210 protein-coding genes, 2 tRNA genes and 1 riboswitch (2 of these 213 only partly in view) are annotated in these 230,686 nt (G+C 40.0%); of the genes, 119 read left to right on the top strand and 93 right to left on the bottom strand.

Annotated features, from left to right (window positions below):
* The 4 genes from POD11_RS10330 to POD11_RS10315 form a co-directional block, all read right to left on the bottom strand.
* Window positions 1-1,494 carry the 5' portion of an ABC1 kinase family protein gene (locus tag POD11_RS10330; protein WP_262457120.1) on the bottom strand. The gene continues 126 nt to the left of window position 1, outside the view, so only the first 1,494 of its 1,620 coding nucleotides appear in the window; it begins with the start codon at window positions 1,492-1,494; its stop codon lies beyond the left edge, outside the window.
* 12 nt (window positions 1,495-1,506) lie between these two features.
* Window positions 1,507-2,175, bottom strand: a complete 669-nt coding sequence (locus POD11_RS10325; RefSeq protein WP_262457119.1) for a ubiquinone biosynthesis accessory factor UbiJ — start codon at window positions 2,173-2,175, stop codon at window positions 1,507-1,509.
* An 11-nt stretch (window positions 2,176-2,186) separates the two neighbouring features.
* Window positions 2,187-3,134 (bottom strand): bifunctional demethylmenaquinone methyltransferase/2-methoxy-6-polyprenyl-1,4-benzoquinol methylase UbiE, encoded by a 948-nt coding sequence (gene ubiE / locus POD11_RS10320; RefSeq protein ID WP_002114829.1) that lies wholly within the window; start codon window positions 3,132-3,134, stop codon window positions 2,187-2,189.
* Window positions 3,135-3,281: 147 nt separating this feature from the next.
* Window positions 3,282-3,989, bottom strand: a complete 708-nt coding sequence (locus POD11_RS10315) for an FFLEELY motif protein (protein ID WP_262457118.1) — start codon at window positions 3,987-3,989, stop codon at window positions 3,282-3,284.
* Window positions 3,990-4,198: 209 nt separating this feature from the next.
* Between POD11_RS10315 and pap the strand changes: the two genes are divergently transcribed.
* Window positions 4,199-5,617: a polyphosphate:AMP phosphotransferase gene (pap, locus tag POD11_RS10310; RefSeq protein WP_262457117.1), complete on the top strand. Its 1,419-nt coding sequence runs from the start codon at window positions 4,199-4,201 to the stop codon at window positions 5,615-5,617.
* 21 nt (window positions 5,618-5,638) lie between these two features.
* Here pap and POD11_RS10305 read toward each other — a convergent pair whose 3' ends face one another.
* Window positions 5,639-6,145, bottom strand: a complete 507-nt coding sequence (locus POD11_RS10305) for a hypothetical protein (protein ID WP_016142355.1) — start codon at window positions 6,143-6,145, stop codon at window positions 5,639-5,641.
* Window positions 6,146-6,313: 168 nt separating this feature from the next.
* Here POD11_RS10305 and POD11_RS10300 point away from each other — a divergent pair, with 168 nt between their 5' ends.
* From POD11_RS10300 to recD, 3 genes are all read left to right on the top strand, one after another.
* Window positions 6,314-9,949 (top strand): exodeoxyribonuclease V subunit gamma, encoded by a 3,636-nt coding sequence (locus tag POD11_RS10300; protein WP_262457116.1) that lies wholly within the window; start codon window positions 6,314-6,316, stop codon window positions 9,947-9,949.
* 3 nt (window positions 9,950-9,952) lie between these two features.
* Window positions 9,953-13,651 carry a UvrD-helicase domain-containing protein gene (locus POD11_RS10295; protein WP_262457115.1) on the top strand — a complete coding sequence of 1,233 codons (3,699 nt, stop codon included), beginning with the start codon at window positions 9,953-9,955 and terminating at the stop codon, window positions 13,649-13,651.
* Window positions 13,652-13,759: 108 nt separating this feature from the next.
* Complete coding sequence (gene recD / locus POD11_RS10290; RefSeq protein WP_262457132.1) at window positions 13,760-15,511, top strand: exodeoxyribonuclease V subunit alpha; 1,752 nt, start codon at window positions 13,760-13,762, stop codon at window positions 15,509-15,511.
* 701 nt (window positions 15,512-16,212) lie between these two features.
* Here the strand turns inward: recD and POD11_RS10285 are convergent.
* Window positions 16,213-17,511, bottom strand: a complete 1,299-nt coding sequence (locus POD11_RS10285; protein ID WP_262457114.1) for a serine hydrolase domain-containing protein — start codon at window positions 17,509-17,511, stop codon at window positions 16,213-16,215.
* Window positions 17,512-17,721: 210 nt separating this feature from the next.
* On the opposite strand from POD11_RS10285, the gene rpsO reads away from it, so the two are divergent.
* The 3 genes from rpsO to POD11_RS10270 all read left to right on the top strand — a co-directional run bounded on the left by rpsO (window position 17,722) and on the right by POD11_RS10270 (window position 21,632).
* The gene (rpsO, locus tag POD11_RS10280; RefSeq protein ID WP_002114951.1) at window positions 17,722-17,991 is read left to right on the top strand and encodes a 30S ribosomal protein S15; all 270 of its coding nucleotides are present in this window, start codon (window positions 17,722-17,724) and stop codon (window positions 17,989-17,991) included.
* A gap of 256 nt (window positions 17,992-18,247) precedes the next feature.
* A complete protein-coding gene (pnp, locus tag POD11_RS10275; protein WP_171067952.1) occupies window positions 18,248-20,335 on the top strand; it encodes a polyribonucleotide nucleotidyltransferase in 2,088 nt (695 codons plus the stop codon).
* 85 nt (window positions 20,336-20,420) lie between these two features.
* Window positions 20,421-21,632, top strand: a complete 1,212-nt coding sequence (locus POD11_RS10270; protein ID WP_016142349.1) for a magnesium transporter CorA family protein — start codon at window positions 20,421-20,423, stop codon at window positions 21,630-21,632.
* A gap of 230 nt (window positions 21,633-21,862) precedes the next feature.
* On the opposite strand, the gene POD11_RS10265 is transcribed toward POD11_RS10270, so the two are convergent.
* The 6 genes from POD11_RS10265 to POD11_RS10240 all read right to left on the bottom strand — a co-directional run bounded on the left by POD11_RS10265 (window position 21,863) and on the right by POD11_RS10240 (window position 29,245).
* Window positions 21,863-22,192, bottom strand: a complete 330-nt coding sequence (locus POD11_RS10265) for a chaperone modulator CbpM (RefSeq protein WP_016142348.1) — start codon at window positions 22,190-22,192, stop codon at window positions 21,863-21,865.
* 11 nt (window positions 22,193-22,203) lie between these two features.
* Window positions 22,204-23,160 carry a DnaJ C-terminal domain-containing protein gene (locus POD11_RS10260; protein ID WP_262457113.1) on the bottom strand — a complete coding sequence of 319 codons (957 nt, stop codon included), beginning with the start codon at window positions 23,158-23,160 and terminating at the stop codon, window positions 22,204-22,206.
* 145 nt (window positions 23,161-23,305) lie between these two features.
* Window positions 23,306-23,917 (bottom strand): LysE family translocator, encoded by a 612-nt coding sequence (locus POD11_RS10255; protein WP_239967953.1) that lies wholly within the window; start codon window positions 23,915-23,917, stop codon window positions 23,306-23,308.
* A 138-nt stretch (window positions 23,918-24,055) separates the two neighbouring features.
* A complete protein-coding gene (gene hslO / locus POD11_RS10250) occupies window positions 24,056-24,931 on the bottom strand; it encodes an Hsp33 family molecular chaperone HslO (RefSeq protein WP_016142345.1) in 876 nt (291 codons plus the stop codon).
* A 164-nt stretch (window positions 24,932-25,095) separates the two neighbouring features.
* Window positions 25,096-26,940 carry a monovalent cation:proton antiporter-2 (CPA2) family protein gene (locus POD11_RS10245; RefSeq protein WP_016142344.1) on the bottom strand — a complete coding sequence of 615 codons (1,845 nt, stop codon included), beginning with the start codon at window positions 26,938-26,940 and terminating at the stop codon, window positions 25,096-25,098.
* Window positions 26,941-27,016: 76 nt separating this feature from the next.
* Window positions 27,017-29,245: a primosomal protein N' gene (locus POD11_RS10240; protein WP_262457112.1), complete on the bottom strand. Its 2,229-nt coding sequence runs from the start codon at window positions 29,243-29,245 to the stop codon at window positions 27,017-27,019.
* 148 nt (window positions 29,246-29,393) lie between these two features.
* On the opposite strand from POD11_RS10240, the gene gspF reads away from it, so the two are divergent.
* From gspF to POD11_RS10220, 4 genes are all read left to right on the top strand, one after another.
* Complete coding sequence (gene gspF, locus POD11_RS10235; RefSeq protein WP_005065941.1) at window positions 29,394-30,599, top strand: type II secretion system inner membrane protein GspF; 1,206 nt, start codon at window positions 29,394-29,396, stop codon at window positions 30,597-30,599.
* A 20-nt stretch (window positions 30,600-30,619) separates the two neighbouring features.
* Complete coding sequence (gene gspG / locus POD11_RS10230; RefSeq protein WP_410374407.1) at window positions 30,620-31,174, top strand: type II secretion system major pseudopilin GspG; 555 nt, start codon at window positions 30,620-30,622, stop codon at window positions 31,172-31,174.
* A gap of 266 nt (window positions 31,175-31,440) precedes the next feature.
* Window positions 31,441-31,785: a hypothetical protein gene (locus tag POD11_RS10225; RefSeq protein ID WP_262457110.1), complete on the top strand. Its 345-nt coding sequence runs from the start codon at window positions 31,441-31,443 to the stop codon at window positions 31,783-31,785.
* Between the two features lie 144 nt (window positions 31,786-31,929).
* Complete coding sequence (locus POD11_RS10220) at window positions 31,930-32,268, top strand: tRNA-binding protein (protein WP_002114937.1); 339 nt, start codon at window positions 31,930-31,932, stop codon at window positions 32,266-32,268.
* 1 nt (window position 32,269) lies between these two features.
* Here POD11_RS10220 and lnt read toward each other — a convergent pair whose 3' ends face one another.
* On the bottom strand, window positions 32,270-33,829 hold the full coding sequence (lnt, locus tag POD11_RS10215; protein ID WP_262457109.1) for an apolipoprotein N-acyltransferase: 1,560 nt from the start codon (window positions 33,827-33,829) through the stop codon (window positions 32,270-32,272).
* Window positions 33,826-34,665: an HlyC/CorC family transporter gene (locus POD11_RS10210; RefSeq protein ID WP_002114976.1), complete on the bottom strand. Its 840-nt coding sequence runs from the start codon at window positions 34,663-34,665 to the stop codon at window positions 33,826-33,828. Before POD11_RS10210 ends, lnt begins: the two co-directional genes overlap by 4 nt.
* Window positions 34,666-34,849: 184 nt before the next feature.
* Between POD11_RS10210 and tusA the strand changes: the two genes are divergently transcribed.
* Together tusA and POD11_RS10200 are read left to right on the top strand one after the other, a co-directional pair.
* Window positions 34,850-35,107 (top strand): sulfurtransferase TusA, encoded by a 258-nt coding sequence (tusA, locus tag POD11_RS10205; RefSeq protein WP_002053527.1) that lies wholly within the window; start codon window positions 34,850-34,852, stop codon window positions 35,105-35,107.
* 132 nt (window positions 35,108-35,239) lie between these two features.
* Window positions 35,240-35,620 (top strand): hypothetical protein, encoded by a 381-nt coding sequence (locus POD11_RS10200; RefSeq protein ID WP_239967943.1) that lies wholly within the window; start codon window positions 35,240-35,242, stop codon window positions 35,618-35,620.
* A gap of 104 nt (window positions 35,621-35,724) precedes the next feature.
* Here the strand turns inward: POD11_RS10200 and POD11_RS10195 are convergent, their stop codons facing one another.
* Window positions 35,725-37,437 (bottom strand): electron transfer flavoprotein-ubiquinone oxidoreductase, encoded by a 1,713-nt coding sequence (locus POD11_RS10195; RefSeq protein WP_262457108.1) that lies wholly within the window; start codon window positions 37,435-37,437, stop codon window positions 35,725-35,727.
* Window positions 37,438-37,624: 187 nt separating this feature from the next.
* On the opposite strand from POD11_RS10195, the gene POD11_RS10190 reads away from it, so the two are divergent.
* From POD11_RS10190 to POD11_RS10170, 5 genes are all read left to right on the top strand, one after another.
* Window positions 37,625-38,236 (top strand): DUF1285 domain-containing protein, encoded by a 612-nt coding sequence (locus POD11_RS10190; protein ID WP_262457107.1) that lies wholly within the window; start codon window positions 37,625-37,627, stop codon window positions 38,234-38,236.
* A 46-nt stretch (window positions 38,237-38,282) separates the two neighbouring features.
* Window positions 38,283-39,149 carry a glutamate racemase gene (gene murI, locus POD11_RS10185; RefSeq protein ID WP_025470392.1) on the top strand — a complete coding sequence of 289 codons (867 nt, stop codon included), beginning with the start codon at window positions 38,283-38,285 and terminating at the stop codon, window positions 39,147-39,149.
* 116 nt (window positions 39,150-39,265) lie between these two features.
* Window positions 39,266-40,270 (top strand): DUF4062 domain-containing protein, encoded by a 1,005-nt coding sequence (locus POD11_RS10180; protein ID WP_262457131.1) that lies wholly within the window; start codon window positions 39,266-39,268, stop codon window positions 40,268-40,270.
* Window positions 40,271-40,343: 73 nt separating this feature from the next.
* Complete coding sequence (gene hemH / locus POD11_RS10175; protein WP_262457106.1) at window positions 40,344-41,360, top strand: ferrochelatase; 1,017 nt, start codon at window positions 40,344-40,346, stop codon at window positions 41,358-41,360.
* 23 nt (window positions 41,361-41,383) lie between these two features.
* Entirely contained in the window at window positions 41,384-42,028 is a 645-nt protein-coding gene (locus POD11_RS10170; protein ID WP_262457105.1) for an MBL fold metallo-hydrolase, read from the top strand.
* On the opposite strand, the gene POD11_RS10165 is transcribed toward POD11_RS10170, so the two are convergent.
* Window positions 42,025-42,219: a DNA gyrase inhibitor YacG gene (locus POD11_RS10165; RefSeq protein WP_016144208.1), complete on the bottom strand. Its 195-nt coding sequence runs from the start codon at window positions 42,217-42,219 to the stop codon at window positions 42,025-42,027. The two genes, POD11_RS10170 and POD11_RS10165, sit on opposite strands and share 4 nt — an antisense overlap.
* Window positions 42,220-42,306: 87 nt before the next feature.
* On the opposite strand from POD11_RS10165, the gene POD11_RS10160 reads away from it, so the two are divergent.
* The 4 genes from POD11_RS10160 to crcB all read left to right on the top strand — a co-directional run bounded on the left by POD11_RS10160 (window position 42,307) and on the right by crcB (window position 45,246).
* The gene (locus POD11_RS10160) at window positions 42,307-42,945 is read left to right on the top strand and encodes a tRNA (guanine-N(7)-)-methyltransferase (protein ID WP_224992355.1); all 639 of its coding nucleotides are present in this window, start codon (window positions 42,307-42,309) and stop codon (window positions 42,943-42,945) included.
* On the top strand, window positions 42,935-44,140 hold the full coding sequence (locus tag POD11_RS10155; RefSeq protein WP_262457104.1) for a TIGR03862 family flavoprotein: 1,206 nt from the start codon (window positions 42,935-42,937) through the stop codon (window positions 44,138-44,140). The genes POD11_RS10160 and POD11_RS10155 overlap by 11 nt, the downstream gene beginning before the upstream one ends.
* Window positions 44,141-44,218: 78 nt before the next feature.
* Window positions 44,219-44,629 (top strand): GFA family protein, encoded by a 411-nt coding sequence (locus tag POD11_RS10150; RefSeq protein WP_062849598.1) that lies wholly within the window; start codon window positions 44,219-44,221, stop codon window positions 44,627-44,629.
* A 45-nt stretch (window positions 44,630-44,674) separates the two neighbouring features.
* Window positions 44,675-44,741: riboswitch (Fluoride riboswitch) on the top strand.
* A gap of 124 nt (window positions 44,742-44,865) precedes the next feature.
* Window positions 44,866-45,246 carry a fluoride efflux transporter CrcB gene (crcB, locus tag POD11_RS10145; RefSeq protein ID WP_057105397.1) on the top strand — a complete coding sequence of 127 codons (381 nt, stop codon included), beginning with the start codon at window positions 44,866-44,868 and terminating at the stop codon, window positions 45,244-45,246.
* A gap of 502 nt (window positions 45,247-45,748) precedes the next feature.
* On the opposite strand, the gene POD11_RS10140 is transcribed toward crcB, so the two are convergent.
* From POD11_RS10140 to POD11_RS10130, 3 genes are all read right to left on the bottom strand, one after another.
* The gene (locus POD11_RS10140; RefSeq protein WP_262457103.1) at window positions 45,749-46,081 is read right to left on the bottom strand and encodes a HopJ type III effector protein; all 333 of its coding nucleotides are present in this window, start codon (window positions 46,079-46,081) and stop codon (window positions 45,749-45,751) included.
* A 251-nt stretch (window positions 46,082-46,332) separates the two neighbouring features.
* Complete coding sequence (locus tag POD11_RS10135; RefSeq protein ID WP_002114896.1) at window positions 46,333-46,587, bottom strand: type B 50S ribosomal protein L31; 255 nt, start codon at window positions 46,585-46,587, stop codon at window positions 46,333-46,335.
* 101 nt (window positions 46,588-46,688) lie between these two features.
* On the bottom strand, window positions 46,689-47,987 hold the full coding sequence (locus tag POD11_RS10130) for an ABC1 kinase family protein (protein WP_262457102.1): 1,299 nt from the start codon (window positions 47,985-47,987) through the stop codon (window positions 46,689-46,691).
* A gap of 257 nt (window positions 47,988-48,244) precedes the next feature.
* Between POD11_RS10130 and POD11_RS10125 the strand changes: the two genes are divergently transcribed.
* Together POD11_RS10125 and POD11_RS10120 are read left to right on the top strand one after the other, a co-directional pair.
* Window positions 48,245-49,492 (top strand): SfnB family sulfur acquisition oxidoreductase, encoded by a 1,248-nt coding sequence (locus POD11_RS10125; protein ID WP_262457101.1) that lies wholly within the window; start codon window positions 48,245-48,247, stop codon window positions 49,490-49,492.
* Window positions 49,493-49,524: 32 nt separating this feature from the next.
* A complete protein-coding gene (locus POD11_RS10120; protein WP_262457100.1) occupies window positions 49,525-50,775 on the top strand; it encodes an acyl-CoA dehydrogenase family protein in 1,251 nt (416 codons plus the stop codon).
* A 35-nt stretch (window positions 50,776-50,810) separates the two neighbouring features.
* Here the strand turns inward: POD11_RS10120 and abeM are convergent, their stop codons facing one another.
* Both abeM and POD11_RS10110 read right to left on the bottom strand, forming a co-directional pair.
* Window positions 50,811-52,157 (bottom strand): multidrug efflux MATE transporter AbeM, encoded by a 1,347-nt coding sequence (gene abeM / locus POD11_RS10115; RefSeq protein ID WP_262457099.1) that lies wholly within the window; start codon window positions 52,155-52,157, stop codon window positions 50,811-50,813.
* 32 nt (window positions 52,158-52,189) lie between these two features.
* Window positions 52,190-52,651 carry a DMT family transporter gene (locus POD11_RS10110; RefSeq protein WP_016142322.1) on the bottom strand — a complete coding sequence of 154 codons (462 nt, stop codon included), beginning with the start codon at window positions 52,649-52,651 and terminating at the stop codon, window positions 52,190-52,192.
* 116 nt (window positions 52,652-52,767) lie between these two features.
* Here POD11_RS10110 and hemW point away from each other — a divergent pair, with 116 nt between their 5' ends.
* Window positions 52,768-53,922 (top strand): radical SAM family heme chaperone HemW, encoded by a 1,155-nt coding sequence (hemW, locus tag POD11_RS10105; RefSeq protein ID WP_262457098.1) that lies wholly within the window; start codon window positions 52,768-52,770, stop codon window positions 53,920-53,922.
* A gap of 48 nt (window positions 53,923-53,970) precedes the next feature.
* On the opposite strand, the gene POD11_RS10100 is transcribed toward hemW, so the two are convergent.
* Window positions 53,971-54,726: an SDR family oxidoreductase gene (locus POD11_RS10100; protein WP_262457097.1), complete on the bottom strand. Its 756-nt coding sequence runs from the start codon at window positions 54,724-54,726 to the stop codon at window positions 53,971-53,973.
* 110 nt (window positions 54,727-54,836) lie between these two features.
* Between POD11_RS10100 and POD11_RS10095 the strand changes: the two genes are divergently transcribed.
* Window positions 54,837-55,733 carry a LysR family transcriptional regulator gene (locus POD11_RS10095; RefSeq protein WP_262457096.1) on the top strand — a complete coding sequence of 299 codons (897 nt, stop codon included), beginning with the start codon at window positions 54,837-54,839 and terminating at the stop codon, window positions 55,731-55,733.
* A gap of 63 nt (window positions 55,734-55,796) precedes the next feature.
* Here the strand turns inward: POD11_RS10095 and POD11_RS10090 are convergent.
* The 4 genes from POD11_RS10090 to POD11_RS10075 form a co-directional block, all read right to left on the bottom strand.
* Window positions 55,797-55,872, bottom strand: a tRNA-Lys gene (locus POD11_RS10090).
* Window positions 55,873-55,894: 22 nt separating this feature from the next.
* Window positions 55,895-55,970 (bottom strand) — tRNA-Lys (locus POD11_RS10085).
* 120 nt (window positions 55,971-56,090) lie between these two features.
* A complete protein-coding gene (locus POD11_RS10080; protein ID WP_224992346.1) occupies window positions 56,091-57,932 on the bottom strand; it encodes a long-chain-acyl-CoA synthetase in 1,842 nt (613 codons plus the stop codon).
* A 191-nt stretch (window positions 57,933-58,123) separates the two neighbouring features.
* Entirely contained in the window at window positions 58,124-61,450 is a 3,327-nt protein-coding gene (locus tag POD11_RS10075; protein ID WP_262457095.1) for an Rne/Rng family ribonuclease, read from the bottom strand.
* 721 nt (window positions 61,451-62,171) lie between these two features.
* Here POD11_RS10075 and POD11_RS10070 point away from each other — a divergent pair.
* From POD11_RS10070 to POD11_RS10055, 4 genes are all read left to right on the top strand, one after another.
* Window positions 62,172-63,104: an RluA family pseudouridine synthase gene (locus POD11_RS10070; RefSeq protein WP_239974909.1), complete on the top strand. Its 933-nt coding sequence runs from the start codon at window positions 62,172-62,174 to the stop codon at window positions 63,102-63,104.
* The gene (locus tag POD11_RS10065) at window positions 63,101-63,775 is read left to right on the top strand and encodes an HAD-IA family hydrolase (protein WP_262457094.1); all 675 of its coding nucleotides are present in this window, start codon (window positions 63,101-63,103) and stop codon (window positions 63,773-63,775) included. Before POD11_RS10070 ends, POD11_RS10065 begins: the two co-directional genes overlap by 4 nt.
* Window positions 63,776-63,850: 75 nt before the next feature.
* Window positions 63,851-64,546, top strand: a complete 696-nt coding sequence (locus tag POD11_RS10060; RefSeq protein WP_262457093.1) for a helix-turn-helix transcriptional regulator — start codon at window positions 63,851-63,853, stop codon at window positions 64,544-64,546.
* A gap of 49 nt (window positions 64,547-64,595) precedes the next feature.
* Window positions 64,596-65,201, top strand: a complete 606-nt coding sequence (locus POD11_RS10055) for a glutathione S-transferase family protein (protein WP_016142313.1) — start codon at window positions 64,596-64,598, stop codon at window positions 65,199-65,201.
* Window positions 65,202-65,259: 58 nt separating this feature from the next.
* On the opposite strand, the gene POD11_RS10050 is transcribed toward POD11_RS10055, so the two are convergent.
* Together POD11_RS10050 and hcaR are read right to left on the bottom strand one after the other, a co-directional pair.
* Window positions 65,260-65,937 (bottom strand): DUF1345 domain-containing protein, encoded by a 678-nt coding sequence (locus POD11_RS10050; RefSeq protein ID WP_016142312.1) that lies wholly within the window; start codon window positions 65,935-65,937, stop codon window positions 65,260-65,262.
* A 259-nt stretch (window positions 65,938-66,196) separates the two neighbouring features.
* Window positions 66,197-67,102, bottom strand: coding sequence for a DNA-binding transcriptional regulator HcaR (gene hcaR / locus POD11_RS10045; RefSeq protein WP_262457092.1), 906 nt, complete (start codon window positions 67,100-67,102; stop codon window positions 66,197-66,199).
* 654 nt (window positions 67,103-67,756) lie between these two features.
* Here hcaR and POD11_RS10040 point away from each other — a divergent pair.
* Window positions 67,757-68,809: an MBL fold metallo-hydrolase gene (locus POD11_RS10040; RefSeq protein ID WP_224992341.1), complete on the top strand. Its 1,053-nt coding sequence runs from the start codon at window positions 67,757-67,759 to the stop codon at window positions 68,807-68,809.
* 65 nt (window positions 68,810-68,874) lie between these two features.
* On the opposite strand, the gene katG is transcribed toward POD11_RS10040, so the two are convergent.
* The 3 genes from katG to POD11_RS10025 form a co-directional block, all read right to left on the bottom strand.
* A complete protein-coding gene (katG, locus tag POD11_RS10035) occupies window positions 68,875-71,031 on the bottom strand; it encodes a catalase/peroxidase HPI (RefSeq protein WP_262457091.1) in 2,157 nt (718 codons plus the stop codon).
* A gap of 529 nt (window positions 71,032-71,560) precedes the next feature.
* Entirely contained in the window at window positions 71,561-73,855 is a 2,295-nt protein-coding gene (gene ptsP, locus POD11_RS10030) for a phosphoenolpyruvate--protein phosphotransferase (protein WP_016142308.1), read from the bottom strand.
* 84 nt (window positions 73,856-73,939) lie between these two features.
* Window positions 73,940-74,425 carry an RNA pyrophosphohydrolase gene (locus tag POD11_RS10025; RefSeq protein ID WP_000567255.1) on the bottom strand — a complete coding sequence of 162 codons (486 nt, stop codon included), beginning with the start codon at window positions 74,423-74,425 and terminating at the stop codon, window positions 73,940-73,942.
* Between the two features lie 182 nt (window positions 74,426-74,607).
* On the opposite strand from POD11_RS10025, the gene POD11_RS10020 reads away from it, so the two are divergent.
* Window positions 74,608-75,258: an HAD family hydrolase gene (locus tag POD11_RS10020; RefSeq protein WP_262457090.1), complete on the top strand. Its 651-nt coding sequence runs from the start codon at window positions 74,608-74,610 to the stop codon at window positions 75,256-75,258.
* A gap of 4 nt (window positions 75,259-75,262) precedes the next feature.
* On the opposite strand, the gene POD11_RS10015 is transcribed toward POD11_RS10020, so the two are convergent.
* Both POD11_RS10015 and POD11_RS10010 read right to left on the bottom strand, forming a co-directional pair.
* The gene (locus tag POD11_RS10015) at window positions 75,263-76,123 is read right to left on the bottom strand and encodes a LysR family transcriptional regulator (protein WP_262457089.1); all 861 of its coding nucleotides are present in this window, start codon (window positions 76,121-76,123) and stop codon (window positions 75,263-75,265) included.
* A gap of 115 nt (window positions 76,124-76,238) precedes the next feature.
* On the bottom strand, window positions 76,239-76,493 hold the full coding sequence (locus POD11_RS10010; RefSeq protein WP_199984189.1) for a DUF2061 domain-containing protein: 255 nt from the start codon (window positions 76,491-76,493) through the stop codon (window positions 76,239-76,241).
* Window positions 76,494-76,730: 237 nt separating this feature from the next.
* Between POD11_RS10010 and leuC the strand changes: the two genes are divergently transcribed.
* The 4 genes from leuC (at window position 76,731) to leuB (ending at window position 80,629) form a co-directional block, all read left to right on the top strand.
* Window positions 76,731-78,149 (top strand): 3-isopropylmalate dehydratase large subunit, encoded by a 1,419-nt coding sequence (gene leuC, locus POD11_RS10005; RefSeq protein ID WP_262457088.1) that lies wholly within the window; start codon window positions 76,731-76,733, stop codon window positions 78,147-78,149.
* 18 nt (window positions 78,150-78,167) lie between these two features.
* Window positions 78,168-78,815, top strand: coding sequence for a 3-isopropylmalate dehydratase small subunit (leuD, locus tag POD11_RS10000; RefSeq protein WP_016144239.1), 648 nt, complete (start codon window positions 78,168-78,170; stop codon window positions 78,813-78,815).
* A gap of 112 nt (window positions 78,816-78,927) precedes the next feature.
* Window positions 78,928-79,518: a hypothetical protein gene (locus tag POD11_RS09995; RefSeq protein ID WP_016144240.1), complete on the top strand. Its 591-nt coding sequence runs from the start codon at window positions 78,928-78,930 to the stop codon at window positions 79,516-79,518.
* 31 nt (window positions 79,519-79,549) lie between these two features.
* Window positions 79,550-80,629, top strand: coding sequence for a 3-isopropylmalate dehydrogenase (gene leuB, locus POD11_RS09990; protein ID WP_002114882.1), 1,080 nt, complete (start codon window positions 79,550-79,552; stop codon window positions 80,627-80,629).
* 52 nt (window positions 80,630-80,681) lie between these two features.
* On the opposite strand, the gene POD11_RS09985 is transcribed toward leuB, so the two are convergent.
* On the bottom strand, window positions 80,682-81,089 hold the full coding sequence (locus tag POD11_RS09985) for a hypothetical protein (protein ID WP_262457087.1): 408 nt from the start codon (window positions 81,087-81,089) through the stop codon (window positions 80,682-80,684).
* Window positions 81,090-81,263: 174 nt separating this feature from the next.
* Between POD11_RS09985 and POD11_RS09980 the strand changes: the two genes are divergently transcribed.
* Window positions 81,264-81,635 (top strand): lysozyme inhibitor LprI family protein, encoded by a 372-nt coding sequence (locus POD11_RS09980; protein ID WP_087090074.1) that lies wholly within the window; start codon window positions 81,264-81,266, stop codon window positions 81,633-81,635.
* Window positions 81,636-81,686: 51 nt separating this feature from the next.
* Here the strand turns inward: POD11_RS09980 and infA are convergent, their stop codons facing one another.
* Window positions 81,687-81,908: a translation initiation factor IF-1 gene (gene infA / locus POD11_RS09975; protein WP_001284370.1), complete on the bottom strand. Its 222-nt coding sequence runs from the start codon at window positions 81,906-81,908 to the stop codon at window positions 81,687-81,689.
* Window positions 81,909-82,171: 263 nt separating this feature from the next.
* Here infA and POD11_RS09970 point away from each other — a divergent pair, with 263 nt between their 5' ends.
* The gene (locus POD11_RS09970) at window positions 82,172-83,182 is read left to right on the top strand and encodes an AraC family transcriptional regulator (protein ID WP_016142299.1); all 1,011 of its coding nucleotides are present in this window, start codon (window positions 82,172-82,174) and stop codon (window positions 83,180-83,182) included.
* A gap of 27 nt (window positions 83,183-83,209) precedes the next feature.
* Here the strand turns inward: POD11_RS09970 and truA are convergent, their stop codons facing one another.
* The 5 genes from truA to asd form a co-directional block, all read right to left on the bottom strand.
* A complete protein-coding gene (gene truA, locus POD11_RS09965; RefSeq protein ID WP_262457086.1) occupies window positions 83,210-84,007 on the bottom strand; it encodes a tRNA pseudouridine(38-40) synthase TruA in 798 nt (265 codons plus the stop codon).
* A gap of 14 nt (window positions 84,008-84,021) precedes the next feature.
* On the bottom strand, window positions 84,022-84,993 hold the full coding sequence (locus POD11_RS09960) for an asparaginase (RefSeq protein ID WP_262457085.1): 972 nt from the start codon (window positions 84,991-84,993) through the stop codon (window positions 84,022-84,024).
* A gap of 58 nt (window positions 84,994-85,051) precedes the next feature.
* The gene (locus POD11_RS09955; RefSeq protein WP_262457084.1) at window positions 85,052-86,317 is read right to left on the bottom strand and encodes a hypothetical protein; all 1,266 of its coding nucleotides are present in this window, start codon (window positions 86,315-86,317) and stop codon (window positions 85,052-85,054) included.
* A 59-nt stretch (window positions 86,318-86,376) separates the two neighbouring features.
* Entirely contained in the window at window positions 86,377-87,738 is a 1,362-nt protein-coding gene (locus tag POD11_RS09950) for a type IV pilus assembly protein FimV (protein ID WP_262457083.1), read from the bottom strand.
* Between the two features lie 148 nt (window positions 87,739-87,886).
* Window positions 87,887-89,005, bottom strand: a complete 1,119-nt coding sequence (gene asd, locus POD11_RS09945) for an aspartate-semialdehyde dehydrogenase (RefSeq protein ID WP_032054342.1) — start codon at window positions 89,003-89,005, stop codon at window positions 87,887-87,889.
* A 187-nt stretch (window positions 89,006-89,192) separates the two neighbouring features.
* On the opposite strand from asd, the gene POD11_RS09940 reads away from it, so the two are divergent.
* Both POD11_RS09940 and gltP read left to right on the top strand, forming a co-directional pair.
* The gene (locus tag POD11_RS09940; protein ID WP_262457082.1) at window positions 89,193-90,302 is read left to right on the top strand and encodes an endonuclease/exonuclease/phosphatase family protein; all 1,110 of its coding nucleotides are present in this window, start codon (window positions 89,193-89,195) and stop codon (window positions 90,300-90,302) included.
* A gap of 698 nt (window positions 90,303-91,000) precedes the next feature.
* A complete protein-coding gene (gene gltP, locus POD11_RS09935) occupies window positions 91,001-92,287 on the top strand; it encodes a glutamate/aspartate:proton symporter GltP (RefSeq protein WP_239968273.1) in 1,287 nt (428 codons plus the stop codon).
* A 56-nt stretch (window positions 92,288-92,343) separates the two neighbouring features.
* Here gltP and POD11_RS09930 read toward each other — a convergent pair whose 3' ends face one another.
* From POD11_RS09930 to POD11_RS09915, 4 genes are all read right to left on the bottom strand, one after another.
* Window positions 92,344-93,444, bottom strand: coding sequence for a glycosyltransferase family 4 protein (locus tag POD11_RS09930; protein WP_262457081.1), 1,101 nt, complete (start codon window positions 93,442-93,444; stop codon window positions 92,344-92,346).
* A 265-nt stretch (window positions 93,445-93,709) separates the two neighbouring features.
* A complete protein-coding gene (gene lpxL / locus POD11_RS09925; protein ID WP_057075819.1) occupies window positions 93,710-94,645 on the bottom strand; it encodes an LpxL/LpxP family Kdo(2)-lipid IV(A) lauroyl/palmitoleoyl acyltransferase in 936 nt (311 codons plus the stop codon).
* 110 nt (window positions 94,646-94,755) lie between these two features.
* Window positions 94,756-95,388 carry a LysE family translocator gene (locus tag POD11_RS09920; protein WP_262457080.1) on the bottom strand — a complete coding sequence of 211 codons (633 nt, stop codon included), beginning with the start codon at window positions 95,386-95,388 and terminating at the stop codon, window positions 94,756-94,758.
* 226 nt (window positions 95,389-95,614) lie between these two features.
* Window positions 95,615-97,525 (bottom strand): ATP-binding cassette domain-containing protein, encoded by a 1,911-nt coding sequence (locus tag POD11_RS09915; protein WP_224992330.1) that lies wholly within the window; start codon window positions 97,523-97,525, stop codon window positions 95,615-95,617.
* A 32-nt stretch (window positions 97,526-97,557) separates the two neighbouring features.
* Here POD11_RS09915 and POD11_RS09910 point away from each other — a divergent pair, with 32 nt between their 5' ends.
* The gene (locus tag POD11_RS09910) at window positions 97,558-97,803 is read left to right on the top strand and encodes a SlyX family protein (protein WP_002115104.1); all 246 of its coding nucleotides are present in this window, start codon (window positions 97,558-97,560) and stop codon (window positions 97,801-97,803) included.
* A 54-nt stretch (window positions 97,804-97,857) separates the two neighbouring features.
* On the opposite strand, the gene POD11_RS09905 is transcribed toward POD11_RS09910, so the two are convergent.
* Entirely contained in the window at window positions 97,858-98,868 is a 1,011-nt protein-coding gene (locus tag POD11_RS09905; RefSeq protein WP_262457079.1) for a zinc-binding alcohol dehydrogenase family protein, read from the bottom strand.
* A 99-nt stretch (window positions 98,869-98,967) separates the two neighbouring features.
* Between POD11_RS09905 and POD11_RS09900 the strand changes: the two genes are divergently transcribed.
* The 10 genes from POD11_RS09900 to POD11_RS09855 all read left to right on the top strand — a co-directional run bounded on the left by POD11_RS09900 (window position 98,968) and on the right by POD11_RS09855 (window position 107,925).
* Window positions 98,968-99,345, top strand: coding sequence for a winged helix-turn-helix transcriptional regulator (locus POD11_RS09900; RefSeq protein WP_262457078.1), 378 nt, complete (start codon window positions 98,968-98,970; stop codon window positions 99,343-99,345).
* Window positions 99,346-99,493: 148 nt separating this feature from the next.
* Complete coding sequence (locus POD11_RS09895) at window positions 99,494-99,943, top strand: hypothetical protein (protein ID WP_004842579.1); 450 nt, start codon at window positions 99,494-99,496, stop codon at window positions 99,941-99,943.
* A gap of 35 nt (window positions 99,944-99,978) precedes the next feature.
* On the top strand, window positions 99,979-102,615 hold the full coding sequence (gene topA, locus POD11_RS09890) for a type I DNA topoisomerase (protein WP_002115027.1): 2,637 nt from the start codon (window positions 99,979-99,981) through the stop codon (window positions 102,613-102,615).
* A gap of 88 nt (window positions 102,616-102,703) precedes the next feature.
* On the top strand, window positions 102,704-103,462 hold the full coding sequence (locus POD11_RS09885; RefSeq protein ID WP_262457077.1) for a hypothetical protein: 759 nt from the start codon (window positions 102,704-102,706) through the stop codon (window positions 103,460-103,462).
* 135 nt (window positions 103,463-103,597) lie between these two features.
* Window positions 103,598-104,170 carry an HdeD family acid-resistance protein gene (locus tag POD11_RS09880; protein ID WP_017385703.1) on the top strand — a complete coding sequence of 191 codons (573 nt, stop codon included), beginning with the start codon at window positions 103,598-103,600 and terminating at the stop codon, window positions 104,168-104,170.
* A gap of 115 nt (window positions 104,171-104,285) precedes the next feature.
* Window positions 104,286-106,265, top strand: coding sequence for an ATP-dependent helicase (locus tag POD11_RS09875; protein WP_262457076.1), 1,980 nt, complete (start codon window positions 104,286-104,288; stop codon window positions 106,263-106,265).
* A 73-nt stretch (window positions 106,266-106,338) separates the two neighbouring features.
* On the top strand, window positions 106,339-106,578 hold the full coding sequence (locus POD11_RS09870; RefSeq protein ID WP_002115113.1) for an RNA recognition motif domain-containing protein: 240 nt from the start codon (window positions 106,339-106,341) through the stop codon (window positions 106,576-106,578).
* A 9-nt stretch (window positions 106,579-106,587) separates the two neighbouring features.
* On the top strand, window positions 106,588-106,950 hold the full coding sequence (locus POD11_RS09865; protein ID WP_224992325.1) for an ASCH domain-containing protein: 363 nt from the start codon (window positions 106,588-106,590) through the stop codon (window positions 106,948-106,950).
* A gap of 80 nt (window positions 106,951-107,030) precedes the next feature.
* Complete coding sequence (locus POD11_RS09860; protein WP_016142283.1) at window positions 107,031-107,534, top strand: DUF6586 family protein; 504 nt, start codon at window positions 107,031-107,033, stop codon at window positions 107,532-107,534.
* Between the two features lie 112 nt (window positions 107,535-107,646).
* Window positions 107,647-107,925, top strand: coding sequence for a hypothetical protein (locus tag POD11_RS09855; RefSeq protein WP_002114792.1), 279 nt, complete (start codon window positions 107,647-107,649; stop codon window positions 107,923-107,925).
* Between the two features lie 35 nt (window positions 107,926-107,960).
* Here POD11_RS09855 and POD11_RS09850 read toward each other — a convergent pair whose 3' ends face one another.
* The 4 genes from POD11_RS09850 to POD11_RS09835 form a co-directional block, all read right to left on the bottom strand.
* Complete coding sequence (locus POD11_RS09850) at window positions 107,961-109,670, bottom strand: cation:proton antiporter (protein WP_262457075.1); 1,710 nt, start codon at window positions 109,668-109,670, stop codon at window positions 107,961-107,963.
* A 149-nt stretch (window positions 109,671-109,819) separates the two neighbouring features.
* A complete protein-coding gene (gene rpmG / locus POD11_RS09845; RefSeq protein ID WP_001205031.1) occupies window positions 109,820-109,975 on the bottom strand; it encodes a 50S ribosomal protein L33 in 156 nt (51 codons plus the stop codon).
* A gap of 12 nt (window positions 109,976-109,987) precedes the next feature.
* On the bottom strand, window positions 109,988-110,224 hold the full coding sequence (gene rpmB, locus POD11_RS09840; RefSeq protein WP_000048256.1) for a 50S ribosomal protein L28: 237 nt from the start codon (window positions 110,222-110,224) through the stop codon (window positions 109,988-109,990).
* 167 nt (window positions 110,225-110,391) lie between these two features.
* Window positions 110,392-111,840 carry a coniferyl aldehyde dehydrogenase gene (locus POD11_RS09835; RefSeq protein WP_002115149.1) on the bottom strand — a complete coding sequence of 483 codons (1,449 nt, stop codon included), beginning with the start codon at window positions 111,838-111,840 and terminating at the stop codon, window positions 110,392-110,394.
* A 112-nt stretch (window positions 111,841-111,952) separates the two neighbouring features.
* Here POD11_RS09835 and POD11_RS09830 point away from each other — a divergent pair, with 112 nt between their 5' ends.
* The 5 genes from POD11_RS09830 (at window position 111,953) to POD11_RS09810 (ending at window position 115,786) form a co-directional block, all read left to right on the top strand.
* Window positions 111,953-112,645 (top strand): TetR/AcrR family transcriptional regulator, encoded by a 693-nt coding sequence (locus POD11_RS09830; RefSeq protein ID WP_262457074.1) that lies wholly within the window; start codon window positions 111,953-111,955, stop codon window positions 112,643-112,645.
* A gap of 74 nt (window positions 112,646-112,719) precedes the next feature.
* Window positions 112,720-113,583 carry a formyltetrahydrofolate deformylase gene (gene purU / locus POD11_RS09825; RefSeq protein ID WP_016142280.1) on the top strand — a complete coding sequence of 288 codons (864 nt, stop codon included), beginning with the start codon at window positions 112,720-112,722 and terminating at the stop codon, window positions 113,581-113,583.
* A 379-nt stretch (window positions 113,584-113,962) separates the two neighbouring features.
* Window positions 113,963-114,718, top strand: a complete 756-nt coding sequence (locus POD11_RS09820; protein ID WP_032054359.1) for an energy transducer TonB — start codon at window positions 113,963-113,965, stop codon at window positions 114,716-114,718.
* A gap of 43 nt (window positions 114,719-114,761) precedes the next feature.
* The gene (locus POD11_RS09815; protein WP_016142278.1) at window positions 114,762-115,382 is read left to right on the top strand and encodes a MotA/TolQ/ExbB proton channel family protein; all 621 of its coding nucleotides are present in this window, start codon (window positions 114,762-114,764) and stop codon (window positions 115,380-115,382) included.
* Entirely contained in the window at window positions 115,382-115,786 is a 405-nt protein-coding gene (locus POD11_RS09810) for an ExbD/TolR family protein (protein ID WP_262457073.1), read from the top strand. The genes POD11_RS09815 and POD11_RS09810 overlap by 1 nt, the downstream gene beginning before the upstream one ends.
* 57 nt (window positions 115,787-115,843) lie before the next feature.
* Here POD11_RS09810 and msrA read toward each other — a convergent pair whose 3' ends face one another.
* The 7 genes from msrA to lgt all read right to left on the bottom strand — a co-directional run bounded on the left by msrA (window position 115,844) and on the right by lgt (window position 120,687).
* Complete coding sequence (msrA, locus tag POD11_RS09805) at window positions 115,844-116,368, bottom strand: peptide-methionine (S)-S-oxide reductase MsrA (RefSeq protein ID WP_262457072.1); 525 nt, start codon at window positions 116,366-116,368, stop codon at window positions 115,844-115,846.
* Between the two features lie 100 nt (window positions 116,369-116,468).
* On the bottom strand, window positions 116,469-117,524 hold the full coding sequence (locus POD11_RS09800; RefSeq protein WP_262457071.1) for a DUF4105 domain-containing protein: 1,056 nt from the start codon (window positions 117,522-117,524) through the stop codon (window positions 116,469-116,471).
* A gap of 14 nt (window positions 117,525-117,538) precedes the next feature.
* Window positions 117,539-118,048 (bottom strand): dihydrofolate reductase, encoded by a 510-nt coding sequence (locus POD11_RS09795; protein ID WP_262457070.1) that lies wholly within the window; start codon window positions 118,046-118,048, stop codon window positions 117,539-117,541.
* A gap of 45 nt (window positions 118,049-118,093) precedes the next feature.
* Window positions 118,094-118,936, bottom strand: a complete 843-nt coding sequence (gene thyA / locus POD11_RS09790) for a thymidylate synthase (protein WP_262457069.1) — start codon at window positions 118,934-118,936, stop codon at window positions 118,094-118,096.
* A 121-nt stretch (window positions 118,937-119,057) separates the two neighbouring features.
* Complete coding sequence (locus POD11_RS09785) at window positions 119,058-119,420, bottom strand: hypothetical protein (protein WP_262457068.1); 363 nt, start codon at window positions 119,418-119,420, stop codon at window positions 119,058-119,060.
* A 9-nt stretch (window positions 119,421-119,429) separates the two neighbouring features.
* A complete protein-coding gene (locus POD11_RS09780) occupies window positions 119,430-119,789 on the bottom strand; it encodes a hypothetical protein (RefSeq protein ID WP_031947294.1) in 360 nt (119 codons plus the stop codon).
* A gap of 79 nt (window positions 119,790-119,868) precedes the next feature.
* On the bottom strand, window positions 119,869-120,687 hold the full coding sequence (lgt, locus tag POD11_RS09775) for a prolipoprotein diacylglyceryl transferase (RefSeq protein ID WP_016142272.1): 819 nt from the start codon (window positions 120,685-120,687) through the stop codon (window positions 119,869-119,871).
* 93 nt (window positions 120,688-120,780) lie between these two features.
* Here lgt and POD11_RS09770 point away from each other — a divergent pair, with 93 nt between their 5' ends.
* Complete coding sequence (locus POD11_RS09770) at window positions 120,781-121,560, top strand: NRDE family protein (RefSeq protein WP_239968295.1); 780 nt, start codon at window positions 120,781-120,783, stop codon at window positions 121,558-121,560.
* A gap of 47 nt (window positions 121,561-121,607) precedes the next feature.
* On the opposite strand, the gene POD11_RS09765 is transcribed toward POD11_RS09770, so the two are convergent.
* The 5 genes from POD11_RS09765 to POD11_RS09745 form a co-directional block, all read right to left on the bottom strand.
* Window positions 121,608-123,941: a PhoX family protein gene (locus POD11_RS09765; RefSeq protein ID WP_262457067.1), complete on the bottom strand. Its 2,334-nt coding sequence runs from the start codon at window positions 123,939-123,941 to the stop codon at window positions 121,608-121,610.
* 204 nt (window positions 123,942-124,145) lie between these two features.
* A complete protein-coding gene (locus tag POD11_RS09760; protein WP_262457066.1) occupies window positions 124,146-126,095 on the bottom strand; it encodes a PhoX family protein in 1,950 nt (649 codons plus the stop codon).
* 175 nt (window positions 126,096-126,270) lie between these two features.
* Window positions 126,271-127,041: a twin-arginine translocase subunit TatC gene (gene tatC, locus POD11_RS09755; RefSeq protein WP_016142268.1), complete on the bottom strand. Its 771-nt coding sequence runs from the start codon at window positions 127,039-127,041 to the stop codon at window positions 126,271-126,273.
* Window positions 127,038-127,475: a Sec-independent protein translocase protein TatB gene (tatB, locus tag POD11_RS09750; RefSeq protein ID WP_125699081.1), complete on the bottom strand. Its 438-nt coding sequence runs from the start codon at window positions 127,473-127,475 to the stop codon at window positions 127,038-127,040. Before tatB ends, tatC begins: the two co-directional genes overlap by 4 nt.
* A gap of 12 nt (window positions 127,476-127,487) precedes the next feature.
* Entirely contained in the window at window positions 127,488-127,706 is a 219-nt protein-coding gene (locus POD11_RS09745; protein WP_057105678.1) for a Sec-independent protein translocase subunit TatA, read from the bottom strand.
* A gap of 253 nt (window positions 127,707-127,959) precedes the next feature.
* Between POD11_RS09745 and POD11_RS09740 the strand changes: the two genes are divergently transcribed.
* On the top strand, window positions 127,960-128,835 hold the full coding sequence (locus POD11_RS09740; protein ID WP_262457065.1) for an AEC family transporter: 876 nt from the start codon (window positions 127,960-127,962) through the stop codon (window positions 128,833-128,835).
* Window positions 128,836-129,034: 199 nt separating this feature from the next.
* Here POD11_RS09740 and rdgB read toward each other — a convergent pair whose 3' ends face one another.
* The 7 genes from rdgB to POD11_RS09705 form a co-directional block, all read right to left on the bottom strand.
* The gene (rdgB, locus tag POD11_RS09735) at window positions 129,035-129,658 is read right to left on the bottom strand and encodes an RdgB/HAM1 family non-canonical purine NTP pyrophosphatase (RefSeq protein ID WP_262457064.1); all 624 of its coding nucleotides are present in this window, start codon (window positions 129,656-129,658) and stop codon (window positions 129,035-129,037) included.
* A 177-nt stretch (window positions 129,659-129,835) separates the two neighbouring features.
* The gene (locus POD11_RS09730) at window positions 129,836-130,423 is read right to left on the bottom strand and encodes a tetratricopeptide repeat protein (protein ID WP_017385717.1); all 588 of its coding nucleotides are present in this window, start codon (window positions 130,421-130,423) and stop codon (window positions 129,836-129,838) included.
* On the bottom strand, window positions 130,420-131,013 hold the full coding sequence (gene metW, locus POD11_RS09725) for a methionine biosynthesis protein MetW (protein ID WP_001217230.1): 594 nt from the start codon (window positions 131,011-131,013) through the stop codon (window positions 130,420-130,422). The genes POD11_RS09730 and metW overlap by 4 nt, the downstream gene beginning before the upstream one ends.
* The gene (gene metX / locus POD11_RS09720) at window positions 131,013-132,173 is read right to left on the bottom strand and encodes a homoserine O-succinyltransferase MetX (RefSeq protein ID WP_017482028.1); all 1,161 of its coding nucleotides are present in this window, start codon (window positions 132,171-132,173) and stop codon (window positions 131,013-131,015) included. Before metX ends, metW begins: the two co-directional genes overlap by 1 nt.
* A gap of 83 nt (window positions 132,174-132,256) precedes the next feature.
* Window positions 132,257-133,954 carry a 2-isopropylmalate synthase gene (gene leuA / locus POD11_RS09715; protein ID WP_016144279.1) on the bottom strand — a complete coding sequence of 566 codons (1,698 nt, stop codon included), beginning with the start codon at window positions 133,952-133,954 and terminating at the stop codon, window positions 132,257-132,259.
* 458 nt (window positions 133,955-134,412) lie between these two features.
* Window positions 134,413-135,096 carry a Fe2+-dependent dioxygenase gene (locus POD11_RS09710; protein ID WP_239974861.1) on the bottom strand — a complete coding sequence of 228 codons (684 nt, stop codon included), beginning with the start codon at window positions 135,094-135,096 and terminating at the stop codon, window positions 134,413-134,415.
* A 106-nt stretch (window positions 135,097-135,202) separates the two neighbouring features.
* Window positions 135,203-137,491, bottom strand: a complete 2,289-nt coding sequence (locus POD11_RS09705; protein WP_262457063.1) for a TonB-dependent receptor — start codon at window positions 137,489-137,491, stop codon at window positions 135,203-135,205.
* Window positions 137,492-137,905: 414 nt separating this feature from the next.
* Here POD11_RS09705 and tig point away from each other — a divergent pair, with 414 nt between their 5' ends.
* The 4 genes from tig (at window position 137,906) to POD11_RS09685 (ending at window position 142,327) form a co-directional block, all read left to right on the top strand.
* Window positions 137,906-139,240, top strand: coding sequence for a trigger factor (gene tig, locus POD11_RS09700; protein ID WP_016142259.1), 1,335 nt, complete (start codon window positions 137,906-137,908; stop codon window positions 139,238-139,240).
* A 193-nt stretch (window positions 139,241-139,433) separates the two neighbouring features.
* Window positions 139,434-140,039 (top strand): ATP-dependent Clp endopeptidase proteolytic subunit ClpP, encoded by a 606-nt coding sequence (gene clpP / locus POD11_RS09695; protein WP_002114870.1) that lies wholly within the window; start codon window positions 139,434-139,436, stop codon window positions 140,037-140,039.
* Between the two features lie 105 nt (window positions 140,040-140,144).
* Window positions 140,145-141,458, top strand: coding sequence for an ATP-dependent Clp protease ATP-binding subunit ClpX (gene clpX / locus POD11_RS09690; RefSeq protein WP_002114726.1), 1,314 nt, complete (start codon window positions 140,145-140,147; stop codon window positions 141,456-141,458).
* Between the two features lie 152 nt (window positions 141,459-141,610).
* Complete coding sequence (locus POD11_RS09685) at window positions 141,611-142,327, top strand: DUF2846 domain-containing protein (protein ID WP_262457062.1); 717 nt, start codon at window positions 141,611-141,613, stop codon at window positions 142,325-142,327.
* A 24-nt stretch (window positions 142,328-142,351) separates the two neighbouring features.
* On the opposite strand, the gene POD11_RS09680 is transcribed toward POD11_RS09685, so the two are convergent.
* The 5 genes from POD11_RS09680 to POD11_RS09660 all read right to left on the bottom strand — a co-directional run bounded on the left by POD11_RS09680 (window position 142,352) and on the right by POD11_RS09660 (window position 148,296).
* Window positions 142,352-142,906, bottom strand: coding sequence for a DUF2059 domain-containing protein (locus POD11_RS09680; RefSeq protein ID WP_016142257.1), 555 nt, complete (start codon window positions 142,904-142,906; stop codon window positions 142,352-142,354).
* Window positions 142,907-143,048: 142 nt separating this feature from the next.
* The gene (locus POD11_RS09675) at window positions 143,049-144,575 is read right to left on the bottom strand and encodes a fumarate hydratase (RefSeq protein WP_262457061.1); all 1,527 of its coding nucleotides are present in this window, start codon (window positions 144,573-144,575) and stop codon (window positions 143,049-143,051) included.
* 227 nt (window positions 144,576-144,802) lie between these two features.
* Entirely contained in the window at window positions 144,803-146,947 is a 2,145-nt protein-coding gene (gene pta, locus POD11_RS09670) for a phosphate acetyltransferase (protein WP_262457060.1), read from the bottom strand.
* A gap of 45 nt (window positions 146,948-146,992) precedes the next feature.
* On the bottom strand, window positions 146,993-148,195 hold the full coding sequence (locus POD11_RS09665; RefSeq protein WP_182003074.1) for an acetate/propionate family kinase: 1,203 nt from the start codon (window positions 148,193-148,195) through the stop codon (window positions 146,993-146,995).
* Entirely contained in the window at window positions 148,177-148,296 is a 120-nt protein-coding gene (locus POD11_RS09660; RefSeq protein WP_014208326.1) for a hypothetical protein, read from the bottom strand. The genes POD11_RS09665 and POD11_RS09660 overlap by 19 nt, the downstream gene beginning before the upstream one ends.
* 658 nt (window positions 148,297-148,954) lie before the next feature.
* On the opposite strand from POD11_RS09660, the gene edd reads away from it, so the two are divergent.
* The 5 genes from edd to POD11_RS09635 all read left to right on the top strand — a co-directional run bounded on the left by edd (window position 148,955) and on the right by POD11_RS09635 (window position 155,328).
* Window positions 148,955-150,808: a phosphogluconate dehydratase gene (edd, locus tag POD11_RS09655; RefSeq protein WP_262457059.1), complete on the top strand. Its 1,854-nt coding sequence runs from the start codon at window positions 148,955-148,957 to the stop codon at window positions 150,806-150,808.
* Between the two features lie 20 nt (window positions 150,809-150,828).
* Window positions 150,829-151,458, top strand: a complete 630-nt coding sequence (eda, locus tag POD11_RS09650) for a bifunctional 4-hydroxy-2-oxoglutarate aldolase/2-dehydro-3-deoxy-phosphogluconate aldolase (RefSeq protein WP_009390833.1) — start codon at window positions 150,829-150,831, stop codon at window positions 151,456-151,458.
* Window positions 151,459-151,643: 185 nt separating this feature from the next.
* On the top strand, window positions 151,644-153,002 hold the full coding sequence (locus tag POD11_RS09645; RefSeq protein WP_016142252.1) for a GntT/GntP/DsdX family permease: 1,359 nt from the start codon (window positions 151,644-151,646) through the stop codon (window positions 153,000-153,002).
* Window positions 153,003-153,019: 17 nt separating this feature from the next.
* The gene (locus POD11_RS09640) at window positions 153,020-153,532 is read left to right on the top strand and encodes a gluconokinase (protein WP_009390752.1); all 513 of its coding nucleotides are present in this window, start codon (window positions 153,020-153,022) and stop codon (window positions 153,530-153,532) included.
* A 167-nt stretch (window positions 153,533-153,699) separates the two neighbouring features.
* Window positions 153,700-155,328: an NADP-dependent glyceraldehyde-3-phosphate dehydrogenase gene (locus tag POD11_RS09635; protein WP_262457058.1), complete on the top strand. Its 1,629-nt coding sequence runs from the start codon at window positions 153,700-153,702 to the stop codon at window positions 155,326-155,328.
* A gap of 114 nt (window positions 155,329-155,442) precedes the next feature.
* On the opposite strand, the gene POD11_RS09630 is transcribed toward POD11_RS09635, so the two are convergent.
* On the bottom strand, window positions 155,443-156,708 hold the full coding sequence (locus POD11_RS09630; RefSeq protein ID WP_016142250.1) for a glutamate-5-semialdehyde dehydrogenase: 1,266 nt from the start codon (window positions 156,706-156,708) through the stop codon (window positions 155,443-155,445).
* A 299-nt stretch (window positions 156,709-157,007) separates the two neighbouring features.
* Here POD11_RS09630 and POD11_RS09625 point away from each other — a divergent pair, with 299 nt between their 5' ends.
* Window positions 157,008-158,321, top strand: a complete 1,314-nt coding sequence (locus POD11_RS09625) for an alpha/beta fold hydrolase (protein ID WP_262457057.1) — start codon at window positions 157,008-157,010, stop codon at window positions 158,319-158,321.
* A 51-nt stretch (window positions 158,322-158,372) separates the two neighbouring features.
* Here the strand turns inward: POD11_RS09625 and POD11_RS09620 are convergent, their stop codons facing one another.
* The gene (locus tag POD11_RS09620; RefSeq protein WP_262457056.1) at window positions 158,373-159,215 is read right to left on the bottom strand and encodes a class I SAM-dependent methyltransferase; all 843 of its coding nucleotides are present in this window, start codon (window positions 159,213-159,215) and stop codon (window positions 158,373-158,375) included.
* Between the two features lie 301 nt (window positions 159,216-159,516).
* Window positions 159,517-160,536, bottom strand: coding sequence for a beta-N-acetylhexosaminidase (gene nagZ / locus POD11_RS09615; protein ID WP_262457055.1), 1,020 nt, complete (start codon window positions 160,534-160,536; stop codon window positions 159,517-159,519).
* 192 nt (window positions 160,537-160,728) lie between these two features.
* On the opposite strand from nagZ, the gene POD11_RS09610 reads away from it, so the two are divergent.
* The 33 genes from POD11_RS09610 (at window position 160,729) to POD11_RS09450 (ending at window position 192,114) form a co-directional block, all read left to right on the top strand.
* Complete coding sequence (locus tag POD11_RS09610) at window positions 160,729-162,912, top strand: carboxy terminal-processing peptidase (RefSeq protein WP_262457054.1); 2,184 nt, start codon at window positions 160,729-160,731, stop codon at window positions 162,910-162,912.
* Window positions 162,913-163,050: 138 nt separating this feature from the next.
* A complete protein-coding gene (locus tag POD11_RS09605) occupies window positions 163,051-164,337 on the top strand; it encodes a glycosyltransferase family 4 protein (RefSeq protein ID WP_262457130.1) in 1,287 nt (428 codons plus the stop codon).
* Window positions 164,338-164,361: 24 nt separating this feature from the next.
* Window positions 164,362-164,913: a phosphatase PAP2 family protein gene (locus POD11_RS09600; protein ID WP_016142244.1), complete on the top strand. Its 552-nt coding sequence runs from the start codon at window positions 164,362-164,364 to the stop codon at window positions 164,911-164,913.
* Window positions 164,914-165,012: 99 nt separating this feature from the next.
* Window positions 165,013-165,213, top strand: a complete 201-nt coding sequence (gene iscX / locus POD11_RS09595) for a Fe-S cluster assembly protein IscX (protein WP_004698764.1) — start codon at window positions 165,013-165,015, stop codon at window positions 165,211-165,213.
* A 113-nt stretch (window positions 165,214-165,326) separates the two neighbouring features.
* Window positions 165,327-165,758 carry a nucleoside-diphosphate kinase gene (gene ndk, locus POD11_RS09590; protein WP_003654870.1) on the top strand — a complete coding sequence of 144 codons (432 nt, stop codon included), beginning with the start codon at window positions 165,327-165,329 and terminating at the stop codon, window positions 165,756-165,758.
* A gap of 123 nt (window positions 165,759-165,881) precedes the next feature.
* A complete protein-coding gene (gene rlmN / locus POD11_RS09585; protein WP_002115097.1) occupies window positions 165,882-167,117 on the top strand; it encodes a 23S rRNA (adenine(2503)-C(2))-methyltransferase RlmN in 1,236 nt (411 codons plus the stop codon).
* A gap of 14 nt (window positions 167,118-167,131) precedes the next feature.
* A complete protein-coding gene (gene pilW / locus POD11_RS09580) occupies window positions 167,132-167,932 on the top strand; it encodes a type IV pilus biogenesis/stability protein PilW (RefSeq protein WP_262457053.1) in 801 nt (266 codons plus the stop codon).
* Window positions 167,923-168,714, top strand: a complete 792-nt coding sequence (locus POD11_RS09575) for a helix-turn-helix domain-containing protein (protein WP_016142242.1) — start codon at window positions 167,923-167,925, stop codon at window positions 168,712-168,714. The genes pilW and POD11_RS09575 overlap by 10 nt, the downstream gene beginning before the upstream one ends.
* Window positions 168,715-168,735: 21 nt before the next feature.
* Entirely contained in the window at window positions 168,736-169,851 is a 1,116-nt protein-coding gene (gene ispG / locus POD11_RS09570; protein WP_016142241.1) for a flavodoxin-dependent (E)-4-hydroxy-3-methylbut-2-enyl-diphosphate synthase, read from the top strand.
* Window positions 169,848-171,140, top strand: a complete 1,293-nt coding sequence (gene hisS / locus POD11_RS09565) for a histidine--tRNA ligase (protein WP_016142240.1) — start codon at window positions 169,848-169,850, stop codon at window positions 171,138-171,140. Before ispG ends, hisS begins: the two co-directional genes overlap by 4 nt.
* A 28-nt stretch (window positions 171,141-171,168) precedes the next feature.
* Window positions 171,169-171,867, top strand: coding sequence for a YfgM family protein (locus POD11_RS09560; protein ID WP_016142239.1), 699 nt, complete (start codon window positions 171,169-171,171; stop codon window positions 171,865-171,867).
* Window positions 171,867-173,012 (top strand): outer membrane protein assembly factor BamB, encoded by a 1,146-nt coding sequence (gene bamB / locus POD11_RS09555; protein WP_262457052.1) that lies wholly within the window; start codon window positions 171,867-171,869, stop codon window positions 173,010-173,012. The genes POD11_RS09560 and bamB overlap by 1 nt, the downstream gene beginning before the upstream one ends.
* Window positions 173,013-173,200: 188 nt before the next feature.
* On the top strand, window positions 173,201-174,610 hold the full coding sequence (der, locus tag POD11_RS09550) for a ribosome biogenesis GTPase Der (protein WP_005066184.1): 1,410 nt from the start codon (window positions 173,201-173,203) through the stop codon (window positions 174,608-174,610).
* 196 nt (window positions 174,611-174,806) lie between these two features.
* The gene (locus tag POD11_RS09545; RefSeq protein ID WP_262457051.1) at window positions 174,807-175,421 is read left to right on the top strand and encodes a beta-ketoacyl synthase chain length factor; all 615 of its coding nucleotides are present in this window, start codon (window positions 174,807-174,809) and stop codon (window positions 175,419-175,421) included.
* A complete protein-coding gene (locus POD11_RS09540; RefSeq protein WP_081033665.1) occupies window positions 175,406-176,209 on the top strand; it encodes a lysophospholipid acyltransferase family protein in 804 nt (267 codons plus the stop codon). Before POD11_RS09545 ends, POD11_RS09540 begins: the two co-directional genes overlap by 16 nt.
* A 1-nt stretch (window position 176,210) precedes the next feature.
* Entirely contained in the window at window positions 176,211-176,471 is a 261-nt protein-coding gene (locus tag POD11_RS09535) for a phosphopantetheine-binding protein (protein ID WP_000067033.1), read from the top strand.
* A 5-nt stretch (window positions 176,472-176,476) separates the two neighbouring features.
* Complete coding sequence (locus tag POD11_RS09530; protein ID WP_080649511.1) at window positions 176,477-176,731, top strand: acyl carrier protein; 255 nt, start codon at window positions 176,477-176,479, stop codon at window positions 176,729-176,731.
* A complete protein-coding gene (locus tag POD11_RS09525; RefSeq protein ID WP_262457050.1) occupies window positions 176,728-177,282 on the top strand; it encodes a septation protein IspZ in 555 nt (184 codons plus the stop codon). The genes POD11_RS09530 and POD11_RS09525 overlap by 4 nt, the downstream gene beginning before the upstream one ends.
* Before the next feature lie 9 nt (window positions 177,283-177,291).
* Window positions 177,292-178,950 (top strand): AMP-binding protein, encoded by a 1,659-nt coding sequence (locus POD11_RS09520; protein WP_262457049.1) that lies wholly within the window; start codon window positions 177,292-177,294, stop codon window positions 178,948-178,950.
* A gap of 2 nt (window positions 178,951-178,952) precedes the next feature.
* Window positions 178,953-179,693: a glycosyltransferase family 2 protein gene (locus POD11_RS09515; protein WP_262457048.1), complete on the top strand. Its 741-nt coding sequence runs from the start codon at window positions 178,953-178,955 to the stop codon at window positions 179,691-179,693.
* 2 nt (window positions 179,694-179,695) lie between these two features.
* On the top strand, window positions 179,696-180,622 hold the full coding sequence (locus POD11_RS09510; RefSeq protein ID WP_262457047.1) for an LpxL/LpxP family acyltransferase: 927 nt from the start codon (window positions 179,696-179,698) through the stop codon (window positions 180,620-180,622).
* 1 nt (window position 180,623) lies between these two features.
* On the top strand, window positions 180,624-182,159 hold the full coding sequence (locus POD11_RS09505) for an HAL/PAL/TAL family ammonia-lyase (protein WP_262457046.1): 1,536 nt from the start codon (window positions 180,624-180,626) through the stop codon (window positions 182,157-182,159).
* Window positions 182,160-182,168: 9 nt separating this feature from the next.
* Window positions 182,169-182,597, top strand: coding sequence for an acyl-CoA thioesterase (locus POD11_RS09500; RefSeq protein ID WP_000542808.1), 429 nt, complete (start codon window positions 182,169-182,171; stop codon window positions 182,595-182,597).
* Entirely contained in the window at window positions 182,597-183,226 is a 630-nt protein-coding gene (locus tag POD11_RS09495; RefSeq protein WP_262457045.1) for a LolA family protein, read from the top strand. Before POD11_RS09500 ends, POD11_RS09495 begins: the two co-directional genes overlap by 1 nt.
* Window positions 183,201-185,516: an MMPL family transporter gene (locus tag POD11_RS09490; protein ID WP_262457044.1), complete on the top strand. Its 2,316-nt coding sequence runs from the start codon at window positions 183,201-183,203 to the stop codon at window positions 185,514-185,516. Before POD11_RS09495 ends, POD11_RS09490 begins: the two co-directional genes overlap by 26 nt.
* 29 nt (window positions 185,517-185,545) lie before the next feature.
* Complete coding sequence (locus POD11_RS09485) at window positions 185,546-186,841, top strand: NAD(P)/FAD-dependent oxidoreductase (RefSeq protein WP_262457043.1); 1,296 nt, start codon at window positions 185,546-185,548, stop codon at window positions 186,839-186,841.
* A 2-nt stretch (window positions 186,842-186,843) separates the two neighbouring features.
* Window positions 186,844-187,389 (top strand): DUF3261 domain-containing protein, encoded by a 546-nt coding sequence (locus POD11_RS09480; protein ID WP_262457042.1) that lies wholly within the window; start codon window positions 186,844-186,846, stop codon window positions 187,387-187,389.
* Entirely contained in the window at window positions 187,386-188,591 is a 1,206-nt protein-coding gene (locus POD11_RS09475) for a beta-ketoacyl-[acyl-carrier-protein] synthase family protein (RefSeq protein WP_262457041.1), read from the top strand. The genes POD11_RS09480 and POD11_RS09475 overlap by 4 nt, the downstream gene beginning before the upstream one ends.
* Entirely contained in the window at window positions 188,588-189,013 is a 426-nt protein-coding gene (locus POD11_RS09470; RefSeq protein WP_262457040.1) for an ApeP family dehydratase, read from the top strand. Before POD11_RS09475 ends, POD11_RS09470 begins: the two co-directional genes overlap by 4 nt.
* 23 nt (window positions 189,014-189,036) lie before the next feature.
* Complete coding sequence (locus POD11_RS09465; protein WP_014208360.1) at window positions 189,037-189,762, top strand: 3-ketoacyl-ACP reductase FabG2; 726 nt, start codon at window positions 189,037-189,039, stop codon at window positions 189,760-189,762.
* Window positions 189,762-190,988, top strand: coding sequence for a beta-ketoacyl-ACP synthase (locus tag POD11_RS09460; RefSeq protein WP_016142224.1), 1,227 nt, complete (start codon window positions 189,762-189,764; stop codon window positions 190,986-190,988). The genes POD11_RS09465 and POD11_RS09460 overlap by 1 nt, the downstream gene beginning before the upstream one ends.
* A gap of 11 nt (window positions 190,989-190,999) precedes the next feature.
* The gene (locus tag POD11_RS09455; RefSeq protein ID WP_262457039.1) at window positions 191,000-191,434 is read left to right on the top strand and encodes an excinuclease; all 435 of its coding nucleotides are present in this window, start codon (window positions 191,000-191,002) and stop codon (window positions 191,432-191,434) included.
* Window positions 191,435-191,457: 23 nt separating this feature from the next.
* A complete protein-coding gene (locus POD11_RS09450) occupies window positions 191,458-192,114 on the top strand; it encodes a 4'-phosphopantetheinyl transferase family protein (RefSeq protein ID WP_262457038.1) in 657 nt (218 codons plus the stop codon).
* A 68-nt stretch (window positions 192,115-192,182) separates the two neighbouring features.
* Here POD11_RS09450 and secB read toward each other — a convergent pair whose 3' ends face one another.
* From secB to rsgA, 4 genes are all read right to left on the bottom strand, one after another.
* Window positions 192,183-192,641 (bottom strand): protein-export chaperone SecB, encoded by a 459-nt coding sequence (secB, locus tag POD11_RS09445; RefSeq protein WP_002115005.1) that lies wholly within the window; start codon window positions 192,639-192,641, stop codon window positions 192,183-192,185.
* A 27-nt stretch (window positions 192,642-192,668) separates the two neighbouring features.
* A complete protein-coding gene (gene grxC / locus POD11_RS09440) occupies window positions 192,669-192,926 on the bottom strand; it encodes a glutaredoxin 3 (RefSeq protein WP_002114715.1) in 258 nt (85 codons plus the stop codon).
* 11 nt (window positions 192,927-192,937) lie between these two features.
* The gene (locus POD11_RS09435) at window positions 192,938-193,354 is read right to left on the bottom strand and encodes a rhodanese-like domain-containing protein (protein ID WP_016142222.1); all 417 of its coding nucleotides are present in this window, start codon (window positions 193,352-193,354) and stop codon (window positions 192,938-192,940) included.
* Between the two features lie 97 nt (window positions 193,355-193,451).
* On the bottom strand, window positions 193,452-194,513 hold the full coding sequence (gene rsgA / locus POD11_RS09430; protein ID WP_016142221.1) for a ribosome small subunit-dependent GTPase A: 1,062 nt from the start codon (window positions 194,511-194,513) through the stop codon (window positions 193,452-193,454).
* Window positions 194,514-194,638: 125 nt separating this feature from the next.
* On the opposite strand from rsgA, the gene orn reads away from it, so the two are divergent.
* The 3 genes from orn to POD11_RS09415 all read left to right on the top strand — a co-directional run bounded on the left by orn (window position 194,639) and on the right by POD11_RS09415 (window position 197,031).
* Window positions 194,639-195,205 carry an oligoribonuclease gene (gene orn, locus POD11_RS09425; RefSeq protein WP_000099436.1) on the top strand — a complete coding sequence of 189 codons (567 nt, stop codon included), beginning with the start codon at window positions 194,639-194,641 and terminating at the stop codon, window positions 195,203-195,205.
* Between the two features lie 154 nt (window positions 195,206-195,359).
* A complete protein-coding gene (locus POD11_RS09420) occupies window positions 195,360-196,091 on the top strand; it encodes a Bax inhibitor-1/YccA family protein (protein ID WP_004794670.1) in 732 nt (243 codons plus the stop codon).
* A 136-nt stretch (window positions 196,092-196,227) separates the two neighbouring features.
* On the top strand, window positions 196,228-197,031 hold the full coding sequence (locus POD11_RS09415) for an enoyl-ACP reductase FabI (RefSeq protein WP_031944198.1): 804 nt from the start codon (window positions 196,228-196,230) through the stop codon (window positions 197,029-197,031).
* Between the two features lie 68 nt (window positions 197,032-197,099).
* Here POD11_RS09415 and POD11_RS09410 read toward each other — a convergent pair whose 3' ends face one another.
* The 6 genes from POD11_RS09410 to leuS form a co-directional block, all read right to left on the bottom strand.
* Window positions 197,100-198,494 carry an efflux transporter outer membrane subunit gene (locus POD11_RS09410; RefSeq protein WP_262457129.1) on the bottom strand — a complete coding sequence of 465 codons (1,395 nt, stop codon included), beginning with the start codon at window positions 198,492-198,494 and terminating at the stop codon, window positions 197,100-197,102.
* A 22-nt stretch (window positions 198,495-198,516) separates the two neighbouring features.
* Window positions 198,517-200,511, bottom strand: coding sequence for a MacB family efflux pump subunit (locus POD11_RS09405; RefSeq protein ID WP_262457037.1), 1,995 nt, complete (start codon window positions 200,509-200,511; stop codon window positions 198,517-198,519).
* Window positions 200,512-200,513: 2 nt separating this feature from the next.
* Window positions 200,514-201,851 (bottom strand): MacA family efflux pump subunit, encoded by a 1,338-nt coding sequence (locus tag POD11_RS09400; protein ID WP_224992286.1) that lies wholly within the window; start codon window positions 201,849-201,851, stop codon window positions 200,514-200,516.
* Between the two features lie 106 nt (window positions 201,852-201,957).
* Window positions 201,958-202,947, bottom strand: coding sequence for a DNA polymerase III subunit delta (gene holA / locus POD11_RS09395; RefSeq protein ID WP_016142216.1), 990 nt, complete (start codon window positions 202,945-202,947; stop codon window positions 201,958-201,960).
* Window positions 202,948-202,965: 18 nt separating this feature from the next.
* The gene (locus POD11_RS09390; RefSeq protein ID WP_032054413.1) at window positions 202,966-203,475 is read right to left on the bottom strand and encodes an LPS-assembly lipoprotein LptE; all 510 of its coding nucleotides are present in this window, start codon (window positions 203,473-203,475) and stop codon (window positions 202,966-202,968) included.
* Between the two features lie 27 nt (window positions 203,476-203,502).
* Window positions 203,503-206,127, bottom strand: a complete 2,625-nt coding sequence (leuS, locus tag POD11_RS09385) for a leucine--tRNA ligase (RefSeq protein ID WP_224992284.1) — start codon at window positions 206,125-206,127, stop codon at window positions 203,503-203,505.
* A gap of 534 nt (window positions 206,128-206,661) precedes the next feature.
* On the opposite strand from leuS, the gene POD11_RS09380 reads away from it, so the two are divergent.
* From POD11_RS09380 to POD11_RS09365, 4 genes are all read left to right on the top strand, one after another.
* Window positions 206,662-208,386: an acetolactate synthase 3 large subunit gene (locus POD11_RS09380; protein WP_016142213.1), complete on the top strand. Its 1,725-nt coding sequence runs from the start codon at window positions 206,662-206,664 to the stop codon at window positions 208,384-208,386.
* Window positions 208,386-208,877 (top strand): acetolactate synthase small subunit, encoded by a 492-nt coding sequence (gene ilvN / locus POD11_RS09375; protein WP_001215920.1) that lies wholly within the window; start codon window positions 208,386-208,388, stop codon window positions 208,875-208,877. The genes POD11_RS09380 and ilvN overlap by 1 nt, the downstream gene beginning before the upstream one ends.
* Window positions 208,878-208,909: 32 nt before the next feature.
* Entirely contained in the window at window positions 208,910-209,926 is a 1,017-nt protein-coding gene (gene ilvC, locus POD11_RS09370; RefSeq protein WP_057075715.1) for a ketol-acid reductoisomerase, read from the top strand.
* A gap of 328 nt (window positions 209,927-210,254) precedes the next feature.
* Entirely contained in the window at window positions 210,255-212,309 is a 2,055-nt protein-coding gene (locus POD11_RS09365; protein WP_262457036.1) for a bifunctional diguanylate cyclase/phosphodiesterase, read from the top strand.
* A gap of 440 nt (window positions 212,310-212,749) precedes the next feature.
* Here POD11_RS09365 and POD11_RS09360 read toward each other — a convergent pair whose 3' ends face one another.
* Entirely contained in the window at window positions 212,750-213,322 is a 573-nt protein-coding gene (locus POD11_RS09360; protein WP_262457035.1) for a TetR/AcrR family transcriptional regulator, read from the bottom strand.
* 326 nt (window positions 213,323-213,648) lie between these two features.
* Here POD11_RS09360 and POD11_RS09355 point away from each other — a divergent pair, with 326 nt between their 5' ends.
* The 7 genes from POD11_RS09355 to POD11_RS09325 all read left to right on the top strand — a co-directional run bounded on the left by POD11_RS09355 (window position 213,649) and on the right by POD11_RS09325 (window position 223,065).
* On the top strand, window positions 213,649-214,512 hold the full coding sequence (locus POD11_RS09355) for a hypothetical protein (protein WP_239974819.1): 864 nt from the start codon (window positions 213,649-213,651) through the stop codon (window positions 214,510-214,512).
* A 197-nt stretch (window positions 214,513-214,709) separates the two neighbouring features.
* Window positions 214,710-216,302 (top strand): peptide chain release factor 3, encoded by a 1,593-nt coding sequence (locus tag POD11_RS09350; protein WP_016142208.1) that lies wholly within the window; start codon window positions 214,710-214,712, stop codon window positions 216,300-216,302.
* Between the two features lie 69 nt (window positions 216,303-216,371).
* On the top strand, window positions 216,372-217,214 hold the full coding sequence (locus tag POD11_RS09345) for a hypothetical protein (RefSeq protein ID WP_262457034.1): 843 nt from the start codon (window positions 216,372-216,374) through the stop codon (window positions 217,212-217,214).
* Between the two features lie 90 nt (window positions 217,215-217,304).
* Window positions 217,305-218,246, top strand: coding sequence for an RsiV family protein (locus tag POD11_RS09340; RefSeq protein ID WP_262457128.1), 942 nt, complete (start codon window positions 217,305-217,307; stop codon window positions 218,244-218,246).
* Complete coding sequence (locus POD11_RS09335) at window positions 218,246-219,058, top strand: TatD family hydrolase (protein ID WP_262457033.1); 813 nt, start codon at window positions 218,246-218,248, stop codon at window positions 219,056-219,058. Before POD11_RS09340 ends, POD11_RS09335 begins: the two co-directional genes overlap by 1 nt.
* 124 nt (window positions 219,059-219,182) lie before the next feature.
* Window positions 219,183-221,939, top strand: a complete 2,757-nt coding sequence (acnA, locus tag POD11_RS09330) for an aconitate hydratase AcnA (protein WP_262457032.1) — start codon at window positions 219,183-219,185, stop codon at window positions 221,937-221,939.
* A gap of 364 nt (window positions 221,940-222,303) precedes the next feature.
* Window positions 222,304-223,065, top strand: a complete 762-nt coding sequence (locus POD11_RS09325) for a tRNA threonylcarbamoyladenosine dehydratase (protein ID WP_262457031.1) — start codon at window positions 222,304-222,306, stop codon at window positions 223,063-223,065.
* Between the two features lie 72 nt (window positions 223,066-223,137).
* On the opposite strand, the gene POD11_RS09320 is transcribed toward POD11_RS09325, so the two are convergent.
* Window positions 223,138-223,260: a hypothetical protein gene (locus POD11_RS09320; RefSeq protein WP_239968421.1), complete on the bottom strand. Its 123-nt coding sequence runs from the start codon at window positions 223,258-223,260 to the stop codon at window positions 223,138-223,140.
* Between the two features lie 96 nt (window positions 223,261-223,356).
* Between POD11_RS09320 and POD11_RS09315 the strand changes: the two genes are divergently transcribed.
* Window positions 223,357-224,256 carry a LysR family transcriptional regulator gene (locus tag POD11_RS09315; RefSeq protein WP_262457127.1) on the top strand — a complete coding sequence of 300 codons (900 nt, stop codon included), beginning with the start codon at window positions 223,357-223,359 and terminating at the stop codon, window positions 224,254-224,256.
* Window positions 224,257-224,264: 8 nt separating this feature from the next.
* Here POD11_RS09315 and POD11_RS09310 read toward each other — a convergent pair whose 3' ends face one another.
* The 5 genes from POD11_RS09310 to POD11_RS09290 all read right to left on the bottom strand — a co-directional run bounded on the left by POD11_RS09310 (window position 224,265) and on the right by POD11_RS09290 (window position 228,870).
* The gene (locus tag POD11_RS09310) at window positions 224,265-224,777 is read right to left on the bottom strand and encodes a hypothetical protein (RefSeq protein WP_016142201.1); all 513 of its coding nucleotides are present in this window, start codon (window positions 224,775-224,777) and stop codon (window positions 224,265-224,267) included.
* 334 nt (window positions 224,778-225,111) lie between these two features.
* Window positions 225,112-226,116: a tRNA dihydrouridine(20/20a) synthase DusA gene (gene dusA, locus POD11_RS09305; protein ID WP_262457030.1), complete on the bottom strand. Its 1,005-nt coding sequence runs from the start codon at window positions 226,114-226,116 to the stop codon at window positions 225,112-225,114.
* Between the two features lie 148 nt (window positions 226,117-226,264).
* Window positions 226,265-227,449, bottom strand: coding sequence for an MFS transporter (locus POD11_RS09300; protein WP_262457029.1), 1,185 nt, complete (start codon window positions 227,447-227,449; stop codon window positions 226,265-226,267).
* Between the two features lie 15 nt (window positions 227,450-227,464).
* Window positions 227,465-227,875: a RidA family protein gene (locus tag POD11_RS09295; RefSeq protein ID WP_262457028.1), complete on the bottom strand. Its 411-nt coding sequence runs from the start codon at window positions 227,873-227,875 to the stop codon at window positions 227,465-227,467.
* 68 nt (window positions 227,876-227,943) lie between these two features.
* Window positions 227,944-228,870 (bottom strand): DMT family transporter, encoded by a 927-nt coding sequence (locus tag POD11_RS09290; protein WP_262457027.1) that lies wholly within the window; start codon window positions 228,868-228,870, stop codon window positions 227,944-227,946.
* 238 nt (window positions 228,871-229,108) lie between these two features.
* Between POD11_RS09290 and POD11_RS09285 the strand changes: the two genes are divergently transcribed.
* The 3 genes in view from POD11_RS09285 to POD11_RS09275 are tightly spaced (at most 12 nt apart) and all read left to right on the top strand, a layout consistent with a single transcriptional unit that may run on beyond the window.
* Window positions 229,109-230,236 carry a Re/Si-specific NAD(P)(+) transhydrogenase subunit alpha gene (locus POD11_RS09285; protein WP_002117245.1) on the top strand — a complete coding sequence of 376 codons (1,128 nt, stop codon included), beginning with the start codon at window positions 229,109-229,111 and terminating at the stop codon, window positions 230,234-230,236.
* Window positions 230,237-230,247: 11 nt separating this feature from the next.
* Window positions 230,248-230,562, top strand: a complete 315-nt coding sequence (locus POD11_RS09280; RefSeq protein ID WP_000230434.1) for a proton-translocating transhydrogenase family protein — start codon at window positions 230,248-230,250, stop codon at window positions 230,560-230,562.
* 12 nt (window positions 230,563-230,574) lie between these two features.
* Window positions 230,575-230,686: the start of an NAD(P)(+) transhydrogenase (Re/Si-specific) subunit beta gene (locus tag POD11_RS09275; RefSeq protein ID WP_262457026.1), read on the top strand. It continues 1,343 nt past the right edge of the window; only the first 112 of its 1,455 coding nucleotides appear in the window; the start codon lies at window positions 230,575-230,577; the stop codon falls past the right edge of the window.

The following is a 230,686-nucleotide window of genomic DNA, read 5'->3' as shown; positions in this document are numbered from 1 at the left end:
GCGTTGTTGGTGTTCCATTTGCAAACGAAGTTGCTGAATTTCACGTAACTGACGATCTTGCCAAGCAGACTGATTTTTTAAACCATTTAAACTGTCAATAATTAAGCTTGGGAAATCCTGAGCACCTAAAAGCAGGTCAGGTAGTTGCTGGCCGAGCTCTTTTACATTTTTGACTGGGTTCATGTTGGATTTGATCCATTCCGTCAAAATTGGTTTTGCCAATTTCCAGATGTCGAGCTGCGGATAAAGGTCAGTACCTAAGCCTTCTACATGCACTAAAGTTTTGAGTAGCAGCATGAGTTGTGGCGGAATTTCTAAATGGAAGCGTCGAGCAATATCCATGACTTGAATTAAGATACCCGCAAAATCAAGTTGATCCATTGGTTTAGATACCATTGGCCCAACAGTGCGGCGCATTTCACGTGCTAACGCATCTTGATCTGTACCCGGTGGAATCCAGCCAGCTTGATGCACAATTTGAATAAGCTGCATAAAGTTGCTGTTCATGACAGCCAGCAACATGCGAGCAACTGTCATTTGGTCGTGTTTAGATAGCTCACCCATAATCGCACAGTCCAGTGCAATAAAGCGTGGATTGCTTGGGTTAATGGTTTCTACAAAGACGTTACCGGGGTGCATGTCAGCATGGAAAAAGTTATCGCGGAAGACTTGCGTAAAGAAAATGGTTAATCCTTTTTCTGCAAGTTGGGCGCGATCCATGCCTAAACGGTCAAAGGTTGCCGTATCTGAAATAGGCACACCCGTAATACGCTCAGCCACCATGACATCTTTTGTGTCCATGTACACTTCAGGCACATACATCATGGTTGAGCCAGTAAAGTAATGGCGCATACGACGGGTGTTATCTGCCTCAATACTCAAGTCCAGCTCATTTAAAATGATCTGGCGGTAGTCTTGAATAATTTCGGTGAGATGCAATGCACGAGCAGCTTCAAGGCGGCTTTCTAGTGTGTTGCCTAACCATGCCAAAATTTCAAAATCTTGTAAGATTTGATTGCGAATGTCAGGGCGAGTCACTTTAACCACAACTTCGCGACCATCATGCAATGCAGCAGTATGAACTTGGGCAATTGATGCGGCAGCTAATGGCTGATCATCAAAGCGAGCAAACAATGTATTTACGTCAGCTTTTAACGAATCTTGAATACGCTGTTTGGCAACCTCTCCATCAAAAGGCTTTACTTGATCTTGAAGTAAAACTAGCTGAGCGAGCACCTCAGGTGGAATCAAGTCACGACGAGTAGAGAGTAATTGGCCGAGCTTGATTGCAAGTGGTCCCATATCTTCTAAAGCTTCTTTGAGCTTTAAAGGGTTTTTACGTTCACGGCTCGACCATGCAGCTGGATGCATTTTAATAATATTTAATGCATGCTGAGCTTTAACTGGTAATTCATCCGCAGGGAACAACGTATCGAGTCTATAGTGCGCTGCAATACGCCAAAGTTCGAGTAAACGTGAAACGTGCGGAATCATATACAGTCTTACCTAGTCTTGAGAGGGTTGTAGTTGTGCATTGAGTTGCTGCAATCTTGCTTCTAGACGGTCAATGTCTTGATTAAGCTTGCGAGTGGCTTGATTTAAGTCGCCCATTTCCCAGCGAGGGGCAAATAGGCCGCTATCTTCTTTTAATGCATCTTCTGCAAAAAATAGATGACTTTGAAGAGAGCGTTTTAAATGTTTTGGTGCAAGTTGAATCTTGCCAATCTCGTGTGCGAGTTGAGGGCCTACCCATCTAGATAAATGCGCAGCTAAATCGGGTTCAGCTTGCTGCATAATCTTTTGAATATCCTGTAATAGGTGATAATCACCTTGAAGCGGGATATTGCCAATCTGGTCTGGATCGCTGACTAATAATTTAATCAGTTCAACGACATCTTTAACATGCAAAGTTGCAGTTGCTTCAGAAATTTTGAATTGGGCATCAAAAGGGCGCTGTTCAAAAATAGAAGGTTTTTCGCTGTGTCCTGTTGCAGTAGGTTCAAGACGTACTTTTTCTTGGTCAAAGAATACATCGACAGAAAGCTGCGGGCTATCAATTACAACACGCAACATTTTGCCCTGTAACTGATTAAGCTGAATGCGTGTAACCGCATCCAGATCGATCAGATGATGAATGATACGTTCGACTGCACCGAGTGCCAGAATCGACCACATATCGTTATCCCTTACAGTTTGAAGCCACGGTGAACGGCAACGATACCAGCAGTAAGGTTATGATAGTCACAGTTCTGGAAGCCAGCATTTTCCATCATACCTTTTAAAGTACGTTGGTCTGGGTGCATACGGATTGATTCAGCTAAATATTTATAACTTTCTGAATCATTGGCAACCAATTTACCCATGATCGGTAAAGCGGTGAATGAGTAGAGGTCATAAAGTTTTGAAAATGGCTCAAATACAGGCTTAGAAAACTCAAGAATGAGTAAACGGCCACCAGGTTTTAACACACGGAACATAGACGCAAGTGCTGCATCTTTATCTGTCACGTTACGTAAGCCAAAGCTAATGGTGACAAGGTCAAAGCTGTTGTCTGCAAAAGGCTCTAAAGTTTCTGCATTGGCAAGAACGAAATCAACATTGGTACAGCCCGCATCAATTAAACGGTCACGGCCAACATTAAGCATAGATTCGTTAATGTCTGAAAGTACGACATGGCCTTGAGGACCAACTTCACGGCTAAATACTTTTGCTAAGTCGCCTGTACCACCCGCAATATCCAACACGTGTTGACCACGGCGAACACCAGACATGTTAATTGCAAAACGCTTCCACAAACGGTGAATACCAAATGACATCAAGTCATTCATCAAGTCATATTTGCTTGCAACCGAGTGGAAAACTTCTGCTACTTTTTGTGCTTTATCTTCAGTTCTAACAGTTGAGTAACCAAAGTGTGTCGTTTCACCAACGTTGCCAGTATTACCAGCACCACGTGGTAAATTATATTTCGGTACAGAACCGTTAACAGGCGTATCTGTTAAGGTTTGCTGTAAAGTTTGTTGTTGCCCTTGAGGTGTACCTTGCGGTAAAGGTGAGCTTAGGAATGGGCTAACTTTGTCTGAACTTTGTGCCTGCTCAGTTGGAGATGTTGGCTTTTGGTTTTCGTTAGACATATTGTCTCTCCTAGACTCAAACTCAAGTGAAACGGAATAAGTTCTGCATGATGACAGATTTTGTCTATTTTTACAGGCATCATCATGCAAATATAATGAATAAAATCTCAACTTCGCGAGGTTGAGTTTTTCTATGTGCCGACCTTATCACACTCTAAACGGATTCGGATGCCCTGAATGTACATTTTCAATAATCTGGCGTTCTTTTTCAGTAAAAGTCTTGATAAAGGTCTCGGCCGATTTTAACGGTTTCATCGCACTAAAACCATCTTGAATGAAATCATACATCAATTCGAAGTGATATTTTTGGGCAATACCTTTACACATTTTAAAAGCAGTAAACATCATAAATGAGCGCATGTACTTATCGAGCGCTGCTCCTAAATCATCAAGGAGGGCAAGCTGTTGATAACGCGCTTTTGCTTGATCGAGCTTGATTAAGGTTAAACGCATAATCTCATCAGTGAGTACGGTATCTGCCGGATAGTCCTCAAGAAGTTGCATTGCTACTTGCTCATCAAGTCGAGTGGCAAGTACAGCCAAACTTACCGATTTAGTGCCTGTTTTAATTGCATTTTCAGGTAAAACTTTTTCTGCTTTATGCGCATATTTCAATAGGCGTTCAATTTGAGCTGCCAAGGCATCAAACTCTGGACCGCCATATAAACGATTTAAAAAGTACTCTGACATGAGCTTGTGCGCTGGCAAATTAAAAAAGTCGTGATGCGTATCTTTCATCCGCTCTTTTAGCCATGTTTGTACATCTTGCAAACGTTGGGCAAGCACAGGATTATCGTGATAATTAAATGTTTTATATTGTTGTAAAAGATCATCAAAAGCAGCGAGTTTAGACATTTAAGGCTCTAATATTGGGCTATTTACAAAAAATCATAAAAGGCATTGTAACCTTGTACTATGGCGAGTAGATGTAAAAAAAATGATTCATGCGTCAATTCTTAGGCAGATTTTTGTCGCAATGACATAATTTGTATAGCAATTCATCAATTAACGGCATAAGTTAAAGATCATCGAAATTAAACAATAAAAGATTAGAGCTGTGGACTATGAGTGAACAACAACCAAAATTTGAGATTCGTGATGAAGAACAGCTTTCAGTCGACTTGATTGAAGCACAATATGCGTTAAAAGAAAGTCGGGGAAAACCCAACGCTAAAAGCACACTCATTTTAATGAGTGGTATTGAACTGGCAGGAAAAGGCGAGGCCGTTAAGCAACTTCGTGAATGGCTAGATCCACGATATTTACGAGTTAAAGCAGACGCGCCACGTGTACTGACGGACAATGAGGCATTTTGGCAATCTTACTCAGCGTTTATTCCGACTGAAGGACAAATTGTGGTGATGTTCGGCAACTGGTATAGCGATTTATTAGTCACCGCGACACATGTTTCCGAACCTTTAGATGAAGCGCGCTTTGATGAATACGTTGAAAATATGCGGGCATTTGAGCAAGATTTAAAAAATAACTACGTTGATGTGATTAAAGTCTGGTTTGATCTTTCATGGAAATCACTACAAAAACGTTTAGATAAAATAGACCCGTCAGAGCAACATTGGCATAAGCTTCATGGCCTAGACTGGCGTAATAAAAAACAATATGACACTTTGCAAAAGTTACGCCGTCGCTTTACCGACGATTGGTACATTATTGATGGTGAAGATGAAAAACAGCGTGATCAGTTTTTTGCTCAATATCTTTTACAACATATGCGTCAACTTCCAGAGCATGAAACCGAAGTTAAAGGAAAATGGCAGCAGGCTAAAATTCCAGAGAGTTTATTAAAACCTTCTAATGAGCCACTTGAAAAAGCTGATTATAAAAAAGAGCTCGATAAACTGAGTAAGAAAATTGCCGATGCAATGCGTTTTGATAAACGCAATGTCGTGATTGCTTTTGAAGGTATGGATGCTGCCGGTAAAGGTGGGGCCATTAAGCGAATTGTTAAAAACTTAGACCCACGTGAATACGATATTCATTGTATTGGTGCACCTGAACGCTTTGAAGCTCGGCATCCTTACTTATGGCGTTTTTGGAACCGCATTAATGAGGCCGAAAAAATTACGATTTTTGACCGGACATGGTATGGGCGCGTACTCGTTGAACGTGTTGAAGGATTTGCTTCGACTTTAGAATGGCAGCGTGCTTATGATGAAATTAACCGCTTTGAAAAGGATTTATTTGATAGTCAAACGGTTGTAGTAAAAATTTGGCTGGCGATTAGTAAAGACGAGCAAGAGCAGCGTTTTAAGGCCAGAGAAGAGACACCGCATAAACGTTTTAAAATTACCGCAGAAGATTGGCGTAATCGTGATAAGTGGGACGAGTATTTAAAAGCCGCCGCAGATATGTTTGAGCGGACCAGTACTGACTACGCACCTTGGTATATCGTCGCAACTGACGATAAATATACGGCGCGTCTGGAAGTATTAAGAGCAGTTTTAAAACAGCTGAGAGCAGACTAGGCTCTCAGCTAAATGCACATATTAATTTACAATTGTGCCACGGCTTTTTTGCTGAATACGTTTTGCAAGGTTATAACTGTCATTCAGGTGAGTTTCTGCTATTTTTTTCATCATGAAATAACCTAAACTTGCTGCTACAATTTGTCCGCCTAGCGGTATAAATTTAGTCACCTGTTTTGTTACGATTTTGCCCAAAAAGCCGTTAAATGTTTTTTTAACGGTAGTACGTGCGACTACAAAACCTGAAAATTCAAAACCGCGTTTACGTAACTCGTCCCAATGAATGGTTTTAGTTTTTGGGTCATAAACGCTCACGTGTTCAGGTGCTAAACCAAAACGGGAATTGATATCTGGAATCAGGTGCGACAAAATTCCCAAATCTACCGCCACGTCAAAAAAAGGAATCGGTACAATTGCCGCTCCGGCTGAGACGTAAGCTCTTTTTTTGATGAGATCATGGCACTCATCGCGAATTTGTTCCAGATTTAGGCTAGGATCAATATAGTCAGGAATCTTGTCAATTTTCATAATGTCTACCTGTATAAGTTCTTGATGGCGTCATTCAAACCAAGTGAAAGTGACACCTTAAGTTAAATTATGCTGTGTTTAAACCAACGTGACATAGTCAGATTCAGTTGTATAGTAATGAATGTTTATGATTTTGTGCATAAATTATGCAAGCAGGATATGAAATAAATGGGGATCCATGTTATTCAAAGTCAACGTATTGATGTGTTGTTGCAAGGTGTATTGGCGTCTACATCTCAAGCTTCAACGCATCCATTACAGGTTTTGAAAACCCAACATTTTATTGTTCCAAGTCCTGCGGTCGAGCAGTGGCTGATACAAAAACTTGCAGAACAGCAAGGGATGAGTGCCAATTACCAGTTTCACCAACGGGTACGAGGTTTCCAATGGTTTGCCTATCAGCAAGTTTTAACTGCGCATAAAGAGCAGGTCCGTAAAGCGAACATCCCGCGTTTGATTTTTAAATGGCGGGTGCATCAGGCTTTACACGAATTTATTCAACCTGACACGATGAGCATCGACACGTCGCATCCATTACATTCTATTGTTCAGCGTATTTATGACAGCGCAGATCGACTCGAACAAGGCATAGATAAACAATTAAAAAAACAAAAAATGTTGTACTGGGTCGCTGAGCAGGTTGCCGATCTATTCAGCAACTATATGATTTATCGTGGACAGTGCCAGCGAGGTTGTGAAAATAGTTGCACCTGTCCGGAAAACTGGTTGTCTGCTTGGGGGCAGGGCCGATCACTAGATATTGAAAAATATATTGTACAAAAAGATGAAGAAGTGACTGCTTTTGCATTGCATCAAACGCAAGAGCTAGAACGTTGGCAGCGTTGGTTATGGCAACAACATTTTCATGATGACTTTTTGCAGATGCAGCAAATCGATGAGTTGTTTTGGCAAGAATTAGATCATCCGGACCGTAGTAAGCGTGCTATTTCAAGATTACCTAATCAAGTGGTGATCTTTACGTTGTTAGATTTACCGCCTAGCCAATTACAGTTTTTGCGCCGTTTAGGACAATACGTTGATGTGCTGATTTTGCATTATAACCCTTCACAAGAATATTGGGCCGATAGTGTCGATCCACTGTGGAAGCAACGTTATGACTTAGGGGTGAAAGAGCGGTTTATTGCGAAAAATCCGAAGGCTACAGACGCTGAAATTAGTGAGTTTTTTAATAAATTCACACTCAACTTTAATGCTGAAGCGCGTGAGTCTAGACATCCGCTTTTAACCAGATTGGGTAAGCAAGCCCGCGACCACTTTTCGCTATTATCAAATTTGTCTACGGGCGAAGAAGGTAAATGGGTGGATGCTTTTGTAGATGATTTTCCAGAAAGTTTACTCGGTAAAGTTCAGTCAGATATTTTACATTTGGTAGAACCGCAAGCGAAACAATATGAGCTTGCCCCAGATGATGACTCGATTCAGATTCATGTTTGTCATTCGACTTTACGTCAGCTTGAAGTATTAAAAGAGCAATTAATCTGTTGGTTGGCTAAACCGCATGAGCAGCCGCGCCGTCCAAACGATATTTTAGTTTTAGTTCCTAATTTGGCTGATATTGAGCCTCTAATTCGAAGTGTATTTCCCGCTACTGCCACTGAGCAGGGTGTGCATTTGCCTGTGAAAATTGCAGGTGTTGCATCACTCGATGCACTTAATGCATGGCGTGCCGTGATTGGACGTATTCAACTGATGCAGGGGCGTTTTAGCTTTGATGATTTTGCTGACTGGTTAAGTTTGCATGCAACCCAGCAACGTTATGAACTTGAGTATGTTCAGGTTGAGCGAATTTTAAATTTACTTGCCGATGCGGGCTTTAAACGAGGGCTAGATGCAGAGCATCTCAAACGTAGTTTGTGTGAAGGGGATGATGATTACCGATATAGCTTTAAATTTGCATTAGAGCGATTGGCCCTTGGCATTGCTGTGCCTGTACATGCAACGTTCAATCAGGTCTTGAGTTATGCCAAAGTTCAGCCCAGTGATTTTGAGTTGATTGGTACACTTATTCAGATTTATCAAGATTTGAATGAGCGTCGTGATTGGTTAACTCTACATGAACAAGGGAAAGTCTATACGGTTGAATATTGGCTTCAAGTGCTAGGCAAAGATATTGTTGAATTTGAGCAGGTCGGTGTTGCAGCTTTAAAGGCAGTGCGGGAAATTGTTAAAAAACAAGAACGAATGTTGACACTCGCAAGTTATTACGCCGAGACAGAAACAGGAACTTTGCGCAAAATTACCTTGCCTCTGCCTTATATTATTGAAGAAATTCAACGGACTTTAGAAAGCCAAAGTGCACAAGCTGAACCGACAGGGCAGATTACCTTCGCCCAAATTGGACATATTCGACCGTTACCTTATCGCTTAAAGGTCATGTTAAATCTTGATGCAGGGCAATTTCCAAACTGTGATACCCACGTTCCATTTGATTTAATGGATGCACTACGTCAACAGTTAGGTGACCGCTCTCGGCTTGAAGATGATCAAGGTGCTTTTTTAGATGCTTTATTATTAGCCCAAGAAAATTTATGGCTATTTTATAACGGCTTTGATGTGAACGATGGCGAAGTGCGCGAACCTTCTAGTATTCTTCAAGAGTTCCGTGAGCATCTTGCCTTGATTGTGAAAGCTGAAAATGATGCGCCTGAAAATATAGTTGTTGAAGGGATTGAGATTCCTTCACAGTTAAAACAACTCTATCACTTCCATGATTTACAGCCTTTTGACCCGAGAGGGTTTACTGTAGAGAAACGTGTTATTCGTTATCAAGATCACTGGTTTAAGGTCGCTACACAAATTCAGCAAGTCTCAGGAAACCGTCAGCCTTGGGCGAACACGACCTATCCGCTACAAATACCTGACATACTGGTTTTAGAAAGCCAGCAGTGGATACAAGATGTGACATTCCCTGCACGGTTATATTTGAAAACTTTAGGGGTAGAAAACTTAGGAAGTGTCGGAGTGCTCGACCAAAATGAACCGTTATTATTAGATGGTCTAGGGCGCTATACAATTCGATATTTTTTACAGCAATCTGAACAGCAAGCACAACCTGAAGTATTAATTGATCAGTTACCTGTAGGCAAAGTCAAATATAGTGCATGGCAACAAGGTGTGTTTGAGCAAGAGTGTTTACTTGAACGCCTTCACCATTATGCACCAGCAGTGACACCAACGACTCAGCGTATTTGGCGAATTGCTAAGCAGCTTCACATGAATATTACCGTTCCGAAGTCTGAAACTCGGGATTGGGTGAGTATGGAGCCTTCAAGCGCTCGGGCAAAAAGACGCGCGAAAGTCTGGTTAGAATATCTACTCTGGTTAGCTTACTTAAATGAGGGAAGTGCAGGGGCTGAAAAACGCCGTATTGTGGTTTTTAGCGATCAAACCGTGATTTGTAGTGGGGTTAGTTCTGAGCAAGCTCGGCAATATTTACAGCCATGGTTTAAAATCTGGCGCCATGCACAGCAACAACCTTTGGTTCTGCCAGCAGCCTTATTATTAAAGCCGCTAGAAAAAGCTAAAGCATATCAGTGGGAAACCACAAATCAGACAGAAAAAGCAAAACTGGATGAGAAGAGTTATACAGAGCTGTTAAAATACTGGAATGAGACAGGGTCATTTACCACAATGGATATGACTCAAAATGAAGCTTGCAAGTTGCATCAAGACTGGAGCTTTATTTTGCAAGAACAAGATGCGCAAGCTTTGCTTCAACATGCTTGTGATGAGTTTGCATATGATTTGTATCATCCGATTTTTCAATTTCAACATTCGGAGTAAGGCATGAACTCAAGAGTACAGGTGTCTTATCAACCTATTATTGATATTGAATTTAGTGGCTTACACTTAATTGAAGCTTCGGCAGGTACAGGAAAAACCTATACCTTATCAAGTTTGATGGTCCGTATCTTTCTTGAAAAATACTTGCCTAGACAAGTCATTGCGACCACGTTTACCCGTGCTGCCGCTGCCGAGTTAAAAAGCCGTATTCGTGCACGTTTGGTTGGAACGTATCGTTATTTAGATGCCAAGCGTAGTTTTACAGAACAAGAATTACTTACGCAGGCAGAGCAAGAACCTGACTTATTACTCCAGCATATTCTAAAGCATTTTGCGACGCGTATTGCCTATGCGTGTGAACGTTTAAAACTGGTTATAGATCAATTAGACGAGTTATTTGTCGGGACACTCGATAGCTTTAGCCAAAAATTATTACGTGAGTTTGCTTTTGAGAGTGGCAAAATTGAACGTGCTCAAATTACCGATGATGCCAAAACTTATAGTCGGCAACTGATCCATGATGTACTGCGTGAATGGATACAGTCTCAACCTCAAACCGTGATTGATGCGTTGTATTTGGCAGGTGAGCTTAAGAGTGTTGATAGTTTTGTTAAACTGGTCGAAGACTCACTTAATTTTAGTTCGGCTCATTTTAAACTTCCCGAAAAACCAACCATTCAATTTGAACAACTTGCCCAGCTCAAACAATTAGCGACAGAAATTGATATCAGCCTTTTAGAAGCATATTACTTGCTTGATGGCGAGCACTATAAACATGTGAGCGGGACAGTATTTAGAAATGGGGCATTTAATAAACTATTTAGTGAATGTTTACCGCAGCTACTACAAGTTCTAACGCAAAGCGACAGCATTTTGGTTTTTGATGGGTCATTAGCCGCACAACGAGAACTTGTTTTTAAGTTTTTAGGTCAACTTGCCGATCAGAAAGTTTTCAAGAAATGTCCTGCTGAAATTTCAGATGGATTCTATCAGCATCCCTGTATTCAGCAAATTCAGAAGCTGTTTGGTGTGCTGAAAAACTACGCCAAGCAGTTCGACCAGCTTCATATTTATTTAAAAGCCTATTTATGTGTAGAGGTTAAAAAACGCTTACCACAGGTTTTACAAAATAAAGGTGAAACTACTTTTTCTCAGCAAATTCGTACACTTTCTGAAGCTTTAAAAGGTGAACAGGGGCAGCGTTTTGCTGTATTTGTTCAGGCGCGTTATCCCTTAATTTTGGTTGATGAATTTCAGGATACCAACCAAGATCAAGACGACATGCTGGCGAGCATTTGGCGCCATCCGGAGCGCTACCAAAAAGGTTGCATGATTATGGTGGGTGACCGTAAACAGGCGATTTACGGTTTCCGTGGTGGGGATATGCTCACCTTCTTAAATGCCTATAAAGATATTCAAGCCAAACATGGTCGTGAATATAAGTTAATTCATAACCATCGTTCTGTTGCTGATCTGGTTGAAGTGGTCGATGCCTTATTTCAAAGGCAAATCGACTTTGGTGAAGAAGTTCAATATGACCCAATTCGAGCAGGAACTCGGCCTCATCCTGTATTAATTGAACAAAACAATCATAATCCTCACCCTTTGCGCTGGTTAATGCTCAAAGATAAAGAAACAGAGGCTCAGCAAGTTGCATGGAAGATTCGAGATCTACTTAACCAGTCACATGCTGGACAACTATATTTTCAAAAAGATGCTCAGACTCAAACCTTAAACGAAGATGATATTGCGGTATTGTCTCGTAATCATGATGGGCTGGATAAAGTTCAATTTGAGCTAGAACGTTTAGGAATTCGTGTTAACAGGCCATCAAAACGAAGTGTTTTCGATTGCTCGATTGCTCAAGACGTGGGGGCTTTGCTGACCGCCATACTTCATCCTTACGATGAGGCAAAAGTAAAACGAGCGTTAATTAGCCGTCTATTTGCCATGGATTTAAAACAACTCTTACAACTTGAGCAGACAGCCGAAGGGTTAAGCCAGTTTATGACTGGTTTTGACGTCATTCGTGAGTTGTGGTCCGCTCAAGGCTTTTTAGTGGCATGGCAACAATGCCTCATCCAGTTTGATATATGGCAAAATTTGGTTGCAGCTCAAAGTAAAGATAATGAACGGGTTGTGGTGAACTTGCGTCATTTAACTGAAATTTTGAGTCAGCACAGTGAAAAATACTCAGGTGCTCAGAATCTTTATCACTGGTATCTCAAACAGTTACGTTCTCCTCTTGATCGTGATTGGGAGTTAGAACGTAAATTATCGAGCGAAGCTGGTGTTCAGCTCATGACAATTCACCAGTCAAAAGGGCTGGAATTTAAGATTGTATTTTTATTAGGTGCAGATAAGCCCTTTCGAGAAAATAATAAAACACTGAATTTTTCGACCCAAGATATTGTCAAACCAGACTCAAACCAGACTTTGACTCAACGTGTCGTTGCAATTGCTGACAAAACTTATTTGAATGAGATTGAACTTAAGCAACATGAAGAACGAGCGCTCGCTGAACAGAATCGTCTTTGGTATGTCGCTTTAACGCGAGCAAGCCATCGTGTCTATGCTGTTTTACAAGATCTCGATGGTAAATCGGTATCAGGTCTCGCATTTTGGAAAAATAGAGCTGAACCTTTTCAACACCGTTGCTGTACGGATGAAATGGTTTTGGAACAGATTCCACAAGCAATTCATTTAACCAAGCAAACCAGTGTTATTGAAATACAAGCACAACGGTTTCCTGAACAACGTTTTTATTCGAGAGGGAAAACCAGTTTCAGTTACTTGGCACAGCATTTAAAACATAAGGCTGGCACAGATTTATTGGCTAGCCAGAGCAATGATGTTGTATTGGCAGAAGATGAGTTGGACTTAATTCATACTGCTGAAGCAATCAATGCTCAGCCGATTGACTGGATCAAGAGTAACTTTCCTAGAGGAACACTTGCCGGTAATTTCTTGCATGAAATATTTGAACATATTGATTTTCAATGTTCAGATGACTGGGTCATAGAAATACGACGTCGTTTTAAAAATGACTATAGTAGCCTTTGGCAAGATTTACTCAGTAAATATAACGAGAGCTTCCCAGAAGAGGAAGATGCAGAAAATCTGCTTTACCAGTCAGTTGCAGAGTGGTTAAAAGATATTTTGCGAACACCGCTTTCTCAAGGCTTTCAATTAAACCAGCTCCAACAAGATCAGTATTTGTCAGAGTTTCCTTTTTATTTGGCACTCTCAGATCGGGTTTTAGCAATGACACGTATTCAGCAGCTCTTCGCTGAGTATGGATTGAATATGCCGGAGTTACTTGAGGCTCGATCAGCGCGTTACCTTAATGGTTCTATCGATTTGGTTTATTTTGATGGTCAGCGTTACCACATTGCCGATTATAAAAGTAATTACTTAGGGGATGATCTTGCAGATTATCGTAGCGACAGTATTGCCCAAAGCATGTCTTTAGCAAGTTACTGGCTACAAGCAGGTTTATATCTCGTTGCATTACATCGTTATTTGCAAGTCAAAATGCAGAATTACCAAATTGAACAACATTTGGGTGGGGCAACTTATCTTTATTTACGTGGTATGAATGGTGAAGCGGAGCAGGGGTACTATTATTGGGAACCTAGCGTCGAGTTTATTCTTCGTCTTGATGCCATTTTGGGATATTTTGCTGAGGATAAAATAGCATGAAAAATGCTGATAAAATGCGTAATTTGAAGATTAACAAATACTTGACATGTGGATAAGCCTGTCTATAACCATGTGGACAAGCGTGTGGAAAACTAGGTGGATAAGTGTGTGGACAACCTAAATAGCTCTGAACAAGCCGATTTAAGCTGGTTAACAACATGGAGTAGCTTCTTAAATCAGGCTCCATTTACTGAACAATCGCAAGTGCCGGAAGCCACTTCTTACTTGCAGCAGCTTATTGAAGCGAGCTTACAAGGCGATAGCTGTATCGATGCCAGTTCAGAGCAAATCGCAGCACTTGGTCGGCTTGCTATATCTGCTGATCAAGCAACTTCAAAAGTTGCGCCGTGCGTCTACGATGAGCAGGGGTTGGCATTATACCGATATTGGCACCTAGAGCAACGACTTGCAGAACAAATTTGTCGATTAAAGCAACAATTAATTCAACCCGTAGCTTGTGAAGACTATCTGGACCTACTCACCGATCCTCATCAACAGGCAGCTTTACAGATGGTTGCTCGGCAAAGCTTGAGTATTATTACGGGTGGGCCGGGTACAGGTAAGACTTATACGCTGGCACGTATTATTGCTGTGCTGAGTCAGGCAATTCCGCATATTCGTGTGGCAATGGCCGCTCCAACGGGTAAAGCAGCACAGCGAATGCAAGAAGCTTTACAGAACTCGTTTAACGACCCTAAATTGCTTGAGTCTGGATTAGTTAGTGAAGAGCTAAGGAATCAGGGAACACAAACGATTCACCGATTATTAGGGATGGGACATAGCCAAACACCACGTTTTAATCAAAAACAGCCTTTGCCCTATGACGTCATTGTCGTGGATGAAGCTTCTATGCTGGATTTAAATCTAGCAACGTTATTATTTGAAGCTGTGCCCGAGTCTTGTCGAATTATTTTATTAGGAGATGCAAATCAGCTCGCTTCTGTTGATGTTGGGGCGGTACTTGCAGATTTGCAGCAAATACAGGCATTGGCTGACAACCGAGTACAATTACAAACCAGTCGCCGTTTCGCTGAAGGGGCATTGATTGGGCAAGTTGCTAAATTTATTCAGGCGCAAACCCATCAACAAGATCATGTAGAAGTTTTGCAGAGATTTGAAGTTGATATTATTCAAGCCGCAGAATTAAAACCTATACTTCTACAAACAGATATGCCCGATGTGGTTCAGCTTGAATATTTACCAGAAGGCAATCAATTAGACCTAGATCTCTATTATCAAAAGCTCATGCTCGGTTTTCAAGGGTATGTAGAAAGTCTAAAGAACTATTTACAAGAAGAGCGCTCGATTGAACAGGTCCAAAATGTAGTAAAAGCATTTGATGACTACCGTATTTTAACGGCTGTTCGTCATGGCCCGTTTGGGTTGCAGCAGTTAAACCAATATGCCCAGCGTTGGATACAGCAACAGTTATCAATCGTGACTGTCGGAGGGTGGTATGTGGGCCGTCCAGTAATGATGACCTATAACGATTATCAACTCGGTATTTCAAATGGAGACATTGGTTTGTGCTTTGAGCACAGAACTCAGCCACAGCAGTTTGAAGTATATTTTCCAAGTTTGAATAAATGGGTCGCTGCAAATCGATTGCCTAAAAGCATTCAAAGTGCTTTTGCCCTAACAATTCATAAATCGCAAGGGTCTGAATTTACCCATACTGCTGTTGTTCTTGATCAGGCTGCAAAGAACTTATTAAGCCAAGAGCTTATTTACACTGCGATTACACGAGCTAAGAAAGTAGTCAGTCTTTTAGTTGACCAAGAGGCTTTAATACAGGCATTTACAGTTCGTACTACAAGAAAAAGTGGGTTAGTTCAAAAAGTTAATCGGTTAGTTCGTTAAGCCAAACTTAATATTTTTACACTTGTAAGAAAAAGCTTACATAGATTCGAGATATTTGCTGCTAGAGTACACCCCGTGTTTTTGAGATTATAAACGCACAACGAGCTTGGCAAGGAATGTCGGGCAAAATCGCACAATAATAACAACTTAAGTCGAGAGACTGCGAACTTACAATGAAGTAGGTGTATAAAGAGGAAACTTACAGCCGCTAAGCCTTGTAGTTTTGGGAGAGACTACAGGGCTTTTTTATATTCTAAATTTCACTGCCTTTCAAAAAGTATGACAAAACTTCGCTTTTAGTGTCATCTGCACGATGTTTTCTTGTAAAGATTTAAATCAATAATATCAATATATTTATCTGCAATATGTTTTTAAAACAGGCATTTTTCCTGTGAATTGTTAAGTTAAATGTTATACAGAACTGTACGTTAAATGTTAAAAGTGGTCATTTGCCAAATATTAGACAGACCTGTACGTTTTTACTTACATGATGATAAGAAAAATACTACTTTTCTTCATAATTGGATATGTCACAATACATCACATAAGGAAATAGAAACAAAAACAACGGAAGTGAGTTAAAACAACAAGAAGGATGTGACTAGCATCTCACCAACGACAATAAAAACAGTAATAACACGATAAACAAAAACTACAGCGCCAAAAACCCAAGCAGAAATGCTTGGGTTTTTTATTTGTTTCTACACTAAGTCAGTCTCATGAGAGTCGCTACCAAATAAAGAACGGCGTTGATCTCTCGGTATACGCGGACATTGTGCTGAGATTTGATAGAGAACTTTAGCTAAAGCAGGCAGGTGAGTACCCACTACAGATTTACCTGTTGTTAATAGGGAAACACTGATATCTCTTTCAGGGTCAGCCCAGCATAAAATATTAGAAAACCCTAAATGGCCAAATGCTTGCCCTGTCATTGGGCCAAAAAGGCCGACAGGGTTGCTGCCTAACATTGGACCTAAAGCATAGCGCATTGGAATTAATAACGTACGGTCAATATTAACGCCTGTGGTGGGAAGAGTCGCTCTGAAAATAGTTTTTTCACTGAAGATTTGCTGACGGCCATAGCTTCCACCACTTAAAAGCATTTCAAAGAAGCGGCCAGCTTGTTCTGCACTGGTGTAGATATTGCCGGCTGGGCAAATGGTATCCATAAAGCGACTATCGTTAGTCACATCAACTGCAAGTTGCAAACCGCCACCTAAAACATGATTCAGATAATGATCGGTACCAAGGCGAGGGTGCATACCTGTTGCACAGTTTAAGGCGACTTCTGAACGGTATTCTGGTTTCAATCCATAGTTGAAATAAGGCATTCCCATCGGCTTTTCGATAGTTTGATGTACAAATTCACGTAAGTCTTGCCCAGTCACCCGTTCAATGACTTCTCCTAAAATGTAACCTGCCGTAACCGCATGATAGGCAAGATGATTGCCAGCCGGAGAAACAGGTCGAGCAGCATATAAACGTTTTAAAATTTCATCTTTATCAAATAATAATTCTGGGGTGACATCGCCTTCAATATAGGGAATACCGCCGCGATGTGCCAATAAATGAAAGATCGTTGCACGGCGCTTACCATTGACACCATATTCTGGAATGTAATAACTCACGGGATCGAGCAAATTGATTTCACCTTTTTCATCTAATAGATGAATCAACATGGCTGTGATCATCTTCGATGCTGAAAATAGGCAAACAGGGGTATCTGGGGTTGCAATCAGCGCATTTTCTTGAAGACCTGCCGGAGAGTTCCCTTGGGCATATCCAATGCTTCTATTGAGCAAAATTTTACCTTGCCTGCGTAAACAGAAGGTAATGAGTGGATAGTTTCCGGTTTTATACAGTGCTTCTATACTTTTCCAGATTTTTTGAATCTGATGCTCACTCATTCCACCCTGTTCAGCAGCAACTTCATCTTTTTGTCGAATGACTTGCTCAATATTGTCCAGTACTGGACAAGTGTTGGTTGAAAAAATTTTCACACGTCCCTCGCGCTTCTTTCTTTTTATTCAAGGCTAGTGTGCAGGGTTAAGGACCTGATGTCAGTGTCTAAAATGACAAGTTACTGAAAACTATTTTGCAATCCACCTATAGATACCTTAAAATAGGCGACTTGCTGTAGTGATGCACGGCAGTCAGTTGCCTCAACTGATTCATATCGTTTACTTTTTTAAGCATCTCGGAGAAATCGAATGGCTTTAACTAATGCAGACCGCGCAGAGATCATTGCTAAATTTGCTCGCGCTGAAAATGACACTGGTTCACCAGAAGTACAAGTAGCTTTATTGACTGCTCAAATCAATGATTTACAAGGTCACTTCAAAGCTCACAAACACGACCACCACAGCCGTCGTGGTTTGATCCGTATGGTTAACCAACGTCGTAAATTGCTCGACTACTTAAATGGTAAAGACCACGGTCGTTACACTGCTTTGATCGGTGCTTTAGGTTTACGTCGTTAATTCGATTTTCACTTTGTTTTCGCTATTTCGCATGTCGCAATGCTTTATCGCTGAAAAGAGAGTTTCACTTAATGTTAGGTTAAGTGATTTTTAGAAGGGGCGCTTGTGCGCTCCTTCTTTGCGTTTAACTTTTTTAAATAATTGATCTAGTGTGATGGCTTCTAAGCTTTGTCATTTATCTACCAATCGGTGTAGTCTGAATGCCAAACCTTAGGGGTCTCACTAGAATAAAATTAGGAAAATACAATACATGTCAATGTTTAATATCGTTCGTAAAGAATTCCAATTCGGTCAACATCAAGTCGTTTTAGAAACGGGTCGCGTTGCACGTCAAGCAAACACAGTTTTAATCACTATGGGTGGCGTAACTGTTTTAGTTGCAGTTGTTGCTCAACCTAAAGCAAAAGCGGGTCAAGACTTTTTCCCGTTAACAGTTAACTATCAAGAAAAACAATATGCAGCTGGTCGTATCCCTGGTGGTTACGGTAAGCGTGAAGGCCGTGCTTCTGAAGCTGAAACGTTAATTTCACGTCTTATTGACCGTCCAATTCGTCCGTTGTTCCCAGAAGGTTACTTCAACGAAATTCAAGTAACAGCAACTGTTGTTTCTTCTGACAAAACTATGGATGCTGACATTGCAGCAATGCTTGGTACATCAGCAGCATTGTCTATTGCTGGTACTCCTTTCCGTGGCCCAATTGGTGGCGCACGTGTTGGTTTAATCAACGGTGAATATGTTCTTAACCCGAACTTCGAACAGTTAAAAGAAAGTGACCTTGACCTTGTGGTTGCAGGTACAGAATCTGCTGTATTGATGGTTGAATCTGAAGCGAAAGAACTTTCAGAAGACCAAATGCTTGGTGCTGTGCTTTTCGGTCATGACGAAATGCAAATTGCAATTCAAGCGATTAAAGAATTTGCTGCCGCTGCTGGTGCTGTTGAATCAACTTGGGTTGCTCCAACTAAAAACGAAGCGCTTCTTGAGCAATTAAAAGCAGCTTTCGAAGCTAAAATTTCTGAAGCATATACAATTGCGGTTAAACAAGACCGTTATGCAGCACTTGATGCACTTTATGCAGAAGCTGTAGCTCAGTTCGTTCCAGAAAATGACGAAACTGGTATTGCTGATGAAGTAAACGAATTATTTGAAGACCTTAAATACCGTACAGTACGTGACAACATCTTGTCAGGTAAGCCACGTATTGATGGTCGTGATACAAAAACTGTTCGTGGTATCGATGTTCAAGTTGGCGTATTAGACCGTGCACACGGTTCTGCATTATTTACACGTGGTGAAACTCAGGCGTTGGTAACAACAACTTTGGGTAATACACGTGATGCGTTAATGGTTGATACCCTTGCTGGTACTAAAACTGATAACTTCATGTTGCACTATAACTTCCCTGCATACTCTGTAGGTGAAACTGGCCGTGAATCTGGTCCTAAGCGTCGTGAAATTGGTCACGGTCGTTTAGCGCGTCGTGGTGTTCAAGCTGTTCTTCCTGCTGCTGACCGCTTCCCATACGTGATTCGTATTGTATCTGATATTACTGAATCTAATGGTTCATCTTCAATGGCTTCTGTATGTGGTGCTTCATTATCACTTATGGATGCAGGTGTTCCGCTTAAAGCACCAGTTGCTGGTATTGCAATGGGCTTAGTGAAAGAAGGCGAGCGTTTCGCAGTACTTTCTGACATCTTGGGTGATGAAGATCACTTAGGTGATATGGACTTTAAAGTAGCAGGTTCTGCAAACGGTATTACTGCACTTCAAATGGACATCAAGATTGAAGGTATTACCGAAGAAATCATGGAAGTTGCATTAAACCAAGCATTTGCTGGTCGTATGCACATCCTCAATGAAATGAACAAAGTCATTTCACGTGCTCGTGCTGAAATCAGTGCTCATGCACCGACGTTTGAAGTAATTAACATTAACCCAGACAAGATCCGTGACGTTATTGGTAAAGGCGGCGCGACTATCCGTCAAATTACCGAAGAAACTAAAGCTGCAATTGATATCGAAGACAACGGTACAGTACGCGTATTTGGTGAAACTAAAGCTGCTGCTAAAGCTGCAATTGCTAAGATTCAAGCGATTACTGCTGAAGTTGAACCAGGTAAGATCTATGACGGTAAAGTAATCCGTATTGTAGAATTCGGTGCGTTTGTAAACATCATGCCGGGTACTGATGGTCTTCTTCACATTTCGCAAATTTCAAATGAACGTATTGCGAACGTAACTGATGTTCTTAAAGAAGGTCAGGAAGTGAAAGTACAAGTTGCTGATGTTGATAATCGTGGTCGTATCAAATTGACTATGAAAGACATTGAACAAGCATAATTGTTCTAGTGACATGAAAAAGTCCGCTTGATGCGGACTTTTTTTATGGCATGATGCAAGTAATACAAAAACAGATCATTGTGGTATGCAGGTTTATTACTTTTATCGCCATCAAGCTGACGGCTATGTCTTTTTAAGCCGTGAACAGCATAGTGAACATGTTCTGGAGTTTTTCTGGATTGATAGTGTCAGAACGGATGTGGTGAACCATAACGAAGAATGGCAACAAAAGATTCAACAGCTTTCAGGCGTGGTGATTAATGAATTTCATATGCGGGATATTGCCAATATTGAACATCCCTGTGCATTTGATACCCTTGAAGAATATGACCTGCTCATTTTTAAAAAGCTGGTTACACCTGATGATGAAATTAAACATGCTGAATCCCAAGATAGCGTTTTTGGATTAGCGACGACACCCATCAGTTTTATTTTGACGCCTGATGTACTGATTAGCGTGCGTGAGCAGGGCAATAAGTCGATTGAAAACTATATTCAACGTCTCGAAAATATTTTATGTAAAACTTTAGAAGAGCAAAATAAAACCCGTAAACTGCCAAATTCACCAGTCGATTTATCGTTGCGACTTTTAAATAGTATGGTAGATGGCTATCTTGATATTCGCTCACCATTGACCAGAAGGGTTGAGCATTGGCAGCAACAATTACTGCAGGGAAATCGCCGTTTCAAACAATGGCACCAACTATTCCATGAAAATATGGCCTTTCAACAGGTTGAAAATTTATGCGAAGAGCAAATCGAAACCTTACAAGAATTCCGAGATGAAATTGTAGAAAATTACCATCATGTAGTTGGTAGTCATATTCGTAATTCTCAAGATATTTTATTGGTCCGATTAAATGATTTGATGAGTCATGTTGAGCGTATCCAAAAACATACTTTGCGGTTACGCAGCGCAATTCAATCAGCAATTGATTTGCATTTTTCAGCGATTGCAAACCAGACCAATGAAAACATGCGGATTTTGGCAATTATCACCGCAGTTTTTGCACCGCTTACCCTTTTAACAGGTATTTATGGAATGAACTTTGAGTTTATTCCTGGTCTTAAATCGCCAGTTGGTTTCTGGATAATGTTAGGGGTGATGCTACTGAGCACGATTTTGCTTTTGTACTATTTTTATCGACAACATCTAGTTGGGCGTGGTGAAAAAAGTGTGATTGATTTATTGGCTCAACAGCATCGTCAAAATCGGATGAATTTGTTTTGGTTTTTGGAATATGAACCGATTAAGCAGACTTTGAAGGAAGTGGAAAAGATTACTCGGTTAAAGTAATAGTAATTTTTAAAAATGAGTAAAGTTGATTTGTTAGCATTGCCTCAAATATAGAGTTTAATTAGATATTTTTTTGTATAGGCTTATCCTTACTTTTGACTGGGCAAAAGTAACAAAACCCTTTATTGGACTGACGGTACATCCATGTTACCGCAGTCCAAATGGCGGCATCCATGCCGCCCATCACGTTAGCTCATATCTGTGTGAAAGGTTATTTAGAAGAACAAATCTCAATGAAAATGCTTCAACTGTTTTCTAAGTTGTTGTACTTCATCAATCAAATCTAACATTACCGCAACTGCTGCTAAACTTGCGTCAAAGTCACGTTGCAGACGATAAGCTTTACGAGCACGTGCGACATCTTCGCCCATAAACTGATGTGCTTCAGGTTTATTTTCAACTGATAAAATATCATATTCAATGAGCTGAAGAATCCAGTCAGGACTTTGGCCACAAGCTTGAGCAAATTGTTGTAGGTCAAATGTAGATTGTTCATCAACGACCTCTGCACTAAAGGTATGGCCGTCATATACAATTTCTCGATAGTGAATGGTTGTCATGATCTTGCTCCCTAATGAGATGAACGAGGTTCGAATGAAGCAAAGGCTTCTGCCAATTGCTGATACGCTTCTTTTTCTTTTTCAGAATTTGCAGGGGGGAATACAATATTTAAAATTAAATACAGATGCCCTGGCGTTTTATTTGGTATCCCTTTGTCTTTTAAACGTAGCTGTTGTCCTTGTTTTGCATTTTTAGGTAAATTGACATTTAAAGGCCCTGCTGGTGTTTTTACTTCAATACCTTGGCCTAATGCTGCTTCCCATGGCGTTACATCTACAGTCAAATACACATCACTGCCTTCGACATGAACACGGTCTGTATCTTTATACTGGATTTCAATATAAAGATCGCCATTCGCAACACCGTTAATCCCACTTTGGCCTTGTCCAGTTAAGCGGATTTGCTGACCTTCTTTCATACCTTTTGGTATTTTTACCTGTAAGGTTTTACGCTGAACTTCAGGCTCGCCATAAGCATTCATGGTTGGGATTTGCAGGGTAATCTGTTGGGTTGATCCGTGATAGGCAATATCAAGATCAACCTCTATGCTGGCATGTTGATCTTCACCGCGATAACTACGCTGTTGTCTTTGGTACTGTTGCTGACCACCGCCAAAGCCTGCACCAAAGCGGCCAAATAAATCTTCAAAGCCGCTAAAGTCTGCTTGCTCACCACCTGTAAAGCCTTGACGATAAAATTGTGCTCCATCAAAGCCTCCTTGTGCAGCACCTTGACCAAAATTATTAAACCCTTGAGGGTGATCTAACATCTGGTCATATTCGGCTTTTTTATCTGCATTACTTAATGTGTCGTAGGCAACATTAATTGCTTGCATCTTTTCTTCTGCATCTTTTTCTTTGCTGATGTCTGGATGATATTTACGGGCTAATTTTCGATAAGCTTTTTTAATTTCATCAGTAGAGGCTTTGCGTGTAACCCCTAATTCTTCATAATAATTTTTTGCCATAATGTTTTATCACGATGGTGTTGTTTATTTCATTATGAAACGATTTTTAGAGGTTTCAATAAGCTAGATTGTATAAGAGTTGTTCTATTACGAAATGAAATTAATAGGAAGAGGTATAGACAAATTAGACCATACCTCTAATGAATTAGATAAAGCTCTGATACAAGCCGTAAAGGGCAATCAGTAAAAGTAATAAACCACATAGACCTAATATTTTGGGATATAAATGACTGTTAGAAAGGCGGCGGAAAAAGATATAAACCAAAGATAAAGTGAGGAAGTCTAAAGCAATCCATGTCAGAGTAAGGATGGTTAAACTTAAATTTAACTGAGGGGTAATAGAGACGAATTGCGGAAAGAAAGCTGAGAAAAAGATAATATCTTTAGGGTTTGAAATACCGACAAGAAAGCCTTTTTTAAAGCCGCCATTTTGTGCGGAAACGGTTTGTATTGCTTCAGGGTGAGGTGCCTGAATTACCTCTTTGAGAATACTAAAACCCAAATAACCAATATATAGACAGCCTAAAATACGAATGATATTAAGATAACTATCATTAACACTCAGCACTCCTTTTAATACGAGTACTGAAATAAAAATTAAAATAAGCGAGGCTAAGTTTGTACCAAAAATTGTTTCAAGTGCTTTTTTATAGCCTCCTTTGAGTCCAGCACTTGCAACTAAAATCATGACAGGACCCGGGGTCGCAATCATAATAACTACGCTAAATATAAACAGAAAATAATCAAAATAATTCATGGTATTTAGGCATCTTATTTATTGGGTTATAAAGTAGCCTTATATTATCCTATTTAAAATAACATGTTGAAAATTATCATCAAAAAAATACAGCTAAATAAAAAGGCGGTATAACCGCCTTTTTATAAAGTTAAAATATTAACTTAAATGTTCACCAAATAATGCTAAAGCTTCTTCAGCGGTAAATGTGTATTGCGTATTACAGAATTGACAGTCCATACGAATCGGATTCTGTTCTTCTAGGGTTTCATGAACAGCATCTACACCAATTTGAATCAGCGCATTTGCACAACGTTCTTTTGAACATGTACAACCAAATTTTAATGCTTCAATTTCTGGTAAACGCACTTCTTCTTCGTTATATAAACGATATAAGATTTCGTTGGCATCTAAATTGGTAAGCTCTTCAGCTTTTAATGTTTCAGTTAACATCGTCAAACGTGGCCATAAATCTTCATCGACCAAGTTTTGCTCTTCTTCATCATGGCGTGGTAAGAGTTGAATCAGTAAACCACCAGAACGCTTATCTGTACTTGCCAACACAATGCGCGTTGGAATTTGTGCAGACAAGTCGTAATACTGCATCAAGCAACCCGCTAAAGTCACTTGATCAAGCGGTACAATCCCTTGATAACGTTCGCCAAACTCCGGTTCAATATTAATAAATAAAACTGGATTAACGAGAGCGCCAAGAACTGTGCTGCTGTCTGTTGCTTCAGCAAAGCGAGGGTCGGTTTCATAGTCCGCTAGAGCACGAACCTCTCCTAAATGGTTACATTCAGCCATCGCCCATTTGAAGGTGCCGCTAGCCTGGATTTGCAAGCTGATACGGCCTTTGATTTTTAGTGTACTTGCAAGTAATGCAGTCGCACTCAACATTTCACCTAGCAGAATTTTAACCGCAGGCATATAGTCACGTTGAGCTAAGATAGTTTGTAGGGCTTCTTCTAGATGAACTACTTCTCCACGTACTGGAAAGTTCTCTATATAAAAGCGTTGGCGTAAATCAGACATAATATTCTCCAGGGCCCTAAGCAGAGTATAACTATTTCGTTTTAATCAAGCTCAGGAAATGCAGCGAAGCCGCAAGCCGGACAGGGGGCAGCTTTGTGCCCATTGTCCAATTATTTAGGCAATGTGAATAAGTCCTTAATATAGCCATTTTCTGAAATCTCAAGTTATTCTAGATGATCTCTTGTAATGTCGATGCGATTTGGTTGTAAATGACGCTTTAAATTAACATCATGTTTTGATGTAGCTTGTTGCTGCGCATCACTTTCAAACAAATGTTCAAGCTCGGCTAAGGCATTACGATGTGTTTCAAAAATCTTCTGTTCATCAGTATAAATACTTTGCTGCTGTATGAGCAATTTCTCATCATAATCCCGAAAGATTTCGATATTGTTATAGGCTTGTTCATCAGAGATACCGAGTTCTCGCAAGGCACGATAAGCCATTCCTAATGAAGATAAATACGTCTCACGCCAAATATATTCAACACCTAAATCTCTTAAAAGATGGACATGATGGCGGTCACGCGCGCGAGCTAATAGCTTTAAGTGGGGATAATTTAATCTAAGATGACGCGCGACATTCATGGAGTCTTCAACATCATCAATCGCTAAAATAAATACCTTTGCTTTTTCAATACCGGCAGAACGCAGTAAATCCGGTTGGGTCACATCGCCATAATAGAGCTTACCGCCGTATCGACGAACGAAGTCCACTTGCTGAAGATTGTTATCGATTGCAGTAAAACCTAAATGTTGCAGGCGAGCAATACGCGCGATAATTTGTCCAAATCGTCCAAAACCAGCAATGATAATCGGGTTATCCTGCTGAGGAATTTCATCATACTCAGGTGGACGTTCTTTATTAAATAGAGGAATGACCTGAGTTGCCATAATCCAATAAATCACTGGGGTAAGGACCATCGACAACGTTACGATAAGGGTCACTGGCTCTAATAGAGCCTGAGTTAAAATCTTCTCACTTTTTGCAAGACTCAAAATGACAAAAGCAAATTCACCACCTTGAGCTAAACAAGTACCTAAAAGCAAGCTATTGTTCCAACTGTATTTTTTATAGCGAGCAATCGCAGTTAATATCAGCGTTTTGATGAGTAATAAGCCGACTGCGCCACCAATAATAAGCAAAGGCATATCAATCAGTAGTGACAGCTGGGTGGTCATACCCACAGTCATAAAGAATAAGCCAAGTAGTAAACCTTTAAACGGTGCAATACTCGCTTCAACTTCGTGACGGAACTCTGAATCTGCTAATAATACGCCTGTGAGGAAAGCGCCTAACGTCGTACTAATTCCTAAAGTGTCCATCAGCAATACAACAGCAAGAATAATAAATAATCCTACTGCTGTAATCAGTTCAGTCGCTCCACTTTTAGCAACAAAGCGAAAGAAGGGACGCATTACATAGCGGCTAAACAGAAATAGGCCAGTAAAGGTTGCAATAATAGCTGCAAAATAAGCGACGCCGTGATGGGTTGATTCTGTTCCTGCCAAGAGTGGAATGATGGCAAGTAAGGGAATAGCTGCTATATCTTGAAAGAGTAAAATGGAAAAAGACTGCTGACCATAAGTCGTATTGAGTTGCTGTTTTTCAGTCAGAAGCTGTAATACAAAAGCGGTAGAAGACAGCGCAAGGGCAAAACCAATCACAAAGCTGACAGAAAGCTGCTGTTGAAACAGTAATAGTATGATCAACATAAGAATGCCCCCGCTAATGAGGACTTGTAGACTTCCCATCACAAAAATAGAGTCACGCATTTCCCACAAACGTTGTGGGCGTAACTCTAAGCCGATTAAGAACATCAATAAGATGACACCGAATTCGGCAAGTTCCATAATCGCTTCCGGGTCATGTGCAATATTTAAAACACTAGGACCCAGAAGTATTCCTGTAAATAAATAACCTAAAACTGTTGCTATCCCTAGGCGTTTGCCAAGAGGGACTAAAATCAGAGAAGCTCCAAGAAAAATTGTTGCTTGCAGTAGGAATGACATTCATTGCCTCGAATGTATTAGTCTCTTTTAAGTTTAAAGCCAAAAAGGCTTCTTCACACCATGATATTCAAATCATCTAATTAAATTCTTGCGGATCAACATCAATTGATAGTCTAAGTTGATGCTGACGCGGTGCATGAACCAATTGTGACCACCATTGTCTTAAGTAAAAATGTAGGCGAGCACGGTCAGCAGATAAAATTACCATGTGGGCGCGATAGCGTCCTGCTTTACGCTCCATAGGGGCTGGAATCGGCCCCCAAATATCAACAATGTCACCTGCAATTTGGCGTAAATGTTCTGCTGCTTCATTTAAGAAATGTAAGGTGTAGTCGCGATCTTTGGACTCTGCACGTATCAGTACGGCATAACGATAAGGCGGCAGCAATGCGACTTTACGTTCTGCAAGCGTCTGTTTGGCAACCGCCCGATAATCTTTTTCAATGAGAGTCGTTAGTAAAGGGTGATCGGGTCTTAGGGTTTGTAAATAAACATGGCCTTTATGTTCGCCACGGCCTGCACGTCCAGCGACTTGTACAATCAACTGCGCCGTACGTTCTGGCGCACGGATGTCTACACTGAGTAAACCTGCATCAATATCTAAAATGGCAACCAAGGTGACGTGTGGAAAATGATGACCTTTTGCCAACATTTGAGTGCCGAGCAAAATTGTTGGTTTATTTTGATGAATACGGTCATAGATTTTTTGCCAGCTACCGACACGACTGGTACTGTCACGGTCAACCCGAATCACATCATGATCTGGGAATAATTCTTGTAAGTGTTCTTCGACCTTGGCTGTTCCTGCACCTAAAGTTTTTAAGTTCTTTTGCTGACATTCAGGGCAATGGTCTGGTAAGCGATGAATTGTACCGCAGTGGTGACAATGTAAATAAGAATAAGGCTGAGTGTGCAAAGTAAAATGCGCATCGCAATGCGGACAATTTGCTTGCCAGCCACAGCTTTCACACACCAGTACAGGTGCATAGCCACGACGGTTTAAAAAGATTAAAACCTGTTCTTTTCTCGCTAGCGTATTTTTAATCTGTTCGATTAAAGGTTGGCTAATGCCATGCTGTTTTTTGACAATTTTAAGGTCAATCAAATGCATTTTAGGTAAGAGCGCATGGCCTGCACGTTGGTTAAGTTGCAGTGATGTTAATTTGCCAGTTTCGACCAAATAATAACTATCGATGCTCGGTGTTGCTGAACCTAAAATAACAGGGCAGTTTTGCAAGTGACCGCGGTACAGTGCGACATCACGTGCATGGTAGCGGAAGCCTTCTTGCTGTTTATAAGACAAGTCATGTTCTTCATCTAAAATGATTAAGCCTAAACGTGGTAGGGGCGTATAGATCGCAGAGCGTGTCCCTAAAATAATAGAGGCTTTACCAGTTTGTGCCTGTTGCCATGCTTGTAAACGTTTAGAGTCATTTAAGCCAGAGTGCAATAGAGCAATATCACAATTAAAACGAGACTTAAACCGAGAAATGGTTTGAGGGGTTAAACCAATTTCAGGGACCAAAACCAATACTTGTTTACCTTGCTTTAGCACTTCGTGCATGATGTGCAGATAAACTTCAGTTTTACCACTTCCAGTTAAACCATCTAACAAGAAGGCTTGGTACTGATGCTGCGCGTTTACAACGTGCTGGGTTGCCTTCTTCTGGTCTTCATTGAGTGTGAGTGGCATTTGTGCCAATTGAACAGGTGCGGGGCTAAAGTCGTGCGGTTCAAGTGTGCAATCTACTAGCCCTTTCTTTTGAAGCGCTTTAAGGGTAGCCGTTTCTACACCACTTAAATTGAGAATATTTTCTGTAGTTCCGGCAGGGTGTAACTTTAAAATCTGATAAGCATCTTGTTGCTTTACCGAGCGTTTAAGAAGTGCTTCAACATTATCGCAGGGTGTGATTTTCCAAAGATGAAACAAAACATCCATCGGTTTGCCCTGACGCAATAATGCAGGTAGGGCGGTTTGCATGACCTCACCAATTGGAAATTGGTAATACTGGGCTGACCATGTCAATAAACTTAAAACTTGTTCATCTAAAATAGGCTCATCATCTAAAAGTTCAGAAATGGCTTTAAGTTGAAAGGTGCCTGTAAATGGTTCATTTGGGTTCACTTTTTCAGTAATGATACCAATCAGGTTTTGGCGTCCAAATGAAATAGCGACGCGTGAGCCTACGCGGGCCCGTTCATATTGTGCTTGGGTGAGTGTATAGTCAAAAGTGTCGTACAGATGCACAGGTACGGCTACACGCACACGATAAACAACTGAATCAGGCTTTGGCGTTATGATCATAGAGGCTCATTTCGTCAATTTTAAAAAACGGCATAGCGTCGTGAAGAGGACTTGGGTATTCTACACAGGCTATAGAACGAATATGAATGATTGCGTAGCATAGATGCAACAGCAGCGACTATTATTTTTGGAAAATTAGAACATTACCATGCCTGCATATCAATTTACTGCCATTGATGCTTCAGGGAAGCAGCAAAAAGGAGTGCTTGAGGGAGACTCAGCGCGCCAGATTCGCCAACAATTACGCGATAAAGCATGGACTCCCATTAGTGTCGATCCTGTTGAACAAAAAGATAAACATCAGAGTCAGGGGTTATTCCAAAAAAAGTTTAGTGCTTATGATTTGGCGCTCATGACCAGACAACTTTCCGTTTTGGTTGCAGCTGCTATTCCACTTGAGGAAGCTCTACGCGCCGTGAGTAGGCAAAGCGAAAAAACACATGTACAAAATCTTTTATTATCTGTGCGTTCTCGAGTCTTAGAAGGCCATTCACTCGCACAAGGTATGCAACAATCTGGACGGTTCCCAGACCTTTATATTGCAACGGTTGCTGCGGGGGAGCGTTCGGGGCATTTAGATCTCATTTTAGATCAGCTCTCGGATTACACCGAAAACCGCTTTGCCATGCAAAAGAAAGTTCAAGGCGCCATGATTTATCCTATCATTTTAATGCTGATGTCTTTTGGTATTGTGATGGGCTTAATGACTTATGTTGTGCCAGAGATTGTAAAAACTTTTGATCAAAATAAAGATGCTCTCCCGTGGATTACAGTCGCTTTAATGAAAGCCAGCGATTTTATTCGACATGCGTGGGTGTTTATTATTCTTTTTGCGGTGGTGGGTGTTATCGCATTCGTTCGGTTTTTAAAAACCACTGCTGGACATTATGCTTTTGATCGATTAACGCTCAAATTGCCATTATTCGGTAAACTGTCACGTGGTATTAATGCTGCACGCTTTGCCAGTACCTTATCTATTTTGACCCGTTCAGGTGTCCCTTTGGTCGATGCCTTAAAAATTGGTGCGGCAGTAACCAATAACTGGGTTATCCGCGATTCAATTGCCCACGCGGCTGAGCGTGTGACCGAGGGCGGTAACTTAGGTACACAGCTTGAGCGCAGTGGTTATTTCCCACCAATGATGGTACAAATGATTCGAAGTGGTGAGGCATCAGGCGAACTGGACCGCATGTTAGAACGAGCATCGACCATGCAAGACCGTGAGGTGACGACATTTATTTCAACCTTACTGGCATTACTTGAACCGCTTATGCTGGTTTTAATGGCAAGCATTGTACTGGTTATTGTAATCGCGGTTATGCTGCCAATCGTAAATATGAACAATATGATTTAATAACTTTGATATTAGAGATAATGATGAAGATGGTCATGAAACAAAAAGAGCAGGTTAAGGATGCTCAAAAAACCTCAAGCGTAGCTTTCGAACTTGCACAATCGTGCCATTCCGAGCAGAGCTCTCCATCTTGCGTTCGGACAAAGCTTCGCTTTGTTAATCCTCACTCAGGCTTTACCCTCATTGAAGTGATGGTCGTGATTGTAATTTTAGGCGTGTTAGCTGCTTTAATCGTACCAAATGTCATGGGGCGTAGTGAAAAAGCCAAAATTGATACGACCCAAATTGCATTAAAGGGTGTGGCGGGTGCTTTAGATCAGTACAAGCTTGATAATGGCCATTTCCCAACTATGCAAGAAGGTGGGCTAGATGCTTTGGTTAATCAGCCTGCTACAGCGAAAAACTGGATGCCGGGTGGGTATGTAAAAGGTGGTTATCCTAAAGACAGCTGGAAAAATGATATTCAATATGTCATTCCTGGGGCAGATGGGCGAGCTTTTGATTTGTACTCATTTGGAGCAGATGGCAAAGAAGGTGGTGAGGGTAATGATGCAGATATTTATTACCAACCTTAATTAAAATGTAATGGAGATTATCAATTCAGTTAAATAGTTAAAATGATAATACGAATTGATAATCTCTCTCAATCAGAAAAATATAATAACTAATTGAAAATTATAAAATTAAATTAATATTAATATTTGAGATTTATAATAAGAATTATTCCCATATTTAATAGTTACAAGAAAGTTAAAATGTAGATAAAAATAAGCTATATATTTAAATAAAAGCTTTGCATAATAAATAAAAAGCACTTTATTCAATTAAAAGGAGAGATTAAATGAAAGCATTTCTCATATTAGATGAACTGACTCAGTTTCATTGGGTAATGCTCAAGTCTGTCCTATTGATTTTGGGTTTATTGCCGATTGCTGAAGTTTCATTAAAGTTATGGATGAGTACCGAGGGAAGTAGTCAAATCATGATTGGCTTCTTTGCATTAAGTATTGTGAGCGCATGGTTAATGGTGAGCTTCTTTACCGCATTAAAAGCGAGTGTTTGGCAAGCTAAACAAATATCTACTCAATATGAGCAATTACTTTTTAAAGTTTACCGTTATGTACCCATGGTCTTTTTATCGAGTTTAGTTGCTTATTTATCTTTGCAATTATCGATCGCTTTTTAATGATAATTTAAAACTAGATTTTTAAATAAAACGTAGACTAAACATCTACGTTTTATTTTTTATCTGGACTTAAAAACAGGGTGTTTCTTTATTGTACATATTATATGCTTCAAATCAGATATTTAAGAACATGAGAAAAACTAAATGGAACAAATCGAGTGGAATGATTTTTTAAAAGTAGAGCTTCGCGTTGGTAAAATTATTCAAGCTGAGGTTTTTGAAAAGGCGCGTAAACCTGCTTATATTTTGCATGTAGACTTCGGTGAAGAATTGGGTGTGCGTAAATCAAGTGCGCAGATTACTAAGCTTTATCAGCCACAAGATTTGGTGGGTAAATTAGTTGTTGCCGTAGTGAATTTCCCTAAAAAACAAATCGGACCTATCCAGTCGGAATGTTTAGTGACAGGGTTTCATAATGCAGATGGTGATGTAGCACTTTGTATCCCAGAGTTTGAAGTGCCTCTGGGTACAAAGTTATTGTGATTTAGCGGCGGGATTTAAAAGAAACGTCAACTTTACGTGGACGATATACCCAGCCTAGAACGAGCAGTAATACTGCAAATCCTAACACTGGATAATCACCTAAACGGTTATAAAGCGTTTGACCTTGCATAGCAGGTAAGTCACCTCTTAAGACAAACTCTTTATCGATTGGTGCTTGTTCAGTGATATGACCATTTTGATCAATAAACGCTGTTACACCAGTGTTGGTTGCACGAATAAACCAACGGCCATTTTCTTTCGCGCGCATTTGCACCATTTGCAAATGTTGCCATGGGCCCGCAGTACCCGTGAACCAAGCATCATTCGAGACAGTAACTAAGAAGTCACTGTCTTCTGCATTACGTCTTGTTAGGTTCGGATAAGCCACTTCATAACAAATTGCAGCAGCAAGTGCATGCCCTTTAATTAAGAGAGGTTTTTGGTCACTCTCACCACGTGTAAAACCGCTCATGCTAATATCATTTTGCATGGCTGGTAATACCCAAGAGAGTAAACCTGAAAGAGGAATATATTCACCAAATGGAACAAGACGCTGCTTTTTATAGAGTCCACTTGAATTACTGCCAGAAGCCATAATACTGTTGTAATACAGCGGGCTACCAACTTGATGTGATTTTTCGAAATCCCAATAAGGAATGCCAGTTACCCAAGCTGTATGGTTCTTTTTCGCTTGTGCATCCATTGCATCCAAAAATGGTTCAATATCAGTTTGGAAAAGCGGAATTGAAGACTCAGGCCATACAATCAGGTCACGACCCCATTCAGATTGAGTCAAACCAGCATAAATTTCTAATGTTCTAACTTGATATTCAGTTAACCATTTTAAATCTTGTGGAATATTACCTTGAATGAGTGAAACGCTAAGCGGTTTGGCATCTTTAGGTTTTACAAACTGTATGTATGATGCTCCCCATGCACCTAAAACTAACAGAGCAGAAGGGATAATCCAGAAAACACGCTTGCGTAGAACTTCAACTAAAGCACATGCTAATACAATGACCACGAAGGAAATTGCATAAATACCAAATAGCGGTGCATAACCATCGAGTAAACGCTCGGTAAAAGCGTAACCTACAAACAACCACGGGAAACCTGTAAATACCCAAGTTTTTGCCCATTCGAAAACAATCCAAAGCGGGGCAAAAGTCAGTGGTGTTTCAGGGAAAAATCGTCGGTAAACCCAGGTCTGAAATGCCGTAAATAAGCCCATCACAAGGGCCATAACAGCAATCATACACACGCTTAGAAAAGCGTTGGTATCGCCGTATACATGGATCGAAGTATAGAGCCAGAAAGCACCTACAAACCATAAACCAAAGCCGTAGCTCCAACCAATGGCAAATGCTTGTTTAGCTGAGCGTTTATGTAGTGTTGCATAGAGTAGGGCCGGAGATAAAATTGCCAACCACCACCAATAATAAGGTGCCAGTGAAAAACTGAATACGGCACCTGAAAATAAAGCAATGAGTAAAGGGAAAATTAAAGGAAGCTGTTTTTGTTGTTGCGAAGAATCTAACAGCTTTTCAAAGTATGCTCTCATTGACGTACAGCTCGAATCAGATGAATAGTGCGGGCATCTGCTTCAACGATTGTAAATAACCAATTTCCAAGCTCAACAGTTTGACCTTGTAAATCACTTACCAAACCAATCTCTTGAAGCAACAAACCGCCGACAGTTTCTACTTCATCGTCAGAAAAATCAGCATCTAAAACAGTATTGAAATGTTCGATTGGTGTAAGTGCCTGCACCATCCATGCATTTGCTACCGTATGGTCATTGTCAGGAACAATGTATTGAGCATCTTCATCAACCGTGTCGTGCTCATCTTCAATTTCACCAACAATCTCTTCAAGAATATCTTCAAGCGTAACAAGACCTGCTGTTGAGCCATATTCATCAATCACAATCGCAATGTGAGTTTGAGTATGTTTCAACATACGTAGGACCTGATCGGAACGTGCACTTTCAGGAACAAATAAAGGCTGGCGCATAAGAACTCGAATATCAACTTTGGTATTCGGTTCAGTTAGAAACGGCAACAAATCTTTTGCGAGCAAAATCCCGACAACATTGTCAGGCTGATCGGCAGAGAAGACTGGAAAGCGTGAGTGAGCAGACTCAACCAGTACATCAAGAATATCAAGTAATTGATCATCTTCTTGCAAACTGATCATTGCTGTTCGTGGCGTCATGACTTCACGAATTTTTGTAGCTGGAAGGTCAAGAACGCCTTCAAGCATAGCAACGGTATCTGGTTCTAAAAAGCGGCGTGAATTTTGGACTAATTTTAATAATTCATCACGGGTTTCTGGCGCTGTACCTAACCATTTTCGTAAGCCTCGCATTCCCCACGACGGACTTGGTTCCTCTTGCATGATCTTTCCTAAAGACTCAATGTATCAAATGAATACACAGATCATACCGAAGAAAAGATGCTTATGCATCTATAAAACAAGCTAAAAGACAAAACGTATATTGTTATGTAAAAGCCAGTTACAGTTAACAGCTCAGTAATTTGTTTATGCTAAAATGTGAAAATTCTATTTGTTCGAGTTTGTTATGTCAGAGCAACCCATTTCACCTACTGTACAACTCAATACGCGTGGTTTACGTTGTCCGGAACCTGTGATGATGTTGCATCAAGCCATCCGCAAATCTAAATCTGGGGATGTGGTTGAAGTGTTCGCAACAGATAATTCGACTTCGTGGGATATTCCTAAATTTTGTATGCATTTAGGCCATGAGTTGCTTTTGCAAGAAGAACGCTTAGATGAAAACGGTCATAAAGAATTTCATTATTTGGTGAAGAAAGGGTAATAGAATAATAAGGCTTCTAATAATGACTATTAGAAGCCATTAATAATTCAAATTTAATTTGAAATGATAATTTTTTACAAATAAGAATCATTATATAATCTATAAAATGATGTGTATAAATGACGTATAAAAATGAATGAATATTTTGTAAAACGAAGCTTATTTATTTTTCTTTGGTTTTTCTCTATTGCTGGTTTATTAAATCTAGAAACCCCTTGGTTATCTGAAACTGTTGCTACCATTATTTTAGTTACTGTTATTATTGTTGGCTCAATTCTATTGGGCTATAGAAATACATATTTTGCTCCCGAACCAAAAATAAAGATGAGTCTGATTTTGCATACAAGATTTATGGGGCTTATGTTAATTCTTGATTTATTGTTTGGTAAATCAGTTTGGTACTTCGATTTAGCGCGAAACTTTGGTTTTCTTGGCTTATTTTTATTAGGCTCATTTATTTTCTATAAAAAGAACCTCAATTTAAACTTAGCAAAAATACCGCCTTTTCAATAAGCAGGTCCCAATAAAAAAGCCCCGAATAATCGGGGCTTTTTACTATTACATATTAGGATATGAGACACGACTAGCAAAGCAACGCTTTGCCGTGTCGCAAGGAATTACATATTAGGGTAATTCGGACCACCACCACCTTCCGGTGTTACCCATGTGATGTTCTGAGATGGGTCTTTAATGTCACAGGTCTTACAGTGAACACAGTTCGCTGCGTTAATCTGGAAGCGTTTAGAACCATCATCATTTTCCATGATTTCGTAAACACCAGCAGGGCAATAGCGCTGTGCAGGCTCGTCCCATTTCGGTAAGTTTACATTCACTGGAATTGAAGGATCTGTAAGCTTCAAGTGAGCTGGCTGGTTTTCTTCATGTACAGTGTTTGAGATAAACACAGAAGATAAACGGTCAAATGTAAGCTTGCCATCTGGTTTTGGATAGTTTGGCTTGAAGCTGGTTGCATCAACAGTTTTCAATACAGCAAAGTCTTGCTTCAAGTCATGTAAAGTGAATGGAACTTTAAAGACATTCTGGTCGATAAAGTTAAATGCACCACCCATCCATTGACCAAATTTATGCATTGCTGGGCCAAAGTTACGAGAGTTATAAAGCTCTTCTTTTAACCAGCTGTTGTTAAATTTGTCAGTGTATGAGGTTAATTCTTTAGTGAATAAATCTTCGCCTTCAGTAACGCGCGCAATCGCAAGGTCACCGCCTTTTTCTACACCGGCAGCAATAGCTTCAAATACAGCTTCACCACATAACATGCCTGATTTCATGGCAGTGTGTGAGCCTTTGATTTTTGCAAAGTTTAAGAAACCTGCATCATCACCAATTAAGCAGCCGCCTGGGAAAGTTAGTTTAGGCAATGAGTTGAAACCGCCTTTCACTACCGCACGTGCGCCGTAAGAAATACGCTTACCACCTTCTAAATACTGTTTAATCAGTGGGTGAGTTTTCCAGCGCTGCATTTCCATAAATGGATACATGTGTGGATTTTCATAAGATAAGTCCACGATCATACCCAAAGTAATTTGGTTGTTTTCAGCGTGGTATAACCACCAGCCACCAGAAGACGCTGTTTCAGCTAAAGGCCAACCTGCACCGTGCATGACTAAGCCCGGTTTATGTTTTGCTGGATCAATTTCCCAAAGCTCTTTAATCCCGATACCGTAATGTTGAGGATCAGCATCTTTATCAAGGTTGTATTTCGCAATCAGGCGTTTACCTAAATGACCACGGCAACCTTCAGCAAAGAGAGTATATTTAGCGTGAAGCTCATAACCTGGGGTAAAGTTATGCGTTGGTTCGCCATCTTTACCAACACCCATGTCACCAGTTTGAATACCTTTTACAGTACCATCTTCATGGTAAAGCACTTCAGATGCAGCAAAGCCAGGGAAGATCGAAACTTCTAGCTCTTCAGCTTTTTGACCTAACCAGCGAACCACGTTACCTAAAGAGATCACATAGTTACCGTCGTTGTGCATGGTTTTAGGAACCATCCAGTGAGGTACTTCTTTTGAGGTGGTGTCTGAAAGTAAGAAGAATGTTTTGTCTTCAGTTACAGGTACGTTTAAAGGCGCGCCTTCATCTTTCCAGTTCGGGAAAAGTTCATTGATGGCACGTGGCTCAAGCACAGCACCAGACAAGATATGCGCACCTACTTCAGAGCCTTTTTCAACTACACAAACAGAAAGATCGGGTAAGTTTTTTTCAATCGCTAATTGACGGATCTTAATCGCAGCAGATAGACCTGCAGGTCCTGCACCTACGATGACAACGTCAAACTCCATCGATTCACGTTCGATGTGTTCCATGTAGGACTCCTCAATACTTAAAGGTGGCAACCGTCATATTCAGAAAATTCGGTGCTGCCGTGAGTGTTTTAATCCATAGGCGCAAATATGCTATTGTGCCTTTTATCGTTTGGGCTAGTATAGTTTTAAACCATGATCTAGCCAATTGGCTGAGTCGTAACATTTTTTCGTCAGCAAGGCATAAACTATGGTAAATCAAAATAATTCACCATCGGATATGGGAAAAATACCGTTATCTGATGATAAAAACTTAATGAACATTGCACAATACTTAAAAGGTGTACAGCAAAGTCACAAAAGGTCAATTCCACCTTTAGAGCAGTGGCATCCAAAGCATTGCGGCAAAATGGATTTGACGGTGAAATCCAATGGAGAATGGTGGCACGAAGGTCAATTAATCAAGCGCCAAGCTCTATTAGATCTGTTTACCAAAGTCCTATGGAAAGAAGATGGTAAATTCTACCTGAAAACCCCTGTAGAACAAATTGAAATCGAAGTTGAAGATGAACCTTTATTAGTCAATCAGGCAGATCAGGTCGAAATTTCAGGTGAGCAGTTTTTACAACTGACCACGACCAATCAAGATGTGATTTTAGTTGATGCAGAACATCCAATTTTTATGCGGGAATATGCAGGGGAGTTACGCCCTTATGTGCATGTGCGTTTTGGGATTAATGCGCTGATTCAACGTCAGGCTTTCTATCATTTGGTGAACTATGGAACACTGATTGAAAACGATAAAGGTGAAACCATTTTAGAGCTAAAAAGTGGTAATTTGCTCTTGCAATTAGGCACTTGAGGTTTAAGCTTTAGGGAGTGAAATTTTCTGACACTTCAGTACAGCTATGACCGCCATACAACCTTTATTTTCCGAGCTAGAACCTATGCCTAAAGCATCAGCAGATGCCCCAATTGGTATTTTTGATTCGGGAATTGGAGGAATGTCAGTTGCAGCAGAAATTGCCAAATATTTGCCAAACGAACGTATTGTGTATTATGCCGATACGGCCTATGTTCCTTACGGCCCACGCTCTGATGAAGAAATCAGGGAACTTACGGCTCGAGCAGTCGATTGGCTATATCGTCAAGGCTGTAAAATTGCAGTCGTAGCCTGCAATACAGCTTCCGCTTTTAGCCTTGATCATTTACGTGAGCATTATGGAGAACACTTTCCAATTGTGGGATTGGTTCCAGCATTAAAACCTGCTGTATTACAGACACGTTCTAAAGTGGTTGCCGTGTTGGCGACACCTGCAACTTTTCGGGGCCAACTCATTAAAGATGTGGTCGAGAAGTTTGCTGTTCCGGCAGGTGTTAAAGTGATGACTTTAACCAGCCTTGAACTTGTTCCTTGTGTCGAGGCAGGTCAGCAAATGGGTGAGACATGTTTAAAGGCATTAAAAGAAGTTTTACAGCCTGCTGCTGAGCAAGGTGCCGACTATTTAGTGCTTGGTTGCACGCATTATCCTTTCTTAAATCAAGCAATCCATCATCTTTTTGATAACCAATTCACACTGGTTGATTCTGGGTTGGCAGTTGCCCGACAAACAGCCCGTATTTTAATAAAAAATGAGTTATTATGTGACCAAATAGGTCAGAATGTTGCACGTATTGAATGTTATGTCAGCGGTAATAATGCTGAGGCACTGCAACCTGTTTTACAACATATGATTCCACAAGAGTTAACTTGGACACTTCATAATCTGAACTGATCGTTTAGCATCATTTAGAAAATAGTGTTTTTTAGATTTATTATTTTATTTGGGGCGGTTCATGATCTTGGCTGATATTAAGTCACGGATAGATCATGGGGCGGAAGGGTATTGTTATGCTCGATACACGCTATCAGATTTTTATTTCAACATCCGGTCGCGACATGCAGCCAGAGCGGATGGTTTTGTCTCAAACCTTGGTCGGGATGGGTTTCTTTGCTTGGGGACTAGAACATCGAACGCCTTTAACAACCACACTTGCACGTCGACAAATTGATGAATGTGATTATGTAATCTTACTTTTAGGCAGCCAGTATGGAGAACAGTCGATTTCTGGTGCGAGTTATTTGTCTTTAGAATATGAATATGCGTTAAGTCAGGCTAAACCCATTATTGTGTTCATGCATGAGCAACTTGAAAGCCGTGAAATACATTTACAAGAAACACATCCACAGCTTAAAGATAAATTTCTCGCATTTAGAAAAAAGTTATTACTTGATGCAAACCATATTTTTTACTTTAAAAGCCTTCGTGACTTAGAGCTAGCTGTCCGTTTAAATATGCCTTTAATGGTTGAGCAACATATAGGACAAGGTTGGATTCCTGCTCATCAAGCTCAACACTTAGAAGATGAAATTAAGCTATTAAAAAGTAAAATTTTGCAGTTAGAGCAACAGTTGGTAGAGTCATCAGCTCAAGTCAATGAAGTTGCTCCTCAAGATGTTTTTGCATTTGAATATCAAATTCAAGCATTTCAGGATGGCAACTTTAAAGAGCTTAAACGACAGAGGCAAATGACGTGGTCTCAGTTACTAAGCATATTGGCAAAGCAGTTTGAAACACCGATGCCAGAAGAGAGCTTTGGAACTTGTCTCAATGAATATCTCAATCATGCTGGGCTAGAAGATGCTCGTCAGGAGCTGCCAAGAGCACATGCGGTGGCTGGTGCTCAGATTAACCATAAGGCGTTGTTCCGCATTAAAAAGCAAATGCGATCGCAAGGCTGGATTGTTCCAACTCAAACTGAACAATCCTATAACTTATGGAAAGTTACAGCTAAAGCTCAAAAGTTATTACTTAGCTATAAATGGAGCCATCGGGGTACTCGATTAAAAGCTTAGAGCGATTCAATTTATATATAACAATAAAAGCTGTTACATTAATGCCATAAGATGAATTGAAAGGCATTTACACATGTCGTTTGAACAAAAACCGAAAGTTACTGTCATTTTAGCGAATTTAGGTACACCGGATGAGGCGACTGTGCCTGCGGTGCGCCGTTTTTTAAAGCAGTTTTTATCTGATTCACGCGTGATTGAAATACCAAAATTTATTTGGTGGATTATTTTAAATCTGTTTGTTTTACCTTTTCGACCGAAAAGAGTAGCGCATGCCTATGCTTCGGTATGGTCAACAGATTCACCCATGCGTGAAATTGTGTTTGAACAAACCAAACGTGTGCAGGCTTATTTACAGCAAGAAAATAATCAGTTTGATTTAACCGTGATACCAGCAATGACCTATGGTAATCCGGGTATTGATACAGTATTAGAAAAACTGGCGTCTAACCCGCAAGAGCATGTCATTCTATTGCCTTTGTTTCCTCAATATTCTGCAACTTCTACAGCGCCGTTATACGATGCGTTTGCGAAGTGGATTCCGGCCCAGCGAAACTTGCCGGGTCTAACGATTATTAAAGACTATTATCAACATCCCATGTTTATTCAGGCATTGGCAGAAAGTGTTTTAGCTTACCAAGAGCAACATGGGAAACCTGAAAAACTGTTGATGTCATTTCATGGTATTCCACAGCCTTATGCAGATAAAGGCGACCCTTATGCAGATCGTTGTCGTATTACCGCAAAGTTAGTCGCTGAAGCTTTGCATTTAAAAGATGATGAATGGGCAATTAGTTTCCAATCACGCTTTGGAAAACAAGAGTGGGTGAAACCTTATACAGACCAGCTTTTACAAGATTGGGCGAAGCAGGGTGTTAAGTCTGTTCAGGTATTAAGCCCAGCTTTTTCTGCCGACTGTTTAGAGACACTTGAAGAATTAGCCATTCAAAATGCTGAGTTGTTTCAAGAGGCGGGCGGTGGTAGCTATGCTTATATTCCTGCTTTAAATAGCGATCAAGCTCACATTGATTTGCTTGCAGGGTTACTTCAGGCTAATCTTGATGCCCTTACTTATACCTTAGCCCACCGTTAATTGCGTTTTAGCCAGAGGTCCTTATGCTGCAAGTCAAAATTGTTCCAGTTACTGCATTTGCCCAAAACTGTTCCCTTGTTTGGGACAGTGAAACCAAAGAAGCAGTTTTGATTGATGCGGGTGGTGACGCTTCGGTTTTGAAAGAAGAAGTAGAAGCCTTAGGTTTAAAAGTGAAAGCTCTTTGGCTCACTCACGGACATTTAGACCATGCTGGAGCGGTAGGAGAGCTTGCTAAAGAATGGAATGTTCCGGTTATTGGGCCGCATAAAGAAGATCAGTTCTGGCTGGATATGATTCAGGAAGTTTCAGCACGTTATGGCTTTCCAATTCCACGGCCAGTAAAAGTCGATCAATGGCTTGAAGGCGGTGAAGTGCTAAAACTGGGTGAAGATGAGTTTGAGGTGCGTTTTGCGCCGGGTCATACACCAGGACATGTCATTTTCTATAATAAAAACCATGGATTACTTTGGACAGGCGATGTCCTGTTTAAAGGTTCGATTGGAAGAACAGACTTCCCGCGTGGAAACCATGAACAACTCATTGAATCGATTAAACGTGAATGTTTTAGTTTGCCAGATGATACTCAGTTTATTTCAGGACATGGTCCGATGAGTACCATTGGCTATGAAAAACAATTTAACCCATTTGTCGCGGGCAAAGCAGGTTAATCCTCGTAATCATCTTCATTTTGACTACCCTTGTCATGCTGAGGCGCATCTTGGGTAGGCAGTTTATATTCATCGTTTGCCCACGCCCCTAAATCAATGAGTTTACAGCGCTCTGAACAAAACGGACGAAATTCATTACCTTCCCAAACACTTGGTTCACCACAACGTGGGCAGGGGAATGTACGTGGCATAAAGCAATATCCTCAAAGTGAAGAGAAATAGATTAGGCAAAAGTCAGGTGACTTGTTAGACTTATGCCGATTTTTATTTAGTTTGATGTGATTATGCAGATTCGTCAATTTCAAGCACAACGTATGCAAGCGCCTCGCGATTTTACCCCAATTGAAAATAACCCGATTTGTGTAGAAATTGGAGCGGGCAAGGGTAAACATGCTTTGCTATTTAGCGGGCAACAGCCACAGCACACATTGTATGCAATTGAACGAACCCGAGAAAAATTCTTGGCAATGCAAAAACAGCATGGACTGGAACCAAGAGATAACTTAATCCCTGTACATGCAGATGCTTTACCGTGGGTGGTACATGCTTTGTACCCCGCCCAAGTTGAACATTTCTTTATTCTCTACCCAAACCCAGAACCGCATAATCCAGCACAGCGCTGGTTGAATATGCCATTTTTTGAGTTCTTAATCTCACGCTTGCAAACAGGTGGAACCATTACTCTGGCAAGTAATATCCCTGAATATATTGAAGAAGCAGAACAACAATTAATTAATGTCTGGAAACTGCCTTATCAAAAAGAAAAAATTGCTCAAACATCTGCACGTACTCATTTTGAAATTAAGTATTTAGAACGTGGCGAGCTTTGTCAGCAGCTCATTATGACCAAGCCTGAAGGTTATAAAACTCGATTTGATGAGTTTGCACCACTGCAAGGGCAAACACATGGCGAATAAGCGGGTTGCCATTATCGGTGCTGGTCCGGCTGGTTTAATGGCAGCTGAGGTGCTCAGCCAATATACTTATGATATTGACGTGTATGAGCAAAAACCTTCAGCGGCACGTAAGTTTCTAATGGCAGGTAAAACAGGGTTAAACATCTCGCATGCTGAACCTTTAGCGCAATTTATTGAACGTTATGATCGTGCAGAATGGCTCAAACCTTGGGTTGAAAAATGGGATGCAGTCTGGATTCAAAGCTGGATGAAAAATCTGGGAATAGAATCCTACGTTGGCACCTCAGGTCGCATTTTTCCTGTCGAAATGAAAGCGGCTCCTCTATTACGTGCTTGGCTAAAACGTTTGGCAGAACAGCAAGTTAAATTCTTTTATCGTCATCGTTGTATTAATTTACAAGGTACAACAGTAACTTTAGAAAATCAGAATAATCAAAACAGCGAGACTTTTACCCAGCAATACGATGCAGTGATATTGGCATGTGGAGCGGTGTCTTGGTCACAATTGGGTAGTGATGGCGCTTGGCAACAATGGCTAGATCAATCCAATATTGAACCTTTTCAGCCAAGTAATGCAGGAGTATTGCACGCTTGGTCTACCTTTATGGAAAGCTGTTTTGGTGAGCCTTTAAAGCGTATCAATGCTTGGGTTGAACCCGGCCAAGTTACACATGGCGATATTGTGATTACTCACTATGGGTTAGAAAGTGGTGTTATTTATAAACTGGGACGTGTCTTACGAGAACAGCAAAAACAAGGGAAAAGCTTAAATCTGTTTTTAGATCTATTGCCTGATGTAGAGCTTTCACAGTTAATTAAAAAATTGCAGGCTAGCAAAAAACAATCGCTCACTAATATATGGCGTAAAGCTGGCTTAGATACAGCTAAGATTAACTTAGTCAGAGAAGTGGTTGATAAAGCACTATGGAACCAACCCAATGTTATGGCTCAGCAAATCAAAGCTCTTCAAATCAACTTAGAAGGTTTTAGACCTATTGAGGAAGCGATTAGCTGTGCTGGTGGTGTTAAGCAAAATGCATTAACTGAAAACTTAGAGTTTAAACAAACCTCAGGGGTATTTTGCTGTGGCGAAATGCTGGATTGGGATGCTCCTACAGGTGGATATTTACTTACCGCATGCTTTGCTACAGGGCGAGCGGCTGGTGAAGGCGTACATTCATTTCTAGAGAAATAACAGCTTGATTTGGTGCTATGTTTGATATGTGAAAAGTGGTAATTTTGAACAATCAATAAAAATAGGATTTACGAGATCATGTCTCAAGCATCACCAGTCTATCAGGGAAGTTGTTTATGTCAGGGTATTCGCTACGAGATTAAAGGCGATATCGGAGATATTATTCAATGTCACTGTCAACGCTGCCGAAAATCTAATGGAACAGCATTTGCCACGAATGCTCCTGTTAAAAGTACAGATTTTAAAATTACCCAAGGTGAAGACCTAGTCAAAAAATTCGCGGTGAATGGTGTGTACCGTTGGTTCTGTAGCGAATGTGGTTCACCGCTTATTAGTTCGCGTGATGCGCAGCCTGAACTGTATCGTTTAAGAATTGGGACGCTTGATACACCGCTCGATCAAAAGCCGACAATGCATATTTTTGCTGCTTCTAAGGCAGAGTGGGAATGTATTCAGGATGACTTACCGCAATATGATGAACGCCCATGATTTTAAAAAGTATGTTTTAATCAAATTTTAGATGATTTAATATACTTAAAGTGGGGAGATGGCATTCCTCCTCTGAAAAACCGCCGGATTGGCTAATGATGCCTACGTTACCCTCATGTATTGATATCGCTGGGTACGTAGGTTATTGCGTACTCTGCTTATTTTTGGAGTACGCCATGTCATATTTCCCTTCATTATTTTTTGCTCTTTTAGCGTCTATCTAAAGGGGTGGTTTTATGTATTACTCTCTACTTTCAATTGCTTTAGGTTCGGTTCTAGGGGCATGGCTGCGTTGGTTTTTAGGTTTAAAACTCAACCCGATCTACCCGCAAATTCCACTCGGTACTGTCACTGTTAATTTAGTCGGTGGCTTTATTATTGGTTTTGCGATTGCCTATTTTTCTCAAAGTGATTTAAGCCCTAACTATAAACTTTTTGTGATTACCGGTTTTTGTGGTGCTTTAACTACCTTTTCAACGTTCTCCATTGAGATTGTGACTTTATTACAAAGTGGCAAATTGGGAATGGCGATGTTGGGGATTTCTATTCATTTAATTGGGTCTTTAATTTTTACGTGTTTGGGATTGGCGACTTATTATTGGGTAGCGGGGCATTGAGTTTTTATATTTAAGAATTGAGTATGATTTCAAGTTGTGAGAGCCCATCGAAGTTGAATGTTGAGTAGGATTTTCACGACGGAGTCTTACGGTTGAATTATCTAATGGGAGCAGCTAATTAAGTTACTTTGGTTTTGCCCAAAGTAATCAAAGGCATCTGTCATTCGCAGAACCTGTTCACTGAATCCATTTATCTTATGCTTTGCAAAAACGATCTTTTATTGACACCACGCAGGCTGCGAATGACGTTATCGCGTATTAAATGTAAGGGGCTAATAAAATAATTAAGAAAAATAAGGCATTTACTATCGTGACAGACCGCATGGATGCCGTCGTTTCGCTGTGCTACATGTATGTAGCATCAGCGTAACAAAGGATTTTTGTTACTTTTCATCCTTGAAAAGTAAGCTTAGCCTATACAATCCATCATTTGGATATCACTTCCTTTTAAGGCAGTGCTCATAATAAAAATTAAGACGTTTCTATTATTTATTTAAATCTATTATTTTTCAGTTAAAGCCTGACCTTCAAACTTCACGCCATCCCAACCATTTTGCATAAACTGTCGAATATTTTGATGATCAGTTCCCTCAGGGGTCGCTAATACAGATGCGTAATGTTCTGCAAACAAACTTAAAGTTTGTGCTTGGTCTAAACCTTGTAACTTAGCAAAAGAGAAAACTTTCGCACTGCCTTGATTTTCAGTTGCATCGTTATGCTGTGCACCATTTTGAAAAGCTGTTGGAGTGTGTTGGTAACGTGCTTCAATATGAGCTAAAACGTCTGAAAATTTTGCTGTGCCTGCTTGTAATTGGGCAAGTAACTCTTGTGCCATTATCTTAAATTTCCTATCAAATGAGGGTTTAAGCATAGCATCGAATAGCAATTTTGAAAGCTCGACGAATACAAAAAAATAATGAGTTGTGGGAAAAATAAGAAGCGTTTTTAGACAAGTTGTGGATAAGTTCTCTTTTATACACAACATAAAAAGATCGCAAAAATACACATAAAAAAAGAAGCCTAAGTGGAGGAGATAGTCTTAGGCTTCCAATGATTTAAGTGTATTAGTCAAATCTTAACGTAAGATTAACTCTTACGATTAAAGCGAGCGAAGCGTTTATTAAAGCTTGCTACACGGCCTTCGTTACTTGCTTGACGTACTTCACCTGTGTAGAAAGGGTGAGATGCACTTGAAATATCAAGGGTTACATAAGGATAGACTTTTCCTTGATATTCTTTGGTTTGTTTAGACTGAAGAGTACTACCAATTAAGAAGTACACATCTGCATTGGTGTCATGAAATAACACTTGTTGATAAGCAGGATGAATATCTTTACGCATGAGAGATTGTCCTAAATTATTTTTGATTAAAGAAATGTTATAACATAACAATTGAAAAGTCAATGTAACCCCTAAAAGGCTACACTGATCAGTAAATTAAGTTAGTTAGAAGGCGGGACAAGCTCTTCAAATAAATCGTTCAGATTGTCATGTACTTTTAAGTGAATCAGGTTCCAGTAGTGTCCTGAAATGGTTCTGTTGACCATCAAAGTGTCTGGTGAAGGCTTAAAGACATCCCAGTACTTCAAAGATTTTTTCACAAGTAACATGCCATCATGGTGCGATGAGTTCTCGGCAAAATCATAAGTGGTGGTAAGCGGGCGTAATAACACTTCAATCCAGAGTTTATATAGATCGGTTGGGAATTTGCCTTTTTCAGAAATTGAATGTAGCTCAAGTAACTCAGTTTCAATCAAATCAATATTTTCATGGCGAGCTGCATTTACTAAGCGTTTAAAGCTATACACAATTTCATTTGAAAGTGTTTTAACACTGCCATAGTCATAAATAATGACACTACCGTCTTGGCGGAAGGCAAAGTTACCCGGGTGAGGGTCACAGTGAAAACGTTTTAAAAAGAACATTTCCTGACCTAAAGCACGAATCAGGCGACGTCCAATCGTATTTCGAATTTCAATAGGCCATGCACTGGCAGTTTCAATACTGTCACCTTGTTCGAGGCTCAAAGTTAAAATGCGCCGTGAAGAATAATCTTTATAAACGGTCGGGATGATGATTTTGTCATCTAACTGGCTATGAAATGTTTTAAAAACTTCAAGGTTTTGAGCCTCAATTTCATAGTTAAGCTCTGCTGAAAGACTATCTTGAATTTCTGCAAAAAGCTGATCTTGTAGTTTTTTATCAATTTTAAGTACACCCATTAAACGCAGTGCCAAACGTACTTGTTTTAAGTCACTTTCACAGGCTTCATCAACACCTGGATATTGAACCTTAACTACAACTTGCTCACCGCTAGGCAGCACAGCTTTATGAACTTGTCCAATTGAAGCAGCGGCAAAAGGTTCGCTATCAAAAGACTTAAAGGCAACATTCAGCGGTTTCCCAAGTTCACGTTCAACTTGTTGCTGAATTGCAGCAAAGGGCATGGCTGGGGCTTGGCGTTGTAGTTTTGAAATTGCTTTAGCGACTTCGGGCGGGAAAATATCTTTATATTGCGATGCAATTTGACCGACTTTCATGACGGCACCTTTCATTTCGCCTAAGGTGTCGGCAATTTGCAAACCAATATCCTGAAATAGCTTGGTTTTTGAAGCCAGCTTTTGCTCTTCGTCTGCGGTCAAGTTTCGAATCGAGTTAGAAACGGTTTTCGTTGCAATGCTCGCGGTCATTCCTGCAAGTTTCATAAATCGTTTGCCAGGTGAACTTGCATTCTTTGCCATATCTTCGATACCTCATTGACTACAACATAATATTGCCTAGTTTTGATCATAGGTGACAAAACTTAAAAAGCCTATATGAAATTGTTTATCTCATGTAAGAAAATTTTCGAAAAACAAAATGTTATTTTTATAGTAAAAAATATGAAAAGCTTTTGAAAATTCATTTCATAAACAAAGCTTTAATATCTATAAAGGGGCTGTTTTTTTGGTGCTAATGTGAATGGCAGGTTAAATAAGAAATAGAGACAATAAAAGTTATGACAAGTTTAAGTTCAGCCCATGGGCGGTCTCAGGCGGTTCCTTTATCTGTGTTTGAGCAGTCAAAAGATGCGCATATTATTCGTTCTGATGAAGAAGCAATTGAGGTTGCCAAACTTCTTGCCCAAGAGTTTGCACAAGAAGCATCTGAGCGAGACAGAGAGCGCCGTTTACCCCTCAATGAAATTCAACAGTTCTCACAAAGTGGTTTATGGGCCATTACGGTCCCTAAGCAATTTGGTGGCGCACAAGTTAAATATCGAACCTTGGCTGAGGTCATCAAAACAATTGCGAGCGTTGATCCATCTCTTGCACAACTGCCTCAAAATCATTTGGCTTTTATTGAACATTTACGTCTTGATGCGAAACCTGAACAACAACAGTTCTTCTTTAATTTGGTGCTAAGAGGAATTCGTTTTGGTAATGCCTTTTCGGAAAAACATAGCAAAACGGTTGCTGACCTCACTACGACCTTACGAAAGACCGAGCACGGTTATGAAATTAATGGGAAGAAATTCTTTGCAACAGGCGCATTGCTTGCACATTGGGTTCCAATTGTCGCTGTAAATGAACAGGGGCAGCCTTATGCGGCGCTAGTTCCTCGGGAAACTTCAGGGGTGAATATTATTAATGACTGGTCTGGTTTCGGGCAACGAACCACGGCTAGTGGTACGGTAGAGTTAAATCAAGTTCCCGTACGTGAAGAATATCTAATTCCGATTTATCAAGCTTTTGAACGTCCTACTCCAGCAGGTGCAATTTCACAATTTATTCAAGCTGCTGTCGATGCAGGTATTGCACGTGGCGCAATTGAAGAAACAATTCACTATGTCAAAAATCATAGCCGTGCATGGGTCGATTCAGGTTTGGAAAAAGCGAGTGATGACCCTTACACAATTGCAAATATTGGTGATTTAAAAATAAAACTGCGTGCAGCAGAAGCGGTATTAGATTTAGCAGGAGATGCGATTGATCAGGCAATTGCCGACACAACAGAAGAGCATGTAAATCAAGCGACATTACTAGTTGCAGAAGTAAAAGTCTTAACCACAGAAATTGCGATTTTAGCAGCGAATAAGCTTTTTGAGTTGTCTGGAACACGATCGACCTTGTCAGAGCTTAATCTGGACCGCCATTGGCGTAATGCTCGCACTCACACCTTGCATGATCCAGTGCGTTGGAAATATCACATTGTCGGTAATTACTACCTCAATGGCATCCATCCACCTCGTCATGCATGGAGCTAAAGTGAAGAAAAAATAAGATTAGGAGAATAAAGATGACAGTTACCCAAATTGAATTAGAAGAATTGTCTGTCGGCGCCGATTATGAAAAGGTCGCAAGTAGATTTCGTCCAGTTTTTGAAAAAATTGCTCAAGGTGCAATTCAACGTGAAAAAGAACGAATCTTGCCTTTTGAACCGATTCAGTGGTTAAAAGAACTGAAATTAGGTGCAGTACGGGTACCCCGTAAATATGGTGGAGATGGGGTGTCATTGCCGCAACTTTTCCAGCTTTTAGCTGAATTGGCGCAAGCAGACTCGAATATTGTGCAAGCTTTACGTGGACACTTCGCTTTTGTTGAAGATCGTTTAGTTGCCCATAAAGAGCATTCGCAGGAGGTTTGGTTTCAGCGTTTTGTGCAAGGTGATTTAGTCGGGAATGCATGGACCGAAGTTGGAAATGTACAGATTGGTGATGTCGTTACACGAGTAACCAAAGATGCTTCGGGTAACTTGGTGGTGAATGGTGAAAAGTACTATTCAACTGGAAGTATCTTTGCTGACTGGATCGATTTATTTGCTTATGATGAAGTGAATGACCGCCATGTAATTGCTGCTATTTATCGTCATGAATCAGGAGTGAGTGTGATTGATGATTGGGATGGCTTTGGTCAAAAGACAACGGGCAGTGGTACTTTAAAAGTAAATCAGGTTCATTTACCAGCTTCGCACCTTATTCCATTTGACCAGCGTTTTAAATATCAAACAGCTTTTTATCAGGTTGTTCATCTTGCAACTTTAACAGGGATTGCGCATGCCGCGGTCGAAACTTTTAGCCAAGAAATACGAGAGCGAAAGCGTATTTTTAGTCATGGTAATGGTGACCTTGTTCGTCATGACCCACAAGTTTTACAGGTGGTGGGTAAAGCCTCTGCTCAAGCCTATGCAAGCCTAGCAATTACGATTAAAACAGCAGAAGCATTACAAAAGGCTTATGTAAGTCACTTTAGTGAGTTAGAGGTAAAAGAGCATCAGTTTAATGTAGATGCAGAGCTTGAGTCAGCCCAAGGGCAGGTGGTGATTTCTAATTTGGTACTGGATTTAACCAGCCAGTTATTTAATGCTTTAGGTGCATCAGCAAGTAGTCAGGTTAAACAACTCGACCGTTTCTGGCGTAACGCACGCACGGTATCTTCGCATAATCCACTCATCTATAAAGAAAAGGTGATTGGAGATTGGGAAGTAAACCGTACCGATTTACCTTTTGTCTGGCAAATTGGAGCAAGCCCGCGGGCCAAGTCTGCATAAAATAAAAAAAAGCCGATGAATAATCGGCTTTTTTATTAGGTTTTGCTTAAACGTTTGGTATTCAAATAAAGCCTTGAAAGTAATAAAACACAAGCAATACTTAAACCAATAATTAAACCTAGCCACACGCCAGCTACACCCCAATGGGTATAACGTGCTAAATAAAGTCCGATAGGGAAAGCAATTACCCAATACGCCATGAGTGTAATCCACATCGGTGCTTGCGTATCTTGCATACCTCTTAAACAGCCTGCGGCACTGACCTGTAATGCATCCATCAACTGGTAAGCCATGGCAAACCAGAGTAAATACATCGCCACAGGAAATACGGTTAAGTCTTGAGTGTACACCGAGACAATTTGTTCACGACCTAGGGCAATAAAAGACATAGTCAATAAAGCAAAAAATATTGCTGTGCTTAGACCAATCTTTTGTACTTGGTACATGGAAGCCCAATTCTTTTCACCATAATAGGTTCCCACACGAATGGTTAAGGCTATGGCAAGTGAAAGTGGAATCATAAACAGCACTGAAGTCACTGAAATTGCAACTTGATGCGCTGCAATAAAGACTTCACCCAATGGACTAAGCACCAATGCGCCTGTACTGAAAATACTCACTTCAAAGAACACGGCTAAACCGATTGGTAGGCCAAGCTGTAAAATTCTTTTAACCCAAGTCAGGTTAATTTTATCGAATCTGCTAAAAATAGAGGTATTTCGATAAGCCGAAGCTTTATAAATATAGCCAGCTAACGTAATCAACATGAGCCACTGTAAAATGGATGTTGCAAAACCACAGCCTGCGCTACCTAAAGCAGGTATTGGCCCCAACCCATGCATAAAAATCATGTTAAGAGGGATTAAAACTACTAAGGCCAGTAAGCTAATTACCGTTACAGGACGTGGATGGCCTAATGCCTCCGAATAACCGCGTAGAGCTGCATACATGGTCACTGCTGGCATACCCAAGCCAATGGCATGCAAGAATAAGCTTGCTTTAGGTCGTAAGCTTTCAGGCACACCAAATACATGCAAGAAAAATGGCATAAGCTGCAAAATGAGCATAGCCATTACGCCTAAAATGACAGCAACCCACAATGATTGACGAACAATGACAGGAATTTGTTCTGTATTTCTTGCACCCTTTGCTTCAGCGACCAATGGTGTGGTTGCAATCATGATGCCACTGAACAGGAGCATGACTGGAATCCATAAACCGACCCCTACAGCAATTGCAGCTAAATCGGTTGCAGATAAATGCCCAGCCATAATAGTGTCAATTAACCCGAATCCTGCTTGAGCAAACTGGGTAATTAAAATCGGTAGCATTAAGTGGAAGAGTTGTTTTAGTTCAGACCGAAAAGATGTGACATTCGACACAAAAGGTACTCTTTTTAAATATAAAAATGAAGCTAACGTTGCAAAGTAAGTACTACACCAACAAAGATGATGACTCCACCAAGAAACCGTTGCCATGTAACAGGTGTTTTTTCTGTACCTAACCAGCCAAAATGATCAAGTAACATAGAAATCACGATTTGCCCAAAAACGACTAACCCTGTAAAGGTTAAAAAACCAAGTTTAGGTGCAGTATAAATGCTCATGCTAATTGCATAAACCCCAAGGAATCCTCCTGTCCAAAGAAGCCATGGAATATTTGATATTTCACTTAAACTCGGTTTTTCGGCACTTTGGAAGAAAACCATAACTGCTAAAACAATAGTACCGATGAAAAATGATAATAATGCCGCTTGTAATGGTGAATGTAACTGCTCACGAAGCTGAGCATTAATTGCAGTTTGAAAAGCCATGGCAACACCGATTCCCAAGGCTAAAGGTAAGAATAGGAAAAGTTGACTAGAGAATTTCATCATTTTTATCAATATTTAAGATTATTTAAATTTAGTCTAAAGCAATTAAGGTATGTTTTCATAAGCCCATTGATGCAGTCATGTTAAAATAGAAATATTGTGTAAATTGGACCTGCTCCTTGGCCGTATTAAACCCTGCTTCTATTCCTTTATCTTTATATATTCATATGCCTTGGTGTGTGCGTAAATGCCCATATTGCGACTTTAACTCGCATGCGGTACCTGATGGGGCGCTTTCGTCAGAGCTTGAGAAAACTTATTTAAAAGCATTGGTGGCCGACTTTGAAACTCAAATTGAGATGGCACAAGGACGTTCAATTCATAGTGTATTTATTGGTGGTGGGACGCCTTCACTTATTTCTGCCAAAGGCTATGCATGGCTGTTTGAACAGCTTAAGTCACGGCTTAACTTTGAAGATGACTGTGAAATTACTTTAGAAGCTAATCCGGGAACACTAGAACATGACCCGTTTGCAGGCTATTTAGAAGCAGGCATTAATCGTTTATCCATTGGTGTACAAACTTTTAATACTGATCACTTGCAAAAGCTTGGACGTATTCATTCAGCAAACAATGCTATGGATGCAATTGAGCAGGCAAGACAAGCAGGCTTTAAGCGAGTTAATGTCGATTTAATGCATGGTCTGCCTGAGCAAACTTTAGAGCAAGCGCTTTATGATTTAAAAGTCGCTGTAGAGCAGGGGGCGACACATATTAGTTGGTATCAACTCACCATTGAGCCAAACACCGTATTCTTCCGTACCCAACCCGTTTTACCTCAAGATGAGGTGCTAGAAGACATTCAAGAGCAAGGTGAGGCCTATCTAAAAGCAAATGGCTTTGTAAACTATGAAGTATCGGCTTGGCGTAAAGAACAACCTTCAGCGCATAACTTAAATTACTGGGAGTTTGGGGATTACCTTGCGATTGGTGCAGGGGCGCATGGCAAAGTGACACGACCAGATGGGGTGTATCGTTTCCAAAAAACCCGTTTGCCAAAAGACTATTTAGCTAAGGTTCCAGCCGAACATCTGCAAATGAAAAAGATAGAGGCAGAAGAGCTACCTTTTGAGTTTACGATGAATGCTTTACGTTTAAATGACGGGGTAAAAGCTGAGTTATATGGGCAGCGTACAGGCTTAAGCTTAGATCATTTAAACGAGGTACTCACTTCACTACGAGCTAGAAAACTTCTGGTAGAGGATAGTTCTCGTTTAGCTTGTACAGAGCAAGGGCATATTTTCTTAAATTCGGTACTTGAAGAATTTTTGTAATTAAATAACAAAGCAAAAGCCGCACAATGAGATGCGGCTTTTTTGATTTTAGCGTGTGGTATAGCCGCCATTTGCAAAAATAGTTTGGCCGGTAATCCACCAACCATCGGTCACCAGAAAGCGAACTAGAGGTTCGATATCTTCAATTTTAGTAAGCCCCCCTAAAGCTGACGCTGATTTATGGTAAGCCACTGCTTCGGCAGATTCCTGTCCATAGAAAAACGGTGTATCCATAGGGCCAGGTGCAACAGCAGTCACAGAAATCTGGCGATTACCAAATTCTTTGGATGCAGCGCGGGTGTAATGCTCAACAGGTGCTTTTAAACCTTCATAGGTTGAATAGAGCCCAGTGTAGGCTGCAAGAAGAGAAGTCACGATTGAACAGATCTTTCCGCCGTCATTTAAATGACGTCCAGCGGATTGAATAAAGAAATAGGCAATTTTTGAGTTGATATCGCTCATGCTATCAAACTCTTGTTCTGTCGTTTCTAAAAATGATTTCTTTAAAACCTTTCCAACTGTATTAATGGCAATATCAATTCCACCAAAATGTTGTTTGGTGTCTACAAAAAGCTTTTCGATGTTCTCGATATTCGTTAGGTCTGCTTGAATTAAAACAGCGTCTGCACCCAATGCTTTAACTTCTGCGAGCGTTTGCTCTGCGTCTGCCTGAGTTTCAGCGCTGTTGTAGTGAATCGCAAGCTTTGCACCTTGCTCTGCAAATTTACGGCTAATCAGCCCACCTAAGTTTTTTGCACCGCCTGTAATCAATACAACTTTATCTTTAAGGGTATGAGTTGTCATGATGTTATTCCTATGATGACTTGTTTTAATGTGTTTTAGTCTAGATTGGCGGTAATTTTTGATCAATTATGCTAGTTTGGTTTAACTATTCAGAAAATACGAACAATTAAATGGATCGGTTGCAGCAATTTTTTATTTTTACAGAAGTCGCTAAACGACAAAGCTTTAGTGAAGTGGCAAATCAGCTTGATTTACCTCGCTCTACAGTGACGAGTGCTATTCAACAGCTAGAAACTCACTATGGAGTACGCTTATTTCATCGGACTACGCGTAAAGTCAGTCTTACTCAAGATGGACAAAGAATATTGCCCGAATGCCAAAACCTGTTATTTGATTATGAACAGCTCGAACAGTTAATACAGACACAAAAGCAGCATTATCGTGGCACGCTAAAAATTTCAATGCCCAGCCGAATCGTGCATCAAGTGATTATTCCTGAACTTCCCGATTTTTATAGCCGCTATCCAGATATCCATTTACAACTTCATAGCTCTGATGACATGACTGACTTAATCGAGAAAGGAATTGATTGTGTTGTTCGGGTAGGACAGCTAGAGAGTAGTAGTTTAATTGCAAAATTTGTTGGTAACTTGATTATGGTGAACTGTGCAAGTGCTGACTATCTAGACCAATATGGCATTCCTGAACAATTAGAAGATCTATCTCAGCACAAACTTATTAACTATGCAGGAGCGGTAGGAGAGAAACAGGGCGTATTTTTATATCAAAATGGAACTGTGATGATGGATAGTGCTTTAAGCGTAAATAATACGGAAGCCTATATTGCAGCGGCTAGTGCAGGTTTAGGAATTATTCAACTTCCATATTACGATGTTCAGGACAAAATTGAGCAGGGAACTTTAGTTGAAGTGTTGAGCACCTACACGGCTCAATCATTACCACTTAATATTCTATATCCGAACCGAAGTTATATTCCTAAACGTTTGGAAATTTTTATGGAATGGGTCCGAGATGTTCTCTATAAGAAATGTATCGTCATCTTTTAGTCATGAAACTAAAATAAGATAACAATAAAAAAAGCCTCTCGCAGTGAGAGGCTTTTTAGAATTTGGTGGGTCGTCCGCGACTCGAACGCGGGACCAACGGATTAAAAGTCCGCTGCTCTACCAACTGAGCTAACGACCCAAATAGGTTCAAAACAGATAAGTGGTGGGTCGTCCGCGACTCGAACGCGGGACCAACGGATTAAAAGTCCGCTGCTCTACCAACTGAGCTAACGACCCGTATCGTTTTGATGTCGCGTATTTTAGCAAGTTATTCAACTAACACAAGAGGAAATTTAAAAACATTTGCATGATTGCCTATAAAAAGCACGATTTCCTCTTGTTTAGCTAAAAAATGAACTAAAAACGGTATTTATACGCCTGAATGTTGTCAAAAATTTCACTTGTGATGTCACAGTAACTGCTTTCACCAGGCAATAATGCAAGTAAACGTTCAGAAGTTTTGCTTGGATTAAACGCATCTTCCTTCAATTTATTCTTTTGGTACTTAAAAGTACCTGTGGTTTCAACTTTAGCTTGTATACGTAAAAACACTGGTACCGCATAAGTAGGTAAGCATTTTTTAAATACAGTCACCATTTCTGTTAAATCAGCGTCATTTAACTCGGCACCATCAGCTAGTGTGATTGCTGCCATACCAGCACGACCATTAGTATTTGGAATTTCTACGCCATAGACAACAGCTTCAGCGATTTTGTCATATTCACACACCATGTTTTCAACTTCGGTGGTAGATACATTTTCGCCTTTCCAGCGGAAGGTATCACCTAAGCGGTCAACAAACTGAGCATGACGGAAACCAATATTACGAACAAGATCACCTGTGTTGAAATATGAGTCACCTTTTTTAAAGACATCTTGCATAATCACAGATTTATTCTTTTCTGGGTCGGTATAACCGTCAAATGGAGAGCGACTGGTAATTTTTCCTACTAGTAAACCGACTTCGCCTGCTTTAACTTTCTTACACCAGCCATTTTTATCGCGTATCGGTTCGTTTTTCTCTTTATCAAACTCAATGATAGCGTATGGCGTAGGGGAGAAGCCTACTGTGTTGTCAAAGTTGAAAATATTACTAAAGCCAACGTTGCCTTCACTTGAAGCATAAAGCTCTAGAACTTCCTGAACACCAAAACGTTGTTTGAATTTATCCCAGATGTTTGGACGCATACCGTTACCAATCATTTTGGTTACACGGTGAGCACGGTCAAGTTCTGTAGTTGGAGCATCCATCAAGTAACGGCAAAGTTCACCTACATAGCCGATTGCAGACGCATTAAACTTCTGTACATCTTTCCAGAATGCACTGGTTGAATATTTACGACGGATGGCAAGGGTAGCGCTTCCTGCAATCACACCACACCAGCAAACAACCACGCCTGTTGCATGATATAGCGGTAAAGTGACATACATCACATCATCTGGACCAAGATTTAAAATATGGCCGTAAGTACCATAGGCGAGTGTCCAACGACTATGTTTAAAAATAACTGCTTTGGGTAAACCCGTTGTACCCGAAGTATAAATATAAAACAGGCCATCATTTCCATGAACAGAATGTGTGGTCGATGGATTGAATTTCGGAAATTGATCAATTTCTATTGCAAGATTGGCATAACCTTGAGGCGCAGTACCCGCGTCTTGACGCGTTGCCTGATCTGCAAACCAATGGAAACGGTCTTGAGGAACGTTTAAGTCTTGACGAATTTCATCAATTGCAGCACGGACTTCTTCACCCGCAATCACTGCAATTGGTTTTACAAGATTGATGCTATGAGCGAGGACTTTACCGACTTGAGATGTGTTCACAAGTGCAATAGTCACCCCAATTTTAGCTAAACCCACAATAGTAGCAATGAGCTCTGAACGGTTCTCAACCATTACGGCAATCACATCACCTTTACGTGCGCCGAGAGATAAATAATAGTGAGAAATCTGGTTAGCCCATTCATTTAAAGCTTCGTATGAGTAACTTTGATCTTCAAATAATAAAGCAGTACCTTTTGGATTTCGCTTAACAGCTTTCTCAAAAGCTACGCCTAATCCAGTTGGTGTATTTGCTGTTCTTAAATAAGCCTGTTTAAGACCATTCAGGATATGGGGTACTTTGGGAATAAAGCTAGGAAGTCTAGTGGCAACATCCCCAAGCGTAATGATATCGGTCTGTGTTGTCTGGCTCATATCAATCCTATTTATTTTTCGATCAATCCAAAAAAGGTTGCGTTGGCAAAAGTACAGTATTTTTCATGGTTCACCATGCTTTTAAAACTTTTCTTCTAGTGCAATCAACCTAATTGGTTAAAAATAACAAAAAAAACCTAGTCATCGAAATGACTAGGTTTGTTTAAATTAGCTGCAATTGAGCAAATGATTTACTCAGCTACAGGGTTTGCTTTCTTTGGTGGACGGCCACGAGGGCGACGAGGACGACTTGGTTTGTCCTTATCAGCTTTAGAATCTTCTGATTCACTCTCCGCAGCAGCTTCATTTGGCTCTACAGCCTGTTCTGTAGCTGCTTTGGCTTTTGCAGTTGCTTTTGACTGTTTCGCAACCGGAGCTTCAACTACAGTTGTCGCTGGTGTTTCTTCTACGCTAGCTGCAGCCTCAGTTTCCTGATCAAGCTCAAGCGGTTGCTGTTTTGACTCAACAGGCGCTTGTGTTTCAGCAGTAGGAGCAACCACAGTTTCTTCTACAGTCGACGCTACAGGAGCAGCTTCTTCTGGTGCAGAATGTTGTTGTTTAACTTGCTCAAAAGCCTGTTCAGCAGCAAGTTTCGCTAAACGACGACGCTCACGCGGATCATTAGCAACACGCGGTGTTGCCTCTTTTGGTGGCGTCAACGGAAGTACTGGCGCAGGTTCTGCTTCTTGTGAAGGCTTGTTGCTTGGAAGCTCAGCATCACGAGTAACAGGCTTTTTATCTTCAGCTTCAGCTGCGACTTCGGTTACTAGAGTACTTGCATATTGCTCTGCAAATTTCTGCAATGCACGATTGAATGTTGGAACTAAACCAAACTGTTCAATCAGTACTGTACAGTCTTCACCGTAAACATGACGGATCAAGCTACCAATCGTATATTGCGCCAACGTTGGAATTTGCGATGGGGCAATTGATGGTGTAACAGCTTTAGCTCGTTTTGCGTTGCGTTGTTCACGGCGACGCATACGAGGATCATTACTCGCACGTTGAATTTGCGGTTGAGTTTTCTCAGCCTTTGGTTGAGGAGCTTCTGCTTCAGCAGTTACTGTCTCTTCCACAGCAGCAACAGGTGCTGGAGCTGGCTCTTGAACAACTTCAACAACAGGTGCTTTTTCAGTACGTTCAATAGATTGCTCAGGCGTTAAAGCAATAATTTCGCTTTGTGCTTGATCAACATTGATGACTAAGGCTGTATTCATGACTTCATGCTGTGGAGCATCAATCAAATCAACCTTAATTTGTTTTTCATCCACAACTGCTGGTGCTGGCGTATTTTGATTTTCATTTAATACGCTTGGATCGCGGTGGCGATTCGGACGGTTTGGACGTTGTTGATTATTACGGTCACGACGTGGTACAGCATGCTCAGCTTGTTGACCATCATTTTGATGTTGGGCATGTGGCTGATCTTGTTGTTGACGCTTTTGTTGACGTTTTAATTCACGTTGCTCTTGGCGTGATAACTGTACAACCTCTTCATGAACCTGCTGTTGTTGTGGTTCTTGATTATGGTGGTGCTGATGTTGTTCACGTTGCTCTTTGTGCTTACGTTTTTTGTTGTTTGGACGCTGCTGTTGTACTTTATCGTCTTTCTCAACATTCTCACGTGCTTCCTGTTTAACAGGAGATTGAGAAATATAAGCATTGTTAGATGGAGCCGAAGTAACTTCAGCAACTGCTGGTGCTGTAACTTGGCCAAACTGTCCACGGCTAACAGCGCCTGTATTCACCATTTGTTCAATTGCGGCAGCAGCATTTTGTGCTGAGCGAGATTGATCAACTGTTTGAGCTTGTTTTTGAACAAAAAGATTTTCTAACCATGCGCATGGGCTTGCTGCTTTTTGAGCGCTTGCCTGAGCAACAGCAGGTTGAGCTGCTTGATTTACTTTCTTTTGGTTAGCTACGTTGTTGGCAGCAGGGGCTGCATGAGTATGGCCATGATCAGCTTCTTCTAAATGCCATTCAGAAGATTCATAACCTAACTCTTTTTCACTTGAACGTGTTGCTTCAGTACGTTCGTAGCTAGATGGTGCAAATCCATCTGGATTGTACTGAATTTCGTAGTGAGGTGTTTCTAAGTGTGGGTGAGGTAAAACAGTCACACGAACACTAGAAGTTTGTTCTAAATAAACAAGGCTATGACGTTTTTCATTGAGTAAAAACGCTGCAATTTCAACAGGTACTTCTACTTGTACTTCACCATGGCGTTCACGAAGCGCGATCTCTTCTACTTTACGCATAATAGAAAGTGAAAGTGAGCGTAAATCACGAACCATACCTGTACCATGACAGCGAGGGCACACATAACCTGTTGCTTCTTCAAGAGATGGACGTAAACGTTGACGGCTCATTTCCATTAAGCCAAAACGAGAGAGTTGGCCAAACTGAATACGTGCACGATCGCTTTGTGTTGCTTCACGAAGTTTTGCTTCAACCATGCGTTGGTTGCGTTCTTTAGTCATATCGATGAAGTCGATTACAACTAAACCACCAATGTCACGAAGACGAAGTTGGCGAGCAATTTCTTCTGCTGCTTCTAAGTTCGTATTTAGTGCAGTTTCTTCAACGTCATGTCCACGAGTCGATTTCGCAGAGTTAATGTCGATTGAAACTAAAGCTTCGGTCTGGTCAATCACGATTGAACCGCCAGAAGGAAGTTTTACTTCACGTTCATAAGCAGTTTGAATTTGGCTTTCAATACCAAAATGAGCAAACAATGGCTCGTTTAAAGTATAAGTTTTGAGTTTGTCTAATTGACGTGGCATCACTGCTTTAACAAAGTTATAAGCTTCGTTATAAGCCTGTTCGCTATCAATTAAAATTTCTGCAACATCATCACGTAAATAATCGCGGATAGCACGAGTAACAACCCCAGCTTCTTGATGAACCAGCATTGGAGATGGACCAGAGCTCGCTGTGCCTTGGATTTGTGTCCAAAGGTCAAGCAAATGCTGTAAGTCTAACTGTAATTCTTCTTGGGTACGGCCAATACCAGCGGTACGTACAATAACGCTCATACCACGCGGTAAATTTAAAGAAGCTAGAATTTCTTTTAGCTCTTCACGTACAGAACCTGAAATTTGACGACTAATACCGCCGCCTTTCGGGTTGTTTGGCATAAGAACCAAATAACGTCCTGCAAGTGAAATAAAGGTAGAAAGGGCAGCGCCTTTATTGCCACGTTCTTCTTTTTCGACTTGAACAAGTAATTCAGTACCTTCAGTGATAAGTTCACGGATGTTTGAAGTTTGTCGTGGGTCTGCTTGGAAATAACTGTTAGCAATTTCGCGCATAGACAAGAAGCCTTGACGGCCTGCGCCGTATTCAACAAAAACAGCTTCTAAAGAGGGTTCTACGCGGGTTACATGGCCTTTATAGATATTGGATTTTTTCTGTTCTCGGGTACGATTCTCTAAATCAAAATCGTAAAGACGATTACCAGTGATAAGTGCAACGCGGACTTCTTCTGCGTGAGTTGCATTAATCAACATACGTTTCATGGGTGTGACACCTAATAGTGACCCACACAAACATATCGCACAAACTTAAAGGTTCTGAACGAACATCGAACATGACGGATCATTTCCCAGATCTCAAAATATTTGTGGTCTGAGTCATCTGTTACCGGCTACATTTAGCCTTAGCTTCGATTCTCGTCTGTGATGTAGGCAATACTGCTTCAACCTTTAAATCAGACTTCCTTAGTGCTTCACTGGCGGGTGAGCGGTGCATTGGTTAATGACTTTCACTGTCATTGGGCGCGAAGTGACTTCTTTTTGGAAGTTTGATACGGAATGCTCATCGTATCGGTGCTTTCGGCAGTTCCAATGCATCAACGCTTTAGCCTGAAGGCAACATTAAGGAGCGATTTGTCTGATGTGTATCAGTTTACGTTCCATAACCAACTAGAGTTGGTAACATATTTTTTTGAACAAACTGAATTAAACGCAACAGTTTGTCATTTTGCCGATATAATAAGCCTTCGGCGTCGGCATAATTCTTTAGGACCAATCCGAGCTGGTGATGAAAGCATCATTTTGATTGAGGTTTCAATCAGGGAAATTCCCTATTAGATGTTCACTTACGGCGGTATCCGTGCGCTGACTATATCAAACCTTGCAGCATCTGCCTATGGGCTAAGCTTAGATTTCTTGTGAAAAAACTAAGCTAATCGGTCATTTATTAATCAAATTTAGCAAAATTTCAGGTTTAAATATTAGTATGAATTCTACACAGCAATGGCAAAGTGTCACTTGGTTTGAGGTGGATGAACATCAAGCAGGACAGCGAATTGATAATTTCCTGTTTTCGCGTTTAAAGGGTGTACCTAAGAGTCGTATTTATCGTTTGATTCGTGAAGGTCAGGTTCGAGTAAATAAAAAACGTATTAAAGCTGAGACCAAATTAGAGATTGGAGATCAGATTCGTGTTGCACCTATTCGCTATGAACAAAAGGATGAAACAGCCGCTCCTGTGAGTGACAGTGTAGCACAAGGCCTACTCAGCCGTGTGGTCTATGAAGATGAAGGTCTGTTAGTCATCAATAAACCATCAGGTATTGCCGTACATGGTGGTAGTGGTGTGGCGTATGGTTTGATTGAGGCTCTACGTGCAGCAACAGGTAAAAAATACTTAGAACTGATTCACCGTATTGACCGTGATACTTCTGGTCTGGTCATGATTAGCAAGAAACGTAGTACTTTAAAGCTGCTACAAGATATGTTGCGTGAGCACAAAATTCGTAAGACTTATGCAGCAATTGTAAAAGGTCAGGTGAGTCTGGATAAACAACTCATTGATGCTCCTTTATTTCGTTATGAGTTAGCCAATGGCGAGCGTCGTGTACGTGTATCTAAAGAAGGTAAACCGAGTAAAACGGAATGGGTGGTTGCAGAGCGCTTTAAAAATGCGACTCTGGTTCATGCCTCACCTTTGTCAGGCCGTACCCATCAGATCCGTGTACATGGTTTAAGTATTGGACATCCGTTGTTGGGTGATGATAAATATGGACACACCACTGAGTATGCCGGTCCGCAGGCACGACGTTTATGTTTACACGCGATGCGTTTAGATATTCCGGGTTATCCACCGATTGAAGCGCCGTTACCAGAAGACATGACCCAGTTATTAAAGGCTTTGAGAGTAGCAAAATGAGTCTGAAAACCGAATTAGTTATTTTTGACTGGGATGGAACTTTATATAACTCTGTTGGCCAGATTGTTGCTAGCTTACAACATGCAGCAGAGCAACATGAATTGCCTTTAACAGATGAAGCAGCAAAAAGTATTATTGGGTTAGGCTTGCCAGAGGTGATGCAGACCTTATTTCCAGAAGCGCCGGAGTTGCATGAATCGATCTTAAAAGCATATGGCGATCACTATATTGCTAATTCTACAGATGATGCATGGTTTGACGGTATTGCTGAGCTATTACATGACTTAAAAGCGCAAGGTTTAAAACTTGCTGTAGCAACGGGTAAAAACCGTCGTGGTTTAGACCGTGTGATTGCAAAAACACAGAGTACTCATCTTTTTGACGTTACTCGAGCAGCCAATGAAACCCGTTCGAAACCAGATCCACTAATGTTGCAAGAAATTTTGACTGTAACAGGAGTGAGTGTTGAACAGGCGGTCATGATTGGTGACAGTAGTTATGACCTTGAGATGGCACAGCGTTTGGGTATGCCGCGTATCGGGGTAGGCTATGGGGTGCATTCGGTTGAAGTTCTGCAAAAGTTTCAACCTTTAACGATTGCTAAAGATGTACAGGAGCTTCATCGCTTTTTAAGAGAATATGCGCAATTATCTACTGTAGATGTCGCTTAATTTAAAAGATTTCAAAGAGGGAATGCGTTCCCTCTTAATCTAAGTTAAATAACAAAATAATAAGAAGAGAAAAAAATGAGCCGTTCAATTCGCCTACTAAATCTTTTACAACAGCTTCGTGAAGCCCGTTACCCCATCACAGCGCAAGTCTTGGCTGCGCGCCTAGAAATTAGTGTTCGAAGTGTCTATCGAGATATCGATAGCTTACGTGAGCAAGGTGTACGAATTGAGGCATCGGCAGGCCTTGGGTTTCAGCTTAAAGAAGACATTTTATTGCCGCCCATAACATTTAATGAAGATGAGGCAGAAGCTTTATTTTTAGCTTTAGAATGGTTGAAAGAAGTTCCTGATCAATCATTAAAATCTGCTGCGGTTTCAATTTATTCAAAACTTTATGCAGTCTTACCTAAACATCGAAAATATTTGCTTGATGATATGACCTTAGGGGTTGCCCATTATTGGTATCCTGTTGATGAAACGCTGGTAGCGCAAGTGCGTATAGCCATTCGTAATCAAGTAAAAATAAAAGTAGATTATTGTGATGAGCAAAACCGTTTGAGTGAACGTTCGCTTTGGCCTTTTGCTTTGGGATATTTAAACGGTAAAGTGGTACTCGCTGCTTGGTGTGAATTACGTCAGGCATTCCGCCACTTTCGAATCGATCGAATTCATCAGCTTCATATTAGCCAAGATAGTTATCCCGAATTTAAAAAGCTTCTGTTCCAAAAATGGTGGAAACAGGAAATGCAAAACGCTACTGACAAAAATTGACAAAGCCCACTTGTAAACTAGGATCTACGATAAACAAGGAGTGATAAGAATGAGCCTTAAACTTTATACTAACAAAGAGTCGCGTGGTGTCGTTATTGACTGGCTTTTAGTCGAGCTCGGTGTTGAATGTGAACGAATTGAAGTTGCATACAAGACCGAAATGAAATCCCCTGAATATCTAAAACTTAATCCTTTTGGAAAAGTACCGGTATTGGTAGATGGCGATGTGGTTATTTATGAGTTAGGCGCAATCTGTGCTTATTTAGCTGATAAGTTTTCTGAAAAAGGTTTGGCACCTGCTTTAGATGATCCAAAACGCGGTTTGTACTATCGTTGGTTATTTGTGATGGCAGGTCCTTGGGAAGCTGCTGGTGTTGATAAAGCTTTAGGAATAGAAGTATCGCCTGAGCAAAAGATGTTTGTTGGCTATGGCGATTACAATGATGCTTATCAAGCTTTAGTGCAAGGTTTGAGTGAAGCGAACCCGTATGTATGTGGCGAACAATTTACCGCAGCAGATGTAAGTGTTGGCGCCATGCTTTTATGGCAATTAAAAATGAAAACGATTGAATCACATCCGGCTATTACACGTTATGTTGAAACGATTAAACAGCGTGAAGGCTTAAAACAAAGCACTATGGGCCAACTGTTGTAAACGTACTATTCTTAAAAGTCACCCAAAAGGGTGGCTTTTTGTTGTTTGAATAAAGGTTTTAGTTGGTAAGAAAACCCGCAGCCACATTAATACAGATCGCTAAAATGGTAGTATTAAATCCAAAAGACAACACTGCGTGAAATAAGTTTAAAAGGCGCATATGTTTGGTGGTAATTGATACATCGGCAGTTTGTGCAGATGTACCAATAATATAACTAAAATATAGAAAATCAGGATAAGTGGGGTGTTGTGTTCCCGGGAAATCTAACCCTCCATTTTCCTCATTTCTAGACAAAGCCATATAAAAATCATGGGCATAATGTAGGGCAAAAACGGTATGCATAAAAAGCCATGCAGAAACAATGGTGAGTAAAGCTAAAGCCACATGACCTAACTTTGCAGAACTGTCAGAAGGGAGTTGTGATAGTTGAATTAGGATCGCAACCAGACACATGGTTAAGGCCAATAAAACTATCAGCATAATGACCCATTTGCTTTCATCTTGTTTTTTAGCTTGCTGTTGCATTTGTGAATGATCGGCACTTTTCATGAGTTGCCAAACATGGAGTAAATAAATGCTAACCGAAGCATTCCAACTGACTAATAAAATAGTTGACCATTTCCATGAAGTTAACCATGTCAAAATACTGGCTGTAATCACTCCCATCAATAAAGCAATAAAGAAATGAGGGCGGTTTTGTACACTACGTCCAAGATGTTGAAATATACCAACCATTTTTTTCCTTATCTCCTTTTATTACGTAATACATATATTATTTTTTATTGAATGGTGAAAATAATATCCAGTTTTATATAGATTTTATTCCAATTTCTTTCACTTATATATTATGAGGTGCGTGCTTTTACTCAAATGATAAAATAGAACAATAATCAAGATTAGACTATTTATAAAAAGTATAGAATAAATAGAAAGAATATTTATTTATACTTTTTTATAAAAATAGCCTTATTAATAATAAAATTATTTTGGATAATTAAGCGTGATTTAAGTTTTTATCGAGATGAAATACTTTAGTGAGTTGATCAATAAATTTTTGCACACCTATAGATTGTGAGTTTTTACGGTAATTTACAAATAGATCAAGTGTCGGCAACTCAACGTCAAGTGGACGAACGACCGTATTTTTGATTCCTAAAGGTGCCACGTAAGCGGGTAAAATTGTACAACCTAATCCAGAGCCAAGAGAGTTAATATTGAAGAGCATGCTGTCTGCTTTTTGAACAATATTGAGGTCGATATTGTGAGTTTTAGCGAAGTCTAAAATCGTGTTATGTAATGTTTGTGATTGTTCGGCAGCGGGAATAATAAAATCAATACCTTGTAAAGCATGAACGGGAATTCTTTCGTATTGAGCAAGCGGATGATTTTTAGGAAGCAAGAAAATTAAGGGTTCAGTTAAAACAAATTGGCTTTGGATTTCATCACTATCTGTGTTTTCACGGGTAAATGTAATATCTAATTCACCTTTTTTTAAGGCTTTAAGCTGTTCGGTATTGTTTAAGTTAGATAATTCAATAGTAAGGTCGGGGTGTTGTAGTCGTAGGTTAGGAAGAACGTAAGGGAAAATTTTCATTTCTGCGATGGGGACGAAACCGATACGTAAGAGTTGCTGTTTCGCCTTTGAAACCTGCCGTGCCATAGCAACCGCTTTTTCGGCTTGAGCGAGGGTGAGCCGAGCATGCTCTAAAAATACCTCACCTTCTTCGGTTAACTCAACTTTACGTTTTGTGCGGTTTAAAAGTCGTACACCGACATCTTCTTCTAAATCTTTAATTTGCTGGCTAAGGGAGGGTTGTGCAGTGAAAAGTTTAAGAGCGGCTTTACTAAAATTTAATTCTTCAGCAACGGTAATGAAATATCGGAGATGGCGTAGTTCCATAAGACTAATCCAAAAAATGTCTTACTATGATTTAAGTGAAGTATAAAGCATAAATAGATATAGCGTGAAGGTGCTTTAGGTATTTATAAAATAAATGGAATTTTAATTTTCATTAAAGATTTAATATAGGGGAGTAGGCTTTAATAATTCATAAAATATATTATTGATTAGTCAATAAATACATTATCTTTACTTAATCAAAGAATTTTTTAAATGTTTTGAATATTCATTTAAGAAATTCTCATAATATGCAAAAACGAGAATAATATAATATTTTTATAACTTGTAGGCCGTCTAAATCTACTGAACTGTAATTGTTACTAAATATATTATTTTTTGTTGAGTAAACTAATTCAAAGTTAAAAAATGGAAGCGATAAAAAGGAAACGGTACGGTTCTATGGTGGCTTTAGGCATTCTCTAATTGTTATGTTATACAATAGGTCTTAATAAGAATGGTAATTACTGACGCATAAACCCAACACATCTATGTATTTTTTATGGCACTCTAATTCGACTTAGGTTGGCTGTGTCCACGGTAAAAAGGATATTTATATGATAAATAAGTGTAAGTGCCATAGCTTAATTTCTTTTAATCGTTAAGATAGAAACCTGAACACATCCATTCTGCTGATGCTAAAACATAGAAAAGCCCATGAAAGACAAGCCGACATTAACATATCAATTGCCGACTCAGTCCTGTTGGACGCATACATGGATAAAACCTCCTTTTTGTCATCCCGAGTCTGGGCATGAAACGGATACACGTTTTTATAATCAACAGCCTAAATCACCTGCACGTGGTTCAAAAGAGTTATTGCGTTGGTTAGTTACGCGTGAGTCTTTTACATGGAAAGTAGATATTCAAAGTGAATATGAAACCCGCATAAATACGGCTGTAGCATTGCCACAAAATCGACCTCAAGCAGATTTAGATGATTGGCAAGTTTGGTTTGTTGGGCATGCAACTGTGCTGATTCAGATCGGACCTTATAACTTTATTACTGACCCAGTGTGGTGTGATTATGCTAGTCCCTCCCAAGGACGTGGACCGCGCCGTGTATGCCCTGCAGGTTTTGCACTAGAGCAATTACCGACAATTCATGGTGTTCTACTCAGCCATAATCATTATGATCATATGGATTTGGCTACGCTTGAATGGCTACACAAAAAATTCGCAATGCCAATTTACACTGGACTCGGGAATGGGTTTTACCTACCAAAAGAATTTCATGTGATTGAAATGGATTGGTGGCAAGAAATTCCCTATCACGAATTAAGAATAATCTATACACCTGCACAGCATGGTTCAGGTCGTGGTTTACGTGACCAGAATAAAGCACTCTGGGGTGGCTTTTCGGTTGTAGCTAAAACAGGCCATTGTTTCTTTGCGGGTGATACCGGTTATGCGGGGCACTTTAAGCAAATTCATGCTCGTTATGGTGCACCACGTGTAGCCTTACTTCCAATAGGTGCGTATGAACCTCGTGAATTGATGAGCTATGTACATATGAATCCACAAGATGCGCTACATGCACACTTTGATTTACAGGCTCATCGTTCTGTTGCGATTCATTATCGGACTTTCCAGTTGACTGATGAGGACAGAGAAGATCCTGAGCATGCTCTAGGTCAAGCAATTAAAGCCTCGTCAAAGCTTGCTAATCCTTTTTATTGCATTCGGGAAGGGCATAAACTAACCGTCTAAAACTCAATGCTTGATATGAAAAAAGCCAGTTCAATTTGAACTGGCTTTTTATTATTTTGACAAAATTATGCTAAGTCAAAACGGTCAAGATTCATAACTTTAGTCCATGCAGCAACAAAGTCTTGAACAAATTTTTCTTTACCATCTGCTTGAGCATAAACTTCGGCTAACGCACGTAAGATTGAGTTTGAACCGAAGACTAAATCATTACGTGTTGCAGTAAATTTTACTGCGCCTGTTTTACGGTCTTTGCCTTCAAATACTTCGCTTGTTGAATCAACAGGTGCCCATACAGTGGACATGTCGAGTAAGTTTGTAAAGAAGTCTGTGCTGAGTACACCAACTTGCTGAGTGAATACACCGTGTTGTGAACCATCCCAGTTAGTGCCCAGTACACGTAAACCACCAATCAATGCTGTTAACTCTGGAGCAGTCAAAGTCAATTTTTGTGCTTTATCAATTAATAATGCCTCAGTTGATGCGCTGACGCCGTCTTTTTTCCAGTTTCTAAAACCATCGGCAAGGCCGAGAAGTAATTGGAAAGATTCGACATCAGTTTGACTTTGTAATGCATCAACACGACCTGCGGCAAATGGAACGCTAATATTGAAACCTGCCGCTTGAGCAGCTTGCTCTACGCCAACGTTACCTGCAAGCACAATTAAGTCAGCTAATGACAGTTGAGTTGAGGCTTTGAGTTCTTCAATTTTAGTTAAAGTCTCAACAGCTTTTTTGTTTACTTCCCATTCACGTTGTGGCGATAAAGCAATACGTGCGCCGTTTGCACCGCCACGCTTGTCTCCACCACGGAAAGTTGACGCTGAAGCCCAGCCAAGAGAAACCAACTCACCAGCAGATAGCCCTAGTGCAACGATTTTTGCTTTTGCATCATCAATGCTAGCAGAAGACGGAATCGTGTTAGCAGCCGGTAATGGGTCTTGCCAAATTAAATCTTCAGCCGGAACTTCAGGGCCTAAATAACGTGCTTTTGGCCCCATATCACGGTGAGTTAATTTGTACCACGCACGGGCAAAAGCATTGGCAAAGGCTTGTGGATCGTTAAGGAAACGACGAGAGATCTTTTCAAACTCAGGATCAAAACGTAAGGTCAAATCTGTAGTAAGCATTGTTGGCTTACGTTTAACTGATGGGTCGAATGGATCTGGGATGATCGCCTCAGCATCTGCTGCTACCCATTGAATTGCACCAGCAGGGGAACGTTCTTGTACCCACTCGTATTTGAATAGATTTTCAAAGAAGTAGTTGCTCCATTGGGTTGGCGTTTGTGACCAAATGACTTCTAAGCCTGAAGTGATCGCATCTTTACCAACACCAGTACCAAAACTGTTTGACCAGCCAAAGCCCATTTGTTCAATTGACGCTCCCTCAGGATCAGCCTGAACATGGTCAGCAGAGCCAGCACCGTGGGTTTTACCTAAGGTATGACCGCCTGCGATCAAAGCAACAATTTCTTCATCATCCATTGCCATATTGCCGAAAGTCGCACGAATAAATGGCGCAGCTGATCTTGGGTCACCGCTGGCTTGTGGACCTTCAGGGTTTACATAGATTAGACCCATTTCAGTTGCAGCGAGATTACTGCCTTCTAAAGCTTCTGAATTACGATGAGCTAACCATTCTTTCTCATCACCCCAGTTTACGTCGTTGTCTGGTTCCCAGACATCTTCACGGCCTGCGCCAAAACCGAAAGTGCGGAAGCCCGAAGACTCAAGTGCGATGTTTCCAGCAAGAATAAATAAATCTGCCCACGATATTTTTTGACCGTATTTTTGTTTAACTGGCCATAATAAGCGGCGTGCTTTATCTAGGCTTGCATTGTCAGGCCAACTATTTAAAGGTGCAAAACGTTGTTGACCACGACCAGCACCACCACGGCCATCGCCCATACGATAGGTGCCGGCAGCGTGCCATGCTAAACGGATAAATAAGCCTGTATAATTTCCCCAATCGGCTGGCCACCAATCTTGAGAATCGGTTAACACATTTTTGATATCAACTTTGAGTGCATAATAGTCGAGTTTTTTAAACTCTTTACGATAATCAAAATCTTTACTGAGTGGATTAGAGCGTTCTGAATGTTGATTCAGTAAATCAACGCGTAGTTGTTTTGGCCACCAGTGTAAACTAGGCGTGCCACCACCGACCGTTACCTCTGGTTTTGATTTATGGCCTGAAAAAGGACATTTTGATTCGTCTGACATGGTTATATTCTCTCTGGGTAATAATTATTGAGCTCTTAGTAAAAATGTTAGGGCTCATTTTCCTGGACTTCTGGTTTAAAAACTCATGTTTATCAAATAAAGAAATGAGTGAACAAATGGTGAGAGAAATTGTTTGAAAAGTCTTTTCACTAAGATGTCAGCCCATTATTTTTTATTTAATAATGCATCAGATCCCTTTAGTTGTTATTCCTCCAATTTACTGCATGAAGGTTAAAAAACAAAAGGAAAAATAAGATGAAACCTGTGAATAACGATGCATAGAATTACCTCTTCAATTGTTGGAACAACGTAAGATCTTTTAATAACGCTCTTTAAATATACTAGGAGTCAGAGTCTTATTTTTCAAATGGATTAAACTGTCAATATTAATTTGAAAAACCGATTGTATGTTTGTTTAAAAGGTTTGAGCGGGATAAATATTGAAAAAGATATTTTTTATATTTAGTTGTAGTAGAAGTTATCTTAAACAAAATAAAGGAGAGCATTGCTCTCCTTTATCGTTTAAATATTAAACATTTACGATTCGATTCGATTTGACCATATCAGCTAGGCCATGCGTTTTAAAGTAATACTCAAGCCAGCTTTTTACAATGAGTGGATTATTCATTTTCATGACATCATCCAGTAACTTTTGTGCATCTGTCATAGGAACATGACAAATTGCTTTTCGTACTCGCAAAATGTTACTCGAACTCATTGAAAGGGTATTAAAGCCCATCGCCATGAGCAAAATTGCCGATAATGGATCACCTGCCATCTCACCACAAATACTGATAGGTTTTTTATATTCATGGCATTCTTTAACTAAGCGAGTTAGCGCACGTAGAATGGATGGATGGAAGTGTGAGTAAACGTTGGCCACATGCGGGTTATTACGGTCAACCGCAAGTAAATACTGTGTTAAGTCATTTGAACCGACCGAGAAGAAATCGACGAGTTCAGCAAACTCATCAATTTGTAGCAGTACGCTCGGCACCTCAACCATAATGCCAATTTTTGGCTTGGTAATTTTTACTTGCTCTTCTTCTTGCACCGCAATCCAGTCACGTTCAAGCAAATAAAGTACTTCTTCGACTTCACTGACTGTAGTGACCATTGGTAATAAAATATGCAAATTATTTAAACCAATGCTGGCTTTGAGCATGGCACGAATTTGTGAAGAAAAAATCTCAGGATGATCAAGCGTGAAACGAATACCACGCCAGCCTAAAGCCGAGTTTTCTTCTTCAATGCTGAAATATGGCAGGTCTTTATCTGCACCGATATCCAGAGTTCGCATCACCACAGGCTTGTTGGCAAAGTGACTCAACTGTTGACGGTAGATTGCACGTTGTTCTTCTTCACCCGGGAAACGTTCCCGTAACATGAATGGAATTTCACTTCGGTATAGACCTACACCTTGAGCACCACGTTGTACTCCGCGTACTACGTCAATCATGAGGCCCGTATTTACATAAAGTTGAACAGACACACCATCAGGAGTAATCGCTTCTTTGGTCTCATATTGTTTGAGATCTTTTGCGATTTGCTCATCTTCTTTTTGAATTTCTTTATAGCGTTGACGTAAACGACGTGGAGGGTTTACAAAAACACGGCCCTGATAGGCGTCCACAATCATTTCTGCATCATCAAGTGTGTTAACAGGCAGTTCAGTTACACCAACTACGGTCGGAATACCTAAGGCACGAGCCACAATCACCATATGTGAGTTGGCAGCACCTTCTGATGTCACAATTGCTGCAATATTGTCTACAGGCAGCTCTACGAGTGCCGCAGTACTAATTTCTTCGCCAATTAAAATACTGTCTGGGCTGAGTTCACGGTGGCTAGAGTCTTCTTCTTGTAAACACGCTAGAATACGTCGCCCTAAATCTTTAAGGTCAGAAACTCGTTCACGAAGATAATCATCTTCCATTTGTGCAAATAGGGCAGTGTGCTTTTCAATGACTCGGCGTACTGCACCTTGTGCCCAATGTCCATCACGGATGAGCTCTTTAATTTCTGCTGGTAAAGCATTTTCATCTAGCATTCTTAAGAAAACACTAAATAAAGCGCGCTCTTCAGCCATTAAAGAATCATGCATTTTTTCATCTAGAGAGCGAATCTCTGAACGAACTGATGAAATGGCTTGATCTAAAATTCGGAGTTCATCGCTAATATCTTCTGCTTCACGGTCAGGCACAGAACCCAAATCAGCAGGTGGATATAAAATAATAGCGCGACCTAAAGCAACACCGCCTGCACCTGAAGCACCTTGGAAGGTTTTATAGGCAGGGCCATTACTTGGTTTGCGAAATACATCAATATTTCCAACTGCATGAGCGTGGGCAATCACGCCAGAAAGCTGAGCACAGAGCGTAACTAAAAAAGACTCGGCTGCTTCGCTAAAATCTTGAGGAAGTTTGTTTTGGACAACCAAAACACCCATAACCTTTCGACGATACATGACAGGTACGCCAAGGAATGAGTTATAAATTTCTTCGCCTGTTTCAGGTAAATACAAGAACCGTTCATGTTTTGGTGCATTGTCAAGGTTAACAATTTCTTCACGCTGCCCGACCAGACCGACTAAGCCTTCACCGAGTTGCAAAGACACATGGCCTACAGATTCTGGATTTAAGCCTTTAGAGGCCATTAATACATAGCGCTGGTTGCGTTCATCGAGTAAATAAATAGAGCAAACATCCACTTTCATGGCTTCAGCAACCTGATTGACCATGATGTCTAACGATTCATGCAAACTGACGGACGCATTAACCTCTTGGACAATGCGCCGTAGAGTGTCGAGTTGCATGTTTGACATGGATGTATACTCCAGTATTTTTTAGACTATGAATGTATTTATAACAGCACTTTTAATAAAAATCATTTGCTAGATAAATGATTTTTAGGGTAATTGTTGCATCGGCAACTGTGTACACAACTCCACCATGGCTTTACGATAAACATCACGCTTGAAGTTCACCACTTGGCCAAGAGGATACCAATAGCTAACCCACTGCCATTCATCGAATTCGGGCGGGTCGGAGAGGTTTAACTGAATATTTTTTGCAGGCGCAGTTAACTTCAGTAAAAACCATTTTTGTTTCTGTCCGATACATACGGGGTCAGAGTCTGACCGAATGTACCGATGTGGCAAACGATAACGCAGCCATCCTTTGGTTTGCGCAATAATCTGGACATGTTCGGGCAATAAGCCGATTTCTTCTCTCAGTTCTCGAAAAAGTGCCTGTTCAGGGGTTTCTCCAAACTGGATGCCTCCTTGTGGAAATTGCCAAGCATTGTGACCAATGCGCTTTGCCCATAAAACCTGTCCATCATCGTTTGCCAAAATGATCCCGACATTCGGTCGGAAACCTTCTGAATCGATCATTTGGCTACCTAAATATTGTCTATATCGTTGACTTTAATCGCGGGGACAAACACTTTTTTATGTCCAGCTCGAAAAGATCAAAGTAAAATGTTTAAATTGCTACGATCTTAACGAATTTCTATCGACTAGCGGAGATAGATTTACATTTTTTTTCTTAAATTTCAGTTTAAACGAGAATTTTCATGAAACTGGCGTTGTTTGATTTAGACCATACCTTGTTAAATACCGATTCAGACCATTCTTGGGGTGAATTTTTAGTCAATGAAGGTTTGGTTGATCCGGTTTATCATCGTCAGATGAATGATAAATTTTATGAAGATTACAAAGCAGGGCAACTTGACCCATATGCTTATAATGAATTCGTTTTTGGCTTTTTAACCCAGCACGACAATAATTATTTAACTGAACTTCACCAATTGTTCATGCAAAAAGTGATTCGTCCGCAAATGCGCCCAAAAGGTTTTGATGCAATCAAAAAACATCAAGATTTAGGCCATACCATTGTAGGGATTACGGCAACAAGTGATTTTATTACTGCGCCAATTTTCCGTGAATTTGGGATTACTGAAATTTTAGCGACCAATGCTGAAATGGCTGACGGAAAATATACTGGGAAAGTTGCTGGTTTAGCGTGTTATCAAAAAGGCAAGCTTGCACGTCTAGATGCATGGTTGGAAGGTCGTAGCGTGTCTGAGTCTTGGGCTTATTCCGATTCAATTAATGACCGTTTTTTACTTGAATATGCAACGCATGCAATTGCAGTAAATCCTGATGATCGCCTTGAAAAACTGGCTCAAGAAAATAAATGGGAAATTCAGGACTGGTCGATTTAATTGGCTAGTCTTGCATCATTTTAATCAGTTCCTGCATGGCTCTAGATTGAGTACGTGCAGGATGCCACACCATGCCTAATTGACGATTCATCTCAACATTTAAATCAAGCTGCTGCATATCCTGATTCAGCAAAGTTTTTGGTAAAACTGACCAACCTAAACCAATCGACACCAACATGCGAATAGACTCAAGAGGGTTATTGCTCATGGTGATTTTTGGTTTGAGCCCTTGTTTTTCAAACTCAGCTAAAGTGATTTGAGCAGTGTAAGTTTGTGCAGCTGGTAATAAGCTTGGATATTCAATTAAATCTTGTAAGGTGAGATTCTTTTTTTGAGCCAGTGGATGAAATGGAGCGGCAACAAAGACTAAAGGATCATTCCAGATCGTAATGTAGTTAAGACGCTCATCACCTGAAGGTGGAAGCGTTAAAAATGCTAGCTCTAAATCACCAGCCAATACTTGTTCATGCGCTTGCTCTGAATCAACAAAATGCACATCTAAGGTGACTTGAGGAAATTGCTGAACAAAGTGTTTAAGTGGTGCAGGTAAATGATGCAAACCAATATGATGACTCGTACCGACTTTTAAGCGGCCTTGCACCTGCGTTTGTTCATGGCTAAGCGTATGGTGAATATCACCCAGCTCATTGAGCCAGTTTTTAACCTTAGGTAATAATGAATGTGCAGCATGAGTTGCTTGAACACCTCGGCCTGCGGACTCAAAGAGTTTTACGCCAAAATATTCTTCTAAGCTATGAATTCGTTTGGTAACAGCAGGTTGAGTAATAAATAACTGATCTGCTGCCACAGAGATAGACCCTGTTTCCATAACTTTTACAAAAGCTTCAAAGGCTGCAAGATTCATAATACAACTCAACTTGGAATAGAAAAATCGAGAGGCTAAAGTTGCCAAGCCAAAATCGTATCATGCTTGCAGCGAATCGAGTGAGAAAGTTGTGAATTACCGCACTAATTTTAGTCTAAGCCGCTGTTTCTTTTTCGGCTAAGGCTGATACGCGGCGATCTTTAGCTGCCCATACTTTTTCATGGAAGAAAAAGGCAAAAGCTTGTACGGTTGGTTCAAGCATACTTAATGTTAAAGCCATCCAGATATTACCTGTTACAAAGTATGCGACTAGCATCGCTACACTAATATGCATAATGTAATAGCTTAAGGTTTTCTTTAAGGTACGTTGATTATTTATAACGAATTTTTGAATATTAGCCATGATCATTCTCTTTAGCCACTTTAGATATTTTTAGTATAGAGAGTAGAGTATAAGATTAAAAATTGATTATGCAAATGATAATCATTAACAAAAACGATTTATTAAATATGATGTATCTCAAAAGGATGATGATTAATTCCAAAAAGTTTTCTAATTTATAAAAATGATAAATTAGATTTATGTGAAACTCTGGCTATAATCGAAGAAAGATTAGAATTACCCAGTCCAATGGAGCAAGACGACATGGCAGGCAAAACTTTATATGACAAATTGTGGGATGACCACGTTGTTTCACAGCGTGATGATGGCTCATGTTTACTTTATATTGACCGTCATTTATTGCATGAAGTGACTAGTCCACAAGCATTTGAAGGTTTGCAACTTGCGGGTCGTCAACCATGGCGTTTAAGTGCAAACGTTGCGACACCGGACCACAACGTTCCAACATCTAAAAAAGAACGTGACCAAGGTATCGCCGGTATTGAAGATGATACATCCCGTATTCAAGTTCAAACCTTAGATGACAACTGTAAAGCTTTCAATATCGTTGAATTTAGCATCAATGATATTCGTCAAGGTATTGTGCATGTGGTTGGACCCGAACAGGGTTTAACCTTGCCGGGCATGACAGTTGTATGTGGTGATTCACATACAGCAACTCACGGTGCTTTCGGTTGCTTGGCGCATGGTATTGGAACATCTGAAGTTGAACATGTGTTAGCAACACAATGTTTGATCCAGAAAAAATCTAAAAATATGTTAGTACGTGTAGATGGCGTATTGGGCAAGGGCGTAACACCAAAAGATGTGGTGTTAGCAATCATTGCTAAAATTGGTACTGCTGGTGGTACAGGCTATGCAATCGAGTTCGGTGGCCAAGTGTTCCGTGATATGTCGATTGAAGGGCGTATGACGGTATGTAACATGGCAATTGAAGCAGGTGCCCGTGTTGGTATGGTTGCAGTCGATGACAAAACTATTGGATATGTGAAAGGCCGTAGCTATGCACCAAAAGGTGAGCAATGGGAACAAGCCGTTGCTTACTGGAACACATTGCATTCAGATGACGATGCTGTGTTCGATGCTGTAGTTGAGTTAAATGGCGCGGAAATCGAACCACAAGTATCTTGGGGAACTTCACCTGAGATGGTTATTCCGGTCACTGAAGCTGTACCAACTTTAGAACAAGCGAAAGATGATGTTCAGCGTAATGACTGGACACGTGCTTATCAATATATGGGTTTAAATGCAGGACAGGCATTAGGTGATATTCAACTTGATCGTGTCTTTATCGGTTCTTGTACCAACTCTCGTATTGAAGATATCCGTGCTGCAGCTGAGGTAGTTAAGGGCCGTAAGGTAGCTTCTACCATTAAGCAAGCTATGATTGTTCCGGGGTCTGGTTTAGTTAAACAACAGGCTGAAAAAGAAGGCTTGGACAAAATCTTCTTGGAAGCTGGCTTTGAATGGCGTGAGCCGGGTTGTTCAATGTGTTTAGCAATGAATGCAGACAAGTTACAACCAGGTGAACACTGTGCATCGACGTCTAATCGTAACTTTGAAGGCCGTCAAGGCAATGGTGGTCGCACTCACTTAGTGAGCCCGGCAATGGCGGCAGCGGCTGCAATTGCAGGTCACTTTGTTGATGTTCGTTCATTTTAATTCGGTCTGGAGCAAACCATGAAAGCTTATACAGTTGAACAAGGTATCGTTGCACCATTAGATCGTGCCAATGTTGATACAGATTTAATTATTCCAAAACAGTTTTTGAAATCAATCAAACGTACAGGTTTTGGAGACAATTTATTTGATGAGCTTCGTTATTTAGATGAAGGTTATCCGGGACAAGACAATTCAGTGCGTCCCAAAAATCCGGATTTCGTTTTAAACCAGCCTCGTTATCAAGGAGCAACAGTTTTGATTGCTCGAACTAACTTTGGTTGTGGTTCAAGCCGTGAGCATGCGCCTTGGGCATTAAACGAATATGGTTTCCGTACTGTTATTGCCCCAAGCTTTGCTGATATTTTCTTTAATAACTGTTTCAAAAATGGCATGTTACCTGTCATTTTGCCAGAAGAAGTTGTTGATCAGTTATTTAAAGAATGTGCTGCCAATGAAGGGTATCAATTAACAATTGATTTAGCGGCTCAAGAAGTACGTACGCCAACAGGTGAAGCTTTTAAATTTGAAGTTGATCCATTTCGTAAGCATTGCTTGTTAAATGGTTTGGATGATATTGGTTTAACGCTTCAAAATGCGGATGCAATTCGCGCTTATGAAGAAAAAACTAAACAAGTTCGTCCTTGGGTATTCCAAGAGTTAAATTAACCTTTTGGTACATTTTAAACATAGCCATGGCGTAGCGTTCAAACTCTTGCTAACATGCTAAAGCATAAAAACACCTTAAAATTATGCACTAGATGAGGATTGGGCTTGAACAATGAAGAGGAACGTTACTCATAGCTTTTTGTTGAGCCTGTGCGCAATAACACTCAGTGCTTGTCAGAGCACTTACAATGTAGTGGATACTGTCCGTATTAAGCAGGCTGAACAAGATAGTTTGGGGCAGAATGCAGCGATATATTGTTCGGGTGCGAAAAGTTGTGAATTTGAACGACTAAATGATATTACTGTAGTGGATGCGCAAACACGTCGAATTAGTAATCAGGCAATTCATCAAGGAATTGTACGATTACAAGGTTCAGTGCTTAGCCAAAGCAACAGCTTGTATTTATCTGTACCTGCTAAACAATATGAAGTGGTAATCCGTTTCTATCCGATCTCTCCAGATCGGGCTGAAACAATCCATGTTATTCACCAGTTTAATGCCAACCATCGCTATACATTTAAAATGTACCGAGACAAAACTAACCGTTCGGGTAGTTTGCTGAATGTTTCTGTACCAGATCCATTATGCGTTGACTTAGAACAAGATGAGCGAGTTATTCGCCGCTTTTGTCGACCATTTGATGTGACAACAGGGCTAGGTGAATTTGTCGAACAGAAAAAACTAACGCCACGGCAGTTATAACGCTGCTTGTCTTTGGAAAATGGAAAAATTTATGTCTAAACAGATTTTAATTTTGGCTGGTGATGGTATTGGTCCTGAAATTGTTGGGGCGGCAGAAAAAGTATTAAATACAGTAAATGAAAAATTTAATTTATCGTTAACTTGGGAACATGGCTTATTAGGCGGTGCGGCAATTGATGCACATGGTGAACCGTATCCTGCTGTAACAAGTGAACAAGCAAAAAAAGCTGATGCAATTTTGTTGGGTGCGGTAGGCGGACCGAAATGGGACACCATTGAGCGCTCTATTCGTCCTGAACGTGGTCTTTTAAAAATTCGTAGTGAGCTAAACTTGTTCGCTAATTTGCGTCCAGCGATTTTATATCCTCAATTAGCAGATGCTTCTAGCTTAAAGCCTGAAATTGTTGCTGGCTTAGATATTCTTATTGTTCGTGAACTTACCGGCGGTATTTATTTTGGTCAGCCACGTGGTATTCGTGAACTCGAAAACGGTGAGAAACAAGGTTATAACACTGACGTTTATTCTGAAAGCGAAATTAAGCGCATTGCAAAAGTAGCTTTTGAACTTGCCGGCTTGCGTGGTGGTAAAGTTTGTTCAGTTGATAAAGCGAACGTTTTGGAAGTAACAGAACTTTGGAAGCAAACAGTCACTGATTTACAGCAAGCGAATTATTCAAATATTCAGCTTTCACATATGTATGTCGATAATGCTGCAATGCAACTTGTGCGTGCGCCTAAACAGTTTGATGTGATTGTAACCGGTAACTTGTTTGGCGATATCTTATCTGATGAAGCAGCAATGCTTACAGGCTCAATCGGCATGTTGCCATCTGCATCGTTAGATGAAAATGGCAAGGGTATGTATGAGCCTTGTCATGGTTCTGCACCGGATATCGCGGGTCAGAATGTGGCGAACCCATTGGCAACAATTCTTTCAGTTGCAATGATGCTTCGCTATACATTCCGTGAAGAAGCTGCTGCAAAAGCAATTGAAGATGCAGTAGGTCAAGTACTTGATCAAGGCTTACGTACAGCGGATATTATGTCTGAAGGCATGACAAAAGTTGGTACAGCTGAGATGGGTGAGGCAGTTGTCGCTGCTCTTGCTTAAAAGCTTCTTATAAAAAACGCAGCTCAACGCTGCGTTTTTTTGTGCCTATGTTTTAGCAGGCTTTACCTTCATATTGAATAGACTCGGCAATATCATTCTTAAGCTGGAAAATCACTTTGCAGTTGAAATTTAGATCATAAGAGTTACTGCTTAAATTCCCCGATTGTATGGGAACAGAACCACCTCTCATATCAACATTACTCACCATCGGAATTGGAATGCTTAACGGACGTAAAATCGTATAGATGAGTTGATTGGATGTTTTTTGTGGAGTGTTGGCGACTTGAAAGCCAAGACTCCGTAGATTGATATCTTGTTGAATAGTCGCCGTTGATTTACCTAGAAAACCTTTTAAATATTCTTGTAAATCTATAGATTGGCGTGGATGGCTAGCACAACCGTTAAGATAAATCATTATGAAAGAGAATAGGCCAATTTGGCATCGGGTATATATGTTCATTTTTCTCTCTATATAAAATTATATTTATTATTAAAGAACAATAGGTTGTATTTACAAGCTTGTAAAGTAAAAAAGGAAGATTATGATAAATGAAAGTGAATTTGTTTTTAGATTTATCAATTACATTCGAACCGCTTTAATAATAATTTCATAAAAAACTTAAGGAAGAAAAGGATGAGAAAAATAGTTTTTGCTTTTTTATTCAGCGTTGGAGTGACTTCGGTCTATGCGGATAACTGTGATAGTGCCCGCAATACTTACGATGATATTTACTGTACAAATAAAATTTATGCGAACGCTGATGCAGATCTGAATAAGAATTATCAAGCTCTACGAGTAAAGTTAAACACCGCGCAGAAAAATATTCTTAAGAAGTCTCAACTTGCATGGATACGTCAACGTGATGCCGAGTGTACAGATTCAAATAGGAATAGCGTAGACGTGCAATGTCGTTTACAGACAACGCAGGAAAGAAACCATTGGCTGCAAGAAAGATTGCGTGAATGCCAAACGGTAGGATGTAAAACCAGTCGCTTAAATGAATAAATGACGCAATAAAAAAGCCACATCATAAAGTGGCTTTTTTGCATTCACTAATTAGCGAGCACGGTACGTAATACGACCTTTAGTTAAGTCATATGGAGTCATTTCGACTTTTACACTGTCGCCAGTAAGAATACGAATATAGTGTTTACGCATTTTACCAGAAATGTGTGCAATAACTTCGTGACCGTTTTCAAGACGTACACGGAACATCGTATTAGGAAGCGTTTCGGTGACAACGCCTTCGAACTCAATGAGTTCCTCTTTATTGGCCATAGCCTACCTGATGATCAAATTGGAAAGGCGCAAATTATAGTCAATTTTTTTAAAAAAAACAAGATAGACACACTTCTGCTAAAGCATCTGGTTAAAGTATGACTAATAAAAAAAGATGTAATTTTTTTCACAAAAGAAGAGTAATTCTGTTGTCAGTTTGGTCAATCAACGCTAATCTAAAATCATAGTTATTAGGGACTGTTAATTGCATAAAGGTCAACAGCCCTAAATATCAATGAAGTATCTACATGGAAGGGCACTGCGTGGGTCAGCTAACAGATGCATCAGTTGTATTACGCTTTGGCTACCAAGCGATTCGTCGTGCGGGTTTGCCAACAGAAGAAATATTAACCAAAGCGGGAGTTGCTTTAAATCAGGTCGATACCAATGCACGTACACCGTTAAGTGCACAGTACGCCTTTTGGACTGCCGCTCAGGAAGTCAGTAAAGATCCAGACATCGGTCTGCATTTAGGTGAGCATTTGCCTTTGTATCGAGGGCAGGTGATTGAACATCTATTTATTAGTAGTGAAACCTTTGGTGAAGGCTTAAAACGAGCTTTAGCTTATCAACGACTCATTAGTGATGCATTTGATGCAAAACTGGTAGTTGAAGAAGGACGTTGTTATTTAACCAATGGCGAACAGATTGGCGCTGACAATCTAGTCAACCGTCATTTTTCCGAATGTGCAATTTCAGGTATACTTAGATTCTTTAAATTCATTACCGAAGGGCAATTTCATCCTATCTTCATCGATTTTAATTTTAGTGAAGGTGCTTCTGAGGATGAATATTTCCGTGTATTCGGCTGCCCAGTGAGCTTAGGTCAGAAAGAGACACGTTTATATTTTGACCCTGCTATTTTAGATTTCCAGCTTTGGCAAGCAGAGCCTGAGTTATTGCAATTGCATGAGCAGCTCGCAATTGAAAAATTGCAGGAACTGGCCCGTTATGATTTAGTGGGTGAAGTTCGTCGCGCAATTGGTTCAACACTAGAAAGCGGAGAAACTACGTTGGAAACGGTGGCTGCTCAGTTGAATATTACTCCGCGTCGTTTACGTACTCAGCTCAGTGAGGCGAATACCAGTTTTCAACAAATACTTTCTGACTATCGTTGCCGTTTGGCTAAAAAGCTTTTGGCAAATACCAATGAGAGTGTTGAGCGTATTGTGTATTTAACAGGTTTCTCTGAACCAAGTACGTTCTATCGTGCTTTTAAGCGTTGGACGAATGAGACACCGGTTGAGTACCGTAAGCGTAAACAGCATCGCTAGATTAAGTATAGGTTGAATTGGCTAAGCTTACTCAGGTAGGTTTAGCCAATGTGGTCCAAGTGGTGGCTGCGGTAAATCAAACTGCTCAGGATAATTACACTGAATAAAATAAAGGCCATCGGGTGGGGCAGTTACACCAGCTGCTTTACGATCCTGTGCCGCAAACATCGCATCGATATGATCAATTTCATACATACCTTGACCAATTTCGAGTAAGCAACCGACAATATTGCGTACCATGTGATGTAAAAAACCATCTGCTTGAATATCTAGAACCAAATAGCGTCCATGTTCAAATAAACGGCAATGCGTTACATGTCGCACAGGCTGATTGGACTGACATGCTGCTGCGCGAAAGGTTTCAAAGTTATGCGTTCCTTCAAACTTACTGGCAGCTTCAATCATTTTTTTCACATCTAGCTTTTGGTAAATGTGAGTAACTTGTTTGTATAATAGTGCTGGGCGATGGGGCGTGTTATAGATGATATAGCGGTAACGTCGTGCAGTCGCTTTAAAACGCGCATGAAAACTTTCATCCATCAGTTTAATCCACTGAATGGAAATATCTTTAGGCAGTTGGCTGTTTGCCCCTCTTAACCATCCTGTTTCTGGACGAATAGCGTTCGTATCAAAGTGTGCCACCATATTTGTTGCATGTACTCCAGCGTCAGTACGACCCGCGCCGTGAAGTGCGATAGGCTCATCTGCAATTTTGCTAAGTACACGCTCAATCGTTTCCTGAACGCTGGCAACGCCTGGCTGTTGTGTTTGCCAACCTCGGTATTGAACTCCGCTAAATTCAATACCGACCGCATAACGTTGCATGGCTTTACCTCTGTTTAATGCAAATTTTCGTTCCAATGGCTTAGCCATTGTTCTGGAGTTGGGTATTTTAAATAGATTTGAAGTGCTTTTGCATAGAGATCTGCATGACTATTAGCATCACTAATGACAATTTTTGCAGTTTTCGCCCATGCACTAATTGCATAACGTTGATCAATACCACCAAAAGTCACTTGTGTTGCCAAAATTGCAACACAACCATGAGCATACAGTTCATCTAATGTTGCGAGTAATTCTTGGTTTGCCGCAATATTACCCGTACCAAAACCTTGTAACACTAAAAAGTGCGGAGGGGCTGGAAGTAAGTGACGTAATTGCTGAACTAAGTGCTCTGTTGCAATCGGTTGCATCATCCAGTTTAAAATCTGAAATGAAGCTGCTCGTTCAATTTGTGTGTCTTGTACGATCAATTCATTTCGCTGAGGCGTAAACTCAACTTCACTACTTAAACCTGAAAAAGCATCGAGTTCAGTCGTATGCGTTTTTAATGCAGTTTGTGCGTGGAATACTTGATGGTGGAATGCGAGATAAGCACCCACAGGTAGAGAAATCACTTGTTCTAATGCAAGGTATAAGTTCTCAATTGCATCAGTAAATTCACGAGTATTGTCACCTTGAATATTAAGTAACGGGTATTGGCTACCAGTAATTACAATATGACAGCTTTGGCCTAAAAAGCGGGCTAGGGTTGCAGCCGCATAACTGAGAGTGTCTGTACCATGAATAACAACGAAATGTTGATAACCTTCAAGTTGTAGTTGTTGTATGCGTTGAATTAGACGTAACCAATCAGGTGCTGTACATGCACTGCTATCAACAATATTGGGCGCAGCGAAGCAGTCAACTGTTAAGTGTGGGGGAATCACTTTTTCAAGTTGAGGTAGGAATTGGTCATAAGGCATAGGAGCTAAAGGTTCACCAATGCAACCAAAAGTACCACCCATATAAAATAAGGCTATTTTTTTCATATTTTTGCAGGCATAAAAAAGCAGTCATCTCTGACTGCTTATGGTAAATCGAACAGTTCTAAGAAGCTATGCGATTAAGTAGGTTTTTCGCGCGTTGTTGTTGTTCTGTGTTGAATTTTTGCTCATTACTTGCCAATAACGCTTGAGCTGCCGGATAAGCACCTAACTTGATGTATTGCTCTGCAAGTTTTAGATCAAGTTCATTTTCATCTAACTGTTTTAATTCTGGAAAAGCTTCTAAAAGAGGGTCTTGAGTTTGAGCTGGAGTAGTCTCTTCACCTACTAAATTTATATGATTTTGAGTGTCAATCTCTGATGTTGTGACTAAGGTAGGTTCATCTAAAGAAAACTCAAGAGGTGCTATTGAAATTGGTTCTAATGGAGCTTGTTCTAACAATTTAAGCTCATCTAACGATGAGGTCTGCTCATGAGTTTTTAGCTCCGAATTTGCAGGATTTAATTCAAGATTAAAATCCAAAACATTCGTATTGTTCTCTTGGTCTGCTGGTATTTCTACTACTTGAGCTTTTTCCTCAGGTTCATGCAGTGGTGCTAAATCAAAAGAAAAATCTAAGTCAGCCAAATCATTTGTTTGTTGAGATGATGGTAACTCCGATTCTTGGGTCGGTTGGCTGCCACTTTCTGTAGTCGTGGTTTGTTCGAATGAAAAGTTAAACTCTAAAGGTTCAACTTCAACAGCAGGTTCTTGCTTTACAGGGGTATAGTCTTGCTGCAAGTTATCAAAAGAAGCCTCAGAAGAACTTGCTGTTAACTGGTCAAACTGAGCTGTTGTGTCAGCTTTATTTTTTGGCTCTTGGGATATTTGAGCTTGAGGAAAATCGATGGCATCAGGTTGTCTTGATGACTCATACTCTTTTTGTTTGGCTTCTGCTTGAATGGCTATTTCATTGAGTGACAAACTGCGAATATGGCCAATCAGTTGAGTTATTGCAAACTCATCTTTTTGTGCAATATGAATCTCTAGTAGCAATAAATAAAGTTCATGTTGTGTATTATCTTTTTTGAGCGCCTGATTGACTTGAGCTTCAGCGGCTGAGAATTGTCTTTCTTGAATAAGTAGCTGAATTTTTTGACGTACAGCATCCGGAACAGGGCTACTTTGTGGAGTAGAGGGAATGGGGTCTTCAACCACATTGACTTTACTTTTTTCACGCGAGTTTTTACTTGTTTTAGAGTTCGCTTTTTTATTGGTTTTTCTACTTACCGTTTTAGGGGAGTTAGCCTCTTGCTTCTGGCTATTTTCGCGTTTTTTTAAAATGACAGCGACCACGAGCAATATGATGAACGGAATCACATATAACATTACTTTCCCCTTAAAAAATAAATATTTGCAATATAAAGCGAGCTAACTCTAATTTTAACTTAATGTTTTTGCTTATGAGTCTGTTGCTGTGCTTGTAACTGCTGTTGTAACTCTGCCAAACGTGCATTCAAAAGTTGAATACGTTGGTCTTTTAAACGTAAAGTTTGATTTAGTTTGGTTACATTCCTTTGTAATGTAACGGTTTTTTCTCGTGTTGTCATAACTTTTACTGCTAACTCAGTATTGTTTTGACCTTGTTGTGTGCTCTTCTTAGCAGTTCCATGTGTAGAATTTTGGCTGTTTTCAGCCACAATACTCATTTCAGCTTGCTGTAAACGGTATTTTGCCTTGCCAGAAGTTGATTTTGCAGTAGGTGCTATGTCTGTTTTTGGCTTGTTTTGCTGAGGTTTATGAGCAGGTGAGTGGGCTAGATTAAGCGCAATTCCTTGACGTAAACGATTTACATCGCCCTGAATAAAAGCATGTCTGTTTTGAGCTTGAATATCATGCATGACTTTCGCAACAGGTTGTTTGGTTTTTGCTGCGATACGATTAGCAATGCTCCATAAAGACTCGTTGCGCTGTACTACATATTTACCTGATGTTGCTGGGCCTTTATAGGGACTTAGGGTTTGTTTCTTGGCAGGGTTTTGGTTGAGCGTCTTTTGAGGCGTAGATTTCTTTTTCGCTGTTAGTTTGTTGACTGGAGTTTTTGCTGAGTTATTTGCAACTGTTTTGGCGGTGGTTGGTTTAACTGGACTTTCTGATGCTACCTGATCAGAAGTAGTATTTGCTGTAACTTGTTGAGCAACCTGACTAGAAGAGCTTTCGCTGGATGTATTGGATGAGTTGGTGTTTATAGGGGGAGCAGTTCCAGAGCTAATGTTAAGGCTATGTTCACCATTCGAATCAGTTGTCGCTGGAGCCGAAGTTGTTGATGCATAACGGGTACTTTCTGGCAGATTTAGAGCAATATCTTTTTCATTGACAATAAACTGAGGTGATAAAGTACTTTCGTTATTTTCATTCTTCTTTATAGAAGAAGGTTTAATTACGGTTTTGATATGCTGTAAACGGGTGGCAGAACCTTCACTAATTTTTACTACAATATTCAGTTCAGGATCAATCACAGGGCGAGATGAGGTAATCACAATAACCCCTGAGCCTTGGCCATTTTGGCGTGTATAAAAATTAAGATTTCCGGGCGGCTGATGAGTCACTCCTAACGCGCTTAAATCTTCAGGAGTTGCCAAACTGACTTGTAATGTAGCGTTGGGATCAGCTTGTTGGAAATTCATTTCGGCATATAACAAATCGCCAGGTGCAGACTGAATTTGTATAGGGTCTAATGTAATCGCATAAATAGAAGGTGAAGACATAATGGTGAAAATGGCAATTTTTAATTTGTTATAAACAGTCATCTCAATCCATGACCTAATAAGTCGTAAAGTCGTTCAAAATTATACAATAATGAAATGTAAATAAATTGTAAAATTTTCACAAACCAGTTACGAAAAAGCCGATCTAATGTGATCGGCTTTTTATTTTGACTGAATAATTCAAATCAAATTATGAGTTTTTGTATTCAACTAAAATGCGTAACATACGACGTAAAGGCTCAGCAGCACCCCAGAGTAACTGGTCACCCACTGTAAATGCACCTAGATATTCTTTACCCATGTTGAGTTTACGTAGACGACCTACAGGCACAGTTAAAGTACCAGTTACCGCAACAGGTGTAAGGTCAGTCATAGACGCTTCACGAGTGTTTGGTACAACTTTCGCCCATTGGTTTGAAGTACGAATCATGTCTTCAATTTCATCAAGCGGTACATCTTTTTTCAACTTGATTGTAAGTGCTTGAGAGTGACAACGCATTGCACCAATACGAACACAGTGACCGTCAATAGGAACAATTTGTGAGTTACCCAAGATCTTATTGGTTTCAACTTGACCTTTCCACTCTTCTTTTGATTGACCGTTTTCAAGTTGCTTATCAATGTAAGGAATCAATGAGCCCGCTAATGGCACACCAAAGTTAGCAGATGGAAAACCTTCACCACGTTGTAACTCAGCAACTTGACGATCAATATCCAAAATTGCAGATTTAGGATCATCTAACAATGTTTTGGTATTGTTATATAAGTAGCCCATACCAGTAATTAGCTCACGCATGTTTTGTGCGCCAGCACCTGATGCTGCTTGATAAGTCATAGCAGTCATCCACTCCACCAAATTATTTTGGAAAAGTGAACCTACACCCATCAACATAAGCGATACTGTACAGTTACCACCTACGAAAGTTTTGGTGCCGTTAACCAAGCCGTCTTTAATCACGTTAAGGTTTACTGGGTCAAGAACGATGATTGCATCATCTGACATACGTAAAGTAGAGGCTGCATCAATCCAGTAGCCATCCCAACCAGTTGCTTTTAACTGTGGGAAAACTTCAGACGTATAATCACCACCTTGACAGGTAATAATGACATCCATTTGCTTCAGACTATTAATGTCTGTAGCTTCCATAAGTGCTGGGGCAGTCTTACCACCAAATGAAGGAGCTTCACCACCTGCATTACTGGTAGAGAAATAAAATGGCTCAATATGAGCAAAATCATTCTCTTCAACCATACGTTGCATAAGGACGGAACCGACCATCCCGCGCCAACCGACCAGACCTACTTTCATGTCATTTTGCCTCGGTGCGTTAAAATTGTTAGGGGGAGTTGAGTGTATCAAAAGTGTTCACAACTGCAAGCGTTACAGAAACAAAACACCATGTTTATTGAGTAGAATATCTTGTTTATGTTACATACAAAATTGATAAAGATGACAAAAACTTTAAAAAACAAATCATCTTAAAAGAGAAAATTCAATGATTTATATCGAAGTTCTAGCTGGTCTGGTGATTTGGTTGAGTTTCTGGTCACTTATTCCTCGTGATGAGTGGTGGTTTCGTGGTGCCGATTTTCCTCGTTTGCAGATTCTATTTGTTGGTTTGTTAGCCTTTATTGGAATGCTGTTTTGGCCTGCTGAATGGAACCTCTGGCGTGAAATAGTTCTGGCTGTGCTCATTGCCGCTCTTGCTTACCAGCTTAAAATGGTTTTGCCCTATACCTTGTTTTGGAAAAAACAGGTTAAACAGGTGAGACCGTCTCAATTAGATCCGCAAAAGCAGATTTCATTAATCGTATCGAATGTTCTTACTCCTAATGATAAATATCATTTACTTCTTGAGCATATCCAAACATTAAAACCTGATTTATTACTTACACTAGAAAGTGATAAGACATGGGAGAATGCTTTAAAAGAGATTGAAGATGACTATCCTTATCGTGTTCCTGTACCTTTAGATAACCTCTACGGCATGCATTTATATAGTCGTTTACCTTTATCAAATACTGAAGTTAAATTTATTCTCAGTGATGAAATTCCCTCTATTCATACCACTGTGACTTTACGATCCGGTATGCCGGTTCAACTCTATTGTTTACATCCGAAACCACCTAGTCCGACTGAGGCGAAAGATTCGACTTTACGTGATGCAGAACTTTTAATTGTGGGTGACCAAATTAAAGATCTTGATGAAAGTTGTATAGTGATGGGGGATTTAAACGATGTAGCATGGTCGCGTACTACGCGTCTATTTCAGCGAATTAGTGGATTACTTGATCCACGAGTTGGCCGTCATTTCATTAATACTTTTCATGCAGACTATCCGTTACTGCGTTGGTCTTTAGACCATATTTTCCATAGTACCGATTTTGGTTTGGTTAAAATGCAGCGTTTGCCTCATATCGGATCTGATCATTTCCCTGTCTATGTGGTTTTGCAGACTGGTCGAATATTTGAACTTATTCAAGAAGAGCTTGAGCAAACTCAAAATGATGAAGAGGAAGCGCAAAGTGCCATTCAGGAAGGAATTGCCAAAGCAGAAGTAGAAGAGAAAATAGTGACTGATAAAATTGCACAGCCTTATAAATAAAAAGAATATAAAAATCGATGTAAGCAATATCGTACAAAGATTTGAGTCTAGGGCGAATAGGCAGATAGTTATAAAAACCTTATTCTATATTCATCGGCACATGGAAACGGGAATGGATAGTCCCACGTAAGGATACACGAAGCTGATATGGAATAGCATCACGGATCAGATGTTGGAACGGACACGATAAAAATAATTATTAACCTGAAAGCACAACCTCATTTACCCGAGTTTTGCAGGACGCAGAACTCGGGTTGATATTTTTATATACCTTATTTAATTCTGTGTAAATAAAATAAAAAATTTTGAGCTCATCTTAATTTTTAAAGCTATCTCATACTAGGTAAACACTCACATTTTTTGATATAAATTTGAGCAATTTTTAATGAAAAAAGATACAAAAATTTTTTTTATTAAGCTTCTGTTTTTATAGATTATTGACGAATAAATATAGGCTTTGATCTATTTAAGGATAAATTGGGGTTGTTTAATTAATAAATCTCAATAGAATGTGCCGATCGTTGACATGTTGGATCGTCAACAGGCATTGTTGTTTATCTCGCCAGATCGGCGAGTTGTGATTTGTTTGTGCATTTAAATTTCTGTTTGGAAATTACTGTACATATTGAGGTTTCACTCTTAGTTAGTGGTCTTCTCCCTCTCATATTTGATACTTTGCGGTGCATAAGGATTGTCTTATGAAGAATTTTAAATTTAGCCTTGCATGGCAAATTTTAATTGCTTTAATCCTAGGGATAGTTGTCGGGGCTGTTTTACATAACCAGCCTGAAATCAAAGACAGTATTGTGAATAATGTTCTTAACCCATTGGGTAAGATCTTTATTAGCCTGATTAAAATGATTGTTATTCCAATCGTTTTCTCTACCTTAATTTTAGGTATTGCAGGTGTTGGCAGTACGAAAAGTTTAGGGCGACTTGGTTTTAAAACCATTCTCTATTTTGAAATTATTACGACTATTGCTATTTTGGTTGGTTTGGTTGCAGCAAATATCTTCCATCCGGGCTCAGGCATTGATATGTCTCAGTTGGTACAGTCGGATATTTCTCAGTACAAGCATACAACTGAAGAAGTTCAGTCTCAGTCACATGGTCTTATTCAAACAATATTATCGCTTATCCCAACGAACATTATTAGTTCGATGGCACATGGTGAAATGTTACCTGTGATTTTCTTTGCTGTGCTATTCGGTATCGGTTTATCTTCTTTACCAGCAACGACAAAAGACCCATTATTAAACGTGTTTCATGCAGTTTCAGAAACGATGTTCCGCGTAACGCATATCATTATGAAGTATGCGCCTGTGGGTGTGTTTGGTTTAATCGCTGTAACTGTTGCAAACTTCGGTTTTGCTTCACTTATCCCTTTAGGCAAATTAGTCGTGTTGGTATACGGTGCGATTTTATTCTTTGCTTTAGTGGTACTTGGTTTAACTGCAAAATTTTTCGGTATCAATATCTTTATCTTGTTTAAGATTTTGAAAGATGAATTGATTTTAGCTTATTCAACTGCAAGCTCGGAAACAGTTTTACCGCGTATTATGCAAAAAATGGAAGCTTACGGTGCGCCAAAAGCGATTTCCAGTTTTGTGATTCCAACAGGTTATTCATTTAACCTTGATGGTTCTACACTGTACCAAAGTATCGCAGCAATCTTTATTGCACAGCTTTACGGTATTGAAATGTCAATCAGCCAACAAGTGATTTTGGTTGTAACATTAATGATTACTTCTAAAGGTATTGCTGGTGTTCCTGGCGTATCATTTGTTGTGTTATTAGCGACATTAGGTAGTGTGGGTATTCCTGTTGAAGGCTTAGCATTTATTGCTGGTGTTGACCGTATTATGGATATGGCTCGTACTGCGCTGAACGTTGTTGGTAACGCGCTTGCTGTACTTGTAATTAGTAAATGGGAAAAGCAATACGACTCTGAAAAAGCTGCTGCTTATGAAGCATCTCTTAAATAAGAAAGAAGTTTTTTAGTCGAAAAAAACCCGCGAAGATCGCGGGTTTTTTTATTGGGTTATTTTAAAACGCGTTGGTAGAGTTCTAGAGTTTGGTCACACATGTCTTTTAAGCTAAACATCGTGACAGGGGCAACGACTTGCGGTTGTTCAATATGATTTTTTACAGTAACTATTAAAGCTTTTTCATTTTCTGCTTCAACAAGACCTTGAGGATAGACGTTCGATAAAATCTCGGCAACACCTCCACGGTTCCAGCCAATCACTGGCGTACCGACTGAAAGTGCTTCTAATGCTGTTCTACCGAATGTTTCTGCCTGATTGGATAGAGAGAGCACAATATCGCTAAAAGCCAGCCATTCGCGAATATCAGAGCGATGGCCTACAAAGGTGATTTTATCAGTAAGTCCTTTGCTTTGAATGGTGCTTTGCAGTTCGTTTAAGTAAGCTTGCTTTTTGGCATCAGCCCCACCGACAACAACTGCATGTAGCTGAGGATATTGCGTCTGAAGTTGCTGCATCAGTTCAATTAAACTTTCATGTCCTTTTAAACGCGTAATACGACCAGGTAAGCAAAGTAAAAACTTATTTTCAAGCTCAGGGAAATCATTAAAAACTTGATTGAACCATTGTGCTGAGGGTTGGTAATTATGTGGAAAAGCGGCAGGGTCAATGCCTCGATAAATCCGCACAATATCTTGTGGTGGGCAGTTTTTATAATGGTCAGTGATGTACTTAACCACACTGTCAGAAACAGCAATGACTTTTTCAGCTTGAGTCATAATCGCACTATAACGATTAACTGAATAAAAGCCATGTACCGTGCTAATGAGGTGAGGGCGTTTGTTTGCTGGTATTTTTCTCAAAGCGAAGTGAGTAAGCCAAGCTGGTACACGAGAGCGTACATGTACAATATCGGGTTGATGCTGTTCAATCAGCTGACGTAATGGACGGATTTGCCATAAACTCGACAATGATTTTTTATGGATAGGCAGCGTTAAATGAATAGAACCTTCAGCTTCGAGCTGGGACACTAGACGTCCGCCATTTGAAACAACCAAAGATTGATGGCCTTGTGCAACCAGTGCACGTGCAATTTCTAGTGTGCCGCGTTCTACGCCACCGCTATTAAGTTCAGGGAGAAGTTGCATCACTTTCATTGTTTTTTGCCTTATACGTACATAAAAGATGGATCATCCACAGATACATCATCTCAAACTAAATCATTATCCAGAGTTTACTATTGTGATAGCGACATGGATGTCGATGTTGCGCTGTGTTACAAGGATGTAACATCAGCGGGACAAAGGATTTTTGCTTACTTTTTATCCCTAAAAAGTGAGGTCTGCCTATTCGAAATTATTTGAATATCACTATAAATCGAGGCTGTGCCTATTACTAATCTAAAATTATTACAGCCTTATCTTAATAAATTTCCTCATATCCCTCAGGACGTGTTTTAAAGCGACGATGGAACCACATATATTGAGTTGGTGCGATACGAAGCTGATTTTCAATAATCTTATTCACACGTGTTGCATCATCAACTTCATCTTCACTTGGCATGTTATCAACTGCCGGTTCAATCAAGATATGATATTTAGGGTCTTGTACATCGCCTTGACGATAAAAATATAAAGGAACTGCGACTGCCTTCGAGATTTTTAATAAACGTCGGTGAGCAGTCACTGTAGCAGCTGGTACACCAAAAAATGGTGCCATAACGCCTTGCTTGAGTCCGAAGTCTTGATCAGGGCTATACCAAATTGCATCACCATCTTTAAGATGACGAATTAAACCACGCATATCATCATGATCGATTTGCGCTTTATAAATGGTGCCACGGCAACGATATATCAGCATATCGAGCAATGGGTTGTTTTGAGGTCGGTAGACGACATCTGGCTCGAAATATTGAGCGCACACATAACCCCCTGCATCAAGAAGCGTACTATGAGTTCCCAATAATAAAACGCCTTTGCCCTGAGCTTGAGCATTGGTAATGTGTTCTAAACCTTCAATGGTGACACGGTTTTTAAACCAGTAAGGTTTATACCATGCGTTTAATGTCTCAAAAATACCAAGCATCATATCTACAAAAACTTGCTTAGCTTGTTGCTGTACTTTCTCGGCTGACCATTCGGGAAAGCAGACTTCTAAATTACGAATAGTTGTTTTTCGGCGAGATTTTAAATATTTCCAAGCAAGATTTGCTAAGCCATGAGCCAGACGCCATTGAATTGCCCACGGCAAAATAGCCAAAAGCATTAAAAAAACAATGGCAATCCAAATACCCCAATATTTAGGCAATAAAAAGGACCATTGAAATTCACCGGGCGTATAAGTCTGCTTTTGGCTCATAGCGATATAAAGAATTCAAAATTAAAACTGGCAAAAGTGTATCACGAACTGAATTTATCGTCGTAATACACTGTTGAATTGAGCGGTTAAGATGAAGAAGTAAAGCGCGGTTATCGACGATTTTCTAAAAGAATGCGAACTGCAAGTCCAGCTAGCACTGTACCCATAAGCCAGCGTTGTATATTTGCCCAAAGAGGCTTCTGTTGAAGAAAAAGAGCAATGCTACCCGCAGAAAGCACAATCAGCGCATTTACTGAAACGCTGACAAAAATTTGAATAGTGCCGAGTTGAATAGATTGCCATAAAATACTGCCTTGTTGTGGGTGAATAAACTGTGGCAATAACGATAGATACATAATCGCAATTTTAGGATTAAGTAGATTTGTAGCAAAACCCATTAAAAATAGTTTAGCTGGAGAATCTACTGATAACTGCTTTACATCAAAAATAGGGGATGCATTAGGGCGTAGAGCTTTCCATGCTAACCAGAGTAAATAAATGGCTCCGGCAATGCGTATAGTGTCATAAGCATAAGGGACTGCGATAATAAGCGCTGTGATCCCGAAAGAAGCGCAAAGCATATAAAATATGAAGCCAACGCCGACACCAGCAAGTGAAATAAATCCCGCCGTTTTTCCTTGGCAAATTGAACGAGAAATAAGGTAAATCATGTTTGGGCCAGGGGTAAGCACCATCGCCAAGCAGATTAATCCGAATGCTAAAATTTGAGAAAGATCTAGCATGAAAAACTACTCGAATATTATTATATGGGTAGATATAACATAATTATTTTTATAAGTCTTATATTCAAACAGAGCGATATTTTAAACGATTAAGCCTAACCAAATTTAATCACTCATCACGTGTTTTTTATAGATTTTTGTGCTTTCAAAATTTATATATTCTAAAAAAAGCCCCCTTAATTTCAGGAGGCTTTTTTGTTATTTAATTCGTAGGAAAGAACGCAAATTAATTTCCTTTGCTCATTTGTTCAAGTTCATCCCAACGTTCTAATTTTTCAAGTAATACTTCTTCAATTTCTGCTAGGCGTTGACTTGCTTTAGTTGCTTCATCGGCATTACTGACAAACCATGAACCATCTGCAAGTTTGTCAGATAGCTCTGCTTGTTCAATTTCGAGTTTTTCGATTTCCGCAGGAAGTTGCTCAAGTTCACGTTGGTCTTTATAACTCAGTTTGACCTTTTTAACGTTACTTTGTGCTGCGGCTTTTTCAGCTTCGGCTTTTGCCTGAGCTTTTTTAACGTCAGACTTTTGGTCTACGACTTTATCATCTGGACGTTGCTGTAAATAGTCTTGGTAGCCACCAATGTACTCTGCAATATTGCCTTTACCATCAAAGACCCAAGTTGATGTTACGACGTTGTCCATAAATGCACGGTCATGCGAAATGAGCAACAAAGTGCCTTTATATTCAGAAAGCATCTCTTCAAGAAGCTCTAGAGTCACCATATCCAAGTCATTGGTTGGTTCGTCCATCACAATCAGGTTCGATGGTTTAAGCAGTAATTTAGCAAGCAAGATACGGTTACGCTCACCACCAGAAAGAGCTTTTACCGGTGTGCGTGCGCGTTCAGGTGAGAACAAGAAATCTTGTAAATAGCTGTAGATATGACGGCGGTTACCATTTACATCAACAAAGTCAGAACCTTCTGAAACGTTTGCCATTACTGTTTTTTCAAGGTCTAAGGCATTACGTAATTGATCAAAATAAGCAACTTCTAACTGTGTACCTGTCTTAACAGAGCCACCGTGCTCGATTTCACCTAAAATGGCTTTAATTAAGGTGGTTTTACCGACACCGTTATCACCTACTAGGCCAATACGGTCACCACGCATGACAAGTGTAGAGAAATCTTTAATAAGCGGTTTATCATCATAAGATACGCTTAAGTGCTCAATATCAAATACCAATTTACCAGAACGATTTGCTTCTTGAGTCGCCATGCTCACTTTGCCTTGTTGTGAACGGCGGGCTTTCGATTCTTCACGTAAAGCTTTTAAGGCACGCACACGACCTTCATTACGGGTACGGCGAGCTTTAATCCCTTGGCGAATCCAAGCTTCTTCTTCAGCTAATTTTTTATCAAATAAAGCATTTTGTTTCTCTTCTGCTTCCATTTGCTGAGCTTTAAGCTCCAAATAGCGTGAATAGTTACCTTCATAGCCACGTAAGATGCCACGATCAAGTTCAACAATACGAGTTGCAATACTGTCTACAAAAGAGCGGTCATGCGAAATAAATAGAAGCGTTAAATTATTTTGATCGAGTAGGAATTTTTCTAACCATTCAATACTTTCAACATCTAGATGGTTCGTCGGTTCGTCTAGAAGTAATACATCCGGTTGTGTCAAAAGAGCACGAGCGAGTAAAACACGGCGTTTACGTCCACCTGAAAGATCTGCCAAATCCGCATTTGGGTCGAGTCCCATTTTACTTAATAGGGCATTGACCTTATTTTCGAGTGCCCAGCCGTCTAGTTGGTCGAGCTTGTGCTGTAGGTTCCCCATACGGTCACACGCTTCCATGTCGCCAAGCATACAAGCATCAGTTGCTTCATGATAAGCTCTGAGTACTTCGGCAGCTTCTCCTGCACCATCAGCCACAATGTCAGCAACTTTGCCAGAATCCATTGGAACGTCTTGGGCTAACATTGAAACTGTTAAACCATTTTGAATGGAAACTTCACCAGAATCTGGTAATAGGCTTCCCTCGATCAGTTTAAGTAAAGTAGACTTACCTTCACCATTACGACCAATTAAACAGACTCGTTCGCCACGTTCTAGATTAAAGTTCGCGCCATCGAGCAGGGCAGGTCCGCCAAAAGCAAGTTGGACATCCCTTAGGGTAATATAGGCCATAATGTTTTCCAGAATCTCAAATGAGGATTTAAATGACTAAACCACCATATCATGATGATCAAGCGTCATTTTCCGCACCCATTGAAGATTTGCAAGTGCGAATTACATTTTTGGATGATTTAGTTGAACAATTAAATCAACAACTCGCTATTCAGACTCAGGAAATAGCTGATTTGAAAAAACAAATGCAATTTCTTTATCAACGTGTGGAATCTTCGGATTTATCAGAAGGTATTGCACCTTTTGATCCATTAACGAATAAACCTCCTCACTATTAATAAAAAGGCAAGTTCGATACTTGCCTTTTTATTTGGGAATATCATCAATTTTGCTTAAAAACCCTGTAACACAATTTTCCCTTTTGTTGTGCCACTTTCAATTTGCTGGTGAACTCGTTTTAAATTTTCAGCATTAATAGGGCTTAAAACCTGCGTCACAGTCGTCTTAATTTTCCCTTCGTCCACCAGCTTGCTGACCTCATTTAATAGTTCACTTTGTTTTACCATATCTTCGGTTTGGTACATTGAACGTGTAAACATAAACTCCCAATGTACCGATACAGACTTAGATTTAAACGGTTTAATATCTAACTGTTCTGGATCATCAATAAGTCCGAAATGGCCTTGTGGCGCAATCAACTCTACGATATCTGATAAATGCTGATCTGTTTGAGTAGTTGAGAATACATATAAAGGTGCTGTTAAATCTAATTGCTTGATTTGGGCTGCTAAAGGCTGACGATGATCTAAGACATAATCTGCTCCAAGTTGCTTAACCCATTCTTGAGTTTCTGCTCGTGAAGCTGTCGCAATAATCGTTAAGTTAGTTAATTGTTTAAGAAGCTGAATAGTGATTGAACCTACACCACCCGCTCCACCAATGACTAATATTGATGTTTTTTCTGGTGCGTTCTTTGGAACTTGCAGGCGATCAAATAACATCTCCCATGCTGTGATTGCAGTTAAAGGGAGAGCTGCTGCCTCGGTTGCTTCTAAAGTTTTTGGTTTATGACCCACAATGCGTTCATCAACAAGCTGTAATTCACTATTACTGCCTTGGCGATTAAGAGCACCCGCATACCAAACAACATCGCCAATCTTAAATTGAGTAACTTTATCTCCAATCGCTTCAACAATACCTACTGCATCCCAGCCAAGCGTTTTCCACTGATTATTCTCAGGGCTTACATTCTTGCGGATTTTAGTATCGACTGGATTTACTGAAACAGCTTGGACACGAACAAGTAGATCATGGCCTTCTGCAACGGGAGTGTCGAGTTCAATATCCACGAGTGCTTCTGATGATGTAATAGGCCCCGCTTTTTGATATGCCACAGCTTTCATAATGATGATTCCTCTTGTTGAGAGTTTGATCATAACGTAAGCTTTAAAAGAGTGACTACAGACAAATAACGCTCATAGTGTCAAAAAGGATACTGTAAAATGGCAAAAGCAAGACATTCAAGTTTTGACTGTTCCCCAGGATGTGCCGTTGAGGCTGCAATTAGTTTGATTGATGGAAAATGGAAATGTGTCATTCTTTGGCATTTATTTAATGAAGGCACCTTAAGGTTTAATGAAATTCGAAAGCGTGTTCCGAGTATTACTCAAAGAATGCTGACAAATCAGCTACGTGAATTGGAACAAGATGGCATTATTCATCGAGAAGTCTATCCTCAGGTACCGCCTAAAGTGGAATACTGCCTGACTGATTTGGGACAAAGTCTTGAGAAAATTCTATTTGCTTTAAAACAGTGGGGTGATGCTCACATTGACCAATTTGGAAAGCTGACACTTGTTGATGGATATTCGAATCCTTAATGATATTTGAGTCAGCTCATCGCAATTTGCGCTGTGAAATCTCAATATTTTGAGCCTTGCCATCTTATCGGGCATTATTTTTATGTTGAAACTTGCGTTTTCTGGTCAGCTTATGCAACTCTAATAAAAGAGATTAATAGGTTTTGCTATGGACAATATGGGAATTTGGGTTACCGTTATCATTGTTCTTTTCGTACTAGGCTCCATTTTTGGTTTAAGAGTGAGCCCACGTGAAAAGGCACTTGGTATTATGCGTGATAAAGCTCGTAAAATGGGTTTACACCCACGTGTAATCGTTGCACCTGAATGGACACATGTCCCAATGGCGACTGAAAAGCGTGCCAGCATGGTTGCTTATTATAGTGTATTGATTCCCGATGCTCGTTTATCTTTAATGCGTGCTCGCGTTATAGACGGCAAATTAAAAGTGGTTCAGGGCGATGAGAAATTTAATGATTCTCCCATTGCATTAAAAGGGATTTATGCTATTGATATGCAGGCAAACTGTGTAGGGCTTTATTGGGATGAGGAATCAGACCTGAGAGCAACACAATTAGATGAGATGAAGGCTTATCTGTTGAACTTGGCTAAAGCCTGATTTTTAAATTTATTGGTATAGGAATAACATTTTATATGGCGAATACCTCGCGCTCTGCATCTCAAAGCACAGCATCTACTGCACCTGCTGCACATAAACGTGCCTTAGTGATTGTGGAGTCGCCTGCCAAAGCGAAAACCATCAATAAATATCTGGGTTCGCAATACATTGTAAAGTCTTCTGTAGGTCACGTACGTGATTTGCCAACAGGTGGCAGCAAATCAACTGAGAAAAAGCCGGCTGCCCGGACGAAACTCACTGAAGCAGAAAAAGAACAAAAAGCTAGTCAGGCTTTAGTTAATCGTATGGGGGTTGATCCTGAACATGGTTGGGAAGCTCATTACGAAGTTCTGCCAGGTAAGGAAAATGTTGTTGCTGAACTAAAGAAACTCGCCAAAGATGCCGATGCAATCTATCTCGCAACGGACTTGGATAGAGAAGGGGAAGCCATTGCTTGGCACCTAAGAGAAGTTATTGGTGGTGACGACAGTCGTTATCACCGTGTGGTATTTAACGAAATTACTAAAAATGCCATTCAAGAAGCATTTAAACAACCTACACGCCTAGATTTAAACCGAGTTAACGCTCAACAAGCACGTCGTTTCTTAGACCGTGTTGTTGGCTTTATGGTTTCGCCATTACTTTGGGAAAAGATTGCCCGTGGTTTGTCAGCTGGTCGTGTGCAGTCTGTAGCGGTGAAACTGGTTGTAGAGCGTGAAAGAGAAATTCGTGCTTTTATTCCAGAAGAATACTGGCAAGTTTTTGCAGACACGCAAGCCAAGAAAGATGACATTCGTCTTGAAGCAGTTAAGCAAGCTGGTAAAACCCTTAAACTGAAAAATAAAGCTGAAACCGATGCTCTATTAGACGTTTTAAAAGGTGCTGAATATAAAGTTGCACAGCGTGAAGATAAACCGACTAAGGTGAATCCAAGTGCACCTTATATCACTTCAACGTTGCAACAGGCTGCAAGTACTCGTTTAGGTTTTTCTGTGAAGAAAACCATGATGCTGGCTCAGCGTTTATATGAAGCAGGCTTTATTACCTATATGCGTACTGACTCAACATTCTTGAGTGATGACGCAGTAAGCATGGTACGCGCTCATATTGAAAGCCAATTTGGCGAGAAATATTTACCTGCAAAGCCAAACCGCTATGGTAACAAAGCGGGTGCTCAAGAAGCCCATGAAGCCATTCGTCCGTCAAATGTTGCGCTTACAGGTGATCAACTTGCGGGTGTGGAACGTGATGCTCAACGTTTGTATGATTTGATTTGGCGTCAGTTTGTTGCATGTCAAATGACTCCAGCAGAATATTTATCTTCGACTTTAACGGTTGAAGCTGCAAATGTTGAATTAAAAGCAAAAGGCCGTACGCTTGTATTTGATGGCTTTACACGAGTTCGTGGTGCCAACAAGTCTGATGACGATATTATTTTGCCTGCAATTAAAGTTGGTGAAATCTTAAAATTAGAAAAGTTAGACCCAAGTCAGCACTTTACTAAACCACCTGCACGTTTTACTGAAGCTTCTTTGGTTAAAGAACTTGAAAAACGTAGTATTGGTCGTCCTTCGACTTATGCAGCGATTATTTCTACGATTCAAGAACGTGGCTACGTTAAGTTAGAAAACCGTCGTCTTTTCGCCGAAAAAATGGGTGAAATTGTGACGGATCGTCTTGATGAAAGCTTCAATAACTTGATGAACTATGCATTTACGGCAGATCTTGAAGGACAGCTCGATAAAGTTGCAACAGGTGAGCGTAACTGGAAAGAGTTACTAGATACATTCTATGGTGACTTTAAAAAACGTCTTACCAATGCTCAAGGCGAGCATGGAATGCGTCGTAACCAGCCGGTTGAAGTACCAGCTGTACATTGTCCCGAATGTTCACGTCCAATGCAGATTCGTACAGGTACAACAGGCGTATTCTTAGGTTGCTCTGGCTATAACTTACCGCCTAAAGAGCGTTGTAAAGGTACTTTGAATTTAACACCTGTTGAGTCCTTAGCGGCCCTATCTGATGATGATGGTGCTGAAACCGCAGACTTGATGTCAAAACATCGCTGTGCGAAATGTGGCACAGCTATGGACAGTTATGTTATTGATGGTGGTCGTAAACTGCACGTATGTGGTAATAACCCTGACTGTGATGGTTTTGAGCTTGAAGAAGGTGAGTTCAAGATTAAAGGCTACGATGGTCCAACCATTCCGTGTGATAAATGTGATGGTGAGATGCAGCTTAAAACTGGTCGTTTTGGCCCGTATTTCGCTTGTACAAGCTGTGACAACACTCGTAAGGTCTTGAAAAGTGGTCAACCTGCGCCTCCACGTGTAGAACCGATCAAGATGGAACATTTACGCTCAACGAAACATGATGACTATTTTGTGTTGCGTGATGGTGCGGCTGGTTTATTCTTGGCTGCAAGTAAATTCCCGAAAATTCGTGAAACTCGTGCGCCAAAAGTTGCGGAATTACGTAGCGTTGCAGCCCAGCTTGATCCTAAATATCAATTTATTTTACAAGCACCAGATGTAGACCCTGAAGGTAATCCGACAGTTGTGAAATTCAGTCGTAAGAATCAATCACAATATGTTGGTTCGGAAACTCCAGAAGGCAAACAAACTAAATGGAGCCTAATTTATCAAAATGGTAAATGGGTTGAGGGCTAATTAAGTCCACAATAAAAAATGCTAGCTCAGCTAGCATTTTTTATATCTAAAACAATAAAAGAAAATTTTAATTTTATGGGGAAAAAGAATGTGGAAAAACATTCGGGTTTTATGTTTGTTAATTATTTTACTGATTGTTGCTGTTCAGGCATGGCGAGATCAAAACCAAGATTGGAATCAACCTATTGTTGTCGTTTTACATCCTATTAATGCCGATGGTTTACAGACATCACAGAGCTATATCCATCAATTGCAAGACACTGATTTTGAGAAAATAAAAACCTATTTAGAGCAGTGGTCACAACATTATCGTAGTCAATCAGGGAACTTTGTAATTCGTTTAGGGCAACCGTTACAACAACGACCTCCTGAGGTTCCTCAGAATGCCAATATCTTTCATGTAATGTGGTGGAGTTTAAAGTTTCGTTTTTATGCATGGCGGTATCAACAACCTGAAGATAATGGGGCATCACTCAAACTTTACTTAAATTATTACGACCCAAATTATCAAAAAGTTTTGATCCATTCGACTGCTTTAGAAAAAGGTCGTATTGGTAGTGTGAATTTATTTGCGACCAAAACACAAGCTTCACAAAATCAGGTCGTGATTATTCATGAGCTATTACATGGCTTCGGGGCACAAGACAAATATGATTTACAAACAGGACAACCACTTTATCCTTTAGGTTATGCGCAACCTGAAAAAGTGCCTTTATATCCACAAACTGACGCTGAAATTATGGGTGGTCGAACACCGCTATCTGAGCAGAGCAGTAAAATGCCGAATGGTTTACATGAAACAATCATAGGTTTACCTACAGCTCAAGAAATTGGCTGGGTGAAATAAAACTGTGGATAAATACTGCTTTATCCACATCAATTGTTAAGAAACGATGCAGATTTTATACAGACAAAAAATGTGAAGTGCATCACTATTATTGGGTAGATGAAATTCTAATACCTGATAATAAGAGTAGCCATGATGAAAACTGTCGGTAATGATTTGGTACGTAATCAGTTACATGCTGATCGTAAGTGGTATTTGATATTAGGCTTTGTGCTTATTGGCTTTGGTCTGATTTTATTTAGTTCATTACCATTTGCGACCTTCTCTGTCGTTTTTTTATTTGGAATACTCATGATGGTCGGAGGTGTTTTACATCTTGTCGCGGCTATCAGTGTTTTTAAAGGTGCTAGCCGATGGTTATGGGCACTGTTTGGCGTACTTTATTTAATGGCTGGTTATTACGCTTTTTCTACTCCCGTCACCACAGCAGTGGTTTTGACGAGTTTATTATCTATAGCACTGATTATTGCCGGGGCTATACGTACAGTAAATGCGATTTTACTTAAGCCAATTACTGGATGGGGCTGGACCCTATTTTCAGGGTTATTAACGCTCGCTACTGGTATTTTAATTTTAGTTTCCAAAGATTCGCCTTTTTGGGTGTTAGGAATGTTCCTTGCTATTGATATCTTATTTCAAGGAATTAATTTTCTAGGTTTGGCTTCAGCGATTAAGCATCTGCCATCTAGTTCAAAAACAGTATCTTAAATAAAAATACTGTATCAAAGAGCACTTTAGGTGCTCTTTTTTGTTTTTAGGATGGCAGACGCATCTGTTGCCTCGGTCTGTTAAACTATGTCTTGGTGTTTTAGCGATATGTGTTATGAGTCTTGCAAAATTAATTAATGAACTGAATGCTCAGCAAAAAAAAGCAGCCACGACGACTGCTCAGAACTGTTTAGTTTTGGCGGGTGCTGGTTGTGGCAAGACAAAGACCATTGTTGCCCGTGCCGCTTATTTAATTGATCAAGGCTTGCCTGCAAATCAAATTCAGATTTTAACTTTTACTCGACGTGCTGCGAGTGAAATTGTTGCAAGAGTCGAGCAGCATGTAGGAGCACAGGCAAAGGGCTTAAGAGCTTCGACTTTTCATACTTTTTGCATGTATTTGCTGCGCCGTAACCCACAAGCTTTTGGCTTAAATCAATTTAGTATTATTGATCGTGATGATCAGTTGCTGATGTTTCGCTTGTTAAGAGGTAAAGACAAAGATAACGTTTTACCTAAAGCGGCAGAGCTGTGCGATTTGTATTCTTTTGCTCGAAATACTCAAACCAAACTTTCTGAAGCACTGCTTAAGCAACTTCCAGAAGCCTACGAGCACAAGGCACAAATTGCTGAGTTGATGAAAACTTATGAGCAACGTAAGAAAGAGCGTAATTTTTTAGATTACGACGATATCTTGTCGATTGTGGCGGTGCATTTACAAAACTCAGAAGCGCTCACCAATTGGGTGGCAGGCTTCTGTCAGGCATTGCTAGTTGATGAAATGCAAGATACAAACCCTTTGCAATGGGCTTTGTTGCAGCCCTTAATTGGTAAAGTGAAGTTGTTTTGTGTGGGTGATGATGCTCAGTCGATTTATGGTTTTCGCGGCGCCGACTTTGAAAATATTCATTCTTTTAAAGAGCGAATACCTGATGCAGAAGTACTTACACTGGATTTAAATTATCGCTCGACCCAAGAAATTCTAGATTTATCAAATTGGCTGTTGGCACATAGCCCAATTGATTATCAAAAACAGCTACAAGCACATCGTGGCCAAGGTCAAAAGCCACAGCTACATTTGTTTGGTAATGAGTTTGAAGAAGCAAACTGGATTGCACAAGATTTAATAACGCGCCATCAACAAGGTGCAAACTGGCATGACCATATGGTCTTGGTGCGTTCTGGCTATAGTGCCCGATATCTAGAAGGGGCTTTTATTGCTGCTGAAATACCTTATCGCTTTATTGGTGGCGTAAAACTTCTTGAGTCGGCCCATGTAAAAGATGTACTGAGCCTGCTACGTATTGTGAGCAATCCTCATGATGATTTGGCTTGGATGCGGTTTTTAACCTTATGGGATGGAATTGGTGATGTTGGAGCGAGTAAGTTAGCCCAAGAGCTAATGGGAATCGCTGATGTTGAAGAACGCTGTCAACGACTTGAGCGCCATGGCAAGGTCCCTTTACAAGCAATTTTAATTTTAAAACAGCTAGACGTACTACAGCAGCATGTTGAAGCAAGTATTGGCTTGGCTCTTGATGCTTTAGGTGAACAGCTAGAGCAAAACTATAAAACTAAAGACTGGTCACGCCGTTTAAAAGACTTTGATTTGGTTAAGCAACTTGCGCGTAAGCATGCATCGTTGGGTGAATTCCTTGAAGAATATGTGCTTGAACCTATTTCAGTTTCTGAAATTGAAAAAGCTGCTGATCAAGATTTAGTGACTCTAGTTACGATTCATTCAGCTAAGGGGGCCGAACAGAAAGTTTGTTATGTACCTCATGTATCGCCAAATCAATATCCTTATGCAAGAGCACAGGGTGATTTTGATGATGTTGAGGAAGAACGCCGTGTGCTGTATGTGGCCTTAACACGTGCTGAAAATGAATTAATCTTGACGAAACAAAATCTTAATACGTGGTCGCAAGACACGTATGACGAGCAAGGTCGTAAAGTCGAGAGTTATTTCTTAAATGATTTACCTACACATTTAGTTCAAGCAAAGATACATAGACAAGTACCTCAGCAATTTACTAAAAAACAATGGAACAGATCTCCTGCAGTAAATTTAGGTTTTGGTATCGATCTGGACTAAACTACTGTATAAGACGCTGTGATTACTTAAATGTATATTGGCCCTCCCTTTTATTGCCAATTAAGGTTAGAAAATGAAGATATTAGTTCGTAATTTAGATCGTGCTGTAAGTGAAGCTGAAGTTTTAGAGTTGTTTAAGGCATATGGTAAAGTTGATACATGTGTTCTTGTGACTGATAAAGACACAGGTAAATCGAAAGGCTTTGGTTTTGTTGAAATGCCTAATCCACGTGAAGCGATTAAGGCAATTAAAGGCTTAAATACGCTTAAAGTTAAAGGCTATGGAATTCGAGTTAAAGCAGCTGAAGAATAAGTTTTTCTTATGAAAAGACAATTTTTAGCCCTTTCGATTGTAACGCCAAATGGTACTCGTATCGCTCAAGGTATAAAAACACTTGAAGTACGTTCATGGACACCTACACAGTTACCAGTGAAAGATCTATTAATTGTCGAAAACCACAACTTTCTGAACAAAGATATTGATGAAGAAGAAGGAGTTGCTGTCGCTTTAGTTGATGTTGACTCTGTTCATAGTTGGCGAAATGATGAAATTGAGCCAGCATGTGCATCTGCTTGGAGTGAAGGGTATTTTGCTTGGGTTTTAAGTAATGTTCGCCCTTTAAGACAGCCAGTAAAAGTTTTAGCTAAACGTAAAATTTATCAAGTTGAGCTGGATTTACCATAAATAACGTTGATTTTATCAATGGAGTCGTTAAGCTAAGAATAGCTATTGCAATGGCGATTTTAGAACAGGAAAGTTTAGTTATGTCACGTGTTGCTCGTTATCATGCCGATCGTACCAATCAGAAGCTCTATTTTGCACGTCTAGCGTGTCAACAGGCAGAGCAGACCGATCATGTGCAGCAGGTACAAGCTTATCGTGAAACAGCTGTATTTCATTTACATGGCGCAATGTTAGCGTTCTTACAAGAATTGGTACGTTATTACCGTTTAAATGATTTGCAACCTACTTTAAAATCTATTGAGGAACATATGGCGGCAAAAGGGCAGGTTTCTCCTGAAGTGTCCGTTTTGCAGCAATTAGCAAAAGATGGTTTTGTTGCGGAGTTAAAACGAGCTTATCGTATGTGCCAATACGCCCCAGAGCCAAAAGAACCGACTCCAGAAGAAGAAACTTCTTCTAATCTCATTATTAAAGTGACACAAGGTCCTCAGTCTTGGTTGCCAGATGTTAAAATCTTGCGTGAATGGCACCGAGAATTAAGCCATTTAATTGATGGTTTTCGTAATGAAATGGTCGAGTTCTAAAATTAAACTGCCTAGATGCTTGAAATTTAGACTAGGTGTGCCTATATAAATAAGACAAGAGAAGCAAAGTGCAAGGGTGCTTTGCCACCATGTTGAAACATGGAGGAAGTATATGTCTATACAGCAATTGAAAGAGTTATTTGGAAATCAAGAAGCAGTGTTGGAATTGGTTCAACTCGAAGGTGGTGAACTCGCCTTGCGTAATGCAGGTTCTGAAAATGAACCCTTGGTTAAAATTCAATTTAGCGATGAAGTCAAAGCAATCTTGGGTGAGCAGACTCCAGTTGTTGCTCAGCATATGATTCAGGCTGCATTGTTTGGACTGCTAGAGAAGCAGGTAAACGAGTGGCAGGCTGAGGTATTAGACGAACAGCCTAAATTCTTGAGTTAAAAAAAGCGTACTTTTAAGTACGCTTTTTATATGGGTTAATGAATTGTTGACTGATGGGCAAGCTCGATCTGATTTAATATGTGGTGACTCATATTCTTTGCCATTTCTTCTTTTGCATAGAACACTTCGCCAATATTTTCTTCACGGATAATTGCTGCTTCTTCTTTGCTTTCTGCGCAAATTAATACCTGAATTTGAGGATTTAATTGCTTGGCAATGCTCACAATACGGTGGATATCTAAAATATCCATAGGGGAGATCACCAAGAGTCGTGCATGCATGATATGTGCTTGAATTAAAACGCTCGGTTCGGTAGCAACACCGCTCACCGCAGCAATATTTGCCTGACGTAGTTTTTCTACGATTTCACGATTTTCTTCTGCAATAACGACCTTAATATTCTCATTAATTAGATTTTCAGTGATGCGTCGTCCCACACCGCCATATCCAACAATCACGACCTGATCACGTAAGTAAGCTTGATCAACTTCATCGGGTAACATAGCTAATGGGTCACCACTACGTTCAAGAAGGCGGGCTAAGTGAGAACGCTCACGAATCCAGCGTTGGACAGGCTCAATAGCTGAGAAGACGAAAGAGTTAAGCGTAATTGAGAATAAAGCGCCTGCTAGAATCAGGTTTTGAGCTTCTAAACTTAATAGTCCTAAAGAAACACCCAAGGTCGCCAAAATAAAGGAAAACTCACCAATTTGTGCAAGGCTTGCCCCGACTGTTAAAGCTGTATTGATTGGGTAGCGGAAAAATAAAACCAATGCCATTGCAGCAAGTGTTTTACCCACCATAATAATCGCAATAACAGCTAAAATGTGGAGTGGGCTTTCAACAAGAATGTGTGGATCAAACAGCATGCCCACAGAAACGAAAAATAAAATCGAGAAAATTTCACGTAGTGGGAGAGTCTCTTCCTCAGCACGATGACTAAAGTCTGATTCTTTAACGACCATGCCCGCAAAGAAAGCTCCTAATGCCATTGAAACCCCAAAGATGGCATAAGAACCATAGGCAATCGAAACGGCAGCAGCGACGACGGTCAGCGTAAATAGTTCTCTTGAGCCTAAACGTGCAACGAACTGCATAATAATAGGCACAACACGTTTACCTACTATGAGCATAAAGGCAATAAAGCCAATCACCTTTAATAAGGTTATCCCAAGGGTTAACCAGATATTACCGTCTGCACCTGCTGGTGCTTTGCCGCCAAGTAAAACTGCTGTAGCAGGAAGAAGTACTAAAACTAGTACCATCACTAGGTCTTCGACTAACAGCCAGCCCACAGCAATTTTGCCGTTAACTGAATCTAAAAGACCTCGGTCTCCTAATGCTTTTAATAATACAACTGTACTCGCACAGGATAGACTTAAGCCAAAAACGAGTGCAGACCCGAAACTCCATCCCCATAGCATTGAAACGCCAATACCAAGTAAGGTTGCAACAGCGATCTGTAAAATTGCGCCTGGTAAGGCAATACGACGAACCAGTAATAAGTCTTTTAATGAAAAGTGCATCCCTACACCAAACATCAAGAACATGACCCCGAGTTCTGCAAGCTGGTTAGCAAGATGAATATCTGCTTCTACACCTGGTGTATTTGGGCTAATAATAATTCCGGCAATTAAATAGCCGATAAGAGGAGGGAGTCGTAATCGGGCTGCAAGATAGCCAAAAATGAGGGCAACGCCGAAACCAACAGCAAGTAAAATAATTAAATCTACGTCATGCGGCACTAAAAACTCCTTTTACGTGAGTTAGGCTAAAGACAAGCATAAAAAATGCCAAGGCGGAATATAGATAAAGTTTAACAAAAAGGTAGGTATAAAAAAAATGCAAAAAAAAAACGACTTCATAAAGAAGTCGTTTTTTTTCGAGGCTAAAATTATTTGATTTTAGCTTCTTTGAAAATCACGTGTTGACGGATTTTTGGATCAAATTTTTTGATTTCCATTTTTTCCGGCATAGTACGTTTGTTTTTAGTCGTGGTATAGAAGTAACCTGTACCAGCTGAAGAAACGAGGCGAATCTTATCACGCATTGCTCAGACTCCTTAGATCTTTTGACCTTGAGCACGAAGGTCTGCAACAACCTTTTCGATACCCAATTTGTCAATAATACGCATACCTTTAGTGGTTAAACGAAGACGTACAAAACGTTTTTCGCTTTCTAACCAGAAACGGTGGTGGTGCAGGTTCGGCTCGAACCGGCGCTTGGTTTTGTTGTTGGCGTGTGAGACGTTGTTACCAACGACTGGACGCTTGCCGGTAACTTGGCAAACCTTAGACATGGTGTAACTCCATTGATTCAGCCAACAGCAAATCTGTGGCCAGTCATACTAAATGTAAACGGATGAATTCATTCAAGGGGCGTTTTATACCAAAAATACGATTAAAAGACAAGCGAAATTGGTAAAAACAAGGCATGATTTAGTATAACAGATCATGCCTTGATCAGTTAGCGCAACAAGGTTTTCGAAATGAAACGATGAATAGGCTTATTGAACGGTGGAAGAATGTATTTAAGGCTATAAAGTTTTGGATTTGACATCACCGAACGCTCATGAGAAAGGCTAAAAAAGCCCTCTGGTCCGTGATATTTACCCATACCTGATGCGCCAATTCCGCCAAAAGGTAAATCATCTTGTGCAACATGGGTAATTACCATGTTAATTCCGAAATGCCCTGAATGGGTGTGCTGTGCAATATAGTCAGCTCTTGCTTGGTCATAGTCAAAATAATACATTGCTAAAGGGCGCGGACGACTATTAATAAACTCGATGACTTCTTCTATTTGGTCATATTCTAGAATCGGCAGAATAGGCCCGAAGATTTCATTTTGCATAATATCCATTGCAGTTGTCACACCAGTGACTAAAGTCGGTGCAATTTTACGGACATCATCTAAAATTTCATTTTGCGGGTTAATTTCAACAATACGTGCACCTTGATCACGAGCATTTTCGAGATAGCCCTGAATACGGTTGTACTGTTTATCATTAATAATAGAAGTATAGTCTTGGTTATTGCGGAAATGAGGGTACATTCCAGCCACAATCAATTTAAAGTTTTCAATGAACTCGGCAGTTTTGCCTCTTGGTAAGAAAATATGATCCGGTGCAACACAAGTTTGTCCAGCATTCCATAATTTTCCTACCGCAATACGTTGCGCTACATCTTTCATGTCCATTGACGCATGCACAAGGGCAGGAGATTTTCCACCTAACTCAAGAATCACGGGAACAAGGTTTTGAGCTGCAGCTGCCATTACTGTTTTACCAACAGAAGTTGAGCCTGTGAAAATCATTTTGTCAAAAGGCAAATGACTGAAAGCATCTGAGATAACGCCACCACCATTCACCACAGCCACTAATTCTTGTGGAAATGCTTCAGCTAGTGCACTTTCAAGGACTCGTCCAAAGTTTGGCGAAGCGCTAGAGATTTTGATCATTGCATGGTTGCCTGCAGCTAACGCACAGATCAAAGGCCCAACTGAAAGCAATAATGGGTAGTTCCAAGGTGTAATAATACCAATCACACCCATAGGTTGATATTGTACCCAACCTTTTGCAGGCTGATGTAATACACTAATATGGCGTTTTGATGGTTTCATCCACGCAGTTAGATGTTTACTGTAATACTTAATTTGCTCCAAACTGGTGAGTAGCTCACCAATTTTTGTTTCCATAACTGCACGATTGCCATAATCAAGGTTAATTGCTTCGGCAATCTGATCTTGATATTTTACCAAGACTCTTTTAAGACGAGCTAAACGATCAATACGCTCTTTAGCAGTGGGTACCGGATGGCGTAGGTAAGCCAGCTTTTGTTGTTCAAGCAAATCATGTAAATGCTTAACATCATAAGGAAGCTGAGTCTCTGGATTTGTTTTTGTTTGACTGTTCATCGGTACTTACCAAATATATTGATATACTTATTTTTTAGAGTAAATACTCTAAATAGTCAAGTCAGTTTATGTGTTCAAGTCTTAACCATGTGAATTATTAAAGGTTATTAAAATGTCTCAACCTAAAGCTCTGAAGACAAAGGACCGGATTTTACAAATCAGTTTGCAGCTTTTTAATGAGCGAGGTGAACGGTCGGTTACAACCAATCATATTGCTGCGGAGTTAGGTATTAGTCCTGGAAATTTGTATTATCATTTTCGGAATAAGCATGAAATCATTAAGGAATTAATGTACCAATATCAGGTTGAGACTCTGGACATGCTTTCTTTACCTGAAGACAGACCACTAACGACCAATGATAAAATCAACTATTTTCAAGTGTTAAGTGGTCAACTCTGGAGTTACCGTTTTATTCATCGTGATGTTTATCATTTAGTTGAAAGTAACGAAGACTTTAAAAAGATTTATCCGCGTTTTGCGGGGCAGGTAATGCAGCAAGGTCAAAAAATTTATCAAGCCTTTGTCGATGCTGGTCTTATGAAAATGACACCATCTGAAATTGAAGCGCTCATTATTAATTTATGGATTGTATTAACAAACTGGACAAACTTTTTATATATGTCTGGTCATATCAGTGACAATAACCATTTAGAAGAAAAATGGGTTTGGCAAGCTTTACGTCAAATGGTTTTCCTTGAAGGTCCTTATCTTATGGGAGAAAGTCGAGAGACTTACGAGCAGTTGCTTGAGTCATTAGGGCCTTCTGATCTATTTGCCAGCTTGTCGTCCTTAAAAGATGAATAGTTGTGCTTGCTTATTTAGAGCGCTAGAATACTCGGCTTATTAAAAATTTGACTCAATTAAGTGATATTAACCAAATGAATATGACCACTGCCAATACAGCCCGTTTACTGATTACTTGTGAAGACAAGCCTGGGATCGTACAGGCTGTATCGAGCTTTTTGTACCATCAGGGTGCAAACATTACCGCGCTTGATCAGTATGCGACGGAAGCTCAGGGCGGACGTTATTTCATGCGTGTGGAATTTGAACTTGATCATTTACAGTCACGTAAAGACGCATTAATTCAAACATTTGCTGCGAACGTTGCTGAGCGTTATAGCATGCAATGGCGCCTTGCTTTCGTAAACGATATTAAAAAGGTTGGTATTTTAGTTTCTAAAGTCGACCATGCTTTACTTGAATTATTGTGGCGTCATGCGCGTGGGTCGTTACCTTGTGAAATTACGCATGTGATTTCAAACCATGAAGACTTACGTGAATCTGTTGAGAACTTTGGTATTCCATTTACAGTAATCAAAGTCACTAAAGACAATAAAGCTGAAGCTTATGCGCAAATTGATGAAATGATGCAAGGCAATGATTTATTGGTTCTTGCACGTTACATGCAAATTCTAAGCGAAGATTTTGTTGCGAAATGGGAAATGAAAATCATCAATATTCATCACTCTTTCTTGCCAGCTTTTGTGGGTGCTAATCCATATAAGCAAGCTTATGAAAAAGGTGTGAAGTTGATTGGTGCGACAGCTCACTATGTGACTGCTGACCTAGACCAAGGCCCAATCATTGAGCAAGATGTTGAGCGTGTAAGCCACGACTATAATGTTGAGCAATTACGTGAGCTAGGTGAAGACGTAGAGCGTAATGTGTTGGCTCGCGCAGTAAAATGGCATTTGGAAGACCGTATTATTGTAGATGGTAATAAGACTGTTGTTTTTTAAATAACGCTTATTTTTAAAAGCACGCTTCTTGCGTGTTTTTTTATATCAAAAATATTATTGAAATGATATAACGTAACAAATTTAAGTAGATGTATGTTAGGATTTGGTCTATTCACAGTGAAATTAGTCTAACTATATAAGTGAGAGTAAATACATTGTGAATAAGAGATTCCATTTCATGTAACTATGGGAAAACAAAAGTAAAGACACTCAACTGATACAAATGAGCGATCTTGAGCAAATGTTTTTCTCAAAAAATAGTTGCAAATGAAAACACTTCTCATTTATTATTGTGGCACTTTATTGTTCTATCCGATGTTTGAAATCGTTTCTGTAAATAGAAGTCTGAAATCATCATCCATTAGGTAATTAGATTCTTATGAGTCAATCTTCCGCAGCCTTAAACTCTCCCAATCCGATGAAAAAGAAAGTCATCACGGCACTAATTGCGGTTGCAATTGGTCATATCGGGGTTTTATGGGCAGTTAGCCATATTAAGCCTGCTGAATTAAAGCCAATCGATAAGAAGCCTTTACAGGTACGTTTCGTAAAAATTCAAGAGCAACCAAAACCACTACCTCCTAAACCAAAGGAACCGCCTAAAAAGCCGGAACCTAAAAAAGAGGTAAAAGAAGTTAAAGTTGTTGAAAAGCCTGTGACACCACCGAAAAAAGTGGAAAAAATTCAACAGGTGAAAAAAGCTGAAACACCAAAAGAAACAGTAAAGACAGAACCTAAAGTTGAAACTAAAGTGGTGACTACGACGACAACTGTTACTGAAAAAGTCGTAGAAAAACCGAAGCCAGTGGTACAAGAAGCGCCTAAAGCTCAACCTGCTCCAGATCCATCACCAAAACGAGTTTCAATTGGTGGCTCGGGGGTACAGTGGAGTCGTTCACCACGTTTAACAGTTTCTCCAAAAGATTTACAAGGCGAAGCACGTTCTGTTGTTGTACTCATTGAAGCCGATGAAAAAGGCAAAATTATTAATGTACGAGTGACTAGAAGTAGTGGTATTTCAAGTCTAGACGACAAAGTTGTCCGTGCTGTTCGCGGTGCGAAATTTAAACCTTATATGGAAAATGGTGTTGCTTATCCAATTAGAGCAGAGCAACCCTTTGATTTAACCCCTTAAATGAATTTGAGTCCCAACGGCTAACCTTAATCAGGAGTTCAATATGAACTTTTCAATCTATTGGCAACATGCAGATGCAGTGAGTAAAACCCTGTATTTCATCTTATTGGCAATGTCGATTGCTACCTGGACAGTTTTCATCTTACGTTTGATGGGGACTCGCCAGTTAAAACAACAAGCTTATGCTCAACTTTCTCAGGCTATCTCTTCGCTAAAAGCAAAGTTACAACCTTTGAGTTTTGAACAGCGTAAAGCGGTTGCAGAGCAGGCATTACTTCGTCAGATTTCTGCTGAAAAAGCCAATGCTGATAAAGGTATTTCGGTTTTAGGAACGATTGCTTCAATTGCACCATTCGTAGGTTTGTTTGGTACGGTATGGGGTATTTTCCATGCGCTGGTTGCGGTAGGTAAAAGCGGACAAGCAGGTTTGGCTCAAGTGGCTACACCAGTAGGTGAAGCACTTATTATGACGGGTCTTGGTCTGGCAGTTGCGATTCCTGCGGTATTGGCTTACAACATCTGTGTACGTGCAAATCGTGGTCTTGCTCATGACTTACAAGATCAAGCGCATAGCTTGTTAATTGACACGATGTTGCAGCAAGACTCAACTGTAAAGTCTGACGTTAAAACTGCACAGCAAAGTTACGTTGGAGGTCAAGCTTAATGGCTTTTCAATTGGGTGAAGACCACGATAGTGGCATGAATGAGATGAACCTCATTCCGCTAATCGACATTATGTTGGTGTTAATGATCATCTTTTTGGTCACAGCAACAGTTGCCAACCCATCGATTCCATTAACGCTTCCTAAAACAACTGCTGAAATTATTGATCCACCACCAAAAGCAATTACGATTAGTATCAATGCAAATGGTGAAGTGGCTTGGGATACTCAAGTAATTAGCCTAGATGAGCTTCAAAAACGTTTTCAAGAAGCGGGTCAAGGTAATGTTAAACCAACAGTTCAACTTCGTGCTGATAAAGAGTCGAAGTACGATACTGTTGCACAGGTAATGTCTCGCGCCAGTGAAGCCGGACTGAGCGATATTGCCTTTGTCAGTGAAAACTAAAATTTAGTTTACTCAATAAAAAAGCAACCAATCTGGTTGCTTTTTTATTGTTCTGATTTATTGATCTTTCATCAGATGCTGGAATTTACTATATAGCTTAAGCAGCTTAGGTGGAATCGCAAAGTTGCAATAACCTTGTGAAGGATTCTTTGCATAGTAGTTCTGATGATATTCTTCTGCCGGGTAGAAGGTCGGGACAGGAGATAGCTCAGTCACAATATCAAGATCATCATTTTTTAGAGTCTGAATCGCGTGTTCCGCTGCCTGCTTTTGCTCTTCATTATAATAGTAAATAACAGAGCGGTATTGTGTGCCGATATCATTACCTTGGCGATTTAAAGTTGTTGGATCATGAGTCGCAAAGAACACGTCGAGTAACTGTGAGTAAGTTACTTGCTCTTCATCAAAGTCGACTAAGATCACCTCAGCATGCTGGGTGTCTCCTTGACATACTTCTTCGTAGGTAGGATTAGTTGTGTGCCCACCTGCATAACCACTAGTTACTTTTTCTACACCGCGTATTTGTAAAAATACAGCTTCGACGCACCAAAAACAGCCACCGCCAAATAATGCCTGTTGCATTGTTTTTCCCTCTATTTCCTGCCTATTACAATAGGGTTTATGTATTTAAAATACAAAGTAAAGCATGTATAAAAAAGTAAAGAAAAGTGCATTACTTATTTCATTTAGCTTTAGGTAAACCTTGTCGAACGATTTGAGAGAAGTGTTGACTACTCTGATCTGAAAGCTGTTCAAAATTTTCAGTACGTGGATTGATATGCGCAATTTGATACCACTGTTTTAAACTGATATTTTGATTGAGTGCTTTAAGATCATATAAATAATTAGGTAAGTAACCTGAAGCGATTAAGCGATAATCTTTAGGAAGTTCATAGGGGTTAATCGCTTGAACCATATCAAAGATTAAAGTTGTACAGTTACTCGTAAGCGTGTTGTACCACTTCGGTTCTGCACGTAGCTCATCCGATTTCTTAAGATATTCTAAAAATAGCGCTTTTTGCTCGCTACGTGGCATATTGACTGGGAAATTATAAACTTGCTCTTTACGGATGTTGCTACGCGTATAGACAATATCTTTTTCATCAGAAGCAATTAAGCTAAGTTCATATTTTCTAAAAAAACCACCAATTGCTGAAAACTCTTCAGTTTTTTCTTTGCGAATCTCTATTGAGAAGACCAAAGGTTGCTGATTCTTAAATTCGAAGCTCACCAGTGTGTGAGCAATTTGTGGTCCCATCCAGTAAGAGGCAATGATGTTTATGCCATTTAATTGCTTAAGATCAAATGTTCGGGTTTCCCATCGCACATCATAAGTTCCATCAGGATGCCAGTTGAAGTTACGAACATTGTGTAAAGTGATTACATCGCCGTGCTTTTCATAGCTCAGCATATTGGCAACTTCTGGGTTCCAGTCGCGATGTTGACGTGCAGTAATGGAAAAATACCAAACAAGAGAGCAGGCAAACGCTAGAAGATAAATCAGGATATCGGTACGGCGGCTAATAATATGACCTTCAACATATAAGCCCGCCATACTCAGTGCAAAAGCAATCCAGATACCGATGAGTATGCGGCTGCCTAACCATCCAAAAGGTTGTTGAACCCAGAGTGCTAGACATACCCAAATACTAGAGAACACAATAAACAGCGTGAATAGACTATGTAGAAGTCCAAAAAGTAGAGCAATAATAAATTCACGTGTTCCGATATTGTGCATAGGTATCCATAAAATTATTTTTTATAAGTGGCAAATTCGAATGAAGTTCCTGATTTTTCATCAACTTGCTGTTCACTTGCACTTTTATGAAATTCACTCGGTATTGTTGGATAATGTGCATCACCTTGCACATCTAAGTCAACATGAGTGAGTTCAAGACGGTCTGCAATTGATAAAGTTTGCTTGAATATCTCACCGCCACCAATGATGAACAATGCTTGTTTTTCAGTATTTTTTACATCTTCTAAAGCTGCGTTTAAAGCATCTTCAATTGAGTATGCAACTTTAACACCGTCAAATTGCCAGTTAATGTCACGGGTAATTACCCAGTTCACACGGTTTGGTAGAGCACGGCCCATAGACTCAAGTGTTTTGCGGCCCATGATGACCACACCGCCTTGGGTGATTTCTTTAAAGTGTTTTAAGTCGGCAGAAATATGCCATGGCAACGCATTGCCTTTACCAATACAGTGATTCTTGTCCATTGCCACAACGTGGACAACTTCTACATTTTGCCATGCCATAATCTTTATTCTCTAAACCGTAATCTAATGAAATTTAAGCCGTCGTTATACTGCAACTGGTGCTTTAATTGCAGGATGTGATTCATAACCTACAATTTCAATATCTTCAAATTTGAAATCAAACAAATCAGTTATTTCTGGGTTTAGTTTCAATTGGCACAGTGGGAAAGGCTTACGTGTCAATTGAAGTTTAGCTTGTTCAAAATGGTTAGCATAAAGATGCGTATCACCACCAGTCCAGACAAAATCACCAACACCTAAACCACATACTTGAGCAATCATATGGGTGAGTAGAGCATAACTCGCGATGTTAAAAGGTACGCCTAAGAACACATCGGCACTACGTTGATAAAGCTGGCATGACAACTTGTTGTCTTGTACAAAAAATTGGAAAAGCGTATGGCAAGGTGGTAATGCAACTTGTCCAGCTTCATTTGGGTTCCAGCCAGAAACAATTAAACGGCGTGAATTTGGGTTGGTTTTAATTTCATTAATTAACCATTTAATCTGGTCAAAACCATCTTGGTTATAAGTACCATCCGCCTTTTTTGTTGCACCGAAATTACGCCATTGATGACCATAAACAGGCCCAAGCTCATGTTCTGGGCGGCCAAAACGAGCAGTTTGTTCTGCTGTTGCCCATTCATCCCAAATTGAAACTTTATTGTCTTTTAGATATTGGACGTTGGTGTCGCCTTTTAAAAACCAAAGTAACTCAATCACGATAGAACGGAAATGAACTTTTTTTGTGGTGAGTAAAGGAAAACCTTTAGAGAGATCAAAACGCATTTGATGACCAAATACAGAACGGGTTCCTGTGCCTGTACGGTCGCCTTTGTCACCGCCATTATCAAGGATATGTTGTAGTAGGTCTAAATATGCACGCATAACACTCTCGAGTTCGGATTAATTCCATCAAATAAAAGGGGAGATGGTTTATGGATCGATAAACCGTGGAAGATAATAGCATGGTTTAATGATACGTAGGAAAGCGCGCCATAGTTTGCAATCAAAATCGTTTCGCACGATTTTGATAAATTGAAACAAGAAAAAAGCCAACCAGTACAAAACCTAGAGCTTGTATCGTTGCGATCCAATTGTGTTGAGGTGGCAGCACCCACATCACGATAGCAACAATAATGAGAGGATAAATTTTAAGTAGCAACTGAAAGTTAGATTTATGTGAGCTACGAACTGAAATTTTTGTTTTTAAATATTGTCCGAAGTGAAGTCCAAAACCTAACACAAGACTCAGAATAGTGTAGGTCGGCGATAAGGGCTGAGCTTGATTGGCTGCATAAATTGCAACACAAACTACAATAATAAAGATAAGTTTGATGTGGCGCGGAGCGTTGTACCAATAAGCCAACATATATCAAGCCTATTTATTAAAAAGTGATTGAGGTGAAAAGATAAAAGCTGCAAGTGCCATAAAAGCAATTCCTTGAACACCCCAGACCAGCAAGTTCGGCATTGTTTTAACAAAAATAAGTGCAAATAACAGTGCGATAGGGATCCAAGTCAGCAGGCGGTAAAGCAAGCCAGTCGGATTTTTTTGAGCAAAATGTAATTTAAAATAGCGGCAGATTAAAAAGATAACACCTGTTCCAGTAAACATGAGAATCGTATCTAAAGGCAAAGGTTGGTATTGATATAGTCCAATACAAATAGCCAAAGTAATAATTAAAATCACTAATTTTTTAAATGTCGGGACTTGTGTGTCAAACCAGAATTCCAGCATGGCATATCTTCATTTTTGGGAGAGTAAAACTGTAGCATAAAAAAGAAAAGAGGAGCCGAAACTCCTCTGATTTATCATATTAACTGTTCTTTTGTGGACCCCAGTCATAAATTTTCTTTTGATAGGCATACCACATCATCCAAAGGCCAATCAGCAACATTGGAACGGTGAGGATTTGTCCTTTAGTCATCCAGCCAAATAGAATAAAACCTTGGTCCGCATCGGGTTGACGGAAGAATTCCATCACAAAGCGTGCAACGCCATAACCCATTAAGAATAAAGCAGAAACTGCCATACGTGGACGTGGTTTTGAACTAAACCACCACAAGATAATAAATAGGATTAAGCCTTCACAGATTGCTTGATAAATTTGTGATGGATGGCGTACCAGTTGTAATGGATCAGTTGGGAAGATCATACCAAATGGGTAATTAGGATCAGTTACCGCACGGCCGTATAACTCTCCGCCAATGAAGTTACCAAAGCGTCCAAACATCAGGCCAGTTGGTACACATGGCGCAATAAAGTCGAGCGTTTGGAACCATGTTTTTTGGTACTTTTTACACCAAAATAACATCGCAATCATGACGCCTAAAAAGCCGCCGTGGAAACTCATACCACCTGTCCAGACTTGAAAGAGCCAAATCGGGTTTTCAAGGAATTTATCAAACTCATAGAAAAGGACATAGCCGACACGACCGCCCAGAACGACACCTAAGGCACCATAAAACACCAGATCGGAAACCATGTCCGATGTCCAGCCATCACGCTGTTTGGCACGGTAGGAAGCAAGCCCCCAAGCACATAAAAATGCCAATAAATACATGAGTCCATACCAATGAACTTGAAGAGGTCCTAGATGTATTGCGACCGGATCGATATTAGGATAGGTCAGCATTGCTGCTCCTTGATCTTACGTTTTGACAGATTGTAGCGGAATGATGTGAAAAATGTTGTACATTCAATGTGTAAAGATAGGGAATAAGAAAAGATGTGTATTGTCGCTTTAGCATGGCATGTTCTGGATGATATGCCCTTGTGTCTTATGTCAAATCGGGATGAGTTCTATCATCGACCAACCGCATTATTGCATCAATGGGATCATACGCCGATTATTGCAGGGCAAGACTTACAGTCGGGCGGTACTTGGATGGGAATAACACCTCAAGGTCGATGGGCTGTGTTAACCAATTTTCGTGATGGACGAGATCAAAAGTCATATGAAACTTCTCGGGGCCATTTGGTTCAGGCTTTTTTAGAGTCTGATTTATTGCCGATTCGATTTGCTCAAGAATTAGAACAGCAGCAACAGAATTTTGCTGGCTTTAACTTGTTTATGGGAAATGCGGATCAAGCGGTTTATATGAGTAACCGTGGTGAAGCTCCACAAGTATTGGCTAACGGTGTGTATGTGGTTTCGAATGGCTTGATGTCTGAACATTGGGAGAAAACTAAACATTTACGAACACGCTTTACCCAAGAGTTCTTGCCTATGCTTCAGCATCAGACAGAAGAGTTAACTTTACAGCACGCGGCGTGGGATATTCTTGAAGATGAGCGTAAAGTTACGACAGCATTACTACCCAATACAGGCATCCAGCCAGAAATGGAAGAGTTGTTATCTTCAACCTTTATTCAAAGTCCTGTGTATGGAACACGTTGCTCAAACTTTCTAAGAATGACCAATAATGAATGGCTTTGGTTGGAAAAGACCCAACAAGGCGAGCATAGTGGACAAATTGTGCAGCAGCAGGTTCTCTTAAATCGATGATAATAAAAATGCCGATCAATTGATCGGCATTTTTAATTACTTAAGAATTAACCCGCGATCACACCGCCATCTTTACGGGTAATCACCACAGTTGCTGAACGTGGACGTGCAGTTTTATTGTTAGGATCTTTTTGAGTTGCAGGCCAGTTACTGTCTGGTGTTGCGTAACTTTTCGAGTCTTCACCAGGATGTTGAACATTAATAAAGATTGCTTTGTGGTCAGGTGTCATGGCAATGCCTGTAATTTCACATTGCTTTGGTCCAACCAAGAAACGGCGTAGTGTTGAATCTGTAACTTTAGCACCGACTAGCGTTTGTTGGCCATTTGACGTAGTTGCAGTACCACCATCGCCAATTTGACCAGGTAGTGCAGCAAGCATCATACAGTTAGTAACATCGGTGTAAGCACCATCATCTGTTTGAATCCAAAGTACACCACGTGGGTCAAACCACATCCCGTCTGGAGATGACAAATCATTATTGTCGGTTAGGCCAGATAAGTTGATGTTTGAAGCCATTGATGCTTCTGCACCAAACAGATAAATATCCCACTTGAAGGTTTCGGCAGCGGTTTTGTCATCAGTTTCTTTAAAACGGATAATGTGACCGTTAACGTTACCCTTTTGCTCTTTAGTGCCGTTGTAGAGGTCTGTGTAGTTACGTGGATTTGCAGCATCGGTCGCGTAATCTTTACCACGATTTGAGTTGTTGGTTAGAGTGACATAGACTTCGCCATTTACTGGATTGACTGTACACCATTCTGGACGGTCCATTTTGGTAGCACCGACTGCATCACCCGCTAAACGTGCAAATGTGACAACGTCCGCTTGAGATTTAAATGGGTAAGTGGTGTTGGTTTCATTTAAGCCATTTTTGCCATAAGCAAGTTCAATCCATTGACCTGTACCATCGTTATTAAATTTGGCAACATACAATTTGCCCGCGTTCATATATTTGTCGCCAGCTGTATAGCCACGATTTACATCTTTGGCATCCCACACTGCGGTAGAGACAAACTTATAGATGTACTCACCGCGAGAATCATCACCCATATAAAACGCTAATGGCTGACCTACTACAGCACGGCAAGCACTGTCTTCATGAGCAAAACGGCCTAATGAGGTACGTTTAACTGGATTTTGACGTCCATCAAATGGATCAATCTCAACCATCCACCCGAATGTATTTGGACCGTTACGATAATCTTGGGTAGCTTGTGCAGTTTTTACATCAGCATTCCAGCGATCATATAAGTCTTGTGACTCTACTTGACCAATTGCTGTTTCCCAGCCGTAGCGTGAACTTGTGCCTAAATAAATTTGGCGCCCTTGTTCATCAACGTTAGGGATGAACTCACCATTTTTATCTTTTAAGTAAATGATATTGCCATCTTTATCTTTTTTAGGAGCACCTTTTTCATCTTTCTCATACAAATAAGGTTCATCTTTTTTAACACCTAAACCATAACGTTTTAATGCAATTTTTTCTGCATCTGTACGTGCATATTCATCACTACCTGAACGTTGGAAATAACCAATAAAGTTTTCTTCAGTAGTTAAGTATGTGCCCCAAGGCGTATAACCGTTACCGCAGTTATTATGAGTGCCACGAGTTTGACGACCAGCTGGTGAGAAGCGAGTTGCAAGCAGGCTTGAATCCGCTGCAGCACCCGCAAACTCCATAACTGTAGAAGCTGTAATACGACGATTAAAAATAGAGTTTTTATCAATTGTTACTTTTTGAGTTGCTGCATCTTTTTTGATGTGAACAATAGATACGCCATGTGCATTAGTTTCACGGATGACTTCATCTTCAGGGCGGCGTCCATCAACTTTTGTTGGGCCTTTGGGGTGAAGGAATGTTTGGTTGATATATTCGTGATTCATCACCAATAAACCTTCAGCTGAAACACTTTCATCAAAGTTTTTTGTTGAAGCATTTAAACCAAAGAAATGCATGCCGTCATGACAGTCGCCAGAGCGAAACTGGAAGCTTGGGCCTGATGGAATATTATTGTCATCCCAATCTCCAACTCTTGGGTTGATTGAATCACCTAAAGCATAAATGACATTCGCTTCATAACCTTCAGGTACAGTCACAATATCGTTATGGTTTTTCGCAACTGCGGTAAAAGTTAATTTTTCTGGTTTTTTATTTGGATCTACTGGTGTGGTCCCACCGTTGTTTGAACCTGAGTCATCATTACTATCATTACAGCCTGTTAAAGTAGAGGCTAAAGTTAGTGCTACCGCACCGCTTGCTGCTTTAGTAATTAAACTACGGCGACTTACATGTTGTTCTAAAATGTCACGAAAGTGGATATTGTCAGAAGTATTATTGTCCAGTTCTTGATCTTCATGATATGGCGTCAGCTCTGTCATGGGAAATTCCTAAGTAAATAAAGAGATTGTTCTAAAAGTCTTCATGAGCTTAGTTTGTGAATGTGACGAGGCTTTGACGTTTTGATGATAAGTTAATGAAATGTTCTGTAATTTTTTATTTCACTTCTATAAAAAGTGAAAGTTGACTGTAAAAAATTAAAGCTGACCTTGGCCAGCTTTAATACTTAAAGATGTTATGAAAAATTATTTGGTTGTGACAGAAGGGGCAATTGGGTCTGCTGTAATATAGCCCACGTTTGCGCTATAACCATTATTATAATTTTGGTTAATTAATGCTTTTACATCATCAGGTACACTGCTGCTATCGCCTGGGTGCTGGAAGTTGCTCATGATGTAAGTCCAGCCATTAATTGAATCTACAGCATGTAAGCCTGTTGACTCTGCACCTGCTGGTGTAGAAAGCAGTCGTGTTAACTCTTTAGTATCTACATTGTATGCCCACAAGAAGTTATTCACGTGGTTACCTGAGTCTTCACCAATAAATAATGTACGTAAAGTTTCAGAAAATTTTAAGTTGTCTGGGCTAGCAATTTTGTCTGGGTTAGCTGTATTACCTAAGCTATCCTTAGTAATGTCTTCACCCATTAACAACATATATGAGTAAAGAGGAACCCATTCGCTATTGATTGCGCTGCCTTCATTATCTGTAAAGCTATTACCTAACTTGTGCGCAAGCACGCCACCAGCAGTAATCTTTTTAGAGAACCCTACATTATGTTCTGCAACATAACCTTTACCGCCAACAACCATTGAATCTTGAATATTAGCTAAAGCAGAGTACGCAATTTTATCTTTAATATTTACGTTAGTACCTTCCATCTTGGTGAACGCCATACTTGCACCTTTTAACGCTGCATAGCGATGTGTTTCCAAGAAAGCGGCTGCTTTTTCCATGCCTGGTTTAAGTTTTACCCAGAGCTGTTTCTTTGCCAAAGTGATTTCAGTGTAACTCGCATCATTTGGATTGGTTGTTAAACTTTCCATGATGTCAGTTGATTTAATTCCACCAGCAACTAAATCTTCAATTTCTTTACTTGTCGCGTGACCAAGTTTGATCCATTGAATGCTGGCTTGCGATGTTTCAGTTAGCGTATTGATGTATTTAGCAACATAGAGCGTACCTGCCGATAAATCTTTTTCTTTATCAGCAACGAACATGAAGAAACCACCATTTGTGTAGTCATCACCCATGAGCGCTGTACGGTTGTCTGGCATAACATGAATAAGTTCATGAGAAATACGGCCTAAACAATAATGCTTTTTAATGCTACCCGTACCATCTAGGTTAACCGTTACTTCTGGCAAATGACCATAGTTATATGGATTTGCTTTAGTTTCATCACCAAAGAAGTATTTCCCAAGATATTTTGGATCTGTACCACCAATGCCTTGATTGAATGCATCAGGCTCATATTCTTCACTCGATAAGTGAGTGTTCCAAGGCGATAAGCTCGCACCACAAGTGATCCATAAGCCGTGGACAGGGGCAGTATCAACATTGAAGTATTTTTTAAGCTCTAAGTGACCTGTTTTCGGGTCTTGATCTAAAGTCAAAATTGCGATTGGAGATGGTAGTTGACCGTAAGTGTCACCGCCTGCTTGGTCTTTAGAGTTATATTCAAATTGAACAACGTGGAACACAGGGTTTGCTACGCCTTCAACTTTTGCACCTTCTAATTGAATTAAAGACGAACCATCTGGACAGTCAGAAAAGAACTGACGCTCTTTACCAGCAACCGACTTATCCATAATTGGATTGCCATTAACATCAAAATAACCACCCGCGATAATAGTTCCACCCCCATGCTTTGGTACGCTATCACCTGTTTTAAAGAAGGGTTTATAAGCAAGTTGGTATTCAGTACTGGTTGAGTTTTCCCAGTCAATTTTTAATTTAGAATTCACTAAAGTTGTTGCGCGGTCTGCTGCAGTCGTAGGCGCAGACATTGCTGTGAATTTTGCATTTTTTAATTTACTTGGTTGCGGTGTTGGTGTGATTACAGAACTATCATCACTATCATTACAACCTGCTAACGTTGCTGCCGTAGCCATCGCACCTAATGGAAGGAAAGGAATCCCCGAAAACCATTTTAAAACTTCGCGACGTGTTGGGTGGTTAGAAGCAGTTGTCATAATAAATCCGTAAATTTTGTGGGTATATTTGTTGAGTTGATTCTATGGATTGAAAATGACACTTTTCTTACATTTTTAAGTCACTTTGAAGACAGTTTATTGCTTTGTAGATTAAAAAGTGCTCTACATAAAAAAGCCTGAACTTCGAGGTTCAGGCTTTTTCTTAAAAACTATTTTATTCGGCAGAATGAGTTTTTCTTTTCTCAAGAATTTTACCGAAGAGCAGACCAAGCTCGAAAAGCAACCACATAGGAATTGCTAACATCACCATTGAAATAGCGTCTGGTGGGGTAATAAACATTGCAACGAAAAAGCATCCTACAATAATAAAACGTCTTTTTTCAGCAAGACTTTTTGTATTTACTACACCAATTAAAATAAGCAAGAGAGTCGCGATTGGAATTTCAAAAGTTAGTCCAAACACTAAAAATAACTTTAAGCAGAAGCTTAGATAGCTATTAATATCGGTCATCGGTGCAACGGTTTCAGGCGATACACTAATAAAGAAATGCAAAATTGCCGGAAGGGTAATGTAATATGCAAAAGCAACGCCCGCATAAAACAAGACAATACTACCGATGAGTAATGGCAGGGCTAAATGGCGTTCTTTTTGATATAGCGCCGGACGAACAAATGACCATATTTCATAAAGAATAAATGGCATTGCCAGTACAAGCGCGACAAATAAATTGAGTTTAAAAGGCGCCATAAATGTTGCAGTGACATCGGTTGCAATCATTGAGGAGGAGGTCGGGAGTTGCAGCCTTAAAGGTTCGGATAATAATTGGTAAGTATTATTTCTAAAGGGTAATAAGCAAAAGAATAAAAATAAGGTTACCCCGACAATTCTAAATAAATGGCGTCTTAAAACAACCAAATGGCTCATGATTGGCATTTGGTCTAAATTTTCCTGACTATTTACAGTGGTTGAAGGCAGTTGGTTCATACGGCAATCTTCAATTTAACAGGTGATGTCTCTGAAATATCAGTTGATGATGTGAAAGGCACAAATTTTCCCACATATGGAACTTTATAATGGCCTGATATAGGAAGACATATCCGAATAGGTTGAGGCATCTTTTTAACTGCCTCAGTCTTATCTATATTTTCAGCAATATTTTGTTTTTGGATTTCTTCAAGTTGTTGTTGAACTTTTCTTTCTAGTGCTTCAATGCGGTTGAGCTCTTCTTGCATTTCTTTTCGAAACTCAGAAAGACGTAACTCTTGATCAATCTCATTTTGCAAATTGGTAATATAACGTTTTAAGCGAACATACCAGCGACCAGCAAAGCGTGCAGCTTCCGGTAGTTTATCTGGACCTAAAACTAAAATTGCAATAATTGCAAAGCAGAGTAGCTCTGTCATTCCTACATCAAGCATGGTCGAAAACCTTTAGCTTTTTACTGATGTGCTGTCAGGAGTTTTGACTTGGGCATCAATTGTACGTGGCGTATTAAGCGTTGCAGTTTCGTCTTCTTCACGAACTGATTTTTTAAAGTCTTTTACTGCACCACCAACATCTTTACCGATATTTTTTAATTTAGATGTACCGAATAATAAAATAACGACAATTGCAAAAATAACGACATGCCATATAGATAAACCAGCCATGATCTTATACCTCTTTTCAGTTTGCTTTATATCAACAGGTTGCCATGACAGGAATGTGACACTTATGTGTCATTTTTAAGACAGTGAATAAGGGCTAAAACCTAAAAAGTTAATTTTCATAGAGAAATTATTTAATTATTTAATTTATAGGCAGGCTGATATCGGGCGCTTAAATTACTTGAAATGGAAAGCACATTTCACTTTGAAAAGGTGTAGCATAACAAGCTGTTTTTAATGAGCAAGAGGAGAGAGCGTGGCGCTACTACTGCCTGTATTGGCATTTATCACAGGACTTTTACTTGCTCAGACTTCCCTTGCCGAAACCATAAAACCTATTCTTTCAGCTTGGCTTGCTCGCTTACTGATTCCGGTTGTGATTATTTACAACATGGTATTTTATCAGCCGGGTAGTTTGAGTTTGATGCTCTTTAGCTTCGGTTCAGCATTTCTTATTTTCTTTGCATATTTAGCTTTATTTAAAGACAGATTATTAGCGCTTTGCGTGAGTTATACCAACATGGGCTGGCTCGGTTTTCCTTTTGCCATGGCTTTATTTGGCCCTGATGCTACGGCTCCAATTGTTGCGCTATATATTGGGATGTCTCTTTTTGGAAATGCATGGGCTGTTACGGCCGTCACCACCGCACCACAAAGTAAGCTCAGCATATTAAAAAAGGTTCTGTCATCTCCACCGTGTATTTCAATCTTTTGTGCACTTCTGTTCAGGTTATTAGGGGCTCAACATATCGAGCATCCCGCCATACATTGGGTATATGAGATTGCTAAGTTCGCAATGACTTTTGCCGGCATGTGTGTATTGGGAATGTGGTTGCGTCGTACTCGGGTACATTTAAAAGACTTAATTTATAGTACGAAAGCTCAAGCATTTAAAGTTGCCTGTGGGGTTGTACTTTGCGGCTTAACTTATAGATTTCTACCGATTCCAAATATTTCTCAGCAAATTGGAGTAATGTTTTTAATGTTCTGTTTGCCGCCAGCAGCCAATATTGTAGCACTAGAAACACATTATCAAGGAACGGGAAGATCTGCCGCTTATATCGCTTCAGGGACGATTGTGAGTTGTGTGTGTATTGCGATTTATGCTGTGTTTTTACACTTGTACGTCTAATTAATTATTTAATTCTAAGTTTCCTACACTTATTTGTGCGAAGGCGGCATGGATGCCGCCAGTTAGACTGTGGTACAAGGAAGTACCATCAGTCTAACAAAAGATTTTTGCTTACTTTTCATCTTTGAAAAGTAAGAGTTGCCTATACAAAGCCGAATACTCTCTAACGTGGTATTCAAAGGCTATATGGAAAGAAACTTTATACTAAGCTCTCTCTGAATAACTGCATCGCTTGCCCACGATGACTAATCTTATTTTTATCCTCTTTAGAAAGTTCAGCGCTAGACACTTGTAGCTCAGGCAACCAGAACAATGGGTCATAGCCGAAGCCATTTTCACCACGTGCAGCTTCTAAAATTTCGCCGTGCCAGATGCCTTGGAAAATTTGTGGTAAAGGGTCTTCAGCATGCGTCACTAAAGCAAGTACGCATACAAACATACCTTCAATTACTTCACCATTTTTACGATAGGGTAAAAGGTCATTTAATAACTTTGCATTATTTGCTGCATCGTCACCATGTTCTCCAGCATAGCGTGCTGAATAAATACCAGGTGCGCCGCCTAAGACTGGTACACAAATACCAGAGTCGTCAGCCATAGCAGGCTTACCTGAAATTTTAGAAGCATGACGCGCTTTAATAATTGCATTTTCAATAAAGCTTAAGCCGTCTTCGATTGCATCAGAAATATTAAGGCGACCTTGAGGAATAATTTCTACTGGTAACTTGAGCTGTTCAAAAAGTTTTTCAAACTCTGCGACTTTACCTTTGTTATTGCTGGCAAGAACTAAACTGCCCTGATCAAACCAATGTGGGGTAGACATAATAAAACCAAACTTTATAGCTAATATCGAACATCAGTTATGTTACGTGTTTTTTAAGAGGGGATATAGAGGTAAACAAATAGAATATAAATGAGAATATCCTAATAAACTAAAACCACCTTGTAGAGCATACAAGGTGGTTTTAGTCGAGTAAGGTTTTTTACGGATGAACCGTTATTATTGTGCTTGAATCCATTTGTCCGCACGGTCACGTGCTGTACGGATTTGTTCTTGAGTTAAGTTTGCTGCAAGAGCAGTTTTCTTACCTTCAGATAGGCTAATCACTTTATTGTCGAGCATGCCATCACGAGTTGAAAGCTCATACCACTGGTAAGCACCCACGTAGTTTTTCTTTTGCTCTTCCATCATCGCGAGGTTATAGCTTGCACGATTATCGCCATTGCTTGCTGCTTTTTCAAAGTATTTACGAGCCATAGACTCATCTTTTTTAACACCAATACCGTCGGCATACATACGGCCCACGTTCAGTTGTGCTGGTGATAAACCTTGGTCAGCTGCTGCTTTAAACCATGCGAAAGCTTGCTTCTCATCTTTTGCTACATCTTTACCATATTGGTAGTGTGTACCAAGGTAAAATTGCGCGCCTGCTTGACCAGCTTTTGCTGCTTTCTGAAGATCATTAATCCCCATTGTTGAAAAACGTGCAGCCTGACTCGCAACCGATTGTGGCTGGGCGATATAATCTGCATGAGCCTGCATACTTAGCAGTCCTGCAAATAGTGTGCTAAATAATGTCTTTTTCATAGTGCACTCACTCGATAAATAGCGACTTCACCAAACAAATTCGGAACATGTTTGCTTAACAGGCTTCCCTGCTGATTTCCATTGACGGCGAGTCGATTAATAATTTGTATCTGATTTTCAGCACATAGTGCTTCAAAATCTTTAAATGTACATAAATGAATATTGGGGGTGTTATACCACATGTATGGTAGAGCATCCGATACAGGCATCATTCCTTTTAATGCAAGAAAAGAGCGAGTCTTCCAATGCGCAAAGTTTGGAAAAGTAATAATGGCCTGTTTACCCACACGCACCATGTCTCTTAATAAAACATCGGGTGCATCTACGGCTTGCAAAGCTTGTGCCATAACCACATAGTCAAATGACTGGTCAGCAAAGCGGCTTAAGCCGAGATTCAAATCTTGTTGAATAATATTTAACCCGCGACTGACGGCAATTGCAATCTTTTCTTGATCAATTTCTAAACCATAAGCACGAATTTGATGCTTTTGGCTCATATGAGCGAGTAATTCACCGTCACCACACCCTAAATCGAGTACGCTTGAGCCGGGTTTAATCCACTTTTCTGCCAGTTGTTGATCAATACGCATTAGCTTGCCTCCAGTGATGTCGATTTTAAGTGTTCTTCACCGCCTAAGAAAGCGCGCATGGTTTTGACATACAGTGGAATAGGGAATAAGAACGAGTCATGACCTTGCTCAGCATCAATATCTAAGTAACTTACAGGTTTATGATTGGTAATAAGCGCATCTACAATTTCTTGTGAACGGCTTGGTGCAAAACGCCAGTCAGTGGTAAACGAGACAATCAAGAACTGACATTTGGTTTTGCCCATCGCTTCAGTTAATGAGTGACCGTACTCACGTGATGGGTCAAAATAATCTAAAGCTTTGGTCATGATAAGGTAGGTATTGGCATCAAAGTTACGGCTGAACTGTTCGCCTTGATAACGAAGATAGCTTTCTACCTGAAATTCGACATCAAAACCATACATAAATTTGCCAGATTTTAAATCACGGCCAAATTTTTGTTTCATGGCTTCTTCTGAAAGATAGGTGATATGACCGACCATGCGAGCCAAAATTAGTCCGCGTTTCGGGTAACTATCATTTTCTAAATAACGACCATGATGGAAATCTGGATCAGATAAGATCGACTGACGCGCAACTTCGTTAAATGCAATATTTTGTGCTGAAAGCTTTGGTGCACTGGCAATAATCACACACTTTTGTAGACGGTCAGGATAATCGACTGACCATTGTAGGGCTTGCATGCCCCCTAATGACCCACCAACCACTGCATACCAGACATTTACACCTAAACGGTCAGAAAGCATGGCCTGAGTTTTAACCCAGTCGCGCACCGTTACTAACGGAAAATCCGGTCCGTAAGGGCGATTGTCATTTTCAGGATTTGGTGAGGTCGGGCCAGTTGAGCCATTACACCCACCAATATTATTGAGCGAAACTACAAAAAACTTATTTGTATCGATTGCCTTACCCGGGCCAATACAACTATCCCACCATCCAGCTTTTTTATCATCTTCGTGGTGATAACCCGCTGCATGATGATGTCCGGAAAGAGCATGACAGATTAAAATTGCATTTGATTTATCAGCATTTAAAGTGCCGTAAGTTTCAACCATTAATTCAAAACGTGGCAAAACACGATCACATTCAAGGTGTAATGGTTCTTCAAATTGGAACTTTTGCGGAGTGACTAACCCCACTGAATCAGCTGGAAAAGACACGGGAACATTTCGCCTTTTAAATCTTTCAGGAATAAAAAGAAAGGATACCAAGCTAGGTATCCTTTCCAAAGTCTTTTTTTTAATTAAACAGCAGCGGCAACCACCTGATCTGTACTTAAAACACCTTGATCAATCAAACGGTTGGTACATGCGATAATTGCTTCAATGGATGAGGTGACTGTATTGTCATGAACACCGGCACCAAATGAACCTTTACCTGTACCTTTTACTTGAAGCTCAATTAAGGTTAATGCTTTCGCATTTGCACCTGAACTAATACTACGTTCTTCATAGTTCAATACGTCAATTGGTAATTGAAGTGCATTTAAGAACGCAGAGATTGGTCCATTACCTTCACCGCGAAGCTGTTGTGTTTCACCTTCGACATCAACATCAAGTTCGATAATCTGAGTACCGTTAATATCAGATAACTTGTAGTGTTTAACTGTGTAATGATGGTTTTTCACATCAACATAAGTGTCTTTAAATAATGTCCAGATTTCTTTGGCATTAATTTCAGTACCGTTCTCATCAGCATATTGTTGAACAACTTGGCTGAATTCGATTTGTAAACGACGCGGCAACACAACGTTGTAGTTCGATTCTAATAAGTATGCAATACCACCTTTACCAGATTGGCTGTTTACACGAATTACAGCATCATAGTCGCGGCCCAAATCTTTTGGGTCGATTGGTAAGTAAGGCATATCCCAGACTTCTTCGTTTTTCTGATACTCGAAGCCTTTTTTGATCGCATCCTGATGTGAACCAGAGAACGCAGTAAATACCAAGTCACCTGCATATGGATGACGAGGGTGTACCGGTAAACCAGTACATTCTTCAACCGTTGCAATCACTTCATTAATGTTAGAAAAATCTAACTCAGGCGCTACGCCTTGGGTGTACATGTTCAACGCAATTGCTGCAACGTCAACGTTACCTGTACGTTCACCATTACCAAACACACAACCTTCTACACGGTCAGCACCTGCCATAATTGCAAGTTCTGAGGCAGCAATACCACAGCCGCGGTCATTGTGGCAGTGAACAGAAATGATCACACCATCACGACGTGCCAAATTACGATGCATCCATTCAATTTGGTCTGCATAAACATTTGGTGTAGAAACCTCTACAGTTGCAGGTAAGTTTAAAATCACTTTATGGTCAGGACGTGCATCCCAAATTTCTGTGACGGCATCACAGACATCTTTAGCGACTTCTAATTCAGTTGCAGAGAAACACTCTGGGCTGTACTGGAAAATCCAGTCAGTTTGAGGATACTGTGCAGCATACTCTTTAACTTTTTGAGCAGCATTAATTGCTAATTGTTTTGCACCATTAACATCTACGTTCAATACCTTTTGACGGAAGGTTGGTGAGTTCGAGTTATAAATATGCACAATTGCGCGTTTCGCACCTGCCAAAGATTCAAAAGTACGTTCAATTAAATGGTCACGTGCTTGAACCAAAACTTCAATGTATACGTCATCAGGAATATGATTTTCTTCGATCAACATACGAGTAAAATCGAAGTCAATTTGTGATGCAGAAGGGAAACCGATTTCAATATGTTTAAAACCGATTTTCACAAGCATTTTGAACATTTTGAATTTTTGTTCCATATTCATCGGTTCAAAAATTGCTTGGTTACCGTCACGTAAATCGGTACTCATCCAGATTGGTGCTTTTGTAATTTCTTTATTCGGCCATTGGCGATCTGGTAAATCCACACGTTGGTACATACGGCGGTATTTTTTGCTAGGGTCGGCCAACATCATGAGAAAACTCCTTGTCTCGTAGCGCGGTTGCTCTGGATATATTTAAAAGGCAACGTCTCTACTTAATATATGGTATCTAATTCAGAAAAATTAAAGGTAATTTTGAAGTGCTGCTTTAAAAAGCAGACAAAATTTTTATACGCGCGCTTGGCGCAGCATCAGGAGTTGCAGATGATGTCTTGCTTGAGTAGGCTGGGCAAACAAGTAATTCGTTTTCATCTCTAGACCGTAGAATAATAAGTTTGATGGTTTGCGGGTAATCTTGATATTTAGATATATCACATCTAAACAATGATTACACCTCGTGCAAAATTCTTATCATAATTTTAGTTAAGTTGTTTAGAAAATAATTTTCTAATTTTGCGCTGTTTTATTTTTTATGGAAAATTATTTTCATATTTTTGCCTTTTAAAGGTAAAAAAGATTATTAAGTCTTAAAAAGGCAAAAATAAATAGTATTACAGTTCTGACCACATACGAATTAAATTATGATAAATGTTGGTGAGCTTCATGACTTCTGGGTAGTTATCGCCGTGTGATTTGCGTAGTTCTCGAATGCTCTCATCAAGATTAAATAAGAGATGGCGTTTACTATCGTCTCGAACCAGACTTTGTACCCAAAAAAAAGAAGCAAAACGAGTACCAGAGGTAATACTGCTGACTTCATGTAGGCTGGTAGAAGGGTAGAGCACCACATCACCTGCGGGCAATTTGACTTCGTGATAACCATAAGTGTCTTCAATAACGAGGTCACCACCTTCATATTCATCAGGTTCACTTAAAAATAAGGTACATGATAAATCGGTACGTAGCTGTTCAGAAGTCCCGCGGATAAGGCGAATTGAGTTATCTACATGGAAACCAAAGCTTTCATGTTCATCATAACGATTAAAAAGTGGTGGAATAATTTTATGGGGTAAGGCTGCGGCCTGAAACACAGGATTTTGCCAAATTGCTTTGATGACAATTTCACTTAAATGGTGGGTAAGTGGATCTTGTTCTGAAAGTTGTTGATTTCTTTTAACAGAAGCAGACAAGGTGCCGGCAGTCACTTTTCCACCTACCCAATTGGCTTCTTCCATGAGCTTACGAAACTCGGCAACTTGCTCTTTGCTTAAAACATTGGGGATATGATGAATCACAGCAAACACCTTTTATATAGCGACTTCATTTGTAAAAATAGCCTCGTGATGAGGCTATTTTATATGAATTTCAATTAATTCCATAAATAATTTATGGAATTTAAACTTAGTATTTAAAGTTAATCGCTAAGACAGCATTACGGCCATTACCTTCAAACGCGTAGTGAGCTGCATGTGCACTAGTGAAATAACGCTTATCAGAGATATTGTTGATGTTAAGCTGTAAGTTTACGTTTTTGTTGACGTCGTATTTAGCCATAGCATTATAAATGGTATAGGTTGGCAAATATTTCGGAGCAGTTGTATTTACGAAAACTTGATCACGATATTCAACACCAGCACCTAAAGTCAATTGAGGCATTACTCTGTAAGTAGACCATAAGGTAGCACTATTTTTCGCTACAAATGGTAATGGTTTACCTTCTTGAGCAACTGCATTGTATGCCGCTTCAGTGATTTCGCTATCTAAATAGCTATAGCCTGTAGAAACATCCCATTTGTCGGTAATTTTTCCGTTCAAACTAATCTCAAAACCGTCAACTTTACTTTTACCTGCATTAGTAGTAGTTGTCGGGTCGATTTGGATACGTGTATTTTGCTTTTCAGTACGGAAAATAGCTGCTGTTAAGTTTGCACGGTTATTAAATAGGTCCCATTTTGTACCTAATTCAAAAGTACGTGCTTCTTCAGGTTTTAAATCATTTGCACTCGCACTTGCACTACCTGAATCGCTAATAGAATCTGAACCAGTATCACCTTCAGCGAGCACACCTACCGGGTTTGCTGATGTAGCGTAGCTTAAATAAATACTACCATCTTCGGTTGGTTTGAAAACTAGACCGGCTTGGTAAGAGAAGTAATCCGTATCGCTTTCTAATTTATCGCCAGTTTTATGAGGAGTACGTCCATCTACGTCCTTATTATATTTTTTCTCAGTTTCGAACTTATCCCAACGAATACCTAAGTTAAGTAACCATTGTGGATTAAATTCAATACTATCTAAAGCATAAACCCCTACATTATGACTGCGTGTCGTAGATTGCGCTTTAATTGCTCCACGTGTGTCATAGAAGGCGCCGTTTCCTGGGTTATTTAAACTTGTACACCAGCCATTTGAAGCAGCCGCAGCCGAATTACAGTTTTGAATATTACTGTCTAAAATAGTCGATGTAGTTTCACCAGCAGCATTAGTAAAGGTATATACGCCTTGGTCAGTTTCTTGGAAGCTCCACTCAGTACCAACATTAAAAGAGTGTTTTAAGCTACCTGTATTGAATTTACCTTTTAAAGAAAGCTGGTCGCTATAAGCATCACTATCTAAGATACGGCTTAACGCACGGCGAGCGATTGTACCTCTGTAAATATTACCCTTAGAGTCATCAGCATTCGTATAAACATAATCAGATTTAGACTTGTTATAGGTTGCTACATTCGACAAAGTAAGGTTTTCATTAAAGTCGTGTTCTAACTTAAACGTACCAATGTGATTTTCTCGTTTATCGAAATCACGTGCTTTCCAGCCATAGTAGGTTCCAGCTTTTACATCAACAGGTTTACCATCACCAGGTGTTACAATAACCCCAACTGGAGGTTTTGCTGGGTTTGCATTGTTAAATGGAATACCTGCATCTGGTTCATCATTACTACGTAAATAGTAGTAGCTCAGTGTTCCACGGGTTGCTGTATCTAGCCCAAATGCAAGACTTGATGCAATACCGGCACGAGCATATTCGGCACCGTTACTTTGACCAGCTTTTTCATTTTCATGGCCCATAATCACAACACGACCAGCAATGCCATTTCCAAAGTCTTTGTTGGCATCAAGCTGGATATGACGATAATTATCAGTTCCGCCTTGAACACTGCCTTGGTATACGTCGCCTTCATGAGCAACTTTAGGGATTAAGTTAATACTTCCACCAACGCTACCACCGCCACCAAGAGCAGAAGAAGAGCCTTTAATCACTTCAACTTGTTCAATCGCAAACATATCGCGGTTTTGAGACGTTGTATTACGAACACCATCAACATAAATAGAAGACTGACCGCTATAACCACGAATATAAGGCATATCGGTAAATGGTGTACCACCTTCACCTGCACCTAAAGTAATGCCTGGCTCATAGCGTAAAGCTTCGAGAAGGGTATTAGAGTTTGTATCTTTAATTAATTTTTGAGAAAGAATAGAGACTGATTTTGGTGTGTCTTTGAGAGGAGCTACGAATTTAGCATTTGCTGATTGATCTACTTTTAATGATTCTTCTTGAGTCGCTTGAGTATGAATCGTCGGTAATTGTGAAACTGCTTCTTGTGCCATAGCTGTTGTTGCAATCATTGATAGCGATGAGGCTATTGCAGATGAAACAATTTTTTTACGTGTTCTAATCAAAGACATGACTTCAGGACTCTAAAGCTAAAAGGTTATGCGAATAATAATAATTCTTATTTATATGTACAGTTTGTGTTAATTGGATTTGCCAATTGAATTATGAAGTGAAAATGAATAATTAAATGGTGAATTGTACTTTTATGTAGCTAATCTACTGATTATTAGTCATTGTTTGTTAAAGCGATTAAAATCAAACTTTAATTGTAATTTTAGATTTATAAAGAATAGCTAAAAAATTAGTTTTACTTAAGGCTTTATGAAAAATATTTAAAGAATCATAAAATTACTGTGAAATTTCTTGGAAAAATAGCATTCACTTATAGTAAGTGATCGGTTAATTTTGTATATCTGGAAAGTTGTCATATAATACAGCACTTTTTTAAAAACTGTTCCTACTAACTAATTTTTATCGAGGAAGCCATGCAAGTAACGACTGAAGCGGTTTCGGGCGTTGCCCGTCGTTTAAATGTGTCTGTACCGACGAGCCGTATTAACGAGCAATTTGAAGCTCGTTTGAAGCGCACTGCCAAAACTGTGAAGATCAACGGCTTCCGTCCAGGTAAAGTACCTGAAAACGTTGTTCGTCGCGAATACGGTGCAAGCATTTATCAAGAAGTTGTGAATGACATCATTCGTGATAGCGTTTTTGAAGCAATTCAACAAGAAAAAATCAATGCGGTAGGTATGCCGAACATTGAGAAAGTTGAACATAAAGAAGACGCTTTAGTTTTTGAAGCAACTGTAGAAGTTTATCCAGAAGTTGCTGTACAAGCATTCGATACTTTAGAAGTTGAACGTAAATCAGCTGAAATCAAAGACGCTGACGTTGACGCTATGATCGAAAACTTGCAAAAACAACGTCAAACTTGGGCTGTAACCAAGGGCATGGCGAAAAAAGACATGCAAGTAACTTTTGACTTTGAAGGCACTATCGATGGTGAGAAGTTTGAAGGCGGTTCTGCTGAAGACTTTAAACTTGTGTTAGGTTCAGGTCGTATGATCCCTGGCTTCGAAGACGGCATCATCGGTATGAAAGCTGGTGAAGAGAAAGTAATTGACGTTACTTTCCCAGAAGATTATCAAGCTGAAAACTTGGCTGGTAAAGCAGCTCAGTTCAAAATCACTGTGAAGCAAGTTGAGAAATCAAAACTTCCAGAAATTGATGCTGAATTCTTAAAAATCTTCGGTGTAACTGAAGAAGAAGGCATTGAGAAGTTAAAAGCTGACGTTCGTAAGAATATGGAACGTGAAGTTCGCAATGGTTTACGTAACCAAGTTAAACAAGCTGCTTTTGATGCACTTGTTGCTGCGAACGAAGTTGAAGTTCCAAGTGCAATGGTTGCTCAAGAAATTGACCGTCAACGTCAACAAATGGTTCAACAGTTCACTCAACAATTTGGTGGTGCAGGCGCGCAATCTTTTGATAAGAGCATGCTTCCTGACGAATTGTTCAAAGAACAAGCAGAGCGCTCTGTTAAGCTTGGCGTATTGGTAAGCAAAGTTTTAGCTGATGCTAAACTTGAAGTTGACCAAGCTCGCGTTGATGCTTACATTGACGACATGGCTTCTTCTTATGAAGATCCAACTGAAGTGATTGAATACTTCAAAAATGATGCTCAACAACGTGCTCAAATCGAAGCCGTTGTATTAGAAGATCAAGTTGTTGATCACATCTTAGCTGGTGCTAAAGTGACTGACAAAGCTGTATCTTATGATGACTTATTGAAAGAACAACAAGCTCGCCGTATGGGCTAATCTTTTAAGAAGTCAGAAAAAGGCGCCTCGGGCGCCTTTTTTGTTTTTCTTTATGTGGTCAATTTGAGTGCGACATTAAGTACTTAGGTATAAATAATATAATATTTCAGTGCGAACCTTTTGCAATTTGAGAAATTATCCCGCATATTGTTGCCATAGGTTAAGTCACAAAAAATTTAGGAATAAATAACGTATGTATGTTCCAACAATTGAAAATGCTTTAGTTCCTGTTGTGGTTGAACAATCTTCTCGCGGCGAACGTTCTTTTGATATTTATTCACGACTTTTACGTGAGCGCGTCATTTTTCTGACAGGTGAAGTTGAAGACAATATGGCAAATTTAATCGTTGCCCAAATGTTGTTTTTAGAAGCTGAAAATCCTGATAAAGATATCCACCTTTATATCAACTCTCCAGGTGGGTCTGTGACAGCAGGTATGGCTATTTATGACACGATGCAGTTTATTAAACCTGATGTCGTGACATATTGTATGGGCCAAGCTGCTTCAATGGGTGCATTCTTATTAAATGCGGGTGCTAAAGGCAAACGTTATTGTTTAGAAAATGCCCGTGTCATGATTCATCAACCATTAGGTGGTTTCCGTGGTCAAGCATCGGATATTGAAATCCATGCGCGTGAAATTCTCTTTATTAAAGAACGTTTGAACCGCTTAATGGCAGAGCACAGTGGTCAAGACTATGAAACCGTTGCTCGTGATACTGACCGTGATAACTTTATGACAGCTCAAGCTGCTAAAGAATATGGTCTGGTTGATCAGGTGTTAAGCAAGCGTCCATAAGGACCTTCTTATATAAATAACTTGAGATGTTGAAAAAGATCTCCATTTAGTTATTTATGCAGTGCATCTTGCCCTAATATTTAAGATTCTATTTGTGGAGTGAATATGTCCGAACATCCTCAAGGACAAAAACATTGTTCATTTTGCGGTAAAACGCAGTCTGAAGTCGGGAAACTGATTGCGGGTGAGGACGCATATATTTGTAATGAATGTGTGGATGTCTGCTTAGACCTCGTACAAACCAGCCAGCAGGTTGAAGCAGGTGACTGGGCGAGTAAGGCATTGCCAAAACCACATGAAATACGTGCTGCGCTTGATCAATATGTTATTGGTCAAGATCTTGCCAAAAAGACACTTTCTGTTGCGGTTTATAACCATTATAAACGCTTGAAAGTTGGTCATAATGGCCATGTGTCTAAAGAAGTAGAAATTGCTAAAAGTAATATTCTACTGATTGGACCGACTGGTTCAGGTAAAACTTTACTTGCGCAAACATTAGCTCGCCTTTTAGATGTTCCATTTGCGATGGCAGATGCAACAACATTAACCGAAGCAGGTTATGTAGGTGAAGATGTTGAAAATATTGTACAAAAGCTTTTGCAAAAAGCAGACTACGATGTAGAAAAAGCTCAGAAGGGCATTATCTATATCGACGAAATTGACAAGATTACTCGTAAATCTGAAAACCCGTCAATTACGCGTGATGTGTCTGGTGAAGGTGTACAACAAGCATTATTAAAAATGATTGAAGGTACTGTTGCTTCGATTCCTCCTCAAGGTGGTCGTAAGCATCCACAGCAAGAGTTTATTCAAATCGATACCTCAAATATCTTATTTATTTGTGGTGGTGCATTTTCTGGTTTGGAAAAAATTGTACAACAGCGTCAAGAGAAAGGCGGCATTGGTTTTACTGCTGACGTTAAAAACAAAGATGAAACCAAAAAACTTGCGGAATTGTTCCGTCAAGTTGAGCCAACCGACTTAGTGAAATTTGGTTTAATTCCAGAGTTCATTGGTCGTTTACCAGTGATTGCGACGCTTGAAGAACTAGATGAAGAAGCTCTAATGCAAATTTTGACTGAGCCAAAAAATGCATTAACTCGTCAGTATCAATATCTTTTCACTATGGAAAATGTTGATCTGATCTTTGAAGATTCTGCATTGCGTGCTGTTGCTAAAAAAGCGCTTGAACGTAATACGGGTGCGCGTGGTCTGCGTTCTATTATGGAGAATGTACTGCTTGAAACTATGTACGATTTACCAAGTCGTACAGATGTTGGAACAGTCATCATTAACGAAGCAGTCATTAATGGTGAAGCAGAGCCTGTTTATCAAGCTGAGCGCCAGCCTAAAGAAGCTGCAACGCATGAAAGTGTGGCTAAGGCAGATTTAAAGGTTATTGATTCGAAGTCTGCATAGATTTCATTCATCTAAAAAGCATGAATTGCGCTAGTGATTCATGCTTTTTTTGTTTTCAATTTATATGGGTAGTGTTAATCTTAAAAATACAAAATACGCATAGTTTTGCGTTGTAAAAAATAAATCAAAAACAAAACGCTTTGAGGGATGCCATGCGTTATTTAATCGTATCTTTGTGCTGTGCCGGACTGTTTGTAGGCTGTCAAAGTTCATCTCATTTAGAAAAAAATCCGAGTGAATTGACCGCGACTCTACCTAAAGTTGATGTTGAAAAAGAACCTGGTTTATTAGATCAATATCATTTAGGCGGTTTTACTGTGGGAGGGTGGGTCAATCAAAAGTTAGGCCAGACATTTGTTCCAATCAAACCACAAAATGAACAAGCTGCTGTAGTTTATCTATATCGACCAGACACGAAATGGAATCGTCAGGAAATCGCAGCGATTAATCTCTTTGTGAATGGTAAGCGCATTCCGAGTCTATTACATAATCATTATTACTGGATTGAGTTACCCGCAGGAACTTATCGTCTTTCTGCAAGTCGCCCTTTACTTGGTATCCATTTCCAAGAACCAAAATATATTGATATCACTGTTGAGTCGGGAACGTCTTATTATTTGAAATATGACGAAGAAAATAAAATGGACCGAAGTGAACATACTGGTCCATTTATGTTAATGCAAGACAATATTGGACGTAGAGAGATAGCATTTACCGAGCTTAAATCTTCGAGCTACAATTTTGTGGCTGAAGATGCTTCAGGAAAAATACGCAATAAACCACAAGAATTAAAGCCAGCCAAATATGATGAAAAATCAGATGTACATCTGATTAAGCCATTTAAATTATGGAATCCTTTAACTTGGTAATGAGCTAAAAAAGATAAAGAAAAGTTAAGACTTTTCTTTATCTTTCATTAATGGAGCAATAATTTTAAGCATCTCTTCTTGCATATGATCTCGTGCTTTAGGGTCATTAAATGTTTGCTGTCCCAATTCCATCATATATTCTGAAATTTGCCCCATAATCTGTACGTTCTTACGCGTAATTGATTGGCCTTCTGGGGTTTTTAAAAATTTCAGATTAGCCTGAATTTCCTCTTCAGTATAAGTCTTAAGGTAAATATCCTGTAAGGCTTGAGTGGTTTTAGGATTGCTAATGAGCTGATTGCTCGAATCTTTTAAGAGTGAGCCTAGCTTCTTCGCGGCCTCTTTTTCTTTTGGGCCTAAAGTTTTAATACCTGTGATATTACTAACGATCTGTTCTGCTTGTTGATCATAGTAAGGTGTTAATTCATTAATTGATTCTTTAAGCAGATAATCAATCTGGCTCATTTGCATGAGTTCTTTAACTGAACTTAACTTGGCAGGAGATGCAAATAAGCTTGTGGTAATACAGCTTAGACAGAGGCTGATTGAAAGATTTTTAAGAAGAGGGCGAATAGTCATGAAATGACCTATATTCAATATATGGCGAGTGGGTGCTTTCATTAATAGCATAGATTGACGAAGTAATTGTTACAATTCTTTTCAGATTTTAAAATAAAAAAAGAATGCATAAAAAAAGCACCGAATTCGGTGCTTTTCTTCATTAGCCAGCGGCTGCATCGACTACTGGAATTTTACCAATTTTCGCTTGCCAGATTTTTGGAGCTACTGCGTGAATTGAAGTACCGTTTACATCAACTGCAACAGAAACTGGCATATCTTCAACTACGAATTTGTAGATTGCTTCCATACCTAAGTCTGCAAATGCAACAACTTCAGCTTCACGAACAGCTTTCGATACGAGGTAAGCTGCACCACCAACTGCCATTAAGTAAGTTGCTTTGTTGTCTTTGATTGCTTCAATTGCTGTAGGACCACGGTCAGCTTTACCGATCATACCGAATAGGCCAGTATGTTCTAATACTTTACGTGTGAACTTATCCATACGTGTTGCAGTTGTAGGACCAGCAGGACCAACGACCTCATCACCCACTGGATCAACTGGGCCAACGTAGTAAATAAACTTGCCTTTAAGATCAACTGGTAATTCTTCACCATTGTCGATCATTTCAACCATACGTTTGTGAGCAGCATCACGACCTGTGTACATTGTTCCGCTAAGAAGTAATGTATCACCCGGTTTCCAAGAATCCATTTCTTCTTGAGTAATGGTATCAAGGTTTACACGTTTAGACTGTGAAGAGTCCCAAGTTACTGAAGGGTAGTCTTCAAGTTTTGGTGCTTGAATATGAGCTACACCTGTACCATCAAGCTGGAAGTGAGCATGACGAGTAGCAGCACAGTTAGGAATCATACCTACTGGTTTACCAGCAGCATGACATGGGTAATCTTTGATTTTAATATCAAGAACAGTCGTTAAACCGCCTAGGCCTTGAGCACCAATACCAAGTGCGTTTACTTTTTCAAAGATTTCGATACGAAGTTCTTCGATTTTGTTCTCTGGTCCACGGCGAAGTAATTCGTCCATGTTGATTTCTTCCATGAGCGCTTCTTTAGCAAGTATCATGGCTTTTTCAGCAGTACCACCAATACCAATACCGAGCATACCAGGAGGACACCAGCCTGCACCCATAGTTGGAACAGTTTTAAGTACCCAGTCAACAATCGAGTCAGATGGGTTAAGCATCGCGAGTTTAGATTTGTTTTCTGAACCGCCACCTTTAGCAGCAACAGTAATATCTACTTTATTACCCGGTACGAGTTTGTAGTGGATTACAGCAGGGGTATTATCTTTTGTGTTTTTACGACCAAATGCAGGGTCAGCAAGTACAGATGCACGAAGAACGTTGCTGTTTTCAAGGTAACCTTGGCGAACACCTTCATTTACCGCATCGTCTAAGCTCATTGTTAAATCAAATTTAACATCTAAGCCCACTTCAAGGAAAACGTTAACAATACCAGTATCTTGGCAAATTGGACGATGACCTTCCGCACACATGCGAGAGTTAATTAGAATCTGTGCAATTGCATCCTTTGCGGCTTTGTTTTCTTCGCGATCATAAGCACGGCTCATCGCTTGGATAAAGTCTTGCGGGTGATAGTACGAAATAAACTGTAGGGCGTCCTTGATCGATGTAATCAAGTCATCTTGTTTGATAATCGTTGTCATACCAGAAAATCTCTTGAGCGGGCTGTTAGCTAGCGGGCTAAATTATATGACAAAAAGACAGCGTTGTGGGAGATTGGTTGATCTTTTGACCGAAAGTCGCATAAGAACATATTGATGTGATTTAAATACCAGAAATCGGAAAATTATTTATTTTTGAGTGATTAAAATAAAAAAACCATCTGAGCGGACATCAAATGGCGAGAGGTAGTAAAAGTTAATTATATTAATTATTTGGCAGCGGCTTGCTGTTCTGCCTGAATTGCTGTTAATGCAATCGTAAATACGATGTCATCTACCAATGCTCCACGAGACAAGTCATTGACTGGTTTGTTGAGGCCTTGCAGCATTGGTCCAACACTCACAACATTTGCAGCACGCTGTACTGCTTTGTAAGTGGTATTACCCGTATTTAAATCTGGGAAAATAAATACATTGGCACGGCCAGCAACACGTGAGTCTGGAGCCTTTTGACGTCCCACACTTTCAACGGAAGCTGCATCGTATTGAAGTGGACCATCAATCAGTAAATCAGGGCGGCGCTGCTGAGCAATTTGAGTTGCTTGCTGTACTTTCTCTACATCCGCACCTGTTCCAGAAGTGCCTGTTGAGTAGCTGATCATGGCAATACGCGGGTCAATTCCAAATGCTTTCGCTGAGTCAGCCGACTGAATTGCAATTTCAGCCAATTGTTCTGCTGTAGGGTCTGGGTTAATCGCACAGTCGCCATATACATAAACTTCATCTGGCAAAAGCATAAAGAATATAGATGAAACAAGTGAATATTCAGGTGCTGTCTTGATGAGCTGGAATGCTGGGCGGACTGTATTTGCTGTGGTATGTACCGCACCTGAAACTAAACCATCCACATGGTCTAGGGCTAGCATCATAGTGCCAAGCACTACAGTATCTTGAAGCTGTTCTTTAGCTTGTAATTCGTTGAGTTTACCTTTGCGTAGCTCAACCATTGGGGCAACGTATTGATCACGAATGCTATCAGGATCAACAATTGCCAATTCGGCAGGTAATTCAATACCGCGTGCTTTTGCAACATCGTGCACAGCATCGGGCTTAGCTAACAAAATACAGTCAGCAATACCACGTGCCTGACAAATTGCTGCAGCTTGAATGGTGCGTGGTTCATCACCTTCAGGTAGCACAATCCGTTTTTTCGCTGCAATCGATTTTTGCACCAGTTCATGACGGAAAGCCGATGGCGACAGACGAGGGGTAGTGGCATTGTTACTATGCTGCTTAAGCCATTCAATATCAATATGACTTGAAACAAATCGGGTCACTTGCTCAGCACGTTCGGTATCGTCAGTTGGAATTTCATTACCAAAATTAGACAGGCGCTGTGCGGTTTCAAGTGTATTTAAACGGGTATGTAAAATTGGCAAACCTTGTTTAATTGCACTTTGACAAAACTCTAAAAGCTCTGGTGCCGGCGCTTCTCTTTCGGTAAGTACCAAACCTGCCAGAGGAATACCATTACTAGTTGCCAAACTACTTGCAAGTAAAACATCTGTACGCTCAGATGCACTAATAATCAATTCGCCTGCAATGAACTTATTTAGTTCATATTCAATGCTTGAGGCAATTAAACTCGAATGCAAAATACGACGTGTTTTAGCTTCGCCTTGATGTACCCATTGCCCATCAATGACATTTGCAATATCAAGTGTTCTTGGTACGCTCAGTGTATTACTAAAAGGAACAAGTCCAATAATTGGTAAATCGCTAGAGCCGAAATAACGATTATATTTTTGCAGTTCGCTCGTAAATTTTGCAATTTCTTCGGTTGGTCGTAACGATGGATCAAACGCAACAGGAATTTGTGCTGTTTCTTCGGTTAATCCACGGGTACGCATAAACAGTACGCCAGCAGTACGATTTGACGCTGCACCACCAAATTGACGTAAATGCGCATCTACTTTTTCTGCTGCTTTTTTCGGATTTTGAATATCTGCTGTACTGACCAATACGACTTCTGCATCAAGCGCTTGAGCAAGACTGGCGTTGAGTTCACTGGCGAAGTGGTCTTGTCCGTTAGGTAATAAGCCTTCCACAATAATGACATCATGGTCTGCTGCAATGCTGCGATGGAGACTAACCGCTTCTTCAAGTAATTCATCTACTTCGCCAGCGGCAATAAGCTGAGTTAATTTTTCATGCGAAATAGATTGAACAGTTTTACTTTGAAATAAATGACCAAATAACGAAGTGGTTCGGTCAAGATGCTCTTGGTCTTCTTGAGAAAATGGTTTTAAAAAGCCTGCTTTAATCCCGTTACAATCAAGTGCGTAAATCATGCCTAAACAGGCAGAGGTTAAACCAACCCCTTCGCCTGTAGGAATCAATAAAATTGTATTCATATAAACCTATAAATAAACGAATATCGAGTTTTAGCTAAGCTCTAATTAAGCAAGGCTTGCTACAGATGCTGTATTTTCTGCTGCCTCAACAACTTGACGAGTTTCTTTGGCAATACGGCCTTCTTCATCTGTAGGAATGACCCAAATTTGAGGCCCTGTTCCATTGTCGATTCGTCCTTCTGTGCCACGTTTTAGGTTGTTGTTTTGATCTTTATCAAGCTGCAAACCAAAATGAGGTAAATACGCTAAGGTTTTTTCACGAATATAAGCTGAATTTTCACCAATACCGCCTGTGAAAATTAAGCCGTCTAATGTTGGTAAACCACAGCTTAATGCTGCAAGTGATTTTGCAAGGCGATAACTAAAGACTTCGATTGCAAGAGCGGCATCTTCATTGCCATTTTCGGCAGCTTCAATCACTGTGCGCATGTCATTAGACAGTTGTGATAAGCCTAGTAAGCCACTTTCGTTATTTAAAACCTTATCAATTTTTGCTAAGTCCCAACCGAGGTTTTTCGCAAGGAAGCTATGTAAGCTTGGATCAACATCACCACTACGCGTTCCCATCACCACACCTTCAAGTGGAGTGAGGCCCATAGAGGTATCAACACTTTGACCATTCCATACTGCGCAAGTTGAACTACCATTTCCTAGATGGGCTGTTAACCATCCACCTTTCTTCAGGTTACCTGCCAGCTCACTCGCTTTATCAGACACATAAGCATGGCTTGTACCATGGAAGCCATAACGACGAACGTTGTGGTCAGTATATAAAAACTTAGGAATTGCATAACGATATGCATGCGGTGGCATGGTTTGATGGAATGCTGTGTCGAATACAGCAACTTGAGGTAATTCAGGAAAAAGGCGTACGGTTGCGTCAATACCAATTAAATGTGCTGGGTTATGCAGCGGTGCTAAAGGTGTCGCAGCACGAATACGTTCAATAATTTCAGGAGTGAGTAATTCTGCTTTGGTTAAACTACCACCGTGTACAACACGATGTCCGATTGCTTGCGGTTTGTAGTTGGCAAGACGTGCAAGTAAAGTTTCTAAAGCTTTGGCATGGTCAGCATAAGGGATTGAAAGTTCAAGTGGTTCACCACCTACTGTAATTCCCTTAATACGAGCATCAGCTGCCCCCAAGTTTTCTGCTAAACCGTAAATACGATCTTCACGACGCTCTGAAACCAGTGCGTATTTAATAGATGAAGAGCCGCAATTGATAACTAATACTGATGTAGCCACGTTGAAATACCCAAGTCCTGATTTAAAATAGTTTTCCTAACTTCCTGTTCAAGATGTATTATTTTTCGATACAGATTGAACGGGTTGTCATGTTTTAACATGTGTTGTTTTTCTGTCCAAGATAGACTTTAGCCCATTAGACTTAAGCACTATCGACCATCAAATTATTTGTAACTAACATTTGTCCAGTATAAAGCTTAACCACTGTATTCCTTGTTTTTTTATACGTGTAGAAACGAGTTTTTTGTATATATTTATGAAAGGTAAATTTCTATTTAATGTATTTTTCAAATATTTGGTATAAATTTTTTAAGAAAAAAGAAGTGGTGTTATTTTAATCAAACTATAGGGGGTATTACAAATAATATACGTAAATGAAATTAAATTTTAATCGTTTATATATAGGTTAAAATATATAAATCATAAACATTTTTAATATAAAACTTAGTATAAAAAAGCCGGTATAAATACATTTATAAGAATATTTTATTACTTTGATATTATGAGAATTTTCTCGTAGTTATTAGAAGCTAATATACCAGTAAATATAGTCAAAAATAAAACCAGCTTCTTGTTTAAAACTTAAACATAATTTGTATTTAATAACCATGCTCGGGTATTACCGTAAAATTGACTAGGGCTTGCATGTCGCTTTTTGCCTTAATAATATTGTTCCTTCCCCTTATCAAATGATGATGAAATATATCATTTGGTCTATTTTTATGTTCCGGCTTATCCGGTTGTACAGGAGCGTCCAGCATGGACTTGCCGAATCCAGTATTGGCAAAAGTGACCGAGCGTGTAATCGCACGTAGTCAAAAAACTCGTTCTGCATATTTACAACGTATTGAACATGCACAAGGCAAATTTCCTGCTCGTGGAGCACTTTCATGTGCCAATCTGGCTCATGGTTTTGCCAGTATGGACGATAATGAAAAATTAATTATTAAAGTAGGCCGTGAACCAAATATTGGCATCGTATCTTCATATAACGAAATGCTGTCGGCTCACGCACCGTATAAAACATTTCCAGATTTAATTAAAAATGCCGCTCGCGAAAATGGGGGAGTAGCGCAGTTTGCAGGTGGTGTACCTGCGATGTGTGACGGTATTACCCAAGGTAATGCTGGCATGGAACTATCTTTGTTCTCTCGTGAAACCATTGCGATGAGTACAGCGATTGCATTGTCTCATAACATGTTTGACGCAGCTTTATGTCTTGGTGTTTGCGACAAGATTGTGCCAGGCTTGCTCATTGGTGCTTTGCAGTTTGGCTATTTACCTACTATTTTTGTGCCAGCTGGGCCAATGACCAGTGGGTTATCTAACGATGAGAAAGCTAAAATTCGTCAGCAATTTGCAACGGGTCAGGTTGGCCGAGATGCTTTGCTAGAAGCTGAGTCAGCTGCTTATCATGGACAAGGGACTTGTACTTTTTACGGTACAGCCAACAGTAACCAGATGCTGATGGAAGTTATGGGCTTACATTTGCCAAGTGCCGCATTTGTTCATCCTCATACACCATTACGTGATGCACTCACTGCAGAAGCTGCGATTCGTGTACTGGATTTAACAGTTGAGCGCGGAAACTATACCCCGATTGGTCATGTTGTCGATGAAAAAGCCATTATCAATGGCATCGTGGCGTTACTCGCTACAGGTGGTTCAACCAACCACACTCTACATCTTATTGCGATTGCTCGTGCCGCTGGCATCTTGATTGACTGGGATGACTTCGATGAATTGTCAGCTGTTGTTCCATTACTTGCAAAAATCTATCCAAATGGTAAGGCTGATGTAAACCATTTCCAAGCTGCGGGTGGGGTTGCTTTCCTCATCCGTAACTTACTTGAAGCTGGCTTGTTGCATAACGACGTAACGACTGTAGCTGGTAAAGGTTTACAGCACTACACCAAAGAGCCGAAATTGATTGATGGTAAGCTCACTTGGGTTGACGGTGTGGTTCAAAGTCTTGATGACAAAGTTTTACGTAGCATTGATGCGCCGTTTCAACCAGATGGCGGCTTGCGCTTAATGCAAGGTCGCCTTGGCCGTGGTGTAATCAAGATTTCTGCTGTTGCGCCAGAACATCGTAAAGTTAAAGCTCCAGCAATTGTGTTTGATTCTCAGGAAGCAGTGCAAGCTGCATTTGATCGTGGTGAATTACACCGAGACTTTATTGCAGTTGTTCGTTTCCAAGGTGCGCGTGCTAACGGTATGCCTGAATTGCATCGTTTAACGCCTGTGTTGGGTGTTTTACAAGATCAAGGTTTCCACGTTGCTTTAGTCACTGATGGTCGTATGTCTGGCGCTTCAGGCAAAGTTCCTGCGGTGATTCATTTATCTCCAGAGGCCTTACTAAATGGGCCGATTGCTAAAGTTCAAACAGGCGATATGTTGGTTATTGATGCTGAGGCTGGCGTGCTCGATGTTGAAATAGATGACGATGTATGGCGGTCACGACCTGTTGCACAGCCAGAACATCAGGCAGAAAACGAAGTTGGCTTTGGCCGTGAATTATTTGGTGTTTTCCGTGCTGCTGCTGCGCCAGCTGAACATGGGGCATCTGTATTTGGTGCATTGGTTGGTGAAAATTCACCAGAGCAGATTTGAATCAAAGGAACTGAAAAATAATGATTAAAATTGAAGATATCGTCAAATTAGGTCCAGTCATTCCCGTATTGGCATTTGATTCTGCTGAGCAAGGTGAGGATGTATCACGTGCTTTACATGCGGGTGGTGTAAAAGTCCTTGAGATTACGTTACGTACCGCTGCTGGTCTTGCTGCTATTGAGCGTGCAAGCCAGTTGGCAGATGACATTGTGGTCGGTGTAGGTACGATTACTAAACCAGAACATTGCGCTCAAGCTAAAAAAGCAGGTGCTCAATTTGGTGTATCTCCTGGTTTAACTAAAGATTTACATTTGGCTGCACAAGATGCTGGCTTACCTCTGTTGCCTGGTGTGATGACACCAAGTGACCTGATTCAGGCAATTGAATTGGGTTATGACATTGTAAAGTTCTTCCCCGCTCAACAGGCAGGTGGCGTTGAGATGCTAAAAGCATTTTATGGTCCATTTCCAAACTTACGCTTTTGTCCGACTGGCGGAATTACTGCAGAGTCAGCACCGGATTTCTTAAAGCAACCTAACGTGGTTTGTGTAGGTGGTTCATGGTTAACACCTAAAGCTACTGTAGCTGCACAAGACTGGGCTGAAATTACTCGCTTGGCACAAATTGCGAGTCAGTTGAGAGCACTGTAGATGTAGTCGATATTTATAAAAAATGAAGTGCATTTTATGTGCTTTAAAGGCTGTATTGATGTGACCAGTTTGTGCTGGTCACACCTAAATATAAAAAGTTAATGTCTTAACAGTAGGAATTACTGTGGTTGAAGACCTTTGTTTAGGCAGTGTGCCTAAATAATTATTCCAAGGAGAAGTGTCCCATGGAGACGGTTCAGGGTGGCATGTTACTGATCTACACTGTAATCGCGATTATTGCTTTAGTGGTCATGATCGCGAAGTTTAGAATTTATCCATTTCTGGTTCTCATTATTGTTTCACTTGGTTTAGCTTTAGCTGTTGGCATGCCAATGGGCGATATTGTTAAGTCATATGAAGCTGGTACTGGTAAAACCCTAGGCCACCTTGCGATTGTAATCGCATTAGGAACGATGCTCGGCAAAATGATGGCTGAGTCGGGTGGCGCTGAGCGAATAGCGATTACTCTAATTAAATGGTTTGGTGAGAAAAATATTCACTGGGCCATGATGTTTATTGCCCTTATTGTTGGGCTTCCCGTATTTTTCGAAGTTGGTTTCGTTCTACTCATTCCAATTGCATTCAACATTGCGAAGCGAACAGGCAAATCCTTACTGGTCGTGGGTTTGCCAATGGTTGCAGGCTTGTCGGTTGTGCATGGCTTAATTCCACCACATCCAGCTGCATTGTTGGCAGTACAGGCTTATCATGCTGATATCGGTAAAACGATTGCTTATAGTTTGATAGTGGGTGTGCCAACAGCTATTGTCGCTGGGCCATTGTATGCACTTTGGATCAATAAATACGTCAAATTGCCTGAAAATAATCCTTTAGCAAAGCAGTTTGTTGAAGCAGATGCTAGTAAGACACGTGAATTACCAAGTTTTGGTATTACCTTATTTACGATCATGTTGCCGGTTGTATTGATGTTGATCGGTAGCTGGGCAGATCTTTTCTTTGCACCACAAACTTTCGCAAACGACTTGCTACGTTTCATCGGTACTTCTGATATTGCATTGCTCATTGCAGTATTGGTCAGCTTTATTACTTTCGGTACGATGCAGGGCTTTAACCGTGAACAAATTGAAAAATTCTGTGGCGGATGTTTAGCTTCTATTGCTGGGATTATGTTGATTGTAGGTGCTGGTGGTGGTTTTGGCGGCATTTTGCGTGACACCGGTATTTCTAATGAGATTGTTTCTACAGCTTTGAAGGCAAATTTATCGCCGTTATTGTTGGGCTGGTTCGTTGCGGCATTAATTCGTTTGGCAACAGGGTCGGCAACGGTTGCCATGGCTACAGCTTGTAGCATTGTAGCTCCAATTGCAGCAACAGCAGGTGTTGCGGTTAGACCAGAACTTTTGGTACTTGCCACAGGTTCAGGTTCATTAGTTTTCTCACATGTAAATGACGCAGGATTCTGGTTAATCAAAGAATATTTTGGTATGACAGTAGGTCAGACACTCAAGACTTGGTCAGTATTAGAAACGATCATTTCGGTGTTGGGTTTATCTTTCACGCTACTGCTTAGCACTATTTTATAATTAAAGGTGAGTAATCCATGATTGTGATTGCAATGGGTGTCTGTGGAACAGGTAAAACCCTAATTGGTGAATTGTTATCAGAGCGTTTGGCTTGTGAGTTCCTGGATGGCGATACGCTTCATTCAGCTGCAAATAAAAGTAAGATGAGTCAAGGCATTCCCTTAACTGATGAAGACCGCTTGCCATGGTTACAAGCAATTCGTCAGGTCATTGAAACCAAACAGAGAGATGGTGAAACGGCTGTATTTACATGCTCATCTTTGAAGCGGATGTATCGCGATATTTTAAGAGGGCAGGACCAGAATGTTAAGTTTGTCTACTTAAAAGGTTCTTATGAGTTATTACAGCAACGACTTGCAGAAAGATCAGGTCATTTTTTTGACCCAGCGTTGCTACAAACACAGCTAGACACATTAGAGGAACCTGATGTGAATGAAGCAATTGCTATTGATATTGCTCTCACACCAGAACAGATCATTGAACAAGTCATCCAAAAGCTAGGGGTGACTGATAGTGTGTGTCGGGGGTAAATTCATCTAGAAAATTTATCAATGCTTTAAGATATTCACCTTGTGGTTAACGGTTCAAGCAAGGTGAGTACGGATAATAATAGTGATATTGACCCGAATAAAACCTGATTACAGTGGAAAGTTCGGGAATATATAAAAGACATACGAATAATAAGGTATTAAGAAGAATGAATCAGTTAAATAATCTACAGCATAAATTCCCAGTAGTGGACAGTATTCCTGAAAGTGTGCGTCTACCCTCCCAAATTCATCAGCGTGTCTCATTAGTGGATGGTGAATTGAAGCTATGGGCTGGTGCAACCAAAAAAACATTATCTCCAATCTGGATTCAGCAGTCTGACGGTAGCCTACAGCAAGTTGAACTTGGTAGTTATCCAGTCATGGGTGAAAAAGAAAGCGATGAAGCACTAGAGGCAGCGGTACGGGCTTACAATAATGGTCGTGGCGAATGGCCAATGATGAAGGTGAGTGAGCGCATTGCCTGCATGCAAAATTTTATTCAGCGCATGGTAGAGCAACGAGATCTGATTATTAAGTTGATCATGTGGGAAATTGGCAAAAGCTTGGCGGATTCAGAAAAAGAGTTTGACCGTACAATTACCTACATGCGTCAAACGATTGACGCTCTGAAAGATTTGGATAATGCCAACTCCCGCTTTGTCATGGCTGAAGGTACGATTGGTCAAATTCGTCGTACTCCACTAGGTGTCGTGTTGTGTATGGGACCATACAACTACCCGCTGAACGAAACCTTTGCGACTCTGATCCCAGCCATGCTGATGGGTAATACCATCATTTTTAAACCACCTCAATTCGGGACCTTGTTGTTTGAACCGTTACTAGAAGCATTCCGTGATTCATTTCCAAAAGGGGTGATTAATACTATTTATGCACCAGGCTCTCTAGTGGTACCCCATCTACTGGCATCTGGGCAAATTAATGTACTGGCGCTGATTGGTTCTAGTAAAGTAGCTGATCACTTGAAGAAGCAACATCCTAAATCTCACCGCCTGCGTGCGATTTTGGGGCTGGATGCGAAGAATGCAGCCATTATTCTGCCGGATGCCGACTTGGATCTAACAGTAAAAGAGTGTCTGTTGGGTGCATTGTCGTTTAATGGTCAGCGTTGTACCGCACTCAAAATGTTGATGGTACATCGCTCAATAGCCGATGAGTTTGTTAGCCGCTTAACGGCTGAACTGGCTAAACTTAAAGTGGGGATGCCTTGGGAAAAAGGTGTATTTATTACTCCGTTACCAGGTATGCATCGTACGACCTATATGACTGAAGTCATTGAAGATGCTGTGGCTAAAGGGGCAAAAGTAGTTAATCCAGAAGGCGGTGAATTCTGCAAAACGATGTTCTATCCAGCTGTAGTTTATCCAGTGACTGAGGGAATGAGGTTGTATCGCGAAGAACAGTTTGGTCCAGTGATACCAGTCTCTGTTTATGATGACATTGAAACTGTGCTGGACTATGTCACTACTTCTGATCATGGTCAGCAGGTGAGTATTTTTGGTAGTGACCCTGAGCAAATTGGTCACTTGGTTGATCCGCTGGTTCATCAGGTCTGTCGTGTGAATATCAACTGTCAATGTCAGCGCGGCCCTGATGTGTTCCCATTTGGTGGTCGTAAAGATTCTGCGGAAGGTACATTGTCTGTGCATGATGCGCTTCGTGCATTCTCGATCCGTTCAATGATTGCTGCTAAACAGACAGATGACAGCAAAGGCATGTTGGCTTCTATGGTGTCTGAGCACTATTCTAAATTTGTGAATACGGACTTTATTTTCTAATAAATATATGAATAAAAACCAGCTTGCGGGCTGGTTTTTTATAGTTACTCATAACTTGAGTAATAAAAACGCCTGAAATTGATCAGGCGTTTTTATTTGAACTAATAGATTTAATTATTGGCGAATTTGTCCGTCACCTAACACAATCCATTTTTGTGAAGTTAAGCCTTCTAAACCCACTGGGCCGCGGGCATGGATTTTATCGGTGGAGATACCAATTTCAGCACCTAAGCCATATTCAAAACCATCAGCAAAACGAGTTGATGCATTAATTACGACTGAGCTTGAATCTACACGAGCCAAGAACTGACGAGCTAAAGTGTAGTTTTCAGTCACAATTGCATCGGTATGATGTGAACCATATTTGTTGATATGGTCAATTGCCTCATCAATCCCGCTCACCACTTTAACTGCGAGAATTGGCCCTAAATATTCGGTGTACCAATCTTCTTCTGTTGCAGGTTTTACAGAGGCACCCAAAATGCGGCGTGTTTCTGGACAGCCACGTAACTCAACTTGTTTTTCAGCATACAGTTCAGCAATGTGCGGTAAGAAAACGTCTGCAATTTTTTCATCAACCAGCAAGGTTTCCATCGCATTACAAACGCCATAACGATGTGTTTTGGCATTTAATGTAATTGGTAATGCTTTTTGCAAGTCTGCCTGCGCTTCAACGAATACATGGCAGTTACCATCAAGATGTTTAATGACAGGAATACGAGCTTCATTGGTTACACGCTCAATTAAGCTTTTGCCACCACGTGGAACAATGACATCTACATATTCAGCCATGGTAATAAGCTGACCAACAGCTGCACGGTCAGTGGTCTCAATGACTTGTACTGAATGTTCAGGTAAACCAGCAACTTTTAAGCCATGTTTAATCGCTTCTGCGATTGCTTTATTTGATTCAAGTGCCTCTGAACCACCACGTAAAATAATGGCATTGCCCGATTTAATCGCTAAAGATGCAGCTTCAAGGGTTACGTTTGGACGTGATTCGTAAATCATACCAACGACACCTAAAGGTACACGCATTTTTCCAATTTGAATGCCTGTGGGGCGATATGCAAGATCAGTAATTTCCCCAATAGGATCGACAAGTGCAATTACGTCTTTTAAACCTTGCAACATGCCTTTAATACGTGCAGGTGTAAGCTCAAGACGATCAAGCAGGGCACTGTCGAGCTGGTTGCTACGACCTTTATCCATGTCGATTTGATTCGCTGCCAAAATAGCTGCCTGATTATTTTCTAAAGCAGTATAAATAGCAGAGAGCGCATGATTTTTTAGTGAGGTAGAAGCACTTGTGAGGACACGAGAAGCCTCGCGTGCTTGTTGCCCAACTTTTTGCATATATTGTTCAATTGAATCTTGCATAGCATTTTTTAATCATTTACCAATGACTACGATAGTAGCAGTCAAATGCGGAACAATGAATGGCTTTTTTTCAAAAATGTGACCGCTATAAAAAAACATTTAAATATTTTGCAAACTATTAGCGGCTTAAACAGGATGAGCGGTCAATTCAGCGATTGCGTATATTTCAGACAATTGTTTAGAATGTTATTGTGCAATACAAACAAATACAAATTTTAAAGATTTGTGCATAAAAGATTACGTGTTCAAGAAGGAACTCTTGCAGCATAAAAAAATTACAGCAAGGAGGAAGCAAGGATATGAATTCCATTATTCAAATGGATTCGGAGATCAACCAAGCTTATGCCGGTTTTGGCTTTTTCGATATCTACCATAGAGATAGTTTTAAACGACCTGCTCGTACAACATGGATCGACGGCTGGAAAATTGAATATATGGCAATTGCCGATCCAAAAACGATTCACAATACGCCAATTGTGATTGTGGGCGGTGCTTTCCAGAATTTTAATTCTTATAAATATTGTGTTGAACAATTGTTTGAAAGCGGTCCAGTCATTTTAATCGATTTACCTTCGATGGGTGCAAATCAGCAAATTACCAATCGCGACACAGGAGTATCTGCGGGTACTTTAGAACTGCCTGATTTATCTGAAATGTTAGGACGTTGGTTAGATATCGTTGGAATACAAAAAGTTTCTGTGATGGGAATGTCTTTGGGGTCTGTAATCGCGTCTTGCTTTGCTTATCATCGTCCAGAATTAATGGATCGTATGATCTTAATGGGTGTTATGCAAAAGACCCGAAAAAGTTGGCGAATGATTTTGGAAGAGTCGCTCAAGCTCATGCAAGAAAACCGTATGGAAGAGTTCGGGCAAGCTGTAATTTTATATTTAGTTAATCATGCAAAATTAGATAAAACCCGTATGTCACCAACAGCCAAGAAATTATTTTTTAGACAAATGGCTGAGTTTACGGGCACTGAGCGGGAACGTTATGAAATTAACTGTAATCGTCTTTTGCGTTTAACGGATGTGCCTATTCCAGAGTGCAAAACGTTGGTTGCAGCAGGGCAATATGACAGTTTTACTTTGCCTCATGAAAATGCGAACTTTGCGTTGCAATGCCCAGACATGGAATTTGCACTGATCGCAAATGCAGATCATGTACCTCAGTTGCAGCGTCGTAAAGAAACCATGAGTTTGTTCACTTCATTTTTGAAAGGTGAATCTATCCAGCATCTGGATGGTATTATTCCTATGACGCGTGAACAAATGCAAAACATGGAACGCCGTGGTGAAGAGCGAGTTCGGGTTTTGCAGCCAAAAACTCAACTGACTCACCGAGAGTGTGATGTGCAGGTACCTGTAACAATTGTTGATGTTACTTTCTTCGGTATGTATTTAAAAATGGATGATGTTTCGCAGCTTAATTTTGTAAATGATCATCCACGTGATTTGGCACTACATTTAGAAGATGAAGAGGGCGGTTTTGCAATTGAGTGCTTGATTTTTGAAAGTACCGAGCAGGGTATTCGAGCTTTATTTAAACATGGTAGTTTTGAACTTGCTGATCGTTTAAGCCGTTTTATTGCTCGTCAAAAACAAGCAGTTTAATCACGATAGTTATAGGAGGAAGCTCGTTTTGAGCTTCCTTTTTTATACTTGTTATTTTATTTGCGCGTGAATAATCCAGACCAAATCACCTAAATGTTGCTCATGAGCATCAGAGGAAATTTGTCCAAAGAAAATTTGTGGTTGTTCCACATTCACCTGTTGAAACTCCGTGTCTTTAAAAAAGTCCTTAACCTCTTGTGGACTTTTGAAATGAAAGCTAAAAGAGCTTCGAGACATGAGTTTAAGTAATTTACTGCTGTTCCAGATAATGCTCGCAAGTTTGTTTTTAACTGGTTCAGGGTATAGGTCAGTTAAATAGTGAAACTTTTTAAAAGACGAACCATAGTGCGCAATTGATTGAATCAGTTGTTTTAATAAATCTTTATCGAAATAGTTAATCAGACCTTCACTAATTACAACCAGTGGGCGGTTCGGGTCAAATACTTCAAATGCTTGTGCAAAGGCTTCTGTAAATAAATCAACTGATAAAACTTCAGGTGCATTTTTTTCAATTTGCTGCAATGCACTTTGTTTGGTTTGTGCCATATCGGGTAAATCAAGCTCCCGATAGGTAATTGAAGGGTAATGCTGCCTAAACCACCAGCCACGTGGCGATAACCCACATGCTATTTCTAAAACTTGTAAATCAGGATTTTCTTGAATGAGTTGTTCTAAATGATGATCAAGCATGGTGTGGCGTTGTTTGAGTGTCGTACGCATGCTACCACCGACATATTTCTCAGCCCAAGATTCTATTGGATGAACCAAATACGCTAGTGATTTGCCTTTGGTTGTGGCAAGTGCTTCATGAGAAATCCCCATTTGATACCAGATATACCCCGTATAGTGGGCAGTAAAAGAGATGTGGCGGTGTTTTGAAAGTTGTTGTGTCATTCGTCCTAGGCTCTATTTTTCCATAAATTTATCTTGATATTTTTTATGTCGTAATTTTCATAGCAGAGTCATGCTGTGTTCTAATTTTATTTAGTCATCAGCCTTCGGCTCGACCTACTTTTCTTTTGGGAAAAGTAGGCAAAACCATTGTCATCCACAAAACCTGTTCAAGGCCTGATATTTTTTGATTTCATTGCAAAAAAGCATTTTGCATAAACCATGCAGGTTGTGGATGACGTTACCGAGTATCCAATTGTTGAGACAATCTTATGTCATAAAAACTTATCAATTACTCGGTAAGTTAAATCGAATTCTTAAACTCTTCAATGGCGGTTTTGACAGCTTGCCACTCATTTCCAAGCGATAAAGTTTCACCAATCTGAATTTGTGGAATTTTTCCACGCATGCGTTCTAAACGTTCTTGGTTTGGTAGCTCTAAATCTGTAATACCTTCAAGTGCTGTGCAGGCTGCACTTCGGTCATTACACACAAGTCCCATATCACAACCAGCTGCTAGAGCGGCTTGAATACGTGCATCTGCACCGCCTGCTACGCAAGCAGCCTGCATGCTTAAGTCATCAGAGAAAAGTACGCCATTAAATTTCAGGCGATTACGGAGAACTTCTTGAATCCAGAAAGGGGAAAAACCTGCCGGATTTGGGTCAACTTGATCATAAATCACATGTGCTGGCATGAGTGCATCAAGCTGGGGCATAAGCTTAATGAAGCTTTGCATATCATGGTTATAAATTTCATCATAGCTACGGCTATCGATTGCAGCTGCTACATGAGAATCGGCTTTTACAGAACCGTGGCCTGGGAAGTGTTTGCCCGTGTTTGCCATTCCAGCTTTTTTCATGCCTTGCATAAACGCGCCAGCAAGTGGTGCGATATCCTCAATATTTTTAGAGAAACCACGGTCGCCAATCACGTCACTAATTGCATTAAGATCTAAAACGGGTGCAAAACTAAAATCGATACCGACAGCAAGCACTTCAGTTGCCATGAGCCAGCCACATTTTTCAGCCAGCTCAAGTGCTTTTTGTGGTTGAGTTAAATATAACTCTCCGAAACGGCCCATAGCTGGTAATAGAGTGAAACCTGATCTTAGGCGCTGAACTCGACCACCTTCTTGGTCGACAGCAATCAAAATATCGGGACGAATTTGACGCATATGGTCGGTTAAAGCACGCACTTGTTGTGGAGATTCAATATTTCGTGCAAATAAAATCATGCCACCGACTTGCGGAGCGCGTAATAGTTCAATATCTTCTTGAGTAAGTTCTGTGCCGGCAATGTCCAGCATCAATGCGCCAATCATATTGGTTCCATTTGAATTTTGATTGAAAAACAATAAGCGAATTTTGCAATGTTTTGCTACATTTTGTCAGTACAGAATATGATAAAACTACACGGTATAAACAATTTAGTTGGTTAAGATTTTGAATCTGCTTAGTTCATATCGAAAACAGAGCGTGTAAGATAGGAACACCCAAGGAAGTATTAAAAATTTATGAAACTTCAAACTATAGCTTGTGCAGTAGCGATCGCGACTGGCGGTTTATTCTTCTCTCATACGATGAATGAAGCGAGAGCAGCAACCAATACTGCTGCGGTTTCTCAATCAATCCAGCCAACGCAAGAACAAGCTTTGGTAGCTCGCCAGCTGGCAACTTTAGTTGATCGCCAACATTATTTAAATATGCGTCTGGATGCGACGACATCAAATCGTATTCTCGATATGTATTTAGATAGTCTTGATCCAGATCACTCACTATTTTTAGACGCTGAAGTTCAAAATTATAAAAAACTCTATGGTTCAAATTTTGGTGCTTCATTAAAAGCGGGGAATTTAACTGGACCGTTTGCAATTCATCAGCAATATCGTGAACGCTTAAAACAGTTTTATGAGTTCATGCTGGCTGAATTGAAACAACAGCAAAATTTAAAACAGCCAAATAGTTATATTGAAGTTGATCGTGAAAAAGCACCGTATTTTAAAACGACAGCTGAGCAACAAAATCATTGGCGTAAAATGTTGGTTTCACAGTTAATCAACTTAACCATTAGTCGTGAAGAAGAGCAGGCGAAACAAAAAGCGCTTAAAGAAAATCCTTCACTTGCTAACGGTCAGGACTTAACTGGCCCAGAAGATTTAACGCCAGCTCAAACATTAACTAAACGTTATACACGTCAGTTTGAAAGAATTAGTCGTGTGAAAAGCGATGACGTATTGGACAAAACATTAAATGCAATGTTGGCGACCTATGATCCGCATAGTAACTATTATCCGCCAATTGATGCGATCGAACTAAATCGCCAAACCACCTTGCAACTCGAAGGTATTGGTGTGTCGATTCGTCCAGAACGTGGCAACGAAGATTACACCAAGATTGAAACCATTGTAGAGGGTGGTCCTGCAAGTAAGTCTGGTCAAGTTAAATCAGGAGATCGAATCATTGGCGTCGCTCAAGAGGGCGAGAAAATGGTTGATGTGATTGGTTGGACAAGTTCTGAAATTGTTGGACTCATTCGTGGTAAACGCGGAACAAAAGTCACATTAAAACTTCTTGGTGCCGGTGCATCAATGAGTCAAGCACGTAATGTGACTTTAGTGCGTGATGTGATTCAAGAGGAAGATGCTGGCGTTCGTTCACGCACAGTTGAAGTAACACGTGATGGTAAAAAGCATGTGTTGGGCGTAATTGAAATTCCATCATTCTATTTTGACTACCGTTCACGTCGTGCAGGTCAACAGTACCGTTCAGTTTCTGAAGATACTGCAAATGCTTTCGAAGCACTAAAAGCGAAGAAAGTAGAAGGGATTATTATTGATTTACGTAATGACCCAGGTGGTTCATTAGAAGAAGTTGCACGCATGTTGGGGCAGGTGATTAAGTCTGGTCCGGTTGTACAAATTCGTGATGGCAATGGCAACGTAAGTGTTTTTGAAGACAACGATGGCGGCCAACAAATTTATACAGGTCCACTCGCTGTATTGGTGAACTTGGCGTCGGCTTCAGCAAGTGAGATTTACTCTGCTGCCATTCAAGACTATGAGCGCGGTATTATTATTGGTAGTACAACAACTGGTAAGGGTACAGCTCAGGTACAACTTGATACTCTTGCATACGGTCAAGCGACTTTAACTCAGCGTAAGTTCTATCGTATTACGGGTGGTAGTACACAAAATAAAGGTGTAGTGCCAGACATTAAACTCGTCGATATCTATAACGAAGAGTTTGGTGAACGTAAATCGAAGAATGCGTTGAAGTGGGACACAATTCCTACTGCACCATTTAAGCGTGAAGGTTCTGTTCAGCCTTATGTGACAAAGTTGTCTCAATTCTCTGAACAACGTGTTGGTAATGATGCTCAGTTTAAATATCTAAATAAGCGTACTGCGATTGCTAAGGTAACAAGTGAGCAAAAACAAGTGGTACTTGATATTGATAAGCGCCGTGCTGAATTACTTGGTTTAGAAAAACAAACTTTAGATGCAGAAAATGAACGCCGTGCTGCAACTGGTCAAAAGCCTTTTGCAAATTGGGAAAGCTATCAAGCTTCATTGGATGCTCTAGCTGAATCTCGCGCTAAAATGAAAGCATCACAACGTCCTGCATTACCAGAAGAAGAAACTTTTGTGACTGAAGCTGCAAATGTACTTATGGATTATGCAAAATTGCAAAATCGCTAAATATTACTAGGTCTTAAGAGAAAAGCATGCTGTTATCAGTGTGCTTTTTTTATTTTTCATGTCAGTAAACTGTCATGCATTTATCATCAAATTGTCAAAAAAACTGCTTAATCTTTAAGCATGAAAATAAATACATTGATGGATGGCGCTATGCAAAGTTCATACGCGACAGCACTATTAAAACAACAGCAACTTCCTGAAAGCTTCCAATTCTTTTTTAAACAAAAGCAACTATCTAATACGCATTCATTGCATGATTTAGTGCGTCCACGTTTAAAAATTGCAATTGTTACTGAAACTTGGCCACCTGAAATTAATGGTGTGGCACTTTCATTATTACAATTATGCCAAGGTTTACAGAAACAGGGGCATAAGATTTTATTGATTCGCCCAGAGCAAAAAGCGAAATGCCAAGACTTTACGCCAGAGCAAGAGTGTCTGGTGATGTCGCAGGCGATTCCAAAATATCCGACTTTACAGTTTGGTTGGCCACAATATTTAAAAGTATCGAAAGCTTTTGAAAAATTTGTGCCCGATGTCGTTCATATTGTGACTGAAGGGCCGTTAGGCTTAACAGCCATGCAAGCTGCTAAAGCAAAAGCTATTCCAATTTCGAGTGGCTTTCATTCCCCATTCCAAGATTTTAGCCGATTCTTCGATTTGGCTTTTTTAGTCAAACCAATTCAAAAATACCTTTGCTGGTTTCATAACAATACGCAAGTGACCTGTGTGCCGAGTAAAGATACACAAGAAGCATTACGCGGTTTTGGTATTACTTGCCCGTTGGTTGTGGTTGGACGCGGTGTAGATACGACTAGATTTTCACCGAAGCATCGCTCTGAAAATTTGCGAAAACAATGGGATGCTGATGAGAATACTCGCGTTATGCTTTACGTGGGGCGTTTATCTCCCGAAAAAGAAGTGCAAGTGCTCATTGAAAGTTATGCCAACCTACAAAACATTCAGCCACATAAAACTAAATTAGTTATTGTGGGAGATGGCCCAGATTTTGCTCGGTTAAAGTCACTACCTGCAGCGAAGGATGTTATCTTTACCGGAAGTCTGAGAGGGCAAGATTTGGCAGCCGCCTATGCGAGTGCAGATGTATTCGTTTTTGCTAGCCAAGTTGAAACGTTTGGTAACGTAGTTTTAGAGGCGATGGCAAGCGGTTTACCAGTTATCGCGTATGATTATGCATGTGCACATCAATATCTAGCCCATGGTGTGAATGGCTGGTTAAGCCCACTTGGACAAATAAACCACTTTATACAACAAATTTATCAGCTTCCTTCAGTACAACAACTTAGAGAAATGGGCGTACAAGCCTGTCATAAAGTACAGCAAAGCGGTTGGCAACTTCCGGTTCAGCAATTGGAGCAGGCATTTTATCAGGTAGTGAAGGAGCCCTCGTTGAACTTCACCTAAGTATCCTAAGATAGGAGAATGACCATGAAACTTAAGAATGCAAAAATAAAAATACTCGATTTAGATTTGAGAGGCTGTTTATATCTTAATAATTTTTCTCATTCACAGCGTGTTGCCCTTTTTTTCAAAATTATCAGTCGTGTTGGTGATGGTCCATTTTGGTATCTAATGCTGGCAATCGTGTGGGGAATGCAAGGCATCACCTATAGCTTGCAAATCATCTACTTGTTATTAGGTGGTTCGGTCGGAACAGCAATCTATAAATTTTTAAAACATAAAACAACGCGACCGCGTCCTTATCAGGTGCATCAGGTGATTATACTCGGTGAAAGACCACTTGATCACTTTAGTTTTCCATCGGGTCATACGCTTCATGCGGTCATGGTAACGATTGTGTTGGGTTATATCCAGCCAGTTCTACTTGCAGCTATGTTCCCATTTATGGTGCTGGTCGCTTTGTCTCGGATGGTGTTGGGCCTTCATTACCCAAGTGATGTAATCGTAGGTGCCCTAATTGGTGCAGCAGTCGCTACGATGATTATTTTTATAGCGCCATTATTGAACATTGCTTTATAGGCAGCGGTAATTTTTATCAGCTTAAGCTATCGATTAGGTTTGTGGATTTGCTAAAGTACACAGTTCGTGATTTAGCAGATTAAACAGATAGGAGCCGCTATGGGCTTACGTTGGACAGATACGATTGATATTGCCATTGAATTGTCAGAAGCACATCCAGAAGTTGATCCGCAATGGATCCGTTTTACCGATTTACATGCATGGGTGTGCGCATTACCAGACTTCAGTGATGACCCAAATAAATCGACAGAAGGATTGCTAGAAGGCATCCAGATGGCCTGGATAGACGAAGTTCGCTAAAAACAGTAGAAAAAATCGCAACTTTTACACATTCAAAGCTGATTATTGCCTATGACATCGGTATAATGCGGCAAATTTTTTAATGTTTAAATTTTAAAATAAAGGAGCCACTCATGGCTATTGAACGTACTTTGTCTATCGTAAAACCTGATGCAGTGTCTAAAAACCACATCGGTGATATTTTTGCTCGTTTTGAAAAAGCGGGTTTAAAAATTGTTGCGACTAAAATGAAACACCTTTCTCAAGCTGATGCTGAAGGTTTCTATGCTGAGCATAAAGAACGTGGTTTCTTTGGTGACTTAGTTGCATTCATGACTTCTGGTCCAGTTGTAGTATCTGTTCTTGAAGGCGAAAATGCAGTTCTTGCACACCGTGAAATCTTAGGTGCTACAAACCCTAAAGAAGCTGCTCCTGGTACGATCCGTGCTGACTTCGCTGTAAGCATCGATGAAAATGCTGCTCACGGTTCTGACTCAGTTGCTTCTGCAGAGCGTGAAATTGCTTACTTCTTTGCTGACAACGAGATCTGCCCACGCACTCGTTAATCGAAAGCATTCAAACCAGATAAGTGGTATACTACTTATCTGGTTTTTTTATTCTCTCAAGAGAATATTGTTTGATTATTGAACAATATCTTCAGTTTTTTGACATGGTTTAGGTAAATACACATGAGTTCTGCAGTGGTCGTTTCATCTGAAAATCTTGATGGACAGCAGCAATCTTCGTCCACGCCGGTAATCCCTGCTGCCGAAAATAAAGTGAATTTGCTCGGCATGTCTCGTCCTGAGTTAGAAAAATTCTTTGAAGATATTGGTGAGAAGAAGTTTCGTGCCGGACAGGTCATGAAATGGATACATCAATACTTTGTCACTGATTTTGCTGAAATGACCAATATTTCAGGTAAATTACGTGCAAAGCTTGAACAGATTTGTGAAATTAAAGCACCTGAAGTGGTTCACCGTCATTATTCAAAAGATGGTACACGTAAGTGGGTGTTTCGCGTAGGTGAGGGTGCAGGTTCTTTAGTTGAAACTGTATTAATTCCTGCCGAAGATAAAACTGGATTACGTAAAACACTTTGTATTTCTTCTCAAGTGGGCTGCGCATTAGATTGCTCGTTTTGTTCGACAGGTAAACAAGGTTTCCAACGTGATTTAACACCAGATGAAATTATTGGGCAACTCTGGATGGCAAACTATTCTTATATGGAAGAAGTGCCTGTTGCCGAGCGTGAGCGTTCAGTGACCAATGTCGTGATGATGGGTATGGGTGAGCCACTGCTCAACTATGATGCCGTATTAAGCTCAATGCAGATCATGCTTGATGACTTTGCTTATGGCATGTCAAAACGTCGTGTGACTTTATCAACGTCTGGTGTTGTACCAAAAATTGACCAGCTTGCAAAAGATATTGATGTGGCTTTAGCAATTTCCTTGCATGCACCAAACGATGAGTTACGTAATGAGCTTGTGCCAATTAATAAAAAATATCCATTGGCTCAGTTAATTGCAGCATGTCAGCGCTATATTGCTAAAGACGGTAATGAAAGTACGCGTAAACATGTGACCATCGAATATGTGATGTTAGAGGGCGTAAATGATCAGCCTGAACATGCACAGCAAATGATTAAATTATTAAAAAATTTACCAAGTAAAATTAACTTGATCCCATTTAACCCATTCCCGCATGCACCATATGGTCGCTCAAGCCGAAATCGTATTATCTCGTTCCAAAAAACTTTGTCTGATGCCGGATTTGTGTGTACGATTCGTCAAACACGTGGTGATGATATTGATGCTGCATGTGGACAGCTAGTGGGTCAGGTGGCTGATAGAACCCGCCGTGCTGAACAGTGGCAGAAAAAAGTGACACAGCGTCAAGAGATTTTGCGTACACAAGGATAAATTGAGGGCAGGCTTTGAGTATTCCAAAGTTAAAAACGGTCTTATGTATGGGGATTGCAGTTGCATTTCTGGCAAGTGGTTGCCAGACAACGCATATGCAAAAAAAAGACCCAGAAAAAGCAGTAAAAGTGCGTACACAACTTGCTGCTGAACATATCCGTTCTGGTGACTTGGACTCAGCAAAGCGAGCTCTTGATCAAGCTTTAAGTGTAGATAGCCGCGATGCAACAGCAAACATGATGATGGGGATTTTGCTACAGCAAGAAGGTAGCAAAACCAACTTAGAAAAAGCAGAACATTATTTTAAACGAGCAATTTCATCTGAACCGGATAATGCTCAAGCACATAATAATTATGGTACTTATTTATACCAAATGGAGCGTTATAATGAGGCGATTGAGCAATTCCGTATTGCTGGCGCAACATTAGGTTATGACCAACGCTATCAAGCATTAGAAAATCTGGGGCGTATTTATTTAAAATTGGGTGATGTTGTGAATGCTGAAAAAACATTCAAACAAGCACTCCTTGCTAACCGCGACTCTTATATTTCAATGTTAGAGTTAGCGGAAATTTTTTATTTGCAGCAGCAGATTCCGGCTGCTACACAAATGTATGAACAATATGTTCATACAGTGGGGCAGAAAAATCAGGGTGCAAGAGCACTTTGGATTGGTGTAAGAGTGGCTCGAGCCAATGCGGATAAAATGGGAATGCAAGCGTTAGTAAACCAATTACGTGCCTTGTTCCCGGAAAGTCCAGAATATCAACGTTATTTGCAATTACAGTATAGTACTGAGGCCGTATGGAAATAAATCCTAATTCACAGCAGCCAACTGGCTCAAGCTTACCGACTTCTGCTTTAGGAAATATTCAACGTCCTGGTGAGTATTTACGTCAAATTCGAGTTGCTCAGAATAAAGAGTTAGGGCAGGTTTCTTCAGATTTAAATATGCCGGTTAAGACTCTGACCGCTTTAGAGCAAGATGATTATAAGTCATTGCCAGAAGCGACTTTTATTAAGGGTTATTACCGTTCATATGCGAAATATTTAAATACAGATGCGACGGCAATTATTCAGCGCTTCGATGAGATTTATGCAAATGATACGGGCCTTTTACCAAATCATGCTTTAAATAACTCGCCAATTAAAATCATGGGCAAACTCCCGGGTTCTAATAGCGATCGTAATAAAAAATGGTTAAAACGTGCACTGCTTGCTGTTGTAATTCTTGCTGTTGTGTCATTGCTTGTTATGGGTATCCAAAAATGGACTTCAAAGAAAGACGATGCAGATTTACCTAAAGTAAATCAATCGAATGTTGAAGTTTTACCTATGCAGGGAAGTACCACCTCAACAGTGGGTGACCAATTAGTGTTAAACTTTAACCGACCAACTTCTGTTCATATTGTTGATGCAACAGGTAAAGTTTTGGCGACAGGTCGTCAGTCATCAACTTTAAGCTTAAATGGTGAGTCTCCATTCCAGATTCGTCTTGATGATGCAACAGCTGTGTCATTAAGTCTAAACCAAGAACAGATTTCATTGTCTCCATATACGGTAAACGGTAAAGCAGAATTCCGTTTATCCCGCTAATACCATGAGTTGAGCGATACAATGATAGAGAACCCAATTAAACGTCGACCAACACGTAAAATCCGTGTTGGTTCGGTGTATGTCGGTGGCGATGCACCTATTAGTGTGCAAAGTATGACAAATACCGAAACTTGCGATGTCGATGCAACCGTGGCTCAAATTGAGCGTTGTGTTGATGCAGGTGCTGATATTATGCGTGTTTCGGTCCCATCTATGGAGGCTGCTGAAGCATTTGGTGCAATTCGTAAGCGCGTTTCAGTACCTTTGGTTGCAGATATTCACTTTGACCATAGAATTGCCTTAGCTGTTGCAGATTATGGTGCAGACTGTTTACGTATTAACCCTGGTAATATCGGATCAGATCAGAAAGTTCGTGAAGTCGTTGCAGCGGCACGTCATCATGGCATTTCTATGCGTATTGGGGTCAATGCGGGTTCTCTAGAAAAAGATTTACAAAAGAAATATGGCGAGCCTACCGGGCAAGCACTTCTTGAATCAGCTTTACGTCATATTGATATTTTAGACCGTCTTGATTTCCATGAGTTTAAAGTTAGCGTAAAAGCCTCAAATGTGTTTCTAACCATGGATGCTTACCGCTTGCTTTCTCAGCAAATTGATAATCCATTACATTTAGGCGTAACTGAAGCTGGTATTTACCGTACAGGTACTGTGAAATCAGCAATTGCCCTTGGTGGATTGTTGATGGAAGGTATTGGCGATACGATGCGTATTTCGCTTGCTGCCGAACCGGAAGATGAAATCAAGATTGGTTTTGATATTTTAAAATCACTTGGGCTTCGTTCTAACGGGATTAACTTTATTGCTTGCCCGAGTTGTTCACGCCAAGAATTTAATGTTATTCAGGTGATGCAAGCGTTGGAAGAACGTTTAGAAGATGTTCGTACTCCAATGGATGTGTCGGTAATTGGCTGTAAGGTAAACGGTCCGGGTGAAGCAAAAGAAGCTGATATCGGGGTTGTTGGGGCTGCGCCTCGTTCATTGGTTTATCGCAATGGTGAAAAAAGCCATCTAATCGATACCGATCAATTGGTTGATGAAATCGAAACAATGGTTCGTCAACGTGTCCAAGAGCTTGAAGAAGCTAAATCTAAAGAAATTATTCGTAGTTCATCATGAGTTCAATCGTCGCAATCAAAGGTTTTAATGACATCTTGCCAACGCAAACAGTAGCGTGGAGACGTCTCGAGCAACATTTAGCATCTTTAATGGATGCTTATGGATATCAACAAATTCGTTTGCCGATCGTTGAACAAACGGGTTTGTTTAAACGTGCTATTGGTGATGCTACCGATATTGTCGAAAAAGAAATGTATACCTTTTTCGATAAAGGCAATCCACCAGAGTCATTAACCTTACGTCCGGAAGGTACGGCAGGTTGTGTTCGTGCTTTAGTTGAACATAACTTGTTGCGCGGTGCTACGCCACGCGTGTGGTATATGGGACCTATGTTCCGTTATGAAAAACCACAAAAAGGACGTTATCGTCAGTTCCACCAGTTTGGTGTGGAAACTTTCGGTGTTGCAACTCCTGACATTGATGCTGAATTGATTATGTTGACTGCTCGTTTATGGAAACGTATGGGCGTTGCAGATAAAGTTCAGCTTGAATTAAATACTTTGGGCGAAACTGATGAGCGTACAGAGTACCGTAATGCATTGGTTGCGTTTTTAAACGAACATAAAGATGCGTTGGATGAAGATTCACAGCGTCGTTTAACAACAAATCCATTACGTATTTTAGATTCTAAAATTGAATCTACCCAGAAAATTCTGGAAAATGCGCCAAAACTACATGACTTCTTAAAAGAAGAAAGTTTAGATCATTTTAAGCAGTTACAAGACTATTTGACTGCTGCTGGCATCCAATTTGTCATTAATCAGAAATTGGTGCGTGGTCTGGATTATTACAATAAGACAGTTTTTGAGTGGACAACTACTGCTTTAGGTTCGCAAGGTACTGTATGTGCTGGCGGACGCTACGATGGTTTAGTTGGTCAGCTAAAAGGTAAGCCAGATCAATCTGTACCTGCTGTTGGTTTTGCGATGGGTATGGAGCGTTTATTGCTTCTACTTGAGCAGGTTGAACAGGCAGAAGTTATTCGTGATTGTGAAGTATTTTTGGTTGCAGAACCTGCTTATCAAACCAAAGCTTTGATTTTAGCGGAACAATTACGTGACCAGTTGGAAGCTGCAAATAGCAGTATTCGAATCAAAACAGGTTCGCAAGGTAGCATGAAGAGTCAGATGAAAAAAGCTGATCAGGCTGGGGCTGTTTACGCCATGATTTTGGGTGAGCGTGAATGGGAAGCGCAGCAACTTGCCATCAAAGAGTTGGCAACAGCTGAGCAGTCACAAGTTGCACTGGCTGACCTTGTACCATTCTTAATTGAAAAATTTACAAAATAAACTGAAACATCTGGAAAAGGACAATCACATGAGCTTAAGTGATGATGAACAATTCGACAGCTTAAAGTCGTTCGCAAAAAAATATGGTTCTGCCATCATTAGCGGGATTCTCATTGCATTGATTGCCTTTTTTGGGTGGGAATATTGGCAAAAAAGGAATCTTGCAAGCAGCCAAGTAGAAACTGCAAAAGTACAGCAGTTAATGGATGAGGCAAATGCGAGTGCTGATAATCCTAATGCTTTAACTTCGGTAACTGCATCGGCAGATAAGATCGTGAAAGATGATATCGATTCTGTTCAGGCCATACAGACTCAGTTTGTGTTAGCAAAATTAGCCTATGAAAAACAGGACTATGCAGCAGCTGAAAAAGCGTTGAAGAAAGTTGAAAATTCAAAAGTCAAAGATGAAGGCTTGATTCAAGTTGTAAAATTGCGTTTAGCAGATGCACAATTGGCGCAAAACAAATATGATGAAGCACTAAAAACCTTGTCTGGTAATGTCGATCCTGCGTTTAAAGCAACAGTAGAAGAGTTACGTGGTGATATCTTTGTTGCCAAGAAAGATATTGATTCTGCTAAAAAAGCGTATCAAGCTGCATGGGATTCGTTACTGGAACGTAAACAAGAGCGTCAAATTTTACAAATTAAACTCGAAAGTGTTGGCGTTTTAGTTGAAGATCCACAGATTGAGCGCCCAATTTTGGAAACACAGGTGGAAGAGTCTTAATGAATCAGAAATTCAAACTGCCTTTGGCAATTGCAATCGCATCGGCTGTACTGGTGGGATGTTCTAGCAACAAAGTAAAAGAAGCAAAACCAAATCCACTACCGAAATTGACTGAGTCGAAAAAGACTCTAGTACCGGTGTTTTCGCGCAGTGTTTCTTCTACTGATAAGGCAGATCCGTTACGTTTGCAGCTTGATGCAAGTGAAGGCGTAGTTTTTACGCTTGATCCAAAAGGTGAAGTTGCCGCATATCGTGGTAAACAACGCCTTTGGGAGAAAAAAGTCAGCAAATTAGGCTTAAGCTCTGGTGTTGAAGCTGCTGAAGGAATTGTTATTGTTGGTAATAGTAAAGGTCAACTGTTTGCATTAGATCAGGCAACAGGTGAGCAGAAGTGGACAGCACAGTTATCTGGTGCACTATTAAGTCCTTCTTTAGTTCAGTCTGGACGTGTTATTACCGTTGCTAATGATGGTACTGTGTTTGCTCATGATGCTGCTTCAGGTCAACAAGTTTGGGCGTATAAATTACCAAATGTTCAATTTAGTTTACGTGGACAGGCATCACCAGTGAGTCTTGATCCGCGTACTGTATTAATTGCATCTGCGAATGCATATGTTTATGCAATTGATACGATTAGTGGTATTCCGCGTTTCCAGCGCCGTGTTGCGGTAAGTGAAGGTCGTTCTGATATTCAACGTCTGATTGATATTGATGGTGATCCTACTATTGCTGGACAGTTTATGGTAACGACTAGTTTCCAAGGACAAGTGACCGTAACTGACCTAGCTTCTCAACGTGTAGTTTGGAGTGAAGACTCGAGCAGCACGAAGCGCCCAGAAGTGTATGACAACAAAGTATTCGTTTCTTCTACGGATGGTAAGTTAACGGCTTATGATTTAACGACAGGCGAACAGATTTGGCAAAATGATAGTTTGTTAAACCGCCATTTAAGTAACCCGGTTGTGTTGGGTTCGGACCTTATTGTTGGTGATTTAGATGGAGTATTACATCTTGTTGATCCGGCAACAGGTAAGCTAATTGGTCGTTCAAAAACGAGTGGTGAGGTCAATACATTACGTGTTATTGAGAACCAACTTTACGTTTCGACCAGAAAAGGCGATTTAAGTATTTGGCAGAATCGTTAATTTCGTTTGCTTGTGCTAAAATAGCCGCTTAACAAATTACGCTGTTAAAAAATATCGGGGTGTTTGAATTAAATCAGTTCAAAGCCCCGTCTTTTATTATGGTCATATCTGACCTTAAAATATATCTCCTGTATTGTTTCTAATGCTCATGCCATGAGATATGGCTGGTCTTGAATTAAGGTTATTGTATGAAACCCGTTATTGCGCTCATTGGTCGTCCGAATGTCGGAAAATCAACGTTATTTAACCAGATTACCAAGAGTCGTGATGCACTTGTAGCCGACTTCGCGGGCCTGACTCGTGACCGTAAATATGGTGATGCGACTTATCAAAATAAGTCTTTCATTGTCGTTGATACTGGCGGTATTGGTGAGAGTGAAGGCGGTATTGATAACTACATGGCCGAGCAGTCAAAAACAGCGATCAACGAAGCAGATATTATTATTTTTGTGGTTGATGCTCGTGCTGGATTGTTAGCTTCTGATGAGCAAATTGCTCGTGAACTACGTACTTTAGGCAAGAAAATTTATCTTGTTGCGAACAAGGTAGATGGTGTTCATGCTGAAGCAGCTTTAGTTGAGTTCTACAAGCTTGGTATGGGTGAACCATTACAAGTTGCCGCTAGCCATGGTCGTGGCGTACAGCAAATGCTGGAAGATGTACTTGCGGAAGTTCCAGAAGATGAAAACCCTGAAGAACATGACAAAGATACTGGCTTACGTTTAGCAATTATTGGTCGTCCTAACGTTGGTAAGTCAACACTGGTCAACCGTTTGCTTGGTGAAGACCGTGTGGTGGCATTTGACCAACCAGGTACAACTCGTGACTCTATTTACATTCCTTTTGAGCGTGAAGGTCGTAAATACACCTTAATTGATACAGCGGGTGTTCGTCGTAAAGGTAAAGTTGATGAAATGATTGAGAAGTTCTCAATTGTTAAGACTTTGCAAGCAATGAAAGATGCACATGTTGTTGTGGTTGTAGTCGATGCGCGTGAAGGTATTGTTGAGCAAGACTTACATTTAATTGGGTATGCGCTTGAAGCTGGTCGTGCCATGGTTATTGCCATCAATAAATGGGATAACATGTCTGAATACGACCGTAAGCAATGTAAGCTTGATGTTGAACGTCGTTTTGACTTTATTCCATGGGCAAAAATTCATTTGATTTCTGCTTTACATGGAACTGGGGTGGGTGATTTATATCCTTCTATCCACCGTGCTTATGAGTCTGCAAACTTAAAAGTATCGCCAGCTAAATTGACTCAAATTTTAAGTGATGCGACAGAGGCTCATCAACCACCAATGATTAGCGGTCGTCGTATTAAAATGCGTTATGCGCATATGGGTGGACAGAACCCACCGACTATCGTAATCCATGGTAATAAGGTTGATAAGACACCTGCCGATTATCGTCGTTACTTAGAAAACGTGTTCCGTAAAGTATATAAACTTGAAGGTACGCCAGTTCGTATTGACTTTAAAACTTCTGAAAACCCATTTGAAGGTCGTAAGAGTCAGGTTGATGAACGTACTGCTGCACGTCGCCGTCGCTATATTCAGAAATTTAAAAAAGCAGAGAAAAAATTTAACCGTTAAGTTTTTTTCTGTTCAAAAACCCAAAGTTTTCTTTGGGTTTTTTTTGCAAATAAATGAGCTAGTCTGACGAGTTATGAAAAAGTGTGAGTAATAAACGTAATTTTTTGTAAATTTTATAACGAATGCTATAATCAGCATCTTTATAAAATAATTTATATTTCGACAGAATAACGCGGCCTAGGGTTCATTTTTTAGCATGGTAACATTACATCTTGCTCAGCTTATATTTACACATGCTCAGCCCTCCTATACGGCGCTCGACTGCATCCCGGCTATGCAGCGTAGACGTTTATCACCATTGGCTAAACTTGCTTTAAATAGTGCGATTGGTGCATTAGAGGGGAGTAAGGCCAATTATATCGTTTGGATATCAAAATATGGTGATGAGACCAAAACGTTAAGTATCTTGCAAGATGTTTTAAATGATCAAACCCCATCGCCTACACAATTTTCAACGTCTGTTCATAATGCAATTTCTGGTCTCTATTCAATTTTATGTCAGGATGATACTCCCTCTACAAGCTTAAGCTGTTCATGGACTGAGGGTTTGATTGAGGCTTATGCACTTTTAAAGTCAATGCCTGAGATTAAGCGAGTCTTAGTCGTCGCTTATGATGAGCCATTACCTAGTATTTATGCTGAGGCAATCAATTTTCCTGCCTATGCGATGGCCGCTGTCGTTACTCTAGAGCAACCTAATTTACAAATTACTGCGTGGACGCATACAGATGAAGCAGATGCTCCTGCTTTTGCTCATTTTTGGCAGGATGCCGACCAGTTAACATCTGCATTTGGGTGGAACAAATGCTAAATCTTAAAAATCTCAAGCAAAAAAGTAATTATTGCTGGCGTGTGGCTGCTACTGGTTTTAGCTTTGCCAGTTTTGGGCTAGGCGGTATGGCCATTGCCTCAGTGATTGCACCCGTACTCAATGCAACTACTTCTGATCCACAAAAGCGGCAGCAACGTGCGCAAAATGTGATTAAGCATAGTTTTAAAGGCTTTACCGACATGATGGTCAAACTCGGCATCATGACGTATTCGGTAGAAGGGTTAGAAAAGCTACAAAATAGTCGCCAAGAGTTGGTGATCGCCAATCATCCGACTTTGATTGATGTTGTAGTACTAATTGGTATGATGCAGCAGGCTAATTGTGTCGTGAAGCAGTCTCTTTGGTCGAACCCATTTACTAAAGGACCGGTACAAAGCGCAGGTTATATTTTAAATGCGGGTTCTCAGCAGTTTGTAGAAGACTGTGTAAAGCGTCTAAAAGAAAACAATGCGGCTTCTCTTTTAATTTTTCCGGAAGGAACGCGCACTGAAAAAGGGATGACCCTAAACGAGTTTCAGCGAGGTGCAGCCAATATTGCCATTCGTGCAAATGTACCAATTCGCCCAGTAATTATTACTTGTACACCATCAACGTTAACCAAGAATGAAAAATGGTATCACGTACCATCTCAACCGTTCCATATTGAGGTTAAGGTGTTAGATGCAGTACAGGTATCAGATCTGTTAGATGATTTAACAGTAGGACCTAAACAAGTTCGTCAGTTAAGTCGTAGTTTTTATAAAATTTTTGAAGAAGAGTTATCTTGAAATGAGCAATCTTGCTGATGAACTAAAGCAAATGATTATTGATGTTCTAGCACTAGAAGATATTACTATTGCCGATATTGATACAGAAGCTCCATTATTTGGAGAAGGTCTAGGATTAGACTCAATTGACGCACTTGAGTTGGGACTGGCTTTGAAAAAGCGTTACAACATTCATTTAAATGCAGAGTCGGATGAAACCAAACAGCATTTTAAGTCAATCCAGAGCTTGGTTGCTTTAGTTGAAGCACAACAGAAGTCATAAGGAGCGTGATGATGTTATCTCAAGAGCAAGTACTAACTAAACTCCGCGAATGGATGGAAGATTTGTTTGAAATTGAACCGGAGTCTGTTCAACTCGATTCGAACCTTTATTCTGATCTTGATGTAGACAGCATTGATGCGGTCGATTTAGTTGTAAAAATTAAAGAGTTAACAGGCAAGCAAGTAAAGCCTGAAGACTTTAAAAATGTGAGAACCGTGCTTGATGTGGTGACGGTTATTCAGAATATGACTGCTGAATGAAGTTTGTTCTTAAAGGGATAATGACGGCACTTTTTGTGCTGTATCCCTTTATTGTGGGCTGGAGTTTGACGCATGACCAATTTGTCTGGGTGAGTGCTTTACTCATCGGGTTGGGTGTGATCAGACTTTTTAGCAAAGGCAACTCGTTATTATGGCCATTAACGGGTTTTGCTATCGTTTGCGGCGGTCTAAGTTTATTGTTACATGACCATGCTTGGCTAAAGTTATATCCAGTGGGGATGAGTCTAGGTGCATTAATTATTTTTGCGCTGACACTGATTAAGCCGCCATCTATGATTGAACGCTTTGCCCGACTCGTTGAACCTGATTTACCTGCTTCTGGGGTGCAGTGGACCAGACAGGTGACTAAAGTTTGGTGTGTTTTCTTTTTTTGTAATGCACTGATTGCTTTAAGTACTGTGCTTTTTACCTCAACTCAAGTTTGGGTCATTTATAATGGCTTTATTTCTTATGTGCTGATGGGCATTTTGTTCCTTGGCGAATTTATTTTGCGCAAGCGACATCAGCGTTTGCATTCTTCAAATCATTAATTAAAAACTATGTATTGCCATTTTCAGAAATTCATCGATTCAGCTCAGCCACTTTGTATAGACGGTGCTCTGCACTCGACCAGTTTTAATTACTTTTGGCAGGATGTGGCCTTACAAGCTACTGCAATTGCTCAAATGGAAAATCTAACTTGGGCTTTATGGGAAGCAGATAGCTATGAATTTCTGGTTTTATTCTTTGCTGCTTTACTAGCGAAAAAACAAATACTTTTACCACCAAATCGGGTACGTGAACTAGAACAAGATTTTGCAGCACAGCAGATTTATTTTTTAAAGCGCCAAAATACTGAAAAAGTTTTTCCCTTATCTTTAATCTTAGACGATGCTTTTTTAGAGCAGGCGCAACTCTATTTTTATACATCAGGTTCAACTGGTGAACCTAAAAAAATCCCAAGAACACTAAAACAATTACTCAACGAAGTTCAAGGGTTAAGCCAAAGCTTTAGTTTTGATGAACATGCAATTGCGATTGCAACTGTTAGTCATCAACATATTTATGGATTACTGTTTAAATTACTGCTACCACTTGCTACTGGTCGAAGTTTTTATGCGCCTCAAATGGCATTCCCAGAAGATGTGGTACAAGCTCAAAAACAATTAGAAACGTTGGGATTAAGCAATTATTTGATATCGAGTCCTGCATTATTAAAACGCTGGACAACCGATGTCGTTTTGCAACACTGTCAAATGGTCTTTAGCTCTGGTGGCAAGCTAGACAGTGGTATTCGTCCTTACTTAAACCGTCCGATTATTGAAGTTTTGGGAAGTTCGGAAACTGGTGGTATTGCCCATCGTGCTAAAGATGAAGATGCTTGGACTGCGTTTAGTAATGTGGCTATTCGTATTGAAGACCAACAGCTCATCGTAAAAAGTAACCATGCCTTTGAGAATGACTGGATTATTACAGGTGATGGCGCAGCATGGACAGATGCAACATGTCAGACCTTTACGCTGATGGGACGTACAGATCGAATTGTAAAACTTGAAGAAAAGCGATTGAGTCTAGACGCGATTGAACAAAGTATTCAGGCTTTAGAGGTTGTAAAACATTGTCATGTACTTGTATTTGAACATGAGCAACGCCAAATGTTGGGTTGTATTGTTGTTCTGACAGGACAAGCTCGTGAGCAGTTACAACAGCATGGTAAGTCAGCTTTTGTCAGCCATTTAAAACAACAGTTGAAAGATAGCTTGGAAACGATTGCGATTCCACGTCAATGGCGTTTCCTCAGCCAGTTACCACAAAATACTCAGTCCAAACTCAATAAAAACTATTTGAAAACTCTATTTAAGCCTATGTTACAACCCGTGGTGCTGTCCCAGTCTCAAAATTCAGATGACTATATTTGGGAGTTAGAATTTCCACCTGAATTAGCGTGTTTTAAAGGGCATTTTCCAACGCAACCGATTTATCCTGGAGTTGGGCAGATCGGTTTTTTACAACATTTTGCTAAATCAATTTGGTCTGATTTGAGCTGGTGTCAGGGATATGAGCAGTTAAAATTCCAAAACCTGATTCGTCCTTATGCTGTGGTACAACTTAAGCTTGCTCGAAAAGAGCATAAAGTAATTTTTGAACTACGTGATTCAGAACAGATTCTGGCTTCAGGGCGACTATTATTTGCTTTGCAAACAGAAGCAGAGGGTTAAAAATGCAGACCAACTACGGCTTTGTTGTTCCCGTTTATAATCATCCACATTATTTAGCAGATTTGATTGCTTATCTGGATAGTTTCCATTTACCGATTGTGTTGGTCAATGATGGCAGTGATGCTGCATGTAGCCAAATTTTAAAAGCATTGGCAGAGCAATACTCCCAAATTCATCTTATTGAACATGAGGTAAATAAGGGTAAGGGGCAAGCCGTAATGACTGGTTTACGTGTAGCTTATGAGCTTGGGTTAAGTCATGCATTACAACTCGATTCGGATGGTCAACACTGCTGGGATGACATTCCAAAATTTATTGAGCAGTCTCAGCAACATCCCGATGCGATGGTGATTGGTCAGCCATACTTTGATGCCTCTATTCCTAAAAAGCGCTTATATGGCCGTTACATTACCCATTTTTGGGTCTGGTTAAACAGTTTGTCTTTTGAAATTAAAGACAGTATGTGCGGATTTCGTGTGTATCCGCTCGCGAGCACGATAAGGGTTTTAAATAGTGCTAAATTCCAGCCACGTATGGGTTTTGATAGTGAAATTTTAGTACGTTTAAAATGGGAAAATACCTCTTTTATTAATGTACCAACACCTGTGGTTTATCCAGAGCAGGGAATTTCTCATTTTCATGCTTGGCGAGATAACTTAGGGCTAAGCAAAGCGCATGCAACTTTATTTATGGGCATGCTGATTCGCTTACCGAAGCTATTAAAACAAAAGCTGCAAGGTTAATTATGACAGATTCAGCTTCACCAAAATGGAACGACATTAAAGAGCGAGGCGGTATGTTGCCCCTCATGCTGATGTTGTGGTTTTACCGTTTTGGTGGACGTTGGTTATGCAAGTTGGTGATGTACTTCGTCATTATGTGGTATTGGTTATTTGCTGCCACAGCAAGACAGGCTTCCTTACTTTATTTACAAAAACTGCATCATTTTGCTGGATCACAGACTCCCTTTAGCCACCAACCAAATTGGACAAATAGCTACGCGCATTTCATGCAATTTGGCGAATGTATTTTAGATAAGATTGAGGGTTGGCTAGGCAATATTCCAGAGCAGGAGCTACAAGTTTTTGGACATGAAAACTTCTCTCAGCATTATCAAAAAGGTGCTCTGATTGTTGTCTCTCACTTCGGCAATATTGAATTGCTTCGAGCAATTAAGTCAGAGCATCCACAGAAAATTAATGTGCTGGTTTACCAAAAGCACGCGACCAAATTTAATGAGTTTTTGAAAAAAATAAATGATAAGGCAGATGTGTGTCTTTTATCAGTTGATGAGCTGGGTATTGAAACTGCAATGCTATTGCAAGACAAGATGCAACAAGGTGAATGGGTCATTGTGGCGGCAGATCGAGTACCTGTGCAGTCAGATCGTGTTCAGCAAATTGATTTTTTAGGGGAGCCTGCATCCTTCCCTCAAGGTGCATGGATTTTAGCAAATTTACTCAAAGTACCTGTTATTGCAGTGTTTTGTTATCGAGTGCAACAGCAGTTTCAAGTGCATATTCATTCAATTGCCGAGCAGGTAAATTTACCGCGTGCTCACCGTATTGAAAGTATGCAAACCATCACTAAAACATACGTTGCCGTTCTAGAACAGCATTGTCTGCGCGCCCCTTATCAATGGTTTAATTTTTATAATTTTTGGACGAAATAACATGCGTGTGTTAACCGTAGGTGAACAGCCACTGAGTATTGAAGATGTCGTTTCTGTAGCTAGAGGCGAATGTCAGGTTGCTTTACCTGAAACGTCTGAGTGGCGTGAACTGATTCAAAAAGGTGCTGATTTTCTCGATCAGCTCCTTGAAGAAGAAGGGGTTATCTACGGTGTGACCACTGGTTATGGGGACTCATGTTTAGTTGAAGTGCCATTGCATCAGGTTAATGAACTACCGCTACATCTTTCTCGTTTTCATGGTTGTGGTTTAGGTGAAAATTTAGACGTCATCACCGCACGTGCAGTAGTCGTAACGCGTTTATGTTCGTTAGCTCGCGGTTATTCAGGTGTGTCTTTAACTTTGCTTGAACGTCTGACGTGGCTGCTAAATGAAAATGTAATTCCAGTCATTCCATCTGAAGGTTCAGTCGGAGCAAGTGGTGACTTAACGCCGTTGTCTTATATTGCGGGAACATTAGTCGGTGAGCGTGATGTCTATGTTAATGGACAAATTGTTCCAGTTGCTCAGGTGTATGCTGAAAAAGGGTTGCAGTCTTTAACGCTCAGACCTAAAGAAGGTTTGGCGCTCATGAATGGCACAGCGGTGATGACAGCGATTGCTTGTTTGAATTATAAAAAAGCAGAGCAGATTGCACTCGCAAGTACTTTAATTACCGCCCTGAATGTATTGGCGCTAGAGGGGAATCCTAGTCATTTTGATGAAGTGCTGTTTGCACAAAAGCCCCATCCAGGGCAACAGCAAATAGCAAAGCAATTACGTGAATGGCTGAATAGTGAAGTACAAACGGCACATCAAAGTCCGCGTTTGCAAGACCGTTATTCGCTTCGTTGTGCACCGCATATTATTGGTGTGTTTGAAGACTCAAAAGTATGGTTACGTCAGTTTATTGAAAATGAGCTGAATTCAAGTAACGATAACCCATTGATTGATCCTGTTGGTATGCGTGTATTGCATGGCGGTCATTTTTACGGTGGGCATATTGCACAAGCAATGGATAGCTTAAAAATTATGATTGCCAATATTGCTGATTTGATGGATAGACAGATTGCACAGTTGGTTGACCACAAAATGAATCATGGTCTGCCACGTAATTTAACAGGTGCGACAGCTGAACGTTTACCACTGAATCATGGCTTTAAAGCGGTACAAATTGGGGTATCAGCATGGACAGCTGAAGCTTTGAAAAATACTTTAGCAGCTTCAATTTTTTCACGTTCAACCGAATGTCATAACCAAGACAAAGTCAGTATGGGAACCATTGCTGCGCGTGATGCGAGCCGTGTGATTACCTTGACACAGCAAGTCATTGCAGCGCTGTGCTGCGCGAGTGTGCAGGCGATTCATTTGAAAGGTTTAACGGCACAGCTCAGTCCGACATTGCAGGCATTTATGCAATGGACCTTACAAAGCTTTGCATTTGTCGAAGAAGACCGACCATTACAAACCGAACTACAACAGATTGTTGATCGTTTAGACCAACTTGAATTGTTTAATCAACCAGAACTTATGGGATAAGGTGAGCCAATGCATGCAGATGTAATCATTGAAATTCCATTTCATGATGTCGATACCATGAATGTGGTTTGGCATGGACACTATTTAAAATACTTTGAGATTGCGCGCTGTAAATTACTCGATCAATTTCATTATAACTATATGCAAATGAAAGAATCAGGCTATGCATGGCCTGTGATTGAAAGCCACGTTCGCTATGCATATGGGATTGAGTTTGAACAAAAGATCCGCGTTCGAGCCATTTTAAAAGAATGGGAAAACCGCTTAAAAATTGATTATTTGATTTTTGATGCTGAATCTGGGAAACGTTTAACCAAAGGTTATACCACACAGGTGGCGGTGAATATTGAAGCCCGTGAAATGTGTTTTCAGTCACCTCAAGTTTTGTTTGATCGTTTGAATGCGTGGTCTGAGTTTCAACCGAAGAGGAATGCGTGATGTCTAAATTCATCAAAACTTTAGGTTTAGGTGCTGCTGTTTGGATGAGCAGTTTAAGTGCAGTCTATGCAGCGCCAACACAGATCACTCAAATTTTTCAGCAACTGTCACAGTCTCCTACGGTTCGTGCTGATTTCGAACAGCAAAAAAAATTGCCATCGTTGAATAAAACTTTTGTATCGAACGGCTCATTGTTGTTCTCAAAATCTTATGGTGTAGCGTGGCAAATCAAACGACCTGTAAAAGCAGATTTGATTGTTACCCCAACCAAATTGGTACAGAAAACTCAGCGTACATTTAGCCAAATACAAGTTGATCAATCGCCATATAGTTCGGTCGCGACTTTATTCTTACAGCTCATGTCTGGTAATGAGCAGGCCTTAGCAAAGAATTTTAATGTGGTAAGTGCGAATTATAGTCCAGCGGGGTGGAGCATGAGCTTAACCCCGAAAAGTAGCTTGTTTAAAAAGTTATTTGTGCGTGTTGATGCTCAAGGTCACCAGTACGTCAACCAAATCGTGATTACTGAGAAAGCAAATAATTTAACGACTATTCGCTTTAGTCACCAGACTTCTCAACCGACGACTTTAACGGCTACTGAGCATGCGCTTTTCCAACTGGCAAAATAAGTTTACCGCGCTTTGGTTAATTGCTCTGCTGTTCATTGCAGTGGGGCTTGGCATGACGTGGTTGAATAAAGATATTCATATTCAAACCAATATTTTTGCGTTGTTGCCTAAAGTACAGCAAGACCCAGAACTTGCACGTACTCAGCAGTACATGAATGAGCAACTTAACAATAAAGTATTTGTGGTGGTAGATGCCAAAGATGAGACTGCGATACAACAAGCGACTCATTTTTTAACAGCGCAAGCGAAGCAAAGTGCGCTATGGCAGCCACTCAAACCACAGCTAGATTTTGATCAGTTTGCAAAACAGTTGTATCAACATCGAGCAGGCTTGTTGAGTGCTCAAGATCAAGCCTTATTGCAAAAAAAGGACTATGCTGCGCTGACTGAACAAAGTCTGATGCAGATGATGAGTCCAGGCATGCCTGTCACTGCTGAGTCACTGAAGCAAGATCCGCTATTATTATTCCCTCGTTATGCCATGCAGTTGGCAACGCCGTCACAGCAAGATATTGAAATAGAGCAGGGCTTTGCCACAATTCATCATGAGCAAGGTATCTCTCGGCTTTTCGTATTACAGTTGACGCAAAGCCCATACAATATTGATTATCAAGAACAGACATCTACTTGGATTGAGCAAACTAAGCAAAAGTTAGCTGCAATGGGATTAAAATCTCATTGGACTGGAACTATTTTATTTTCAAATTTTGGCACGCAATCGGCCAAACAGGAAATCTCAACCATTGGTGTTGGCTCGACACTGGGCTTAATTTTTCTGGTTTGGTTCGGCTTTCGCTCACTGCGACCTTTGGCGACCGAGTTTATTGCAGTTTCGACTGGAAGCTTTGTGGCGTTTGCGGTCACACATTGGGTGTTTGGTGAAATTCACTTAATGACATTAGTTTTTGGTGCGAGTCTGATTGGTGTCTGTGTCGATTTTTCATTTTATTTTATGGCGATGCAATCGCAGCATAGAAAGCTGGGTGGTTTTCAAATTTTAAAACCGCTATTACCAAGTTTGTTTATGGGTTTAATGACCACATTGGTTGCTTACATCTTTTTGAGTTTTACTCCATTTCCTGGGTTTAAGCAGATTGCCGTCTTTTCAATTGTGGGATTAACTGCGGCGTGGATCAGCAGTGTACTGCTATTACCAAGATTACCTGCACTCAATGCCCAGCCAGCAATAAAAGCACTGTCGTGGATTGGACAAGCACGCTTATGGTTTCAGCAGCGAACCAAGATACGTCATGGCTTGATTGCAGTTATTTTAGCAATAGGTACGGCGAGTCTTTTCTATCTTAAAAGTAACGATGATATTCGTAACTTACAAGGTATGGACGCGAGCTTAAAACAGCAGGACCAAGCGGTTCGTGAGCAATTTGGTCAGCAACAAAGCAGTGATTATTTTGTGGTGCGTGCAGCATCTGCAAATGAAATGCAGCAACAAGAGCAGCAACTGATTGGACACTTGCAACAGTTACAATCACAAGGGAAAATTAGTGCATTTCAAGCTCTGGGTCAATGGATTCCACCATTGGCAGCGCAGCAAAATAATCTACAATTATTAAGAAATATTCCAAAAGCGACTTTGCTGCAATATGCACAAAGTATGGGGCTAAATGTTAATGATGTTTTACATTGGCAACAGCAACTAGCGACACAACCACTATTAGATTTTTCGGTATTTAAAGATCACCCATTAGCTTTTCTACAACCTCAACCTAATGAACGATTAGTGATGGTGACAGGGGTAAAACAGCCTGATGTGTTAAAGCAGCTTCAGAATGAGCACATACATTTTCAGCAACCGATTACCGAAATGTCGCAAATGTTTGCCGAACATCGAGTGCAGGCTCAACATCTTCTGATTTATGCCTTAATTGGTCTGGCGATTGGTTTGGCGCTTGTTTATGGATTAAGTTCGATTGTGCCTTTGGTCCTGCCAGTCAGTTTGGCTTTACTAAGCACTTTTGCTGTTCAGGCATGGTTAGGTGTCGAGATTAACCTGTTTAGTATTATGGCGACTTTCCTGATTATTGGGATTGGCGTTGACTATGCAATTTTCTACCGACATGGACATGATCACCCGCAAGTAGTTGGAATGGCATTATTTTTATGTATGATGTCGACTTTACTTGGCTTTGGATTACTTTCATTTAGCCATACTTATGCAATTCATTGTTTTGGTTTAACGGTTTTATTCGGGGTTATTTTCTCATTTATCTATGCGACTTTGTTAACCCCCGCAGATGAAAAACATATTGTAAATTTACAAGACCATTCATAATTTGAATAAATTAAAAAGGAAGTTGTGCTATGAGCACTATAGAAAAAATTGATGTCGTGATTATTGGGGCTGGGCCATCAGGTAGTTCTGCTGCTGCACTTCTTCGAAAAAAGGGCTATACCGTTACGGTCATTGAAAAACAGTATTTCCCTCGTTTTTCGATTGGTGAATCATTGTTACCGCAATCTATGGCATTTTTAGAAGAGGCTGGTTTATTAGAAACAGTCCGTGAGCATGTTGAGCAATATGCTTTTCAATTTAAAAATGGAGCAGCTTTTTTACGCGGCAAACAGCATAGCTTTTATGACTTTACTGAAAAATTTACCGATGGTCCGGGCACAACTTGGCAAGTTCGCCGTGCAGATTTTGACAATTTGCTAGCAAAGCAGGCTCAAGTTTATGGCGCAGACATACGCTTTGGACATGAGGTTTTAGATGTTGATGTTGTATCTGAACAGCCTTTACTTTCCGTGTTAGATGCAGAACAACAACGTTATCAGATTCAAACTAAATTCTTGTTAGATGCGAGTGGCTTTGGGCGAATTTTGCCAAAGTTATTAGATTTAGAGAGCCCATCAAATTTTCCGGTACGACGTGCACTGTTTACTCATATTGAAGATGGAATTACTGATGATCCTGAATTTGACCGTAATAAAATTTTAATTACCGTTCATGAAAAAGATCATCGTGCATGGTATTGGCTGATTCCATTTGCAGATGGACGGGCTTCTTTTGGTATCGTTGCAGAACAAGATTTTTTTGACAAATACACGGTCGAAAATGCTGAAGATAACGAACCTGAGGCAATGTTTAAGCGTATTTTGACTGATGAAACAAGCTTGTCACATGTACTACGCCGTGCAAAGTTTGATACACCAGTACGTACTTTGGTGGGCTACTCAGCGAATGTGAAACACTTGGCAGACCGCAACTATGCGCTATTAGGTAATGCGGGTGAGTTTCTTGATCCAGTCTTTTCATCAGGTGTAACGATTGCTCTTAAATCTTCAAGTTTGGCTGTTCCTTTGGTTGAAAGAGTTTTACAAGGTGAGCAAGTCGACTGGTTAGAAGAATATGAAAAACCATTACGCCGTGGCATTCAGGTATTTCGTGCTTATGTTGAGTCATGGTACGAAGGCGAGTTTCAAGATGTGGTGTTCTCACAAAATCAGAATGAAGGTATTCGCCGTATGATTTCTTCATTATTGGCTGGTTATGCGTGGGATGAAAAAAATCCGATTCATAAAAATGCCAAACGTAGACTTACTACTTTGGCAGAATATTGTCGTGAAGGGTTGGCGCAAGAACAGGTACTTGAGGGATAACCATGCAACGCAAATGGGCAACGATATTACTCAGTAGCTTTTTATTTTTAAATGGTTGTCAGGTCATGCCACATGCCAAAGGACTGCAAAGTCCTCTATGGCAGGCTCAGACTTATCAACGGCAAGATCAGGTTGAAGTTCAGTGGAAGCAGCAAAGTTTTAGCTTCTTGTTATATCAACAGCAAAAGGGCGCTGTACTGGATATGGTCGCTTTAAGCCTGACAGGCCAGCAATTATTTAAGTTACAGTTTGATGGGCATCGGGTTCATGTTGAACAGCGTATTGATCAAATGCGTTTATTGCCTTTTGAGTTTGTGGTGCGTGACCTTTTGTTTGCGACATATCCTCAGTTTTCACATTTAGGACAGCAAGCTGTAGAGATGAAACAACAAGCAGACAAGCAGGTTGTTTATATTGAAAAGCAGCCTGTATTGCAGCTTAAACAAGGGCAAGGAAGCATTGAATTGATTAATGAACAAGTCCCTTATACCATGACGCTGAGTTCGATTGAGAACACCTTGCAGACAGAAGAAAGTTCTACGCCATGAAACATCTACCTTCAGAAAATGCAGCTCCAATGGCAGTAGGCATACAATTTAGTGTTGGTTTATCTGCATTAGGCTGCGAACTTAATCAAATCAAACAAGCATTACACCAGCCCGAGCAAACCTTGAGTTTGCGTAATGATTTAATCGCTGATCGTGATGTTTGGGTGGGGCAATATACGCATCCATTATGTTCGAGCGTACCTGATACTTTACAGTCTGTAGATTCACGTAATCTACGTTTTGCATTAACCGCATTATCTAAAATTGAAACAGAGTTAAAAGCTTATACAGCAACCTTTGAAAATAAACGTTTGGCCATTGTAGTGGGCACATCGACTTCTGGTATTGCAGATAATGAATTATTACTTAAGCAATATTTTCAAGGGCAAACAGATCTATCGATATCTCATTATCCCCAAGAAATGAGCTGTTTAGCGAAAGCATTACAGCAGTACTTGGGATGGGAAGGACCTGCCTACACGATTTCAACTGCTTGTTCTTCTAGCGCTAAAGCATTAGCCGCAGGGCAGCGATTACTTCACGCAGATTTAGCAGATGTTGTGCTGGTGGGTGGCGTCGACACTTTGTGCAAGTTGACCCTAAATGGATTTAATAGTTTAGAAAGTTTATCTGAACATATTTGCCAACCCTGCGGTGTAAACCGTGATGGTATTAATATTGGTGAAGCTGCTGCGTTTTTTGTACTAAGTAAAGAACAAGCGCCTGTCATGTTAATGGGGGCGGGTGAATCTATGGATGCATGGCATATTTCGGCTCCCCATCCTGAAGGCAAAGGTGCAGCTTTAGCTATGCAACGTGCATTAGATATGGCACATATTTCCGCTCAAGAGGTGGGTTATATCAACTTGCACGGAACAGCAACTCCACAAAATGACGCAATGGAAATTAAGGCTGTACGACAAGTTTTTGGTGATTACCCAGTGGCTTTAAGTAGTACCAAGCATAAAACTGGACATTGTCTCGGAGCAGCAGGTGCCATAGAAGCTTTTATTTGTGAACAGATTCTAAAAGATCAAAGTTGGTTGCCTTTACATCAAAATGTTGAGGTTGATCCGGATTTGGCGGACCAAAACTATGTGCAAGAAGCAGAGTTAACACAGCCCATTCGCTATGTCATGAGTAATTCTTTTGCTTTTGGGGGAAGTAATATTAGTCTTGTTTTTGGAGTGAAACCCGAATGAAACTGGATGCAATTCAATATATTCCTCATGAACAGCCGATGGTATTTATCGACCATTTAACTGAGGTTGCAGAAGGGCGGGCGCAAGCAGAACTCACGATTACGCCAGAGCTGATGTTTTGTGAAGCAGAAGGTTTGCCGACATGGGCAAGTATTGAAATTATGGCACAAACGATTAGTGCTTATTCAGGCTGGCAAGGTAAGCAGTCAAAACAAGCGCCAAAAGTCGGTTTTTTATTGGGAACGCGTAAATTACATTTACCGATCCCTTATTTCGCCTTGGGTTCACGATTGATCATTCAAATAGAGCAACAATATTTTCATGAAGGACTTGGGCAATTTTCCTGTGAAATTCAATATGCTGAACACCGCATTCAGGCAATGTTAAGTGTATTTGAACCTACAGAAACACCATTTGAATAACCACAAAGAATTAGGAATATAGTGTGACAAGACGAATTTTAGTAACGGGTTCAAGTCGAGGAATTGGGAAGGCGATTGCATTACAACTCGCAAAGGCTGGTTTTGATGTGACTGTACATGCACGTTCGCGTCAGGCAGAGGCTGAGCAAGTTGTCCAAGAGATTCAAGCCTTAGGACAAAATAGCCATTATTTAATGTTTGATGTAAATGAACGCCAGACGGTTCAACAAATTTTAGAACAAGATGTAGAGCAGCATGGCGCTTTCTATGGGGTCGTACTCAATGCAGGTCTTACTCATGATGGAGCTTTCCCTGCACTCACCGATCAAGATTGGGATGAAGTGATTTCGACTTCCTTAGATGGTTTTTATAATGTTTTAAAACCGCTCATCATGCCAATGATCCATTTACGCAAAGGTGGCCGTATTGTCACTTTATCTTCTGTGTCTGGAATTATGGGGAACCGTGGTCAGGTCAACTACAGTGCTGCAAAAGCAGGTTTGATTGGTGCGACCAAAGCTTTGGCACTTGAATTGGCGAAGCGAAAAATTACAGTGAATTGTGTTGCACCTGGGCTCATTGAGACCGAAATGGTGACAGATGAAGTTAAAGAACATGCGCTTAAAATGATTCCATTGCAACGTATGGGACAGGTCGATGAAGTGGCGAGCGTAGTGAAATTCTTATGTTCAGATGAAGCCTCTTATGTAACTCGACAGGTGATCTCTGTGAATGGAGGACTCATCTGATGAAGCGTGTGGTTGTGACAGGAATGGCGGGAATTACCTCTTTAGGTGAAACTGCCGATGACATCTTTGCGCGATTTGAAGCTGCTAAAAGTGGTATTCGTTACATGCCCGAGTGGGAGCAATATGTTGACCTTCGGACCAAGCTTGCTGGACCTGTGGAATCTTTTCATATTCCAAAACATTTTAACCGTAAAGTCACCCGCGGAATGGGCCGTGTTGCTCTCATGTCGGTGGTTTGTGCCGAAACTGCTTTACAAAATGCTGGTTTGCTTGGACATGAAATTTTATCTAGTGGGGAAGCGGGTGTTGCCTTTGGTTCTTCCGCGGGTAGTGTAGATGCCGTGGGTGAGTTTGCTAGCATGTTGCTTCATCAGAGCATGAGTAAGATCAATGCAACTACTTATATTCGTATGATGGCGCACACAAGTGCCGTGAACATGACCGTATATTTTGGTCTTAAAGGCTTAACTTTACCTACCTCAAGCGCCTGTACCTCTGGTTCTATGGCGATTGGGCAAGCCTATGAAGCCATTAAATATGGCAAACAACAGGTCATGATTGCGGGTGGGGCAGAGGAACTCAGTGCGGCAGGAGCAGCGGTTTTTGATGTATTGTTCGCGACCAGTGGAATGAATGACCAACCAGAAAAAACACCGCGTCCATTTGATGCTAAACGAGATGGATTGGTGATTGGTGAAGGCGCAGGCTGTTTAATTTTAGAAGAATATGAGCATGCCAAAGCCCGCGGTGCTCATATTTATGCAGAGGTGATTGGCTATGGTAGCAATACCGATGGCCAACACGTCACTCGTCCTGAGTCAGAAATGATGGGGCGCTGTATGGAATTAGCGCTTAAAGATGCCTCTGTAGAAGCTAAAGACATTGCCTATGTAAATGCTCATGGGACTTCAACAGATCAGGGGGATGTAGCGGAGAGTCAAGCTACTGCAAAAGTTTTAGGCTATAAACCAATCAGCTCTTTAAAGAGTTATTTTGGACATACGCTGGGGGCGTGTGGAGCTATTGAAGCTTGGCTAAGTATCGAAATGATGAATCGTGGCCGTTTTATTCCAACTTTAAATCTAGATGAAATCGACCCACTATGTGGTGAACTGGATTATATCGTTCAGCAGCCGAGAAATTTGGATGCTGACATTATTATGAGCAATAACTTTGCTTTTGGTGGAATTAATACTTCGCTTATTTTTAAACGTGTTAAACAATAAGGAACACAACAATGTTAAATAAAAAACTTTTATTTGTAGCAATGCTAAGTGCGGGTTTTACTGCCACTGTTCAGGCTGGAGATGAAGTACATCAGTTAAATTTTAAAGAAGCTGTAGACCGTGCTGTTGCAGATGGGACGCTGGATGGTTCGGTAAAGTTTTATTTAAAAGGTACAAAGTCTGGCGGTAAAATTATTCAAAAAGATGCGGTAACCAATAAAAAGACCAATGGTTTTGGTAAGTCGGCAGCAACGTCTTGTGACTGGGTTTTACGTTCAGCACTGATCCAAATGCAAAACAATGCTAAAGCACAAGGGGCAAACGCCGTGACCAATATTGTGAGCTATTTTAAAGCCAATGAAACCACAAGTACCACAACTTACGATTGCTATAAAGGTGCCATGATGGCGGGTGTTGCATTAAAAGGCGATATAGTTAAATTCTAATCATTTAAAGTAAGGTCGAGATAATGTCTAAGCGTAAAATTGAAGTCTACACACAGGCATTATCTCAGCTTCTTTTAAAGTCGAAACAAGATTTCCCCGACTTCCGTACATTTAATCATTATAAAAAACAACAAATACAGAGTGTCAGAAATAGACTGATCGCAGAGAAACTACAAATCAATTCAACGGAATTGGAGTTTGCCAAGCATGAACATGGTAAACCTTATTTGTTAAATCATAATTTGCATTTTAATCACTCACATAGCCAACAATTCTACGCTTTAGCCATGAGTGCACAGGTTAAAGATATTGGTGTAGATGTTGAGGAACTTGATCGAAATGTACGTTTAGACGCTTTAGCAAAACATGCATTTCATCCCGATGAATATGCAACGTGGCTAAGTTTGGACCAAGATAGAGAATATTGGTTTAAAGTTTGGACGACAAAAGAGGCTGTTCTAAAAGCATCAGGACTAGGCATACGTTTAGATTTAAATACATTAAATACTCAAGTGCACCCTACAGACCAAGATGGAATCTGTTCTCATCCACTGAATGGTACATTTGCTTATCAGAATTTTATTGTTGGCAATATGATGTTAACCGTGGCGTGGCGTTCAGAGTTATCTTGCCAAGGTTTCCAGTTTCCATCTATTCAGCTTCATTCACTTGATCGTTAATAAGTGAAATAGCGTACATAAAAAAACCGCGTATTACGCGGTTTTTTTATTAAAAGGAAAAGCTAAAATTAAGCTTGGCCTTCAACAGCAGCAGCTTGAGCACGTTGCATGTTCGCTTCAAACTCTGCATCAAAGTTGATTGGAGTAAGAAGTAACTGTGGGAAGCTACCTTTAGTGACTAAATCATTTACAGCTTCGCGCAAGAACGGGAACAAAATATTTGGGCAATATGCGCCTAAAATATAAGGTAAACGCTCTTCTTCAATATTATCGATCAAGAAAATACCTGATTGAGTTACATCTACAATGAACGCTGTTTCGTTGTCGTTATCAGCTTGTACCACAACTTTTAAAGAAACTTCAAAGTGAGTCGGGTCAATCTTTTCTGCAGCAGAAGAAAGATTGATATTAAGTTCAGGTTGCCATTGTTTTGTGAAAACCTGCGCCCCAGGAACCTCAAAAGAAATATCTTTTGTATAAATACGCTCTAAAGCTAATTGTGGTTGAACTTGTTGTTCTTCGCTCATTGTTTTTTCCTTAATATGGATGCGATGTTAAGCCAATAATTCGTCGAGTTTACCTTCACGCTCTAAAGCATAAAGTTGGTCAAAACCACCGATAAACTGATCGTTAATGAAAATTTGTGGGACAGTACGATGATTTGTGCGTTGCATTAATTCAACACGTACTTCTGGTGCTTCAACAGAAAGATTTACTTCTTTATAAGCAACACCTTTACGCTCAAGTAACTGTTTAGCACGAACGCAATACGGGCATACAGAAGTTGAGTAAACAATGACGTTTGCAGCCATGATAATTCTCCTTAAGCTTTTGGTTTGCTTTTAACAAGAGGTAAGCCTTGTGCTTTCCAGTTACTGATACCACCATCAAGACGATAGCTATCGTGGTGAGCAACTTTTTGCAAAGCACTTCCAGCAACTTGCCCCAAGTTGCAAATAAATACCAATGGACGGTCACTTGCTTTTAATTCTTCAGCATGACTTGCAATTTGGCTATACGGAATATTGCGACTGCCGCTAATATGACCTTCACGGAAATCTTTACTATCGCGTAAGTCAATTAAAAGCGCATTTTTCGCTTTCACTAAAATACCAAGCGACTGTGGAGAAATTTTACGACCGTTACGTTGACCTTCAAAAATGAAGAACAACACGATCAAGACTCCGAGCGTACCAAACAAAATGGGGTGATTCCCCATAAACTCTAACCAGCGTTCCACAAGTCACCTAAAAAAATTAAAAACAAAATTGACCTAGAGTATAGCGTATATAGATGGTGATCAAAATCACCACTTCAAGGGCAAATAGGGCAGAAAATCAGTTTTTTTGCTGTGCTTCTTGAATCTCGTCGATTAAACGCAAAAAGCTATCTAGACGTCGCGGCAAAATTTCACCAGCTTCGACAGCATGTTTTAAGCCACAATTCTTTTCATGAGTGTGCGTGCAATTACGGAATTGGCAAGAACCCAAATGCGCTGCAATATCTGGAAAGCCCATACGAATTTTCTCTAAATCGAGATGCCAAAGCCCAAATTCACGAATTCCAGGAGAATCAATTAAGGCACCATTTTTACCGAAGTTGATTAAGCGCGTAGAGGTTGTTGTGTGTTGTCCAAGTGCAGAGTTTTCAGAAATAACATTAGTTTTTTGCTCTGCATCTGGAATGAGCACGTTAATTAAAGAACTTTTTCCTACGCCTGATTGCCCTACAAATGCTACAGTTTCACCATCTAAACGTTCAGATAAAGCAGAGATATCACCTTTTTTAGACTGACAAATCATCACCTCATAACCCAAAGTTTTATATTCTTCTAATAGGGTGAGAATTGGGTCATTTTCAGTTAATAGGTCAGATTTATTGAGGACTAAAAGAGCAGGAATATTAGCGTCTGCACAAGCCACTAAATATCGATCAATTAGCGTTGGAGCTGGTTCAGGCAGTGGTGAAAATACAATTACAATCAAACTGATGTTTGCAGCCACTGGTTTCACTTTGTGATAGCGGTCAGGACGAGTGAGTAAAGATGTGCGCGGGTGAATGGCTGTAATAATGCCTAAACCCGTATTTGGGTCAGCTTGCCATTTAACACGATCGCCAGTGACCAATAACTCAAGATTAGTTCGAGTATGACAGCGCCAAACACTATTGAGTTCGATCGGTTTCCAGAATGGTTCTGGTTCTCCTTCGGCAACTTGTGGTTTTTCTGGGTGATGCTCAGGTACAGAGAGGGCTTGTACTTCAAGTTGACGACCGTAGTGTTGTACAACGAGTCCATCTAGATCCTGTGAAGTATCGATCTCTTCTTGGCGAGTTTTATGCTGTTTTTCAATACGACGTTGCTGTTGTTCAGTTAAACGACGCTTACGAATTAAAGCCATTCATATCCCAAAAAAACCATTGTTTGAAGACCGCAAAAATAGCATGAAGCAGCTATAGAATTACAGCGCAGAAGCAAGAAATTTGCTACTATTGATGTTTTTACGGCATTTTAGAACGTACATTCATGAGCAGTACTTTAAATACACGATTAATTTGGATTGATCTGGAAATGACCGGATTAGATACCGATAATGACCAAATTATTGAAATCGCAACAATTATTACAGATGATCATTTAAATGTACTTGCCGAAGGTCCAGTTTTGGCTATTCATCAACCTGATCGTATTTTAAATGCAATGGATGAATGGAACACTCGTCAACATGGGCAGTCTGGACTGATTGAACGAGTTCGACGCAGTAAATTAACAGCTCGTGATGCTGAGTTACAAACTTTAGAATTCCTAAAAAAATGGGTTAATCCAAAAGTTTCACCAATGTGCGGTAACTCAATCTGTCAGGACCGCCGTTTCTTACACCGTCTTATGCCTGAACTAGAGCAGTATTTCCACTATCGTAATCTTGATGTATCTACGGTAAAAGAACTTTCAAAACGCTGGCGCCCTGAAATCATGAGCGGTCTGAAAAAGAATGCATCGCATTTGGCAATGGATGATATTCGTGACTCGATTTCTGAGTTGAAATATTACCGTGAATACTTCTTTATCATGAACACTGACGGTAAAGATTAATAACCTTACCAGAGTGATATGAAAGGGAGGCTATTGCCTCCTTTTTTATTATTTAAAGGGGATTGTTACAATAATGCCGATCACCTGATTTGGCTTTCATATTCATTTTGCTTAAAATGATGTTTTAAATTTTTATTATAAAAAGAGAGCATTTATGCAAAGTAATAACCCGATACTGACCCGTGTTGAAACGGTCAGTGACTATAGTCAACCGATGACTGTGCAAGGTGCGATTCAAAAATCTGTAATGTTGACAGTCATTGCTGCTGCGGTGGGTGTCGCTTTATTTTTCTATGCAGCCTTTACTGCAAATGTTGGTATTGCTTACGCGGCTTCAATTGTAGGTGCAATTGGTGGTTTGGTTTTAGCTTTAATTACAACCTTTAAACCAACGACAGCGCCAACATTGGCAATTCCGTATGCCTTATTTGAAGGGGCTTTTTTAGGTGGTATTTCTTTTACTTTCCAGTTGAAATACCCCGGTGTTCCTCTTCAGGCTTTATTAGCGACTTTCGTTACGACTTTGGTGATGTTTGGTCTATATAAGTTCCAAATTATCCGCGCAACTGAAAAGTTCAAGTCAGTTGTAATTTCTGCATCTTTGGCAATCTTTATTGTATTTATTGTGCAGATGGTTATGCGTTTAGCATTTGGTTCAAGCGTTCCTTATATTTTTGAAAGTAACTGGTTAGGTATTGGTTTTGCTGCATTTGTAGCGGTAATCGCTTCACTTAACCTGATTTTAGATTTTGATTTAATTGAAACCAATGCAGCGTATCGTGCCCCAAAATTCATGGAATGGTTGTGTGGTATTGCTTTACTTGCAACTTTAGTGTGGATGTATATTTCTTTCTTACGTTTACTTGGCTTATTGTCTGACGACTAAGATTGAATTCATCTAGAAGTCGCTCTTCATCAGGAGCGATTTTTTTCGTGCGATTTTTGAAAAAAGATGCATTATGCAATTTCGAAAACCGCCGAATATTGGCATTATGCTTGAAATTGTTTTGAGTGAGATCGGCATGACACAAGGACTTTTAGCAGGTAAGCGCTTTTTGATTGCAGGCGTTGCTAGTAAATTATCAATTGCTTTTGGTATTGCCCAAGCATTACACCGTGAAGGTGCAGAGCTTGCGTTTACTTATCCAAACGAAAAATTAAAAAAACGTGTGGATGAATTTGCTGAGCAATTCGGTTCTAAGCTTGTGTTTCCATGTGATGTTGCTGTTGATGCTGAAATTGATAATGCATTTGCAGAACTTGCAAAACATTGGGACGGTGTAGACGGTGTTGTGCACTCAATCGGCTTTGCACCTGCACACACGCTTGATGGTGACTTCACTGACGTGACTGACCGTGAAGGTTTTAAAGTTGCTCATGACATCAGCGCATACAGCTTTGTTGCAATGGCACGTGCTGCAAAACCTTTATTACAAGCTCGCCAAGGTTGTTTATTAACTTTGACTTACCAAGGTTCTGAGCGCGTTATGCCTAACTACAACGTAATGGGTATGGCAAAAGCTTCTTTAGAAGCTGGTGTTCGCTACTTGGCATCAAGCTTAGGTGTTGATGGTATTCGTGTAAACGCGATTTCTGCGGGTCCAATCCGTACTTTAGCTGCTTCTGGTATTAAATCTTTCCGTAAAATGTTAGATGCCAATGAAAAAGTTGCGCCGTTAAAGCGTAATGTAACGATTGAAGAAGTAGGTAACGCAGCGTTATTCCTATGCTCACCTTGGGCTTCAGGTATTACTGGTGAAATTCTATATGTAGATGCTGGTTTCAATACTGTAGGTATGAGCCAATCTATGATGGATGATGAATAAGTTTTAAAATTTATTCAGCCATAAAAAAGCCGTAGTTGAAGGACTACGGCTTTTTTAATTGGTACAAGTTATTGCGGCAGTTCTTTCACAGGTGAACCACCTAGAGCTTGCATGAGAGTGACATAAGCATTGTATTGGCTTTGCTTCGTTTCAACGAGGCTTAAGCGTGCAGTACGAGTGGTTTGCTGTGCATCAAGAAGTGTTTTTAATGCAACAGCACCATAACGGTAACGAACTTCAGTTAAACGTTCGGTTTTTTCTGCAAGTTCAACATTACGTTCTTGTAATGCTACTTGCTTGTCGAGTTCTGTACGACTCGATAAAGCATTTTCTACATCAGCAAAAGCCTGATAAAGCGTTTGACGATATTGAATAATCGCTTTTTCATAATCCAGATTGCTAATCGCGATATCTTTTTTCATATCGTTATATTGCAAAAACGGTAAGCTTAAACTTGCACCTAAAGTTAGGGCAGGGTTACGTAATAACTCTGTTAACGATGTGCTGCTTGAGCCCAAACTGCTGGTTAAGCTAATCGAAGGGTAGTAGCTTGCTTTGGTTGCATCTTTAGTTGCTAATGCTTTTCTTAAGCGTAGCTCACTTGCTTGCAAATCAGGGCGGCGCGATAAAATATCGGCAGGTAAGCCAGCCCCAATTGCAGGTAGAGCAGTGCGTGGTAAACGCTTTGGCTCTTGAATGTTGAGTTGTTGCAATGGTTCATGTAATAACACTGCGATGGCTGTGCGTGTTTCAACTAGTTGTTGTTCAATTTGGCTTAAGCTTGCTTTTTGGCTTTGCACTGATTGTTCTGCTTGAGTCAGATCTACACCTGAAACGGCACCAGCTTTATATTGAATCTGAACCAAGTCATAAAGCTTTTGAGAAGTTGCGAGGCTTTGCTGAGCAGTCGCATAACGTTCATTTAAATAACCCAGTTGCCAATAGAGTTTGGCAGTGGTTGCAATTAAGCTTTGTCCAGTAGCTTGTAAGTCTTGTTCGGTTGCTAAAGCTTCCCATTTACTTGCTTCGGTTTGGTGTGCAAGCTTGCCAAATAAATCAAGCTCATAGCTTACTCCAGCGCTCATTGAAAGACCTTTAGCACTGTCATCTCCCGAATTTAAATCGAAAGAATGTCCTGTAGAAACACTAGAGCTGGTGCGTAAGCCTTGCTTATTAGCAGTTAGATCAGCTTGTAAACGAGCTTGCTTTAAGGCAATACCTGCAACTGCTAAATCACTGTTACGTTCTAATACATTGCTCACAAGCTGATTGAGCTGCGCATCGTTAAAAAGGGTCCACCAACGATCAGAGTATTGATCGGCAGACATGGTTTTTGCTTTTGCTGTGTCATATTGAAAGCTACCCGGAACTTGTACCGCAGGCGCTTCATAAGGTGTTTTTACTACAGCTGCACATCCTACAAGAGAACCTGTGAGAAGAAGTGCTGTGCTGAGTTTAGCCATAGAGAAAGACATGCAATTTTCCTTATTCTCGAGATAGTGCGGCAACAGGGTCAAGTTTCGCAGCATTCTTGGCAGGCAAGAAACCGAATACGACACCAATCAGTGTTGAACAGACAAATGCTGCAATAATAGAAGTGCTTGAATAAGCCACGCTAAAGTTACCGCCAGCAAATTTATTAATAAGTTGCCCAAGGCCAAGCGACAGTAAGACGCCAAGCACACCACCAATTAAACATACCAAAATTGCTTCAATCAGGAATTGCTGCAAAATATCACTTTGACGAGCACCTACGGCCATACGTACACCAATTTCCTGAGTACGTTCAGTCACTGAAACCAACATAATATTCATGACTCCGATACCACCAACAACCAATGAAATTACGGCAATTGCTGAAACTAGAAGCGTCATTGTACTGGTTGTTTTCTCAATGGTTTGACGGATACTGTCACTGTTCATGGTGAAAATATCTTGTGCACCATGGCGCTGGGTTAATAAGTTAACGATGGCATTTTCTGCGGCAGCAGTTGAATATTTATCATTAATACGAACCACGATATTACGGACATTCGACTGACCCAACATACGGCTCATTACGGTTGTATAAGGCATATAGACATTTAGAGTGTCATCTGAGCCCATACCGCTTGTTTGCGGTTCTACCACACCAATAATACGAGCAGGTACACTACCGAGCAGTACCACTTGACCGATTGGGTTGGCACCGTCACTAAAAAATTGTTTTTGAGTATTGGTATCAATGACTACATCTTGTGAGCGATCACGAACACTACGTTGGTCAAAAGTTTGCCCATCTTTAAAGACCAAACCTTTTACATCGAAATAATCGTTGCTCACACCATTAATGGTCGCATTTGCTTCATTTTGTTGGTAACGCATAGTTTTGGATGTACTGACCATTGGACTGACCGCACTGACATAAGGCTGAGTCATTAACGCATCAGCATCGGCAGGAACCAAAGTCTTAAAACTTGCAGTTTTTGAGTTGTCACCAAAACCACGGCCCTGAAATACCGTAATTGTATTTGTTCCGAGACTACTAATATTGCTTAAAATTTGCTGTTGAGAGCCTTTACCTAAAGCGACCACCGTAACAACAGACGCAATACCAATAATGATCCCAAGCATGGTTAAAAAAGTACGCATGCGATGGGCATTCATAGACAGTAAAGCCATTTGAAAGGCTTCTGATAAACGGTCTAAAGTAGAACGCCATGCAGAAATACTTTTGCCTTTCTTCTGTTTACCTTGTAAAGCAGGAGCGGCATCAGGATCAGATTTGATCGGTTCGGCTGCTTGATCTGGAACGTTAGGACGGTCACTAATAATTTCTCCGTCACTAATCTCGATAATACGAGTCGCATTTTTTGCAACTTGCATATCATGAGTGACTAAAATAATAGTGTGACCTGCGGCATTGAGTTCACGCAAAATACGCATCACCTCAACACCACTATGAGAGTCGAGTGCTCCTGTCGGTTCATCTGCCAGAATAACGTCACCGCCATTCATGAGTGCACGGGCAATAGACACACGTTGCTGCTGACCACCAGAAAGTTGGCTTGGCCTATTGAGTGTTTTAGTACCTAAACCTAATTCGGTCAGTAGAGCTGTGGCGCGTTGTTTACGTTCAGAAGGGGTAACCCCTGCATAAACAGCGGGAACTTCAACGTTACCTTCAGCAGATAAGTCACCAAGTAAATGGTAGCGCTGGAAAATAAAACCAAAATATTCACGGCGTAGTCGAGCGAGCTGATCAGGCTCAAGTTTACCCGTTTCTTGCCCATTAACCTTATAACTACCACTCGTAGGTCGGTCCAAACAACCCAAAATATTCATGAGGGTCGATTTACCAGAACCAGACTGGCCAACAATGGCAACCAGTTCACCTTCATAGATAGTTAGGTCAATGCCTTTTAAAATTTGTATCGTGCTTTCGCCAGCAGGGAATTCCCGGACCAGATTGCTGACTTCAAGCAAAGCTTGTTTTGTCATGCTTACATTCCCATTGGGCCACGGCGACGGTTATTACCACTATTTGCAGACGCAGCAGAAGTATCTGAACTATCTGCAATTACAACTTGGTCACCTTGTTTTAATCCAGCAAGAACTTGCGCATTTACACGGTTATTAATACCCACCAAAATTTGAGTCGGTTTGGTTGTACCATCTGCTTGTAAAATACGTACTACGCTTAGCGTTGCTTTACCTTGTTCAACCAGTTGTTTTTGTTCAGCAGTTAAATTTAAGCGTTCTAAACGAGCACCATTACCTTGATGTTTGCGTTCTGTACTTGGGGTAGAACTTGCTTTCTCAGATGACTGACCTGATTTTCTTTGACCAGAAAATTGTTTACTACTTAAAGCAGAAGATGGAACCAATAAAGCATTTTTAGCTGAATTTAATACGATATAAACTTGTGCAGTCATATCAATACGCAGTTTACCATCGGTATTTGGCACATCGAATAAGGCATTATAGTAGACAGCCGAACTGGTCGTTGAACTTGTATTACTTGTTGATTCGCTCGAAATTGAGTCAGGAGCAGGCTCAATCTGGCGTAATGTTGCATAGCGTTTGGTGTCATCGCCTAGAGTTGTAAAGTAGACCTGTTGTCCTTTTTCAACTTTCATAATGTCAGCTTCACTGACTTGTGCCTTAATCGTCATGTTTTGTAGTTTTGCAATTTTAACGATGGTCGGTGCACTTTGGTTTGCGTTTACGGTTTGGCCTTCTTCGGTCACAATCGCGACTACCGTTCCATCAGTTGGAGCAACAATACGTGTATAACCAATATTGGTTTGAGCCGTAGATTTTGTCACTTTGGCAGATTCGATTTGTGCATCTAATGCTTTAATTTGCGCCTGAGCTGTTTTATAGCTTGCCTCAGCCGATTCTAAATCTGCACGCGGCGTTGCATCTTGCGCATACATTTGTTGCTGACGGCGGTATTCAAGTTGTTTCTCATTTAAAGATGCAACTTGTTGAAGACGCTGTGCTTCTAAATTTTTAATGTTTGCATCAGAGGTTTTTAGACTGTTTTCTTGGGTTGTTGAGTCAATTTGTGCAATAAGTTGACCTTGCTTAACTTGATCACCCAACTGTACATACATCTTTTTAACCTGACCAGATACCTGTGCACCTACGCTAATGAGTTTGGTTGCATCAAGTGTACCTGTCGCAAGGACATTATTCTCAATATCCCCACGCGTCACCTCAGCAGTAATATATTGAGGCTGTTGCTGTTTAGGTTTTAAAAATTTCCAAGCTAATACAGCAATAATTGCTATACAGACGATGATAATTACGAGTTTGATTGGCTTTATTTTTGGCATGGTGAGAGGTCGAAAAGTTTAAAATTTAATTGAGTATAAAAGCGAAATGAGGATAAAACGTGAATTTTTATGATAATTCAAGAATGAAAAAAATGATTCGGCCGAATTACTGTATAAATAATGTTTTTCCACATAATTCAGCAATCGCTTGCTGCATTAAATGTTGGGCATTTTCGTTCGACATACCTTTAATTGCCGCATCAATTTGTAATAGAAGGGTAGACCAGCCTAAAAATTGTTGAGGATTTAATCTTCTTAACGCTTGTTGATATAAACTGACTTTGGTTTTCCAGATGCCAAGTTGTAAGGCATTATGGGGCTGCTCAAATAATTGCATCAATAAACGCATTTCTTTACTTAACGTCCATAAAATCAGACTTTCTGGTTCGCCAGCAGCAATTAAATATTGAAAAATTTTAATGGATTGAGCGAGATTACCTTCCAATAAGGCATCGCTTAAATCGTAAGTGGTGTAACGAGATTGATCTTGTAGACAAGCATATAACTGTTCAATTTGAATCAGTTGTTGGTCTGGAAAAGTGTCTCTTACACGCATCAAGCTATTTTTAGCTGCAAGCAAATTGTGCTCGTGATGTTGCATGAGCCATTGCCAAGCGTCATTGTCGAGTTGAATTTCAAGTTTTTCTGCTTCAACAGATAAAATTCTTTGACGGTCTTGCGGATAGTTTGCGGTTAGGGCAACGACAACACCATTTGCTTCAACAACTTGGAAAAAAGCAGACTTTAAACTACTACTATCTTGCTTAGGTAAAACAATTAAAAGTAGGTTAGTTTCATTATGCTGGATATAACTTTTAAGTTGTTTTAATCCATTTGCATCAGGTTTTATATTGCCATGTACTTCAATTGCGAGCTGCTGAGAAAATAAAGATAAGCTGTTAAGTGCATTAAAAACATTTTTCCAGTCGCTCACGCTACTAATATCATAGCGTTGTCTTTCAACTTCTTGTTGTTGCCAACTTTTACGAAAAGCATCTAATAAATTTTGTTCCAGCAAAGGTTCTTGGCCGTGTAAAATCCACGCACCCCGTGCTTCCGGAATGCGTTTTAAGGCTTGTAAATAGTCAATTTTCATTGCTGGTAAAAATAAAGATTAAGGCTGAGCTTTTGGTAAACGGTTTGCTGAAATCTGACGAGTAATTTGCTGTGCAATATCATCAATCACAATACGTTGCAAATAAGATTCTTGCTGATTTTCGGTGTTAACCGTTGCAAGATCATATTGATAACTACGAGACGCAGTTAACGAACGTGGTTCTGTAATTTTATTACCCTGACGGTCTTCAATCTGGAAGGTTACAGTTAAACGTAATAATACTTCCGTTAATTTACCGTTTAAAAGCTGACGACGTGGAGTGTACTCTAAAACACGGAGTACGTAAGCATCGTTATCATTGCTGAGTTGAACACCATTTGCAGCTAAATATACTTTTAACTGCGTTTCCAAATCATCAGTTTTTGCTGGTAACTCAAGGCTTAATTTTTTATAAACAAGCGGAGTTGCAGTCGGGTTGCTTCCTTTTAAATGAAAGCCACACCCGACTAAGCCTGCACTAAGGCCTAAGGTCAAAACAACAGCGGCTAAACGTTTGGCAAAGTGCATGCTTGATCCTCTCATTAATAACTTTAATTAAACAACGAGGTTAACTAATTTATTTGGAACCACAATTTCTTTCTTTGTTGGTCCTGTTAAGAATTGTTGAACTTCTGGTAAAGCTTTAGCTTGAGCTAATAGATCTTCTTTAGAAATATCAACAGAAACTTCAAGTTTACCGCGAAGTTTGCCGTTAACCTGTACAACAATCGTTTGGGTATTGCGAGTTAATGCAGAAGCATCGACTTCGGGGAATGTTGCCTCTGTCACATCTGTACCAAACTGAGCCAATAATGTTTGACTTAAATGTGGTGCAAATGGAGCAAGTAAAGTTAACAGTGTGGTAATCGCTTCACGTTCTACAGCAACGTCGTTGTCGTCTTTTGCTTCAAACTTATTGCTTGCATTTAACAATTCCATCAAAGCAGCAATTGCAGTGTTGAATGCATGGCGACGTTCAATGTCATCACTTACTTTTTGAATAGTTTCGTGAGTCTTACGACGTAAATCTTGAGCATCTTTAGATAAGTTAGCTGCATCAATCGTAGAGGCTTGGTTACCTTTTTCAAGGAAGCTTGCTACAAGACGCCATACACGTTTCAAGAAACGATTTGCTCCTTCAACACCTGCATCAGACCATTCTAAAGATTGATCTGGTGGAGCAGCAAACATCATGAATACACGTGCTGTATCTGCGCCGTATTGATCAATAATCGCTTGTGGGTCAATACCGTTATTTTTCGACTTAGACATTTTTTCTTGTCCGCCGATAATCACTTCTTGACCGTCACCTGAATATTTCGCAGAAATGATGCGACCTTTTTCGTCACGCTCTAATTCGATGTCAGCAGGGTTAAACCAAGTTTTCTTACCATTTTCTGCTTCACGATAGAATGTATCTGCAAGCACCATGCCTTGAGTTAACAAGTTGGTAAATGGTTCATTACCTTGTACCACACCTTCATCACGCATTAATTTGTGGAAGAAACGTGCATAAAGTAAGTGAAGAATCGCGTGCTCAACACCACCAATGTATTGGTTTACAGGAAGCCAGTTTTGAGCTGCTTCAGGTTTAACCATACCACCAGTAAAGTCTGGAGAAGCATAGCGTGCGTAGTACCAAGATGACTCTACAAAAGTATCTAAAGTATCTGTTTCACGGCGTGCATCGCCACCACAGCAAGGACATTTAGTTTCATAGAATTCAGGCATTTTATTTAATGGGTTACCTGAACCATCTGGAACAACGTCAGTTGGTAATACAACCGGAAGCTGATCTTCTGGAACTGTGACTTGACCACAAGTATCACAGTTAATCATTGGAATTGGACAACCCCAGTAACGTTGACGAGAAACACCCCAGTCACGTAAACGGAATTGAACTTTAGAATTTGCTAAACCTTGTGGTTCTAATTTTGCAAGGAATGCATCGAAAGCAGCTTGGAATTCTAAACCGTCAAACTCACCAGAATTAACAAGTTTACCTTCTTTAGAACCGTACCATTCTTGCCATTCAGTTGCAGAGTAGTCTGCATCGTCAGCACCTTTGGCATCAATCACTTGTTTAATTGGCAAATTGAATTTGTTGGCAAATTCAAAATCACGTTCATCATGTGCCGGTACAGCCATGACTGCGCCAGAACCATAAGACATTAATACGTAGTTTGCGATCCAGACAGGAAGCTCTTCACCAGTTACAGGGTGCTTTACAAACAAACCTGTTGCCATGCCTTTTTTCTCGGCTGTTGCCAAGTCCGCTTCTGCAACTGAACCCATGCGGCATTCTTCAATAAATGCAGCCAATTCAGGGTTATTTTCAGCAGCTTTAAGCGCAAGAGGGTGTTCTGCCGCAACAGCAACATAAGTCACACCCATAAGTGTGTCAGCACGTGTTGTATAAACAGTTAAGCCATCAGCATAAATTTCGGTATTGGCAGATGGGAAAGTGATTTCCATGCCTGTAGAGCGACCAATCCAGTTACGTTGCATGGTCAACACTTGTTGAGGCCAGCCGTCCTGTAAAGTGTCAAGATCGTCTAATAATTCTTGTGCATAGTCCGTAATACGGAAGTAGTACATTGGAATATCGCGTTTTTCGACCAATGCACCTGAGCGCCAGCCACGACCATTTTCAACTTGCTCGTTTGCTAAAACTGTTTGATCAACCGGATCCCAGTTTACTGTTGAAAGCTTGCGGTAGATGAGGCCTTTTTTATAAAGCTGAACAAATAACCATTGTTCCCAGTGATAATACTCTGGTGTACAAGTTGCAAATTCGCGATCCCAGTCTACAGATAGACCTAATTTTTTTAATTGGTCACGCATGTAGGCAATGTTTTCAAATGTCCATTTTGCCGGAGCAACTTTATGGGCAATTGCAGCGTTTTCCGCAGGTAAACCGAATGCATCCCAACCCATCGGTTGTAATACAGTTTCACCTTTTAAACGGTAAAAACGGCTAATTACATCACCAATTGTATAGTTACGCACATGCCCCATATGCAGCTTGCCACTTGGGTAAGGAAACATTGACAGGATGTAGCGATGTTTACCTTCGACAGTGTCGGCAACTTTAAAGACTTTACGATTTTCCCAATCTTGTTGAACTGATGGTTCAATCGTGTTTGCTTGATATTCGGGGTCAATGTGAGAAATAGTCATAGACGTAAGCTATACAACAAAAATTGATATTAAAGATTGTTGCACAGCATAGCGCAAAATCGACAAAAATGCAGTTTTGGGATGGATTTATTTTCCGTTAAAAATTAAACAGGAATAAACCTGAAAAAAGTGGAGCAGACATAAAAAAAGAAAAGTGGAAAAATCAAATAAGATGAAAAAATAGTCAGTTAAAAAATAATCATAGAAAAGTGTTTCTTTAATCTTGACTTTAGTGAATTAAACAACAAAAATGCTTCCTTTAGTTTTATATGCGATTATTTGATCACCCTTCGAATAACCGTCATGTTTTGTAATAGACATTCTCTCTAGCCGAGAGATTGATTTTACTTAAAGTATGTATATCCAGACATGCTTTATTAATGTTAAAAAAGCTTATACGGCTGAAAAACAGAAATTTTTCTATTGCAACGAAAACTAGACAATATGTGTGCTATAACAGTGCAGACAATTCAATGAATGAAACACTATTTGTGCCTTCCATAGATAGTGATAAAGATTTTAGGGTGAATCACGTTGGAACTTTTATCTGGTGGTGAAATGCTCGTTCGTGCTCTTGCGGACGAAGGCGTTGAACATGTTTTTGGTTATCCAGGCGGCGCTGTATTACATATTTATGATGCGCTATTTCAACAAGACAAAATTAATCATTACCTCGTACGTCATGAACAAGCTGCTGGTCATATGGCAGATGCTTACTCGCGTGCTACAGGTAAGACTGGTGTAGTACTGGTCACTTCTGGACCTGGCGCAACTAATACTGTGACTCCAATTGCAACAGCTTATATGGACTCAATCCCAATGGTGATTTTGTCTGGCCAGGTTGCATCACATCTTATTGGTGAAGACGCTTTCCAAGAAACTGACATGGTAGGTATTTCACGTCCGATCGTGAAACACAGTTTCCAAGTTCGTCACGCAAGTGAAATTCCTGCAATTATCAAAAAAGCATTTTATATCGCATCAAGTGGTCGTCCTGGCCCTGTTGTCGTCGATATTCCGAAAGATGCGACAAATCCTGCAGAAAAATTTGCGTACGAATATCCTGAAAAAGTGAAGATGCGTTCTTATCAGCCACCTTCACGTGGTCATTCTGGTCAAATTCGTAAAGCGATTGATGAGCTTTTAAGTGCAAAACGTCCTGTAATTTATACGGGTGGTGGTGTTGTTCAAGGTAATGCATCAGCATTATTGACTGAACTTGCTCATTTACTCGGTTACCCAGTGACTAACACACTTATGGGCCTTGGTGGCTTCCCTGGCGATGATCCACAGTTCATTGGCATGTTAGGTATGCATGGGACTTATGAAGCAAATATGACTATGCATAATGCTGATGTCATTCTTGCGGTAGGTGCTCGTTTTGATGACCGAGTAACTAATAACCCTGCAAAATTCTGTTTGAATGCCAAAGTTATTCATATTGATATTGATCCGGCGAGCATTTCAAAAACAATTATGGCGCACATTCCAATTGTAGGGGCAGTTGAGCCTGTACTTCAGGAAATGTTGACGCAATTGAAACAATTGAATGTGTCTAAGCCAAACCCTGAAGCAATTGCTGCATGGTGGGATCAAATTAATGAATGGCGTAAAGTTCATGGCTTGAAGTTCGAAACACCGACTGATGGCACAATGAAGCCACAGCAAGTTGTTGAAGCTTTATATAAAGCGACCAATGGTGATGCCATCATTACTTCAGATGTGGGTCAACACCAAATGTTTGGTGCGTTGTACTACAAGTACAAACGTCCTCGTCAATGGATTAACTCAGGTGGATTGGGCACCATGGGCGTAGGTTTACCTTATGCAATGGCTGCGAAGCTTGCTTTCCCTGATCAACAAGTAGTTTGTATTACTGGTGAAGCTTCAATACAAATGTGTATTCAAGAGCTTTCAACCTGTAAGCAATACGGTATGAACGTGAAGATCTTATGCTTGAATAACCGTGCTTTAGGTATGGTTAAACAGTGGCAAGATATGAACTATGAAGGCCGTCACTCAAGCTCATATGTTGAATCATTGCCTGATTTTGGCAAATTGATGGAAGCTTATGGTCATGTGGGTATTCAGATTGATCATGCTGATGAACTAGAGTCAAAGCTTGCTGAAGCAATGGCGATTAATGATAAGTGTGTATTCATTAACGTCATGGTTGATCGCACGGAACATGTTTATCCAATGCTGATCGCAGGTCAGTCTATGAAGGATATGTGGTTAGGTAAAGGGGAGCGTACATAATGAGACATATTATTTCTGTACTCGTTGAAAACGAAGCTGGTGCGCTTTCTCGTTTGGTGGGCTTATTCAGTCAACGTAACTACAACATTGAGACGTTGAATGTAGCTCCAACCGAAGACCCTACGTTATCACGTTTGACGTTAACCACTTATGGTGATGACCATAAGATTGAACAGATTACAAAGCAGCTCAACAAACTTGTTGAAGTTGTAAAAGTAGTAGATTTATCAGAAGGTTCGCACATTGAGCGTGAACTGATGTTGATCAAAGTAAAAGCGTTAGGTGCTTCACGTGCTGAAATTAAGCGTACAGCGGATATTTTCCGTGCGCAAATTGTAGACGTGACCCCAACTACCTATACCATTCAAATAGCAGGGACAACTGAAAAATTAGATGGTTTTATCGATGCGCTTGCAGAAAACACTATTCTAGAAGTCGTTCGTTCAGGTGTATCTGGTATCGCCCGTGGCGAAAAAGTATTAGCCATTTAATTTTTTAAAAAGTATTTTAGCGGAGAACACAAATGCAAATTTTTTACGATAAAGACTGTGACTTATCAATCATCCAAGGCAAGAAAGTAGCGATTATTGGTTACGGTTCTCAAGGTCATGCTCATGCACTTAACCTTAAAGACTCAGGCGTAGACGTAACTGTAGGTTTACGTGCAGGTTCAGCTTCTTGGAAGAAAGCTGAAAATGCTGGTCTTAAAGTTGCAGAAGTTCCTGCTGCAGTTAAGCAAGCTGACCTCGTAATGATTTTGACTCCAGATGAATTCCAATCACAACTTTACCGTGACGTGATTGAGCCAAACATCAAAGAAGGTGCAACTTTAGCATTTGCTCATGGTTTCTCAATTCTTTATAACCAAGTTGTTCCACGTAAAGACTTAGATGTAATCATGGTTGCTCCTAAAGCACCTGGTCACACAGTTCGTTCTGAATACCAACGTGGTTCAGGTGTTCCTGATCTAATCGCAATTCATCAAGATGCTTCTGGTAATGCACGTAACGTTGCTCTTTCTTATGCTTCTGGCGTAGGTGGCGGCCGTACAGGTATTATCGAAACTTCATTCCGTGAAGAAACTGAAACTGACTTATTCGGTGAGCAAGCAGTTCTTTGTGGTGGTGCAGTTGAACTCGTGAAAATGGGCTTCGAAACTTTAGTTGAAGCTGGTTATGCACCTGAAATGGCTTACTTCGAATGTTTACACGAGCTTAAATTGATCGTTGACTTAATGTTCGAAGGTGGTATCGCTGACATGAACTACTCAGTATCTAACAATGCTGAGTACGGTGAATATGTAACTGGTACTGAAGTAATTAACGAGCAGTCTCGTGAAGCGATGCGTAATGCATTAAAACGTATTCAATCTGGCGAATACGCGAAGATGTTCATTCAAGAGGGTGCATTAAACTACCCATCTATGACTGCTCGTCGTCGTCAAAATGCTGCACATGGTATTGAAGTAACTGGTAATAAGTTACGTGCAATGATGCCATGGATCCAAGCAAACAAAATCGTAGATAAAGAAAAGAACTAATTTTCTTTTTCTAATGCGTCAAAAGAACCCTGCTTTAAGCAGGGTTCTTTATTTATACTATTTTTTATTTGAAGGCTAAAATTGCGATTAGATTGACTTGAATAGATTAGATAAATTCTATATTTTTCATATGATTGGCCGCTTATTTTTTATTTACTTTATTGATTTATAAAGTAAAAAATACTTGACCAAAAGATAGATAATGTTATTGTTTATAACTGACTGAATAAGTCAAATTTACTAAAACTTCTTTAACATGTTTAATTGTATTTTGGGCAATGAGTTGAACAAAATAAAAAAAAGTATTGAATAATCATGGAAGTCCAATATGGGTCATGTTGATTACGATAGCACATTGATCGTCGGCTCTTTTATTGCAGCTGGCCTCATTTGCTATATTGTAATTTCCATGGAGCAGCTAATATTCAAGCAACTCTATAAAAAGTTTGAATCCTTAATTTTATTTATTAATGGATTGCTACTCGCATTAGCAATTAGTATTGTTCATATTGTTGGTATACAAGCTTATCATCTGTTTGATACAGCCAACTCGAATATTCCTTTAATCGTCATTTCTTATGCCATTAGTGCATTGTTATCTTGCATTGCGATGTGGTTGACTTCGCGTTTTACACTTCCTTTATTTAGACTCATTTTGAGTTCGATTATTATGGGAATTGGAATTTCAGCTTCATATTACATTAGCATGTTGGGCTGGAATATTAATGTTTATAAAAAAGATTACACTTCGTTCTTACTCTTATTTTCTGTATTAATTGCAATGAGTGGTTCCGGGTTAGCGTTTTTACTAGCCTATAAATTAAAAGATACCGAACGATATCGTTTAACCTTAAAAATCGCATTTTCGATAATGATGACCTTAAGCATTATGGGAATGCACTATACTGCTCTTATTGCGACGAATATTACTGATAAATTTATTAGCCAATATCAGGCTGAACATGACTTATTACTATTTACAATTATTCTAGTCACCTGTTTGGTACTCGTAGCAAGTTTTATTGTGGCAATGTTAGAACAACGCCTCATGCAACAAAATTTAGAATTGCGCAAGGCAAATAAAGAATTAGCTAATTTATCTATACAAGACAATTTAACCAAGCTACCAAATCGCCTTTATTTAGTTGATTATGCTGAAGTATTGCTTTCAGATCATCGATATAAAGATCAAAAAATTGCTTTTTTATATATTGATTTAGACCGTTTTAAATCAGTGAATGATGCATTTGGGCATCATGTTGGTGACCAACTCCTTATTCAAATGGCAAACCGTTTACACTGGCAACTCAATGAGAAATGTAAACTACTTAGAATTGGTGGCGATGAGTTTTTGCTTATTGCAGAAAATACAAATTCAGATGAAGCTGTTGTGTTGGCCGAGAAAGTTTTACAGCTGATTCAGGAAAGTTATCAAATTTCTGGTAAAGAAATTAATATTTCTGCGAGTTTAGGAGTAGCACTCTTTCCTGAGCATGGACAAAATGTTCAAGACTTACTCATGAACGCTGATGCCGCGATGCTCATGTCTAAAGAGCAGGGCCGGAATACTTACACCATTTTCAGTTATTCAACTCATCAACAAGAAACAAGAAGCCAGTCAAAACTGATCAATGATCTTTATAAAGCCGTAGAAGAAAAGCAATTCATCTTATATTACCAACCAAAATTTAATACGAATCTTGAAGTGTGCGGTGTGGAAGCATTAATCCGGTGGAATCATCCAGCTTTAGGAATACTCACCCCACATATGTTCATTGAGGGTGCGGAAAAAACGGGGTTAATCATCCCAATGGGGTACTGGGCGCTTGAGCAAGCTTGCCTGCAAATTCAGGAATGGGAACGTAGTAATACACCATTTTATCCAGTTGCAGTGAACCTGTCGGCACTGCAATTTGAAAATAAAAAGTTATTTAGTACACTCGAAGCATTGTTAAAAAAATATCAAATTCAACCCCACCATTTAATTGTTGAGATTACTGAATCTACTGCTATGCGGCATATTGATTTAAGTATTCGAGCCTGTGAGCGACTGCGAGACATGGGCATTCGAGTTGCCATTGATGATTTTGGAACTGGGCATTCGAGTTTCTTGTATTTAAAAGATTTACCAGTAGATGAATTGAAAATTGATCGCGGCTTTATTGTCGATTTAAAGCCAGGTTCTAAAGAAGAAGTGATTCTAGAAAGTATTATTCATTTAGCTAAAAAGTTGGGTTTAACCGTAACTGCCGAAGGAGTAGAAACTCAACAGCAGGTTGAGATTTTGACTCGTTTAGGTTGCCAGCAATTTCAGGGTTATTTATTAGGTATGCCTGTTCAGGTTGATCAGCTCATTGAAACCCAAGGCGCCCATTTCGCTTAATCTTTTCTATATCGGTTTTTAAACCTCATATTTTCTTTTAATTTTTTCTTTAGAGAACAATTAATTAAAATAAAATTATCTTTTAAAAACACACCTATATATTTGTAGTAATGAATAGTAGTAGTTTCTCAATTGGTTGAGTATTTTACATATAATAATTTATGAATATATACTGTGAGTATAAAGTAATACTAATAAATTGATGTTTGTGTTTTATAAAATATAAGAGGTGAAAAGGATTGTTATAAAGCATTGTGAAGTTTATATAATAATTAGAGTTAATGAAGAGGGGGCTAAATAAAATTATTCATTTTTATAAAATATAAACACATTAATTTTTGAAGTTGAATAGATTTTTGGTGGAGTTGGAGAGTAGACTCCACCGAAATAAAAATAACTTCTATTTTTATTAAAATATAAAATTTTAATTAATTTATAAATTAAATAGTTGCACAATCTCGGATTTTTTCAAACTCAATAATTTTATTTATATAAGACCATGTTTCTTCGGGATTAATCTTTTCTTTGTTTATAGTGCCATCAATAATAATTCCATCTACAATGTTAAGAAAAAGTCCTGTTAGAATTTTCGTATTTTCAACCTCCAACTCTGAAAGGGCTGAAAAAACTAATGCGTAAATCCACTCTCGGTACTCATTAATTTGATGTTTGATAGAAGGATATAATTGCATGACTTCGATAGTCGCTTTCTTAAATAAGCAGCCATTAAAGTCATCTGTGTTGATCCATTCGATATACCAAGTAAAGATTTTTTTTAGTCTAAGTAAAGGGTTGTTAATGTTATTAATTTTTTCCAACATTGAGTCTTGGATTTCTAAATTTCTTTTATAAAGACATTCTTCAATTAAGACTTCTTTAGAAGAAAAGTACTTATAAAAAGTCATTTTTGCAACGCCAGATTCAGCAATAATACGATCAACACCAATAGACGTATAGCTTTTTTGGTTAAAGAGGGAGGTAGCTGTTCTTATAATAGTTTCTCTTTTTGACATTGGTTTCCCCGTCGCGGATGTTTTTTGATTAACTTTGCTATTGTAAAGTGTAGAAGCTTAAATAAAACTTATTTTATAGTATTTAAAAAATTATATTTATTCAATAGCTTGGTTAATTTAAAAAACAACATATTATATATTTGATTTGCAATAGTTTACTTTTTTAAATATTATTAATTAATCCGTTGATTTGTTGAGATAATAAACATAGTATCAACTTGTTAAGCATAGGTGAGCGGAATTTATTTTAGCAATTGAATGCATAATTGAAATAAAGGGAAAACCTATAACTTAACTATAAGAACAACTTTCTACTGAGAATCATTATGTTAAAAAAATTTGAAGACTTTAATAATCCAAGAGAAAAAGCATTGCAGGGGATGAAAAACAGTATCCCTGCAAAACAATGGGATGAAAATTTACAATTTCTTCAACAGTTAAGAAAAACAATTGCAGATTTGCCGGTTTGTAAGCATCCTGCAATCGAGTTATTAAACAGTGGATATCTGGATAAGACAACGTTGACGCATATTCATTTAGAATATCGTCACGCGATTGTGCAGATTTTTACTGATGCTCTATTACAAGCACAGTTTTTAACAAAACAATTGGAACCTAAACTCCATTCAGGAGCCAAAATGTTTCCAAGGGTGTTATTAAGTTTAAATATACTTGATGAATTCGGTTTTCGTCCTGGACTCGATAAAGATAATTACTATTTGGGCAACCCTGAATACGCTCATTATCCTTTATATGAGGATCTACTTAATGATTATGGTTTAACTGAGCTTGACCGTCGTAATTATAAGCCGTCAAAATTTGCAGATCAGGTGAGATCATTCTTAGAGTCTTCTTATGATAGTTATATCAAGGTCGTAGCATTATTGGCCGTTGCAGAGGAAGAGGTCATTCTTTTTAGCCCACCATTGCGTCAAGCAACCAAATTCGTAAATATCGATGTTGAAGGTGGTGGCTATTACCATGTACATGGTGTATCTACTGATGAAACATCTGAGGCTGCTGACGATGACCATCAAGATGACCTTTGGTTTGCATTAGCGCAAGCGATTACAAAAGATGATTATGAGAGCTTAACCAAGCTATGTATTGATTACTGTGCTTTATGGAATGAGTTCTGGGATGCACAAATTGCAGATGTTCAATTTATTGAAGAAAAGAAACTGGCATAACAATTCTATTAAGTTTTAACAAAGCCCATCTATCAACAGGTGGGTTTTTTAATTGAAAAGATCTAAAAAGCTTATGAGTAGCTCTTGGCTTATCAACAATCATTAAACAGTTCTATAAATCTGCTACAATTACGCCAATTTTTATTTTGATCGACTTTAGGTCTTTGGCACTGCAATCTCCGCAGTAGGTGTATTTCATGAGTTTTAAAGATGAGTTAGCGGCACAGGTTGCTCAACGCCGCACATTTGCCATCATTTCCCACCCCGATGCCGGTAAAACCACCATGACAGAAAAATTACTGTTATGGGGTAAAGCAATTCAGGTTGCAGGGATGGTAAAAAGCCGTAAATCTGATCGCGCAGCTACATCTGACTGGATGGAAATGGAAAAAGAGCGTGGAATTTCGATTACCACTTCTGTCATGCAGTTTCCTTATAAAGGTCATACCATTAACTTACTTGATACACCGGGACATGAAGACTTCTCTGAAGATACTTATCGTACCCTAACAGCAGTTGACTCTGCATTAATGGTGATTGATGGTGCAAAAGGTGTCGAAGAACGTACCATCAAATTGATGGAAGTTTGTCGTATGCGTGACACTCCTATCATTTCGTTCGTAAACAAGATGGACCGTGAGATTCGTGAACCACTTGAGTTACTCGATGAAATTGAAAATGTCCTTAATATTCGCTGTGTACCTATTACATGGCCATTAGGGATGGGACGTGATTTTGCTGGTGTATACAATATTCTTGAAAATAAATTGTATGTTTACAAAGCAGGTTTTGGTTCAACCATTACAGATATTGAAGTGCGCGATGGTTATGACCATGCAGATATCCGTGAAAAAGTCGGTGAGCTGGCTTGGGCATCTTTTGAAGAGTCACTTGAACTTGTACAAATGGCGAATGAACCTTTAGACCGCGAATTATTTTTACAAGGTAAACAAACTCCAGTTCTATTTGGTACAGCGCTAGGTAACTTCGGTGTTGACCATGTGTTAGATGCATTTATGAATTGGGCACCAGAACCTAAAGCACATCCAACACAAGAGCGTGTTGTTGATGCGAAAGAAGAAGGGTTTTCTGGTTTCGTCTTTAAGATTCAAGCAAACATGGACCCGAAACACCGTGACCGTATTGCCTTTATGCGTATCTGTTCAGGTAAATACGAGAAAGGTTTGAAAATGAATCACGTACGTATCGGTAAAGATGTACGTATTAGTGATGCATTGACATTCCTTGCGGGTGAACGTGAGCACTTAGAAGAAGCGTGGCCAGGTGATATTATTGGTTTACATAACCATGGCACAATTCAAATTGGTGATACTTTCACAAGTGGTGAAGATCTGCATTTTACAGGTATTCCTCACTTCGCACCGGAGATGTTCCGTCGTGTGCGTTTGAAAGATCCATTAAAGTCAAAACAATTGCAAAAAGGTTTGAAAGAGTTGTCTGAAGAAGGCGCAACTCAGGTATTTATGCCACAAATTAGCAATGATTTGATTGTGGGTGCAGTGGGGGTGCTTCAGTTTGATGTCGTTGCTTACCGTTTGAAAGAAGAATATAAAGTTGACTGTGTTTATGAGCCTGTAAGTGTTAATACAGTTCGCTGGATTCATTGTGATGATGACAAGATTCTCAATGAATTTAAGAAAAAAGCGCATGATCAGCTTTCTATCGATGGTGGCGGTCACTTAACTTATCTTGCACCAAGTCGTGTGAACTTACAGATTATGCAAGAGCGTTGGCCTGATATTCAGTTCCGTAATACACGTGAACACTAATCTTTAAGATTTGACAGACAGCTTCGAAAAGAAGCTGTTTTGTTTTGAAAAATAAGAAAGGATGATGAAATGAATTTGAATAGAAAGACAGTTATTGCACTTTTAGTTGCAGTAATCATATTAATTTTGGCGATTTGTCTTTTTGTCTGGAAAAGCACTCAGCCTTCATCATCCTCTCAGGTCAAATCAGCTTCTACCCAAACTCAAAATATAGAGAAAGCTGAGGTACTCCCATTTCTTAACTTACAACAAGTAAAAGCTGACTATGCTTTACCATTTTGTGAGAAGAAAAATTGTATTGATGTCGATGTTCAAACAATAAAGACTCAAGATGCATGGCTAAATGACTGGATCACAAAAAGTCAGGCCAAAGTGATTCAAGACCAAATTGATTTGAAAAAAGACTTGAGTTTGCAGCAGGCTATTAATGCCTATGTTAAAAAGTCGGATGAATGGCAAGATAAATACTCAAAGAATCGAGCTTATGAATTGCATCTTCATACCCGTATTGCATCGCAGCGTAACCAATACGTTTTATTGCAATTAGGGCTTGATACCAAGCAAGAAGAGCTCACAATTAAAGATCGTTATTACTTTTTTGTAGCCGACCGGAAACTACATAAAAGCTTAACTTTGTTAGATGTTTTAAAAAAGGATCAACAAACAGCTGTGCATCAAATGGTGCAAGTGGCATATCAAGACTGGTTAAAAAAGCAGACTGCTGAAATTAAAAAAGAAGCACCAAAAACTTTATATTGGGGACAGGCAGATTGGTTCTTTGATGGTGAAGGTGTTGGCTTACATTATCAGGCTAACCAGATTACTAAAGAGGCGCCACAGCTCGATATTTATTTATCTAAAGAACAGACCAAAAAAATATTACAACCCGAGGTTTATGAACAAATGTTTTAAGATGGTAGCAGAATTTGCAACCTCTATTTATATGCGCTAATTTCTTAGAAAGGTATAGCGTAATCTCCTTAGAATAAAAGGCAAAATATGATGTTATCTTCTAAAGCTTCACTGCGATTAACTTTGCTTGCTTCTGCTATATTTTTGGTAGCATGCCAACCTAAAGCTGACCCTAAGGATTCTCAAGAGCAGCAGAAATCAGCTGTTCAAGAACAAAAGCCAATAGAGTTGACTTTGAAAGGTGAAACAATTCCTAGTAAGGTGGTTTTACCTGATTGCGATGGCAAAAATTGTCCGGAATTTACGGTAGAACGTTTACAAAGTAATTTTCCTTTTATTGACAAAATTATAGATCAGCAAATCTTAAATACATTAAATCAAATTTTAGAAATTGCTGAACCTGATGCTAAGGGCACGCAAACAGAACAAAAAACAGAAGCTTCGGCGGCTGCGGGTGCAGAGCAAAAAAATAGTTTTGATGCGCAGGTACAGCGTTATGCGAACTCATTTATCGATCTAGATAATGAGCTAAAAGCTTTAAGTAGTAATCATCAGATCAATCTCTTAGTTAAACCTAAGATTTTGCAAGCTCAAGGCAAAGTTGTCACTGTAGTGCTTAATAGTAGTAGTTATCTAGGTGGTGCTCATGGCTCCGCTGCACAGCATTACTATAATTTCGATTTAAAAGAGCAAAAACAGATTGAGCTTGAAGATTTGTTGCGCCCACAGAAAAAATCTGCATTGGAAAAGTTAGCACATGAAGCCTTTAAGACTTGGGTAACTGATTCTAAACTTGCTGATAATGTTGCTGACTATGAACAAGCATGGCCATTTAAGTTATCTAATAACTTCTTGTTGGGTGAGCAAGGTTTAATTCTTCAATACGGTGAGTATGAAATTGGACCATACGTGGTTGGGCTTCCTCGATTAGTCATTCCTTATGCTCAATTACAAGATGTATTGAAAGAGGACTATTTGCCACAGCCTAAAGCTAAACCTGCTTCGGCACCAGTTGCAAAAAGTGCTGGCTAATGCATCTGTTTGATACACATACCCATTTTGATGTTGCCGATTTTGATGAAGATCGGCAGCAATTAGCGCTTAATGCTAAAAAAGCGGGTGTAGATGCATTAGTCTTAATTGGCTTTTTACAGTCACGCTTTGATGAGTTGGTACAGACTCATCATCTGTTAAAAAGCTGGGAAAATGTACCAACTTCATATTTAGCACCCGGTTTACATCCGTTTTATATTGAGCAGCACCAACCAGACCATCTTTCTCATCTTGAGCAAATTTTGCAGCAACAGGACTGTGTGGCTGTGGGTGAAATTGGCTTAGATACTTTCTTAAAAGAACATAAGCAACCAGATGTATATGCCAAGCAAAAGCAATATTTTGCTCACCAGTTAGAGCTGGCGACCCAATATCAAAAACCAGTGTTACTCCACATTCGAAAAGCGCATGGTGATGTGCTTGCTATATTAAAAGCTCAAAAATTTAAATTGGGTGGCATTGCGCATGCTTTTAGTGGTGGGGTAGAAGAGGCAAAAGGCCTTATTAAGCTTGGTTTTAAGATTGGTGTCACGGGGCAGATCACCAACCCGAACGCAAAAAAACTTCATACGGTTGTGCAGGCCATAGGTGCCGAGCATTTGGTGATTGAAACAGATTGCCCAGATATGACACCGCTTTGCTGTCAAACCTCAACAGAACAGCGTACTCGTAATACCCCTGTTAATTTGCCGTATGTTTTACAAAGTTTGGCTGAAAATTTAAACATGCCAGAGTCTGATTTGGCTGAGTTGCTGTGGAAAAACTCTCTCACTGCACTGAAATTATCGTAATAAAAATCAAAGATTAAAAATATTAACTAAAACAAAACACAGTGATTAAAAAAGAAGCTTAAAGTAAGAAAACAACATGTAAAAACGTGAAAAATAACATTGCCAGACATGGGAGGATAACCCAATGGCTAAGTATAGCAATATCAATAGTTTTAATGCTTTACAGACGCTAACAGTAGGTTCCAGCAATTATCAGATTTTTAGCTTAGCCCAAGCAGAGAAAACGCTAGGGGATATTGCCAAACTGCCGAAATCTTTAAAAGTATTATTGGAAAACTTATTACGGTTTGAAGATCAACATAGCGTCAAAACTGAACACATCCATGCTTTAGCAGAATGGCTAAAAACCCGCACCTCAGATCAAGAAATTCAATATCGACCTGCAAGGGTTTTAATGCAAGATTTTACGGGCGTGCCTGCTGTGGTTGATTTAGCTGCAATGCGAGCAGCGATGGCGCAAGCGGGTGGCGACCCTGAAAAAATTAATCCATTATCTCCTGTTGATTTAGTGATTGACCACTCTGTAATGGTTGATTATTTTGCCGATGATCAGGCTTTCGAGGAAAACGTACAAATTGAGATGCAGCGTAATGGTGAGCGATATCAATTTTTACGTTGGGGGCAGTCTGCATTTAATAACTTTAGTGTAGTGCCACCAGGTACGGGTATTTGCCATCAGGTCAATTTAGAATATTTGGCTCAAGCGGTGTGGCTAGGCGAAGATAATGGCCAGACTTTTGCTTTTCCCGATACTTTAGTGGGTACAGACTCACATACCACCATGATTAATGGTTTAGGTGTTTTAGGTTGGGGAGTAGGAGGAATTGAGGCCGAAGCAGCTATGCTGGGCCAACCTATCTCGATGCTGATTCCTGAAGTCATTGGTTTTAAACTCACAGGCAAATTACCAGAAGGAATTACTGCAACTGACTTGGTGCTGACCATTACTCAAATGCTTCGTCAAAAAGGTGTCGTGGGTAAATTTGTAGAGTTCTATGGAGACGGCTTAGCTGATTTACCACTTGCTGACCGTGCAACTATTGCCAATATGGCACCAGAATATGGTGCGACTTGTGGTTTCTTCCCAATTGATGAAGTGACATTAGGATATTTAAAATTAACTGGTCGTCAAAGTGATCGTATTGCATTGGTTGAAGCGTATAGCAAAGCACAAGGCTTATGGCGAAATGCTGGTGATGAACCTGTTTTTACAGATACTTTAAGTCTTGATATGAGTACAGTTCAGGCAAGTTTGGCAGGTCCAAAACGCCCACAAGACCGAGTGCTTTTATCAGAAGTACCAAAAACATTTAATGCGCTGATGGAGTTAACATTAAAACCAGCCAAAGAAGCTAAAGAGCGTTTAGAAAATGAAGGCGGTGGCGGTACTGCTGTCGAGGCAAAAAAAGCAAATATTCAACATGAAAGTCCTTCTTGCGTGATTGAAGGACAAACTTATCCATTAAATCATGGTGATGTTGTTATTTCGGCCATCACATCTTGTACTAATACTTCTAACCCGAGTGTAATGCTGGCGGCGGGATTACTTGCTAAAAAAGCCATTGAAAAAGGTTTGAAGCGTAAACCATGGGTGAAAAGCTCTCTTGCACCAGGTTCTAAGGTCGTTACAGATTATTTATTGGCTGCAGGCCTTACCCCATATTTAGATGAGTTGGGCTATAACTTGGTGGGATATGGTTGTACAACCTGTATTGGTAACTCAGGTCCATTACCTGAACCAGTTGAAGACGCAATTCAATGCCATGATTTGAATGTTGCATCTGTACTTTCTGGTAACCGTAACTTTGAAGGACGCGTACACCCATTGGTTAAAACAAACTGGCTTGCTTCGCCGCCTTTGGTCGTCGCTTATGGTTTGGTGGGTAATATCCGTACCGATTTGACTACGCAACCTATTGGGCAAGGTAAAGATGGGCAACCTGTTTATTTAAAAGATATCTGGCCAAGTCAGGCAGAAATTGATGCTGTCTTACAGAAAGTAAATACAGAGATGTTCCATAAAGAATATGCTGCGGTATTTGATGGTGATGAAAGTTGGCAAGCGATCCAGATCCCGAAAAGTAAAACTTACGAATGGGCGGATGATTCGACTTATATTCGTCATCCGCCATTCTTTGAGGGCATTGGCGAACCACCAAAACCAATTAAAAATATTGAACAGGCACGTGTTTTGGCAGTGCTCGGTGACTCGGTAACGACTGATCATATTTCACCGGCAGGCAATATTAAAAAAGACAGTCCGGCAGGTCGATATTTACAAGAGCAAGGTGTTGAGCCAAAAGACTTTAACTCCTATGGTTCTCGACGTGGTAATCATGAAGTCATGATGCGCGGAACCTTTGCCAACATTCGTATTAAAAACGAGATGCTTGGTGGTGAAGAGGGTGGTAATACTATTCATGTGCCAAGTGGCGAAAAGCTTGCCATTTATGATGCGGCGATGCGTTACCAACAAGAACACACACCGCTTGTGATCATTGCTGGTAAAGAATACGGAACAGGTTCTTCACGTGACTGGGCTGCCAAAGGTACGAACTTACTAGGTGTTAAAGCTGTCATCGCCGAGAGCTTTGAGCGTATTCACCGTTCTAACTTGGTGGGTATGGGGGTGTTGCCATTACAGTTTATTGATGGGCAAACGCGACAATCTCTCAACTTAACTGGTCATGAGGTGATATCAATTCGAGGTTTATCAGATGGGATTGAACCTCATCAAATTCTTGAAGTTGATGTAAAAGGGCCAAATGGGGTAGCCAGCCACTTTAATGTGTTATGTCGAATTGATACGTTAAATGAGGTTGAGTACTTTAAGGCGGGTGGTATTTTGCATTATGTACTGCGGAATTTGATTGCTGGTTAATGTTGTCTTGAGATTAATACCAATCAATATTTTTATTGGTTGGTATTAATTGAGCTTTTACATTAGAACTTTTTCTTTTATTTGCTTGAGCTAATCATCATTCACAACCTGCCCGTTATAAAAAGATAATAGTTTCTGCGATTCTTTTGATACTCGTGAACAGATGACAGGTTTTGTGAATGAGAAAGTTTTTGCTTACTTTTTTAAAAAAGTAAGAAGATTTAGCTGTTAGTACTTGAATTATAATGATGAGGCTTGTCGTGAGTTTAAATATCACCATCTCAAGTTTTCTTTGATCTAAAATACACTTTCTTCTAAAAAGCAGTAAAATACCTCCCGTGTTTTATATCCTCAAAGAGTAGCAATGACCGATCTTCTACAAGATGAATATGACCGCCGTTTTGCAGGTGTAGCGAAAGTTTATGGTGATTCATCGTTCCAGCACTATGAAAAAAGTCATGTGATGGTGATTGGGATTGGTGGTGTTGGTAGTTGGGCGGTAGAAGCTTTGGCACGCACGGGTATTGGTGAGATTACATTAGTCGATATGGATGTGGTTGCAGCATCAAATGTGAACCGTCAGTTACCTGCAATGACATCAACACTGGGTTGTGAAAAAGTTGAGATTATGGCGGAGCGTTGTCGCCAAATTAACCCACATATTAAAGTTAATATTATTGATGACTTTTTAACCCCTGAGAATGTCACCGAGATTTTAAATCCTGTACCCGATATTATATTGGACTGTATTGATGACGTTAAAGCGAAATTGGCTTTAATGCTTCATTGTCGTTTTAATAAAATTCCTTTGATTGTTTCGGGTGGAGCAGGTGGTAAACTCGATCCCCTTAAAATCCGTGTGGCTGATTTATCAAAAACAGAACAGGACCCGATGTTAGCGAAGCTCCGTAGTCAGCTTCGTGCTCGAGGTATTTGTAAAAAGCCAAAAGAGAAATTTGGAATTACCTGTATTTACTCAATTGATAACCCCTTTTCTAGCGCTGATGTCTGCCCATCGGCAGGGTTACGCTGTGGTGGATATGGTTCGGCGGTAGTGGTGACGTCAAGCTTTGCGATGATTGCTGTAGCTGAAGTTTTGAAGAAACTCGATTTAAAGAAAGCATAATTTAAATATTGAAGAGGCATGCGCTTATATGAGTGCATGCCTTTTGTTTTTTTGAGTAAAGTTAAAATTGATTTAATCATATAACTCTATGTTGTCGTGTTTGGGCTGTGTTGGGAGCTGTTGATCATAAAATTTAAAGCACCATAAAATCAGAACAACAACGGTGAAGATGGTTAAACCTTTTAAATACTTCATGAATAATTCAATCAAGTGAATGGTCTTGATAAAATTCTAGCGAAGGCAATCTATCTAATCTAATATAGAAAATAGACCTAATGATCTAATTTTGAGATAGAAATGCTGACGTTAAAACAATTTCAATATTTTATAAAAATCGTTGAAGAAGGAAGCTTTACCGCGGCTTCTGAAAAGCTATTCATAGCTCAGTCTGCTTTAAGTCGGCAAATTAAATTATTAGAAGAAGAAATTGATTTTAAATTATTTGATCGTACTGATAAGAAAGTGAAACTGACGACAGCGGGAGAGGTCTTCTATAAAAAAATAAAAGATAATATGCATTATTTAAATGAGATTATTGGCGTTTCTAAGAATATTGCAGAAGGAAAAAATCGCCAGATTAAAATTGCTCACTCGAGCAGTATTGTTATGGATGCTAAAAAGGTTCAAATATTAAAAGAAATTAGCTTAAAGCAAAAAATTAACTTTGAGATAAATACGTTGTCATCTGAGCATCAGGTTTTGGCTTTACTGAATGGGGAGATTGATATTGGTTTAATTAGACCACCAGTTCGGCATACATTAGATGACATCAATGTTATTAAATTATATGAAGAACCTTTAATGGTGGCCGTGCACATTGATCATGCTAAGTTTACAAATAAAGAGAAGTTGGACGTCAAAGATTTAAAAGAGGAATACTTTGTTTCTACACCACATTCTAAAAGAGGTGGGTTAAGCTATTTAATTTCAAATCTATGTTTAGCCGCAGGATTTATCCCACAAAAAGCTCCAATTCAGTCGCGTAAGATTTCACAGTTACAACTTGTGGCGGCAAATTTAGGTGTAAGTATTGTGCCTAAAGAATTTCAGCAGATCTTGCCTGTTCAGGTAAAACTATTGCCTTTAACCGATCAGCTATCACTTTCGGAAGTAGTTTTGGTCTATAGAAAAGATCATGATGAAAGAATTCAGCATTGTGCCGAATGCTTCCATCAAGTTTTTCAATTTTAGGAAATTGATTAGGCAGCTAATCTATAATAAGTATAAGTAACATTATCGTCTTTATAGACATCATAACTACTTTGTTTGAAGTCAGAAACCCACTCACTTCCTGTATATCCAGCGATATGTCCATAAACATGGTTGCGGGTTCGGTGAATGATGTAAATGTCACCTTCCTGAGGTTCGTCGAAGGCTGGATCAATTTCTTTATAACCAATCTTTTTAAGGGTATCGCCCCAATCTGAGGCTGCAATTGGATGGTTTTCAACATCGGCACCAGCAGATTCGAGCGCAAGGCGGATACTGCGTGCGCATCTCGCTTTACTGCGTCTAGATGTAATACTTTCTAATTTTTCTACGAACTTTTCTACATCAATGGGAGGGTTAGTTGAGGTTTGAGTTTGATGATTATTGGGTTTCATGGTGAAAGGATAAGGGAGGCTTGGTGTGCTGTGCGATACAACAATGGCTGCCTGATTTGAATCCTGATACATGTAATTATCAGCTACTTGTCCGTCATAAATAATCATCGTGAAATCTCTACCGTGCTACCCATGTCCATATTAAAAAAATCACCACCTACCTGTGGCGTTCAGAGATACTAATAGGCGTACCTTAAAAGTTTTGTTTATGTTATGTAATAACGTATCTTTTTTCCAGAGGCGTGTGCTTTGGAGTGAAAAGATGCTCGTCAAAAGGTTTATTAAAAACAGTAAAACTTAAATTATTGATATTATTATAAATAAATAATAAATCAGAACTTAAATTTGAATATTTTGCTTCAACATTTGCGAATATACTCAAAATCTAAGTCGCTGATTTAAAATGCCACATTTTCTTACAATTTAAGAAGTCATTACCCACTTAAACTTGCTGCTCTTTTAAATACTCTTCAGTGCGAATCATGGCTGCTTGCATGTTTTGAATTGCACTTTCAACGTCAGTTAAAGTTTTTGCATTTCCGCCACTTAGCGCCTGACGCCATTTACGAGCGCCCGGCAAGTTTTGGAATAAACCTAAAATATGACGTGTAATGATTGAAAGAGGGGCACCTTCAGCCATACGTTGTTCAATATAAGGCAGCATTTGTTCCATAATATCGAATCGATCTGGAGCTTCTAGATTCCACAGCTGTCCCAACTCAGCAAGTAGGTAAGGGTTATGGTAGGCTTCACGACCAATCATGACACCATCAACATGCTGTAAATGTGTTTGAGTTTCGGCAAACGTTTTAATTCCACCGTTAATTTCAATGGTGAGATGTGGGCGCTCTTGCTTTAAACGATATACATCTTCATAGCGTAAAGGTGGTACTTCTCGGTTTTCTTTCGGAGATAAACCTTTCAAAATAGCAATACGGGCATGTACAACGAAATAAGTACAACCTGTTGCCGCGACAGTATCTACGAAATGTAGCATTTCTTCGTAAGACTGCATGTCATCAATACCGATACGATGCTTTACCGTTACTGGAATCTTTACTGTCTTTTGCATGGTATGAATGCATTCAGCAACCAAGTCTGGCTCTGCCATTAAACATGCGCCGATTTTATTGTTCTGTACCCGGTCACTTGGACAGCCTACATTCAGGTTAACTTCATCGTAACCCCAGTCTTCTGCCATTTTTGTGCAGGTTGCAAGCTCTTGTGGGTTTGAGCCGCCAAGTTGTAATACGATCGGATGTTCTTGTGCGCTATAGTCCAAATGGCGTTTAGCATCTCCAAATAGGATTGCGCCTGTAGTGACCATTTCGGTATAGAGCACAACGTTTGGGTTAAACAACCGTGCAAAGAATCGGTAATCCTTTGTAGTCCAGTCCATCATAGGCGCGACAGAAATACGAGGTTGTAACGATTGAAGTGATTGCATAACCAATAGACCCAAAAGTCGCTAAATTAATGAAAGGGCAGCATTATACGGGGTTTGCCTCTGAATCGACAGTGGCTTTTAACCGAGTAATTTATAACCACCCTTATGTTAAATATAGAAAGATGATTTTTAACAAATTACTTTATAGTTAAGGCATTTGCTTTTTTTGTAAGAAAGCATCAATCACGCTAAATAAAATACAAAATACAACGAGGCCTACACCTGCAAGGCAGGTCATAGTCCATCCACCACGATTCCATGCAAAAATCCCTAATGCCGAACCACCAGCACCACCAATAAAGTAAGTGGTCATATAAATAGCATTGATACGAGATTTGGCATCGGGACGTAAACGGAAAATAATGCTCTGGTTACTGGTGTGTACCAGCGCAAGTGCCAATTGAATTAGAGCAAAACCAATAACATAAGCTGAAAGTAGAGTTTGTCCGAAATAGAAACAAATCCAACTTACCAAAAACAGCCCACAGCCCATCCAAGTGAGGAGGCGTGTATATCCTTGATCGGCATATTTACCAATATAACGTGTAGATAAAGCACCAAAGATACCGACTAACGGGACTAGTCCGATAAATAGATCAGGTAAATGATGTGCCGAGGTGAGAAGTAACGCGATGGTGGAATATAGAATACTCACTGCTGCAAAGGCGAAAGCACCTGTAAGCGCTCTTAATAATAGTCGCTTTTCCTCTTTTAAAAGCTGAGCCATGGAAACAAAGATTTGCCCATAGTTCATTTTCATGCGCATGACATAAGGCAAGCGACTTTTTAAGGTATAGGCCAACAGAAGCATTAACACACCACTGACTACATAAACTACTTTCCAGTGGAATAGATTGGAAAATAAGCCTGCCAGACTGGTAGAGAGTAAAATCCCGACCAATAAGCCACTCATTAAAAAACCAATAATTTCGCCTGTTTTTTCAGGTTTTACGGTCATTGTGGCAAGTGGAATAAGCACTTGAGCTGCAACAGAAAACAAGCCTGCTAAAATTGTACCAATCCATAGCATGGGCAAGTTAACAGCAAAAGCAGATGTAAATAGGCCAATTGCGCAAAGCACCATCAAAAACGGAATAGCTTTAGCTTTATTAACAATATCACCCATCGGAACAATAAAGAGTAAGCCAAGGGCATAAGACACCTGAGCAAATGTCACTGTTAAAGCGGCTTGTGCTTGAGTTACAGCAAAATCTTGCTGAATAGAGTGAATCAGCGGCTGACAATAATAATTCACACCTGCACATAAGCCACATGCTGCTGCCATCAACCAAAGCAAAGGTTTATTTTGACTGATATCTTCAGGGGTAGACATGATGTTCTCTCAGTTTTATTGGGTGTATGCCGTTGCTTCAACTTCAATGAGCATGTGTTCTAGTGCAAGGCGTGGCACAGGAATGAGTGTACAGGCAGGAAAAGGATGATTTTTCCATAAATTTTGCATAATTTTAATCAAAATTTGATGTTTTTCGACCGAATGGTCAACAACTAAAACTCTTAAAACGGCAATGTTGTTAAGCTCTGCATTGGCGGCTTTTAAAGCATGTTGAATATTATCAAAAACTTGGTTCGCTTGTTCTTCAAAATTTGGGCTTAATTCCCCTTTGGAATTTTCGCCGCCTTGACCAGCCACATGAATAATATTCTTAAAGTTTTTTACCACAGCAACATGGCTGTAAGCATTTGAAGTAGGATCATATAAAGTTGATGGATTTATGATTTTAAAAGCTTCTTGACTCATGGGAACTCAACCGTTCATTAAAATTTAGATGAGTATCCAACCTCAACTTAAGTTGAGGTCAAGAGAATTTAATGTTTCAGTCTTTTCTTTCTTAATGTAATCATCATTACACCTACAATATTCAGTAGGCAGCCGACCCATTGCCATATATTTAGGTGTTCATTTAAAAAAGCCACGGCAAGTAAAATTGTTAAAACTGGTCCAATCGAAGCGATCATTGCTGATTGAGAGGCTCCTAACCGTTCAATGCTTTGCATGAGCATAACGGTGGGTAATACGGTAACTAAAAAGCCTAAGCCAATCCCATACCAAATCACGCTAGAGGGGAGTTGTAATAGAAGTTGAATAGGATGAGGTGTGCTTAATACATAGTGAGTTAATGTGCCGACACAAGCCACAGTTAGAGCTAACCCTGTGAAATTCCAAGAACCAAATTTCTTAATGAGAGGGGGTGTTAGTAATAAATAGCCAGCAAAAGCTACAGCACTTGCAAATACAAAACTTGTTCCTAACCAGAAGTTGCCCTGAATTGGTGCGTTGCTGTGTTCCTGAAGCATAACCAGCACCGTTCCACCATAACTAAGAAAAATGGCAAATAAACTTTTTACATCTAATTTTTGTTTGTAGAGTAGACTCGAAACAATGACGGTGAGAGTAGGGTATAAAAATAGAATAATTCGTTCTAGAGAGGCGCTAATAAACATAAGACCCATGAAATCGAGCCAACTTGCAAAGTAGTAGCCTAATAGACCGGCAAAAATTAAAATTAGCCAATCCTTCTTTTTTATGCCCTGATTATGATGCCTGTTAAACCAGCAAATTAATAGAAAGAACGGTAAAGCGCTTAACATGCGTAAAGCCATCAGGACTGTACCGTCGACTAATGGAGAAAGGGCATAAGTCTGTTTAATAAAGATTGCTTTGGTACTGAATAAAAACGCAGAGCAAAGCGCAAAAAAAGACCCGATTTGAAACGATGATAAAGAAATTTTCATATACAGGACTGTATAAGAGAGACTATTGTCTGTAAAAAAAGAAAAATCTTCCTATATTACACCTCAAATCAAATATCGTGAATCATCAGTTCAAAATATGGGTATTTATTAAATAAATATTGGGTGGTATTTTAAAAAAGTTCAATTAGAATCCAAATTCTGTACAAAGAATACACATGGGGGAAACATTGCAGCTTGCAATGTTTTTGACAATGAGAAATTAGCTTGAGGAACGCTCATGCAGATCGGAATCCCAACCGAAACTGTCGTCGGTGAAAATCGTGTAGCTGCTACGCCAGAGACAGTAAAGAAGTTGATTAGCGCTGGTCATAGCGTTGTGATTGAACGTGGTGCTGGTGTAAAGGCTGCGTACATTGACAGTGCTTATGAACAGGTCGGTGCAACCATTACGGATGATGCCTATACGGGTAGTCAAATTATTTTGAAAGTTCGCGCTCCACAGGGCGGGGAAATTCAGAAACTTGCAGCAAATACCGCTGTTGTAGCAATGTTTGATCCTTATCGTAATACCGAGCTAGATCAGTTTGCGAATCAACAAGTGTCTGCTTTTGCTCTAGAACTGCTTCCTCGTACGCTTTCTCGTGCACAAAACATGGATGTGTTGTCTTCTCAAGCAAACTTGGCTGGTTATAAATCAGTTTTACTTGCTGCTGCTGAATATCAACGCATGTTCCCAATGCTTATGACTGCTGCGGGTACTGTAAAACCTGCACGTGTTGTAATCATGGGTGTCGGTGTTGCCGGTCTACAGGCGATTGCAACTGCAAAACGTTTAGGTGCAATTGTTGAAGCGACTGACTTGCGTCCTACAGCAAAAGATCAAGTTGAGTCTTTAGGTGGTAAGTGGTTAGACGTACCAATGTCTGAAGAAGAGCAACAACGTGCAGCGGATGCCGCTAAAAATGGTTATGGATGGATGCCCGGTGAGCAGTACATCAAAGACCAGGCTGCGATTGTAGATAAAGCTGTTTCTAACGCAGATATCGTGATTACGACTGCATTACTACCAGGTCGTGATGCGCCACGTCTGATTAAAGCTGAAACTGTTGCCAAGATGAAACCGGGCTCTGTCATTTTAGATATGGCAGTTGAAACTGGTGGTAACGTTGAAGGCTCTAAAGTGGGTGAGACTGTATTTACTGAAAATGGCGTGAAAATTTTGGGTGTTCCAAATATTCCGGCAACTGTAGCAACAGAAGCTTCTGCATTGTATGCGCGTAACGTTTTTAATTTCGTAGAGACTTTATTCGACAAAGAGAAAAACTTTGCGATTAATCAAGAAGACGAAATCCAAAAAGCCCTATTGGTCACTCATGGCGGTCAAGTACTGCTTAAGCGTGGTTAAGGAGATTTCTCATGGTTGAAACTATTACAATTTTCGTCCTTGCCATCTTCGTAGGTTATTACGTGGTTTGGGGCGTTACGCCAGCTTTACATACGCCACTTATGGCAGTAACCAATGCGTTGTCATCTATTATTGTGGTGGGTGCGATGTTGCAAACTGTGGGTCTGCCAGTTTTAGGTGTAGATGCTAACGTTGCATTTCAAAGTGTGAATGTGGTGAGCGTACTCGGTGCGATTGCAGTATTTTTGGCAAGCATTAATATTTTCGGTGGCTTCGCAGTAACTGCACGCATGCTGGAAATGTTCAAGCCTAAGCAAAAGAAATAAGAGGGCTTTGACATGGAATTTATTCAAGCAAATGCAAACTGGTTATACCTTGTTGGCGCAATCCTCTTTATCTTGACGCTTCGTGGCTTGTCTGGCCCTAAAACAGCAATTCAAGGTAACCGTT

It is taken from the genome of Acinetobacter sp. P1(2023), assembly GCF_028367635.1.
GTDB lineage: Bacteria > Pseudomonadota > Gammaproteobacteria > Pseudomonadales > Moraxellaceae > Acinetobacter > Acinetobacter pittii_E.
This window is presented reverse-complemented; position numbering and strand designations above follow the sequence as displayed.

Coding starts and splice junctions, on each gene's coding strand:
- iscX (WP_004698764.1), top strand. CDS start 165,013: ATGGGCTTACGTTGGACAGATACGATTGATATTGCCATTGAATTGTCA.
- secB (WP_002115005.1), bottom strand. CDS start 192,641: ATGAGCGAAGAACAACAAGTTCAACCACAATTAGCTTTAGAGCGTATT.
- ubiE (WP_002114829.1), bottom strand. CDS start 3,134: ATGTCTAACGAAAACCAAAAGCCAACATCTCCAACTGAGCAGGCACAA.
- nagZ (WP_262457055.1), bottom strand. CDS start 160,536: ATGATTGGCGCATTGATGCTGGACATTGCCGGCACAGAACTTACTCAA.
- pta (WP_262457060.1), bottom strand. CDS start 146,947: ATGAATACAATTTTATTGATTCCTACAGGCGAAGGGGTTGGTTTAACC.
- POD11_RS09780 (WP_031947294.1), bottom strand. CDS start 119,789: ATGCTGGAATTCTGGTTTGACACACAAGTCCCGACATTTAAAAAATTA.
- tatB (WP_125699081.1), bottom strand. CDS start 127,475: ATGCTTGATGTAGGAATGACAGAGCTACTCTGCTTTGCAATTATTGCA.
- POD11_RS09450 (WP_262457038.1), top strand. CDS start 191,458: ATGTCTAAGCGTAAAATTGAAGTCTACACACAGGCATTATCTCAGCTT.
- rpmG (WP_001205031.1), bottom strand. CDS start 109,975: ATGCGTGATAAGATTCGCCTCGTTTCTTCAGCTGGTACAGGTTACTTC.
- POD11_RS09410 (WP_262457129.1), bottom strand. CDS start 198,494: ATGGCTAAACTCAGCACAGCACTTCTTCTCACAGGTTCTCTTGTAGGA.
- POD11_RS10120 (WP_262457100.1), top strand. CDS start 49,525: ATGACAGTTACCCAAATTGAATTAGAAGAATTGTCTGTCGGCGCCGAT.
- POD11_RS09760 (WP_262457066.1), bottom strand. CDS start 126,095: ATGACAACTGCTTCTAACCACCCAACACGTCGCGAAGTTTTAAAATGG.
- POD11_RS09280 (WP_000230434.1), top strand. CDS start 230,248: ATGGTTGAAACTATTACAATTTTCGTCCTTGCCATCTTCGTAGGTTAT.
- POD11_RS10200 (WP_239967943.1), top strand. CDS start 35,240: ATGAATGAATATTTTGTAAAACGAAGCTTATTTATTTTTCTTTGGTTT.
- POD11_RS10130 (WP_262457102.1), bottom strand. CDS start 47,987: ATGGCAAAGAATGCAAGTTCACCTGGCAAACGATTTATGAAACTTGCA.
- POD11_RS09355 (WP_239974819.1), top strand. CDS start 213,649: ATGTTAAAAAAATTTGAAGACTTTAATAATCCAAGAGAAAAAGCATTG.
- POD11_RS09795 (WP_262457070.1), bottom strand. CDS start 118,048: ATGGCATGGCAAAATGTAGAAGTTGTCCACGTTGTGGCAATGGACAAG.
- POD11_RS10180 (WP_262457131.1), top strand. CDS start 39,266: ATGCTCGATACACGCTATCAGATTTTTATTTCAACATCCGGTCGCGAC.
- POD11_RS09475 (WP_262457041.1), top strand. CDS start 187,386: ATGAAACATCTACCTTCAGAAAATGCAGCTCCAATGGCAGTAGGCATA.
- POD11_RS10225 (WP_262457110.1), top strand. CDS start 31,441: ATGAAAGCATTTCTCATATTAGATGAACTGACTCAGTTTCATTGGGTA.
- POD11_RS09490 (WP_262457044.1), top strand. CDS start 183,201: ATGCGCTTTTCCAACTGGCAAAATAAGTTTACCGCGCTTTGGTTAATT.
- POD11_RS09605 (WP_262457130.1), top strand. CDS start 163,051: ATGGATGGCGCTATGCAAAGTTCATACGCGACAGCACTATTAAAACAA.
- purU (WP_016142280.1), top strand. CDS start 112,720: ATGAATATGACCACTGCCAATACAGCCCGTTTACTGATTACTTGTGAA.
- truA (WP_262457086.1), bottom strand. CDS start 84,007: ATGCAACGTTATGCGGTCGGTATTGAATTTAGCGGAGTTCAATACCGA.
- thyA (WP_262457069.1), bottom strand. CDS start 118,936: ATGCGTGCATATTTAGACCTACTACAACATATCCTTGATAATGGCGGT.
- POD11_RS10165 (WP_016144208.1), bottom strand. CDS start 42,219: ATGCCACGTACATTCCCCTGCCCACGTTGTGGTGAACCAAGTGTTTGG.
- POD11_RS09535 (WP_000067033.1), top strand. CDS start 176,211: ATGAGCAATCTTGCTGATGAACTAAAGCAAATGATTATTGATGTTCTA.
- pnp (WP_171067952.1), top strand. CDS start 18,248: ATGTTTAATATCGTTCGTAAAGAATTCCAATTCGGTCAACATCAAGTC.
- POD11_RS09815 (WP_016142278.1), top strand. CDS start 114,762: ATGAACTTTTCAATCTATTGGCAACATGCAGATGCAGTGAGTAAAACC.
- murI (WP_025470392.1), top strand. CDS start 38,283: ATGACCGCCATACAACCTTTATTTTCCGAGCTAGAACCTATGCCTAAA.
- POD11_RS10245 (WP_016142344.1), bottom strand. CDS start 26,940: ATGTCATTCCTACTGCAAGCAACAATTTTTCTTGGAGCTTCTCTGATT.
- hemH (WP_262457106.1), top strand. CDS start 40,344: ATGTCGTTTGAACAAAAACCGAAAGTTACTGTCATTTTAGCGAATTTA.
- POD11_RS09505 (WP_262457046.1), top strand. CDS start 180,624: ATGCGTGTGTTAACCGTAGGTGAACAGCCACTGAGTATTGAAGATGTC.
- POD11_RS10170 (WP_262457105.1), top strand. CDS start 41,384: ATGCTGCAAGTCAAAATTGTTCCAGTTACTGCATTTGCCCAAAACTGT.
- POD11_RS09460 (WP_016142224.1), top strand. CDS start 189,762: ATGAAGCGTGTGGTTGTGACAGGAATGGCGGGAATTACCTCTTTAGGT.
- tig (WP_016142259.1), top strand. CDS start 137,906: ATGCAAGTAACGACTGAAGCGGTTTCGGGCGTTGCCCGTCGTTTAAAT.
- POD11_RS09290 (WP_262457027.1), bottom strand. CDS start 228,870: ATGAAAATTTCTTTATCATCGTTTCAAATCGGGTCTTTTTTTGCGCTT.
- tusA (WP_002053527.1), top strand. CDS start 34,850: ATGTCAGAGCAACCCATTTCACCTACTGTACAACTCAATACGCGTGGT.
- POD11_RS09420 (WP_004794670.1), top strand. CDS start 195,360: ATGCAAAGTAATAACCCGATACTGACCCGTGTTGAAACGGTCAGTGAC.
- POD11_RS10125 (WP_262457101.1), top strand. CDS start 48,245: ATGACAAGTTTAAGTTCAGCCCATGGGCGGTCTCAGGCGGTTCCTTTA.
- POD11_RS10040 (WP_224992341.1), top strand. CDS start 67,757: ATGAAAGACAAGCCGACATTAACATATCAATTGCCGACTCAGTCCTGT.
- POD11_RS09675 (WP_262457061.1), bottom strand. CDS start 144,575: ATGACAACGATTATCAAACAAGATGACTTGATTACATCGATCAAGGAC.
- POD11_RS09680 (WP_016142257.1), bottom strand. CDS start 142,906: ATGACTATTCGCCCTCTTCTTAAAAATCTTTCAATCAGCCTCTGTCTA.
- edd (WP_262457059.1), top strand. CDS start 148,955: ATGGACTTGCCGAATCCAGTATTGGCAAAAGTGACCGAGCGTGTAATC.
- POD11_RS09340 (WP_262457128.1), top strand. CDS start 217,305: ATGTTATCTTCTAAAGCTTCACTGCGATTAACTTTGCTTGCTTCTGCT.
- POD11_RS09765 (WP_262457067.1), bottom strand. CDS start 123,941: ATGACAGAGCTGACGCCATATCATGAAGATCAAGAACTGGACAATAAT.
- POD11_RS09520 (WP_262457049.1), top strand. CDS start 177,292: ATGTATTGCCATTTTCAGAAATTCATCGATTCAGCTCAGCCACTTTGT.
- POD11_RS09365 (WP_262457036.1), top strand. CDS start 210,255: ATGGGTCATGTTGATTACGATAGCACATTGATCGTCGGCTCTTTTATT.
- rsgA (WP_016142221.1), bottom strand. CDS start 194,513: ATGGCTTTAATTCGTAAGCGTCGTTTAACTGAACAACAGCAACGTCGT.
- POD11_RS10010 (WP_199984189.1), bottom strand. CDS start 76,493: ATGATCATGGCTAATATTCAAAAATTCGTTATAAATAATCAACGTACC.
- POD11_RS10100 (WP_262457097.1), bottom strand. CDS start 54,726: ATGACAACTCATACCCTTAAAGATAAAGTTGTATTGATTACAGGCGGT.
- POD11_RS09910 (WP_002115104.1), top strand. CDS start 97,558: ATGACTAAACCACCATATCATGATGATCAAGCGTCATTTTCCGCACCC.
- ilvN (WP_001215920.1), top strand. CDS start 208,386: ATGAGACATATTATTTCTGTACTCGTTGAAAACGAAGCTGGTGCGCTT.
- hisS (WP_016142240.1), top strand. CDS start 169,848: ATGAGTTCAATCGTCGCAATCAAAGGTTTTAATGACATCTTGCCAACG.
- POD11_RS09510 (WP_262457047.1), top strand. CDS start 179,696: ATGACAGATTCAGCTTCACCAAAATGGAACGACATTAAAGAGCGAGGC.
- POD11_RS09660 (WP_014208326.1), bottom strand. CDS start 148,296: ATGTTAAAACATGACAACCCGTTCAATCTGTATCGAAAAATAATACAT.
- leuA (WP_016144279.1), bottom strand. CDS start 133,954: ATGATGTTGGCCGACCCTAGCAAAAAATACCGCCGTATGTACCAACGT.
- POD11_RS10265 (WP_016142348.1), bottom strand. CDS start 22,192: ATGACAACCATTCACTATCGAGAAATTGTATATGACGGCCATACCTTT.
- ndk (WP_003654870.1), top strand. CDS start 165,327: ATGGCTATTGAACGTACTTTGTCTATCGTAAAACCTGATGCAGTGTCT.
- POD11_RS09345 (WP_262457034.1), top strand. CDS start 216,372: ATGAATTTGAATAGAAAGACAGTTATTGCACTTTTAGTTGCAGTAATC.
- POD11_RS10305 (WP_016142355.1), bottom strand. CDS start 6,145: ATGAAAATTGACAAGATTCCTGACTATATTGATCCTAGCCTAAATCTG.
- POD11_RS10260 (WP_262457113.1), bottom strand. CDS start 23,160: ATGGCAAAAAATTATTATGAAGAATTAGGGGTTACACGCAAAGCCTCT.
- POD11_RS09985 (WP_262457087.1), bottom strand. CDS start 81,089: ATGAACATATATACCCGATGCCAAATTGGCCTATTCTCTTTCATAATG.
- POD11_RS10020 (WP_262457090.1), top strand. CDS start 74,608: ATGAAACTGGCGTTGTTTGATTTAGACCATACCTTGTTAAATACCGAT.
- POD11_RS10220 (WP_002114937.1), top strand. CDS start 31,930: ATGGAACAAATCGAGTGGAATGATTTTTTAAAAGTAGAGCTTCGCGTT.
- POD11_RS10195 (WP_262457108.1), bottom strand. CDS start 37,437: ATGGAACACATCGAACGTGAATCGATGGAGTTTGACGTTGTCATCGTA.
- holA (WP_016142216.1), bottom strand. CDS start 202,947: ATGAAAATTGACTATTTACAAGCCTTAAAACGCATTCCGGAAGCACGG.
- POD11_RS09855 (WP_002114792.1), top strand. CDS start 107,647: ATGTCTATACAGCAATTGAAAGAGTTATTTGGAAATCAAGAAGCAGTG.
- POD11_RS09610 (WP_262457054.1), top strand. CDS start 160,729: ATGAAACTTCAAACTATAGCTTGTGCAGTAGCGATCGCGACTGGCGGT.
- POD11_RS10135 (WP_002114896.1), bottom strand. CDS start 46,587: ATGCGTAAAGATATTCATCCTGCTTATCAACAAGTGTTATTTCATGAC.
- POD11_RS09785 (WP_262457068.1), bottom strand. CDS start 119,420: ATGTTGGCTTATTGGTACAACGCTCCGCGCCACATCAAACTTATCTTT.
- grxC (WP_002114715.1), bottom strand. CDS start 192,926: ATGGCTGCAAACGTCATTGTTTACTCAACTTCTGTATGCCCGTATTGC.
- metW (WP_001217230.1), bottom strand. CDS start 131,013: ATGCGTATTGATCAACAACTGGCAGAAAAGTGGATTAAACCCGGCTCA.
- POD11_RS09835 (WP_002115149.1), bottom strand. CDS start 111,840: ATGAACAGTCAAACAAAAACAAATCCAGAGACTCAGCTTCCTTATGAT.
- POD11_RS09810 (WP_262457073.1), top strand. CDS start 115,382: ATGGCTTTTCAATTGGGTGAAGACCACGATAGTGGCATGAATGAGATG.
- POD11_RS10055 (WP_016142313.1), top strand. CDS start 64,596: ATGAGCCTTAAACTTTATACTAACAAAGAGTCGCGTGGTGTCGTTATT.
- POD11_RS09745 (WP_057105678.1), bottom strand. CDS start 127,706: ATGGCTGGTTTATCTATATGGCATGTCGTTATTTTTGCAATTGTCGTT.
- POD11_RS10060 (WP_262457093.1), top strand. CDS start 63,851: ATGAGCCGTTCAATTCGCCTACTAAATCTTTTACAACAGCTTCGTGAA.
- POD11_RS09905 (WP_262457079.1), bottom strand. CDS start 98,868: ATGAAAGCTGTGGCATATCAAAAAGCGGGGCCTATTACATCATCAGAA.
- POD11_RS09820 (WP_032054359.1), top strand. CDS start 113,963: ATGAGTCAATCTTCCGCAGCCTTAAACTCTCCCAATCCGATGAAAAAG.
- POD11_RS09310 (WP_016142201.1), bottom strand. CDS start 224,777: ATGATTATTTATGACGGACAAGTAGCTGATAATTACATGTATCAGGAT.
- POD11_RS09455 (WP_262457039.1), top strand. CDS start 191,000: ATGTTAAATAAAAAACTTTTATTTGTAGCAATGCTAAGTGCGGGTTTT.
- lpxL (WP_057075819.1), bottom strand. CDS start 94,645: ATGAGCCAAAAGCAGACTTATACGCCCGGTGAATTTCAATGGTCCTTT.
- katG (WP_262457091.1), bottom strand. CDS start 71,031: ATGTCAGACGAATCAAAATGTCCTTTTTCAGGCCATAAATCAAAACCA.
- POD11_RS09685 (WP_262457062.1), top strand. CDS start 141,611: ATGCGTTATTTAATCGTATCTTTGTGCTGTGCCGGACTGTTTGTAGGC.
- rpmB (WP_000048256.1), bottom strand. CDS start 110,224: ATGTCTAAGGTTTGCCAAGTTACCGGCAAGCGTCCAGTCGTTGGTAAC.
- POD11_RS10210 (WP_002114976.1), bottom strand. CDS start 34,665: ATGCAAGAGGAACCAAGTCCGTCGTGGGGAATGCGAGGCTTACGAAAA.
- POD11_RS10050 (WP_016142312.1), bottom strand. CDS start 65,937: ATGGTTGGTATATTTCAACATCTTGGACGTAGTGTACAAAACCGCCCT.
- tatC (WP_016142268.1), bottom strand. CDS start 127,041: ATGAACCAACTGCCTTCAACCACTGTAAATAGTCAGGAAAATTTAGAC.
- POD11_RS09295 (WP_262457028.1), bottom strand. CDS start 227,875: ATGAGTCAAGAAGCTTTTAAAATCATAAATCCATCAACTTTATATGAT.
- acnA (WP_262457032.1), top strand. CDS start 219,183: ATGGCTAAGTATAGCAATATCAATAGTTTTAATGCTTTACAGACGCTA.
- POD11_RS10300 (WP_262457116.1), top strand. CDS start 6,314: ATGGGGATCCATGTTATTCAAAGTCAACGTATTGATGTGTTGTTGCAA.
- topA (WP_002115027.1), top strand. CDS start 99,979: ATGGCGAATACCTCGCGCTCTGCATCTCAAAGCACAGCATCTACTGCA.
- POD11_RS10015 (WP_262457089.1), bottom strand. CDS start 76,123: ATGAATCTTGCAGCCTTTGAAGCTTTTGTAAAAGTTATGGAAACAGGG.
- POD11_RS09630 (WP_016142250.1), bottom strand. CDS start 156,708: ATGCAAGATTCAATTGAACAATATATGCAAAAAGTTGGGCAACAAGCA.
- POD11_RS09950 (WP_262457083.1), bottom strand. CDS start 87,738: ATGACTGTTTATAACAAATTAAAAATTGCCATTTTCACCATTATGTCT.
- POD11_RS09930 (WP_262457081.1), bottom strand. CDS start 93,444: ATGAAAGTGATGCAACTTCTCCCTGAACTTAATAGCGGTGGCGTAGAA.
- leuB (WP_002114882.1), top strand. CDS start 79,550: ATGTCTAAACAGATTTTAATTTTGGCTGGTGATGGTATTGGTCCTGAA.
- POD11_RS09320 (WP_239968421.1), bottom strand. CDS start 223,260: ATGAAGTATTTAAAAGGTTTAACCATCTTCACCGTTGTTGTTCTGATT.
- rdgB (WP_262457064.1), bottom strand. CDS start 129,658: ATGTCTACCCCACATTGGTTTGATCAGGGCAGTTTAGTTCTTGCCAGC.
- POD11_RS09955 (WP_262457084.1), bottom strand. CDS start 86,317: ATGTTATATGTGATTCCGTTCATCATATTGCTCGTGGTCGCTGTCATT.
- POD11_RS10325 (WP_262457119.1), bottom strand. CDS start 2,175: ATGTGGTCGATTCTGGCACTCGGTGCAGTCGAACGTATCATTCATCAT.
- POD11_RS09770 (WP_239968295.1), top strand. CDS start 120,781: ATGTGTATTGTCGCTTTAGCATGGCATGTTCTGGATGATATGCCCTTG.
- POD11_RS09560 (WP_016142239.1), top strand. CDS start 171,169: ATGAGCTTAAGTGATGATGAACAATTCGACAGCTTAAAGTCGTTCGCA.
- POD11_RS09335 (WP_262457033.1), top strand. CDS start 218,246: ATGCATCTGTTTGATACACATACCCATTTTGATGTTGCCGATTTTGAT.
- POD11_RS09360 (WP_262457035.1), bottom strand. CDS start 213,322: ATGTCAAAAAGAGAAACTATTATAAGAACAGCTACCTCCCTCTTTAAC.
- lnt (WP_262457109.1), bottom strand. CDS start 33,829: ATGAGAGCATACTTTGAAAAGCTGTTAGATTCTTCGCAACAACAAAAA.
- POD11_RS09730 (WP_017385717.1), bottom strand. CDS start 130,423: ATGAAAAAGACATTATTTAGCACACTATTTGCAGGACTGCTAAGTATG.
- clpX (WP_002114726.1), top strand. CDS start 140,145: ATGTCCGAACATCCTCAAGGACAAAAACATTGTTCATTTTGCGGTAAA.
- lgt (WP_016142272.1), bottom strand. CDS start 120,687: ATGCTGACCTATCCTAATATCGATCCGGTCGCAATACATCTAGGACCT.
- POD11_RS09400 (WP_224992286.1), bottom strand. CDS start 201,851: ATGCCAAAAATAAAGCCAATCAAACTCGTAATTATCATCGTCTGTATA.
- POD11_RS09635 (WP_262457058.1), top strand. CDS start 153,700: ATGAATCAGTTAAATAATCTACAGCATAAATTCCCAGTAGTGGACAGT.
- leuS (WP_224992284.1), bottom strand. CDS start 206,127: ATGACTATTTCTCACATTGACCCCGAATATCAAGCAAACACGATTGAA.
- POD11_RS09575 (WP_016142242.1), top strand. CDS start 167,923: ATGGAAATAAATCCTAATTCACAGCAGCCAACTGGCTCAAGCTTACCG.
- POD11_RS09285 (WP_002117245.1), top strand. CDS start 229,109: ATGCAGATCGGAATCCCAACCGAAACTGTCGTCGGTGAAAATCGTGTA.
- POD11_RS10075 (WP_262457095.1), bottom strand. CDS start 61,450: ATGAAACGTATGTTGATTAATGCAACTCACGCAGAAGAAGTCCGCGTT.
- POD11_RS10190 (WP_262457107.1), top strand. CDS start 37,625: ATGGTAAATCAAAATAATTCACCATCGGATATGGGAAAAATACCGTTA.
- ilvC (WP_057075715.1), top strand. CDS start 208,910: ATGCAAATTTTTTACGATAAAGACTGTGACTTATCAATCATCCAAGGC.
- ptsP (WP_016142308.1), bottom strand. CDS start 73,855: ATGTCAAACATGCAACTCGACACTCTACGGCGCATTGTCCAAGAGGTT.
- POD11_RS09515 (WP_262457048.1), top strand. CDS start 178,953: ATGCAGACCAACTACGGCTTTGTTGTTCCCGTTTATAATCATCCACAT.
- POD11_RS10150 (WP_062849598.1), top strand. CDS start 44,219: ATGTCTCAAGCATCACCAGTCTATCAGGGAAGTTGTTTATGTCAGGGT.
- POD11_RS09350 (WP_016142208.1), top strand. CDS start 214,710: ATGAGTTTTAAAGATGAGTTAGCGGCACAGGTTGCTCAACGCCGCACA.
- POD11_RS10295 (WP_262457115.1), top strand. CDS start 9,953: ATGAACTCAAGAGTACAGGTGTCTTATCAACCTATTATTGATATTGAA.
- POD11_RS09895 (WP_004842579.1), top strand. CDS start 99,494: ATGGACAATATGGGAATTTGGGTTACCGTTATCATTGTTCTTTTCGTA.
- POD11_RS10025 (WP_000567255.1), bottom strand. CDS start 74,425: ATGATCGATTCAGAAGGTTTCCGACCGAATGTCGGGATCATTTTGGCA.
- POD11_RS09885 (WP_262457077.1), top strand. CDS start 102,704: ATGTGGAAAAACATTCGGGTTTTATGTTTGTTAATTATTTTACTGATT.
- POD11_RS09640 (WP_009390752.1), top strand. CDS start 153,020: ATGATTGTGATTGCAATGGGTGTCTGTGGAACAGGTAAAACCCTAATT.
- dusA (WP_262457030.1), bottom strand. CDS start 226,116: ATGCAATCACTTCAATCGTTACAACCTCGTATTTCTGTCGCGCCTATG.
- POD11_RS09620 (WP_262457056.1), bottom strand. CDS start 159,215: ATGACACAACAACTTTCAAAACACCGCCACATCTCTTTTACTGCCCAC.
- POD11_RS09500 (WP_000542808.1), top strand. CDS start 182,169: ATGCATGCAGATGTAATCATTGAAATTCCATTTCATGATGTCGATACC.
- POD11_RS09495 (WP_262457045.1), top strand. CDS start 182,597: ATGTCTAAATTCATCAAAACTTTAGGTTTAGGTGCTGCTGTTTGGATG.
- POD11_RS09545 (WP_262457051.1), top strand. CDS start 174,807: ATGGTAACATTACATCTTGCTCAGCTTATATTTACACATGCTCAGCCC.
- gltP (WP_239968273.1), top strand. CDS start 91,001: ATGAAGAATTTTAAATTTAGCCTTGCATGGCAAATTTTAATTGCTTTA.
- infA (WP_001284370.1), bottom strand. CDS start 81,908: ATGGCCAATAAAGAGGAACTCATTGAGTTCGAAGGCGTTGTCACCGAA.
- POD11_RS09415 (WP_031944198.1), top strand. CDS start 196,228: ATGACACAAGGACTTTTAGCAGGTAAGCGCTTTTTGATTGCAGGCGTT.
- POD11_RS10155 (WP_262457104.1), top strand. CDS start 42,935: ATGGCGAATAAGCGGGTTGCCATTATCGGTGCTGGTCCGGCTGGTTTA.
- POD11_RS09870 (WP_002115113.1), top strand. CDS start 106,339: ATGAAGATATTAGTTCGTAATTTAGATCGTGCTGTAAGTGAAGCTGAA.
- POD11_RS09940 (WP_262457082.1), top strand. CDS start 89,193: ATGATTTATATCGAAGTTCTAGCTGGTCTGGTGATTTGGTTGAGTTTC.
- POD11_RS09645 (WP_016142252.1), top strand. CDS start 151,644: ATGGAGACGGTTCAGGGTGGCATGTTACTGATCTACACTGTAATCGCG.
- POD11_RS10065 (WP_262457094.1), top strand. CDS start 63,101: ATGAGTCTGAAAACCGAATTAGTTATTTTTGACTGGGATGGAACTTTA.
- hslO (WP_016142345.1), bottom strand. CDS start 24,931: ATGTCTGATTTACGCCAACGCTTTTATATAGAGAACTTTCCAGTACGT.
- POD11_RS10255 (WP_239967953.1), bottom strand. CDS start 23,917: ATGAATTATTTTGATTATTTTCTGTTTATATTTAGCGTAGTTATTATG.
- POD11_RS10080 (WP_224992346.1), bottom strand. CDS start 57,932: ATGAGCCAGACAACACAGACCGATATCATTACGCTTGGGGATGTTGCC.
- msrA (WP_262457072.1), bottom strand. CDS start 116,368: ATGCAACAGGCATTATTTGGCGGTGGCTGTTTTTGGTGCGTCGAAGCT.
- POD11_RS09880 (WP_017385703.1), top strand. CDS start 103,598: ATGAAAACTGTCGGTAATGATTTGGTACGTAATCAGTTACATGCTGAT.
- POD11_RS09525 (WP_262457050.1), top strand. CDS start 176,728: ATGAAGTTTGTTCTTAAAGGGATAATGACGGCACTTTTTGTGCTGTAT.
- hcaR (WP_262457092.1), bottom strand. CDS start 67,102: ATGGAACTACGCCATCTCCGATATTTCATTACCGTTGCTGAAGAATTA.
- eda (WP_009390833.1), top strand. CDS start 150,829: ATGATTAAAATTGAAGATATCGTCAAATTAGGTCCAGTCATTCCCGTA.
- POD11_RS09920 (WP_262457080.1), bottom strand. CDS start 95,388: ATGCTAGATCTTTCTCAAATTTTAGCATTCGGATTAATCTGCTTGGCG.
- leuC (WP_262457088.1), top strand. CDS start 76,731: ATGGCAGGCAAAACTTTATATGACAAATTGTGGGATGACCACGTTGTT.
- clpP (WP_002114870.1), top strand. CDS start 139,434: ATGTATGTTCCAACAATTGAAAATGCTTTAGTTCCTGTTGTGGTTGAA.
- leuD (WP_016144239.1), top strand. CDS start 78,168: ATGAAAGCTTATACAGTTGAACAAGGTATCGTTGCACCATTAGATCGT.
- POD11_RS09300 (WP_262457029.1), bottom strand. CDS start 227,449: ATGTCTACCCCTGAAGATATCAGTCAAAATAAACCTTTGCTTTGGTTG.
- POD11_RS09830 (WP_262457074.1), top strand. CDS start 111,953: ATGTCTCAACCTAAAGCTCTGAAGACAAAGGACCGGATTTTACAAATC.
- gspF (WP_005065941.1), top strand. CDS start 29,394: ATGCCTGCATATCAATTTACTGCCATTGATGCTTCAGGGAAGCAGCAA.
- POD11_RS09960 (WP_262457085.1), bottom strand. CDS start 84,993: ATGAAAAAAATAGCCTTATTTTATATGGGTGGTACTTTTGGTTGCATT.
- POD11_RS09860 (WP_016142283.1), top strand. CDS start 107,031: ATGTCACGTGTTGCTCGTTATCATGCCGATCGTACCAATCAGAAGCTC.
- POD11_RS09705 (WP_262457063.1), bottom strand. CDS start 137,491: ATGTCTTTGATTAGAACACGTAAAAAAATTGTTTCATCTGCAATAGCC.
- POD11_RS09480 (WP_262457042.1), top strand. CDS start 186,844: ATGCAACGCAAATGGGCAACGATATTACTCAGTAGCTTTTTATTTTTA.
- POD11_RS09325 (WP_262457031.1), top strand. CDS start 222,304: ATGACCGATCTTCTACAAGATGAATATGACCGCCGTTTTGCAGGTGTA.
- ispG (WP_016142241.1), top strand. CDS start 168,736: ATGATAGAGAACCCAATTAAACGTCGACCAACACGTAAAATCCGTGTT.
- POD11_RS09900 (WP_262457078.1), top strand. CDS start 98,968: ATGGCAAAAGCAAGACATTCAAGTTTTGACTGTTCCCCAGGATGTGCC.
- POD11_RS10140 (WP_262457103.1), bottom strand. CDS start 46,081: ATGGCACAAGAGTTACTTGCCCAATTACAAGCAGGCACAGCAAAATTT.
- rlmN (WP_002115097.1), top strand. CDS start 165,882: ATGAGTTCTGCAGTGGTCGTTTCATCTGAAAATCTTGATGGACAGCAG.
- rpsO (WP_002114951.1), top strand. CDS start 17,722: ATGGCTTTAACTAATGCAGACCGCGCAGAGATCATTGCTAAATTTGCT.
- der (WP_005066184.1), top strand. CDS start 173,201: ATGAAACCCGTTATTGCGCTCATTGGTCGTCCGAATGTCGGAAAATCA.
- orn (WP_000099436.1), top strand. CDS start 194,639: ATGAGCAGTACTTTAAATACACGATTAATTTGGATTGATCTGGAAATG.
- pap (WP_262457117.1), top strand. CDS start 4,199: ATGAGTGAACAACAACCAAAATTTGAGATTCGTGATGAAGAACAGCTT.
- POD11_RS09800 (WP_262457071.1), bottom strand. CDS start 117,524: ATGCACAATATCGGAACACGTGAATTTATTATTGCTCTACTTTTTGGA.
- POD11_RS09470 (WP_262457040.1), top strand. CDS start 188,588: ATGAAACTGGATGCAATTCAATATATTCCTCATGAACAGCCGATGGTA.
- POD11_RS09390 (WP_032054413.1), bottom strand. CDS start 203,475: ATGCACTTTGCCAAACGTTTAGCCGCTGTTGTTTTGACCTTAGGCCTT.
- POD11_RS09865 (WP_224992325.1), top strand. CDS start 106,588: ATGAAAAGACAATTTTTAGCCCTTTCGATTGTAACGCCAAATGGTACT.
- gspG (WP_410374407.1), top strand. CDS start 30,620: ATGATGAAGATGGTCATGAAACAAAAAGAGCAGGTTAAGGATGCTCAA.
- POD11_RS09915 (WP_224992330.1), bottom strand. CDS start 97,525: ATGGCCTATATTACCCTAAGGGATGTCCAACTTGCTTTTGGCGGACCT.
- POD11_RS10110 (WP_016142322.1), bottom strand. CDS start 52,651: ATGATGAAATTCTCTAGTCAACTTTTCCTATTCTTACCTTTAGCCTTG.
- POD11_RS10315 (WP_262457118.1), bottom strand. CDS start 3,989: ATGTCTAAACTCGCTGCTTTTGATGATCTTTTACAACAATATAAAACA.
- asd (WP_032054342.1), bottom strand. CDS start 89,005: ATGAAAGTAGGTCTGGTCGGTTGGCGCGGGATGGTCGGTTCCGTCCTT.
- POD11_RS10095 (WP_262457096.1), top strand. CDS start 54,837: ATGGATCGGTTGCAGCAATTTTTTATTTTTACAGAAGTCGCTAAACGA.
- POD11_RS09485 (WP_262457043.1), top strand. CDS start 185,546: ATGAGCACTATAGAAAAAATTGATGTCGTGATTATTGGGGCTGGGCCA.
- POD11_RS09875 (WP_262457076.1), top strand. CDS start 104,286: ATGAGTCTTGCAAAATTAATTAATGAACTGAATGCTCAGCAAAAAAAA.
- POD11_RS09600 (WP_016142244.1), top strand. CDS start 164,362: ATGAAACTTAAGAATGCAAAAATAAAAATACTCGATTTAGATTTGAGA.
- POD11_RS10070 (WP_239974909.1), top strand. CDS start 62,172: ATGAATTCTACACAGCAATGGCAAAGTGTCACTTGGTTTGAGGTGGAT.
- POD11_RS09405 (WP_262457037.1), bottom strand. CDS start 200,511: ATGACAAAACAAGCTTTGCTTGAAGTCAGCAATCTGGTCCGGGAATTC.
- POD11_RS09995 (WP_016144240.1), top strand. CDS start 78,928: ATGAAGAGGAACGTTACTCATAGCTTTTTGTTGAGCCTGTGCGCAATA.
- crcB (WP_057105397.1), top strand. CDS start 44,866: ATGTATTACTCTCTACTTTCAATTGCTTTAGGTTCGGTTCTAGGGGCA.
- bamB (WP_262457052.1), top strand. CDS start 171,867: ATGAATCAGAAATTCAAACTGCCTTTGGCAATTGCAATCGCATCGGCT.
- POD11_RS10270 (WP_016142349.1), top strand. CDS start 20,421: ATGCAGGTTTATTACTTTTATCGCCATCAAGCTGACGGCTATGTCTTT.
- POD11_RS10240 (WP_262457112.1), bottom strand. CDS start 29,245: ATGATCATAACGCCAAAGCCTGATTCAGTTGTTTATCGTGTGCGTGTA.
- POD11_RS09625 (WP_262457057.1), top strand. CDS start 157,008: ATGAATTCCATTATTCAAATGGATTCGGAGATCAACCAAGCTTATGCC.
- POD11_RS09980 (WP_087090074.1), top strand. CDS start 81,264: ATGAGAAAAATAGTTTTTGCTTTTTTATTCAGCGTTGGAGTGACTTCG.